Origin of the sequence: Alloyangia pacifica (genome assembly GCF_020524285.1) — a bacterium.
GTDB classification, from domain to species: Bacteria; Pseudomonadota; Alphaproteobacteria; order Rhodobacterales; family Rhodobacteraceae; genus Salipiger; species Salipiger pacificus_B.
In genome coordinates, this window is record NZ_JAIVKX010000011.1 from 1 (window position 1) to 230,686 (window position 230,686).

At 66.9% G+C, this 230,686-nt stretch carries 189 protein-coding genes, 2 pseudogenes and 1 riboswitch (1 of these 192 cut by a window edge); of the genes and pseudogenes, 81 read left to right on the forward strand and 110 right to left on the reverse strand.

What is annotated here, in order from left to right; genetic code table 11:
* The first annotated feature begins 146 nt into the window (after positions 1-146).
* Positions 147-1,109, forward strand: coding sequence for a 2-hydroxyacid dehydrogenase (locus LC039_RS15830; RefSeq protein WP_226626181.1), 963 nt, complete (start codon positions 147-149; stop codon positions 1,107-1,109).
* A gap of 425 nt (positions 1,110-1,534) precedes the next feature.
* On the opposite strand, the gene LC039_RS15835 is transcribed toward LC039_RS15830, so the two are convergent.
* Positions 1,535-2,488 (reverse strand): LysR family transcriptional regulator, encoded by a 954-nt coding sequence (locus tag LC039_RS15835; RefSeq protein ID WP_226626183.1) that lies wholly within the window; start codon positions 2,486-2,488, stop codon positions 1,535-1,537.
* Between the two features lie 79 nt (positions 2,489-2,567).
* On the opposite strand from LC039_RS15835, the gene tcuA reads away from it, so the two are divergent.
* From tcuA to LC039_RS15860, 5 genes are all read left to right on the forward strand, one after another.
* Positions 2,568-3,962 carry an FAD-dependent tricarballylate dehydrogenase TcuA gene (tcuA, locus tag LC039_RS15840; RefSeq protein ID WP_226626185.1) on the forward strand — a complete coding sequence of 465 codons (1,395 nt, stop codon included), beginning with the start codon at positions 2,568-2,570 and terminating at the stop codon, positions 3,960-3,962.
* The gene (gene tcuB, locus LC039_RS15845; protein ID WP_226626187.1) at positions 3,952-5,010 is read left to right on the forward strand and encodes a tricarballylate utilization 4Fe-4S protein TcuB; all 1,059 of its coding nucleotides are present in this window, start codon (positions 3,952-3,954) and stop codon (positions 5,008-5,010) included. Before tcuA ends, tcuB begins: the two co-directional genes overlap by 11 nt.
* Before the next feature lie 135 nt (positions 5,011-5,145).
* Positions 5,146-6,840 carry an FAD-dependent oxidoreductase gene (locus tag LC039_RS15850; protein WP_226626188.1) on the forward strand — a complete coding sequence of 565 codons (1,695 nt, stop codon included), beginning with the start codon at positions 5,146-5,148 and terminating at the stop codon, positions 6,838-6,840.
* Positions 6,841-6,853: 13 nt separating this feature from the next.
* Entirely contained in the window at positions 6,854-8,632 is a 1,779-nt protein-coding gene (locus tag LC039_RS15855) for a thiamine pyrophosphate-binding protein (protein ID WP_226626190.1), read from the forward strand.
* Between the two features lie 23 nt (positions 8,633-8,655).
* Entirely contained in the window at positions 8,656-9,021 is a 366-nt protein-coding gene (locus LC039_RS15860; RefSeq protein ID WP_226626191.1) for a cupin domain-containing protein, read from the forward strand.
* A 3-nt stretch (positions 9,022-9,024) separates the two neighbouring features.
* Here LC039_RS15860 and LC039_RS15865 read toward each other — a convergent pair whose 3' ends face one another.
* Positions 9,025-10,002, reverse strand: coding sequence for a LysR substrate-binding domain-containing protein (locus LC039_RS15865; protein WP_226626193.1), 978 nt, complete (start codon positions 10,000-10,002; stop codon positions 9,025-9,027).
* Positions 10,003-10,139: 137 nt separating this feature from the next.
* On the opposite strand from LC039_RS15865, the gene LC039_RS15870 reads away from it, so the two are divergent.
* The 5 genes from LC039_RS15870 (at position 10,140) to LC039_RS15890 (ending at position 17,141) form a co-directional block, all read left to right on the forward strand.
* Positions 10,140-11,414, forward strand: a complete 1,275-nt coding sequence (locus LC039_RS15870) for an ABC transporter substrate-binding protein (RefSeq protein WP_226626196.1) — start codon at positions 10,140-10,142, stop codon at positions 11,412-11,414.
* 78 nt (positions 11,415-11,492) lie between these two features.
* Positions 11,493-12,371: a branched-chain amino acid ABC transporter permease gene (locus LC039_RS15875; protein ID WP_226626198.1), complete on the forward strand. Its 879-nt coding sequence runs from the start codon at positions 11,493-11,495 to the stop codon at positions 12,369-12,371.
* A 3-nt stretch (positions 12,372-12,374) separates the two neighbouring features.
* Complete coding sequence (locus LC039_RS15880; protein WP_226626201.1) at positions 12,375-14,900, forward strand: branched-chain amino acid ABC transporter ATP-binding protein/permease; 2,526 nt, start codon at positions 12,375-12,377, stop codon at positions 14,898-14,900.
* A gap of 17 nt (positions 14,901-14,917) precedes the next feature.
* Complete coding sequence (locus LC039_RS15885; protein WP_226626204.1) at positions 14,918-16,375, forward strand: aldehyde dehydrogenase family protein; 1,458 nt, start codon at positions 14,918-14,920, stop codon at positions 16,373-16,375.
* A 40-nt stretch (positions 16,376-16,415) separates the two neighbouring features.
* Positions 16,416-17,141 (forward strand): SDR family NAD(P)-dependent oxidoreductase, encoded by a 726-nt coding sequence (locus LC039_RS15890; protein ID WP_226626206.1) that lies wholly within the window; start codon positions 16,416-16,418, stop codon positions 17,139-17,141.
* Positions 17,142-17,177: 36 nt separating this feature from the next.
* Here the strand turns inward: LC039_RS15890 and LC039_RS15895 are convergent, their stop codons facing one another.
* From LC039_RS15895 to LC039_RS15910, 4 genes are read right to left on the reverse strand one after another with little or no spacing between them, the layout of a single operon-like run.
* On the reverse strand, positions 17,178-18,548 hold the full coding sequence (locus LC039_RS15895) for a hypothetical protein (protein ID WP_226626208.1): 1,371 nt from the start codon (positions 18,546-18,548) through the stop codon (positions 17,178-17,180).
* Positions 18,545-20,680, reverse strand: coding sequence for a TRAP transporter permease (locus LC039_RS15900; protein WP_226626210.1), 2,136 nt, complete (start codon positions 20,678-20,680; stop codon positions 18,545-18,547). Before LC039_RS15900 ends, LC039_RS15895 begins: the two co-directional genes overlap by 4 nt.
* A gap of 25 nt (positions 20,681-20,705) precedes the next feature.
* A complete protein-coding gene (locus LC039_RS15905) occupies positions 20,706-21,716 on the reverse strand; it encodes a TAXI family TRAP transporter solute-binding subunit (RefSeq protein WP_226626212.1) in 1,011 nt (336 codons plus the stop codon).
* A gap of 25 nt (positions 21,717-21,741) precedes the next feature.
* On the reverse strand, positions 21,742-22,638 hold the full coding sequence (locus tag LC039_RS15910) for a sugar ABC transporter substrate-binding protein (RefSeq protein ID WP_226626213.1): 897 nt from the start codon (positions 22,636-22,638) through the stop codon (positions 21,742-21,744).
* Positions 22,639-22,944: 306 nt separating this feature from the next.
* Between LC039_RS15910 and LC039_RS15915 the strand changes: the two are divergent.
* From LC039_RS15915 to LC039_RS15940, 6 genes and pseudogenes are all read left to right on the forward strand, one after another.
* Positions 22,945-23,079, forward strand: a pseudogene (locus tag LC039_RS15915) (integrase core domain-containing protein); the annotation flags it as partial.
* A gap of 586 nt (positions 23,080-23,665) precedes the next feature.
* A complete protein-coding gene (locus LC039_RS15920) occupies positions 23,666-25,174 on the forward strand; it encodes a fumarate hydratase (protein WP_226626215.1) in 1,509 nt (502 codons plus the stop codon).
* Positions 25,175-25,323: 149 nt separating this feature from the next.
* Positions 25,324-26,487, forward strand: a complete 1,164-nt coding sequence (locus tag LC039_RS15925; RefSeq protein WP_226626217.1) for an acyl-CoA dehydrogenase family protein — start codon at positions 25,324-25,326, stop codon at positions 26,485-26,487.
* Complete coding sequence (locus LC039_RS15930; protein ID WP_226626219.1) at positions 26,487-27,596, forward strand: CaiB/BaiF CoA transferase family protein; 1,110 nt, start codon at positions 26,487-26,489, stop codon at positions 27,594-27,596. Before LC039_RS15925 ends, LC039_RS15930 begins: the two co-directional genes overlap by 1 nt.
* Positions 27,597-27,598: 2 nt before the next feature.
* Positions 27,599-28,453: a MaoC family dehydratase N-terminal domain-containing protein gene (locus LC039_RS15935; protein ID WP_226626222.1), complete on the forward strand. Its 855-nt coding sequence runs from the start codon at positions 27,599-27,601 to the stop codon at positions 28,451-28,453.
* Positions 28,447-29,235: an HpcH/HpaI aldolase/citrate lyase family protein gene (locus LC039_RS15940; RefSeq protein ID WP_226626225.1), complete on the forward strand. Its 789-nt coding sequence runs from the start codon at positions 28,447-28,449 to the stop codon at positions 29,233-29,235. Before LC039_RS15935 ends, LC039_RS15940 begins: the two co-directional genes overlap by 7 nt.
* Before the next feature lie 2 nt (positions 29,236-29,237).
* On the opposite strand, the gene LC039_RS15945 is transcribed toward LC039_RS15940, so the two are convergent.
* The 9 genes from LC039_RS15945 to LC039_RS15985 all read right to left on the reverse strand — a co-directional run bounded on the left by LC039_RS15945 (position 29,238) and on the right by LC039_RS15985 (position 38,156).
* Positions 29,238-29,987, reverse strand: a complete 750-nt coding sequence (locus LC039_RS15945; RefSeq protein WP_226626228.1) for a class I SAM-dependent methyltransferase — start codon at positions 29,985-29,987, stop codon at positions 29,238-29,240.
* 45 nt (positions 29,988-30,032) lie between these two features.
* Positions 30,033-30,782 carry an SDR family oxidoreductase gene (locus LC039_RS15950; RefSeq protein WP_226626613.1) on the reverse strand — a complete coding sequence of 250 codons (750 nt, stop codon included), beginning with the start codon at positions 30,780-30,782 and terminating at the stop codon, positions 30,033-30,035.
* A 79-nt stretch (positions 30,783-30,861) separates the two neighbouring features.
* Positions 30,862-32,331, reverse strand: coding sequence for an aldehyde dehydrogenase family protein (locus LC039_RS15955; RefSeq protein WP_226626230.1), 1,470 nt, complete (start codon positions 32,329-32,331; stop codon positions 30,862-30,864).
* Complete coding sequence (locus LC039_RS15960) at positions 32,328-33,008, reverse strand: ABC transporter ATP-binding protein (protein WP_226626232.1); 681 nt, start codon at positions 33,006-33,008, stop codon at positions 32,328-32,330. The genes LC039_RS15955 and LC039_RS15960 overlap by 4 nt, the downstream gene beginning before the upstream one ends.
* A complete protein-coding gene (locus LC039_RS15965) occupies positions 33,008-33,787 on the reverse strand; it encodes an ABC transporter ATP-binding protein (RefSeq protein WP_226626235.1) in 780 nt (259 codons plus the stop codon). The genes LC039_RS15960 and LC039_RS15965 overlap by 1 nt, the downstream gene beginning before the upstream one ends.
* Complete coding sequence (locus tag LC039_RS15970; protein WP_226626238.1) at positions 33,784-34,809, reverse strand: branched-chain amino acid ABC transporter permease; 1,026 nt, start codon at positions 34,807-34,809, stop codon at positions 33,784-33,786. Before LC039_RS15970 ends, LC039_RS15965 begins: the two co-directional genes overlap by 4 nt.
* A gap of 9 nt (positions 34,810-34,818) precedes the next feature.
* A complete protein-coding gene (locus tag LC039_RS15975; RefSeq protein WP_226626241.1) occupies positions 34,819-35,724 on the reverse strand; it encodes a branched-chain amino acid ABC transporter permease in 906 nt (301 codons plus the stop codon).
* Positions 35,725-35,890: 166 nt separating this feature from the next.
* Positions 35,891-37,180: an ABC transporter substrate-binding protein gene (locus tag LC039_RS15980; protein WP_226626242.1), complete on the reverse strand. Its 1,290-nt coding sequence runs from the start codon at positions 37,178-37,180 to the stop codon at positions 35,891-35,893.
* 28 nt (positions 37,181-37,208) lie between these two features.
* A complete protein-coding gene (locus LC039_RS15985; RefSeq protein WP_226626244.1) occupies positions 37,209-38,156 on the reverse strand; it encodes a cyclase family protein in 948 nt (315 codons plus the stop codon).
* A gap of 229 nt (positions 38,157-38,385) precedes the next feature.
* On the opposite strand from LC039_RS15985, the gene LC039_RS15990 reads away from it, so the two are divergent.
* Together LC039_RS15990 and LC039_RS15995 are read left to right on the forward strand one after the other, a co-directional pair.
* On the forward strand, positions 38,386-39,513 hold the full coding sequence (locus tag LC039_RS15990) for a zinc-dependent alcohol dehydrogenase family protein (protein ID WP_226626246.1): 1,128 nt from the start codon (positions 38,386-38,388) through the stop codon (positions 39,511-39,513).
* The gene (locus LC039_RS15995) at positions 39,510-40,439 is read left to right on the forward strand and encodes a LysR family transcriptional regulator (RefSeq protein ID WP_226626247.1); all 930 of its coding nucleotides are present in this window, start codon (positions 39,510-39,512) and stop codon (positions 40,437-40,439) included. The genes LC039_RS15990 and LC039_RS15995 overlap by 4 nt, the downstream gene beginning before the upstream one ends.
* A 10-nt stretch (positions 40,440-40,449) precedes the next feature.
* Here the strand turns inward: LC039_RS15995 and LC039_RS16000 are convergent, their stop codons facing one another.
* Entirely contained in the window at positions 40,450-41,799 is a 1,350-nt protein-coding gene (locus tag LC039_RS16000; protein WP_226626249.1) for an MmgE/PrpD family protein, read from the reverse strand.
* Positions 41,800-42,314: 515 nt separating this feature from the next.
* Here LC039_RS16000 and LC039_RS16010 point away from each other — a divergent pair.
* Complete coding sequence (locus LC039_RS16010; protein ID WP_226626251.1) at positions 42,315-42,830, forward strand: peroxidase-related enzyme; 516 nt, start codon at positions 42,315-42,317, stop codon at positions 42,828-42,830.
* 114 nt (positions 42,831-42,944) lie between these two features.
* Here LC039_RS16010 and LC039_RS26980 read toward each other — a convergent pair whose 3' ends face one another.
* The 11 genes from LC039_RS26980 to LC039_RS16065 form a co-directional block, all read right to left on the reverse strand.
* Positions 42,945-43,187, reverse strand: coding sequence for a CoA transferase (locus tag LC039_RS26980; protein WP_226626254.1), 243 nt, complete (start codon positions 43,185-43,187; stop codon positions 42,945-42,947).
* A 43-nt stretch (positions 43,188-43,230) separates the two neighbouring features.
* Positions 43,231-44,031 carry an SDR family NAD(P)-dependent oxidoreductase gene (locus LC039_RS16020; RefSeq protein ID WP_226626256.1) on the reverse strand — a complete coding sequence of 267 codons (801 nt, stop codon included), beginning with the start codon at positions 44,029-44,031 and terminating at the stop codon, positions 43,231-43,233.
* The gene (locus LC039_RS16025) at positions 44,028-44,906 is read right to left on the reverse strand and encodes an amidohydrolase family protein (RefSeq protein WP_226626258.1); all 879 of its coding nucleotides are present in this window, start codon (positions 44,904-44,906) and stop codon (positions 44,028-44,030) included. Before LC039_RS16025 ends, LC039_RS16020 begins: the two co-directional genes overlap by 4 nt.
* Positions 44,903-45,466 (reverse strand): carboxymuconolactone decarboxylase family protein, encoded by a 564-nt coding sequence (locus tag LC039_RS16030; RefSeq protein WP_226626261.1) that lies wholly within the window; start codon positions 45,464-45,466, stop codon positions 44,903-44,905. Before LC039_RS16030 ends, LC039_RS16025 begins: the two co-directional genes overlap by 4 nt.
* Complete coding sequence (locus LC039_RS16035) at positions 45,463-46,119, reverse strand: glutathione S-transferase N-terminal domain-containing protein (protein ID WP_226626264.1); 657 nt, start codon at positions 46,117-46,119, stop codon at positions 45,463-45,465. The genes LC039_RS16030 and LC039_RS16035 overlap by 4 nt, the downstream gene beginning before the upstream one ends.
* Complete coding sequence (locus tag LC039_RS16040) at positions 46,116-47,426, reverse strand: TRAP transporter large permease (RefSeq protein ID WP_226626267.1); 1,311 nt, start codon at positions 47,424-47,426, stop codon at positions 46,116-46,118. Before LC039_RS16040 ends, LC039_RS16035 begins: the two co-directional genes overlap by 4 nt.
* A complete protein-coding gene (locus LC039_RS16045) occupies positions 47,423-47,947 on the reverse strand; it encodes a TRAP transporter small permease subunit (RefSeq protein ID WP_226626270.1) in 525 nt (174 codons plus the stop codon). The genes LC039_RS16040 and LC039_RS16045 overlap by 4 nt, the downstream gene beginning before the upstream one ends.
* 71 nt (positions 47,948-48,018) lie before the next feature.
* Entirely contained in the window at positions 48,019-49,050 is a 1,032-nt protein-coding gene (dctP, locus tag LC039_RS16050) for a TRAP transporter substrate-binding protein DctP (RefSeq protein WP_226626272.1), read from the reverse strand.
* Positions 49,051-49,181: 131 nt separating this feature from the next.
* On the reverse strand, positions 49,182-50,123 hold the full coding sequence (locus LC039_RS16055) for a LysR family transcriptional regulator (RefSeq protein ID WP_226626274.1): 942 nt from the start codon (positions 50,121-50,123) through the stop codon (positions 49,182-49,184).
* A 16-nt stretch (positions 50,124-50,139) separates the two neighbouring features.
* Positions 50,140-50,739: a flavin reductase family protein gene (locus LC039_RS16060; protein ID WP_226626277.1), complete on the reverse strand. Its 600-nt coding sequence runs from the start codon at positions 50,737-50,739 to the stop codon at positions 50,140-50,142.
* A gap of 582 nt (positions 50,740-51,321) precedes the next feature.
* Positions 51,322-51,639 (reverse strand): dihydroxy-acid dehydratase, encoded by a 318-nt coding sequence (locus LC039_RS16065; protein ID WP_319003726.1) that lies wholly within the window; start codon positions 51,637-51,639, stop codon positions 51,322-51,324.
* 92 nt (positions 51,640-51,731) lie between these two features.
* On the opposite strand from LC039_RS16065, the gene LC039_RS16070 reads away from it, so the two are divergent.
* The 5 genes from LC039_RS16070 to LC039_RS16090 all read left to right on the forward strand — a co-directional run bounded on the left by LC039_RS16070 (position 51,732) and on the right by LC039_RS16090 (position 56,475).
* Complete coding sequence (locus tag LC039_RS16070; protein WP_226626281.1) at positions 51,732-52,241, forward strand: hypothetical protein; 510 nt, start codon at positions 51,732-51,734, stop codon at positions 52,239-52,241.
* 70 nt (positions 52,242-52,311) lie between these two features.
* On the forward strand, positions 52,312-53,544 hold the full coding sequence (locus LC039_RS16075; RefSeq protein WP_226626283.1) for an ABC transporter substrate-binding protein: 1,233 nt from the start codon (positions 52,312-52,314) through the stop codon (positions 53,542-53,544).
* Positions 53,545-53,603: 59 nt separating this feature from the next.
* Positions 53,604-54,485, forward strand: coding sequence for a carbohydrate ABC transporter permease (locus tag LC039_RS16080; RefSeq protein ID WP_226626285.1), 882 nt, complete (start codon positions 53,604-53,606; stop codon positions 54,483-54,485).
* Positions 54,482-55,381, forward strand: coding sequence for a carbohydrate ABC transporter permease (locus tag LC039_RS16085; protein WP_226626287.1), 900 nt, complete (start codon positions 54,482-54,484; stop codon positions 55,379-55,381). The genes LC039_RS16080 and LC039_RS16085 overlap by 4 nt, the downstream gene beginning before the upstream one ends.
* Positions 55,378-56,475, forward strand: coding sequence for an ABC transporter ATP-binding protein (locus tag LC039_RS16090; protein ID WP_226626289.1), 1,098 nt, complete (start codon positions 55,378-55,380; stop codon positions 56,473-56,475). Before LC039_RS16085 ends, LC039_RS16090 begins: the two co-directional genes overlap by 4 nt.
* A gap of 149 nt (positions 56,476-56,624) precedes the next feature.
* On the opposite strand, the gene LC039_RS16095 is transcribed toward LC039_RS16090, so the two are convergent.
* Both LC039_RS16095 and LC039_RS16100 read right to left on the reverse strand, forming a co-directional pair.
* On the reverse strand, positions 56,625-58,097 hold the full coding sequence (locus tag LC039_RS16095; protein WP_226626291.1) for an NAD-dependent succinate-semialdehyde dehydrogenase: 1,473 nt from the start codon (positions 58,095-58,097) through the stop codon (positions 56,625-56,627).
* A gap of 3 nt (positions 58,098-58,100) precedes the next feature.
* A complete protein-coding gene (locus LC039_RS16100; RefSeq protein ID WP_226626293.1) occupies positions 58,101-59,147 on the reverse strand; it encodes a tartrate dehydrogenase in 1,047 nt (348 codons plus the stop codon).
* A gap of 244 nt (positions 59,148-59,391) precedes the next feature.
* Here LC039_RS16100 and LC039_RS16105 point away from each other — a divergent pair, with 244 nt between their 5' ends.
* The gene (locus LC039_RS16105) at positions 59,392-61,659 is read left to right on the forward strand and encodes a glycoside hydrolase family 3 C-terminal domain-containing protein (RefSeq protein WP_226626295.1); all 2,268 of its coding nucleotides are present in this window, start codon (positions 59,392-59,394) and stop codon (positions 61,657-61,659) included.
* A gap of 80 nt (positions 61,660-61,739) precedes the next feature.
* Here the strand turns inward: LC039_RS16105 and LC039_RS16110 are convergent, their stop codons facing one another.
* The 5 genes from LC039_RS16110 to LC039_RS16130 form a co-directional block, all read right to left on the reverse strand.
* Complete coding sequence (locus LC039_RS16110) at positions 61,740-63,398, reverse strand: ABC transporter ATP-binding protein (RefSeq protein WP_226626297.1); 1,659 nt, start codon at positions 63,396-63,398, stop codon at positions 61,740-61,742.
* The gene (locus LC039_RS16115) at positions 63,398-64,228 is read right to left on the reverse strand and encodes an ABC transporter permease (protein WP_226626300.1); all 831 of its coding nucleotides are present in this window, start codon (positions 64,226-64,228) and stop codon (positions 63,398-63,400) included. The genes LC039_RS16110 and LC039_RS16115 overlap by 1 nt, the downstream gene beginning before the upstream one ends.
* A 26-nt stretch (positions 64,229-64,254) precedes the next feature.
* A complete protein-coding gene (locus LC039_RS16120; RefSeq protein WP_226626302.1) occupies positions 64,255-65,217 on the reverse strand; it encodes an ABC transporter permease in 963 nt (320 codons plus the stop codon).
* Between the two features lie 100 nt (positions 65,218-65,317).
* Positions 65,318-66,940: an ABC transporter substrate-binding protein gene (locus LC039_RS16125; RefSeq protein WP_226626303.1), complete on the reverse strand. Its 1,623-nt coding sequence runs from the start codon at positions 66,938-66,940 to the stop codon at positions 65,318-65,320.
* A gap of 151 nt (positions 66,941-67,091) precedes the next feature.
* Entirely contained in the window at positions 67,092-67,823 is a 732-nt protein-coding gene (locus tag LC039_RS16130) for an HAD-IA family hydrolase (RefSeq protein WP_226626305.1), read from the reverse strand.
* A 495-nt stretch (positions 67,824-68,318) separates the two neighbouring features.
* Here LC039_RS16130 and LC039_RS16135 point away from each other — a divergent pair, with 495 nt between their 5' ends.
* Positions 68,319-69,608 (forward strand): NAD(P)/FAD-dependent oxidoreductase, encoded by a 1,290-nt coding sequence (locus LC039_RS16135; RefSeq protein WP_226626307.1) that lies wholly within the window; start codon positions 68,319-68,321, stop codon positions 69,606-69,608.
* A gap of 79 nt (positions 69,609-69,687) precedes the next feature.
* Here LC039_RS16135 and LC039_RS16140 read toward each other — a convergent pair whose 3' ends face one another.
* Positions 69,688-70,587 (reverse strand): GNAT family N-acetyltransferase, encoded by a 900-nt coding sequence (locus LC039_RS16140; RefSeq protein WP_226626309.1) that lies wholly within the window; start codon positions 70,585-70,587, stop codon positions 69,688-69,690.
* A 283-nt stretch (positions 70,588-70,870) separates the two neighbouring features.
* Between LC039_RS16140 and LC039_RS16145 the strand changes: the two genes are divergently transcribed.
* Genes LC039_RS16145 through LC039_RS16155 form a run of 3 tightly spaced genes read left to right on the forward strand, consistent with a single transcriptional unit; the run spans position 70,871 to position 73,545 of the window.
* The gene (locus tag LC039_RS16145) at positions 70,871-71,239 is read left to right on the forward strand and encodes a cupin domain-containing protein (RefSeq protein ID WP_226626310.1); all 369 of its coding nucleotides are present in this window, start codon (positions 70,871-70,873) and stop codon (positions 71,237-71,239) included.
* Between the two features lie 24 nt (positions 71,240-71,263).
* Positions 71,264-72,634, forward strand: a complete 1,371-nt coding sequence (locus LC039_RS16150; RefSeq protein WP_226626312.1) for an aspartate aminotransferase family protein — start codon at positions 71,264-71,266, stop codon at positions 72,632-72,634.
* Positions 72,634-73,545: a 2-hydroxyacid dehydrogenase gene (locus tag LC039_RS16155; RefSeq protein WP_226626314.1), complete on the forward strand. Its 912-nt coding sequence runs from the start codon at positions 72,634-72,636 to the stop codon at positions 73,543-73,545. Before LC039_RS16150 ends, LC039_RS16155 begins: the two co-directional genes overlap by 1 nt.
* Positions 73,546-73,633: 88 nt before the next feature.
* Here LC039_RS16155 and LC039_RS16160 read toward each other — a convergent pair whose 3' ends face one another.
* Positions 73,634-74,128 (reverse strand): Lrp/AsnC family transcriptional regulator, encoded by a 495-nt coding sequence (locus tag LC039_RS16160; protein ID WP_226626315.1) that lies wholly within the window; start codon positions 74,126-74,128, stop codon positions 73,634-73,636.
* Between the two features lie 452 nt (positions 74,129-74,580).
* Here LC039_RS16160 and LC039_RS16165 point away from each other — a divergent pair, with 452 nt between their 5' ends.
* The 4 genes from LC039_RS16165 to LC039_RS16180 all read left to right on the forward strand — a co-directional run bounded on the left by LC039_RS16165 (position 74,581) and on the right by LC039_RS16180 (position 77,185).
* On the forward strand, positions 74,581-75,108 hold the full coding sequence (locus tag LC039_RS16165) for a flavodoxin domain-containing protein (RefSeq protein ID WP_226626318.1): 528 nt from the start codon (positions 74,581-74,583) through the stop codon (positions 75,106-75,108).
* Between the two features lie 95 nt (positions 75,109-75,203).
* A complete protein-coding gene (locus LC039_RS16170) occupies positions 75,204-75,389 on the forward strand; it encodes a hypothetical protein (protein ID WP_226626322.1) in 186 nt (61 codons plus the stop codon).
* 162 nt (positions 75,390-75,551) lie between these two features.
* Complete coding sequence (locus tag LC039_RS16175; protein WP_226626326.1) at positions 75,552-76,328, forward strand: transglutaminase-like domain-containing protein; 777 nt, start codon at positions 75,552-75,554, stop codon at positions 76,326-76,328.
* Positions 76,329-76,669: 341 nt separating this feature from the next.
* A complete protein-coding gene (locus LC039_RS16180) occupies positions 76,670-77,185 on the forward strand; it encodes a cell wall hydrolase (RefSeq protein WP_226626328.1) in 516 nt (171 codons plus the stop codon).
* A gap of 84 nt (positions 77,186-77,269) precedes the next feature.
* Here the strand turns inward: LC039_RS16180 and cbbR are convergent, their stop codons facing one another.
* Positions 77,270-78,223 (reverse strand): LysR family regulator CbbR, encoded by a 954-nt coding sequence (gene cbbR, locus LC039_RS16185; protein ID WP_226626331.1) that lies wholly within the window; start codon positions 78,221-78,223, stop codon positions 77,270-77,272.
* 100 nt (positions 78,224-78,323) lie between these two features.
* Between cbbR and LC039_RS16190 the strand changes: the two genes are divergently transcribed.
* From LC039_RS16190 to LC039_RS16235, 11 genes are all read left to right on the forward strand, one after another.
* Complete coding sequence (locus tag LC039_RS16190; RefSeq protein ID WP_226626334.1) at positions 78,324-79,331, forward strand: class 1 fructose-bisphosphatase; 1,008 nt, start codon at positions 78,324-78,326, stop codon at positions 79,329-79,331.
* A 48-nt stretch (positions 79,332-79,379) separates the two neighbouring features.
* Positions 79,380-80,252: a phosphoribulokinase gene (locus tag LC039_RS16195; RefSeq protein WP_226626337.1), complete on the forward strand. Its 873-nt coding sequence runs from the start codon at positions 79,380-79,382 to the stop codon at positions 80,250-80,252.
* A 14-nt stretch (positions 80,253-80,266) separates the two neighbouring features.
* A complete protein-coding gene (gene tkt / locus LC039_RS16200) occupies positions 80,267-82,249 on the forward strand; it encodes a transketolase (RefSeq protein ID WP_226626340.1) in 1,983 nt (660 codons plus the stop codon).
* A gap of 19 nt (positions 82,250-82,268) precedes the next feature.
* Positions 82,269-83,303, forward strand: a complete 1,035-nt coding sequence (gap, locus tag LC039_RS16205; protein WP_226626342.1) for a type I glyceraldehyde-3-phosphate dehydrogenase — start codon at positions 82,269-82,271, stop codon at positions 83,301-83,303.
* A gap of 21 nt (positions 83,304-83,324) precedes the next feature.
* Positions 83,325-84,404 carry a class II fructose-bisphosphate aldolase gene (fba, locus tag LC039_RS16210; RefSeq protein ID WP_226626343.1) on the forward strand — a complete coding sequence of 360 codons (1,080 nt, stop codon included), beginning with the start codon at positions 83,325-83,327 and terminating at the stop codon, positions 84,402-84,404.
* A 26-nt stretch (positions 84,405-84,430) separates the two neighbouring features.
* The gene (locus tag LC039_RS16215) at positions 84,431-85,891 is read left to right on the forward strand and encodes a form I ribulose bisphosphate carboxylase large subunit (RefSeq protein ID WP_226626345.1); all 1,461 of its coding nucleotides are present in this window, start codon (positions 84,431-84,433) and stop codon (positions 85,889-85,891) included.
* Positions 85,888-86,019, forward strand: a complete 132-nt coding sequence (locus LC039_RS26870) for a hypothetical protein (protein WP_264179574.1) — start codon at positions 85,888-85,890, stop codon at positions 86,017-86,019. Before LC039_RS16215 ends, LC039_RS26870 begins: the two co-directional genes overlap by 4 nt.
* A complete protein-coding gene (locus tag LC039_RS16220) occupies positions 86,010-86,429 on the forward strand; it encodes a ribulose bisphosphate carboxylase small subunit (RefSeq protein ID WP_226626347.1) in 420 nt (139 codons plus the stop codon). Before LC039_RS26870 ends, LC039_RS16220 begins: the two co-directional genes overlap by 10 nt.
* A gap of 119 nt (positions 86,430-86,548) precedes the next feature.
* The gene (cbbX, locus tag LC039_RS16225) at positions 86,549-87,511 is read left to right on the forward strand and encodes a CbbX protein (protein ID WP_226626348.1); all 963 of its coding nucleotides are present in this window, start codon (positions 86,549-86,551) and stop codon (positions 87,509-87,511) included.
* Between the two features lie 89 nt (positions 87,512-87,600).
* Entirely contained in the window at positions 87,601-88,299 is a 699-nt protein-coding gene (gene rpe, locus LC039_RS16230; protein WP_226626350.1) for a ribulose-phosphate 3-epimerase, read from the forward strand.
* 62 nt (positions 88,300-88,361) lie between these two features.
* The gene (locus LC039_RS16235; RefSeq protein WP_226626352.1) at positions 88,362-88,916 is read left to right on the forward strand and encodes a thioredoxin family protein; all 555 of its coding nucleotides are present in this window, start codon (positions 88,362-88,364) and stop codon (positions 88,914-88,916) included.
* A gap of 180 nt (positions 88,917-89,096) precedes the next feature.
* Here LC039_RS16235 and LC039_RS16240 read toward each other — a convergent pair whose 3' ends face one another.
* The 9 genes from LC039_RS16240 to acsA form a co-directional block, all read right to left on the reverse strand.
* The gene (locus tag LC039_RS16240; RefSeq protein WP_226626354.1) at positions 89,097-90,464 is read right to left on the reverse strand and encodes an MBL fold metallo-hydrolase RNA specificity domain-containing protein; all 1,368 of its coding nucleotides are present in this window, start codon (positions 90,462-90,464) and stop codon (positions 89,097-89,099) included.
* Positions 90,465-90,579: 115 nt separating this feature from the next.
* Positions 90,580-90,828 carry a hypothetical protein gene (locus LC039_RS16245; protein ID WP_226626356.1) on the reverse strand — a complete coding sequence of 83 codons (249 nt, stop codon included), beginning with the start codon at positions 90,826-90,828 and terminating at the stop codon, positions 90,580-90,582.
* A gap of 595 nt (positions 90,829-91,423) precedes the next feature.
* The gene (locus LC039_RS16250; protein WP_226626358.1) at positions 91,424-92,164 is read right to left on the reverse strand and encodes a calcium-binding protein; all 741 of its coding nucleotides are present in this window, start codon (positions 92,162-92,164) and stop codon (positions 91,424-91,426) included.
* 96 nt (positions 92,165-92,260) lie between these two features.
* A complete protein-coding gene (locus LC039_RS16255; RefSeq protein WP_226626360.1) occupies positions 92,261-93,454 on the reverse strand; it encodes a hypothetical protein in 1,194 nt (397 codons plus the stop codon).
* Between the two features lie 386 nt (positions 93,455-93,840).
* A complete protein-coding gene (locus tag LC039_RS16260) occupies positions 93,841-95,913 on the reverse strand; it encodes a [FeFe] hydrogenase, group A (protein ID WP_226626362.1) in 2,073 nt (690 codons plus the stop codon).
* Positions 95,914-95,980: 67 nt separating this feature from the next.
* On the reverse strand, positions 95,981-96,238 hold the full coding sequence (locus LC039_RS16265) for an acyl carrier protein (RefSeq protein ID WP_226626364.1): 258 nt from the start codon (positions 96,236-96,238) through the stop codon (positions 95,981-95,983).
* Positions 96,235-97,383 (reverse strand): dihydrolipoamide acetyltransferase family protein, encoded by a 1,149-nt coding sequence (locus tag LC039_RS16270; RefSeq protein ID WP_226626366.1) that lies wholly within the window; start codon positions 97,381-97,383, stop codon positions 96,235-96,237. Before LC039_RS16270 ends, LC039_RS16265 begins: the two co-directional genes overlap by 4 nt.
* Before the next feature lie 16 nt (positions 97,384-97,399).
* Positions 97,400-99,409 (reverse strand): pyruvate dehydrogenase (acetyl-transferring) E1 component subunit alpha, encoded by a 2,010-nt coding sequence (gene pdhA / locus LC039_RS16275; protein WP_226626368.1) that lies wholly within the window; start codon positions 99,407-99,409, stop codon positions 97,400-97,402.
* Positions 99,406-101,121, reverse strand: coding sequence for an acetate--CoA ligase (acsA, locus tag LC039_RS16280; RefSeq protein ID WP_226626370.1), 1,716 nt, complete (start codon positions 101,119-101,121; stop codon positions 99,406-99,408). Before acsA ends, pdhA begins: the two co-directional genes overlap by 4 nt.
* Positions 101,122-101,563: 442 nt before the next feature.
* On the opposite strand from acsA, the pseudogene LC039_RS16285 reads away from it, so the two are divergent.
* The 6 genes and pseudogenes from LC039_RS16285 to LC039_RS16310 form a co-directional block, all read left to right on the forward strand.
* A pseudogene (locus LC039_RS16285) lies at positions 101,564-102,413 on the forward strand (hypothetical protein); the annotation flags it as partial.
* A gap of 220 nt (positions 102,414-102,633) precedes the next feature.
* Positions 102,634-103,380: a response regulator transcription factor gene (locus LC039_RS16290; protein WP_226626373.1), complete on the forward strand. Its 747-nt coding sequence runs from the start codon at positions 102,634-102,636 to the stop codon at positions 103,378-103,380.
* A 106-nt stretch (positions 103,381-103,486) separates the two neighbouring features.
* A complete protein-coding gene (locus LC039_RS16295) occupies positions 103,487-103,891 on the forward strand; it encodes an Hsp20/alpha crystallin family protein (protein WP_226626375.1) in 405 nt (134 codons plus the stop codon).
* On the forward strand, positions 103,888-106,272 hold the full coding sequence (gene lon / locus LC039_RS16300) for an endopeptidase La (RefSeq protein ID WP_226626377.1): 2,385 nt from the start codon (positions 103,888-103,890) through the stop codon (positions 106,270-106,272). The genes LC039_RS16295 and lon overlap by 4 nt, the downstream gene beginning before the upstream one ends.
* 241 nt (positions 106,273-106,513) lie before the next feature.
* Positions 106,514-107,044, forward strand: coding sequence for an Hsp20/alpha crystallin family protein (locus tag LC039_RS16305; RefSeq protein ID WP_226626379.1), 531 nt, complete (start codon positions 106,514-106,516; stop codon positions 107,042-107,044).
* A gap of 216 nt (positions 107,045-107,260) precedes the next feature.
* Positions 107,261-108,151 (forward strand): Crp/Fnr family transcriptional regulator, encoded by an 891-nt coding sequence (locus LC039_RS16310; RefSeq protein ID WP_226626381.1) that lies wholly within the window; start codon positions 107,261-107,263, stop codon positions 108,149-108,151.
* Between the two features lie 260 nt (positions 108,152-108,411).
* On the opposite strand, the gene LC039_RS16315 is transcribed toward LC039_RS16310, so the two are convergent.
* The 7 genes from LC039_RS16315 to LC039_RS16345 are packed head-to-tail and all read right to left on the reverse strand — an operon-like array spanning position 108,412 to position 116,171.
* Complete coding sequence (locus LC039_RS16315) at positions 108,412-109,455, reverse strand: glycosyltransferase family 4 protein (protein ID WP_226626383.1); 1,044 nt, start codon at positions 109,453-109,455, stop codon at positions 108,412-108,414.
* Positions 109,452-111,038 (reverse strand): ABC transporter permease, encoded by a 1,587-nt coding sequence (locus LC039_RS16320; protein WP_226626384.1) that lies wholly within the window; start codon positions 111,036-111,038, stop codon positions 109,452-109,454. Before LC039_RS16320 ends, LC039_RS16315 begins: the two co-directional genes overlap by 4 nt.
* Complete coding sequence (locus LC039_RS16325; RefSeq protein WP_226626386.1) at positions 111,035-111,826, reverse strand: ABC transporter ATP-binding protein; 792 nt, start codon at positions 111,824-111,826, stop codon at positions 111,035-111,037. The genes LC039_RS16320 and LC039_RS16325 overlap by 4 nt, the downstream gene beginning before the upstream one ends.
* A 36-nt stretch (positions 111,827-111,862) precedes the next feature.
* Positions 111,863-112,852 carry an ABC transporter substrate-binding protein gene (locus LC039_RS16330; protein WP_226626388.1) on the reverse strand — a complete coding sequence of 330 codons (990 nt, stop codon included), beginning with the start codon at positions 112,850-112,852 and terminating at the stop codon, positions 111,863-111,865.
* Between the two features lie 30 nt (positions 112,853-112,882).
* Complete coding sequence (locus LC039_RS16335) at positions 112,883-113,806, reverse strand: lysylphosphatidylglycerol synthase transmembrane domain-containing protein (protein ID WP_226626391.1); 924 nt, start codon at positions 113,804-113,806, stop codon at positions 112,883-112,885.
* A complete protein-coding gene (locus LC039_RS16340) occupies positions 113,803-115,431 on the reverse strand; it encodes a sulfatase-like hydrolase/transferase (protein WP_226626394.1) in 1,629 nt (542 codons plus the stop codon). Before LC039_RS16340 ends, LC039_RS16335 begins: the two co-directional genes overlap by 4 nt.
* Positions 115,431-116,171 (reverse strand): CDP-alcohol phosphatidyltransferase family protein, encoded by a 741-nt coding sequence (locus LC039_RS16345; RefSeq protein WP_226626396.1) that lies wholly within the window; start codon positions 116,169-116,171, stop codon positions 115,431-115,433. The genes LC039_RS16340 and LC039_RS16345 overlap by 1 nt, the downstream gene beginning before the upstream one ends.
* 101 nt (positions 116,172-116,272) lie before the next feature.
* Between LC039_RS16345 and LC039_RS16350 the strand changes: the two genes are divergently transcribed.
* Positions 116,273-116,827: a cytochrome b gene (locus tag LC039_RS16350; RefSeq protein WP_226626399.1), complete on the forward strand. Its 555-nt coding sequence runs from the start codon at positions 116,273-116,275 to the stop codon at positions 116,825-116,827.
* 243 nt (positions 116,828-117,070) lie between these two features.
* Here the strand turns inward: LC039_RS16350 and LC039_RS16355 are convergent, their stop codons facing one another.
* On the reverse strand, positions 117,071-118,438 hold the full coding sequence (locus tag LC039_RS16355; RefSeq protein ID WP_226626401.1) for a sensor histidine kinase: 1,368 nt from the start codon (positions 118,436-118,438) through the stop codon (positions 117,071-117,073).
* 781 nt (positions 118,439-119,219) lie between these two features.
* Between LC039_RS16355 and LC039_RS16360 the strand changes: the two genes are divergently transcribed.
* Positions 119,220-120,302, forward strand: a complete 1,083-nt coding sequence (locus tag LC039_RS16360) for a glycosyltransferase family 2 protein (protein WP_226626404.1) — start codon at positions 119,220-119,222, stop codon at positions 120,300-120,302.
* 22 nt (positions 120,303-120,324) lie between these two features.
* Here LC039_RS16360 and LC039_RS16365 read toward each other — a convergent pair whose 3' ends face one another.
* The 3 genes from LC039_RS16365 to LC039_RS16375 form a co-directional block, all read right to left on the reverse strand.
* The gene (locus LC039_RS16365; protein ID WP_226626406.1) at positions 120,325-121,782 is read right to left on the reverse strand and encodes an oligosaccharide flippase family protein; all 1,458 of its coding nucleotides are present in this window, start codon (positions 121,780-121,782) and stop codon (positions 120,325-120,327) included.
* Between the two features lie 2 nt (positions 121,783-121,784).
* Positions 121,785-123,515 (reverse strand): hypothetical protein, encoded by a 1,731-nt coding sequence (locus tag LC039_RS16370; protein WP_226626408.1) that lies wholly within the window; start codon positions 123,513-123,515, stop codon positions 121,785-121,787.
* 119 nt (positions 123,516-123,634) lie between these two features.
* Positions 123,635-125,881 carry a GumC family protein gene (locus tag LC039_RS16375; protein ID WP_226626410.1) on the reverse strand — a complete coding sequence of 749 codons (2,247 nt, stop codon included), beginning with the start codon at positions 125,879-125,881 and terminating at the stop codon, positions 123,635-123,637.
* A gap of 495 nt (positions 125,882-126,376) precedes the next feature.
* Here LC039_RS16375 and LC039_RS16380 point away from each other — a divergent pair, with 495 nt between their 5' ends.
* From LC039_RS16380 to LC039_RS16395, 4 genes are read left to right on the forward strand one after another with little or no spacing between them, the layout of a single operon-like run.
* The gene (locus tag LC039_RS16380) at positions 126,377-127,339 is read left to right on the forward strand and encodes a sulfotransferase family protein (RefSeq protein ID WP_226626412.1); all 963 of its coding nucleotides are present in this window, start codon (positions 126,377-126,379) and stop codon (positions 127,337-127,339) included.
* Positions 127,336-128,496, forward strand: a complete 1,161-nt coding sequence (locus LC039_RS16385; protein WP_226626414.1) for a glycosyltransferase — start codon at positions 127,336-127,338, stop codon at positions 128,494-128,496. The genes LC039_RS16380 and LC039_RS16385 overlap by 4 nt, the downstream gene beginning before the upstream one ends.
* Positions 128,496-130,067, forward strand: a complete 1,572-nt coding sequence (locus tag LC039_RS16390; RefSeq protein WP_226626415.1) for a GMC oxidoreductase — start codon at positions 128,496-128,498, stop codon at positions 130,065-130,067. Before LC039_RS16385 ends, LC039_RS16390 begins: the two co-directional genes overlap by 1 nt.
* Positions 130,064-132,280 carry a family 16 glycosylhydrolase gene (locus LC039_RS16395; RefSeq protein WP_226626417.1) on the forward strand — a complete coding sequence of 739 codons (2,217 nt, stop codon included), beginning with the start codon at positions 130,064-130,066 and terminating at the stop codon, positions 132,278-132,280. The genes LC039_RS16390 and LC039_RS16395 overlap by 4 nt, the downstream gene beginning before the upstream one ends.
* A gap of 66 nt (positions 132,281-132,346) precedes the next feature.
* Here LC039_RS16395 and LC039_RS16400 read toward each other — a convergent pair whose 3' ends face one another.
* From LC039_RS16400 to LC039_RS16420, 5 genes are all read right to left on the reverse strand, one after another.
* Positions 132,347-133,441 carry a glycosyltransferase family 2 protein gene (locus tag LC039_RS16400; protein WP_226626420.1) on the reverse strand — a complete coding sequence of 365 codons (1,095 nt, stop codon included), beginning with the start codon at positions 133,439-133,441 and terminating at the stop codon, positions 132,347-132,349.
* Positions 133,438-134,337, reverse strand: a complete 900-nt coding sequence (locus LC039_RS16405; RefSeq protein ID WP_226626421.1) for a glycosyltransferase family 2 protein — start codon at positions 134,335-134,337, stop codon at positions 133,438-133,440. The genes LC039_RS16400 and LC039_RS16405 overlap by 4 nt, the downstream gene beginning before the upstream one ends.
* A 448-nt stretch (positions 134,338-134,785) precedes the next feature.
* Complete coding sequence (locus LC039_RS16410; protein WP_226626423.1) at positions 134,786-135,580, reverse strand: sugar transferase; 795 nt, start codon at positions 135,578-135,580, stop codon at positions 134,786-134,788.
* 102 nt (positions 135,581-135,682) lie between these two features.
* Positions 135,683-136,837, reverse strand: a complete 1,155-nt coding sequence (locus tag LC039_RS16415; RefSeq protein WP_226626425.1) for a Gfo/Idh/MocA family protein — start codon at positions 136,835-136,837, stop codon at positions 135,683-135,685.
* Positions 136,834-137,808 carry a glycosyltransferase family 2 protein gene (locus LC039_RS16420; RefSeq protein ID WP_226626427.1) on the reverse strand — a complete coding sequence of 325 codons (975 nt, stop codon included), beginning with the start codon at positions 137,806-137,808 and terminating at the stop codon, positions 136,834-136,836. Before LC039_RS16420 ends, LC039_RS16415 begins: the two co-directional genes overlap by 4 nt.
* 164 nt (positions 137,809-137,972) lie before the next feature.
* Between LC039_RS16420 and LC039_RS16425 the strand changes: the two genes are divergently transcribed.
* Both LC039_RS16425 and LC039_RS26985 read left to right on the forward strand, forming a co-directional pair.
* Positions 137,973-138,917 (forward strand): glycosyltransferase family 2 protein, encoded by a 945-nt coding sequence (locus tag LC039_RS16425; protein ID WP_226626429.1) that lies wholly within the window; start codon positions 137,973-137,975, stop codon positions 138,915-138,917.
* Between the two features lie 12 nt (positions 138,918-138,929).
* Entirely contained in the window at positions 138,930-140,297 is a 1,368-nt protein-coding gene (locus LC039_RS26985) for a glycosyltransferase (RefSeq protein ID WP_226626432.1), read from the forward strand.
* On the opposite strand, the gene LC039_RS16435 is transcribed toward LC039_RS26985, so the two are convergent.
* Positions 140,251-141,501, reverse strand: coding sequence for a polysaccharide biosynthesis/export family protein (locus LC039_RS16435; RefSeq protein WP_226626434.1), 1,251 nt, complete (start codon positions 141,499-141,501; stop codon positions 140,251-140,253). The two genes, LC039_RS26985 and LC039_RS16435, sit on opposite strands and share 47 nt — an antisense overlap.
* 164 nt (positions 141,502-141,665) lie before the next feature.
* Here LC039_RS16435 and LC039_RS16440 point away from each other — a divergent pair, with 164 nt between their 5' ends.
* Positions 141,666-142,886, forward strand: a complete 1,221-nt coding sequence (locus tag LC039_RS16440; RefSeq protein ID WP_226626437.1) for a glycosyltransferase family 2 protein — start codon at positions 141,666-141,668, stop codon at positions 142,884-142,886.
* Positions 142,876-144,042, forward strand: coding sequence for a glycosyltransferase (locus tag LC039_RS16445; RefSeq protein ID WP_226626441.1), 1,167 nt, complete (start codon positions 142,876-142,878; stop codon positions 144,040-144,042). Before LC039_RS16440 ends, LC039_RS16445 begins: the two co-directional genes overlap by 11 nt.
* Here the strand turns inward: LC039_RS16445 and LC039_RS16450 are convergent.
* Positions 144,039-145,190 (reverse strand): Gfo/Idh/MocA family protein, encoded by a 1,152-nt coding sequence (locus LC039_RS16450; RefSeq protein ID WP_226626442.1) that lies wholly within the window; start codon positions 145,188-145,190, stop codon positions 144,039-144,041. The genes LC039_RS16445 and LC039_RS16450 overlap by 4 nt on opposite strands.
* Positions 145,191-145,397: 207 nt before the next feature.
* Positions 145,398-147,098 carry a hypothetical protein gene (locus LC039_RS16455; protein ID WP_226626446.1) on the reverse strand — a complete coding sequence of 567 codons (1,701 nt, stop codon included), beginning with the start codon at positions 147,096-147,098 and terminating at the stop codon, positions 145,398-145,400.
* A 1,593-nt stretch (positions 147,099-148,691) separates the two neighbouring features.
* Here LC039_RS16455 and LC039_RS16460 point away from each other — a divergent pair.
* Positions 148,692-152,303: a G8 domain-containing protein gene (locus LC039_RS16460; RefSeq protein WP_226626448.1), complete on the forward strand. Its 3,612-nt coding sequence runs from the start codon at positions 148,692-148,694 to the stop codon at positions 152,301-152,303.
* A gap of 60 nt (positions 152,304-152,363) precedes the next feature.
* Here the strand turns inward: LC039_RS16460 and LC039_RS16465 are convergent, their stop codons facing one another.
* Complete coding sequence (locus LC039_RS16465; protein ID WP_226626450.1) at positions 152,364-153,401, reverse strand: lysylphosphatidylglycerol synthase transmembrane domain-containing protein; 1,038 nt, start codon at positions 153,399-153,401, stop codon at positions 152,364-152,366.
* Between the two features lie 326 nt (positions 153,402-153,727).
* On the opposite strand from LC039_RS16465, the gene LC039_RS16470 reads away from it, so the two are divergent.
* The 6 genes from LC039_RS16470 (at position 153,728) to LC039_RS16500 (ending at position 166,086) form a co-directional block, all read left to right on the forward strand.
* Positions 153,728-155,743, forward strand: coding sequence for an acyltransferase family protein (locus LC039_RS16470; protein WP_226626451.1), 2,016 nt, complete (start codon positions 153,728-153,730; stop codon positions 155,741-155,743).
* A complete protein-coding gene (locus LC039_RS26990) occupies positions 155,733-156,527 on the forward strand; it encodes an acyltransferase (RefSeq protein WP_319003725.1) in 795 nt (264 codons plus the stop codon). The genes LC039_RS16470 and LC039_RS26990 overlap by 11 nt, the downstream gene beginning before the upstream one ends.
* Positions 156,528-156,868: 341 nt before the next feature.
* Entirely contained in the window at positions 156,869-162,535 is a 5,667-nt protein-coding gene (locus LC039_RS16485) for a LamG-like jellyroll fold domain-containing protein (protein WP_226626453.1), read from the forward strand.
* 25 nt (positions 162,536-162,560) lie between these two features.
* Entirely contained in the window at positions 162,561-163,583 is a 1,023-nt protein-coding gene (locus tag LC039_RS16490) for an NAD-dependent epimerase/dehydratase family protein (protein ID WP_226626455.1), read from the forward strand.
* The gene (locus LC039_RS16495) at positions 163,580-164,344 is read left to right on the forward strand and encodes a class I SAM-dependent methyltransferase (RefSeq protein WP_226626456.1); all 765 of its coding nucleotides are present in this window, start codon (positions 163,580-163,582) and stop codon (positions 164,342-164,344) included. Before LC039_RS16490 ends, LC039_RS16495 begins: the two co-directional genes overlap by 4 nt.
* Positions 164,341-166,086, forward strand: a complete 1,746-nt coding sequence (locus tag LC039_RS16500; RefSeq protein WP_226626458.1) for a hypothetical protein — start codon at positions 164,341-164,343, stop codon at positions 166,084-166,086. Before LC039_RS16495 ends, LC039_RS16500 begins: the two co-directional genes overlap by 4 nt.
* On the opposite strand, the gene LC039_RS16505 is transcribed toward LC039_RS16500, so the two are convergent.
* Genes LC039_RS16505 through LC039_RS16515 form a run of 3 tightly spaced genes read right to left on the reverse strand, consistent with a single transcriptional unit; the run spans position 166,047 to position 169,065 of the window.
* Complete coding sequence (locus LC039_RS16505; protein ID WP_226626459.1) at positions 166,047-166,478, reverse strand: hypothetical protein; 432 nt, start codon at positions 166,476-166,478, stop codon at positions 166,047-166,049. The two genes, LC039_RS16500 and LC039_RS16505, sit on opposite strands and share 40 nt — an antisense overlap.
* Positions 166,478-167,887: a GMC oxidoreductase gene (locus tag LC039_RS16510; protein WP_226626461.1), complete on the reverse strand. Its 1,410-nt coding sequence runs from the start codon at positions 167,885-167,887 to the stop codon at positions 166,478-166,480. Before LC039_RS16510 ends, LC039_RS16505 begins: the two co-directional genes overlap by 1 nt.
* Complete coding sequence (locus tag LC039_RS16515; RefSeq protein ID WP_226626464.1) at positions 167,884-169,065, reverse strand: glycosyltransferase family 4 protein; 1,182 nt, start codon at positions 169,063-169,065, stop codon at positions 167,884-167,886. Before LC039_RS16515 ends, LC039_RS16510 begins: the two co-directional genes overlap by 4 nt.
* 412 nt (positions 169,066-169,477) lie before the next feature.
* On the opposite strand from LC039_RS16515, the gene LC039_RS16520 reads away from it, so the two are divergent.
* Positions 169,478-170,428, forward strand: coding sequence for a glycosyltransferase family 2 protein (locus tag LC039_RS16520; protein ID WP_226626465.1), 951 nt, complete (start codon positions 169,478-169,480; stop codon positions 170,426-170,428).
* 4 nt (positions 170,429-170,432) lie between these two features.
* Positions 170,433-171,425, forward strand: coding sequence for a glycosyltransferase (locus LC039_RS16525; RefSeq protein WP_226626468.1), 993 nt, complete (start codon positions 170,433-170,435; stop codon positions 171,423-171,425).
* Positions 171,426-171,468: 43 nt separating this feature from the next.
* On the opposite strand, the gene LC039_RS16530 is transcribed toward LC039_RS16525, so the two are convergent.
* Both LC039_RS16530 and LC039_RS16535 read right to left on the reverse strand, forming a co-directional pair.
* Positions 171,469-172,356 carry a hypothetical protein gene (locus LC039_RS16530; RefSeq protein ID WP_226626470.1) on the reverse strand — a complete coding sequence of 296 codons (888 nt, stop codon included), beginning with the start codon at positions 172,354-172,356 and terminating at the stop codon, positions 171,469-171,471.
* 4 nt (positions 172,357-172,360) lie between these two features.
* The gene (locus tag LC039_RS16535) at positions 172,361-173,149 is read right to left on the reverse strand and encodes a hypothetical protein (protein ID WP_226626473.1); all 789 of its coding nucleotides are present in this window, start codon (positions 173,147-173,149) and stop codon (positions 172,361-172,363) included.
* A gap of 128 nt (positions 173,150-173,277) precedes the next feature.
* Between LC039_RS16535 and LC039_RS16540 the strand changes: the two genes are divergently transcribed.
* Positions 173,278-174,438, forward strand: coding sequence for an FAD-dependent oxidoreductase (locus LC039_RS16540; protein WP_226626475.1), 1,161 nt, complete (start codon positions 173,278-173,280; stop codon positions 174,436-174,438).
* A gap of 18 nt (positions 174,439-174,456) precedes the next feature.
* Here the strand turns inward: LC039_RS16540 and LC039_RS16545 are convergent, their stop codons facing one another.
* The 9 genes from LC039_RS16545 to cbiE all read right to left on the reverse strand — a co-directional run bounded on the left by LC039_RS16545 (position 174,457) and on the right by cbiE (position 183,327).
* Positions 174,457-175,203, reverse strand: a complete 747-nt coding sequence (locus LC039_RS16545; RefSeq protein WP_226626476.1) for an SDR family oxidoreductase — start codon at positions 175,201-175,203, stop codon at positions 174,457-174,459.
* Positions 175,200-176,534 carry an FAD-binding oxidoreductase gene (locus tag LC039_RS16550; protein ID WP_226626478.1) on the reverse strand — a complete coding sequence of 445 codons (1,335 nt, stop codon included), beginning with the start codon at positions 176,532-176,534 and terminating at the stop codon, positions 175,200-175,202. Before LC039_RS16550 ends, LC039_RS16545 begins: the two co-directional genes overlap by 4 nt.
* The gene (locus LC039_RS16555; protein WP_226626479.1) at positions 176,531-176,953 is read right to left on the reverse strand and encodes a GtrA family protein; all 423 of its coding nucleotides are present in this window, start codon (positions 176,951-176,953) and stop codon (positions 176,531-176,533) included. Before LC039_RS16555 ends, LC039_RS16550 begins: the two co-directional genes overlap by 4 nt.
* Entirely contained in the window at positions 176,950-178,698 is a 1,749-nt protein-coding gene (locus LC039_RS16560) for a UbiA family prenyltransferase (protein WP_226626481.1), read from the reverse strand. Before LC039_RS16560 ends, LC039_RS16555 begins: the two co-directional genes overlap by 4 nt.
* 128 nt (positions 178,699-178,826) lie before the next feature.
* Positions 178,827-179,561, reverse strand: coding sequence for a precorrin-6A synthase (deacetylating) (cobF, locus tag LC039_RS16565; protein ID WP_226626482.1), 735 nt, complete (start codon positions 179,559-179,561; stop codon positions 178,827-178,829).
* A gap of 121 nt (positions 179,562-179,682) precedes the next feature.
* Positions 179,683-180,987: a cobyrinate a,c-diamide synthase gene (locus LC039_RS16570; RefSeq protein WP_226626485.1), complete on the reverse strand. Its 1,305-nt coding sequence runs from the start codon at positions 180,985-180,987 to the stop codon at positions 179,683-179,685.
* Complete coding sequence (gene cobM / locus LC039_RS16575) at positions 180,987-181,775, reverse strand: precorrin-4 C(11)-methyltransferase (protein ID WP_226626488.1); 789 nt, start codon at positions 181,773-181,775, stop codon at positions 180,987-180,989. The genes LC039_RS16570 and cobM overlap by 1 nt, the downstream gene beginning before the upstream one ends.
* On the reverse strand, positions 181,772-182,134 hold the full coding sequence (locus LC039_RS16580; RefSeq protein WP_226626619.1) for a cobalamin biosynthesis protein: 363 nt from the start codon (positions 182,132-182,134) through the stop codon (positions 181,772-181,774). Before LC039_RS16580 ends, cobM begins: the two co-directional genes overlap by 4 nt.
* Positions 182,131-183,327 (reverse strand): precorrin-6y C5,15-methyltransferase (decarboxylating) subunit CbiE, encoded by a 1,197-nt coding sequence (gene cbiE / locus LC039_RS16585; protein ID WP_226626491.1) that lies wholly within the window; start codon positions 183,325-183,327, stop codon positions 182,131-182,133. The genes LC039_RS16580 and cbiE overlap by 4 nt, the downstream gene beginning before the upstream one ends.
* Here cbiE and LC039_RS16590 point away from each other — a divergent pair.
* Positions 183,326-184,072 carry a cobalt-precorrin-6A reductase gene (locus LC039_RS16590; RefSeq protein WP_226626493.1) on the forward strand — a complete coding sequence of 249 codons (747 nt, stop codon included), beginning with the start codon at positions 183,326-183,328 and terminating at the stop codon, positions 184,070-184,072. The two genes, cbiE and LC039_RS16590, sit on opposite strands and share 2 nt — an antisense overlap.
* Here the strand turns inward: LC039_RS16590 and cobJ are convergent.
* Genes cobJ through LC039_RS16625 form a run of 7 tightly spaced genes read right to left on the reverse strand, consistent with a single transcriptional unit; the run spans position 184,051 to position 192,076 of the window.
* Entirely contained in the window at positions 184,051-184,797 is a 747-nt protein-coding gene (gene cobJ / locus LC039_RS16595; RefSeq protein ID WP_226626496.1) for a precorrin-3B C(17)-methyltransferase, read from the reverse strand. The two genes, LC039_RS16590 and cobJ, sit on opposite strands and share 22 nt — an antisense overlap.
* Complete coding sequence (gene cobI, locus LC039_RS16600) at positions 184,794-185,534, reverse strand: precorrin-2 C(20)-methyltransferase (protein ID WP_226626498.1); 741 nt, start codon at positions 185,532-185,534, stop codon at positions 184,794-184,796. Before cobI ends, cobJ begins: the two co-directional genes overlap by 4 nt.
* Positions 185,531-186,160: a precorrin-8X methylmutase gene (locus LC039_RS16605; protein ID WP_226626501.1), complete on the reverse strand. Its 630-nt coding sequence runs from the start codon at positions 186,158-186,160 to the stop codon at positions 185,531-185,533. Before LC039_RS16605 ends, cobI begins: the two co-directional genes overlap by 4 nt.
* Positions 186,161-186,166: 6 nt before the next feature.
* On the reverse strand, positions 186,167-187,288 hold the full coding sequence (locus LC039_RS16610) for a cobalamin biosynthesis protein CobG (protein ID WP_226626502.1): 1,122 nt from the start codon (positions 187,286-187,288) through the stop codon (positions 186,167-186,169).
* Positions 187,285-190,599: a cobaltochelatase subunit CobN gene (cobN, locus tag LC039_RS16615; RefSeq protein WP_226626504.1), complete on the reverse strand. Its 3,315-nt coding sequence runs from the start codon at positions 190,597-190,599 to the stop codon at positions 187,285-187,287. Before cobN ends, LC039_RS16610 begins: the two co-directional genes overlap by 4 nt.
* A 14-nt stretch (positions 190,600-190,613) precedes the next feature.
* Positions 190,614-191,669 carry a cobalamin biosynthesis protein CobW gene (gene cobW, locus LC039_RS16620; protein ID WP_226626506.1) on the reverse strand — a complete coding sequence of 352 codons (1,056 nt, stop codon included), beginning with the start codon at positions 191,667-191,669 and terminating at the stop codon, positions 190,614-190,616.
* Entirely contained in the window at positions 191,666-192,076 is a 411-nt protein-coding gene (locus tag LC039_RS16625; RefSeq protein WP_226626507.1) for a DUF1636 family protein, read from the reverse strand. Before LC039_RS16625 ends, cobW begins: the two co-directional genes overlap by 4 nt.
* A 96-nt stretch (positions 192,077-192,172) precedes the next feature.
* Positions 192,173-192,409, reverse strand: a riboswitch (cobalamin riboswitch).
* A gap of 38 nt (positions 192,410-192,447) precedes the next feature.
* Between LC039_RS16625 and cobO the strand changes: the two genes are divergently transcribed.
* Complete coding sequence (gene cobO, locus LC039_RS16630; protein WP_226626509.1) at positions 192,448-193,059, forward strand: cob(I)yrinic acid a,c-diamide adenosyltransferase; 612 nt, start codon at positions 192,448-192,450, stop codon at positions 193,057-193,059.
* Positions 193,060-193,427: 368 nt separating this feature from the next.
* On the forward strand, positions 193,428-194,534 hold the full coding sequence (locus LC039_RS16635) for a M20 family metallopeptidase (protein WP_226626510.1): 1,107 nt from the start codon (positions 193,428-193,430) through the stop codon (positions 194,532-194,534).
* Here LC039_RS16635 and LC039_RS16640 read toward each other — a convergent pair.
* Both LC039_RS16640 and LC039_RS16645 read right to left on the reverse strand, forming a co-directional pair.
* Positions 194,504-195,169, reverse strand: coding sequence for a TenA family protein (locus tag LC039_RS16640; RefSeq protein ID WP_226626513.1), 666 nt, complete (start codon positions 195,167-195,169; stop codon positions 194,504-194,506). The two genes, LC039_RS16635 and LC039_RS16640, sit on opposite strands and share 31 nt — an antisense overlap.
* Complete coding sequence (locus tag LC039_RS16645; RefSeq protein WP_226626516.1) at positions 195,162-196,004, reverse strand: BtpA/SgcQ family protein; 843 nt, start codon at positions 196,002-196,004, stop codon at positions 195,162-195,164. Before LC039_RS16645 ends, LC039_RS16640 begins: the two co-directional genes overlap by 8 nt.
* A 32-nt stretch (positions 196,005-196,036) precedes the next feature.
* On the opposite strand from LC039_RS16645, the gene LC039_RS16650 reads away from it, so the two are divergent.
* Positions 196,037-196,915: a ribokinase gene (locus LC039_RS16650; RefSeq protein ID WP_226626518.1), complete on the forward strand. Its 879-nt coding sequence runs from the start codon at positions 196,037-196,039 to the stop codon at positions 196,913-196,915.
* A gap of 48 nt (positions 196,916-196,963) precedes the next feature.
* Here LC039_RS16650 and LC039_RS16655 read toward each other — a convergent pair whose 3' ends face one another.
* From LC039_RS16655 to LC039_RS16695, 9 genes are all read right to left on the reverse strand, one after another.
* Positions 196,964-197,728: a glutamine amidotransferase gene (locus tag LC039_RS16655; RefSeq protein ID WP_226626521.1), complete on the reverse strand. Its 765-nt coding sequence runs from the start codon at positions 197,726-197,728 to the stop codon at positions 196,964-196,966.
* Between the two features lie 23 nt (positions 197,729-197,751).
* On the reverse strand, positions 197,752-198,816 hold the full coding sequence (locus tag LC039_RS16660) for a phosphotriesterase (RefSeq protein ID WP_226626524.1): 1,065 nt from the start codon (positions 198,814-198,816) through the stop codon (positions 197,752-197,754).
* Complete coding sequence (locus LC039_RS16665; protein ID WP_226626526.1) at positions 198,813-199,817, reverse strand: ABC transporter permease; 1,005 nt, start codon at positions 199,815-199,817, stop codon at positions 198,813-198,815. The genes LC039_RS16660 and LC039_RS16665 overlap by 4 nt, the downstream gene beginning before the upstream one ends.
* Complete coding sequence (locus LC039_RS16670; RefSeq protein WP_226626529.1) at positions 199,817-200,599, reverse strand: ATP-binding cassette domain-containing protein; 783 nt, start codon at positions 200,597-200,599, stop codon at positions 199,817-199,819. The genes LC039_RS16665 and LC039_RS16670 overlap by 1 nt, the downstream gene beginning before the upstream one ends.
* Positions 200,600-200,601: 2 nt before the next feature.
* Positions 200,602-201,534, reverse strand: a complete 933-nt coding sequence (locus LC039_RS16675; RefSeq protein ID WP_226626532.1) for a substrate-binding domain-containing protein — start codon at positions 201,532-201,534, stop codon at positions 200,602-200,604.
* Between the two features lie 27 nt (positions 201,535-201,561).
* A complete protein-coding gene (locus tag LC039_RS16680; protein WP_226626534.1) occupies positions 201,562-202,578 on the reverse strand; it encodes a LacI family DNA-binding transcriptional regulator in 1,017 nt (338 codons plus the stop codon).
* A gap of 362 nt (positions 202,579-202,940) precedes the next feature.
* Positions 202,941-203,696 (reverse strand): SDR family NAD(P)-dependent oxidoreductase, encoded by a 756-nt coding sequence (locus LC039_RS16685; protein ID WP_226626537.1) that lies wholly within the window; start codon positions 203,694-203,696, stop codon positions 202,941-202,943.
* A 215-nt stretch (positions 203,697-203,911) separates the two neighbouring features.
* Positions 203,912-205,120, reverse strand: coding sequence for a M20/M25/M40 family metallo-hydrolase (locus LC039_RS16690; RefSeq protein WP_226626539.1), 1,209 nt, complete (start codon positions 205,118-205,120; stop codon positions 203,912-203,914).
* 29 nt (positions 205,121-205,149) lie between these two features.
* Complete coding sequence (locus LC039_RS16695; protein WP_226626541.1) at positions 205,150-205,767, reverse strand: helix-turn-helix domain-containing protein; 618 nt, start codon at positions 205,765-205,767, stop codon at positions 205,150-205,152.
* Between the two features lie 283 nt (positions 205,768-206,050).
* On the opposite strand from LC039_RS16695, the gene LC039_RS16700 reads away from it, so the two are divergent.
* The 6 genes from LC039_RS16700 to LC039_RS16725 all read left to right on the forward strand — a co-directional run bounded on the left by LC039_RS16700 (position 206,051) and on the right by LC039_RS16725 (position 215,285).
* On the forward strand, positions 206,051-209,872 hold the full coding sequence (locus tag LC039_RS16700) for a hydantoinase B/oxoprolinase family protein (protein ID WP_226626544.1): 3,822 nt from the start codon (positions 206,051-206,053) through the stop codon (positions 209,870-209,872).
* A 113-nt stretch (positions 209,873-209,985) separates the two neighbouring features.
* Positions 209,986-211,542: an ABC transporter substrate-binding protein gene (locus tag LC039_RS16705; protein ID WP_226626545.1), complete on the forward strand. Its 1,557-nt coding sequence runs from the start codon at positions 209,986-209,988 to the stop codon at positions 211,540-211,542.
* Between the two features lie 75 nt (positions 211,543-211,617).
* Positions 211,618-212,625, forward strand: coding sequence for an ABC transporter permease (locus LC039_RS16710; RefSeq protein WP_226626547.1), 1,008 nt, complete (start codon positions 211,618-211,620; stop codon positions 212,623-212,625).
* A complete protein-coding gene (locus LC039_RS16715) occupies positions 212,622-213,524 on the forward strand; it encodes an ABC transporter permease (RefSeq protein ID WP_226626549.1) in 903 nt (300 codons plus the stop codon). Before LC039_RS16710 ends, LC039_RS16715 begins: the two co-directional genes overlap by 4 nt.
* Positions 213,525-213,537: 13 nt before the next feature.
* Positions 213,538-214,461, forward strand: a complete 924-nt coding sequence (locus tag LC039_RS16720) for an ABC transporter ATP-binding protein (RefSeq protein WP_226626550.1) — start codon at positions 213,538-213,540, stop codon at positions 214,459-214,461.
* On the forward strand, positions 214,458-215,285 hold the full coding sequence (locus LC039_RS16725; protein WP_226626552.1) for an ATP-binding cassette domain-containing protein: 828 nt from the start codon (positions 214,458-214,460) through the stop codon (positions 215,283-215,285). The genes LC039_RS16720 and LC039_RS16725 overlap by 4 nt, the downstream gene beginning before the upstream one ends.
* Before the next feature lie 71 nt (positions 215,286-215,356).
* Here the strand turns inward: LC039_RS16725 and LC039_RS16730 are convergent, their stop codons facing one another.
* From LC039_RS16730 to LC039_RS16785, 12 genes are all read right to left on the reverse strand, one after another.
* Positions 215,357-216,721 carry an LLM class flavin-dependent oxidoreductase gene (locus tag LC039_RS16730; protein WP_226626554.1) on the reverse strand — a complete coding sequence of 455 codons (1,365 nt, stop codon included), beginning with the start codon at positions 216,719-216,721 and terminating at the stop codon, positions 215,357-215,359.
* A 139-nt stretch (positions 216,722-216,860) separates the two neighbouring features.
* Positions 216,861-218,582: a hydantoinase B/oxoprolinase family protein gene (locus LC039_RS16735; RefSeq protein WP_226626556.1), complete on the reverse strand. Its 1,722-nt coding sequence runs from the start codon at positions 218,580-218,582 to the stop codon at positions 216,861-216,863.
* Positions 218,579-220,606, reverse strand: a complete 2,028-nt coding sequence (locus LC039_RS16740) for a hydantoinase/oxoprolinase family protein (RefSeq protein ID WP_226626559.1) — start codon at positions 220,604-220,606, stop codon at positions 218,579-218,581. The genes LC039_RS16735 and LC039_RS16740 overlap by 4 nt, the downstream gene beginning before the upstream one ends.
* 114 nt (positions 220,607-220,720) lie before the next feature.
* Entirely contained in the window at positions 220,721-221,527 is an 807-nt protein-coding gene (locus LC039_RS16745) for an ABC transporter ATP-binding protein (protein WP_226626562.1), read from the reverse strand.
* Positions 221,524-222,414, reverse strand: a complete 891-nt coding sequence (locus tag LC039_RS16750) for an ATP-binding cassette domain-containing protein (RefSeq protein WP_226626563.1) — start codon at positions 222,412-222,414, stop codon at positions 221,524-221,526. Before LC039_RS16750 ends, LC039_RS16745 begins: the two co-directional genes overlap by 4 nt.
* 1 nt (position 222,415) lies before the next feature.
* Positions 222,416-223,264, reverse strand: coding sequence for an ABC transporter permease (locus LC039_RS16755; protein WP_226626565.1), 849 nt, complete (start codon positions 223,262-223,264; stop codon positions 222,416-222,418).
* Complete coding sequence (locus tag LC039_RS16760) at positions 223,261-224,295, reverse strand: ABC transporter permease (RefSeq protein ID WP_226626567.1); 1,035 nt, start codon at positions 224,293-224,295, stop codon at positions 223,261-223,263. The genes LC039_RS16755 and LC039_RS16760 overlap by 4 nt, the downstream gene beginning before the upstream one ends.
* 3 nt (positions 224,296-224,298) lie before the next feature.
* Entirely contained in the window at positions 224,299-225,072 is a 774-nt protein-coding gene (locus tag LC039_RS16765; protein WP_226626569.1) for an aspartate/glutamate racemase family protein, read from the reverse strand.
* 67 nt (positions 225,073-225,139) lie between these two features.
* On the reverse strand, positions 225,140-226,738 hold the full coding sequence (locus LC039_RS16770; RefSeq protein WP_226626571.1) for an ABC transporter substrate-binding protein: 1,599 nt from the start codon (positions 226,736-226,738) through the stop codon (positions 225,140-225,142).
* 158 nt (positions 226,739-226,896) lie between these two features.
* Complete coding sequence (locus LC039_RS16775; RefSeq protein ID WP_226626572.1) at positions 226,897-227,895, reverse strand: zinc-binding dehydrogenase; 999 nt, start codon at positions 227,893-227,895, stop codon at positions 226,897-226,899.
* Positions 227,892-228,995: a M24 family metallopeptidase gene (locus tag LC039_RS16780; RefSeq protein ID WP_226626574.1), complete on the reverse strand. Its 1,104-nt coding sequence runs from the start codon at positions 228,993-228,995 to the stop codon at positions 227,892-227,894. The genes LC039_RS16775 and LC039_RS16780 overlap by 4 nt, the downstream gene beginning before the upstream one ends.
* Before the next feature lie 129 nt (positions 228,996-229,124).
* A protein-coding gene (locus LC039_RS16785) for a hydantoinase B/oxoprolinase family protein (protein WP_226626576.1) crosses the window boundary here: on the reverse strand, positions 229,125-230,686 show its 3' portion. 88 nt of this gene lie beyond the right edge of the window; the window shows 1,562 of its 1,650 coding nt (coding positions 89-1,650); the start codon falls outside the window, past its right edge; its stop codon occupies positions 229,125-229,127.

Below are 230,686 nucleotides of genomic sequence, written 5' to 3' on the forward strand. Positions count from 1 at the left end.
CGCCCGAGATCTCGCTCGGGGACATCTTCCGCGCCCTGCTCCCCTTCATCGGGCTTCAGGCTTTCGCGCTCGCTATGATGCTCTGCTTTCCGCAGATCGCCGTCTACTGATGGGCTTCGGCCGACACTGAAACAGGTACGGATCACATGAAGATCGTTTTCCACGGCGCCAATGCACTCACCTTTTTCGAAAGCTTCGACACGCTCCTGGAGACCCCGCATGAGCTCGTCACAGTGTCGGACACGTTCGATAGAGCAGGAGACCTCGAGCACTACCAGACCGCCGAAATCATTGTCGGCACCCACAGCCGCGCCGAGTACCCGCCGACCTCGGCCAAGCTCTTCCAGCTTCCGGCGGCGGGCTATGACGGCGTGCATTTCCCTTCTCTCCCTGAGGGCTGCGCGGTCTGTAACTGCTTCGGTCATGAGAATGCCATCGCCGAATACGTCATGGCGGCGCTGCTCGCGCGGCACGTCCCGCTGGCCGAGGCCGACCGGCAACTCCGACAGGGCGACTGGCACTACTGGGCCGGCGGCCCCTCGGGCCTGCGCACCGAACTTGGCGCGCAGCGCATCGGCATCGTCGGGCACGGACACATCGGCCGCACGCTTGCGGCGCGAGCTCTTGCCTTCGGCATGACGGTACATGTGGCGAACCGCTCACCGGTCTCCACCCCGGACTATGCGGCCACTTATGGCCTTGCGGACCTGACGGAAATGGCATCGCACGTCGACGTTCTGATCAACACGCTGCCGCTGAGCGACGGGACCGCAGGGATCATCGGCGCAGACGTCCTAAACGCATTGGGACCAGAGGCCATCGTGATGAACGTCGGCCGCGGTCCGGTCGTCGACGAGGACGCGCTCTTCGAGGTGCTCTCGACCAGGAAGATCGGTGGCGCGATCATCGACACGTGGTACGTCTATCCGACGCCCGATCAACCGAACCCAATGCCGGGGCACAAACCGTTTCACGACCTCGACAACGTGACGCTAACGCCGCACATGTCGGGCTGGACCAACGGGACAATCACCCGGAGGCAGCAGGCAATGGCGCGCAACATCGATCGCCTTGCGAGAGGTGAGAGCCTTGAAGATCGAGTATGTTGAGTAGGGACGCAGCTTTCGACGAGGCCATTAGATCGTCAATGCGCCACCTCCCTACGCCACGGTTCGGCGAGGCAATACGCACCTCGCCGGCAAAAAAAGACAATTGGCAATTGAGAAACATTGGCTCAGACGGGGTATTTGGCTTCCGCCCGACTTCCAGCTTCGATCCTTGAGATGCCGCGTCTCAAGCTGATGTTAAAACGTGGTCAGGAAGAAAAGACCTCAATCGTCGGGGAAGGGCACGCAGCATTGGATGTATGGTCAAAGAGACGCCATTTCTTTGTCGATCGAAACGGCTGCACAGTGCTCTCAGAATTTGGTGCTGGCATCGGAAGCCTTCATCCCAGTAGATCGAAGGGCGACCATGCATTGGCATTTAACCAGGATAACGCTCTGGGGTCGGATCAGATTCCGCAGGGCTGCGCTCATGTGGTTCGGTCCGCACTATGTTCTGGGCTGACGGACGGGTGGCCGCGGTCGCGGCCCGTGGCGATCTGGTCGTGGAGCATAAGCGCATCCGGTGACAGGCGGCCCTTCTCGCGGGTGACCAGCCAGAAGCCGCGGGTCACCTCCGGCTCCACCAGATCGCGTAGCGTCTGGTCCTCCCCAGCCGAAAGCGACACTGCCGAGAGCGGCAACGGTGCCACGCCGAGACCCGAGCGCACCATCTCGAGCGATGTTGTCGTGCGCTGCACCTCATAGGTCCAGCGCAGCGAGATCCGGTGCCGCGCCAGCATCCGGTCGATCAACGCCCGATTGCCGCTGCCCTGCAGGGGTAAGATCAGACGATGCCCCGAGAGCTCGCTCCAGGCCACCGACCCGGTATCCGCCAGTGGATGGCCGCGCGGCACCGCCAGCACGATCCGGTCTTCGAGCAAGGGTGCAAAATCGAGTCCCGGCTCCTGCGTAATCAGCGAGGTGAGACCGAAATCAGCGTCGCCAGACAACACCGCTTCGGTGACTTCGTTGGCCAACAGGTCGTGGATGCGCAGACGCGCTCCGCCAGCCCACTCGGCAAAGAGCCCCGCCGCTGGGATCAGCAGCCGTGGGATCGCACTCGGCACCGCGGCGACGGTGACGATGGTGGCGGTCTGGTGCCGGAAGCGGGCGGTTTCATCCTGCATCTCGCGCAGGCTCTCGCGCGCATCGTCCAGCATGGTCTGCGCCCGGGCACGAAAGCGCTTCGCCGCCAGCGTCGGCCGGACCGAACGCGTGGTGCGCTCGAAGAGCGCCGTGCCAAGCTCGTCCTCCAGCCGCTGAATGCGCCGGGTCAGGGTGGATTGCGAGTGCCCAAGGTGCCGCGCGGCCCCGACGAAAGAGCCCGTCTCGCAAAGGACGAGAAAGGCCTCGAGATCTGCAAAGTCGAAATTGATCCGCATAATGCAATAATCCCAAGAACAATTGCAATTATCAAGAGGCAAGGCGGTTGCTAGCGTGCCCCGACAAGGGAAGAGACAAGTGACGACACATCCAGACAGATACGACATCGTGGTGCTGGGCGGCGGCAACGCCGCGCTTTGTGCCGCGATCACCGCGGCAGAGAACGGCGCGAAGGTGCTGATCCTCGAAGCCGCGCCGAAGCCCTACCGGGGTGGCAATTCGCGCCACACCCGCAATTTCAGATGCAAGCACGACGGCCCGCTTTCGGTGCTCGTCGAAAGCTACGGCGAGGAGGAGTACCTTGCCGACCTCCTGCGGGTGACCGGCGGACGCACAGACGAGGGGCTGGCGCGGATGGTGATCCGCGAATCCGAAGCGTGCCTACCGTGGATGGAGGCGCATGGGGTGCGCTTCCAGCCCTCGCTGTCGGGAACGCTGTCGCTGGCGCGGACCAACGCCTTCTTCATGGGCGGCGGTAAATCCCTGGTGAATGCCTACTACCGCACCGCCGAGGCGCTGGGGGTGGAAGTGCTCTACGATGCGCCGGTGCGCCACGTGGCGCTGGATGGCCAGCGCGTGACCCGGGTCGAGTACGAACACGACGACGCGACGCATGTTCTGCACCCACGCGCGGTGATCGTCGCCTCGGGTGGCTTCCAGGCCGACATCGACTGGTTGACCGAAGCCTGGGGCCCGCCGGCCCGCAACTTCCTCATTCGTGGCACCCCCTACAACCGGGGCGCGGTGCTGAAGGACCTGCTCGATCAGGGCGTCACCTCGGTCGGCGATCCCACGCAGTGCCACGCCGTCGCGATCGACGGCCGTGCGCCGAAATACGATGGCGGCATCGTCACCCGGCTCGACTGCGTGCCCTTCTCCATCGTGGTGAACAAGCATGGCGCGCGCTTCTACGACGAGGGCGAGGACGTCTGGCCCAAGCGCTACGCCATCTGGGGGCGCCTTGTCGCCGCGCAACCCGATCAGGTGGGCTATGCGATCATCGACTCCCGCGCACTGCGGCTCTTCATGCCCTCGGTCTTTCCCCCGATCGAGGCGGGCACGCTCGAGGATCTAGCGCGCAAGATGGATCTGCCACCGGCGCAGCTAGTCGCCACGGTCGATGAGTTCAACGCCGCCTGCGGCGACACCTCGGGCTTTCATCCCACCGAGCTCGACGGGGTACAGACCACCGGCCTCGAGCCGCCCAAGACCAACTGGGCCCGGCCGATCACCGAGCCGCCCTTCTACGGATACAGCCTGCGCACCGGGGTCACCTTCACCTACCTTGGGCTGAAGGTCGACGAGACCGCGCAATGCAGCACCGCGGCGGGCAAGATCGAAAACCTCTGGGCCGCCGGAGAGACCATGGCCGGCTCGATCCTCGGTCAGGGCTACCTGGCGGGCTACGGAATGACCATCGGAACTGTGTTCGGCCGCATCGCCGGACGGGAGGCCGCAGCCCATGTACGATAATCCCATTGAAGAAGCGCGCCGCCAGTCGCAGATCTGCAACGCCTGCCGCTACTGCGAGGGCTATTGCGCGGTCTTCCCGGCGATGCACGCGGATCGCTTCTTTTCCGACGGCGACCTGACCCAGCTCGCCAACCTCTGCCACAACTGCCAGAACTGCTACTATGCCTGTCAGTACACCGCCCCGCACGAGTTCGCGCTGAACCTGCCCGGCGTGCTGGCAGAGGTGCGTCAGGAGAGCTGGGAGGACACCGCCTTCCCTGCCCCGCTGAGCCGCGCCTTCCACCACCACGGCACGCTCATCGCGGCGGCCACCGTTCTTGCCATGGCCCTGCTCTTCTGGGCTGCGCGGCACCTACCCGGGGACGGGACGGGCTTCTACGCGGTGATAGCGCATAGTGTCATGGTCGCGATCTTCCTGCCCGCCTTCCTGCTGCCGCTGGCGGCGCTGGCGGTCGGGCTGCGCCGGTACTGGAAGCGCGTCGGCGGCCAGAGCGTGACCCTCGCCGATCTTCGCGCCGCCTTCGGCTCTGCTGCCACCATGCGCAACCTCGCCGGTGGCCACGGCGACGGCTGTAACTTCGAGGAGGAGGACGTCTTCTCCCAGAGCCGCCGCGGGATGCACCAGCTGGTGATGTACGGCTTCTTGCTATGCTTTGCCGCCACTGCGACGGGCACGATCCTGCACTACGGCTTCGGCATCGAGGCCCCCTACCGCCTGCTCTCCCTGCCCAAACTCTTCGGGGTCAGTGGCGGGCTGATGCTCTGCGCCGGGACGCTGGGAATGATGCACCTCAAGGCCAAAGCCGCCCCAGACCTGCAGGCGCCCGAGGTGCGTGGCGGAGAGTTTGGCTTCATCGCGCTGCTGTTCACCGTAAGCGCCTCGGGCCTCGCGCTCTATGCATTCGGGGGAAGCGCCGCGCTGGAGCCGTTGCTGGCGCTGCATCTCGGTGCCGTGCTCGCCTTCTTCCTGCTCACGCCCTACTCGAAGATGGCGCATGGCTTCTATCGCCTCGCCGCGCTGACCCGCGATGCGCAGCGCAAGCGCTGAGCCGGCGACGCGCCCATATCAAGCGCTTATGGCGGTATCGGCTTTTCGTTTTTGGCGCATCGCGGCGCACCCGTTAAGACTATGTTCAAACACGCAAACCCATCTCGGGACCGTTTGATGCCACTTGCACGACCCATGACAGTTCCAGAGGCTCAGGCGCTGCCCGATCGCGCGGATCTCGTGGTCTTGGGGAGTGGCGCCGCGGGGTTGAGCGCGGCGCTCACCGCCGCGCTCGAAGGGCTGACCTGCGTGGTCCTCGAGCACGCGCCGACAATCGGCGGCACCTCAGCGCGCTCGTCCGGGACCGTCTGGGTGCCCGGCAATGCCTTTTCCGGAGGTGACGCCGACCTTGTCGAGGCGCGGCGCTATCTAAATGCGCTGGTCGGCGACAAGGCCCCGGCGGAGCTGCGCGAGACATTCCTGGAGAATGCGCGTCGCATGCTGGACGATCTCGGCCAGCGCGTCGGGCTGGAATTCCGGCCGCTGGCCACGTCCCAGGACTACCGCCCCGACGTGCCCGGAGCAGCACCCGGCTCGCGCGCTCTGGAACCCCTGCCCTTTGACGGGCGGGAGCTCGGCGAGAGGTTCTCGACCCTGGCCGAGCCGCTAAAGGAATTGATGCTGTTTGGGCAGGTGATGGTGTCACGCTCCGAGGCCACGCGCCTGCTGAAGGCGGACCGCTCGATTGAGGGGGCTGCGCTTGGGCTTCACCTGCTGGGCCGCGCCGCGACGGACCGGATGAGAGGGTACCGGCGCGGCACCCGGCTGGTCATGGGCAATGCGCTGGTGGCCCGCCTCTACCGTGCCTGCCTCGACGCCGGGGTGATGTTCCGCACAGGTATTGAGATCCAGCGCCTGCCCGTCTCGGCCGGCCGCGTCACCGCGGCCACTCTCGACGGGGGGCAAGAGATCCTGGCTACACGGGGCGTCGTGCTTGCAGGGGGCGGGTTTCCGGCGAGCGCCCGCATGCGCGCCGAACAGATGCCGGAGCCCGTCCCCGAACACACGCCCGCGGCCCCCGGCTGCGACGGCTCGACGCTGACGCTGGGGCTGGAGGCAGGCGGCAGGCTCGGCCCTTCCAGCATCGACAATGCGCTATGGTTTCCCAGCTCGATCTTTCCTCGTGCCGTCGGCGACCGCGTGCCCTACCCGCATATCGTGCTCGACCGCGCCAAGCCCGGCTCGATCGTCGTCGGAAGGAACGGCCGGCGCTTTGCCAACGAAGCGCTGCCCTATCATTATTTCGTCCGCGCCATGTACCGCGCCGACACCAACGGCCAAGCCATTCCGGCGTTCATGATCTGCGACCGGCGTTTCATCTCGCGTTACGGCTTCGGCGCGATCCGCCCGCGCACGCCTTCTCTCGGGCGCTACATCAGGAGCGGCTACCTCATATCCGCCCCCGATGCGCGGTCCCTCGCGCGGCAGCTTGATCTGCCGCCGGACCAGCTCGCCCGCACGTTGGGCCAGGTCAACGCCGATGCCGTCACCGGAAAAGACAGCGCCTTTGGGCGTGGCGAGAGCCCCTATGATCGCGCACTCGGAGATCCGGAGCACGGCCCAAACCCCTGCTTCGGCGCGATCGGAGCGGGTCCGCTCTACGCGCTGCGGCTCGAGCCGACCCCGCTTGGCACCAGCCGTGGGCTGGTCACCGACACCGATGCCCGCGTGCTTGGCGCAGCGGGCGACCCCATCCCCGGGCTCTACGCCTGCGGCAATGACATGCACTCGCCCTTCGGCGGCGAGTACCCCGGCGCGGGCGCGCAACTCGGGCTGGCCCTGACATTCGGCTGGCGCGCTGCACGGCACGCCGCCGGCATCGACACATGAGGGAGGAGAACCCATGACCAAGAAGAAGGGCGGCGAGATCATCACCGATCGCCTGATCGCCGAGGGCATCGACCATGTTTTCGGCATCTGCGGCCACGGCAACGTCGGGCTGCTGGACTGCATGCACGAGCGCAGGGACGAGCTGCGCCTCGTCTCGCCCCGGCACGAACAGACCGCGGTGCACATGGCAGACGGCTATTTCCGCGTCTCGCACAAGCCCGCCGCGACGCTGACATCTACCGGTCCAGGTTCGGCCAACCAGATCATGGGGTTGGCGGTGGCACAGACCGACAGCTCGGCGGTGCTGGCGATCACCGCCAACGTGCCGACCTCGCAGTTCAACCGGGGTGCTTTCCAGGAACTGAACCGTCACCACCAGGCCGATTTCAACAATGTCATAAAGCCGGTGGTGAAACGCTCCTTCCAACCCTCGCGGGTCGAGATGCTGCCACTGGCGATGCGCCAGGCGATGCAGGAGATGACCACCGGACGCCCCGGCCCGGTCAATCTCGACATCCCCTACAACCTCTTCCAGGAAGAGGCCGAAGTGCCCGACGAGCCGGTCGGTGGCGCCTTCGGCAAACGCCGCAGCGGCGCCAGCGCCGAGGACGTGAGCCGCGCCGTCGATATGCTGCTGGACGCGGAGCGCCCGGTGATCTTCATCGGCCATGGAGTGACCCTGTCGGAAGCCGGGCCCGAGCTGAGCGAGCTGGCGCACCGGCTGAGCATCCCGGTAATCTCCTCGCCCAACGGCATGGGTGCGATGGACATGGAGGACCCGCTGTCGCTCGGCTTCATAGGCCGAAACGGCGCCTATCAGGCAAATCAGGCCGGGCGTCATGCCGACCTGGTGCTGGCCGTGGGCGCGCGCTTCGACGACCGCTCGGCCTCATCGTGGAAGCCGGGCTATTCGTGGAACTTCCCACATACCAAGCTCATCCACGTAGATGTCGACCACGCCGAGATCGGCCGCAACTACCTGCCCGAGCTGCCGGTCCTTGCCGACGCCCGCAGCTTCTTGCGACAGCTCCTCGCCGAGCTTGAAGGCCGCGACCTGCCTGCCGGGGAAAGACTGAAAAGCTGGAACAGCGACATCGCCGGGTGGAAGCAGGAATGGGACGCCTACATCGCCCCCAACTGGGGCAGCGAGGTCGTTCCGATCTCACCCTTCCGCATCGTCGAGGAATGCCAAAAAGTCCTGCCGCACGACGCGATCCTGTCGCTCGACTCCGGAGTGCACCACAACTGGTACATGCAGTTCTGGAAGGCGCGGAACCCGCAGTCGATGCTGAACACCTGGGGCTATTCGGGCATGGGCTTCGGCCCCAGCTCGATCCTCGGAGCGAAGCTCGCAGCGCCCGACAAGGTCTGCGTGTCGATCAGCGGCGACGGCGGGTTCACCATGGTGCCGCACGTGCTCTGCACCGCGGTCGAATATGACATCCCCGTTGTGTGGGTGGTCTGGAACAATTTCGCCTGGGGCGCGATCCGCGACCTGCAATACGGCTACTTCGAGGGCCGCGAGTACGGCACCGCATTCTATCAGGGCGACAACAAGACCCCCTACAACCCCGATTTCGCCGCCTGGGCACGGGCCGCAGGGGTCGCGGGCTACACGGTGACCCGCCCCGGGGATTTCGCCGGCGCTCTGGAAGAGGCAATCCGCCTGAACCGCCCGGCGCTGATCGACGTGCACGTGGATGCCGACATTCGGCCGCCTGCCACCGGCTCGTGGGAGCTGCCGCCGCTGAAACCCAAGGAGCCGGTCTTCGGCACCCCATGGCGGCCCTGAGACCCAACGAGGAGGAGACACATATGACCGAGTACAAGACCGTCATCCGCAACATCGCCGAAGAGCCCTGGCAGCAGTTCCCGGCGCACTACGGCTCTGCCCTGTCGAAGGCGCTGGTGCATCCGGACACCACCGGATCGAAGCAGATCGACTACCGCATCTCGACCTACCAGCCCATGGCCTATGTCGAGCGCCACGTGCATAAGGTACAGGAACAGGTCTACCATATCCTCGATGGCGAGGGGCTGATGGAGATCGGTGACGAACGCCGCGTGGTGCGCAAGCACGACGTGATCTTCATCACGCCCGGCACCTGGCATTCGATCCAGAACACCGGGCTGGGTGATCTGACCTTTATCGTGGTGACTACGCCGATCACCGACGAATAGGCCTCAGGCCGTTTCTTCCTGCCGTGTCCGGTCCAGACGGGCCGGTTCGGGCCGCGGCAGGAAGCCGATCCCCTCGGAGCGCTCGATCAGTTCGTCGACGACGATCTTCAACTCCTGCGCCACCGCCGTCGAGGCCGAGGTGATCGCATCGGCGGGGAGCGAATAGAGGTAGTTCGACCGGCGCAACTGAGCATCGCAGACCCTGAGCCGCCGGAAACTGCGGCCGCGCTCGGTCTCCTGCAGGATTGCCCCCATCGGCTTGATGGTCCCGCCGATATTGTCATGCACGCAATTCATCAGAAGTGACAGCGAGTCAATTTCCGCCACCACATTGGGGCTGAGTGCCCGGCTTTCGAATTCCGCCTCGATCCTTTTGCGAAGACCGTGATCCGAGGTGGGAAGGATCAAGGGCACCTCGGCAATCTCCGCCATGGTCACGCTGTCGCGCCCTGCAAGCAATTGGCTTTCCTTGGGGAGGATTAGGAACAATTCTTCGACCATCAGAGGATCAACCGAAAGCTCGTCCGAGCTATCGCGCGAAAAGAGCACCGCGAGATCGAGCCGGTTCTGCCGGATCAGCGTATCGAGATGGCCGCTCATCGCCTCCACCACGTTGATTGAAATTCCCGGATAATTCGCACGCACCCGTTTCACCAGCGGCAGGCCAATCGCCGCGACCGTGGTCGCAGGAAGGCCGATCGAAACCACCCCTTTGACCTGCCCATCCTCGGACCGGGCAATGGTCATCGCATGGTCGAACTGGCGCAGGATCAACTTGGCCTGATGGTAGAGCGAGCGTCCCGCCTCATTCGGCGTGACCCCCTTGGGTGAGCGCACAAGCAGCGGCTTTCCCACCTGATCCTCGAGCTTGGCGACCTGCTGGCTCAGCGCGGGCTGGGCGATATGCAGGCTCTTGGACGCCCGCGACAGGCTGCCCTTTTCCACGATCTCTACGAAATAGCGCAATTGTCTGATGTCCATGGCCGAGCCTAGCATCCTGCGGAGCCATATGACTAGCTTATATCTCCTTCCGAATTCCCTATTTTTGCGGGAAATTCCAGCCTGATAGGCTCCTCGCATGGGATCACGCAAATGGTCTCCATATCTGGGAGGAGAAAATGAAGACTTATCAGACCTCGCGGCTGGCGGGCCAGAAGAGCGTGCTCACACGCCGCACGGCCCTCAAGCTCGCGGGCGGCACATTCGCCGCCTCGACCCTCGGCGCGCCCGCACTTGTTCGGGCGCAAACCGGCCCGATCCGCATCGGCCACCTCACCCCCATGACCGGCTTTCTCGGCACGCTCGGGGGCTGGGCGGTGGAAGGCGCCCAGCTTGCCGCGAAGGAGATCAACGCCGCGGGCGGCGCTGCCGGACGGCAGATCGAGTTAATGAGCGAGGATTCCATCAACCCCGAGAACGGCGCGACCAAGGCGCAGCGGATGCTCGAGCGCGACGGTGTCGACTTCCTGCTCGGCGAGATCAGCTCGGCCACCTCGCTGGCGATTTCCGAGGTGGCCGCCCGCAACGAGAAGCTCTTCGTGGCGGTCGGCCCGCGCTCGGACGTGCTGCGCGGTGAGCGCTGTTCGCGCTACATGTTCTGCACCGACATTCCGAACACCGCGATGGTCAATGCCGTGGGCACTTCGCTCAAGCAGGACGGCATGGTGGACGGCAAGAAATTCTTCACGCTGACTGCCGACTATGTCTTCGGGCACGACCTGCTGGCAGCCGCGAAGTCCTTCTTCGACGCCAACAACGCCGAGCTGATCGGAGATGAGTTGATCGCCACCGACGTGACCGACTTCAGCCCCTTCATCCTGAAGGTACGGCAAGCGAACCCCGACGTGGTTTGCCTCAACCTCGCGGGCAACCAGGTCACCAATTTCGTCAAGCAATACGCCGAGTTTGGCCTGCCCTACCCGATGGTGGGCTTCAACCTCAACACCGCCGACGCCTGGGCGGCGGGGGTCGGCAACCTGTCCGGCACATGGCCCACGGTCTGGCTCGACAGCGTCGAGACTCCGGAGAGCCAGGCTTTCGTCGAGCGCTTCAAGGCCGAATACGGCAAGATCCCCGAGAACCACGCCTGGATCTCCTACATCGCGGTGCAGATCGTTGCGAAGGCGATTGAGGAGACCGGCAGCGCCGCCACGCCCGAGCTGATCGACTACCTCGAGTCGGGGGCCAAGTTCGACATCATGAAGGCCCGGCAGGCCTACTTCCGGCCCGAGGATCACCAGCTCATCCAGGAGGCCTATGCCTTCACCGTCAAGGATGAGGGCACCTACGACGACGTCTACTCGATGCTGCAACTCGATGGCGCGGTGCCGGCTCCGGACGCGCCGCTGGAGTCGATATACCCTTCGGTCGAGGGCGGCGCCTGCAAGTTCTGAGACCCGATCCATGACACGAGGATCGCGGCGCGGGCTCTTCCCTGCCGCGATCTGACAGCCCGGACATATGGGACCACCATGCAAATCGTCTTTCTCCTCGAGCAGGTCGTCAACGGGCTCGTGCTCGGAGGCTATTACCTGCTGATCGCCCTCGGCCTGTCGCTGATCTTCAGCGTCGGCGGCATCGTCAACCTTTCGCACGGGGCCTTCTACGCGCTCGGCGCCTATGTCTTCGTGCAGCTTTCCGGCACCCTCGGTTTCACTGCCGCGGTTGCCGTGTCGCCCATCGTGGTGGCCCTGCTCGGCATCCTCTTCGAGCGTTTCATCCTACGGCGCTTCTACAACGAGGACCCGATCCTCAGCCTGCTGGTGACCTTCGGCCTAGCGCTGGTGGCCGAGCAGGCAATCCGGATGATCTGGGGCGCCGCCCCCCTGCCCGCCACGCTACCTTCTGAAATCCGCGGCTCGGTGATCGTCGGCAACATGCTATTTTCCAAGTACCGCCTGCTGATGCTGCTGGTGATCGCGGTGGCCCTGGGCGGCATCTGGCTGCTCCTGAACCGCACTTCCTTTGGCCGCGTCGTGCGCGCCGGCATCCAGGACCCCGACATGGTCGCTGCCCTGGGCATCCGACTGCAGCCCTACTTGACCACCGTCGTCATGCTGGGGGTCGGCCTTGCGGCGCTCGGCGGCGCGATGTTCGCGCCAATCACCACCGTACACCCGGCCATGGGCTCCGAGATCCTGACCATCGCCTTCGTGGTGGTGATCATCGGCGGGCTGGGCAGCTTCTGGGGCGTGGTGCTGGCCGCCGTGCTCGTCGGGGTGACGCGCGGGGTGACCATCTACTTCGCCCCCGCCGCCTCCGAGGCGTCGATGTACGTGCTGATGTTCCTCGTACTGCTGCTGCGCCCGCGCGGCCTGCTCGGGGAATCCATTGCCAAGTTCGAGAGCTGATCCATGACGTCCAAGACTTATACCATGCTGGGATCGGCCATCGCGCTCCTGCTGCTGCCCTTCGTGCTGCCGCTGGTCGGGCTGACCTCCTCGACGGCAACGCAGATCGTCGTGCTGACCATCGCGGCGCTCGGGTTGAACATGATGATGGGCTTTGCCGGCCTCGTCTCCTTCGGCCATGCCGCCTGGTTCGGCATCGGCGCCTATGCCGCTGCGCTGGCGCAGAAAAACCTTTTCCCCGGCCAGATCCTGCTGCCCATCGTCTTCGGCGTGATCTTCGTCGGGCTGCTGTCGCTGGTCATCGGGGCACTTCTGCTGCGGCGGCGCGGAGTCTACTTCGCGCTTATGACGCTGGCGCTCTCGGCGCTGACCTTCTCAATCGCCTTCCGCTGGACCGCTGTGACCGGCGGCGAGGACGGTCTTGGCGGGTTCAACCGCGATACGCTGCTGCCGTTGAACCTAGCCAACAATCTTACTTACTACTTCTTCACCGCCGCCATCGGGCTCGGCGTGCTCTACCTGCTGATCCGCGTGGTGCGCTCGCCCTTCGGCCACGTGCTGGTGGCGATCCGCGAGAATCAGGAGCGTGCGCAGTTCCAGGGCTATCCGGTGAACCGCTACAAGCTGGTAGTCTTCGTGCTCTCGGCGATGGTCACCGCGCTCGGCGGCATCTTGTCGGGCTTCCAGCACTACATCGTCACTGCCGAGAGTACCTCGATCGAGTTCTCCGGTGAACTGCTGGCCATGGTGGTGATCGGCGGCATGCGCGGACCGATCCTCGGACCGGCGGTGGGTGTGCTGTTCTTCGTCACCTTCCGCGAACTGCTCTCGACCTACACCGGCGACTGGCTGTTCTGGTTCGGGCTGATCTTCGTCGGCTTCGTCATGTACCTGCCCGGCGGCATCGTGGGCATCGTGCAAAAGCTGCGCCATCGCCTGAACCCGCCAGCCGAGGAAGGTGCGGCGATGAGCAAGCGCAAGATTTACGAGGGGCTGGACTTGCCGCAGACCCTCTGCCCCGCCCCTTCGAATGCGGAGAGCGTGTTGTCCGCCCGCGAGGTGTCGAAAAACTTTGGCGGTATCCGGGCGGTGAACAAGGCCGGTCTCGAGGTGCGTCCGGGGCAGATTCACGCCCTCATCGGGCCCAACGGAGCGGGGAAGACCACGCTCTTCAACCTGATCTCGGGCAAATACGCCCCCACATCGGGGGCGATCGAGCTCAATGGCGCCTCGATCGCCGGCAAGAGCCCAGAGTCAATCTGCCAGGCCGGCCTCGCGCGGTCCTTCCAGATCACCAGTCTCTTCGAGGGCGTGTCGATCCGCGAGAACCTGCGCCTGTCGTTTCAAGCCAAGCATCCCGGTCGGTTCAACATTTGGCGCGACGTGGACAGCTATTCCGATATCGACGCCGAGACCGCAGAACTCATCCGCTTCCTCGGACTCGAGGGCATCGAGGATACGCTCGGAGCCGATCTCTCCTATGGCGGCCAGCGGCTGGTCGACCTCGGGATCGCGCTGGCCAGCAAGCCGTCGGTTCTGCTGCTCGACGAGCCGCTGGCCGGGCTAGCCGCCGCCGAGCGCGAGCGGGTGGGACGGCTGGTGACCACCGTGGCGCATCACATCCCGGTGCTGATTGTCGAGCACGACATCGACCGTGTGCTCGGCTTCTCGGATGTGGTCACGGTGATGAACGAGGGCGCGGTGCTGACCGCTGGCAGCCCCGAGTTCATCCGCCGGAATTCCAAGGTGCAGGAGATCTACACGGGCACCGGCACCCCCGCCGTCACGGGCCGCGCCGACATCGGAACCGCGGATGGCGCACCTGTGCTGCAGGTCGACGGGCTCCACACCTTCTACGGCAAGAGCCACATCCTCAATGGCGCTTCGCTCGAGGTGCGGCAGGGCGAGATCGTCGCGCTCCTGGGACGCAACGGCGCGGGCAAATCGACCTTCCTCAAGACCATCTCGGGACTGGTGAATCCGCGCGAAGGCAGGGTGGAATTCGCTGGTCAGAACATCGCGGGTTGGGCCGCGCCGGACATCGCCCGCGCGGGTGTCGGCTATGTGCCTCAGGGGCGCGGGCTGTTCTCGGGCATGACCGTGCGGGACAACCTCGCTCTCGGCCATCTTGCCCGCCCCGTCGGCATGGGCGGTGCGCATTGGACCGAGGAGAAAATCTTCGACTTCTTCCCTCGGCTGAAGGAACGGATCAACTCGCACGCCGATTTTCTCTCGGGCGGCGAACAGCAGATGCTGGCCATCGCCCGGGCACTCTCGGCCGACGTGAAGCTCCTTCTTCTCGACGAGCCCTTCGAGGGCCTCGCCCCGGCGGTGATCGAGGACCTCTTCCGCGTGCTCGACAGGCTGCGCCGCGAGGTGCCGGTGATCATCGTCGAGCATAATCTCGACCTTGTGCTCGCGCTCAGCGACCGGGTCTACGCCATGGAACAAGGGGCCGTCTTCCACGAGGGCCCGGCCAGTCTGCTTCTGAACGACATCGACCAGCGAAAGGAAATCCTATGGCTGTGAACCCCGAGGAACCCATTATGCGCCAGGAACTTCCCACCGCCGCCCTCCACGCTTATCCGAAGACCTTGCCGCTGTTTATCGCCGGGCGGGAGGTCCAAGGCGGCGGCGCGTCCTTTGAGGTGATCGACAAGTTCAGCGGTGAGACGCTTTCTACGGGCCGCGAGGCCAGCGAAGCCCAACTCGAACAGATGATCGAGGCCGCGCAATCCGCCTTCAACAAAGGGGCCCCATCGCCCTATGAGCGCGGCGCCATCCTCGACCGTGCTGCCGCGCTGCTGATCGAGCGATCGGCGCAGATGAAACAGGTGATCCAGGCCGAGTCCGGTTTCACCGCCGCCGACGCCAATGCTGAGGTCACCCGCTGCCTCCAGACGTTGCGCCTTGCCGGAGAGGAGGCGCGAAACCTCTCGGGCGAGATGATCCCGATCTCCGGTGCGCCCAATCAGGGCAATCGCATTGCCTTCACCATGCGGGTGCCGCTTGGGGTGGTACTGGCCGTGACACCCTTCAACTCGCCGCTCAACACCGTCACGCACAAGATCGCACCGGCGATCGCGGCGGGCAACGCGGTGGTCGTGAAGCCCTCCTCTGCGACCCCGGCAACGACATTGATGCTCGCCGCCATTCTGCGGGACGCCGGGCTGCCGGACGGGCTGCTGTCCGTACTGCTCGGCGGAGGATCGATAACCCAGCGCGCCATCGCCGATCCGCGCGTGCGCTTTATCGCATTCACCGGCTCCACCGGCGTCGGGCGGCAGATCCAGCAAAGCGCCGGACTGCGGCGCACCCAGATGGAGCTCGGCTCCATCGCCTTCACTGTGCTTTGCGAAGACGCCGATCTGAACGTAGCGGTGCCGAAAGTGGTCGGAGCCTCTTTCCGCAAGGCAGGGCAAGTCTGCACCTCAGTACAGATTGCCCTCATCCATCGCACGCGCTTCGAGGAAGCAAAGGTGCGCTTCGCCGAGGCGGTTGCGAAGGTTCGCTATGGCGATCCCGCGGTTGAGGGCACCGTGACCGGCCCGCTTATCAACCGGGCCGAGGCCGAGCGCGTCGAAAGCTGGATCCACGAGGCCATCGAGGCCGGGGCCGAATGCCTCGTCGGCGGCAAGCGCGAGGGCTCGGTGGTGCAGCCAACTCTGCTCACGGGGGTCACATCTGGGATGCGCGTTATGAGCCAAGAGGTCTTTGGCCCGGTGCTTTGCCTGGTGCCCTTCGACACGCTGTCCGAAGCGGTCTCCACGGTGAACGCGACGCCCTACGGGCTGGCCACAGGGGTCTTCACCAACCAGCTCGGCCCCGCCCTTGAGTTTGCGCGCAAGCTCGAGGTGGGCGGCGTGCACATCAACGAAACTTCCAGTTCACGGGTCGATCTCATGCCCTACGGCGGCAGCAAGGATAGCGGCTTCGGCCGCGAGGGTCCGCGTTATGCCGTCGAAGAGATGACCGAAGAGCGGATCGTTACCATCAGCATCTAAGCCCCGCCCCGTCACGCGGGACATAAGAAAGGAAATAGATTTGATCAGCAAGACAGCACTCGTCTTCGGCGGCACCCGCGGCATCGGCGCGGCCATCGTCGAGGCGCTCGCGGCGGACGGGTTCGACGTCGCCTTCACCTACACAAGCGCGGCTCCCGATGCCTTGCCCGCGGCAGGCTCGGGGCAGAAGATCACCGCCCACAAGGCCGACATCCGCAATCCAGAAGAAATCGCCGCGGTCATTGACGCCGTGAAGGCGGGCCATGACGGACCGCTCACTTGCGTTGTGGCAAACGCGGGGATCAACGTGCCGCCTTCGCCGGTCGGCCAGTTCCCCGACGATCGCTTCCGCGACCTCGTCGAGGTGAATATCGTCGGCGCGTTCAACGTGCTGCGCGCGGCGGCTCAGAACGTCGCCGACGGCGGCACGATCATCGGGCTGACCACCTCGATGGTGCGGGTCGCGATCCCCGGCGTCGGCCCCTACACAGCGACCAAGGCGGCGGTTGAAAGCCTGCTGCGCTCGATGTCGAAGGAGCTTGCGGGGCGCGGTGTGCGGGTCAACGGCGTCGCTCCTGGCCCGGTGGACACCGACCTCTTCCGCGCGGGCAAGGACGAGGCGGCGATCCAGCGGTCGGCCGGTCTCAGCCCCTTCGGCCGGGTTGGCGAACCGGCCGAGGTCGCAGCGGTCGTAGCCTTCCTCGCCTCGGACAAGGCTTCTTGGGTGCATGGGCAGATCGTCCAGCCCAACGGCGGACTGGTCTAGGGCCTGCCCATCGGGTCGCCCCCCTAACGGGGCGACCTAGACCGCGAGCGTGATCAAGAGCGCAAGCCAGAGGCAGGCTGCGGCGTAAAAGGCCCCGCTCCAGCGCCAGGCGATGGTGAAGGAGGAGACCCCGGTCAGCTGCGCCATCAGCAGGGTGGTTCCCGAAAGCGGCGAGACCGAGGTGCCCATGCCCCAGCAGGCCATCATCACCGCCGCCAGAACCGGCAGTGGCATGCCAAGCGCCGACGGATCCACCAGCGCGGCAAATACAACCAGCGACACCACCGGGTGGATGCCAATCGCACTCACACCCAGGAACCCCCAGAGCAGTAGAAGTGCGTCGAGGTAAAGCCAGCCGGTCAGCTCGCCCGGGCTCAGCGCAATACCTTCGTCTGCAAGCGCGCTCGAGACCGCGGCACCAAAGATGTTGGCCGCCGCAAAGACCGTCGTTTCGCTGCGCATCCCCGGATATCCAGCCAGAACCCTACGGATGAGATCCCCCTGCGCTGCTTTGCCTGCTCCACGGCCCCACGCCAGCGCGAAAATCGGCGCCACCAGCGCGATGGCCACTGTGAGAGGCAGAGCCGCCGCCGCCATCACAGCAAAAACCACCACGAAGAGCATCAGGATCACCCCGAGCAATTGCCCTGCCGGCGCGGCGATTTCCGGGGCGAGCACCGGCGTCGGGCCCGTCCTTCTTCCTGCGCGGAAAACCCTGTTCCAGATCACCGCCCAGATCAGGAAGCCACAGGCGAGTGCCACGCCGTAGGGCAGAACTTGTATCCAGCGAAGCCCCTCGAAGACCGATAGAATGGCCACGGTGCCAACGATAAAGGGCGACCAGCAGGGCGCGGCAGCGAACCCCCAGAGGATCGCACAGCGAAGTCTCCGCCGGTCCCATTCTCCGACGCGCGCAGTATCTAGCATGGGAGCCAGCAGCCCAATCCCGGCAAGATTGAAGCCGGCACCGATCAGATGCGAAGCAAGCGCCAGCGCGGCGAACCTCCGCCCCGCCCCGAGCGTCGGCAGCACCGATCCGAGGCGCTGGACCGACGTGCTCTGCATTGCGGCAGCGCGCAGCCAGCCGACCGATGTGAATATCAACATGAACGGCAGGGTGCGGAGCACACCCTCTCCCAGTGCCTCAGGCAGCCGTCCGGCGCGGAGGGCCACCACCATGGCGACGCCCAGCAAAACCAGCGCGGCAATCTTCTGCGGCCATCCGATCTTGCTGAACTCTAGGACAATAAAGACGACGAGGCAGATCCCCGCCACCCTTGCCAGGATGTCCAGCCCCGAGACCTCGGAGACCACCGTCAGGATCGCGGACAGTGCGAAGACCGCGGCGGAGATCTTGCGATGCAGCTCGTTGGTCCCGAATGTCGCGCAGGAGAGCGGCGCAGTCATGGGCGGACGGGCGTGGCCGTCTCTCTCGGCTGCGTCTCTTCCAGCCTGCGCCTCCGCCAATCAATCGCCAGCCACCCGAGGTATGCCAGTGCGATGGGCAGTTTCCACGGCAACGGCAAGGGCCAGAGCAGAAATCCCCCAGCCAGTCCCGCAAGTGCCCGCCTGCTCATCCCCAAGCGGGTTTCCATCATTCCGCTCATCGCGGCGCTTAGCGCGTGCAGCCCGACCAGTGCTGGTATGAATACCCCCAGCATCTCGGCCCAGTTTCCGCTCAGCAGGGGCGTGTAGGCAAAGAGCAGAGGCACGATGTAGAGCGCCTTGCACAACCGGAAGGCGGCGAACCCGGTCGCCATAGGCGGGCTCTGCGCAATCGCCGCCGCAACGAAGGCCGGGAGGCACACAGGCGGGGTCACGTTGCTGTCCTGCGAGACCCAAAAGATAATCATGTGGGCCGCCAGCAGCGAGGCCATGATGACGTCTTGATCGAGCATCTGCGGGCGCAGCGCCGCGCGTACGTCGATCGGAAGGCTCGCAAGCAATGCCCGCGCATCCTCGGCCGAGAGCCCCGCAACGAGCTTCGCGCCGATCTCGGGATCGGTCAGCGAAAGCATCATGGTCACCATCTCAGGCACCTGCCCGCTGGTGATCTGCTCAATCATCGTACCGGTGGTTATGAGGTCCGCGAGCGACGGAGCCGAGATCGTCGCCAGCACGATGTATGCGGCTGTCACCGGCAGCCCCATGCCCAGCACGAGCGAGACCAAGGTTACCAGCACCAGCATCACGATCAGGCTGCCGCCCGACCAGTCGATGATCATCAAAGAGAAGGTCGGCCCGAATCCGGTGGTGCCGAGAACACCCACCAGAAGCCCAATGGAGATCAGCAGGATCGAGGTCGGCACGGCGCTGCGCACCCCGTCAATGGCCGCCTCCATAATCTGCCTCGGTCCGAGCTTTCGGGGCGTGAGCCAAGAGAAAACGATCGAGGCGACGATAGCACCCGCCGCAGCATAGGTCGCGGTGAACTTCATCATCAGCAGGATCACCAGCACGACGACCGGGGCAAAGGTCAGCCCGCCCGCCTTCAGCACCGCACCGATGGGGCGTGCCTCATCGTCCTCGAAATCGGTGATCCCGTCCTTCAGTGCCTGCATGCGGATGAGGTAGATCACCGACATGAAATAGAGCAACGCCGGCAGCAGCGCGAGCGCGGCAATGGTTAGATACGAAATCTGCGTGTAGCTCGACATCACGAAGGCCCCGGCCCCCATGATGGGCGGCAGCAAGGGACCGCCCGTCGAGGCCGCGGTTTCGACAGCCGCGGCGAAGGTCGGCTTGTAGCCCGAGCGTTTCATCAGGGGGATGGTCACCACGCCCGTGGTCGCGATGTTGGCCACCGCCGCGCCCGAGATCGAGCCCATCAATGCCGAGCCCAGCACCGCGACGATCCCTGGTCCGCCGATCATCCGCCGCGCCGCCGCACGGGCGATGTCGATGATGAATTCGGTCGCCCCGGTCTTCACCAGGAAAGCCCCAAGCAGCACGAACATGAACACATAGCTCATCGAGATCTGCGCGATGTCCCCGAATAGGCCGAGGTTGACGAAATAAGCCCGTGCAACGAGTTCCTCGACCGAGATACCCGGAAAGCGGAAGACCCCGCCGATGTGCTTTCCCCAGAAGGCTGCGTAGCTGAGCGCTACGAGGATCAGTATCGGAATCGCCGGCCCCATGGTGCGGCGCAGAAACTCCAGCGCGAGCAGGATCGCCGAGAGCGCCATTACCCAGTCGAGCCGGGTCATGTGCCCGCCGCGCGCCCAATAGCCGTCCTCGCCAAGAATGAAATAGATGCCGCATAAGAGCGCCAGCAAGCCCAGTGCGATATCGAACGTCAGGGCCAGTCGGCCCCGTGGATGGTCCTTCAGGCCGGGGACCGTCAGCGCGCACATCAGGCCGAAGAGACCAAAGTGCAGCGCCGCGAACTGCAGCTCTGAAATGAGCCCGATCGAATTATAGTAAAGATGGATCGCCGCGGTAACGAGTGCCGCCACCGCGATGGTCCAGTTCAGGAATCGGGGGTCGGCCGAAACGCCGTCCCCCTTCCGCGGCGTAGCCTCGGAGCTTCGTGTCATGGTCAAACGTCCTGTCCCCGCCGCGTCACGACGGCAGCAGATGATCCGGGATCGTCAGTCCCATTTCCTCGTAGTAGCGCACGGCGCCGGGATGCAGCGGGATGGTGACTCCCTTCATCGCGTTCTCGGGCGTCATGTCCTTGAGCGATCCGTGCACGCTCTGCAGGAACGGCAGGTTTTCATACATCGCCTTGGTGATGTCGTAGACCACGTCTTCGGGCACGTCAGCCGTGGACACCAAAAGGTTGGGCTGCGCTACCGTCTGCACGGTCTCGTCCTGCCCCGGGTAGGTGCCCGCCGGGATCGTATAGGGCCCCCAGACCGTGCCGTCGGTCACCTTCGCAAGTTCTTCGTCGCTGAAACCCAGAAGCTTGACCTTGCCCTGCAGGCTAGACATTGCCAGCGTCACCGAGGAATTGGGCACACCCGAAGTGAGGTTGATGCCGTCGAGATTGCCGTTGATCAGCGCCTCTGCGCGCTGGCGGAAGCCCATGTAGCTCTCGTCGAAGAACCCCTCGCCTTTGGGCGCTCCGAGCTTCTGGATGAACATGCGGTATTCGAGCAAGCCACCTGAATTTTTCGCCCCGAGCACAACCTTCTGCCCCTCGAGTCCAAGGATGTCGCTGATTGTGCCGGTGGGGGCCTTGTCGTTGAAAGTGATGAATTGATTGGTGTTGAACATAAGCGCGCTGACCGCGCGCAGGTTGTCTCGCGGCGAGCCGTCGAAATCATTGGTTCCGTGATATCCGAAGTCGGTCATCAGCGATTGGATGATGCCAAACTGCGCGCGCCCGTCCGAGAGGATGTTGACGTTGTCGTAGGACCCCTGCGACGTCAGGGCAGAAAGGTTGATCTTGTTCTCCTCCCGGGTGCCGAGCTTGAGCTTGACCAGCGTCGCGATGCCGACGCCCACCGGATAAAAGGACCCGCCGGTTCCGGCAGTTGCGACAAGATAGTCACGGGTGTCCTGTGCTGTCGCCGCCGTGGCCACGACGAGACTAATCGCTGCCGCGGCAACGCTCCTGAAAATATTCATGTGCTCCTCCCTATTATGTGCCCGCCTATGTGGCGGCCATGACCTCCTGCCAATTCGGCAGCGGCCGGTCTTCGTACCCCTCTCCCCAAGGGGCACAATTCGTGCGGTCAACGATGTCGACCGGAAGCGTGATCTGCCGCGGCACCGGCTGCCCCTCGAGCAGCCGCAGGGTCGCCAACGTCCCCGCGCAGGCGATCTTCATCGCGTCGAAGGCAGCCGTGGCCAGCAACTCTCCCGAGCGCAGCGCGATGACCGCCTGGGGCATCGCGTTGACGCTGACGACCGGCACCTCCAGCCCAGCATCGCGCAGCGCATCAATCACCCCGAGCGCCATGAAATCATTGGCCACGAGCACGCCGTCCATGCCGCCACCACCGTTGAGCAGCCCGGACATGGCCTGTTGCGCCGGCTCTCTCTGGTAGTAACCCACCGCCCGTCCCGCGAGACGGATGCCGGGCGCATTTGACATGGCAGCGAGAAACCCCTCAGTGCGCGGCGCGCTGGTTTCTGAAGCCGGGTTGCCCTCTATGATCGCGACAGAGCCGAAGCCGCCAATCTCGGCGAAAAGTCGGCGCGCGATTGCCTGCGCTAGGGTGAAATTGTCCGAGGTGACAAAGCAATCGGGCGCCACCAATGTCGAGCGGCTAACGAAAGAGACGACGGGAATTCCCCGCTCTTTCGCCAGCGTGAGCAAGGGGTCCAGAGCCTTCGGATCTGCTACCGAGATCATGATTGCATCGGGCGCCAGTGCCAACGCCTCTTTCAAGAGCTGCGTCTGTTCCACCGCATCATCGGGCGTTTCGGGGTATAGCGAAGTCATATCGCATCCGACAGCCTCGGCAATGCGGCGGGCCCCGACACGCGCGCCCTCATAGGCCGGGTTGGTGCCATTCTTGGTGATGCAGACGATATGCCTCGCCACGTTTGTCTTTCCTATCGCTAGCTTGGCGCGCAGGTCTCGCGGCCTTCACAAAAGGGTAGCGCCAGTCGGTCGCATTTAGGAAAAACAATATATCAATAGGACCATAAGCAGCGATGATAGCCCTGAGGTGCTGCACTGAACACTCGCCACGCGCGGAACGGAATACTGCCGCTCGTCGAGTTTGAGCGGCAGCGGAAACTGAGACAAGACGGCGTCTCAGAAACGGAAAGCTAGTCATACGCTGCTGGTTTCCTCGCAATGACATCGGCAGCCCATGCGCTTCTCAACGTTAGATTTCTTTGCTAGCTGGGAGAGGCGCAAGTCGTCATCTAAGATTGGCGAAAGCACTACAATATGGAACGGCTGCATAGCGCTCTCGGATACCGGGTACCGGCACCCGAGGTCGTCATCCCAGCAGATCGAAGGCCGACCATGCATTAGCATTTATCCTAGGCCACTCGCTGGCGTCACCTCAGTCGAGGATTTCGACTTCTTCAGATCTGTGGACGAGATGGTTTTCTGCTGAAGGGCGGACAGCCGACGGCACCCCCTACCCCTGTCTTGCATCAGAGCGTGCAGTAGGCCAGTCCTTGAAAGCTTCGGTTAAGGTCGAACTATGGAACAACAGGCCATGGTCGCCGCACGTTATCGCGAACTGCAAAACATTCTCCGACTGTCGGGCGACGCGAGGCCGAGGCCCGCTCCCGGAGCGCCGTCCAACCAAGATCAACCCTGAAGATGCGGCGGGATCGTCGCGATGAAATGCTAGAGGTGATCGCCCAGCAGCCGGACGTGTGCGCTGGTTGCCGACATCGCCTCGTCGGGCCGCCGTCCTTAGAAATAAGCCACACGTAGCCTTCAGCCAAACTCCTCAAGCTGGGTCGTTCGAGGCGATAGCCAAGAAACGTATCGCTCACGACCGCCCATTGGATGCACTTCACGCGGCAATAGGATTCCGCTCTGGCCGGCGCACTCGCAAATATCTGTGACGTGCTGCATCCTTGCGCGCGTGAGGGAGGGAGACACCATGACCACGATCCGAGGCGAGGACATCACCGAAACGATCCGCGCAGCGCTTCAGTACATCGCGGTTTACCATGCGCCGGACTACATGCAGCGCCTCACCGAGGCTTATCGGAATGAGGAGAGTCCCGCGGCACGGGACGCGATCGGCCAGATCCTGCAAAGCGCGCGGATGGCGGCGCTCGGCCACCGCCCGGTCTGCCAGGACACCGGAATGGTGACGGTCTTTGCGCGCCTCGGTCAGTCGGCGACGATCTCCGGCGACCGGACATTGGAGGAGTATATCAACGAAGGCGTCCGCCTTGCCTATCTCGACGAGGGCAATCCGCTGCGCGCTTCGATGGTGGCCGACCCGATCTTCGCCCGCCGCAACACCCGCGACAACACCCCGGCCGTGACACACGTGGAGAGCTGTCTTGGCGACAGGCTCGAACTGATGGTGGCCGCGAAGGGCGGCGGTTCGGAAAACAAGGCGCGCTATGCCATGCTCAATCCCGCCGCCTCGGTCGCCGACTGGGTTGTCGAGACCGTCGAGGGCTTGGGCGCGGGCTGGTGCCCACCCGGGGTGATCTCGGTCGGTGTTGGCGGGAGCGCCGAGAAGGCCATGCTGCTTGCCAAGCGCGCGCTGATGGACGAGATCGACATGCACGATCTGCTGGAGCGCGACCCCGCAACACCCGAGGAGGAGTTGAGGGTCGAACTCTACCGGCGGATCAACGCCCTGGGGATCGGCGCGCAGGGGCTCGGCGGGCTGACCACGGTGGTCGACGTGAAGGTCACATCCTACCCGACCCATGCCGCATCGAAGCCGGTGGCGCTGATGCCGCAATGCGCGGCAAACCGGCACGCCAAGGTGACGCTCACCGGCGAGGGGCCGGTCTACCTTGATCCACCCGACCTCTCGCTTTGGCCCGAGATCGACGGCAGCGCGTCTGACAGGATCCTGCGCCGGGTGAATGTCGACACGCTGACCAAGGAGGAAATGGCCCAGTGGCAGCCCGGAGAGACGCTGCTACTGAGCGGGCACATCCTCACGGGGCGCGATGCCGCTCACCGGCGTATCAGCGAGATCCTCACGCGGGGTGAGACGTTACCCTTATCACTGCGGGGCCGGGTTATTTACTACGTCGGGCCGGTCGATCCGGTCGGCTCCGAGGTGGTGGGCCCCGCCGGGCCGACCACCTCGACCCGGATGGACAGCTACACGCAGATGATGCTCGATCAGGGGCTGCTGTCGATGATCGGCAAGGCAGAGCGCGGGCCCGATGCAGTCGAGCGCATCGCTGCAGCCGGCGCGACCTACCTCATCGCCGTGGGCGGCGCGGCGGTTTTAGTATCGCGGGCGATCCGGGGCGCACGCATGGTTACCTTCGAGGACCTCGGCATGGAGGCGGTCCGCGAGTTCGAGATCCGTGATATGCCGGTGACAGTGGCGGTGGACAGCACCGGGCAGTCGGTGCACCGGCTCGGCCCGGCGCGCTGGCGCCGGGCCCCCGCGCCTGCCGAAAGCTGAACCGGCCCTCCGCGCGTCAACCGGAGGGGCCATAGACTGAGCATATGGCCCCCATGACAAACCCGTATTTCCGCTGATCCGCCGCGATGCGGCAGTCTGCAGACCAAAGCGCCCCTGGGCGCAGGTAAAGCCGACGGAAGGAGAGCGCGTTGCTTCAGCACGTTGAAGAAGATTTTCAGGACATTCGCGACGCAGTGCGCGCGCTCTGCGCCCAGTTTCCCGACGAGTACCACCGCAAGATCGACGAGACCCGCGGCTATCCGGAAGAGTTCGTCGACGCACTGACCAAAGCGGGCTGGATGGCCGCGCTGATCCCCGAGGAATACGGCGGCTCGGGACTGGGGCTGACCGAGGCCTCGGTGATCATGGAGGAGATCAACCGCGCCGGCGGCAACTCCGGCGCCTGCCACGGCCAGATGTACAACATGAACACGCTCGTGCGGCATGGTTCCGAGGAGCAGCGCCGCCGCATCCTGCCCAAGCTGGCCTCGGGCGAGCTGCGCCTGCAATCCATGGGGGTGACCGAGCCGACCACCGGCACCGACACCACCAAGATCAAGACCACCGCCGTCAAGAAGGGCGACCGCTATGTGATCAACGGGCAGAAGGTTTGGATCAGCCGGGTGCAGCACTCCGACCTGATGATCCTGCTCGCCCGCACCACGCCTCTCTCGGAGGTGAAGAAGAAATCCGAGGGGCTGTCGATCTTCCTCGTCGACATCAAGGAGGCGATGGGCTCGGGCATGGAGGTCCGCCCGATCCCCAACATGGTCAACCACGAGACCAATGAACTCTTCTTCGACAACCTCGAGATCCCCGAGGAGAACCTGATCGGCGAAGAGGGCAAGGGCTTCAAGTACATCCTCACCGGGCTCAACGCCGAGCGCACGCTGATCGCGGCAGAATGCATCGGTGACGGCTACTGGTTCATCGACCGGGTTGCGAAATACGTCGGCGAGCGCACCGTCTTCGGCCGTCCCATCGGTCAGAACCAGGGCGTGCAGTTCCCCATCGCGGAAAGCTATATCGAGGTCGAGGCCGCCAACCTCATGCGCTACAAGGCCTGCGCTCTCTTCGACGAGGGCAAGCCCTGCGGCGCCGAGGCCAACATGGCCAAGTATCTCGCAGCGAAGGCCAGCTGGGAGGCGGCCAACGCCTGCATCCAGTTCCACGGCGGCTTCGGCTTCGCCTGCGAGTACGACGTCGAGCGCAAGTTCCGCGAAACGCGCCTCTATCAGGTCGCGCCGATCTCGACCAACCTCATCCTGTCCTACGTCGCCGAGCACGTGCTCGGCCTGCCGCGGAGCTTCTGATGACCCTCCCCCTTGCCGGCCTCAAGGTCGTTGCCGTCGAGCAGGCGGTGGCGGCACCTTTCGCCACCTCGCGTCTTGCCGATGCCGGCGCCGAGGTGATCAAGATCGAACGTCCCGAGGGCGACTTCGCGCGCGGCTACGATGCCGTCGCAGCGGGGCAATCGAGCTATTTCGTCTGGCTCAATCGCGGCAAGACCTCGGTCGCGCTCGACCTGCGGTCCGATGGCGGGCGCGCGGAACTGGCGCGGCTACTCAAGGATGCCGACGTGCTGGTCCAGAACCTCAAGCGCGGCGCGCTTGGGCGACTGGGCTTTACGCCCGAGCGCCTCGCCCGCGACTACCCGAAGCTGATAACCTGCTCGATCACCGGCTATGGCGAGGGTGGTCCCATGGCAGACCGCAAGGCCTACGACCTGCTGATCCAGGCGGAGTCGGGGCTCTGCTCGATCACCGGCGGCCCGTCAGAACCAGCGCGCGTGGGCATGTCCATCGTCGATGTCGCCACCGGCGCCACCGCCCATGCCGCCATTCTCGAGGCGCTGATCGCGCGAGGGATCACCGGAAAGGGCACGGCGATCACCATCTCCATGTTCGACGTCATGGCGGAATGGATGACCGTGCCGCTGCTCAACCACGAGGGCGGCAAGACCCCGCGCCGCGTCGGTATGGCGCATCCTTCGATCTCGCCCTACAGCGCCTTCGAGACCCGCGACGGCCAGCTCATTCTCATCTCGATCCAGAGCGACAGGGAATGGCGGATGCTGTGCGAGCACTTCCTGCAGCGCCCCGAGCTTGGACGCGATCCGCGCTTTGCCACCAACGTTGCGCGGGTGGCAAACCGTTCCGAGACCGATGGCCTCGTCGCCGAGGCCTTCGCCCGGATGAGCCACGACGAGGCTATGGCCGCGCTGGACAGGGCGGATGTGGCCATGGCATCGGTGAACGATATGGCAGGGCTTTCAACCCATCCCCACCTGCGGCGCATCGAGGTCGACACGCCCAACGGGCAGGTGTCCTACCCTGCACCTGCCCCGCGCGTTGCCGGAGAAACCCGCAGCTACGGTCCGGTGCCGGGCCTGCCAGCGCCGCATCTCGAGACGGAGAATTGAGCATGAGCGAAACCATGACCGATCCGGACATCGACATCGACGCCCTTCGTCGCTGGATCGGCCGGACCGAGACCCGCTCGGAACTTCTGACGCCTGCGCTTGCCGAACGTTTCAACGCCACCTTCGGGCGCAACGGACCACTCGACGACGGCGCCGAGGCGCCCCTGCTCATTCACCTTTGCCTCACCCAGCCAGCGGTGCCCGCAGGCGAACTCGGCCCGGATGGACATCCCTCGCGCGGAGGCTTTCTGCCGCCGGTTCCGCTGCCCCGTCGCATGTGGGCCGGCGGTGCCTTCACCTTCCACCGTCCGCTGCGCCTCGGCGCGACGGTTACGCGGCTTTCGACCATCCGCGACGCAGTGCTCAAGCGTGGCCGCACCGGCCCGCTCTGTTTCGTCACCGTCGAGCACGAGATTTCAGACGGCGATGGCCCCGCGGTCACCGAGCGCCAGGACATCGTCTATCGCGGTGTCGATACCGGAGCGCCAAAGGCCGAGCCCGACGCCGCCGCGCCCGGCGCGCACCGCAAGGAGATTGCAGCAGATCCCGTACTCCTGTTCCGCTACTCCGCGCTCACCTTCAACGGCCATCGCATCCACTATGACCAGCCCTATGTCACCGGTGAGGAAGGCTACCCCGGGCTGATCGTGCACGGCCCGCTGCAGGCGACGCTGCTGGCCCAATATGCCGCCGACCTGCGTGGCGCGATGCCTTCCGAATTCCGCTTCCGAAGTCTGTCCCCGCTTTTCGACACGGCGGACTTCACGCTGAACGCGCAGGACACCGCGGAAGGCATGAGCCTCTGGACCTCGCGGCCGGATGGGCCCGTCGCGATGGAGGCAATCGCCCGATGGTAAGCCTCGAGACGCTCCGCGCCCCGCTCTTTGTGCCCGCCAACCGCCCCGACCGCTTCGCCAAAGCGGCGGCTTCGGGCGCCTGCGCGGTGATCCTCGACCTCGAGGACGCCGTGGCGGTGGAGGCCAAGGACGCGGCCCGCGCAGCGCTCGCCTGCGATTTCACCGATCTTCCCGTCCTGGTCCGGGTCAACCCCGCCGCCACGCCATGGCACACGGCGGACGTCGAGGCCGCCGCCGCCCTGCCCTTTGCCGCAGTCATGCTGCCCAAGGCGGAATGCCCGGATGCCGTCGCCGAGGTCGCGCAGCGGGCGGGCCGTCCGATCCTGCCGCTGATCGAAAGCGCGCGCGGGCTTGCCGCCGCGCGCGAGATCGCCGCCTGTCCGGACGTGCCACGCCTCGCCTTTGGGTCGATCGACTTTTGCGCCGACATCGGTTGCGAGCACCTGCGCGAGACTCTGCGCTCGGTGCGGCTCGAACTGGCCATCGCCTCGCGCCTCGCCGGGATCGCCGCGCCGATCGACGGTGTCACCACAGACCTCTCGGACCCCGAAATCACCGAAGACGACAGCCGCCATGCCCGCAGCCTCGGCATGACCGGGAAGCTCTGCATCCACCCGCGGCAGATCGCACCGATTCGGATCGGCTTTGCCCCGACCGCCGCCGAAAGGGACTGGGCCGCGCGCGTGCTGGCCTCGGGGGACGGGGCGGTTGCCGTGGATGGCGCCATGGTCGACGAGCCGGTGCGCCTGCGCGCCCGCGCCATTCTGGCGAACGCGGGCTGAGTTCAGCCTGGAAGCTTACGCAGGACCCGGACCATGTGCGGCTGGGTGAGCTGGTAGGGCGCCTCGTCGCCGGCGGGCTCGGCCCAGTGCAGGAAGTCCCGGGTTACGGCCTCGGGATCAGCTTCGATGAGGGTCCGGCGCGCAGGATCCGCCGCGCAGAGATAGGTGACAAAGGCGTCTACGGACGCGAAGCGGCTGATCCGGTCAAGCTGCACATCCTCCACGGTCTCGCAGCGCTGACCAGCACCGAAGCGATCCAGAGCCGCGCGCGCCTGCGTGCGCACCTCCGTTTCGTCGTCAACCCGGCGCATCGCCTCGAAGAAGCTGCCCCTAGCCAGCGGCTCGATGACCACAAGCACGCCGCCCGGCCGCAGCAGGCGCCATGCCTCCGCGAGCCCGGCGTCCAACAGCTCCTCCGGAACATGGTGCAGGGAATTCAGAAAAACCGCCGCGCCGAAGCTGCCCGCACGCGCGGGGACGGCCTCGGCCCCCGCCTGCAGAAACTCGGCCCCCGGTGCCCGGCCCCGGGCAATCTCCAGCATTTCTGCCTGCGGGTCGACACCGGTGACGGCGTAGCCGCGACGTACCAGCGCCGCTGCGAGATCACCCCTGCCGCAGCCAATGTCGATGACCCGGCGCACCTCCTCGGAGGCAAGCACACCGAGGATCTTGGCCGTTACGACGCTGGTCTCGGGCGTCGCCCCCTGCCCCGTCGCCTGGCGAGTCGCGTCGAGCATCTTGCGGCTTGGCATGGGTCTTCTCCTCTGGCCTGGGGGGTACCGGGACGGGATCCCGGATCAGACAGTTCTGCCGCCGTCGACCTCGAGGATCACGCCGGTGATGAAATCCGCCTCGTCCGAACCGAGATAGAGCGCGGCATTGGCGACGTCGCGCGGTTCGGAGAAGCGACCCATGGGGATCGTCGCGAGGAACTTCTGCCGGTTTTCTGGGGTGTCAGGCATGCCCATGAATTGTTCGAGCAGCCCGGTGACCCCCATGACCGGCGCGATTCCGCAGACCCTGATCTTGTCCGGCGCCAGCTCGACCGCCAGCGACTTGGTCATGATGTTCACCGCGCCCTTGGACGAGTTGTACCATGTCAGGCCGGGCCGCGGACGGATGCCCGCCACCGATCCGACATTGAGCATCACGCCGCCACCCTGCTTGCGCCAGAGCGGCACGCAGGTCTTGGTCATGTGGAAGATCGACAGCACGTTGATGTCGTAGATCCGCCGGAAAGTTTCTTCGTCGGTTTCCATCAGCGGCCGGTTCGGGTTGGTCCAACCGGCGTTGTTGACCACAATGTCGAGACTGCCGAAAGCCTCGCTGGTCTGCGCCACCGCCGCCTCGACCTGGTCGGACTTGGACACGTCGCAGGTGACCGCGATGGCGTTCGGCCCGAGCTCCTCGGCCACGGCGCGGGCGCCATCGGCGTTGAGGTCGGCCACGGCGACCTTGGCGCCCTCGCGGATATAGACCTCGGCGATGCCCTTGCCGAAGCCCGAGGCCGCGCCGGTGATCATAGTTGTCTTGCCCTGAAGTCTCACTTTCATTCTCCTAGCCATGTCTTTCAGGCCGGCCCCGGGGGCCGGCGAAACCTGTCGCAATGTCCTGCAGCCCCGGCGCTCAGCCGTGGTTGTTCACGACCGTCTTGATGTGGGAAAACTCCAGCAATGCCGCGAAGCCCTTCTCGCGGCCGTGGCCGGATTTCCGGATGCCGCCGAAGGGCAGCTCGACACCGCCACCCGCGCCGTAGCCGTTAATGAATACCTGCCCGCAGCGCAGCGCCTTGGCGACACGTTGCTGCCGGGCGCCGTCCTTGGTCCAGACTGCCGCGACCAGCCCGTAGTCGGTGCCATTGGCGATGCGGATGGCCTCGGCCTCGTCGTCGAAAGGGATCATCGCCAGCACCGGGCCAAAGACCTCCTCTTGCGCGATCCGCGCTTCCGGCGCGCAGGGGCCGAAGATGGCGGGGGCAACGTAGTAGCCGCCCTCGGGCGCGTTCGCCGCGATCCCGCCCCGCGCGATCAGCGGCGCATCGGCCTCTGCGATGTAGCCCTCGACCCGGCGCTTCTGCTTCGCCGAGATCAGTGGACCGAGCACCGCCGCCTCATCCGAAGCGCTGGCCTCGATGCCCTCGAAGGCGGTCTTCAGCTCGGACACGACTCGGTCCCAGAGGCTACGATGCACCAGCGCCCGCGTGCCCGCCGAACAGGTCTGCCCGCCGTTCTGGATCAGCGCTTTGACGACCACAGGGATCGCCGCGTCGAGATCAGCGTCTTCGAAGAGGATCTGCGGCGACTTGCCGCCCAGTTCCAGCGTGCAGCCGATGAAGTTCCGCGCCGCCGCGGTCTGGATCATCACGCCCACCTCGGGCGAGCCGGTGAAGGAGATGAAGTCGATGCCGCGGTGCTCAGACAGCGCCTTGCCGGCGACATCGCCGCGCCCGGTGACAATGTTGAGAGCGCCGGGCGGGAAGCCCGCCTCGACCGCCAGCTCGCCGATGCGCAGGGCCGTGAGGCAGGCGTCCTCGGCGGGCTTGAGCACCGTGGCATTGCCCATGGCCAGCGCCGGGGCTACCGAGCGGCCGAACATCTGCGCCGGGTAGTTCCAGGGGATGATGTGGCCGGTGACGCCATGCGGCTCGCGCTGTACCTCGACGTTGTAGCCGGGCTGGAAGGGGATGATCTCGCCATGCACCTTGTCCGCCGCGCCGCCGTAGAATTCGAAGTATCGCGCGGTCACTTGCATGTCGGCGCGCGCCTGCACGATGGGTTTGCCATTGTCGGCGGACTCGAGCTGCGCCAGTTCCTCGGCATGCTCGAGGATCAGTGCCGAGAGCTTCAGCATGAGCCGGCCGCGTTCCGCCGCCGAGAGCTTGCTCCATGCGCCGCCGTCGAAGGCAGCACGAGCGGCGGCAACTGCCGCGTCAACGTCCTCGAGGCCACTGTCAGCAATCGTGGTGAAGGGCAGGCCATCGAGCGGCGAAAGCACCTCCATCTCGGTGCCCGAAGCGGCCGGGAGAAAGTCGTTGCCGACGAGGTTCAGGGGTTTCGGCAGCACGAGGCTGCGCGAGCTAACAGGGAAGTCTTTCATGCACTTTTCCTTTCCGGATCGAGCGACCCTTCGCCGACCTCGCCGCGTTCGATGACCAGCGTCCGGCTGGCGAAACCTCGCAACAGCGAGGGGTTGGATTCAGTAATGATGAGGGTGATGCTGCGGTCGCTGTCGCGCAGGGCGCGCAGCGCGTCGGCGTAGCGCAGGGCCAGTGCCGGTGCGAGGCCCTGGAACGGCTCGTCCAGCATCACCAGCTTCGTGCCGAGCATGAGCGCCCGGGCAAGGGCGACCATCTTGCCCTGCCCGCCCGAGACGTTGCCTGCAGGGCGTCCCGCCATTTCCTTCAGCTCGGGCAAGATGTCGTAGACCTTGTCCAGCCGGCGCTTCGTCTCCGCGGCGCCGAGCCGAGCCGCATCGGCGGGCAGCAGGATGTTCTCCTCGACGGTGAAGGCCGAAAACAGCCGCCTGTCTTCGGGAGAGTAGCCGATCCCCAGTCCCGGGCGCTTGGGTGGCGCCACCGAAGTCAGCGGCTTTCCATCAAAGAGAAGCTCACCGCGCACCTTTGTGAAGCCCATGATCGTGCGCAGCAGCGTCGTCTTACCCGCGCCGTTGCGTCCGATCAGAGCAAGCGTTTCGGCCGGATCGATGCGGAAGTTCAGGTCCCGCAGGATCTCGATGATACCGATCGAGGCGGTCACATTGCGAAATTCGAGCATCAGGCCACCTCCTCGCCGATGACATCCCGGATCACGTCGGGGTGTTCGAGTATCTCTTCCGGCGTGCCGCGCAGTTGCACGTTGCCAGCGTTCCAGACCGCCACTTCGTCGGCGTGGCGGGCGACGATGCCCATGTCGTGCTCGACGAAGACCGAGGTGACCCCGGCCTCGGCGAGCGCGCCGACGAGGATCTCCATCACTTCGTGTTTTTGCGACGAGGCCACGCCCGAGGTCGGCTCGTCCATCAGCAACAGACGCGGTTTCAGCGCCAGTGCCACGGCAATGTCGATCAGCTTGCGCTGCCCCTCCGAGAGCTCGACCACGACCCGGTCCGCCACATCGGTGCAATGCACCAGATCCAGCAGATGCATCATCTCATCACGCTGGCGAATGTTGTGCAGGTTCTGCAGCGGGTTGCGCAGCCCCTCGCGGGCCGAGGCCGAGATCAGCAGGTTCTCGAGCGCGGTGTGCTCGGTGAACAGCTGCGGGATCTGGAAGGCGCGCGCCACGCCGCGCCGCACGATCTTGCGCGGCGGCAGCGGGGTGATGTCCTCGCCCTCCAGGAAAACCTTGCCCGAGCGCGGCTTCAGCCAGCCGGTGCAGATGTTGAGGAAGGTTGTCTTGCCCGCGCCGTTGGGGCCGATGATGGCGAGGTTGCGCCCGGCCTCGATCTGCATCGAGACATTGTTGGCCGCGGTCACGCCGCCGAACTTGATCATCAGCTCGCGCGTCTCCAGCAGCGGCGGCTTGGCGGCATTCGGCATGTTCATTGCGTTCATTCTGCGTTCTCCCTCGTGCTGGTTAGGCTCTTGCCGCCGCGGTGCATAAGCCCGTCCGCGATGCCCATGATGCCGCCCGGCGCAAAGAGGATTATCACCAGCAGGAAGGCTCCGAGCAGCATTTGCCAAATGTCTCCGGCGTAGGCCGAGGCATAGACCCGCACGATCTCGTAGATCAGTGCACCGATGAAGGCCCCGCGCACCGAGCCCGCGCCGCCAAGCACGGCGATGAAGACCATCTCGGCCGAGCGCACCCACCAGACGTATTCCGGTGTCACCACGCCCTGGGTCATCGCCATCAGCGAGCCGCCGACACCACAGAGGATCGCCGACAGCAGGTATCCCGACAGAAGTACGCGCTTGGGCGAGAGCCCGAGGTATTCGAGGCGCGTCTCGTTGGTCTTGATTGTCTGGAAGACCTGACCCACCGGGGAGGCGAACCAACGTAGCGTGAACCATCCCAGCACAACCATAAGCGCGATCGATAGGTAGAAGATCACCGCCTCGAATCCCGCCCGTTCGAGCGCCATGCCCAGCACCGTGGGACGCGGGAGGCGGATGCCGTCGGCGCCGCCGGTGACGTGGTAGAACTTCTCGAGGATGGACCAAAAGATCATCGAGAATGCGAGGTTCAGCATTCCGAAGAAGATACCGCGGTAGCGCACCACGAAGAGCCCAACCAGCAGCCCGCTCAGCGTCGCGCCGATGACGCCTGCTATCAGCACGAGAATAAGGTCCGCCGCCGGAAGCGAGGCCATCAGGAAGGCCCCGGCATAGGCCGAGATACCAAAGAACAGCGCGTGTCCGAAAGACACCTGGCCAGCCCGCAGCAGCACGGTCACGCCGAGCACGGCAATGCCCTTGGCCAGCGCGAGGTTGATCAGAAGCTGCATCGAGGGCGCGATGAAGGGCACCGCTGCCAGCAACAGCACCGCCAGAAGCGTCAGCAGCGCGCGCAGCGAGGGCATGCCGCCGGATTTGACGGCGCCCCGTGAAGTGGAGTGTTGGGAAATATCGCTCATGTCGCGTCCTCAGATCTTGCGGGCGACAGGGCTGCCGAAGAGCCCCTCGGGGCGGACCAGCAGGACCAGCACCATGATGAGATAGGGCACAAGTACGGCAACCTCGGGCCAGACGTAGACGGCGAAGGACCGCCCCAGGCCGATCATCAGCGCAGCGATCGCCGCGCCGCCAATCTGTCCCAAGCCCGCCGTGGCGACCACGGCGAAGGACAGCACGATCATGTCTGCGCCCATGCCCGGCAAGATCGAGGTGGTGGGCGAGGCGAGCGCACCTCCGAGCCCCGCGAGCACCGCGCCGACGACGAAGGTGAACAGGAACACGCGGTCGGCATCGATGCCGATGGATTGCGCGGCCTCGCGATCCTCTGTGGTGGCGAGGATGAGCTTGCCGATCACCGTATGGCGCAGGAAAAAGCGCAGCCCGAAGAGCAGGCCGATCGCGACCAGCGGCAACAGGATCAATTGGTAGACCGTGTAGGTCACGCCAAAGAGCGTCACGTTGCCAAGCGCCTGCAGCGCGCTGGCCCGGAAATAGGGCTGCGTGCCCCAGACGAGACGCTGAACGTCCTCGAGGATCATGAACACCGCGAAAGTGACCAGAAGCTGCAGCACCTCGGGCTTGTCGTAGATGCGCCGCAGCAGCAGCCACTCGATTGGTCCGCCCAGCAGCACGCCCACCAGGACCGCCGACACGAGCATCAGCGGGAAGGCAAACACCGGGGCGAAGCCGAGCGCGAGGAAGAAGCCGGTCAGCGAGACCGTGGCATAGGCCCCGATCGCGTAGAGCGAGCCATGGGCTACATTCAGGATGCGCATCACGCCGAAGATCAGGGTCAATCCGAGCGCGACGATGAAGACCAGCGCCGCGTAGGAGATTCCGTCGAAAAGCGCGAGCAGGAAGATGGTCAGGTTCATGAGACCGCCTCTTGTTGGTGGGCCGTTCGAATGTGTCGCGGGAGAGCGCCCGGGCGCTCTGAATGGCCCAAATCGGCCGGCAACCGGCCTGGGTCGTCAGATCAGCCCAGCACGAACGCCGGCCATGTCGAGAGCCCGTCCGGCGCGTGCGCCGGACGGGAGCGCATCAGTTCTCGTAGGTTTCGACCGACAGCGCGTCGGCGAAGCTTGCATCGAGGCCCTTGATCCAATCGATCGAAGTCTCGCCCACCGGAGGCAGCAGCCCTTCGCCGTCGAAGATCATGATGTTCTCGAGCGTCGCGAACGGGTACTCGCCGGTCTGCGCGCTGGTGCCCATGAGCTGTGACTCGACGCCCTGGTGATCCTCGCGCAGGTGCAGCGCGCGGCCGAGGCCCTGAAATTCGAGTCCGTCGAGCGCCGCCAGCAACTGCTCCTCGTCCGGCCAGTCAACGCCGTTGTCGGCAATAGCCTTCTCGTAAGCGGTCTTCAGCGCCGAAAAGGCTTGGCTGGCATGGAAAACTGAATAGACGGGGATGTCGCCGGTTGCTTCCTTGTATTGCTCCATGAACCCTTTGAAGTCGGGGTCATCGCGGCGCTCGGGGTGCAGGAAGTAGTGATCGCCGCGCGCGCCGACGATGTGGCCTGCGGGCAGGCTGCTGCCGAGACGCTCGAGCGAGCTTTCGGCCAGCGGCAGCACGAAGGTCGAGGTATTCATCAGCCCGCGCTGGAAGGCCTGCTGCACGAAGGTGTCGAGATCGCCGCCCCAAGAGGTCGAGAGCACCACGTCCGGACGCAGCGCCTGCAGGCGCGAAATCTCGGTCGAGAAGTCCGGCGCGCCAAACTTGGGAAAGAACTCGCCCACCACTTCCACGTCGGGCTTCATCACTTCGAGCGCGGTGTGGAAGATGTCCCAGCTGTCGCGGCCCCAGGCGTAGTCCTGGTTCACCACAGCGATCGTCTTGAAATCGGGGTGGGTCTTCAGGAGGTAGGCCACAGCCGCGAGCATCTCGGACGTCGCGTTGCCCTGCGGGCGGAAGACGTAGTCATAGCTGCCTTCCTCGAAGATGCGCTGCGTGCCGCAGTCCCACATCAGGTTCGGCACCTTCAGGTCCTCTGCCAGCGGCGCGAGGGTCTGGCAGTTGCCCGAGGAGATCGAGGCGAGCATCACCTCGGCGCCCTCTGTCTGCGCCACGCGGCGGTATTCCGAGGTCAGCGCCTCGGCGCCGGCGCCCTCGTCGATGTAGGTCACTTCGATGGGCACCCCGTTGATGCCGCCCTCGGCGTTGAGGTTCTCGACAAAGATGTTCATCGCATCGCGCGCCGGAACGCCGAACACCGAGGCCGGGCCGGTCAGGAACGTTGTCATGCCGATCTTCAACGCCTCGGGCTTGTCCGCGGCCATCGCGGCCAGCGGCATCGCCACGCAGAGCGCCGATGTGGTCAGTAGCTTCTTCATGTTGGTCTCCTCCCTGTTTCAGTCCCGATCAGCGAATTGCGATCGGGTTGATGATCATCTGCACGGCGCCCTGCAGTCGGGCCTGTCCAAGCACGAACAGGAACTCGTGCACGCCGTCCTCGGCGAGCGCGCGGGTGTCCATGTTCTCGAGGATGTAGATGCCGTGTTCGGGCTGCAGAATCTGGTGTGCGCGGAAAGCCTGTCCTTCGGTTTCCGCTGGGACCACCTCCATGCCCCAGGTGTCGGCGCCCACGGCCATGACACCGATCTCGGCCAGGTACTCCGCCCCGCTCACTCCGACGCCGGGCTCGACCGCGCCGAAGCGTTCCGGATCCGGCGCGTCGCCATCGAGCAGGTCCATCCAGTTCGAGTTGAACAGGACCACATCCCCTTCGCGCAGTTCGACGCCCTGCGCGTCCGCCGCGGCCTCGATGTCCTCCTTGGTGTAGGCCGTGCCCTCCTCGACCATGTCGGTGCCGTAGTAGGCCGCCATATCGAGCAGCACGCCGCGGCCGACGAGACCAGGCAGCTTTTCGAGCCCCAGTTCGGTGAGGCCCGAGGCCGGAGCGAAGTCGCCATAGGTCCGGCCGCCGTAATAGACATGATCGACCCCGGCATGACCGAGCCCGTCGATCTGCGGCCCGATGCCGAGCCAACCCATGAAAATGTCGTCGTTATAGGTGAAGTTGTTCTCACCAAGGCCCGAATTACCGTTCTGACCCGGCTGCAGCACCGTCAGCGACAGGCTGCGCGGCGGAAAGGCCGGCGTGTCCGCTCCGACGATCATGCCAAGGCTGTAGACCTTGCCCTCGGTGACCAACTCGGCGGCCATCTTCACCCGCTCGGGGGTCATCAGGTTCGCCGCGCCGAGTTCGTCATCGGCGCCCCACTGACTTTGCGTCCAGTCCTGCGCCGACGCGGTCTGCATCGAGAACGTCAGCGCGAGCCCGGCAACGACCAGACCAAGGCCTTTCATCCATGCGCCGTCGCTTACGCTCTCTACTTTTGATTGAGTCCTCATAGCTTCCTCCCAGAGCCCGAGATGTGATGGAGCGTAGGGTCAGAGCGTGAACCGCCGCCAATACGTTGGCGCAATTCCGGTCATAGGTTTAAGCTATGCCCCTAGGGAAAGGTGTTTCGACCCTCGCCCGAAGCCTTAGCCTGAGCATCAGAGGAGCCGCTCTGGCCTATGGGAGGAGAGAAGGATGAAGATCGAAGCTGCCGTGCTCTTGCACGGGGGGGTGGAGCGCGATTTCGAGGCCGCGAATGCGCTGGAGGTGCGCGAGCTCGACCTCGCTGCGCCCGGGCCGGGCGAGGTGCGAATCCGCGTCGCCGCGGCGGGCGTGTGCCATTCCGACCTGTCGGTGATCAACGGCACGCGGCCGCGCCCGGTGCCGATGGTGCTGGGACATGAGGCCTCGGGCTACGTCGAGGAGGTGGGCGAAGGCGTCGGCGATCTTGCCCCCGGGGACCACGTGGTGTGCATCTTCGCCCCGGGCTGCGGCAGCTGCCTGCCCTGCGCCGAGGGGCGCCCGGCGCTCTGCACCCGCGCCGCGAAGCACCATGGCGTGGGCGAGCTGATGACCGGGCACCGCCGCCTGTCGATGGAGGGCGCAGCGGTGAATCACCATGTCGGGGTCTCGGCCTTTGCAACCCATGCGGTCCTTGCACGGCAGTCGCTGGTCAAGGTCGAGGCCAACCTGCCGCCGCATATCTCGGCGCTGTTTTCCTGCGCCATGCTCACCGGCGCGGGTGCCGTGTTCAACACCGCGCGGGTGATGCCCGGCTCGAAGGTCGCGGTCTTCGGGCTGGGCGGTGTCGGCCTGTCAGCCATCCTCGGCGCGGTGGCAGCCGGCGCGGGCGAGATCATCGCCATTGATCCGTTTGAGACGAAGATGCAGACCGCGGTTGAGATGGGCGCGACCCGAATGGTGAGGGCCGACGAACACACAATTGAAGCTGTGCGCGACGCCACGGGCGGCGGCGTCGATGTGGCGATCGAGCTTGCCGGTTCGACCAAAGCGCTGGAGACCGCCTGGGGCTGCACCTGCCGCGGTGGCACGACCGTCACCGCCGGCCTGCCCCACCCCGACGCCCGCATGTCCCTCAACGCGCTTCAACTGGTGGCCGAAGAACGCACACTCAAGGGCAGTTACATCGGTTCCTGCGTGCCGCAAAGAGACTTGCCTCGCATGTTCTCTTTGCACGCGCAGGATAAGCTACCGGTCGAGAAAATGCTGACGCACCGACTGAGACTGCGCGACATCAATCGCGCGATGGACCAGCTCGACCAGGGCACCGCCATCCGCCAAGTGATCGAGTTCGGCGGATGATCGACATCAGACAGCTACGCTATTTTCTCGCCATCGCCGATGCGCCGTCGATTTCGGCGGCGGCGCACAGCATCGGGGTTGCTCAGCCCTCGCTGTCGCAGCACATCCAGCGCATGGAGGAGGAACTGGGTGTCAAGCTGATGGACCGCTCGCCGCGCGGCACGCTGCTGACGCAGGAGGGTCATGTCTTCGTCGAGCACGCGCGGAAGATATGCGATAGCCTCGACCGCTGCATCGACGACATGCGAGAGCTCGGCGGCGTGGTCCGCGGACGGGTGGGTTTTGGCATGCCCCCGTCATGTTCGATGGTCATGTCGGTGCCGCTGGCCGAAACGGTCCGGCTGGAGCTGCCCGAGGTGCGCCTGCGCGCGGTCGAGGCGATGAGCGGTTATCTGAAGACCTGGATCGAGGATGGTACGGTGGACATCGGGTTTCTCTATGACCTGACCGATGCCGGGCATTTGCGGGCGACACATGTGATGGACGAGGAACTGTTCTTCTATTCGGCCCCCGACGCCTGGCCCCTCGATACCCCGCCCGGCACGCCGGTGCCACTGGCCGAACTGCAACCGCTCGATATGATCCTCACGTCGAACGGGCTGCGCAATATGATCGAGGGTTATTGCAGCAAGCACGGGATTAAGCTGAACGTGGTGGTCGAAATGGACGCGATGACTCAGATCAAGGAGTTGGTCGCGCGCGGCTCGGGTTACACGATTTTTGCCCCCGTCGCCGCGCAGGACTTCGTCAAACGAGGCGAGCTGCTGCGCGCCCCGATCATTGCCCCCACGATGATGCGCCCGGTCTACCTCGTGTCGAACCCGGCCCGGGTCATGACGCGGGCCTGCCGCGCGGTAGAACAGGTCACGCTCGACGTCGCGCGCGAATTGGTCCAACGCGGCATCTGGGAGGCCAGTCTGGTTTGATGCCCCAGCTTCACGCGCGGATCAGCGCGCCAATGTCGCGGGCGGAAACGCTACGCGGGTCGGCATCGACCCGTTCCGCCATGACCAGCAGCGGCGCGGCGCGCACACCGAGCACCGTCCGGGCTTTGCCAGCAACGCGCTGCATCAGCTCGGCCGGAGGCACGGGCGCGGCGAGGTCATGCCTGTAGGTGAGCTGGGTTCCGTCTCGCAGAACCAGCGTGCCCGCGCCCTGCTGATCACTGAGCGTGGCGTCGCCCGTGACCTCCACCTTCCGTGCGAAGGCTGCCAATATGGGATCGGCCGCGAGGGCATCTGTGTAGAGCCCTCCCTCACCGGTCTCGAGCCCACTCAGCACCATCCCCGCCAGCCAGACATAACTGAACTTCACCTCGAGCCCGGTGCGCGGTGCCTTCAGGTCGCAGACCTTGAGCCAGCGCGGGTTGGTCCTGACCTGCAGCCTCTCGACCTGCTCGATATCGACCTGCCCGGCAATCGCGCGCAGCCCCTCGATCATCGCGTGCAGGCCGTGGCAGCAGGCGTGGAACTTGTAGCGGTTGTCCATGAACCTAATGTCGGACAATCCGTAGATGAACGGCTCCGGCGCGTCGGCATGAGTCTCGACGAACCCCTGCTGCCCGAAAACGCCATCGTCCGGCGAACTCAGCCCCAGGGCGGCGAGCTGTACGGCCTCGACGCCATTGGACGCCGCAATGCCCGCGTTTAGCGGTTTTCCCATGGTGCCAAATTGGTTCTTGAGCCCCGACGCCCGTGTCGCGCAGAGCCCGAGCGCCGCGCGCATCTGCGCATTGTCGAGCTTCGCGATGCGTCCCGCTGCGAGCGTCGCGCCAAAAGCCCCAGCCGTCGCCGTCTGATGAAAGCCGCGATTGTAATGCGCCAAGCCAAGGACTCGGCCAAGACGTATCGCGCCTTCGGCCCCGACGAGAAACGCTGTGACAAGCTCCTCCGCCGAGGCATCCTGCGCCTCTGCCATGGCCAGCGCCGCGGGGTAGATGCCGACCGAAAGGTGACCGACGTGGTCAAAATGTGTATCGTCGTAGTCCAGCGCATGCGAGATGGTGCCATTGACCATCGCCGCCGTACGCGCCGGCGCATGGCTGCCGCCGAAGACCGAAACCTCGGCGGACGCCTGCCCCTCCGACGCGGCAAAGCTGCGTATCTTCGTGGCCACGGGCTCGGACGCCCCGGCGATGCCGCAGATCAGCCAGTCGACCAGCGAAACGCGGGCCAGCGCGAGGGCCTCTGCCGGGCAGTGGGCCAGCGGCAGCGCCGCCAGCTCGATCAGTGCATCAAGCGGTTCTGCGACGGCGTTTTCCCGCGTGGCGACATGTGCTTCGAGCATGGGGAGACCTATTGTTTGTCACCCGTAGCATCCCGTTTAGGGCCTTCGCGGGCCAATAGTTCTTGGCTCTGTCGGCCATAGAAGGAAGCTCTGACCAGCGATGCGAAGGGTGGATTTGGCTTAAACAATAGCAGGAAAGTTTGCGATGAGCCGATGTGTGGCAAAGAATTTGGACGGCTTTCGCGGGTCTGCAGCGACCGATAACGCTGAAATATGGAACGAGGGCTTTGTCAGGTTGTTTTCGACGGCGCGCAAGAACGGAGCTTTGCGTCTATTTCAAGCAGTCAACTCGTGTGCATATCGGGTCCAAAGATCGAATGCATCGTTTCGGGCATAGCGATAGGAGCGTGCCGAAAGACAGTGGCGCTTGGGACGAAACAAAGCGGCGGTTTGCTCGTGGACTGACAAGAACCGATGCGCCTGACCGGCAAAGCATTCCGGGTCCCAAATAATTTGATGACGGACACACCCCGCTGCCCCGTATCCGCCTCAAGGCGCTCAAATGGGCGCCCCACATGCCCCCCGTCGAGGTCGAGAAGGCGACGCCCGCCCAGCTCGAGGCGATGAAGGTCACCCCCTCGGCCAAGAAGGTCTCGCCCTACGTGCGGACGCTGGCGCATGACCCCGAGAGCTACGTGGCCCGCACCATGTTGTTCAACGCCATCATGTACGCCGAGGGCGGCCTCGTGCGCCAGGACCGCGAGCTAGGCGCGCTCGGCGCTTCGCTGCTCAATGGCTGCCAGTACTGCGCCAAGGTGCACGCCTACCAGCACCACAAGCTCTCGGGCTCCTCGGCGGTGATCGCCGCGCTCTGGACCGTCCGCCCCGAGGCGCTGGCCGAGCGCGACCGGGCAATCCTCGACTTGGCCGAGGCCCTCACCGCGACCCCGCCGACCGCGACCACGGCGCATATCGCGCGGCTGAAGGCCTGCGGCATGGAGCCGTTCGAGATCGTCGACCTGATCCATTCAATCGCGATCTTCGGCTGGGCGAACCGGCTGATGCACCCGCTGGGATCCTCGGAGGTTTGAGAGACGGCAAAATGCGCTGCGGAGGCCCACCCTTCCGGCGCAGCCTCGATAATTTGCGCGTGCGCCTGGACTGCGTTCGCGGCGCAGGCGCGCGCGGTGTGCTTTAGCCAGCCTTCAACTCCGCCCCGTGCGCGTGCGCTGCAGCAGCGCGGCGGTGATGGCAAAGGCGGCGGTGGTGCCGGTGGCATGGTCGATCACCGGCGTGCCGCATTTAAGCGGGCCGCTCACCTCGGTGCCGGTCAGCGCCGAGTCACTGCCCTGCATGCGCGCCTGAACAGGGTCGTTCGGCTCCTCGAGCTTGATGACATCCGCGCCCAGAAAGCCAAGCTGGTGGGCCGCAAACGGACCCGCCAGCACGTGGGTGGTGTCATCACCCGCAGGCGTTCGAGCGTGCCGCCCTTCAGTCGCAGCGTACCGACATGCCGCCGTCGACGACGATTTCGGTGCCGGTGATGAAGCGCGCCTCGTCGGAAGCGAGAAAGAGCGCCGCGTTCGCGGTGTCGCGCCCGTCCCCCATCCAGCCCATCGGGATACGCCCGAGCCGCTGCGCCAGCAGCGCATCCACGTCGCCGCCCGCGCGCTGGCCCGCCAACCGCGCCTCGACCATCGGCGTGTGCAGCTGCCCGGGAACCACGGTGTTCACGCGCACGCCCTTGGCCGCGTATTCCACCGCCGTGACCTTGCCGAACTGGATCACCGCCGCCTTCGACGAGGCATAGGCGACCTGCGCCGCGCCGGTCCAGCGGGTGCCGGAGGTCGAAGAGGTGTTGACGATCGCGCCCGAGCCCTGCGCCTCCATATGCGGCAGTACGGATTTGCAGGTCAGGAAGACGGATTTCAGGTTGAAGTCCATCTGCCGGTCCCAGTCCTCTTCCGAGAGCTGCGCCGCGCCGCCCTTGAACGAGCCGCCGACGTTGTTGACCAGAATGTCGACCCTGCCAAAGCGGGCGATGCAGGCCGCCACCATAGCCTCAACGCTGGCACGGTCGGTCACGTCGCAGAGGTAGGCTTCCACTTCACCGCCCGCGTCACGGGTGCGGCTCAGGGTCTCTTCCATCGTGTCGGCGCGCAGGTCGACGGCGAAGATCTTCGCGCCCTCCTCGGCGAAGCGCACGCAGGCGGCACGGCCGTTGCCCCAGCCCGGCCCGACACAGCCCGCGCCGGTGATGATGGCAACCTTGCCTTCGAGCCGCCGGGTCATGCGAGGTCTCCGAAATCGTAGAGCTTCGCGGGGTTGTCCACCAGCAGACGTTGGAGCGCCTCTTCGGTGGGGGCGATCACCTTCAGCGTGTCGACCAACACACCGTCGTCCGGCGGCGCGGCGCGGAAGTTCGGGTGCGGCCAGTCGGTGCCCCAGATGGTGCGCTCGGGGTAGAGCTCGACCAGCCTCGCTGCAAAGGGCGTGGCATCGGCATAGGGCGGCTCTTGCACCGAGCAGCGCTCGGAGCCCGAGACCTTGAGCCAGATGTGGTCCTTCTCGCCCAGCCGGATCAACTCTTGGAACGGCGCCTGATCCATGCCGAGGCTGGCGTCGATCCGGCCCATGTGGTCGATGACCACCGGGCACGGCAGTTCGGCCAGCACGGGCGCAAGCTCGGCGATCAGCTTTGCCTCCATATGGATCAGCAGTTGCCAGCCGTGCCCTGCCAGCCGTGGCGCCAGCGCGCGCAGTTGGTCGTGGGTGGCTCCGGGTGCGAGGTGGGACATGTAGTTGAAGCGCACGCCGCGAAAGCCTTGCGCATGCATCTCGGCGATCTCCGCGCCCGAGATCTCGGGTGAGGCGAGCGCGATGCCGAGGTACCGCCCCGGACGCGCCGCCATGGCGTCGGCCACCACCGAGTTGTCATGGCCGTGGCAGCCGGACTGGACGATCACGCAGCGGTCGATGCCCAGCATGTCATGCAGCGCGAAAAGCTCTTCCTTGGGCGCGTCGCCTGGCTTGAAGCCGCTCTCGGGCGCGTAGGGGAAACGCGAGGTCGGACCGAAGACATGCACGTGACAGTCGGTGGCACCCTTGGGCAGGGTCAGCGTGGGCGCGCTGCGGTCCGGGTTCCAGGTGATGGGGGCATCGTTCATGTCAGCTCCTTCGGCGCGTCCTGAGGCGGGGAAATGCGGAACACGTTGAGCGTGGCGGAGATCAGCGTGTAGTAGCCGATGACCCCCACCAGATCGACGAGCCGCTGGGTGCCGAGCACCGCTTCGGCCTCGGCGTAAAGCGCATCGGACACGGTGTTGATGGTCAGCACGGAGACGGCGACCTGATGGGTCACGCGCTCTTCGGCGTCGGCGTAGGGCAGTTCGGCCCTGGTGCGCAGCGCCTCGACCAACTCCGGCGAGAGACCGGCCTTCAGTGCTGGCGGCTTGTGCGCGAACCACTCGTATTCGGCGCTCCAGTGGCGGGCCATGGTGAGGATCGCCAGCTCGCTCAGCCGCGGCTCGAGCGAACTGTCATAGCGGCAGTAGCGGCCAAGTTCCTGCGCCTTAGCGGCCAACTCGGGGCGGTGCAGCCAGACCGCGAGCGGCCCGCGCACCCCGCCGCGCGGGCCCGAGGCGATCGCCTCGTGGATCTCGCGCTGGCGGTCGGTGTAGGTCTCGGGGTCGGGCGCAGCGAGGCGCTGCTTGGGCCAGTCGGTCATTGCGGGGCCTCCGTTGCCTCGAATGCGGGTTCGGCAGCGGCGAACCGCTCGAGCCAGGTCACAAGCTCGGGCCAGCGGTCGCGCCACATGACGGGGGCCCGCCAGTCCAGATAGCCGAGTGCACAGGCCAGAGAGATCGCCGCCGCATCGGTGCGGGTCGGGTCCGGCGGCAGGGCGGCGAGCGCCGAGAGGCCGCGCTCCACCTTGCCGCGCTGGTGGGCGAGCCACTCGTCCGAGATCTTCTCGGCACCGCGGAAACGCCCCTCGTAGACCATGAGCAGCGCCGCATCGGTCACCCCGTCGGCGAGGCAGGACTGGGTCAGGCAGTGAAAGCGCTCGCGGCCTTCGCGTGGGATAATGCCCTGCGCCTCGGCGAGCGTGTCGAAGAACTCGAGGATCACCCGGCTGTCGTAGAGCGTCTCGCCGTCGGTCATCAGGCAGGGCATCTTGCCCAGCGGGTTCTGCAGGCGCAGGTCGTCCGAGGGATCGCGGGTGTCGGCGGCGATCAGTTCGATCCGGTCCGAGAGGCCCAGCACCTGCGCCGCCATCCGCACCTTGCGCCCATAGGGAGAGGTCAGCGTGGTGCGCAGGATCGCCCGGCCGCCCTCCCCCGCGCCGCAGAGCGCGAGGGGTTTGTCGAGGGTCATGCTCATAGCATCGTCTCCGGCAGGAAGAGCGCGATCTGCGGGATCAGGCACAGCAGCACCAGCATCGCAAAGCCCGCCAGCACGAAGGGCAGCAGCCCCTTGAACACCTGCTCGAGCGAGACTCGCCCGTTGGAGGCCGATTGCACCACGAAGCAGTTGATCCCCACCGGCGGCGTCACCGCGCCGATCTCGACCAGCAGCACCACGAAGATGCCGAACCAGATCGGATCGAAACCGAGGTTCATCATCACCGGGTGGGTGATCGGCAGGGTGATGGCCAGCAGCGCGGGCGCGTCCATCATCATACCCAGCGCGAGGTAGATCAGCGAGACCAGCAGCACGATCACCCAGCGGTTCACGTCGAGCCCGGTCAGGTAGCCGCCCACCGCATTCGCCACGCCCGACAGGGCCAAGAACTTCGAGAAGACCAGCGCGCAGATCAGGATGCCGAAGATCATCGCCGAGGTCTGGATGGTCTCGAGCAGCGTCTTGCGCAGTTCCACGCCACCAAGCCCACGGTGTCGGATGATCGCCAGCAGGAAGGTGGCGAAGGCGCCGATGCCGCCCGCCTCGGTCGGGGTGAAGATGCCGACGTAAAGGCCCACAACGATCAGCAGGATGATCAGCACCAGCGGACCGGCCAGCTTCAGCGAGGCGAATTTCTCGCGCAGGGTGAAGCTGTAGCTCTCTTGCGGTGCCAGCGAAGGGTTGCGCAGCACGGTCAGCCATATGGCGAGGCAGAGCACGATGGCGAAGACGATGCCGGGGATGAAACCCGCGATCAGCAGCGCGCCGATCGAGCTGTCGGTGAGAATGCCATAGACCACCACCAGCGCCGAGGGTGGGATCATCACCGCCAAGGTGCCGGCGATGGCGATCGAGGCCGAGGCAAGGCTCTTGTCGTAGCCCCGGTCGAGCATCTGCGGCAGCGCCAGCTTGGTGAAGACGGTCGCCGTGCCCACCGAGGAGCCGGAGGCTGCGCCGAAGGCCGCCGCGCCAAGCGTCGTCGAGATCGCCAGACCGCCGCGCAGGTTGCCGAGCCACTTGGTGGTGGCTTCGAAGAGGTCCTCGCCAAGGCCCGCGCGCATGGCGAAGAAGCCCATGAGCAGGAACAGCGGGATGACCGAGAAGTGGAAGCTGTGGGTGGTGTCGAAGAAGACGGTGCCGAGGATTGCCGTCGCGGCCTTGAAGCCGACGAGCGAGGCAAGGCCGAAGGCGCCCACGAGGCCCAGCACCACCATCACGTTGATGCCCAGCAGGATGCCGCCGAACAGCGCGGCCACACCAATCCCGCCAATCAGGAGCGAGCTCATTCCATCACCTCATCAGAGTCGTCGTCGAGAGTTCCGCCGAGCGCCACCCAGATCCCGTCGAGCAGGTACTGGATCGCCAGCAGGCCGAGACCGAAGCAGATCGCGAATTTGATCGGCCAGATCGGGAAGCGGATCGAGCCGCGTTCAAGCTCGCCAATGGCGAAGCTCTTGGCCGCCATCAGCCAGCCTGCATAGGCGGCCCAGGCGAAGAGCACGAAGCCCGCCAGCATCGCCAGCACCTTGGCGACCCGCGCGAGGCTCTGCGGCAGGCGCTGGGTCAGCAGCACCACCTTGATGTGGCCGCCGTGCATCTGGGTCAGCGCCAGCGACAGGAAGATGATCAGCGGCAGCGCGCTTTCGGTCAGCTCCAGCGTGCCGGTGACGGGCTGGTTGAACAGGTAGCGCATCACCACGTTCGCCACGACGAGCAGCATGACCGCGAAAATCAGCACGCCCGCGGCGAGGCCGCATAGCGACAGGAGTGCGCCGTAGCGACGGCGCAGGGTTTCAAGGGTTTGCATCTTTCGGGACTCTTTCGAGGGGGAGGTCCCGCGCCGGGGTACGCTGTGGCGCGAGACCGGTCACGTCCGGGTCAGGACGGTGTGTCGAAATCGAAGCTCTTGGCGATCTCGTCGGCCGGAACGCCAAGCGCGTTGGCCTTGTCGATCCACTCCTGCCGGACTTCCTGCACACCGGCGTCGTCGAGCACGCCCAGCAGTTCCTCCTGCGGGAAGGGGATCACCTCGACGCCCAGCTCGCCTTTCCAGAGCTCGCGCACGCGGGCGGCATCCTCGTCTAGCACGCGGGCGTATTCCACGAGGTAGTCCTTGCCGAGTTGGTCGACGACCGCCTTCGTCTCGTCATCCATCGATGTGTAGCTGTCGAGGTTCATCGCCAGCAGGTGCCCGAAGGAGGCGCCAAGCGGGATCTCGATGTAGTACTTGGCGACCTCGTCGTACTTCCAGCCGCGGGCCAGGGCGGGGCCGATGGGCGTGCAGTCGATGATCGAGCGCTGCAGGGCCTCGTAGGCCTCCGAGGTGGCGATCGACACCGGCGAAGCGCCGAGCGCCTCGATCAGCTTGGGATAGGCAAAGCCGTAGGAGCGGATGCGCAGGCCCTTCATGTCGGCGGCGCTCTTCACCGGCTTGGTGCAGAGCAGGCCGTAATCCTCGAGCGGGCGGAAGCCGAAGGCGTGGATGTTCTGGTTCGCCAGTTCCTCGCTGAACTGCGGGTAGGTGGCGTGCATTTCTTCCATGAAATTCCCGACTTCGAGCGTGTTCATCGGTTGCGGGATGAAGAAGCCCACCGCGTTGTTGAGCGGCATGAGATCGGGGAAATAGGGGGTGATGATGTCGCCGAAATCACCGACGCCCGCGGCCAGCGCCTCGGGGATCTCGCGGGTCTTGGCGACCGAGCCGCCCCAGAAAACCTCGATGCTGTGCTTGCCGCCGGTGCGCTCGGCGAACTGGTCGACGAGCCACTGCGTGGTGATCGCCTGCGCGTCACCCGCGCCCTGCGGCTTGAAGGTGATCCACTTGTAGGTGTCCGCCTGTGCCATGCTGGCAAGGCCGGTTGCCGTCGCGAGCGCAAGCGCCGACGACCGCAGAAATGCGTTCAGAGACATGTGTCCTCCCAAGGTTGCGAGCCATCCTCCTGGCCCGTCTGCGGCGATACTCCGCGATCGCCAGACATGATTCAAATACTGTTATATGATTGACGCGATACCTTTTCGGCATGGCTCCTTTTCGCCATGGCTCAACGCCAGATGCCGGACTCCACGAGCTCGCCGACGATGTCGCGCACCAGCGCCTCGACCACCTGGATCGCCTTCTTGCCGCGCTGGTCGGCCTTGGTGGCGGTGCAGAGCGTCCAGGCCATCCGCGGTTTGACGATGGGGCGGGCTTCGAGCGTGCCGCTCTGCACCTCCGAGAGCACCCCGCCATAGGTCAGGATGGTGAACCCGTGGCCGTGGCGGACCAGGGATTTCAGGTGCCACACGCCGTCGACCCGCTGCACGATGTTCAGCTCGGCGCCGATCTCGTCGGCGTGTTTGTCGACGAGGATGCGCAGGAAATTCGGGCGGCTCGGCATGATCAGCGGCATCGCCGCCGCTTCGGCAAGCGTGTAGATCTCTTTGTCCAGCGAGCCACAGGGGCCGATCACGTTGAGATGCTCGACCAGCAGCTCGGTAGTGACGATGTCCTCCTGCAGCGGCGCGTCATGCATCACTGCCAGCCCGATCTCGCCCTGCGAGAGCTTGTGCTCGAGCGCGTTGGAAAACCCCTCGACGAAACGCAGCTCGATCTCTGGGTACTCGGCCTTGACCCGTGACAGCAGCGGCGGGGTGATGAATTCGCCGGGCGTGGGCGGCATGCCGACCACCACCACGCCCTGTGGCCGCTCGGCATGGGCGGTGACGTCGTGGTGCGCCTGCGCGATCTGCGCCATGATCGCATAGGCCCGCCGCTGCAGGATCTCGCCCGCCTCGGTCAGTTCCATGCCGCGCGCGGTGCGGTTGAAGACCTTGAGCCCGAGATCGCTTTCAAGCCGGGCGATCTGCCGGCTGAGCGCGGGCTGCGCAATGCGCAGCCGCTCGGAGGCGCGGGTCATATTCTTTTCCTCGGCCACGCAAAGGAAGTAGCGCAGGGTGCGCAGCTCTGGCTGCCAGTCGCGCAGCGTGCTTCCGGTTTCGACCATCTCCCCCCTCCCCGGCTCAGTCGTCGGGCCGGATAAGCTCCCACGCCTCGGTGACGGTGGCATAGTCGCGATAGCCCATGCGCGAGATCGGCCGGGCCTTCACCGTGTCGAAGCGTCCGCCGGTGATGTATTCGTCGCGGATGTGGGTCTGCACCACTTGCCCGATGACCATGAAGCGGTTGATCGGCGTGCCGGTCCGGTCCATGAGTTCGGTCACCGAAAGCGTCACGCATTCCAGCGCCGCCGGGCTTTCGGCGACAAAGGGCGCATTGGTCTCGACGCTGGTTCCGAGGGTCAGCCCCGCCTTCTCGAACTCATTGGCACCGTCGGGCATGGCTTCGGACGAGATGTTCATCTCTTGCGCCAGCGCCTCGGTCGCCAGCGAGAAGGTGAACTCGCCCTGATCGCGCGCATTGACCACCGAGTGCTTCAGCCCGTCCGAGGTGAAGCAGATCATGTGCGGGCTGTTGCCGATGGCGTTGAAGAAGGAATAGGGCCCGAGGTTGGGAACGCCTTCGGCGTTGCTCGTGCCGATCCAGCCGATGGGGCGCGGCGCGATGATCGCCTTGAACGGATCGAAGGTCAGAATGTCGGGGCGCGTGTCGCCGTAATGCATGGGCTCTCCTCGGAATTTCACCAGCTTTTTAGGTCGAAACACCGCGGAATGACCACCGCTTTCCACGCAATACGGCTGAGGGGAGTCCTTGGCTGATAGCTCTTCCCCCTGCTGGAGTGGAGACCGCCAAGATGCGAGCCTATCGCGCAGGCGGCGACAGTCGGCCAGTTCTGCCTTCGGACACCGGATCTCGGTGTGCTTCTCCGCCTCTCCTGATGACGCCGTCGCGAAGGTCTTCTTCCGCGCGCCGAGCGCCTACGGAATGCCCCCGGGACGCTCCGACGCTCCGTCAACCGGGTAGCCTCGCTTGGTGATCATCAGGCACCCGGCCCGCTTGACCTCCTCGCTGAAGCTGCTGCTCATCATCACGTCCTTGGCTCAAAATGGGCGACGAAGGCGGCCACGATACACGGGGCTAGGCCGGGGCTGTTCACATCCTGCTCCAGGAGACGGCGCGCGGACCGCAGTGCTTTCAGGTGACGTGGAGGACGGCCCCTCCACCCACTGACAGCGAACGAACGCCCGTGCCGACTGCGATTTCCCAGCGCGGCCGAGCGCAGGGTTGCATCTTCGGACCCTCTGCTAGCCGCCGGGCTTTCCGACGAGAAAACCGAAGTCACACCCCTGCTCCGCCTGCAGGATCTGCTCGTCGTAGAGCCGCGAGTAGCCCCTCTCGGCGCTGGCGCGCTGCGGCACATGCTCCTTGCGCCGCGCCTCGAGCTCGGCATCGCTCACCAGCATCTCGATCATTCTGTCCTTCACGCTCAGCCGCACGCGGTCGCCGGTGCGCAAAAGGGCAATCGGTCCGCCCGAGGCGGCATCGGGCGAGACGTGCAGCACAATCGTGCCATAGGCCGTCCCGCTCATCCGCGCGTCCGAAATGCGCACCATGTCCTTGATCCCCTGCCGCCGCCCGCGCCGCGCTGAAGCGCCCGGAAGATGCCGAGGTCGCCACCGAAGCCTTCCGCCGCGCGCCCACCCTGATCAAGGACGTGAACAAGACGCTGCCGATCTCGCCGCGAACCCACAAGCGCGTTCTGGTGATCGAGAACGGCATTCGCAACGCGCTCTTCGGGTTCAACGTGCGCCGCCCGATGGACCTGCCCGACATGCTCGAGGTTGAGGGGTTCGAGGTACACCGCTTCGATCCGGAGACCCACGAGGGCAGCGCCTTCAACCCCGAGGAAATCGACCTCGTGCTGTATCTGATGGCGGATGAATCCCTGTTCATGAAGAGCCGCATCTACATCGACTGGTACACCATGATGGGAGATTTCGGTCGCGCGACCGAGCGGCCGTGGCAGGACATCCCGACCGTGATGGTCGGCTTTGGACACCCGTACTTCCTCTACGATGCGCCGCGGGTGCCGACATATGTGAACGCCTATTCGACCCTGCCGGAAATGCAGCGCAGCGTGCTGGATACGCTGACCGGCCGCACGGCGTTCGAGGCAAGCTCGCCCGTCGACGCCTTCTGCGGGCAGGAGCAGGCGCTCTACTGAGGCGCCGGCCCGCCCGGCGCTGCCCCGACACAGCCACAAGAAACGACCCAACCCAACAGGAGTATCCTCAATGAAGCGCGTCACGTTCAGTGCCCTGCTCACCACGTCTGTCCTGGCCGTCGCAACCACTACGGCGCGGGCGCAGGAGGCGGATGTCATCCACTGGTGGACGTCCGCCAGCGAGTCCAAGGCCGTCGCCGCCCTTGCCGAGAAGTTCGAGGCCGCCGGGGGCACCTGGTCAGACGCCGCCGTGGCCGGAACCGACGCGGCCCGCACCGCCGTGTCGACCCGCATCCAGGCCGGCGATCCGCCCGCCGCCTTTGTCGCCTCCGCCGTGCTCGAATACCAGGACATGGCCCGCACCGGGCAGATCGCAAACCTCGATGCCGTCGCCGCCGAGATGGACTGGGAAAACACCATCCCGGCCTCGCTGCTGGACGCGGTGAAGGTTGACGGCCACTACTGGGGCGCGCCGGTCAACATGAGCGTGAACAACTTCCTCTGGACCTCGCGGAAGGCGCTCGAAGCGATCGGCGAGACCGAGCCGCCGAAGACATGGGACGAGCTCTTCGAGATGAGCGACCGGCTGAAGGAGGTCGGCATCATCCCATATGCGCATCCGGGCAAGTGGTACTGGGATCTGAACACCTTCGGGTTCATTCTCGCATCGCAGAGCCCAGAGGCCTTCAGCAGGTTCCATTCCCTCGACCCGGAGGTCTTCGACGATCCCGCGGTGCTCCAGGCGGCGGAAATCTACGCCAAGCTGCGGGACTATTCCGACAGCGGTGCGCCGGGGCGCGAATGGAACCTGTCGAACCAGATGGTGATGAACGGCGAGGCCGCCTTCTACCTGATGGGGGACTGGGCCAAGGGCGAGATCACCGCGGCCGGGATGACCCCCGGCGAGGAGGTCATCTGCACCGTCAGCCTCGATGACGCCCCGGCCGCGATCAGCGGCGACGCCATGCTGTTCCCCTCGCTGGATGGCAGCACCGAACCGAGCCCGGCGCAGCTGCTGCTGGCCGAAACGCTGACCTCGGTCGACGCGCAGGTGGCGTTCAACACACTCAAGGGCTCGATGCCGGTGCGCACCGATGCGCCGACCGACAATCTCGACGCCTGCTCGCGCCTCGCGCTCGAGCACGAAAAGGCCCACGGCAGCGTCTCTGCCTATCCGGCGCTGCTCTCCGGAGACGCGGCAGGCAGCTTCGGCGACGTGCTGGGGAACTTCTGGGTCGACAGCGGGGCGACCGCCGAAGACCTGGTCTACGAGCTTCAGGACACCGCTTCGCTGTTCAACTGAGCCCGCCACGCAAGCGCCATCCCGGCAGGACCGGGATGGCCCAAGACGGAAGCATTTCCATGCGAAGACCACTGAAACTTCTGCAGGGCCAGACGGCACTGCTGCCCGGCTGGCTGATCCTGATCGTCGCGTATATCGGCACGATCCTGTGGACGGCCCGCATCTCCTTCACCGCCTCGCGGTCGATCCCCGTGGACACGTTCGTCGGCTTCGACCAATACGCGCGCCTGTTCCGCTCGAACCGCTGGGTGCAGTCGGTTGAAAACATGCTGCTCTACGGCAGCCTCTTCATTCTCGGCTGCCTCATCATCGGCTTTCTGCTCGCCGTGCTGCTGGATCAGAAGGTGAAGGGGGAAAGCGTCTTCCGCACCATCTTTCTCTATCCCTATGCCGTGTCCTTCGTGGTCACGGGGCTGGTCTGGCAATGGGTGCTGAACCCCAGCCTCGGGCTGCAGAAGGCCGTGCGGGACCTCGGCTTCGAGAATTTCACCTTCGACTGGCTGGTGGACCGGGACCGGGCGATCTACGTGCTGACCGGCGCCGCCGTCTGGCAGGCGTCGGGCCTTGTCATGGCGCTGATGCTGGCGGGTCTGCGCGGCGTCGACGGCGATCTGTGGAAGGCCGCCCGCGTCGACGGGGCAAGCGCGCCGCGCTACTACCTGCGGGTCGTCCTGCCACTGCTGAAACCCTCGATCTTCTCGTCGGTGGTGCTGCTCGGGGTCGCGGTGATCAAGTCCTACGACCTTGTCGTCGCCATGACCAGCGGCGGCCCCGGCAACGCGACCGAACTGCCCGCGAAATTCATCATGGACTATCTCTTCGGGCGCCAGAACCTCGGCCTCGCCACGGCCGCGTCGGTGGTGCTTCTGGTCACGGTGATCGCCGTGCTTGCCCCCCTCGCCTACGTCCAGTCCCAGCGCGCGCGGAGGATCCGCACATGAGCAGCCGCCCCCTCTTTCCCGCCCATGCCGAGGGGCCCCGGCCCGCGCGGCTGAACCTCGGGCGCCTCGCGCTCTATCTCTGCCTCATCGCTGCCGCAGCGGCCTTCCTCTTTCCGCTCTGGGTGATGGTCACAACGTCGCTCAAGGACATGGAGGCCGTCCGCAGCGGCTCGATCTTCGGCTGGCCGGCGCAGCCCTCGCTGGAGGCCTGGAAGTCCGCCTGGACAAGCGCCTGCACCGGGCTGACCTGCGAGGGCCTGCGGGGCGGCTTCGTCAACTCGCTGCTGATCCTCGTCCCCTCGGTCGCCCTGCCGGTGGCGCTTGGGGCGGTGACAGGCTACGCGCTGTCCTTCTGGCGGCCGCGCGGCGGCAAACTGCTCTTCGGCGGGCTGCTGATCGGGCTTTTCATTCCCTATCAGGTGTTCATCTACCCGCTGGTGCGGATCCTCTCGAGCGTCGGGCTCTACGGCAATATCGGCGGCATCGTCGCGGTGCACACGATCTTTGCCATGCCGATCATGCTGCTGCTGTTCCGCAACTACTACGCCAGCCTGCCGATGGACCTGTTCAAGGCGGCGCGCATCGACGGCGGCGGGTTCTGGACGATCTTCCGGCGCGTGGTCCTGCCGATGTCGGCGCCGATCATCGTCGTCGCGGTGATCCTGCAGGTGACCGGCGTGTGGAACGACTTCCTCTTCGGCCTGATCTTCGCCGGCTCGGACAACCTGCCGATGACCGTGCAGCTCAACAATATCGTCAACAGCGCCCGCGGCGCACAGGAATACAACGTCCAAATGGCCGCGACCATCCTGACCGCGCTGGTGCCGCTGATCGTCTACTTCTTCTCCGGGCGCTGGTTCGTTCGCGGCATCGCCGCAGGCGCCGTCAAAGGATGACCCCCATGTCGCAAGTTGCCATCAAGAATCTCGATATCACCTTCGGATCCAACCGGGTCATCCAGAACCTCGATCTGCAGATCGAACCTGGCGAATTCCTCGTCCTGCTCGGCGCATCGGGCTGCGGCAAGTCAACGCTGCTCAACGCGGTTGCCGGTCTTACCGACGTGGCCGGCGGCCAGATCTGGATCGGCGAGAACAATGTCACCTGGGCAGAGCCCAAGGATCGCGGCATCGGCATGGTGTTCCAGTCCTACGCGCTCTACCCGCGGATGACGGTCGAACAGAACATGTCCTTCGGGCTCGAGATGGCGCGCCATCCCAAGGCCGAGATCCGCGAGCGCGTTGCCCGGGCCGCGAGCATGCTGCAGTTGAAGCCGCTGATGCAGCGCAGGCCCGCGGAACTCTCGGGCGGTCAGCGCCAGAGGGTCGCGATCGGGCGCGCACTGGTGCGCGACGCCGATGTCTACCTTTTCGACGAACCACTCTCGAACCTCGACGCAAAACTGCGCACCGAGCTGAGGGTCGAGCTGAAGAAGCTGCACGCGGAGCTGGGCGCGACGATGATCTACGTCACCCATGACCAGGTCGAGGCGCTGACCCTCGCCAACCGTATCGCGGTAATGCAGGGCGGCGTGATCCAGCAACTGGCCAGCCCGGACGAGATCTACCGCCGCCCGGTCAACAGGTTCGTCGCCGGGTTTGTCGGCTCGCCAGGGATGAATTTCATCGAAGGAGAGCTTCAGCTTCGCGATGGCAAGGTTGATCTCAAGACCGCCCGCGGCAACCTGGACGTGACCCGCTACCCCTTTGCAGAGCGCCCTGAGGATGGTCGAAAAGTCACTCTCGGGCTTCGTCCCGAGCATCTCCAGCCGGAGCCGGAAGAGGGGTGGTGTCCGGCCTCGCTGACCGTGAGCGTGTACGAAAGCATGGGCGCCGATGCGCTCCTCTGTGGCGAGCTCTCAGGCGCAACGGTCTCGGTGAAGCTGCCGTCCGACTGGTCCCCGATCCCGCCGGCAGGGGCGCGGGTGACCATGTGGTACGATGCCTCCAAGGTCTCCATTTTCGACGCCGTCACGGAAAGCCGGTTGTGACAACCTGCCCGCTGGCAAACGGATGAATTCACACCGGTTGTACTTTGGCCCGCGGCGGGTCTCCTGTTCGCAGGGTCAAGGGAGCAACCAGAACGGAACGCGGGCCCGCGGCATTGCCGCGGGCCCGCGTTAGAGGCATCGCCCGGGATTTACAGGCCGCCGAAATGGAACGCCTTGGTTTCGAGGTACTCCTCGATGCCCTCCTGCGCGCCCTCGCGGCCGAGGCCGGAGGACTTGACGCCGCCGAAAGGCGCCTCGGCGTGGCTCACCGCGCCGGTGTTGAGCCCCACGAGCCCCGCCTCCAGCGCCTCGCCGAAGCGGAAGGCGCGGGCCATGTCGGTGGTGTAGAAATAGGCCGCCAACCCGAAGGGCGTGCCGTTGGCGATCGTGAGCGCCTCTGCCTCGGTCTCGAACTTGAAGATCGGGGCGACCGGGCCGAAGGTTTCCTCGGAGGCCAGCCGCATCTCCTGCGTCGCACCGGTCAGCACCACCGGATCGGCGAATTGCGCGGACAGCTCACGCGGTGCGGTGGCGCGGGCGGCGCCTTTCGACAGCGCGTCCTCGACGTGGGCGGTGATCTTGGTGATCGCGGCGGCGTTGATCATCGGACCGATGTGGGCGCCTTCCTCGGTGCCCGGCGCGACCTTCAGCGCATCGACCTTCGCCGCCAGCGCCGCGACGAAACGGTCGTGGATGCCGGATTGCACGAGGATGCGGTTGGCGCAGACGCAGGTCTGCCCGCCGTTGCGGAACTTGCTGGCCATGGCGCCTTCGACTGCCGCGTCGAGATCGGCGTCGTCGAAGACGATGAAGGGCGCGTTGCCGCCAAGCTCCAGCGACATCTTCTTCAGCGTCGGCGCGCATTGCTCGGCGAGCAGCGCGCCCACGCGCGTGGATCCGGTGAAGCTGAGCTTGCGCACCACCGGAGAAGCGGTGAGCGTCGCGCCGATCACCTCGGGGCGGCCGGTCAGCACGTTGAGCACGCCCTTCGGGATGCCCGCCCGCTCGGCCAGCACGCAGAGCGCCAGCGCCGAGTAGGGGGTGAAGTCCGAGGGCTTGATCACCATGGTGCAGCCCGCGGCGAGGCCCGGCGCCACCTTGCGGGTGATCATCGCGTTGGGGAAGTTCCACGGGGTGATGATCGCGCAGACGCCCACCGGCTCCTTCATCGCGAAGATCTTCTTGCCCGGCACCGGGCTGGGGATGATGTGGCCGTTGATCCGCCGCGCCTCTTCGGCGAACCAGCGCATGAAGGAGGCGCCGTAGAGGATCTCGCCCTTGGCTTCGGCCAGCGGCTTGCCCTGCTCGGCGGTGAGGATCAGCGCCAGATCGTCGGCGTGATCCAGCATCAACTGGTACCAGGCCATCAGCAGATCGGCGCGCTCGGCGTGGGTCCTTGTCTTCCAGGCCTTCATCGCCTGCTCGGCGGCGGCGATGGCCAGCGTGGTCTCTTCGGCAGTGCATTCGGGCATGTGGCCAAGCACGCCGCCGGTGGCGGGGTTGCTGACCTCCATGTCATCGCGGGCGATCCACTGCCCGTCGATCAGCGCCGCCTCGCGGAAGAGGTCGGGATCGCTCAGGCTGTCGCGGATGTCGGCGGCGAAGGCGGTGTGAAGGGTCATGGCTCAGGCCTCCAGGGCGGCGATGACGGCCGCGGTGATCTCGTCGGTGGTATTGAGGCCCGGGCGGATGCCGATGCCCTTGGCGGTGGCCGCCTCGATGGCGCTCAGCACGGCGGCGGAGGCCTCTGCCTCGCCGAGATGCTCGAGCATCTGCGCGCCGGACCAGATCGCGGCGATCGGGTTGGCGATGTTCTTGCCGGCGATATCCGGCGCCGAGCCATGCACCGGCTCGAACATCGACGGCGCCGAGCGATCCGGGTTGATATTGGCCGAGGCGGCAAAGCCCAGCCCACCCTGGATCGCCGCGCCGAGGTCGGTGAGGATGTCGCCGAAGAGGTTCGAGGCCACCACAACATCCAGATCCTGCGGTGCCATCACCATCTTCGCGGCCATGGCGTCGATGTGCATGTGGCTGACGGTGACATCGGGGTATTCGGCGGCCAGCTCGCGCGTCACCTCGTTCCAGAACACCATCGAGTATTTCTGCGCGTTGGATTTGGTCACCGAGGTCAGGTGCCCCCGCCGCGCGCGGGCCTGCTCGAAGCCGAAGCGCAGGATCCGCTCGACGCCGGCGCGGGTGAAGACCGAGGTCTCGACCGCCACCTCGTTGTCCTTGCCCTCGTGCACGCGCCCCCCGGCGCCGGAATATTCGCCTTCGGTGTTCTCGCGGATGCAGAGGATGTCGAAACCTTCCGCCTTCAGCGGCCCTTCGACGCCCGGCAGCAGCCGGTGCGGGCGGATGTTGGCGTATTGGTTGAACGCCTTGCGGATCGGCAGCAGCAGCCCGTGCAGCGAGACCGAGTCCGGCACGGTGGCGGGCCAGCCCACCGCGCCCAGATAGATCGCATCAAACCCGCGCAGCGTCTCGATCCCGTCCTCGGGCATCATCGTCCCGTGTTCGAGGTAATACGCGCAGGACCACGGGAAGTTCTCGCTCTCCAGCGCAAAGCCGAAGCGGCTGGCGGCCGCCCCCATTACCTGCATCGCGGCATCGGTCACATCGACGCCGATTCCGTCACCGGGGATCAGCGCGAGCTTGTAGGTGGTCATGTGAGTCTCCTGGAACTGGTCGTTGCGGAAAATGTCGCGCGAAAGCGGAGGGATGTGCTGCTATTTGCGTCGGTGGCACAGCACAAAATACTCCCAGCCGGGGGTGCCTGCGCAGAAGATTGCGTATGTCGTCCAGAGCGCTTCCGCGGAGGCTCCGGAGATTGATCAGCCCTGCCGCATGTGCTCGGTTCAGGGCATTGGCTGCCCGCCGATACCCCCGTTCTTCCTCCCGAGAGACCCCGACATGACACCTGATGACACCTGCACCGCCTCGGACAGAGAGGCGATCGATGCGGGCCTCGCCCTTGCCACCGGTCAGGATTACTGGAGCACCCCCGCGGTCGAGGCCCTCGGGTTGCGGTCGCTGCGCTTCGCGGATGGCCCGCATGGGCTGCGCCTGCAAAACGACGAGAACCCCGATCACCTTGGCCTGGAACGGTCGCTGCCGGCGACCTGCTTCCCGCCCGCGGTGACCCTGTCCTGTTCCTGGGACGAGGCGCTGATCGAGGAAGTCGGCGCCGCGCTCGGACGCGAAGCCGCGGCCGCCGGGGTCGACGTGATCCTCGGGCCGGGCCTCAACCTCAAGCGCAGCCCGCTCTGCGGCCGCAACTTCGAATACTATTCGGAAGACCCGCTGCTGTCCGGCACGCTCGCCGGGGCTGCCGCCCGCGGCATCCAGAGCACCGGCGTGGCCGCCTGCCTGAAGCACTTCGCCGCCAATACCCAGGAGCATGACCGGCATCGTGTCTCGGCCGAGATCGACATGCGGACGCTCCGCGAAATGTACCTGCGCAACTTCGAGATCGCCTTCGAAACCTCCGGTGCCTGGTCCCTGATGACCTCCTACAACCGGATCAACGGCACCTATACCTCCGAGGATCCGTGGCTGCTTGGCGAGGTGCTCCGCGATGACTGGGGCTTCGACGGGCTGGTGATGTCGGACTGGGGCGGTGTCTACGAGCCGGTTGCCGCCTTCAACGCCGGCGTCGATGTCCGCATGCCCGGCCGTCCGCAGGACACCCGGGTGCGCGAGGCGCATGCCGAAGGGCGCGTCTCGGACTTGCGGGTGACGCAGGTGATCGAACGCATGCGGCTGCTCGCGGAGCGCACCGCCGACAAGCCTGCCGTGCCGGTCGAGCCCGAGGCGCAGGACGCGCTGGTCCGCCGGGCAGCCGCCGCCTCCGCCGTGCTGCTTGTCAACGATGGGAGCCTGCCGCTCGACCTGCGCCCGGGACTGAAGGTCGCGGTCATCGGCGAGTTGGCGCGCAAGCCTCGTTACCAGGGCGCGGGCAGCTCGCGGGCGAACCCGCGCCGGATCAGCACCGCGCTCGACGTGCTGAGCGCCGCAGCGACGCAAGCCGGGGCAGAGGTGGACTTTGCGCCGGGGTACACGCTGCAGGAGGATCCGGCGCAGCCGGACGTTATCGCGGCGGCACGGGACGTGGCGGCAAAGGCGGATGTGGTCATCCTGCTGCTGGGGCTTCCCGAGGCCTACGAGAGCGAAGGTCGCGACCGCAGCCACATCGACTTGCCGGAGCAGCAACTGGCGCTGATCGAGGCGCTGCGCGTTCTCGATGCGCCGCGCGTCGTGGCCATGTGCAATGGCGCCGCCGTGACCACCGCGGGGTGGCGCGACGACGTGCAGGCCATCGTCGAGTTCTGGCTGACCGGCCAGGCGCATGGCGAAGCGATCACCGATGTTCTGACCGGCGCTGTAAATCCGGGGGGCCGCCTGTCCGAGACGATCCCCAAGAAGCTGGCCGACACCCCGAGCTACCTCGACTTCCCGGGCGACCACGAGATCGCGCGTCATGGCGAGCGCACCTTCGTCGGCTACCGCTGGTACGACGCGCGCGAGATCGAGGTGGACCATCCTTTCGGTCACGGGTTGTCCTACACCAGCTTCGCGTATGACGATCTCACCGTCAATGTCATGCCGCTGGAGGACGAGACCGCCTTCCGGCTCTCGGTCAGCGTCCGCAACACCGGCCCGCGGTTCGGCAGCGAGGTGGTGCAGCTCTATGTGACCACGCCCGCCGGGTTTCTCACCCCGGAGCGCGAGCTGCGCGGATGGGCCAAGGTGGACCTGGCGCCGGGCGAAGTGCAGCGGGTCGAGATCGCCGTGACGCGCCGGCGGCTGGCCCATTGGCACGAGGCCGCCAACGACTGGGTGTTTGCGGGCGGACAGTTGACGCTGCACGTCGGCGCGTCGTCGCGGGACATCCGGCTCACTACCGCCGTCATGGTGCCTGGCCATCCGCTGCGGCTCGTGCTGGGCAAGTATTCCTCGCTGGGGCAATGGCTCGACCACGACATCATGGGACCGCGCCTCGAGGGTCTGATCGCCGAGCGCGGCGGGTTCCGCGGGCGCATCGCCGATCTGATGAACGATCCCGCCGGGCGCGAAGGCGTTTGCGATTGCCCGCTGGCGTCGCTGTCCGAGTTTCCCGGTGTCCCGCTGGTGCCCGAAGACCTCGACGCCCTCTGCGAGGAGGCTGCGGCGCTCGCCTGAGCGCCGCCTTCTTCGAAACGCCTTCTTTAGAAACGTAAAAGGGCCCCATGAGGGGCCCTTTTACATGCATGAAGCGGCGTTCAGCGCAGTGCGAACTGCTTCACCAGTTCGGGGTCCTGCTCCAGCGACGACAGCCAATCGGTGTCGAGCTGCGGGATCGAGGAGATCAGCAGGCGCGAGTAAGGGTGCTGCGCCTTTGCCGTCATGTCCCGTGCGGCCAGCGCCTCGACGACCTCGCCCTTGTACATCACCAGCACCTCGTCGCAGATCGCCTCGACCGTCGACAGGTCGTGGCTGATGAACATGTACGACAGGTCCAGCTCGCGCTGCAGTTCCTTCAGCAAGTCGATGATCGCGGCGGCGACGACGGTGTCGAGCGCCGAGGTGATCTCGTCGCAGAGGATCAGCTCCGGCTCTGCCGCAAGCGCGCGGGCGAAATTGACCCGCTGCTTCTGACCGCCCGAAAGCTCGCCCGGAAGACGGTGGCGGATGGCGGCCGGCAGTTGGACCATGTCGAGCAGTTCGATCACCCGACGCTCCCGCTCGCGGCCCTTGAGGCCGTGATAGAACGTCAGCGGCCGGGCGAGGATTGCGCCGATGGAATGCGTCGGGTTGAGCGCGGTGTCGGCGAGCTGGAAGACGATCTGGCTCTTGCGCAGCTCTTCCTTGGAGCGTTTCGCGAGGTCCGGCAGCATCTCCTGCCCGTCGATCAGCACGTCGCCGCGATAGGGAGGCAGGATCCCCGCGATGGCCCGCGCCAGCGTCGACTTGCCGGAGCCGCTTTCGCCGATGACGCCGAGGTTGCGCCCCCGCTCGAGCCGGAAGCTCACGTTCTTCAGGACCTTTGCCAGCGGCTCACCGTTGCGCATGTGGCCGTAGCCCGCACAGAGGTCGCGGACCTCGATGATCGGACGGGGACGGGCCTCTTTCGACGCCGGGCTTGCATGCAGCTTGGGTTCGAAAGCGGACAGCAGTTCGCGGGTATAGGGATGGGAGGGCGCGTGCATGATCTGCTCGACGTCGCCCTCTTCCTGCACCTCGCCGCCCTTGAGCACGATAATCCGGTCGGCGATCTGGGCAACGACCGCGAGATCATGGCTGACGTAGACCCCCGAGGCCCCGCTTTCCGCCATGGCCGCCTTGAAGGCGCGCAGCACCTCGATCTGGGTGGTCACGTCGAGCGCGGTGGTCGGCTCGTCGAAGATCACCAGATCGGGGCTGCCGATCAGCGCCATGGCGGCCGAGAGGCGCTGCAGCTGCCCGCCGGAGACCTGATGCGGATAGCGGCTGCCGATGGTGTCCGGGTTCGGCAGGGCCAGCGCCCGGAAGAGCTCGACGGCGCGGGCCTCGGCCTTGGCGCGGGGCATCAGGTCGTGGATCGTGGTGATCTCGATCACCTGGTCCATGATCCGCTTGGACGGGTTGAAGGCGGCGGCCGCGGATTGCGGCACGTAGGACACCTTCGTGCCGCGCAGTTCGGCCCGCTGGCGCTCGGTCATCGCGGTGATCTCGGACGTGCCGAGGCGGATGGTGCCGCCGTCGATTTCGCAGCCGGTGCGGGTGTGGCCCATCAGCGAGAGCGCGATGGTGGTCTTGCCGGAGCCGCTCTCACCGATGAGCGCGACCATCTCGCCGGGCGCGATATCGAAGGAGACGCCCTTGATGATCTCGACTCGGCGGCCGCTGTCGGTGGTCGCGCCGATGCGCAGGTCGGAGACGGATACGAGAGGTTCGGTCATCATTCGCTCCTGTCGCGGATCTTGGTGGGCAGGTTGTCGATGAACATGTTCACCGAGATGGTCAGCGTGGCGATGGCGATGGACGGGAAGATCACCGCCGGCGCACCGAAGCTCATGCCTTCGATGTTCTCGCGCACGAGGCCGCCCCAGTCCGCGTTCGGCGGCTGCACGCCGAGGCCGAGGAAGGACAGCCCCGAGAGCACCAGCACGATGAAGATGAAGCGCACGCCCAGGTCGGCGAGCACCGGGCCGAGGATGTTGGGAAAGATCTCGCGGCTGATGAGGTAGAAGGTCGTCTCGCCGCGGGCCCGGGCCACGGTCACGTAGTCCATCGTGTTGACGTTCACGGCGAGCGCGCGGGCGTAGCGGTAGGCGCCGGGGATGTAGATCGCCGCCAGCGTCAGGATGAGGATCGGTATGGAGGAGCCGAGGGCGGCGACGCTCACCAGCCCGAAGAGCAGCGAGGGGATGCCGTTCAGCGCATCGAGCAGGCGCGAGAGCACCATGTCGAACCACCCGCCGATGACGGCGGCGACCATGCCCAGAAGGACACCGGCGGTGACCGTGATGAACACCGCCGCCAGCGAGATGCCCACCGTGTAGCGCGCGCCCATCAGGATGCGGGAAAACACGTCGCGCCCGAGGTAATCGAGACCGAACCAGTACTCCGCGGACATCGGCGTAAAGTAATCCCAGCCGACGATTTCACCCGGAGGATAGGGCGCCACGATGGGTCCGACGATGGCAATCACCGCCCAGAACAGGATCACGGCAAGGCCGATCCGGCCGACGAGGTTGAAGCGATAGCCGAGGCGCGCGGGTGTGGGCACGCGGGCAAGAAGGGACGTTCGAGCGGTCATTTGCGCAGCCTCGGGTTGGAGAGGATGGCCACGATGTCGGCGAGGGTGATCAGCGAGAGGTAGCTGACACAGAAGATCATCGCGCAGGACTGGATCAGCGGCAGGTCGCGGGTGGCGACGGCATCCACCATCAGCTTCGCGACACCGGGGTAGTTGAAGATCGTCTCGACGATGATCACGCCGCCGACGAGATAGGAAAGCGACAGCGCCACCGCGTTGGCGATCGGCCCGATCGCGTTGGGCAGCGCGTGGCGCAGCACCATGCGCGACCGCGAGGCCCCCTTCAGGAGCGCCATCTCGACGTAGGGTGTGTTGATCGTCTCGATCACGGCGGCGCGCGTCATGCGGATCATCTGGGCCGAGACGCCGATGGACAGGCTGATCACCGGCATCGCGTAGGCCTTCAGCAGCTCACCCCAGCTCTGCGCTTCGGCGCTCGACAGCGACAGCGCGGGCAGCCAGCCCAGCCACACGGCGAAGACCAGCACTGCGAAGGTGGCCAGCATGAATTCCGGCACGGAGATGATCGAGATGGTGAAGATCGAGATCACCCGGTCCAGCGCCGAGCCGCGGTACATCGCCGCCAGGATGCCCAGCGTCAGAGCCACGGGCACCGAGATCATCGTGGTCACCCCGGCCAGCTTCAGCGAGTTCACCAGACGCCCGCCGATCAGCTCGGAGATCTCGATCCGGTTGGCGTAGGAGGTGCCGAGGTCGCCTTGCAGGAAGCCTGTCAGCCAGTTGACGTACTGCTGGATCGCCGGCTCGTCCAGGCCCATCGCCGTGCGCAGACCGGCAACGGCCTCGGGCGTGGCGGCCTGCCCAAGCAGGATCTCGGCCACGTCGCCGGGCAGAAGCTGGCAGGCGAAGAAGACGGTGAGGGAGATGATGAAGAGCGTCAGCAGCGCCAGCGCGAAACGCTGGACGACGTAGAACCAGGGCAACAGGGATGGGGCCACGCGGTGCCTCCTCGTGCGGGGTGGTAGGGAGCGAAAAGGGCCAACGGCCCTTTTCTGGGGTAGGCAAACGCCGAGCCCGCGGGGGCCCGGCGGATTGGGGTCAGTCTTTGAGCCAGACGTACTCTGCGAAGGCAAAGCCCATCAGGCCGCCCAGCGGGTTGGCTTCGAGGCCGCCGACCTTCGAAGAGACACCGTCGACGTTGGCCATGAAGGCGGGGATGACGGTGCCGGCCTCGTTGGAGACCATCGCCTGCATCTCGTGGTAGATGTCCGTGCGCTTGTCCTCGTCGAGCAGGCCGCGGGCTTCCACCAGCATCTTGTCGAACTTGTCCGACGCCCAATGGCTCTCGTTCCACGGCGCGTTCGAGGCGTAGAGCAGCGAGAACAGGATGTCGGGGGTCGGGCGCGGGTTGATGTGGCCGAAGTGGATCGGCGCCTTCAGCCAGTAGTTCGACCAGTAACCGTCCGACGGTACGCGGTCGACGGTGAAGTTCATGCCGATCTTGGAGCCGGCCTGCTGCATCACCGTCGCCATGTCGACCGAGGAGCCGGCGGCGTCGGAGGCGATCAGCGGGATCTCGGTGCCCAGCACGCCCGCCTTTTCGAAGTGGTGCTTCGCCTTTTCGGGGTCGAAGGCACGCGGTTTCAGCTCGGCGTTGTAGTACTTGCTCACCGGCGAGACGGGCTGGTCGTTGCCGATGTCACCGAGGCCGCGCAGTACCGACTTGTGGATCAGCTCGCGGTTGATCAGCGCCTTCATGCCTTCGACGAACTCGGCCTTCGAGCCGGGCTCGATGTCGAGGCGGATGTTCATGTCGGTGTAGTTGCCGACGGTCGTGGTGCTGGCCCAGACCGCATCGGAAGTGTCCAGCATGCGGGTGGCGCGGGGGCCGACGGCGCCGGCGAGCTGGATGTCTCCCGACATCAGCGCGTTCACGCGGGCGGTGTTGTCCGCGATGGCGATGAACTCGAAGCTGTCGAGGTAGGGGCCCTCGTCCTTGAAGTAGTTCGGGTTCTTCGTGCCGACCGACTTCACGCCGGGCTCGAAGACTTCGCAAACAAAGGGCCCGGTGCCGTTGGCGGTCGAGAAGTCGGTGGTGCCGTCGGCGATGATCATGAAGTGGTGCAGTGCGAGGATCGTCGGCAGGTCGGCATTCGCCTCGGCAAGCTCGATGCGCACTGTCAGATCGTCGACCTTGGTGATCGAGCTCATCTGCTGGGCGATGGAGTGCACCTTGGAGCCCGTCGCCTCGTCGAGGTGACGCGACAGCGAGTAGACGACATCCTCGGCGGCGAGTGTCTTGCCGTCGTGGAACTGCACGCCGGACTTCAGCTTGACGGTCCAGACCTTTGCGTCCTCGGTGGCGATGTCCTCGGCCAGCTCCATCTTCAGCACGCCGCCGTCGGCGAGGAAGGTCAGGCGGTTGTAGAACGCACAGATGCGGGCGTAGTCGGTCGAAAGCGAGGCTTTCGCCGGATCCAGCGTGTCGGCGGTGGAGGCGGACCAGCCGGCGGCGCGCAGCGAGCCCCCGAAGACCGGCGTCGCGGCCACGGCTTCGGACGCGCGCAGCAGCAGAGAGCCACCGGCGGCGGCGGCGACACCCGAAGACATCAGCATCTTCAGCAGGTCGCGGCGCGTCGCGCCACGGCGGATCGCATCCTCGATGCGGGCGTCGTCGCGGCCCGTCCAGTTGCTCGGCATCCAGTTGGTGGGTTTGGTCATGTCGTCAGTCCCTGTTGTGGAGGCATCCCGGGGGAGCGGCCTCCTTTATGATCTTATCCCCGTTCCGGGGGCGGAGAAACGGCCGGACGGTCTTCTCGCCGTCTCGACCGTCGCGAGTCCGCCGCGCGAGACCTGCGCGACGGCGGAAGGATCAGCCCTCGAAGGCATCCTCTGCGGCACACGCCAGTTCGATCAGCGCGTGGAAGTGGTAATCGGGCTCGGTGAATTCCTTGGGCTCGATGGTCCCGCCATAGCCGTTCTGCGCGTGGCGGCGCTGGATCCAGGCGTTGGTCATGCCCAGCTCGCGCGAGATGCCGATGTCGTGGTACTGGCTCTGCGCGGTGTGCAGGATGTCGTCCTTGGAGCCGCCATCCTTGGCCACGTAGTCGAAGACCTGTTGGAAGTAGTCGGGGTTGGGCTTCTCGCAGCCGGTGTCGTCGGTGGTGAACCCGGCCCAGAACGGCTGACCCAGCTTGTCCGCGTATTTCTCGAAGGCCCAGCGGCGGGCGTTGGTCATCGCGATCAGTTTGTAGCGCGCCTTGAGCTTGGCCATCGCCTCGGCGCTGTCGGGGAAGGGCTTTGCCTCACCCACCGTGTCGATCATCAGCTGGCGATACTCCTCGGTATCGGGCAGGCCGAAGGCGGCGGCGATGCGCGAGTAGCAGCGACCCAGATCATCTGGGAAGAGGCCCGCGCCCGGCTCGTAGCGCGCGTCACGGTAGACCGAAAGCGCCGCTTCGCCGTCCACGTCCACGCCTTCCTTGGCGGCGATGGTCGCAAGGCCTTCCTTGATAGCCCCCTCGAAGTCGATCAGCGTGCCCACCACGTCGAAGGTGACGTAGCTGAAGGCGGTCAGGGGTTTCACTGCGGTCTCGGTCGCCATCTGGCGCGGTCCTTTCTGTCAGGTGCCGGAAGGAGGATGCGGCACGTCCGGGGGGTGACCCGTCGGGTCTGTCTGGTTCGGCGGCAGGGAATGCGCCGGGTCCGCGAGCGGCTGACGAGAGTGGGGGCACGCCTCGGGACATCATCAGCATCACCGCTTCAGCGCAGTCGCGGATGCTAAATCCCGGACGCAGACGGCAGAAAGTTCCGAAATCTCGGGCCCGGCGGCATATCAGTCCAAGTTGCGGCATCGGCCTTCAGAACGGCGATTTATGCGAAAATCGGCCCGAATATGCCCGTTTCGCAGGCAAAACCCGCTGTGCGCGCCCCGCAATCGTGGGGCTGCGCGCGCCGGTCATGGCGCCAATACGGCACGGCATGCTGCGCTCGGCGTGGAATAGCACATTTCCTGCGGCGAGACCGGACAAACCGGCACACGGCACGGCAGAAGTTGCGGCATCCTGCGCTAAGACAGCTGAGCGCAAGGACCGACGTCATGAAATATTCCTCCTACTGGCATGACACCGCCCCCGTCTTCACGGCGGGGCAAACCGGCCCAGTGGCGGGTCGTGTGGACGTGGCGGTGATCGGCGGCGGCTTCACCGGGCTGAACGCCGCGCGCAAGCTGGCGCGGGAAGGTGTCTCGGTGGCGCTGCTCGAGGCGGGCGCCGTCGGCTCCGGCGCCTCCGGGCGCAATGGCGGCCACCTCAACAACGGTATCGCCCACGGCTACGCCAGCGCGAAGGCGCATCTCGGCGCCGAGAGAGCCCATGCACTCTATAAGGCCTATGACCGCTCCATCGACATGATCGAGGATGTCATCGCCGAGGAGGGCATCTCTTGCGATTTCCGACGTGCGGGCAAGCTCAAGCTGGCCTCGAAGCCCTCCCATGTCGCCGGGCTGCGCGCGAACTTCGAAACGATACACGCCGAAGTCGACGCCGCGACTCGCTGGATCGACCGTGCGGATCTGCCGTCAGAGGTCGGCTCCGAGGCATTCCACGGCGGCATGCTCTACGAGAAGACGGCGATGATGCACATGGGCCGCTATGCGCACGGGCTGGCCGAAGCCGCGGCGCGGCACGGCGCGCTGATCTGGGAGCAGGCCCCGGTCACCGGGCGCAGCCGCAACGGCGCGGGCTGGCTGCTGGAGACCCCCAAGGGCACCCTGCAGGCCGAGCGCGTTATCCTTGCCACCGGCGCCTATTCCGGCCAACACAAGGGCGCAAAGCTGGGCTACTTCCGCCGCCGTATCATCTCGGTCGGATCCTTCATCATCGCGACCCGCCCGCTGACCGACGCCGAGATGGCGCAGGCGCTGCCCGGCGACCGGACCTACGTGACCTCGATGAACATCGGCAACTACTTCCGCCGGTCGCCCGACAACCGCATCATCTTCGGCGGCCGCGCCCGCTTTTCGGCCCGCTCCGACCAGCAGTCCGATGCGAAGTCCGGCCAGATCCTGCGCCGCGGCTTCGAGGAGATCTTCCCGCAACTGGCCGACATCGAGCTGGACTACTGCTGGGGCGGCCTCGTGGACATGACACAGGACCGCTACCCGCGCGCGGGCGAGGCGGAGGGAATGATTTACGGCATGGGCTTTTCCGGCCATGGGGCGCAAATGACCACGCTGATCGGCCAGACCCTGGCCGACATGGCGATGGGGCGCACGGACACGAACCCGCTGGCCGGCATGGAATGGCCGCCGATCCCGATGCACACGGGAACGCCCTGGTTCCTGCCGCTGGTCGGCCAGTGGTTCGCCCTCAAGGACCGCTTGTCCTGAGGCGCGTCACTCCAAGAAAAGGGCCGCCGTTCTTTCGAAGGCGGCCCATTTGCATTCGTTCAGAAGAACAGCGGCTTCGTCAGCCGAGCGAGTGGGTCGCAAGGCCATAGACCTGAGCCCCGGTCGTCGCCCGTCGCGCGGGACCGCGGCGCATCTCGGTAACCGTGTCGTAGACCCCCAGGTTTGCTGCGGACAGCAGCGCCCGGAAGGCCTCATGCGCCACCGGCGCGTCGACGCGGACGAACGCCCCCTCGGAGGCGCGGATCAGCGGCGCAGCAAGCTGCTCGGCCATCGCATCGTCCTCCGCCACAAGTGGTCCGACGACGACACCGCGGCCGAAGGGCCGCTTCAGCGCGAAGCCGCGGACTGCGCCGTCGCGCACCGCGACCAGCCCCTCGGACCGCCGCAGCAGCGCGTCGAGCGCAACCGTCCTGTCGGCCCCGTAGGCCGCTGTATCAAGCTGGCGCACCGCGTCCAGGTCATCCACCTCCAGCGGACGGATAAGCAGGCCCGGCACCGGCTTCGGCACGGGGACGGCGCTGGCAAAGCCCTGGTGCTGCGCGATATTGCAGACAGGCTCCAAGCCCGCGGACGCATAGAAGGCACGCGTCGCAAGTGTCGCGGTGATACGCAGATCGCGGCCCTCGCAATCCTTCAGGACTCGCTCCAGAAGCCGACGCCCCGCACCGTTGCCCTGCAGGCGCGGCGTGACGATCATCATGCCGAGCATGGCGAAGTCCTCTCCCATGGGAAAGTACATCGCCGACCCCATCGCGCGGCCGATCTCGTCATGCGCAATGTACCCCTGCCCCAGCTCGAGAAAGAGCTCGATGTCCCGCCCGCGATGCGGCCAGAAGACGCTGACCGCGAGTTCATGCAGGTGCGGCAAACTCTCGGCGGTCACCGGGCTGATGGTCGCACGGAAGGTCTCGAGTAAAAGGGGGGCGTCCTCGGGCGGGGCGGAACTGTTCTCGCTCAACTTGGTCGGTCCATCTGGTTGTCGGGCGCCAGGCCCGCTCGGAAGGTTCAGCTCCACTATCCAGCAAGGCCAGCAGGGAATTCCACCAAATATCCCGCGCTGTCGAAACTTTATGCTGTTCTTCCCACCCGCGGCCCCGACCTGCCGGCGGACCCGGCGCAGAAGATTGTGTGGCCCGGCCCCAAATCGGCAGGCGATGCCGTGGAAACGGCGCATTCAGTCCCCGCGCGGCACCTTCCAGGTGCGAGAAATGCACATGACCCAAGATGCAGCGGAGCCACGGATGCCCCTTCTCCTTTCCCTCGACACCGCCCCCACCTTCGCCCCAAAGGAAGCCGATGCCGCGCCCGACCGGCTGATCGAGGGCGCGCCTCACTACAAGACCTGGGAGCTCGACACCGCGCTCTACGAGGCCGCGCGCTGGGGCAAGGTCCGCACCGGCATCTGGGAGGCCACACCCGGCAAGACCATCTCGCTGAAGGGCGAGACCTTCGAGTTCTGCCACATCCTCTCGGGGCGCTGCACAATTTCCGAGGACGGCGGCGAGAGCCACACCTTCGGCCCCGGCGACAGTTTCATCATGAAGCCCGGCTTCATCGGCACCTGGCACACGCTGGAAACGGTGAAGAAAATCTTCGTCATCGCCTCCTGACCCATTCCTGACACGGAGCACAAAATGCTGACCAATTCCCTTGTCGAGCTGGACCGCCAGCACCTTGTCCACCCGGTCTCGTCCTTCCGCGGCCACGAGGCGCGCGGCGTGCGTGTGCTGCGGTCGGCATCCGGCGCCACCGTCACCGACGCCGAGGGCCGCGAGCTGATCGACGGCTTCGCCGGCCTGTGGTGCGTCAACGCCGGCTACGGCCATGAGAGCGTCGTCGAGGCCGCCGCCGAGCAGATGCGCAGGCTGCCCTATGCGACCGGCTATTTCGATCTGGGGGCAGAGGCGCCGATCCGGCTTGCCGCCGAACTGGCCGAGCGCAGCCCGGGCGATCTCAACCACATCTATTTCAGCCTCGGCGGCTCGGACGCGGTGGACAGCACGATCCGCTTCATCCGCTACTACTGGCACGCCAAGGGCCAGCCCCAGCGCGACCAGTTCATCTCGGTCGAGCAGGGGTATCACGGCTCGACCACCATGGGCGCCGGCCTCACCGCCCTGCCCGGCTTCCACGAGGGCTTCGGAGTGCCCTACCAGTGGCAGCACAAGATCTCGTCGCACTACGTCTACCGCAATGCCCTGAAGACCGACCAGGAGATCATCGACGCCTCCGTCGCCGAGCTGAAGTCGAAGGTCGCAGCCATCGGTGAGGACAAGGTCGCCGCCTTCTACGTCGAGCCGATCCAGGGCTCGGGCGGGGTGCTGGTGCCGCCGAAAGGCTGGGTGAAGGCGATGCGCGTTGCCTGCGCCGAGATGAACATCCTGTTTGTCGCCGACGAGGTGATCACCGGCTTCGGTCGCACGGGCCCGCTCTTCGCCAGCGCAGAGGAAGGCGTCGTGCCCGACCTCATGACCACAGCCAAGGGGCTGACCTCGGGCTACGTGCCGATGGGCGCGGTCTTCATGCGTGACCATGTCTACGAGACCATCGCCGAGGGCGCGGGGGCCAAGGCAGTGGGCCACGGTTTCACCTATTCGGCGCATCCGGTTTCCGCCGCCGTCGCGCTGGAGGTGCTGCGGCTCTACGAAGGCGGGCTGCTGGAGAATGGCCGCAAGGCCGGGGCGCGGCTGATGGCGGGCCTCGAGACGCTGCGTGATCACCCGCTGGTCGGCGACGTGCGCGGGCGCGGCATGCTGGCCGCCGTCGAACTGGTCACCGACAAGGAGAAGAAGACGCCGCTGCCTGCCGCCGTGCAGCCTGCCACGCGTCTCTTCGACCGGGCATGGGAACAGGGGCTCATCGTGCGCAGCTTCGCGCAGGGCATCTTCGGCTACGCGCCGCCGCTGTGCTGCACCAACGCCGAGATCGACGCGATCGTCGAGCGCACCCGCACCGTGCTCGACCTGACGCTGGAAGATCCGGAGATCCGCGCGGTCCTCGGCTGATGGCGCTGCTCTTCCTGTCCCTACCCGAACGCGCCGCGGTCTGGAAGCCGCTGTTCGAGGCGGCAGGGGTCGAGATGATCGTGGGCGAGGCGACGGTGACCGACCCCGCCGCGATCACCCATCTGGTGTGCTGGGTGCCGCCGAAGGATCTGCGGCGCTATCCCAACCTGCAGGTGGTGATCTCGACCGGCGCGGGGGTCGACTACATGCCCCCGATGCCCGAGGGCGTGCAGCTTGCCCGCACGCTGGCACCGGGCATCGAGGAGATGGTGCGTGACTGGGTGGTGATGGCCACGCTGATGCTACACCGCGAGATGCCGGTCTATCTGGGTCAGCAGCGCGAAGGCCGTTGGCAGACCCGCCCGGTGCCGCTGGCGCGTGGCACGCGGGTCGGGCTCATGGGCATGGGGCGGATCGGGCGACTGGCCGCTGAAACCCTGCGCGGCCTGGGCTTTGACGTGGCGGGCTGGTCGCGGTCCGGTCGCGCCGTGTCGGGGATCGAGGTCTTCGGCGCAGATGGCATGGATCCCTTCCTTGCCCGCAGCGAGATCCTCATCTGCCTGCTGCCACTCACCGCCGAGACGCGCGGCCTGATGGACGCCAGCTTTTTCGCGAAGCTGCCCGAGGGCGCGAAACTGGTCAACGCGGGCCGCGGCGCGCAGCTCGACATGGCGGCGCTGAAACGGGCGCTCGACGCGGGCCGGCTCGCTTCGGCGATGCTCGACGTGACCGAGCCCGAGCCGCTGCCCGAGGGCCACTGGGCCTGGGACGATCCGCGGATCGTCATCACCCCGCATGTGGGCGCCAGCACCGACGCCCGCGAGGGCGCGCTGCATGCGCTCGACGTCGTGCGCGCCACCCGTGAGGGCACGGAAATCCCCGGCCTCGTAGATCAGCTGCGGAAGTACTGAGCGGCGGCGCTTGCCACGACATGGGCCGGAACTCTGGACCGGATCTGGCCCGTTTGGCTGATTGCGCAGCTCTCGGGGGAGACCCGCGTCAGACCTTGTCGGCGAACAGATGGGTCAGCGGCATCTGCGTCTTGGAAAACGGCGTCTTCATCACAACGAAGCTGAAATACTTGTCGATCCCGATGTTGCGGTCGATCAACCCCTCGATGATCGTCTGGTAGTCGGAAATCGAGGCGGCCACGAATTTCGCCAGGTAGTCATAGCCGCCCGACACCAGATGGCACTCGACGCAGCATTCGACCTCCTCCAGGGCTTGCTGGAAGCGGGCAAAATCAATCTGCCGGTGGTTGCTCAGCGTGAACTCGGCGAAAACGATCAATGTCTCGCCAAGTTTCGCCATGTCGATCTGCGCCGCGTATCCGGTGATGTAGCCCGCCTTTTGCAGCTTTTTGACCCGCATCAGGCAGGGCGACGGCGACAGATGCACGAGATCGGCCAGCTCGACGTTGGTGATCCGGCCATTCCGCTGCAACTCGGCGAGAATCTTCAGGTCGATCCGGTCGAGCTTGTAACGGGAAGTCATGATCTTTGGTCCTTGGAGTCTGCGCGCTGCGCATCTTGTGAAAGGCAGAGCCGCCCTCAAGTCAACCGCATTCGACAGCAAGCCATGTCCCGGAGAGACCGGGGTCCGGCAGCCTCGCAAGAGATTTCCGCGCGCAGGCTCCAGAAGCCTTTGAGCATGCCAAGGTTGCTCCGGAGGGTGCGCGAGCCGCGTCGTTCATCTGCCCCCGAGGGTATTGACCATGGTCGCCAAGACGACCCGCGGCGGTCCGTGCTTGAAGCGATCCCATAGCGTTCGAGCGGCAGGGCTGCCTTGCGGGCATACGTCGGTCAGTCGGGATAACAAACATTCCGTTTGATACGCATCAACGCATTTCCCCCGGCATCATGGTTCAAGTCCCTACGGCCCTGCATCGCGCTCCGAAGACGACGCCATCGCACTGACGCAGGGACAGGCTGCCATGGGAGGCCACGATGAAAGTCCTTGTCGGCTATGCCACTGGAGAGGGGCAGACACGGAAGATCGCCCGGAGGATCGCGGACCTCGTCGCGGATCGTGGTCGCGCTGTCGAATTGCTCGCGCTGGACGATGCAGAGCACATCGCGCTTCAGCGCTTCGATCGCGTCATTTTGGCGGCCTCGATCCATGCGGGACACTACCAGAAGGCACTGTCGGACTTCGCCGGGCGTCATTCGGATGGCCTGAACGACATGCCCACGCTGTTCCTCTCGGTTTCGCTTTCCGCCGCGGGCCACGAGGCCGAGGACTGGCGGGGTCTCCAGCACGTTCTGGAAGACCTCGAGGCAGCCACCGGCTGGGCCCCCGGGCGCACGGAACAGATCGCGGGTGCCTATCGGCCTGCCGAGTATGACCTGTTTCGGCGTTTCATCATGCGCCGGATCATCGCGGACAAGGACCCGGACGCGGATTTGGACAACGGCAAGGAATACACGGATTGGGAGGCGCTGGATCGCCTCATCGAACACTGGATCGACGGCTGACCGTGCAGGGCTCCTGAGAGAAGAGTGCCCATGGACGGCGGGGAAAAGGCGTTCGGCGCAAGCTGGATACGCCGTTAAGAAAGGGAGAGCCGAACATGCGCCTGAAATCCAAGCGAAGAGAGCTGCAAGCGGTGAATGGTGCCGTGGGCTTGGTCGCAGGGCTCGGCGGCATCGTGGGCCGCATGTACGCGCCGGAAACCGGGGTGTTTCTGATGTTGGCGATCTGGATCATTGGCGCGACGCTGATCAACTTGCTGACTGATCCGCCCAGCAAGAAATAGAGAATTGCCACCGAACTTGGTCCGGCTAGGTCCAAGGGGGCTCTCTTCTGAGACGGCGGGGCAATGTCCGGCTTCAGTCGAGGGTCACACCCCGTTCCATCCGCGCACGTCGCGGCAGGGGACGGACACCCCGAGCTCACGTCGCCCCCAGGAGCAGGCCATATGCGGATCATGATCGAACTCGCGATGAACTACCGTTTCCCGCGCCCGAATACCGTGTTCTTCGCGCTGGAGGCGGCCAAGCTCGAGGGGCAGGAGGTTCTCCAGGAGAGCCTCGATCTCGGCACGGCGGCGCTGACCCGCATTGCGGGGGACTCGGGCGTCGGAGAACGGATCTGGGCACAGGTTCCCGACTGCGAGGTGAACCTGACCTATCGCGCTTGGCTCGACATCACCAGGGCCGTGCCTCGGCTGGAGACGATGGACGCCGTGCCGCTGCATCTGATCCCCGGGGAGGTGGCGCCTTATCTGCGACCCTCGCGCTATTGCCAGTCGGACAAGTTCGTCACCTTCGTGCAGCGGCGCTTCGGACACCTGCCCGGAGGGCAGAAGGTTCTCGCGATGCGCGACTGGATCGAAACCAACCTCACCTATGTGCCCGGCAGCTCCGATGTGGACACCAACGTCCTGGAGACCTTCGCCGGACGTCAGGGGGTGTGCCGAGACTATGCGCATCTGATGTGTTCCCTCGTCCGTGCCGCGGGCATCCCGGCCCGCATGGTGGCCGTCTACAGCCCCGACGTCGTACCGCCCGACTTTCACGCGGTCACGGAAGTCTGGCTGGACGGCAGATGGTGCCTTGTCGACGCAACCGGCATGGCGCAGGCGGACTCGATGGCAATCATCGCGGTTGGCCGAGATGCCTATGACGTGGCGTTCATGGACTCCCAGGAGCCGGCCGAACTGCTCTTTCAATCGGTGCTCGTGACACCGGCCTGACGCAACTTCCTTGACGCGTCTCATCTCTCCCGCCGCGCGACCTCGCGCTGGCGCCCCTGCTCCTGCTTGCCCAAGCCGCCCAAGAAGAGCCCGATGACACGAAAGCAGACCCGAGAGGCCGAAACTTCGGATACTCTGTAAAATGTGTCATTCACGGACCTCTCGGATCGCGGCTTTGCTTTTGGGCAACCATCATGTCATCGATGAAGGCCACCGCGGCGGATTGCTTCGGGGCTCGGCAGCAAGAGCGTTTCGAGATTGAGCGCGGAGGGCAATGGCGACTATGGTCCTGCCGCAGACCGCGACCGGCAACGGGGGGCGGCACGAGACGAGAGGCATGCATGAGAGTTGAACGCAGGAAAAGCACCGTGGTCCTTGCCGGAGTGGCACTTGCCCTGCTTGCGGGCTGTGGCGGCTCCCATCGTCGTCACGCCGCGGGCGAGCTCGAATGCATGGAAAGGGCGATGTACTTCGAGTCTCTCCGGTCCAGCCGCGACGGGATGGTTGCCGTCGGCAGCGTGGTGATGAATCGCGTGGCCTCGAGCGAATTCCCCGGCTCGGTCTGCGCCGTGGTGGGACAGAAGAACCAGTTTGCACCCGGCATCATGCGGCGCGACATGGGTGGCCCGACGATGCCGGTCGTGCGCGAGGCCGCAATGTCGGTACTGCAGGGCGAGCGACATCCGCTGGTTGGCAACGCGCAGTTCTTCCACGCGGCGAGCTACCGCGCCTCCTACAACAACATGCACTACGTGCTGACCACGGGCGGCAACGCCTTCTACGAGAAACGGCGCCCCGAGAACGTGACACGCCCCAACCCGCCGGGAGCCCTCGAAGGGCTCACCGGGCGCTCCTGACCCGCCCCTCTTTCCAGCGAGATCGCGTCCAGCGCCCCGTCCCATCCCCAGCGCGGCCCGCCGGACGATCACTTGGCGGCAGCATCACGACCCGGCACCCGGGGTCCGCACCGGCGGCCAGCTCGGCAGGAAGCCAGCGCGCTCGGCGGCGATGAAGTCCCAGACAGTACGCGCCGCCCCGGTCACCGGCCTGTCGGCGCGGTGCAGCAGGAACCAGTGCCGCATGATCGGCAGACCGGGCAGATCAAGCGTCACCAGCCGCCCGCTGCGCAACTCCTCGGCCACCGTATGGTAGGAGATGATGGCGATCCCCAGCCCCGCGATCACCGCCTGCTTGATCGTCTCGTTGGAATTCATCTCGGCCCGCGCATAGGGCTTGCCCTCGCCGATCCGGTCGAGAAAACGGGTGGCGAGGATGCGTGTCCCGGAGCCCGGCTCGCGCATCAGGATCATCTCCTTCAGGACGTCCTCGGCGGTGATCTCGGCGGCGCAGGCGAGCGGATGATCCGGCGGCGCGATCAGCACGTGCGGGTGATCCCCAATCGACAGCGCCTCGACCGCCGGCTCGCGCGGCGGGCGCCCCATGATCGCGAGATCCAGCGCCCCATCCTGCAGCGCCGCGATGATCGTGTCGCGGTTGCCGACCTCGAGGACGATCTCGATGTCTGGGCAGGCCTTGCGCAGCCGCGCGACGATGCCCGGGGCAAAGTACTTGCCGGTCGAGACCACGCCCAGAACCACGCTGCCCGCCATGCCCTTCTGCAGCGCGTCGATTCGCTGCAGGGCACGGCGGAACCCCGCCTCTGCCGTCTCCCAGGCCTGCAACAAGGCCGCCCCTTCCGGCGTTGCGCTGAATTTGCCGATACCTTCCCGCGTCAACAGGACGCAGCCAAAGGTCTTATCCAGCGCTCTCAACTGGCTGTGCACCGCCGGGGCTGTCAGCCCGAGCTCTTCCGCGGCCCGTGAAATTGACCCTGCTCTTTCAACAGCTTCCAGAGCGCGGAGCTGTTTCAGCGTGAGCGAGGCAAGTCGGCGCATTAGATTTTCTCTAATTTGAACTCAGAATTTTTAAATTTTCTAACAAGCAAGCTTCCGCAAGATCAAGGGCACGTCACACGTCGAGGAGGAGGAGGCCTTGATGACCGACACCCACGCTTTCCCCGCGGAGGCCCCGATCCCGGCGGCCCTGCGCCCGGCCCTCGAGGCCATCGGCCAGGTCGCCCGCGATCTCGCCCACCGGATCGCCCGCGGCCCGCTCGACGGCCAGATGGCCGCCCATGTCGGCGACAATGCCGACGGCGACGCGCAGAAGGCGCTCGACCTGCTCGCGGACGAAGCCTTTGCCGAGGCGATCCGCGGCACCGGCGTGCGCTGGTACGCCTCCGAGGAGCGCGACGCGCCGGTTCTCCTCGATCCGGAGGGCACGCTGGCGCTGGCAATCGACCCGCTCGACGGCTCGTCCAACATCGAGACCAACGTCTCCATCGGCACGATCTTCTCCCTGCGTGCCGCCCGCGAGACCGGGGCGGAGACCTTCCTCCGCCCCGGGCACGAACAACTGGCTGCAGGCTACGTGATCTACGGCCCGCAGGTGATGCTGATGCTGAGTTTCGGCGATGCGCTGCAGCACCACATCCTCGATCCCGAGACCGGCCTCTTCACCCTGCTGAGCGATGCCGTCAGCGTCGACGGCGGCAGCACCGAGTTCGCCATCAACGCCTCGAACTACCGTCACTGGTCGAAGCCGATCCGCGCCTATATCGACGATTGCCTCGCCGGGGCCGAGGGGCCGCGCGCCTGCAATTTCAACATGCGCTGGATCGCCTCGCTGGTGGCCGAGACGCACCGCATCCTGATGCGTGGCGGGCTGTTCCTCTACCCGTCCGACGCCCGCCCCGGCTACGAGGCCGGCCGGTTGCGCATGGTCTATGAATGCGCCCCGATCGCCCTGCTGATCGAGGCCGCGCAGGGCCGCGCCACGGATGGCACCACCCGCATCCTCGACCTGATCCCCGAGAGCCTGCACGCCCGCACGCCCTTCGTCTTCGGCTCGGCGGGCAAGGTGGATCACGTCGCCGCCTATCACGATCTGCCCGATCAGGAGGTCTCCGCCCTCTTCGGCAACCGCGGCCTGTTCCGCGCCTGACCCATTCGCCCGACGCCCTGCCCCGAGTTTCACGGAACCAAAAGACCCATGAGCAAGAAGCATCCCATCATCTCCGTCACCGGCTCTTCGGGCGCCGGCACGACCACGGTCAAGGCGACCTTCGACCAGATCTTCCGCCGCGAGGGGATCACCGCCGTCAGCATCGAGGGCGACGCCTTCCACCGCTACAACCGCGCCGACATGAAGGCCGAACTGGAGGCACGCAAGTCTGCCGGGGATGAGACCTTCTCGCATTTCTCTTATGACGCAAACGAGTTGGGCGAACTCGAGGAGATCTTTCGGACCTACGGCGAGACCGGCACCGGGCGCACCCGTCACTACGTGCACGACGAGGGCGAAGCCGCGCGCTGGGGCACCGCCCCGGGCAATTTCACCGACTGGGAAAGCTTCGACGAGGGCAGCGACCTGCTGTTCTACGAGGGGCTGCATGGTGCGGTGGCCAACGACGAGGTGAACCTCGCGGCGCTGGCGGATCTCAAGATCGGCGTGGTGCCGGTGATCAACCTCGAATGGATCCAGAAGATCCACCGCGACAAGGCCAGCCGCGGCTACACCACCGAGGCGGTCACAGACACCATCCTGCGCCGGATGCACGCCTATGTGCACTGCATCTGCCCGCAGTTCATCCAGACTGACGTGAACTTCCAGCGCGTGCCGGTGGTCGACACCTCCGACCCGTTCATCGCGCGCTGGATCCCCACCGCCGACGAGAGCCTCGTGGTGATCCGCTTCCGCAACCCCCGGGGCATCGATTTCCCCTATCTCACCTCGATGATCCAGAACAGCTGGATGAGCCGCGCCAATTCCATCGTGATCCCCGGCGGCAAGATGGATCTGGCGATGCAGCTCATCTTCACGCCCATGGTCCAGCGCCTCGTGACCGAGAGCAAGCGCGCCTGATTGGAGGAGACGACATGAACGTTCAGACCAAGGTCACCGCCACCGAAGACCTCATGGCCAATGCCATCCGCGCGCTGACCATGGACGCGGTGCAGCAGGCGAACTCGGGCCACCCCGGCGCGCCCATGGGCATGGCCGACGTCGCGACGGTGCTCTTCAACCGCTTCATCACGCTCGATCCGAAGAACGACCGCTGGCCCGACCGCGACCGCTTCGTGATGAGCGCCGGGCACGGCTCGATGCTGGTCTACGCGATCCACCACCTGCTCGGCTACGACGACATGCCGATCGAAGAGATCAAGCGCTTCCGCCAGCTCGGATCGCGCACCGCCGGCCACCCCGAGTACGGCCACGCCAAGGGCATCGAGACCACCACCGGCCCGCTCGGACAGGGCATCTCGACCACCGTCGGCATGGCGCTGGCCGAGCGCATGCTCAACGCCCGTTTCGGCGATGCGCTGGTGGATCATTACACCTATGTCATCGCCGGCGACGGCTGCCTGATGGAGGGCATCAGCCACGAGGCCATCGACCTCGCCGGCCACCTGAGCCTGTCGCGGCTGATCCTCTTCTGGGACGACAACGGCATCACCATCGACGGCGGCACCGAGCTTTCGACCTCGACCGACCAGCAGGCGCGCTTCCGCGCCGCGGGCTGGCATGTGCAGGCGGTGGATGGCCACGACAAGGAGGCCATCGCCGCCGCCATCGAGATGGCCCGCGCCGACGACCGCCCCTCGATGATCGCCTGCAAAACGGTGATCGGCTATGGCGCGCCGAACAAGCAGGGCTCGCATGACGTTCATGGCGCCCCGCTGGGCGCCGAGGAAATCGCCGCCGCCCGCGAGGCGCTCGACTGGTCGCTCCCGGCCTTCGAGATCCCGCCCGAGGTTCAGGCCGCATGGCGCGCCGTGGCCGCGCGCGGTGGCGAGGCGCGGCAGGGCTGGACCCGCCGGCTCGGGGATGACCCGCGGGCCGAAGCCTTCCGCGCCGCCTTTGCCCCCGTCGACCGCAACGCGCTCGACGCCGCCATCTGCGCCTACAAGCACCGGCTCTCGCGGGAGGCGCCCAAGGTGGCGACCCGCAAGGCCAGCGAGATGGCGCTGGAGGTGGTCAACGCAACGCTGCCTAACACCGTCGGCGGCTCCGCCGATCTCACCGGCTCGAACAACACCCGCACCAAGGGCATGCGCCCGGTGAGTGCCGCCGATTATTCGGGCGATTACATCTACTACGGCATCCGCGAGCATGGCATGGCCGCGGCGATGAACGGGATTGCCCTGCACGGCGGCCTCAAGCCCTACGGCGGTACCTTCCTCGCCTTCGCCGACTACTGCCGCCCGGCGATGCGTCTCTCGGCCCTGATGGGTGTGCCCGTCGCCTACGTGATGACCCACGACAGCATCGGCCTCGGCGAGGACGGCCCGACCCACCAGCCGGTCGAGACCATCGCCAGCCTGCGTGCCATGCCGAACATGCTGGTCTTCCGTCCCGCCGATGCGGTGGAGACCGCCGAGGCCTGGGCGCTGGCGATGGAACAGGACAGCACCCCCTCGGTCCTGTGCCTGTCGCGGCAGGGGCTGCCCACCGTGCGCAGCCGCCATGTGGAGACGAGCCTCACCGCCCGCGGCGCCTATGTGCTGAAGGGCCCGGCGATGCGCGACGTGACGCTGATCGCCACCGGCTCCGAGGTCGAACTGGCGCTCGCCGCCGCCGAACTGCTGGCCGTGGAGGGCATCAGCGCCGCAGTGGTCTCGGCCCCCTGCTTCGAGCTTTTCGAGCAGCAGCCGCCCGAGTACCGCGCCGAAATCCTCGGCGAGGCCCCGCGCATCGGCATCGAGGCCGCGGTCCGACAGGGCTGGTGTCTCATGCTGCGCCCCGAGGACGGCTTTGTCGGCATGACCGGCTTTGGCGCCTCGGCCCCCGCGCCGGATCTCTACCGCCATTTCGCCATCACCGCAGAGGCGGTCGCCCGCCTCGCCAAGAACCTGCAGTAAATCAGGAAAAGGATCAGGGATGACAGTCAGGGTTGCCATAAACGGCTTCGGCCGTATCGGGAGAAATGTGCTCCGCGCCATCGCGGAGTCGGGCCGCACCGACATCGAGGTGGTCGCGATCAACGATCTCGGCCCGGTGGAGACCAACGCCCATCTGCTGCGCTTCGACAGCGTGCACGGGCGCTTTCCCGGCGAGGTGACGGTGCGCGGCAGCACCATCGACCTTGGCCGCGGGCCGATCGAAGTGACCGCCCTGCGCAACCCTGCGGAGCTGCCATGGGAGGGCGTCGATGTGGCGCTCGAATGTACCGGCATCTTCACCGACCGCGACAAGGCGGCGCTGCATCTGCAGAACGGATCAAAGCGCGTGCTGGTCTCGGCCCCCGCCTCGGGAGTCGACAAGACCGTGGTCTTCGGCGTGAACCACCGCGAGTTGCACCCCGAGCATGTGGTCGTCTCGAATGCCTCCTGCACCACCAACTGCCTCTCGCCCGTGGCCAAGGCGCTGAACGATGCCATCGGCATCGAAAAGGGCTTTATGACCACGATCCACAGCTACACCGGCGATCAGCCGACGCTGGACACGATGCATAAGGACCTCTACCGCGCCCGCGCCGCCGCGCAGTCGATGATCCCCACCAGCACCGGCGCCGCCAAGGCCGTGGGCCTCGTGCTGCCCGAGCTGAACGGCAAGCTCGACGGCGTGGCGATCCGCGTGCCCACGCCGAACGTGTCGGTGGTCGATCTGGTGTTCGAGGCGGCCCGCGACACCACGGTCGACGAGGTCAACGCCGCGATCCGCGCCGCCGCCGACGGGCCGCTCAAGGGCGTGCTGGGCTACACCGACCAGCCCAATGTCTCGACCGATTTCAACCACGACCCGCACAGCTCGGTGTTCCACATGGACCAGACCAAGGTCATGGCCGGGCGAATGGTGCGGATCCTGTCCTGGTACGACAACGAATGGGGCTTTTCCAACCGCATGGCCGACACCGCCGTGGCAATGGGCAAGCTCATCGGCGCCGAGGCCCCCGCCTCGCTGCAAGACGCCTGACCGCCGAAGGGAGGAGACCCAATGGCACTCATCACCTTGAGACAGCTTCTCGACCACGCCGCCGAACAGGGCTACGGCGTGCCCGCCTTCAACATCAACAACATGGAGCAGGGTCTGGCGATCCTGCGCGCGGCCGAGGCCTGCGATGCCCCGGTGATCCTGCAGGCCAGCCGCGGCGCGCGCAGCTACGCCGGTGACATCATGCTGCGCCACATGGTCGAGGCGCTGGCGGAAATGTACCCGCGCAATCCGATCGTGCTGCATCAGGACCACGGCAACAACGACGCCACCTGCCTCTCGGCGATCCGCCACGGGTTCACCTCGGTGATGATGGACGGATCGCTTGAAGAAGACATGAAGACCCCCGCGTCTTACGACTACAACGTCGAGATCACCGCGCGGGTCACCCGCGCCGCCCATGCCGTCGGCGCCAGCGTCGAGGGAGAGCTGGGCGTTCTGGGCTCGCTGGAAACCGGCGAGGCGGCGGCCGAGGACGGCTCGGGCGCGGAAGGCAAGCTCGACCAGTCGCAGCTTCTGACCGATCCCGATCAGGCGGTGGACTTCGTGCTCGCCACGCAATGCGATGCGCTCGCCATCGCCTGCGGCACCAGCCATGGCGCCTATAAGTTCACCCGCGCGCCCGACGGCGACATCTTGTCGATGCAGACCATCGCCGCGATCCACGAAAAGCTGCCCGACACGCATCTGGTCATGCATGGCTCGAGCTCGGTGCCGCAGCATCTGCAGGATCTGATCAACGCAAGCGGCGGACATATGCCGCAGACCTATGGCGTGCCGGTGGAGGAGATCGAGCGCGGCATCCGCATGGGCGTGCGCAAAGTGAATATCGACACCGACTGCCGCATGGCGATGACCGGCCAGTTCCGCAAAGTGGCGACGGCCACGCCCGAGGAGTTCGACCCGCGCAAGTTCATGATCCCCGCGATGAAGGAACTGGAAGCGCTCTGCGCCGACCGTTTCGAGCGCTTCGGCAGCGCCGGGCAGGCCGGAAAGATCACCCCGATCAGCCTCGACGACATGGCCCGCCGCTACGCCAGCGGCGCGCTCGCCCCCCGCATCGCCGCCGACCGCGCGGCCTGAGACATCCTTAGGAGGAGGACCACCCCATGAACGACATGTCCACAGTCACCGACGCCAAGAAGCGCTACGCCGCCGGCGTGATGAAATACGCCCAGATGGGCTACTGGGAGCCGGACTACACTCCCGCCGACACCGACATCATCGCGCTCTTCCGGATCACGCCGCAGGACGGCGTGGACCCGGTCGAAGCCGCCGCCGCCGTCGCCGGGGAAAGCTCCACCGCCACCTGGACCGTGGTCTGGACCGACCGGCTCACCGCCTGCGAGAAGTACCGCGCCAAGGCCTACCGTGTCGATCCGGTGCCCAATTCCGAGGGCGAGTTCTTTGCCTATATCGCCTATGACCTCGATCTCTTCGAGCCAGGCAGCATCGCCAATCTCACGGCCTCGATCATCGGCAACGTCTTCGGCTTCAAGCCGCTCAAGGCTCTGCGGCTCGAGGACATGCGCCTGCCGGTCGCCTACGTGAAGACCTTCCAGGGTCCGGCCACTGGCATCGTGGTCGAACGCGAGCGGCTCAACGCCTATGGCCGCCCGCTGCTCGGCGCCACGGTGAAACCCAAGCTCGGCCTTTCGGGCCGCAACTACGGCCGCGTGGTCTACGAGGCGCTGAAGGGCGGGCTCGACTTCACCAAGGACGATGAGAACATCAACTCCCAGCCCTTCATGCATTGGCGCGACCGCTTCCTCTACTGCATGGAGGCGGTGACCCGCGCCTCGGCCGCCACCGGTGAGGTGAAAGGCACCTATCTCAACGTCACCGCCGGCACGATGGAGGAGATGTACGCTCGCGCCGAGTTCGCAAAGTCGCTGGGCTCGGTGATCATCATGATCGATCTGGTGATCGGCTACACCGCGATCCAGTCCATGGCGAAATGGGCGCGCGACAACGACATGATCCTGCACCTGCACCGCGCCGGGCATTCCACCTACACCCGCCAGCGCAGCCACGGCGTGTCGTTCCGCGTCATCGCCAAGTGGATGCGCCTCGCCGGGGTCGATCACCTGCACGCGGGCACCGTCGTCGGCAAGCTCGAGGGCGATCCGGCCACCACCAAGGGCTTCTACGACATCTTCCGCGAGGAAAAGAACCCGATGGCGCTCGAGAACGGCATCTTCTTCGACCAGGACTGGGCCTCGCTCAACAAGATGATGCCGGTCGCCTCGGGCGGCATCCACGCCGGGCAGATGCACCAGCTTCTGACCTATCTCGGCGAGGACGTGGTGCTGCAGTTCGGCGGCGGCACCATCGGCCACCCGCACGGGATCGAGGCCGGGGCCACAGCCAACCGCGTCGCGCTCGAGGCGATGGTCTTCGCCCGCAACGCCGGACGCGACATCTGGAACGAGGGGCCGGACATCCTGCGCGACGCGGCGCGCACCTGCACCCCGCTCAAGCAGGCGCTCGATACCTGGAAGGACGTCAGCTTCAACTACGCCTCCACCGACGCGCCCGACTTCGCGCCGACCCCCGAGGTCTCGGCATGAGCCGCCTGCCCCTCGCCCCGGGCGCCACGCCGCCCCTGCCGCTGGCGCACGCGCCCTCGGCCCCCCATCCCGCCACGCTGCCGACCCGGCAGAGCCAGACCGCCAAAGGAGATCCCCGATGCGCCTGAGACAAGGACAGTTCAGCTTCCTGCCCGACCTGACTGATGACGACATCCACGCGCAGGCCCAATACGCCATCGACAAGGGCTGGGCCGTGTCGGTCGAATACACCGACGACCCGCACCCGAGGAACACCTACTGGGAAATGTGGGGCCACCCGATGTTCGACAATCGCGACGCCGCGGCGGTGGTCTTCGAAGTCAACGAGTGCCGCAAGGCGCACGGCGGGAAATACATCCGCGTCATCGCCTTCGACAGCTCCGCCGGCTGGGAGTCGATCCGCATGAGCTTCATTGCCGGCCGCCCCGCCGAGGAACCCGGCTTCCGCGTCGTGCGGCAGGAGGGCGAGGGCCGCATCGTGCGCTACACGATCGAGAGCTACGCCATGCGCGAGCCCGAAGGCAGACGCTACGCCTGAGCCCGTTCCGCGTCCGTTCCTCCACGGGCGCGGGCCATGGGGGCGCCCTGCTCCAGCGCCATCAAGGCCCAGTCAGGGCGCCCCACCCTTCCGCTGTCCCCCCGAGTTCGGAGGCCGAAATGACCGAGACCCCGCAGACAGAGACCGAACTTCCGCGCCCCGAGCGCTCCCAGCGTCCCGCGACCGTCGACCTTGCCGCCGCCTTCGAAGAGAGCGGCGTGCGCGAGGTTCTGGCCGAGCTCGACGCCACGATGATCGGCCTCGCCCCGGTCAAGGCGCGCATCCGCGAAACCGCCGCGCTGTTGCTGGTGGACAAGGCGCGCCGGCAGATGGGGCTCGCCACCGAAACGCCGACCCTGCACATGTCCTTCACCGGCAACCCCGGCACCGGCAAGACCACCGTCGCGCTGAAGATGGCCGACCTGCTGCACCGCCTCGGCTACGTGCGCAAGGGCCACCTTGTCACCGTCACCCGCGACGATCTCGTGGGCCAATACATCGGCCACACCGCCCCCAAGACCAAGGAGGTGCTGAAAAAGGCCATGGGCGGCGTGCTCTTCATCGACGAGGCCTACTACCTCTACCGCCCCGAGAACGAGCGCGACTACGGCCAGGAGGCGATCGAGATCCTGCTGCAGGTGATGGAGAACAACCGCGACGACCTGGTGGTGATCCTCGCGGGCTACGCCGATCGCATGGACCGCTTCTTCGAAAGCAACCCCGGCTTCCGCTCGCGCATCGCCCATCACATCGAGTTCCCCGACTACAGCGACGACGAGCTGCTGCAAATCTCGCAGATCATGCTCGGCGCGCAGAACTACGCCTTCGACGAGGGCGCCCGTGCCACGATGGCTGCCTACATCGCGGCCCGCCGCAGGCAGCCGCATTTCGCCAATGCGCGGTCGATCCGCAATGCGCTCGACCGCGCCCGTCTGCGTCAGGCCAACCGCCTCTTCAACGAGGCAAGAGGCCCGCTTGGCGCCGAGGAACTTTCAACCATCACCGAGTCCGACCTCCGCGCCTCGCGTGTCTTCCACGGCGGGCTCGGCACCGACCGGCGCCTGCAACCGGCCGCCGAATGAGCTTTGTCTAGACCTAAATATCTCGGCGGAGTCCGCGGCACGCGGACGGGGGCAGCGCCCCCTCCTCCACCCTCACAAGGAGCCCGACCATGCCCTTCGACCGCACCGTGAAGATCGCGCCCTCGATCCTCTCCGCCGATTTCGCCAACTTCGGCGCCGAGATCCGCGCCGTCGAGGCGCAGGGGGCCGACTGGATTCACGTCGACGTGATGGACGGGCATTTCGTGCCCAACCTCACCTTCGGCCCGCCGCTGGTGAAGGCGATCCGCCCGCATATCTCGACCGTCATGGACGTGCACCTGATGATCGCCCCGGTCGATCCCTACATCGAGGCCTTCGCGGACGCCGGTGCCGACATCATCACCGCCCACCTCGAGGCGGGCGCGCACACCCACCGCACCCTGCAGGCGATCCGGGCTTGCGGTGCCAAGGCCGGCCTCGCGCTCAACCCCGGCACGACGGTGGAGGCCGCCGCGCCGCTGCTAGACATGTGCGACCTGGTCTGCCTGATGACCGTCAACCCCGGCTTCGGCGGGCAGAAGTTCATCCACAGCCAGGTGGCGCAGGTGCGCAGGCTGCGCGAGATGATCGGCGACCGCGAAATCCACATCGAGATCGACGGCGGCGTCGATCCCTCGACCGCCCCGCTGGTGGTCGAGGCCGGCGCCGACGTGCTGGTGGCCGGCTCGGCGGTGTTCCGGGGCGGCACGGTGGACGATCCGGCACCTTACGGGCAGAATATCCGGGCAATCCGCGCCGCCGCGCGCGGCACGCGCGATGCCGCCTGACCCGGACGGGTCTCCGACCAGATCCCGCCCTAGACCCGCCCTAGACCCAAGGAGCCGCTGCCATGGCCGTCTCTCCCCCCGTCTGCGATTTCGGCTGGCCCGCGCCCGGCTTCACCCTGCCCGGCACCGATGGCCGCACCTACAGCCTCGAGGAGCTGCGCGGCCCCAAGGGCACGCTGGTCATGTTCATCTGCAACCATTGTCCCTATGTGCTGGCGGTGCTCGACCGGATCCTGCGCGACGCCTGCGACCTTCAGACGCTTGGCATCGGCGTGGTGGCGATCAGCGCCAATGACGCTGCCGCCTATCCCACCGACAGTTTCGAGAACATGCAGAGAATGGCGCGGGAGAAGGACTTCCCCTTCCCCTATCTCCACGACGCAAGCCAGGAGGTTGCCCGCGCCTATGATGCCGCCTGCACGCCGGATTTTTTCGGCTTTGATGCGGGTCTCGGCCTGCAGTACCGCGGTCGGCTCGACGCCTCGCGCAGGGAGGCCGCGCCCGAGGGCACCCGCCGCGACCTCTTCGAGGCGATGAAGCAGGTCGCCGAGACAGGCACCGGCCCGCAGGAGCAGGTCCCGTCGATGGGCTGCTCGATCAAGTGGAAGGCCGCATGATCCGTCCTGCCTGACCCGGCCTGCGAGCAGGCGCCGAGCATCGCTCTGCCGCCTCTCGGACATGGGAGCACCGATGCTTCCGGCCCGCGATGCGGCGCCTTCGGCGGCCTCGCGCATGGCGTTCCGATCTGTGCGGCGACCCCAGGATCCCTTCTCGTGATCCACCCCGGGCGCGACGGCCTAGATCTCATATTCCGCCGCCATCCTCGGGCGATGAACCACCCCCTTCAGGTCCCGCGCGAAGGTCTCCATCGTTTTGGCTTCGCCATGCACAAGGAAGGTGTGCGCCGGAGACCCGAGACTGTCGTGCCAGGCTTTCAGCTGGGCGCGCCCGGCATGGGCCGAGAAACCGTTGATCGTGTGGATGCGCGCCCGCACCGGCACCTCGTGGCCAAAGAGCTTCACCGATTTCGCGCCGTCGATGATGATGCGGGCCAACGTCCCCTCGGCGGCAAAGCCGACGAAGATGATGCTGGCCGCGGAATGCGCGAGATTGTGGCGCAGGTGATGGCGCACGCGTCCGCCGGTGCACATGCCCGATCCGGCCATGATCACCGCGCCCGAGCGGACGGTGTTCAGCTCCATCGAGTCGCGCGCCTCCTGGGTGAATTCGAGGCCGGGCAGCCAGAAGGGGTCGCGCCCGGCATGGATCATCCGGGCCGGCGCAAGGCCCATGGCCTCGGGGTGGCGCCCGAAGATCCGCGTGGCGGAAATCGCCATCGGCGAGTCGAGATAGAGGCTCAGCCCGGGCGCGACCCGTCCCTGATCGAGGCCGGCGCGCAGGTACCACAGCAACTCCTGCGCCCGCTCGAGCGCGAAGGTCGGAATGATCACGTTGCCGCCGCGGGCACCGGCGTCGCGGATCGCATCGTAGAACTCAGCTACCGAGGCGTCGAGCGGCCGGTGATCGCGGTCGCCATAGGTTGTCTCCATCACCACGGCATCCACGCCGGTGGGCGGCGCGGGATCGTTCAGAAGGGCCCGTCCCCCCGGACCGATGTCGCCGGAGAACAGCAGACGACGATGACGGTCCGCCGCGGAAAGCTCCAGCAGGATCGATGCCGAGCCAAGGATATGCCCGGCCTCGAAGAAGGTCGCGGTGATCCCCGGAAAGAGATCGAGCGGCTTGCCGTATTGCGCGGTGCGGCCGAACAGCGCCACCGCGTCGAGCGCATCGAGACGATCGTAGAGCGCCTCGTGTTGCCCACCATGCCGCCGGTGGCGGCGCGCTTCCTCCTCATGCAGATGGGCCGAGTCCATCATCACCAGCCGGGCCAGATCGCGGGTCGCGCCGGTGGCGATGATCGGCCCGTCGAAACCCCGTTTCACCAGCAGCGGAATGCGCCCGCAATGATCGAGATGCGCGTGGGTCAGCAGCAGTACGTCGATCGTGGCCGGATCGAAGCCGAAGTCGGCGGCGTTCTCGTCGTGCAACTCATGCGCGCCCTGGAACATGCCGCAATCGACGAGGATGCGCTTTCCGGCAGCCGTGACCAGATGGCACGATCCGGTGACCTGCCGCGCCGCGCCATGAAACGAGACCTTCATTGCCTTCCCTCCTTGGCATCACGTCACGAAAATGCCGCTGCCCCGGCGCTGCCGATCACTCGGTATGGGTGTCCCTCACCTTGTCGATCCCGAGCGCCCTCCTCATCAGTTGCTCTTAGAACGGCACGGACGTTCCCAGCCGGACCTTGTCCAGAAAACACTTCTCGAAACTGATCTTGGCGCAGTGCACGCATTTGCCCGGCAAGGCCCAGTTCACGCCGTGCGGCGGGATCTGCGGCTGCGCGACGAAGGCGATGCCGGAATCGCCTAAATCCGCGGGGCAGATGGCCTTGCAACTGCCGCCCTCGCGCGGCGCGTTGCCCTCCATCAGAGCGGCGATATTGAGCGCCTTTGCCGTCACCATGCTCCATAGAAGGCCTTGGTCCCGGTGCGATTCGCGCGTTTGCAAGCCATTCGCAATGGGTGGCGGGAGAATCTGATCTCCGGCGGCAGATCGACCGGAAATTCCACCGGCATCTCCGGCGTCTCGCTGGGCGCAGCCGGCGGCGCCTCTTCCGGGCGCTGCGGTGCCTCGTTCGGAGGCGTGGGGGTTTCCTCGGGCTCCGGCGGAGTTTCCACCGGCGGCGGCTCTGGCGTATCGGCGAGCCGCAAATGGCGGTCCCCCGACCGTGGACCCTTGCGAGCGCGACGGGGCGGGCGCAAAGCGACCACGAGGTAAGTGCTTGGCGATCGCGGAGACACCACCGCCGCGAGAAGGGAACAGCCGCTCGGACGATCGGTCGCGCCGTGCAGGGGTCTCGGCAGGTTTCGCATTTCAGCCATGGGTTTGCCTCCCAGATATGAGCCAAGGGCCGGAGCGCGCCGAAGCTGAACATTCGAACGCGCGCGAAGCGCTCAGGCCATCCCGCGGGCGGTCCTTCCGCGCCTCGATAGGGCTATTCTGCCCGGTTCCGGGACTTTCGCCTTGTCTTGCATCAAGTCGTCCGGCAAGCGCTTGCTCAAAAGAGGAAATCTCCGTCCGAAAGCGCGGTCGCATCGACATTCAGCAGCAGGATGCTCATCTCGGCCGGGTGGTCCCCCGCGAGTGCACCGTCGGCATCGACATAGAGCATCGTATCGCCGCCCTGCTGTTCGGCCCAGGCGCTGTAGGCTGTCGGGCCAGACGCGAAGCCTACGACGCTGCCGATCTCGCTGAAGTCCACGAGATCAGTGCCGGGCTTGAAGTCGGTGATCGTTTCCTGCCCCCCGCCGGAGTGATCGTCTCCGCCGCCGCCCTCCTCATGTCCGTCATCCTCGCCGCTGCCATGGGCCGGAGCCTCGTTGGCGGCGCGGAACACGAAGATGTCTTCGCCCCGCCCCCCGGTAAGCGTGTCCGCCGCAAGGCCGCCCGCCAGACTATCGTTGCCGTTGCCGCCGTCGAGCAGGTCGGGGCCGGGGCCGCCTTCCAGGATATCCTCGCCGTTGCCGCCGCGCAGCGTGTCGGGGCCGCCCTGCCCGTAGAGCGCGTCCGGACCGTTGCCGCCCTCGACCTCGTCCGGGCCGCCGCCGGCGTGGATCACATCCGCGCCGTTGAACCCCAGAATGCGCTGCGGTCCACCACCGGTCTCGATGGCGTCCGGCCCGTTGGAGCCCAGAACGGTGACGGGCTCACGATCGTGCGGCTCCTCTTCGAGCGCGACGATGCCGCGCACCACCGCACGCCCCGGTGCCGATGCCGCGTGTTCGGATTTGCCGGTCATGTCTTCCTCCCAAGTCCATAGAAACCGCCGGTCGCGCCAGCCGGGCTGTAGGTGGCCACCCCTGGTGTTGCCGGGGGCAGCCACGTTCGCGAGGTTTCAGATAAGCAAGGCAGCGTCCTCGGGCGGAATGTCGGCGAAGTCGATCTCCTCGGCCGACCTTGCATGGATGAACTCGATCACCGCCCGCGAGTCATCGGCCGCCTGCGCGAAGTCGTTGACCCCCGAAAGCAGAGCGGGATCCGTCTCGAAGGTATCCTCCTCAGGCGTAGGCCCGGAGTTGATCACCAGCATCTCGTCCTCCCATTGCTGACCTTCGAAGACCGCGACGAAAACATTGCCGTAGGCAAAGTCGAGGTCGTCTCCCTCGACCTCGATCCAGCGCAGCCAGACGTTCTCGTAGGTGGTTTGCCGGTTGTATTCGTAAAGCTCGCCCGCGGCATCGCTGAAGTCGAAATAGTCGACCTCCCCTGTCCCGCTGTTGGCGACATTCACCCCCAGCGTGGTGTTCTCGTAGAGCATCGCGTCGAGCGTGATCTTGCCCTCCTTGCTCCATGCGGCACCAAGCAAGGCCGAGGGATCCCAGTCGGGATCGGTCATGTTGCCGCCCAGCAGATCGAGGAAGGGTTGCTCCCAGCCGGCGGTGACATCCGGCCACGCCCCCGCGGTGTCGCCCCCGGTGGTCATGAGATGCTGGTAGAGGGCGAGGTTCTCGAGCGGCGAGTCGATCGTCGCAAAGGTCGTGCCGCCATCGGTGCTGTACATGATCCGGCCCGCGGTGTCGGTGGTGATCTCGTCAGCCGTCTCGACCTTGCCGAGCGCCTCCTCCAGCGCGTGGGCCATGACCGAGGCCGGCGCGCGTGCGACGTTCGCGCGGTCGAGTTCCACCTCCTGCACGAAGGGCAGCAGGAGCGCCGGAATCTCGTAGTCGCCCTCGGCGTCCTCGGTGAAGTAGATCGGGAACGGATCATCCGGTTGCGCTGGGTCGATACCCACCAGCACCGGCTGCCCCTCGGTGTTGATCGTGTCGAGTTCCGGCTCGCCATTGCCACCGCCGTCTGTCGGATCGAGGTCGCGGAGCAGCACGTATTGGTCGCCGTACAGGTCGCCCTTCTTGGTCCCCGCTCCCGGCGGCTTTCCGCTCCCGTTGCCCTGCCCGCCGCCACCGTGGCCGCCGTCGCCATTGCCGTTCCCGTTGCCGCCGCCATTGCCCGTGCCGGAGCCACGCCCGACCGCCGCCGCCAGTTCCGCGGAGACTGAGGGGAGGACGGGATCATTGATGAATTTACGCATTTTGAGACCCTCCGAATTTTGACCTCCGGAACGTTTCACGGCGCGAGGGAGAGCGTCATTGACGCCGGTCAACGGCCAGGGCGCAGGCGTTCCGGCTTCGGAAAAGGCAAGGATGAAAGTACCTTGACCCTCTCCTCCCCCAAGAGGGCAGATTGCTGCCTAAAAACATGCGGATTCCGGAATTCGATGCCCCGGCCTCCGGCTTCAACCTCCATCAGCGCTCGTGAAAAAAGCTGGTCAAAAAAACCTGCGCAGAAGCCGCTGAAATCGGTCGGCGCCACCGCACTTCGGGCGTTTGAAGGCATGGTGGCCGCACAGCCGGGCCTCGCCTTCCGCAGCGACTCGGCAAATCGGCGGGCCCCGCTCACAGCGCCGGGGTGCGGGCTTCAGAGGATGCGGCGCCGAAGGCTGCGGATCACCGTCTGCTTAGTGCCTTCAGTTTCTATGGAACAAAGGTCGACTTGAAACCTGCTGCGGCTGCCGTCGGGTGCGAGAACCGTAAGCTCATCGATGTCAGCGGCGGACGCCATCCGGTGCCGAACAAAAGACCCACCATATTTTCGTGGCGGAAGGGTGCGACCGATAAAGGCCGCAATCCGATCCGCACCTGCGATGTCGCCAAACTCCGAAGCGGTCGACCAGACCCCCTCCGGATGGAACAGCTGCGCGGCCGCCGCCCCGTCCCGCCGGTCGACACAGTCAAGGAAGCGCATCAGCAGCGAGCGTCGGGAGTTCCGGGCGGCATAGCGGGTGTGAAGCAACAGGTGGGCCGCCGGGGAATTCGGTGCCCCGAGTTCCGACGCATAAAGCGCCCGGACATCCTTGTTTTCGTAGGACCTGCGGCGGGGCGCTTCGGCATCGACGGCGTAGATGGCCGCCGCGCGTTTCCGGAGGATATCCGGGTCCATCGACTTCGGCTCACCGCCGCCCCCGAGACAACCCCCGACGCAGGCCATGACCTCGATGGCCACGAAGTCGCTCCGCCAACTCTCTCCCTCGAGCATGCGTTGGGCCGCGGCGATGCCATTGCACACCGCGACCGTGCCGACACCGGGTATGGTCGCGGTCTTGATGCCCTCGCCGACCCCGCGCAGCGCCTGCCACTCCAAGGGCAGGTCATGGTCCGCGCCCTTGAGGTGCGCCGCCGTGCGGACCATGGCTTCCATGACCCCGCCCGAGGCACCGAAGATCTGAGCCGCGCCGGTGCTCTCGCCAAGCGGGCTGTCGAAGTGACCGTCCTCGGAAAGCGACGCGAAGGGAATGCCCCGCGAGCGGATCATCCGGGCCAGCTCCCGGGTCGTGAGCACTTGGTCGACGTCGCCGGACATCCCGGGCCGAGCGGACTCGTCCTTCTTGGCGGTGCAGGGCATCACGCTGACGACATAGGGTTCTGCCCGGCCCTCGGCGAAATCGGCCCCGAGGGACCGCGCAAAGCCGCTCCGCTTGGCAATCGCGCCGTGCATCTGCTGCGGGGATTTGGTCGTGCTCAGATGCGGCAGCAGCTCCGGGCGGTTGAGCTCGACCCAATTGACCCAGCCGGGGCAGCAGGAGGTGAACAGCGGCAGCCCGGTGCCGGCCTGAAGCCGCGCCAGAAGCTCGGAGCCTTCCTCCATGATCGTGAGGTCGGCGGCGAAGTTGGTGTCGAAGACGTAGTCGAATCCGAGCTGCCGCAGCGCGGTGATCAGGCGGCCCGTGCTCACCGTGCCCGGCGCCAGCCCGAACTCCTCGCTGATGGCGATCCGCGTTGCCGGGGCGACCTGCACCACGGACACGCGACGGTGCCCGTCGAGCGTCTGCAGCACCTCATGCCAGTGCGGGGCTTCGATCAGGGCACCGACCGGACAGACAAGCGTGCACTGGCCGCAGGAAATGCACTTGGTCTCACTGAGGGGCGTGTCGAAAACGGTGACGGGCCGGCGATCGAATCCCCGGCCGGCAAAACCGATAATGAATTGCTCCTGCACGGCCTCGCCACAGACATCCGCACAGAGGCCGCACTCGATGCATTTCGACAGATCCCGCCAGATGCTGGGCGAGGTGTGATCGCTCGACAGGACATCGCCCGTGTCCGCCGCACCGGCGGGAACCTTGGGCCAGAGATCCTCCCACTGGTTTTCGCGCACAAGAGTCTGGAGTTGGCAGGCGCCATCGATCTCGCAGCGCAGGCAATCGTTCGGATGGCGCGCGAGCAGCCATTGCGCGTCCGACCGCCGGAACGCCTGAAGGGCGTCGGTGTCCGTCTCCACTCGGTCTCCGTCCCTGGCCACGGCGCGGCACGCGGGTTGCGGGTCGTCTTCGCCCGAAACCTCCACGAGGCACATGCGGCAGGCGGCATGGGCCGGCAGGCCGGGGTGGTGGCACAGCGTCGGGACGTGCACGCCTGCCGCCCGCGCCGCGTCGAGCAGGGTCGCGCCCTCCTCGACCGAGACTTGCCGTCCGTTCACCCGAACCGTGATCATCCGCTCGCGCCTCCCCGCCCCAGCCTAGCAGATCCGCGCCGCGATGCCCCCTTTCCCCTGGCCGAGGTCATCCCTGCCGTGATGCTCCTGCCGCCTGCAGGTAGGGCACCGCCAGGGCCAGCGTGGCGATCTGCGGGTAGTCGGCCTCGGGGATGTCGATCCCGAGCTGGTCGTGCAGCGCCGCCACCAGGTTCAGCACGTCCATCGAGTCGAGCCCGAGATCGCGCTGGATGTGATCTTCCGCGCCGAGACTGCCCGGGTCGATGTCGGGTGCCACGCCGACAAGCGCGTCGATGAAGGCACGGCGCATCTCTGTCTCTGTCATAGGCCCTCCGGCGTTGCGATCTGCTTTTCAAAGGCGGCGAGAAAGCGCGCCGCCTGCCGTCCGTCACTGACCCGGTGATCGGCGGAGACGGTCACGGTCACGACGTGGCGCGGGACGATCGCTCCCGCCACCACCCAGGGTCGAAGCTGCGGCGCGCCGATGCCGACCAGCGCCACCTGCGGCGGAAAGATGACCCCGGCCATGGCCTCGGCACCGGTCTCGCCAAGGCTCGAGACGGTGATCGTGCCCTCGCTCATTTCCGAGCCCCGCAGCCGCCCGGCACGGGCGCGCATCACGAGATCCCGCATCCCGGCCATCGTTGCGGGAAGATCCAGCCTTTCCGCACCGATGAGCGCAGGGGCGACCAGCCCGCCGCCGCGCAGCGCGACCGCCACGCCGACATTCACCCCGGGTGCCGGGTGAAAGGCCTCGTCGCGGTAGTGCCCGTTCATCACCGGAACCGCCCGCGCCGCAAGCACCACCGCGCGGACGAAGAGCGCGCCAAGCAAAAGCCGCTCGTCCGGTGGCCGGTCCGCGTTGCGCGCACTCAACCAGTCCCGCGCGGGCTGCACATCCATGGTGGCCGAGAGGTAGAAATGCGGAATCTCGCGTTTGGCCCGGGTCATCGCCGCGGCGATCGCCCGGCGCATCTCGGTCTGGGCGTCGGCACGCGGGACCGGTTGCGGCATGACCTCGGCGGGCGGGACGACGTCTGCGAGAAGGATCGCGCCGCCCGGGCCGCTGCCGGTCAGCCCCGCAAGATCAACCCCGAGATCGCGCGCCCGCATCCGCGCCGCCGGCGAGGCGGCAGGACCGTGCGGCGTCTCCGGCGGCAGCGGGGACACCGGCTGCGCGGTAGGCGGCTTCGGGTGCTGTGGCTCGGGGCCGCGCTCGGCGGGGCGATCTTCGCCCGGCGCAAGGATCAGCGCGAGGGGCGCTCCGACCGGCACCTCTGCCCCGACCTCGGCGCGCAGCTCGTCGACCACGCCGTCCTCGAAGCACTCGATCTCGATCGCGCCCTTCTGGGTCTCGACCACGGCCACGACGTCACCGCGAGACACCCGGTCGCCCGGTTTCACCAGCCATTCGGCCAATGTGCCGGCCTCCATGTCCGAGCCGAGCGAGGGCATGGTGAAGAGCCCCATCAGCCACCTCCCACCATCAGCCGCCCCCCAGCAGGGCGCGGGCCGCCGCGACGATCGCGGGCACCTGCGGGATCGCCGCCTGCTCGAGATGCCGGGCATAGGGGATCGGCACTTCGGCCGAACAGACCCGGCCGACCGGCGCATCGAGCGACCAGAATGCCTGCTCCATGATCCGGGCGGAGACCTCGGCCGCCAGCGCGCCGCTGCGCCAGCCCTCGTCGACGACGAGCGCCCGGCGGGTTCTGGACACCGAGGCGATGATCGTCGCCTCGTCGAGCGGGCGCAGGCTGCGCAGGTCGATGACCTCGGCGGAGATGCCCTCTTCCGCCAGCGCCTCGGCGGCCTCCAGCGTCTTGAACAGGGAGCCGCCGTAGGTGATCAGGCTGAGATCCGTCCCGGCGCGCCGGATGGCGGCCGAGGCGATCTCCACCGCACCCGCGGCGCTGTCGATCTGGCCGCTGCGGTTGTAGAGCATGACGTTCTCGAAGATCAGCACCGGGTCAGGATCCTGCAGCGCGGTCCAGAGCATCCCCCGCGCGTCCTCCAGCGTTGCCGGGGCGAGCACCTTCAGCCCCGGGATATGCGCGTACCAGCCCTCGAGGCTGTGCGAATGCTGCGCCGCCAGCTGCTTTCCCGCGCCGGTGGCCATGCGGATCACCAGCGGCACGCCGAACTGCCCACCCGACATGTGCCGCAGCGTGGCGGCCGAGTTGAGGATCTGGTCGAGCGCCAGCAGCGAGAAGTTCACCGTCATCAGCTCGACGATGGGCCGCATGCCGGCGGCGGCGGCCCCGATCCCCGCGCCCGTGAAGCCGCTCTCGCTCAGCGGTGTGTCGCGGATGCGGGCCTCGCCGAACTCCTCCAGCAGCCCCTTGGAGACGGCATAGCAACCGCCGTAGGCCCCCACGTCCTCACCCATCAGGAAGACGCGCTCGTCGCGGCGGAGGGCGTCGCGAAGACCGAGCCGGAGTGCCTCGCGATAGGTCATCTCGACCAGGTCTCCGGAGGACGCAGGAGCTGGCGGTGGCGCGGGCGGCGGGCCCAGCACATGGGCAGTGAGCATCTCTACCGGCTCCCAGCTCCCGGCCTCGGCATAGGCCTCGGCATCGGCGATCTCGGCATCGACCTGCTGCTCGATCTCGGCCACGTCCGTTTCGTGGATCAAGCCGGTCTCCAGCAGCCAGCCGCGGAACTTCACGATCGGGCCCTGCTGTCGCCAACGCTTGACCTCCGCCTTGTCCCGGTAGAGCTGGGGGTCGAACATGGAATGCGCCCGGAAGCGGTAGGTTAGGCATTCGAGAAACTGCGGGGCGCCGGTCTCGCGGATCCGCGCGATGGCGCCACGCGCCGCGACCTCGACGGCGACCACATCCATGCCATCGACCTGCCGCGCCTCGATGCCGTAACACGCCGGCTTGCGCGAGATGTCGGTGAGCGCCTCGGTCCGGGCCAGCGCGGAGCCCATGGCGTAGCCGTTGTTCTCGCAGACAAAGAGCACCGGCAGGTGCCACAGCGCCGCGAGGTTCATCGCCTCGTGGAACTCGCCCTCGGCCACCGCCCCCTCGCCGAAGAAGCAGGCGGTGACGCAAGCGCTGTTCTGCATTCGGTCGGCCAGCGCCAGCCCCGTCGCAAGCGGCAGACCGCCGCCGACGATGGCATTGCCGCCGTAGAATTTCCGCGCCGCATCGAAGAGGTGCATCGAGCCGCCACGTCCGCCCGAGCAGCCCTCGGCCTTGCCGTACATCTCGGCCATGACGGCGGTCATCGGCACGCCGCGCACCAGCGCGTGGCCATGCTCGCGGTAGGTCGCCACGATCCGGTCGCGCGGTTCCAGCGCCGGGATGACCCCGGCCGCAACGGCCTCCTCGCCGTCGTAGAGATGCAGGAAGCCGCGTATCTTTTCCTGCGTGTAGAGCTCGGCGCAGGTGTCCTCGAACCTGCGGATCCGGACCATCTGCCGCAGCAGCGAGAGCACATGCGCCCGGTCGAGTCTGGGTTTCGTAGCGCTGGTGTCCGAGGGGCTCATGACTCGTCCGTCTCCAGCGTGGAAATATCTCCCTCGGGCAGACCCAGTTCGCGGGCCTTCAGCAGGCGGCGCATGATTTTCCCCGAGCGGGTCTTGGGCAGGGTCGTCCGGAAGATCACCTCGCGCGGGGCCACCGCGGGCCCGAGCCGCGCCCGGGCATGGCCGCGCAGCGCGCGCTCCAGGTCCTCGGAGGCCGAGAAGCCCGGGTTGAGCGTCACATAGGCCTTCACCACCTCGCCCGCCGTCTCGTCGGGAATGCCAATGACGCCGGCCTCGGCAACGGCGGGATGTTCGATCAGGGCGCTTTCCACCTCGAAGGGTCCGATCAGGTGACCGGAACTCTTGATCAGGTCGTCGGCGCGGCCGACGAACCAGAAATACCCGTCGGCATCGCGCATAGCGAGATCGCCGCTGAGGTACCAGCCCTCCACGAAGCACTTGTCGTAGCGCGCCTGCTCGCCGAGGTAGGCGCGCATCATCGACGGCCAGCCGGGGCGCAGCGCCAGCTCGCCGACCTCGCCGTCGCCGAGCGCGCGCAGCCCGTTGCCGCCCCCCTGCATGATACCGGCTTCGATGCCCGGCAGCGGCCTGCCCATCGAGCCGGGCCGCACCGCCATCCCCGGCCGGTTGGCGATCATGATGCCGCCCGTCTCGGTCTGCCACCAGTTGTCGTGGAAGGGCTGGCCGAAGACCGCCTCGGACCAGGTCACCGCCTCGGGGTTCAGCGGCTCGCCGACGCTGGCCAGAAAGCGCAGCGAGGAGAAGTCGTAGGGCGCCGCCGCTTCCGTGCCGGAGCGCATCATCATGCGGATCGCGGTGGGGGCGGTGTACCAGACCTCGACCTTCTCGCGCTGGACGGTTTCGTACCAGCGCTGCAGGTCGAACTCCGCCTCGTCGACGATCATCCTCACGCGGTTCACCAGGGGCGCGATGATGCCGTAGGAGGTGCCGGTGACCCAGCCCGGATCGGCGGTGCACCAGTAGATCGTGCCCGGCGTCAGATCGAGCGCCACGCGCCCCGAGAAGGCATGGTAGAGCACCGCGCCGTGAACGTGCACGGCGCCCTTGGGGCGGCCCGTGGTGCCCGAGGTGAAATGGATCAGCGCCGGGTCTTCGGGCCGCGTCGGCACCGGTTCGAACACGGGCGCCGCTGCCGCCAGTGCCGAGCCAAGCGCGACGCAGCCCTCGGGTGCGTCGTCTCCGAGGATCAGCACCAGTCGCAGAAAGGCCATCTGATCGCGCCAGGGCGCGATCTTGCGCCGGTAGAGCGCTTCGGTCGTCACCAGCACCGTCGCGCCGCCGATCTCCATGCGCGTGCGGATCGGCTCGGGTCCGAAGGCGGAAAACAGCGGCGTGAACACCAGGCCGGCCTTCAGCGTGCCAAGCGCGGTGACGTAGAGTTCCGGCACCCGCCCCATCAGCGCGTAGACGCTGTCGCCGCATGTCAGCCTATGCGCGCGCAGGACATTCGCGAAGCGCGCCGTCTGCTCGGCAAGCTCGGCGAAGGAGAGCGTCCGCCGTGCCCCCTCGGCCCCGAGCCAGAGCAGGGCGGTCTCCGCGCCATGCCCATGAACGACGTGACGGTCCACCGCCTCGTAGGCGATGTTCACGCTGCCACCCGGGGCATCGATCAGCCCGGGCACATCGGACCAGGGCGCATGCGCACCCTCTGCCGGACCCGAGCGGGCTTCGAGCTTTTCGCCCTGAGACATGGCCTCCTCCCGAAGCCGTCTTCCCCTCTACGTGCTAGGTCTAGCGGTTTTCCCACCGCGCCGGTTGACGGCCGTCAATGCGCGCGGGGCGCCGCTCGGGTATGCACGCCACTCCGAGGTGATCTCATTCCAGGGCGATAAGCGGCCCGCCGAGGGCGTCGTCCCGCAGGCCTGCCGAGGGCATCAAGGTCTGCTGTCAAACGATCCCTACCCCTTCTCTCTTCGGCGGCGTGAAACGCACAGCCTCGGGACGCCATGCGGGAAAACTCCGGAATTATCAGTATCGACCGTGAAAAGACCGCGACGCTCGGGCTTGCGCTGGCGGGCCTCGTGGCGGGGATCTGCCTGCACCTCTTGGGCCATCCCGCGGTCGCCCGTAGCGCCTGGATTGCCGGCACCCCGCCCGACCTCGCCGCGGCGGACACTGCCGACGATCTCAAGCAGCGGCGCGGCAAGCCCGGGCGAGCCCTTCGACATGCTCGCGACGCGTCGAGGAAAGCACTTATGCGGGCATCGTCCGACTGGTCGAGGCAGCGCAACGCTCGAAGGCCCCGATGGCGCGGCTGGCGGACCGCTGGTCGCTCGGGTTTCTGCTGGTCGCGGTCACCATTGCCCTCGCGGCCTGGTGGACCACCTCGGACCCGGTGCGCGTGGTGGCCGTGCTGGTGATTGCCACCCCCTGCCCGCTCATCCTTGCGGTGCCGGTAGCGCTTGTGGCCGGCCTGTCGCGGGCGGCGCACTACGGGGTGCTCGTGAAGCGCGCGCAACCGCTCGAGGCGATGGCCCGCACCCAGACGCTGGTGCTCGACAAGACCGGTACGCTCACCGACGGGCAACCGCGGATCACCGGGATCGAGAGCGCCGGGCCGTTGACCGGAGACAAGGTGCTGCGGCTGGCGGCCTCGCTCGACCAGGTCTCCAAGCATCCCGTCGCCCAGGCCGTTGTCGACGCTGCCAAGAGCCCGGGGGGGGGCTTGCAACCTCGACGGACAGGCATGAGGCGCCGGGCGAAGGCGTTGCGGGCACCGTCTAGGGACGCAACGTCCGGGTCGGAAGGTTCGAATACGTTCACACCGCGCCCGAGGCGCCCGGCGCCCGCCCGGAGGATCGCCCTGCAAAGCGTGGTGGCGGGGATCGGCCTGTCGGTGATCGGCATGGTCGCCGCGGCGCTGGGATATCTGGAGCCGGTCGAAGGTGCCTTGCTGCACGCGTTGATCGACGTGGCGGTGGTCCTCAATGCGCTCCGCGCCCTGCGCAATGCGCCGCAGGGCGCGGAGCAGTCACCCGCCTAGCGGGGCTTCAGGAGTTTTGAGGCAATCCGATCAATCGCAGAAGTCTTGCCCAGACTGGGAGGGGGAAGCCCGATGTCGAATGGCAATTATCGTTATTTATAATAGGGTTGAATCGAGACTTTCCCGCGCACGATTAAGTAGAAATTGGACTTCATTTCCGTAGGGCGTTCAGCGCATTCCGACTCTTTGGTATTCTGTTACCACAGCAAAGGGTGCGGAGATGGCGACCGTTACGATTCTTGTTGCCGACGAAGACCGGTGCGTGCGCGACGCCCTGCGCACCGCATTCGAGGCCGAGAACTGGAGTGTGCGTGAGGCTTGCGATCGCGCTACCCTGTTTGACGCGCTCGAGGCGTATCAGGTCGATCTGGTGACGCTGGATCTGGTCCTCGGCGCTGAGGACGGACTTCCGATCGCTCATGCGTTGCGCGAAAAATGGGACATTCCCATCCTGATGATCTCGAGCAAGACCGCCCCGGAAGATCGCATCCGCGGGCTCGAATGCGGCGCGGACGACTATATCGTCAAGCCGTTTCATATTCGGGAAGTTGTGCTGCGCGTCCGAAAAGCGCTCGAGCTCTACCGACGCGAGATTTCGGACCATGCGATCATCCTCTTCGATCACGCCATCTTCGATGCAAAGCGCGGAGTTCTGACCAACCTCAACGGGAGCTCTGTCGACCTGACGGGGCTCGAGCGGAAACTGCTCGCGCTCTTCGTGCAACACCCGGGCCGCATCCTGACCCGCGACGAGATCTGCCAGGCCCTGCACGGGCGGAGTTGGTCACCCGAGGACCGCACGATCGACGGGCACGTTGCACGGCTCCGCCGCAAGATCGAACCGACCGCCAGCAGCGCGGACAGGCTGATCCGTTCGGTACGCGGGGTCGGCTATGTCTTCACCGGCCGGGTCAGGCTCGCGCGCGAACAGGCTCTGCCCGCGCGGAAGCGGGGTGACGGCGCTTAACGGTCGCCATCGAACGCACGGCACCCCCGGCGCGATGGATTGCGCCCCGACAATGCCGCGGCCTCCGACCCGTGTCAGTCTCGTGGCATCGGCCGGAGGCCAGCGCATGATCTCGAAATCGATTCAGAACCGAATGCTCGCCGATGCCCTGCACCGGCTGGGCCGCCTGGACGAGTTGCGGCAACTGGCGTTCGGGCTCGGCCCGCCGATGACCTGGGAGCCGCCGCTGGACCTCATAGAGACCGCAACGGAGCTGGTCGCCTATGTGGTGCTCCCCGGGGTTGATCCCGACTCGGTCGAGATCGAGGTCGCCGGCGGCGCGCTGACCCTGCGCGGGCTTCGCGCGCGCCCGCCGGAGCTCGGAACCTCGTCGATTCTGCGGCTGGAATTGCCCTGGGGGCGCTTCGAGCGCCGTGTGACCATTCCCGACATGCCGTACCGGGTGAGCCGCGAGACTGCGCCGGGCTGCCTCGTCGTCCGGCTCGTCAAGCTTCCGGAGGCCGCGACATGACCGAAACGAACATGCCCACCCCCGGCGAGCCTGCCTTTGCGATCCCCGAGGATGGGCTGATCCTGCTGCCGGTACGCAATTTCGTCGGTTTCCCGGGCACCGTCTTTCCGCTCGCCATCGACCGTCCGGTCTCGATCGCAGGCACCGAGCGGGCGCTGCGCGACGAATTGCCGATCGGCATCATCCTCCAGCGCGCCCCTGAGGACGAGGCCCCCGATGCCGCGGGCCTCCACCCCATCGGCTGTGTCGCCGAGATCCTGCGCTACGTGACCACCCCCGATGGCGGCCACCACGTGATCTGCCGCGGCAGCGCCCGTTTCCGCCTGCTGGAGCTTCTTCCGGATGCGCCCTTCCTCGTGGCCCGGGTCGCGCCGGTCGAGGAGATTCACGATCCCCGCCCCGAAACCGAGGCCCGGTTCCTGCACCTGCGCGAGCTGGCCGTGCAACTCCTGCACATGCTGCCCGAGGCCCCCGAGGGCCTTGCCGAGTCCGTGGCCCAGATCGACGAGCCCGGCTACCTCGCCGACCTCGCGGCGGGCTATACGGACATGTCCACCGAGGAGCGGCAAGCGCTCTTGGAGACGCCGGAGATCTCCGACCGCATCGAGGCGATGACCCGGAAACTGAGCCGCCGGGTGGAAGTGCTGCGCATCACCCGCGAGATCAGCGAACAGGCCCGCGAGGAGCTCGAGGGCCGCAACCGCGAGGTTATCCTGCGCGAACAGCTCGCCGCCATCCGCCGCGAGCTCGGCGAGACCGGTGCGGGCGGGGGCGAGGACGTGGCCGGGCTCTCGAGCGCCGTGATGGCGGCAGGCATGCCGGAGGAGACCGAGAGGCACGTGCTTGCCGAGCTTGGCCGCTACGAGGGCATGGCCCCGGGCAGCGCCGAAGCCGCCATGCTGCGCAGCTGGCTCGACACCATCCTCGACCTACCCTGGCGGCTGCCCGAGGAGACCAGCATCGACCTCGCCGCGGCCCGGCAGACGCTGGATGCCGATCACTACGGGCTCGAAAAGATCAAGGCCCGCATTATCGAGTATCTTGCGGTGCGCCGCCTCGCCCCTGCGGGCAAGGCACCGATCCTGTGTTTCGTCGGGCCGCCCGGCGTGGGCAAGACCTCGCTGGGCCAGAGCATCGCGCGGGCGCTGCATCGGCCCTTCGCGCGGCTCAGCCTCGGCGGCGTGCACGACGAGGCGGAAATCCGCGGCCACCGCCGCACCTACGTCGGCGCGATGCCCGGCATGGTGATCCAGCAGATCCGCCGCGCCGGGGCGCGCAACTGCGTGCTGATGCTCGACGAGATCGACAAGCTCGGCCACGGGCTCGGCGGCGATCCCTCTGCCGCGTTGCTCGAGGTGCTGGACCCGGCGCAGAACGCCAGCTTCCATGACAACTACCTCGGTACGGATTTCGACCTGTCGCACGTGGTCTTCCTGTGCACCGCAAACACGCTCGAGACGATCCCGGCACCGCTGCGCGATCGCATGGAGATCATCGCGTTGGCAGGCTATCTCGAGGAGGAGAAGCTGGAGATTGCCCGGCGCTACCTCGTCCCGGCGCAGCTTGCCGCGACCGGATTGACGGCCGAACAGGTGCGGATCGAGGATGCTGCGCTTCATGCGCTCATCCGCGGCTACACCCGCGAGTCGGGAGTCCGCGGCCTCGAGCAGAAGATCGGCGCGCTGCTGCGCCACGTGGCGGTCAGCTTCGCGGAAGGCAGGACCGAGGCCAAGACCATCTCCGAGACCGACCTGCCCGGAATTCTCGGCCCCGCGCGCTTCGAAAACGAGATCGCCCTGCGGACCAGCCTCACGGGGGTCGCCACCGGGCTCGCCTGGACGCCGGTCGGCGGCGACATCCTGTTCATCGAGGCCAGCCGGGTGCCGGGCAAGGGGCGCCTGACCCTCACCGGCCAACTCGGCGAGGTGATGCGCGAGAGCGCGCAGGCCGCCGTGACACTGGTCAAGGCCCGGGCCGCGACCCTCGGGATCGACCCGCAGCTGTTCGAGACCTCCGACATCCACGTCCACGTCCCCGCCGGTGCGACTCCCAAGGACGGGCCGAGCGCCGGCACGGCGATCTTCGCGGCGCTGGCCTCGCTCCTGCTCGACCGCAAGCTGCGCAGCGATACGGCGATGACGGGGGAAATCTCGTTGCGGGGGCTGGTGCTGCCGGTGGGTGGCATCCGCGAGAAGGTGGTTGCGGCGGCGACCGCCGGGATCACGCGAGTGCTCCTGCCCGAACGAAACCACGCCGATCTCGAAGACATCCCCGAGACGGCCCGTCGGCGGGTGAGCTTCGTCTGGCTGAAGACGGTGGACGACGTGCTGGCCAATGCGCTCGAGCCCAAATCGGACAAGGAGGCGGATACCGCCGCCTGACCGCGGCGACTCCTTCGAAAACTCACCCGGCCCCCACGTACCGGCATTCCCCGCCCCCGCCGGTTGACAGCCATCAATGCACACGAGGCAAAAAAGGATCATGGGTGGGAGGCTTCGCGGATCAGCTGTCCCTGAGTCCACCCCGGCACCCCAACCGGGCCCGCGAACACCGCCGCCGACTGGCCCTGCTTCCGTTCCAAAGGTCCGTCGGCGGCACTTCGACAAGACTTTGGAGGTCACAATGTCCAAGAAATCCGACATCCCCGTGTCCGAGGAAAGCAAAGCTCCCCGCGCGGCCCAGCACCCCGCCCCGCTCGGACAGTGGTCCGGCTTCGGCTCTCTGCGCGACGAGATGGAGCGCCTTTTCGATACCTTCGAGCCCCGGCAATGGTTCGACAGGGCGCCGGGCCGGCAAGGCGCGGATGCCAAGCCGCTGGTCCTGACACCCGCCGTGGATTTGGCCGAGACCGACAAGGGCTATTCGATCACCGCGGAACTGCCCGGTCTCGAGCCCGAACAGGTCACTGTGAAGATCAGCAATGGCAGCCTGACGATCAGCGGCGAGAAATCCGCCGAGGAGGAGACGGAAGACGGCACCTACCACCTGCACGAACGCCGCTGGGGAAGCTTCCAGCGCAGCATCCGGCTGCCGCAGGACGTCGATCGCGACAAGATCGAAGCGGAATTCACCAAGGGCGTCCTGAAAGTGACTTTGCCGAAATCGAAGGAAGCCCTCATGACGGAGCGAAAAGTCGAGGTCAAATCCGCCTGACCGCGCGATGTGGTGCCGGAGAACAGCAATGTTCCGGCACCTGCCAGCTCGGAGGACGGCCCGTCCTGCCTGCCCCGCCTAGGCACCGCCCAATCGCTCGGGTCGATATGCCAGCCCGACAGCAGTCCTGCACAAATCTACTCAATTCTCCTGATGATTTCACATTCCAATTTCTGAAATCATGGACTCCGGGAGGAGTCTCCAAGGGGGGAGGACATGCAGACCTACGTGACATCCAGGCAGTCACAGGAGTGCCGCTGCAACCATTGCGCAGCAAGAAAATCCGGATTTTGCGTCACTCTCGACGCCCATTCACTCCGGGAAGTCTCCAGCAGGAGCACCCTTGTGACCTATCCGCGCGGCGCGGAAATCGTGATGCAGGGCGAGCCGCTCGAGAAGATCGGAATCATCGCCGGTGGCGTGATCAAGATCGGCACCGTCACCGAGGGCGGGGACGACCACCTGCTGCAGATCAGGCGACGCGGCCAGCTGATACACGTGCCCGAAAACACGGGGAGCCTGTTTTCCTGGGAGACGGCGACAGAGGCCCGGGTGTGTTGGATGTCCCGGCAGGTCTGGGACAGCTTCCTGAAGGAGAAGCCATCGCATTTCCAGTCGTTCATGGCGACGATGCACTACGAGCTTGAGCAAATGCAGCGCTCGGTGCTGAACATGCGCGGGCGCACCACGCTGCAGCGGCTGTCATTCTGGCTGCTGGAAGAACTCGCACACTCCGACGCCGGCGATGCCGGCAGCCTGCACATCTGCCTGAGCCGCCGGGATCTGGCCTCCCTTCTGGACATGACGGTCGAGACGCTCTGCCGCTCCCTGCGCCAGTTGCACGACAAGGAGGCCATAAGGCTCCTAGCGCCCGACCGTCTCGAGGTGGCGGACCTGGCCAGACTGCGCCGCATCGCCCGGTGCCAAGAGGAATGCGTCGGCGAGACCCGCGCCAAGCCCCCGCGCGCCCCGCACCGCAAGACCTGGACCAGATGGAGCGAGATCCCGGCCGACAGCCGCGGTCTCGGACCATACTTGAAGGACGCCAGGGCAGAGCGTGACAACCTTGGCCGGAGCGAAGACACGCAGCGGACGCCCCGCTCTTGACCGGGGTCACCCGGACGCCGGCGCCATTCTACCCGCGCAAGATCGGGACAAGGATCAGCCCCGCAAGGCGTACTGTGAGTATCAGACCACCGTGGCCGAGGTCGATACCGGACTGAAGCGCATCCAGGACGCCCTTCACGGGGGCGAAAAGACGATCCTCGTCTACACGGCGGACGACGGGCTGTCGGCCCGCCGCGCGGACAAATCGACAACAACACCAGAGCCTCCGCACGCGGCCGTCTACACCACCCGGGTGGCCACTAGCTCCGCAGCCCGTCCAGCACCCGCCCCATGTCCGCAGCGGTGTCGCACCATCGCGGCAACGCGCGGCCAAGCGCGCGGGAGCGCCCGGCAAGCTGCGCGCGCGCCGCCTCGGACTCCAGCAACCTTCTCAGGTGTGCGGCGAAGGCGCGCGGATCGTCGGGAGGCGCCAGCAGCGCCGCATCCCCGACGGTGCCCGGGACAGCGCCAGCGGCGCAGCTCACGATCGGCAGGCCGTGGCAGAGCGCCTCGGCGAGCGCCATGCCGTAGCCCTCATAGCGCGTCGCGAGCGCGAAGATACGTGCGTTTCGATAGGCGTCGGACAGGGCTGCATCGGACAGTTCCCCGGCCAATACGACCCGCCCCTCGAGCCCAAGTTCGGCGATGAGCGCGGCCAGCTCGTCAGCAACCGCCGCGTCATGGGTCTTGCCGACGATGCGGGCGTTCCACGCCAGGTCGGCGACCTCGGCAAGCGCCCGGATCAGAACGTCATGGCCCTTGCGCCGCGCCAGCAGACCGACCGAGAGAATGCGGGGACCGGAGTCGCGCTGCGGCAGGCCGCGCGGCCCGTCGTATCCCGGCAGCGCAACGGTGATCCGCGCCGGATCGGCGCCAAGCCCGATGTAGGTCTCGCGGGTGTGCGGGCTGGTGACAACGATCTCTGCCGCGAGCGCGAGGTTCGCCGTCTCCTGCGCCAGAAGATGCCGCGCGAGGTCAGGTGCAACCCCCTGCTCCATCCCCATCGGGTGATGCAGCATCGCCACCACGGGGCGGGACAGTCGCGCCAGATCCTCGGACCGCATCGCCGCGAAGACCAGCCCGTCGAGGATGAGCGGCAGCCCGGGGGGCAGCGTCTCGAGCGTCGCGCGCACCTCGCTGCGCAACCGAGCGTCCTGCACGGCGGTGGCGGCTCCCGCGGGCAGCGCCACATGGGTCACCTGCCGCCCGGTGGCCTGCAGCTCTTCGAGCAGACGGCGCTCGTAGATGAAGCCGCCTGTCTTCTGGCGATGATCGCCGGGAATGGCAAAGGCGCAGGGTCTCATCGGGCCAGCTGCTCCGCGCTGGTCCGGGACAGGATCCGGCGTTCCACCGAGGCCAAGAGCGCATGCGCCAGCACCGAGGCGAGCCCGATGAGCGCGATGGCGCTCCAGAGCATTCCGTAGTCCGAGGTCGACGCGACCGTCGCCAACAGCGCACCGATGCCGCGCCCGGTGGCCAGCCATTCAGCGGTGGTCACGGCAAGGATTGCCGCGGGAATGGCCATGCGGGCAGAGGCGAAGAAGGCGGGCAGCATGGCCGGCAGTTGCGCGCGCAGGAGCGGGCTTGCGTCATAGACGGCAAAGAGGTCGAGCACCGCGCGCGGTGTGCGGGCAAGCCCGTGCTGGCAGGCGATCAGCGTCGGGAAGAAAATCATCGTGGCGACGACGGCGATGCTCCCGGTCGCGCCCCGGCCGAGCGCCCAGACGATCAGCGGCGCGGTGGCGACGATCGGGATCGAACGCAGCGCGATCGACAGCGGGATCACCGCGCCCGCCAAGCGCGGCCGCAGCGCCAGTGCCAGAGCCAGCCCCGCCCCCAGCAGCAGACCCGCCAGGTACCCCGGCACCGCCAGCACCAGCGTCTCGCCGAGCGCGGCGAACAGCCGCTGCCGCTGCGCCCCGGCGCCGGGCGCGGTCACCAGGTAGCTCCAGACGTCCTCCGGGCGCCGCGCGAAGAAGCGCGGCAGGCCGAAGACCGCCATGCTGCCCTTCCAGACCAGCAGCGTCACGCCGAGTGCAAGGGCGGCCTCGGCGAGCCCGCTCCAGGCCCGGCGCCCACGCACGACAGGCGGCGCCAGCAGCACCTCGGGCGGCGCGAGGTCGAGACGGCGCCCGAGCCAACCCACCGCGGCAAAGGCGAGCATAGACACCGCCGCGGCGAGTCCCGCGATGCTCCAGGTCGCCGGTAGGTCCAGCGCCCGCAGCGCGCGCACGGTGAGCACGCCGAGACCGCGTTCTGCACCGGTGAACTCGCCGACCATGGCGCCGAGAAACGCCGCCGGCGCCGCGATCTGCAGCCCGGCAACGAGATAGGGCAGCGCCGCAGGTAGGCGCACCTCGCGCAGCTCGGTCATCCGACCGCGGCCATAACTGCGCACGAGGTCAAACCAGCCCTGCGGCGCCGCGCGCAGCCCCACCAGCACCGGCAGAAAGGTGGTGTAGTAGACCGCCAGCGCGGCCAGCGTGACCTGCGGCCCCGCGCCCGGCCCGTAGAGCACCCGCAGGATCGGGCCGGTGGCGACCAGCGGCAGGCAGAAGACCAGCAGCGCCAGCGTCGACAGCAGCCGTTCGCCGCGCGGCACCAGCACCGCCGCCAGCGCCAGCAACACCCCGGCGAGATTGCCCCAGACGAAGCCGCGCAGCGCCGCCCAGCCGGTGGTGCCGAGCGCCCGCAGGAGCAGCTCCGCGTGGGTCGCAAGGTGGTGCACGATCTGGCTTGGTGCGGCGATGATGAAGCCGCTGGCCGTGGCACGGGCCAGCGCCTCCCAAAGCAGCAGCACCAGCAGCGGCCCGCTGCCGCGGGGCAGCGATCTCGCAGCAGCCCGCGGTGCCGGGTCGCGTGACAGGGCCGGTCGCCGCGTGGTCATTGCGCCGCGACGCTCTGGGGGAACTGGTGAACACGCAGGGCTTCGGTGACGTCGCTGCAAAGCGCGCGAAAGTCCTCGGAGGCCAAGACGTCGGCATTGCGCGGATGCGGCAGCGGTACCGCGATGTCGGCGGCCACCCGCGCCGGACGGGGCGTCAGCACGAGGACGCGGTCCGACAGGCGCACCGCTTCGGCGACCGAATGGGTGACCAGCACCGAGGTCGCGCCGCGCGCCTCCCAGAGCGGCGGCAGCTCGGCATTCAGGCGGTCGCGGGTCAGCGCGTCCACCGCGGCGAAGGGTTCGTCCAGGAGCAACAGGTCGGGCTCACCGGCCAGCGCCCGGGCGATGGCGGCGCGCTGGCGCATGCCCCCAGACAGTTCCGCCGGGCGGCGGCGCCCGAAGCCCGAGAGGCCGACCAGCGCGATAAGGTCGCGGATCGCTCGCGGATCGCGGGGCTTGCGCGCCAGCGCCCTCCCCAGCGCGACGTTGCCCTCGACCGTGCGCCAGGGCAGCAGCGCGGCGTCCTGGAAGGCCACCGCGAGCCCGGCGCGGCGGCGCAGCGCATCCGGGGTTTCCGCACCGATGCTGATGCGTCCCTCGGTCGGCGCGTCGAGCCCGGCGATGAGCCGAAGCAGCGTCGACTTTCCGCATCCAGACGGCCCGACCAGCGCGGTCATCTGGCCGCCGGCCAGCACCAGATCGACAGGTGCCACCGCTTCGATCCGGCGACCTGCGGCGCCAAAGCTCTTGGCGACGCCCTCCAGACGTATGTCGGGCCGGGCGCTCATCCGCACGGCCCCGCGTCTCCGGTCACCGCGTTCGGTCTACCCATGCACCTCTTCCAGGATGGACCGATCCCAAAGCTCCGGCGACACCGGCTTGCCGAGCAGCGCCAGCGTCTCGACGTTGGCGGCGACGGTCTCATCGGTGAACCAGCCGAAGCCCTCGGCCTCGGTCAGCGCCGAGAACATCAGCGGCACCTGCCGCGCGGCCTGCAGCGTCTGCGTCGCCAGGTCGAGCCCGGCGTCGGGGAACATCTCGACGGTCAGCGCGGCGGCGGCCTCGGGGTCGGCGTGGTAGTCCTGCCAGCCCATGACCTCGCCCTTCATCAGCGCGACAAGCTGATCGCGGCGGTTGGCGAGGCTGTCCTCGGTGGCGATATAGGTCTGCGAATGCACCGCGTAGCCATGATCGGCGAGCAGCATGGTCACGCTCTCGATGCCCTGGCTCTCCATCGCGACGGGCAGGTCCGTGGCCCAGCACAGCAGGCAGTCGACCTGCCCCTGCACCAGCGGCGCGGCGTCGTATTGCGTCGGCACCACCTCGATCTGCTCGATGTCGACATCGTTGATCGAGCAGAGCGCCTCGAGCACCGGCGTGTTGGCCAGCGCCATGCCGATCTTCTTGCCGACCAGGTCGGCAGGGCTGTTCACCGGGTTCTCGGGCAGCGAGGCGATGGCGAAGGGGTTCTTCTGCATGGCAACGCCGATGATCTTGAACGGCGCGCCCTGGTTCACCGCGGCCGCGGTGTAATCCGCGGCAGAGATCCCGACGAGTGCCGTGCCCGCCACCACCGGCGGCTCGACCGGGGCGTTGGGTCCGCCCGGCAAAAGCGAAACCTCGAGACCGGCGTCGGCCCAGTACGCCTTGTCCTGCGCGATGTAGCTGCCGCCGAACTGCACGGAATGCAGCCACGAGAGCTGCAGGGCGACCGCCGTCTGCGCCCTCGCGCGAGTCGGCATGAGCAGCCTGGCGCCAGCGGTGGACAGGGCTCCGCCAAGAAACAGGCGGCGTGTGGGTTTCAGAAATGTCATGGGACTCTCCCGGTTTGAAATGAGATTAGGCTAATCGCGAGACGAGGCAATGCCGGCGGGCGCCGGGGCCTTTCGGTGCGGCGCGGCACGCAGGAAGAAGGCCCCCGGCAGGGCCGCGAGCAGGCTGGTGACGCCAAAGGCGATGCTGGCGGTGAGCCCGGCCTCGGCGCTCAGCCCGGCCAGGGGAAAGAGCGCCGCCGCCGCCCCCTCGCGCCAGCCCCAGCCCGCCACCGAGGCCGGCAGCAGCATGGCGGTGAGGATCAACGGCACGATCAGCGCGGCAAGACCCGCCGGCAAGGCGCTGCCGCCTGCCCGTGCCGCAGTGGCAAAGGCCGCGACGGTCAAGACCGCGATCGCCAGAGACAGGGACGCCTGCGCCGGAAGCTGTTGCACGATCGCCCTGCGGATGGCCGTGCGCCAGCCGCCGGGACGACCCCGGCGCCGGGCCAGCAGCAGGCCAACACCAAGCGCGAGTGCCGTCAAGACGGCGATCACCTGCCAGGAGGCTGCGGGACTGGCGCCCCACCGCAGCCCCGGCCCGGGCCCGATCAGCAAGAGCGCAAGACCTGTCAGGGCAATCACCAGCATCGCCGCCTGCCCCGCTGCCCGTTCCAGCACCACCGCCTGCGCCGCCGGGCGCATCGGGCCGCCCTGTCGGCTGCGCACGGCCCGCGCCGCATCGCCGAGAACGCCGCCCGGCAGGGTCTGGTTGACCAGTTGCGCCACGTAGTACTCGCGCACCGCCGCGCCGCGGCGCAACGGCAGCTCCAGTGCCGCGGCGGTGAGCCGCCAGCGCAGCGCCGACAATAGAGTGACCGCATTGAGCAGCGCCAGCGTCACCAGCAACCAGCCCGGCGACAGTGCCGCGAGCCGCTGGAGCGCAGCCCGCCCGTCCGCGAGGGCAAGGCACAGCGCGATCAGCGCCAGCGGGATGGCGAGGCGCAGCACCCTCATGAGCCATCGGCCCGCAAATCGCCCGGCAGCGCGCTCGTGGCGCGCAGGAATCTGTCCCGAAATGCGCGCATCGGCCAGGCTGGCTGTTCCGGGTCGGGCTGCAGGCCCTCGCGCCAGCCCCAGCCGTCGAAGAGCGCAAGCGCCTCCGGCGGGCCGATGAGGTGCGCCGGCACGTCCTTGCCCCCCGCCTGCGCGACGAATTCGACGGGTTGATGGTCTCCCAGCACGAGGATCAACGGCGACTTTCGCCGCGGCAGCGCCGCCCAGGACAGCACCGTGCGCAGCGCGTAGTCGAGCGAGCGGCCGTAGTGGTCGCGGATGCGGTCCCGGTCGGCCCAGACCTCGCGCGGGGTCGGTCCCGCGATCGCCTCGGCATCGAAAACGCTGCCGTCCCCCACCGCCACCCAGGGCACCATCTCGGGAACCGGCGTCCAGGGCGCATGGCTGGAGATCAACGCGATTTCGGCCAGCAGCGGCTGATCGGATGGCAGCTCTCGGTCGAAAGCCGCAAGCGTGTACTGGTCCGGCATGGTCACCCAGTTGAAAGGCTCCCCGGCATAGCCGAGATCGGCCGCGGCGCGGATCTCCTGAAAGCCCATCGCCGGGCCTTCCGGCCAGGCCATGACGATCGCCGGGGCCACCGCCATCGTCCTGTAGCCGGCCGTGGCGGCGAGACTGAACAGCGATTGCCGCGCGCTGGCAAGCAGCGCCCGGTAGCGCCGCTGGTCGCTGACCTCGACCCCCGAGGCCAGGGTCGCATGGGCCAGCCAGCTCTGCCCGCCCTGCACCGGCGCGATGAGCCAGCCCGAGCGCACGGCCAGCCCGGCCGAAGCCAGCGCTGCCTCTCCCGCCGCCAGGGTCTCGCGCGAGCGGGCGGCGTAGAGCGGGTTGTCGAGGGCGGCGCGCCCGTAGCTTTCGATGAAGGTGATCACCACGTCGCGCCCGCCGAGCTTGACCAGCAGCCCTTCCTGCCCTTGCCAGAGGTCTTCTGCGGCAGCCGTTTCGAACTCCGCCAGGGCGGCGCGCGCCCGGCCGAAGTCCCGGATGTTCTCGGCGGCGAGCCAGGCGGTGAAGGCGCTGCCGGGAGGCCGCCAGCCCTGCCAGCCGTTCAGCGCCGTCCTGATCTCGGCGGCGCAGAGTCCGGCGAAGACCAGCGCCACGCCGCCAGCAAGAGCCCGGGCGCCGCATGGCAAGCGGCTGCCCCTGCGCGCCCAGAGACTCAGCGCCCGGTACAGCAGCGCCATTGCCGCGACCACCACCAGGAGCGCTGCGCCGCCGACCACGAGCGTTGCCGCCAGCCCGGCGCTGCCACGCAGAAGGTGCGCCGCTGCCGGCACCAGGTGCAGATCGGCGAGCGGGTCGAAGCCGCGCCCGAAGGCGGTGTAGGCCGCAAGATCCGCCAGCTTCAGGACCGTTGCCAAGGTCAGCGCCACGGTGGCCAGCAGTGCCAGCGGAGACGCGCGCTGCCCCAGGGCGAGCATTCCGAGCAGCAGCACCGGCAGTTCCAGCGGCACCATTGCCAGGGCCGGCCAGCGCATCGCGTCCGGGTGGTTGGGCAGGACCAGCAGCAGGTCGACGAGCAGCGCCGCCACGGCCAGCGCCAGCCAGGGGGGCGCAGAACGCATCACCGCCGTGCCGCCAGCCACAGCACGTCGCGCGCGAAGGACCAGCACAGCAGCGCCAGCGCCAGCAGCGCCGCAAGCTCAGACCAGGGCGGTACCGCCACCGGCGCCAGCAGGGCCGCCAGCACCGCGATCTGCACCACGCAGACCAGCTTGCGCCGAAATCGCTGCGGCAACGGCGCGCCGAGCCAGGGCCAGACCCAGCCCGCCAGCACAAAGAGGTAGCGCAGGCCGCCCAGCAGCAGCACCCATGCGCCCGCCGCGCCGCTGCGCCAGGCCACCACCGCGAGGAGCAGCGCGAAGACGCTGTCCACTTCCATGTCGAAGCGCGCGCCCCAGGGTCCCGCCAGCCCGCTGCGCCGCGCGAGGGGGCCGTCCACGCCATCGAGAGCCAAGGTGACAAGCGCCAGGCAGAAGACCACCCAGCCCGAAGCGCCCTCGGTCAGCCGCGGCTCCGCCGCCGGCGCCAGCATCAGCGCCGCAAGCGCCAGACGCCCGAGTGTGAGGCCATTTGCGTAGCCAAGTCGCGGCGCGCGCCAGTGGCGCAACAGGCACTGCCCGCAGACAGCCGCGCCCGCCGCGAACCACAGCACCGGCAAGAACTGCGCCTCACCAGCCAGCCACCACGCCCCGCCGAAGAGCGCCAGTGCCAGACCGGCCGACAGCAACGCAAGGGACGCGAAGGCCGTGCGCGGGCGGGCCAGCGCCACGGAAGGCCGCGGATGGTCTGTCGAATGGCTCATCATGAATGAAGTGTCGCAAGCCCCTGACCTGTCAAGCGCCTTGCTTTACGCAGGGGAATGCCTTCACTAGGCTGTGAAAGCTCGAACAGCGAGGTTCCCGCATGGACGGTTCGTCTGCCTTCTCCCCTCCGCTCCGGTATTCCCGGAGTGCGCGGTTGCTGCATTGGCTTACGGTTGTGCTGGTACTCACCACCATACCGGCCGGGCTGGTGATGGTTCAGGACGGCCTTTCGCGGCCACTGCAGGATGCGCTGTTCCTCTATCACAAGAACATCGGCCCGGTCATCCTGCTGCTTGTCCTCCTGCGCCTTGTCGTGCGGTTGGTCAGCCCGCCGCCACCGCTGCCGGCCAGCCTGCCGACGATACAGGCGCTGATCGCGCGTGCGGTGCACTGGATGTTGTACATCGTGCTGGTGGCGCTGGTGATCTCTGGCACGGTCCGGGTGCAGGCAGGCGGATTTCCGATGGAGATCTGGGATCCTGTGCTCAGCGGCATGGTCGGCAAGGACGAGGCGCTCGCCAAGTCGGCCAGCGAGCTGCATGAGCTGCTGAAGTCGGTGCTCATCGCGCTGATCGCGCTGCATGCCGGGGCGGCCGCGCTGCACGGGTTGGTCAAGCGCGACGGGGTGTTCAGCCGGATGTGGCCTCCGGCGTAGCCCGCGCCGATGCCCTTCGCCCGGATCGGGCTGGCAGCGCCGTCGCGCCGCGGGAACGCTTCGGCCATGTCGCCCGGCGCACCCGCAGGGGCTGACCCGCGGCAGGTGCCGGAATCTGAAACCGTTGCGAGTGTGATCGCCTGATCTCGGCAATTCAGCGCGCCGCCGGCGCTGCGCTAGTGCTCAATCTGTACAGCGAACGCGCCCCAAAAGGGCTGCTCTCCCCGCCTCAGACCTCGGCGATCAAGTCTGAACGGGGAATGTCACCCGCCACGTGAGGCCCTCGCGCGCATAGTCGACCTCTGTCTCTGCGCCGAGCGTGGACTGCAGCATCGCGCCGGTCAGCGTCGAGCCAAAGCCCTTCCTGGACGGCGGCGACACGATCGGCCCTCCCCGCTCGCGCCAGGTGACCTGAAGATGCCCTCCATCCTCGATGACCTCCCAGGCGATCGCAAGCTTCCCCTCGTCTTTCGAAAGCGCACCGTACTTCACCGCATTCGTCGTTAGCTCGTGGATTGCCAGCGCCAAGGATTGCACCGCCGTCGCCGGGACCACGACGTCGGACGCGCCGTCCAGAACAATCCGGTCTCCGATCAACTCTGCGAAGTGCGGCAACTGCGAGCGGACAAGCGCATCGAGGCTGATATCCTGCCAGCTGCGGCGCACGAGCAGATCCTGCGCAGCCGACATGCTTTCCAGCCGCTTTTGAAAGACCGGCAGGAACTCTTCGGGCCGGGAGCGCGCAGTCTGCCGGCATATGGCCAGAATGAGGGAGACCAAATTCTTGCTGCGGTGATTGAGCTCGTGCAGCAGCGCGTCGATGGTTTCCTGCGCCTTGCGTGCCTCGGTGACATCCTCGACGATGGCGGCGAGGCCGGTCACCTGGCCAGCGGACTTGATCGGAAAGAAATGCTCCTTCCAATACCGGATCTCGGAGGGCTTTGCCGGCGTGAAGCCCGAAATCTCCACGTCTCTCTTGGCGGCACCGCTGTTCAGCACATCCTGGAGCAGGTTGGTCACGCCATCGATGTCGTGAACTTCCGGGAGCAGCTGCTTGGGGGTCTTGCCGATGTGGACCTCGGGGTCGAGGCCGTTCATCTCGGCGAGCAGCGGATTGATCTTCACGAACTTCAGATCATGGTCCCAGATGCCGATCCCGACAGGGGCATCGTTGAAGACCGCGCCGAGGATTTCGGCATCCCCGATCCGACCGTCACTGCCGTCAACCCGGCCCGCCCGCTCGCCGATGGAATATCCCGAGTTTTCGACAATTCTTGTGACATCCATCTCGACGCCGGACAGTCTGACCGCCGCGCCGCCGGCATCCCTTGTGACCCGCCCTCGATCCAGCAAGTGGCGCACCCGCCCATCGGACAGCACGATCCTGAAGCTGTGCTCGAAGTGATCTGCGCGGGCGCAGACCTCCGCCATCTCGCGGCGAATGCGCGCCCGGTCTTCCGGGTGAACCGACGAGAAGAACGCCTCGCCGCGATCAGGCGCCCGCGGCAGCCCGTAGAGCTGCAGCAGGCCGTTGCTCCAAAGCAGCCTGTCGCCGTCGAGGTGCCACTCGTAGTGACCGGTCCCCGGTATGATGTCGTCTGTATCCAGCACAGTCTGTTCCAAAGTGCCCCCTAGGTTCGGATGATCTTCAGAACTCCGCCTTGGGTCGTTGCGGACCCAGGACGTTCCTGCATGCCGGTCGAGCCTAGCGGCTAAGGCCTGGGGTAAAAAGGCCGTAGTTGAACGCGCACGTGAAGTTGCGCTGCGGTGCAGCTTTGCAGCACGCGGCGCGGTCGGAGCTGCGGCGGTCGACCTGCCCTGCTCCTTAACCGCACATGTGCAATCGAGCTGCCCCTGAGGGCCGCATACCGTTACTTTCGGCAAGTCGCCCTGCCCTCCGTGACGCGATGGTTCCCGTGCGGCCACACGCCCCCTCCGCGCCCGAAACAATTGTTCTGCAGCCGCTGCAATAAACGCGCCGCGGGTCCGGCGGCGCTGGCACGCTCATCGGCAAGGCACGCTTCCGGTCGCGCCGCTCGTTGACGCGGTCTCCGTGCTCTGGGTGGCAAGCACTGCATCGCGGAGGTGCAGCATGAAATGTTTCAGGCTGCCTTGATCTCGCCTGAACGCCCCCTCGTTCGGAGACCCCCGTTGACCGTCTGCGTCAGGGAGGACACGCACGGTAGCATATACGCCTATCGCACGAAAATTCGGCATCATCGCCAATGCTCTACGCAAACGGCGGCGGGCCCGGGCATCGCGGGGCGTATATTGTCAGCAATTCCCGGGACGGAACGTAAATCAACCCGCTTCCTCGAATTGAGGCAACATAATGTTTTCGCAATTCGCCATTCTGTTCTAGACTGATGTAATTATTCAGCCGTGTATTCGCATGAACATTTATCAAAAGACGCATTTTGGGTCTGTGAGGAAGTTGTCCCCGCAGCAACAATGTCCTCTGGCGACCGAAGTCCTGGTGGTAATTCCGACCTTGAACGAGGCCGGGAACATTGAGGCCTGCATTCGCAGCCTCGTGGGCAGTGATGGTTTCATGCGAGATGTCCGCATCGTGGTCGCGGACGGGGGCAGCACGGACGGCACTCAGGCGATTGTACACGCCCTCGCTCAGAAGGTACCGCAACTGCGCATGATCAAGAACCACGCCCGATTGCAGTCATCAGGCATCAACATCGCCGTCGCCTCCGAAGCCGAGGCCGAGTTCAGCTACATGGTGCGCTGCGATGCCCATTCGATCTACCCCGAAGGCTACGTTCGGAAAGTTGCCGAGGCGCTGTCCACCAACCCCGAGGCCGCCTCCGTCGCCTCGGTGATGGACGCCGCCGGGGACAACCCGTTCCAGCGCGCCTGCGCCTGGGTTGTGGACACGCCGCTCGGCTCCGGCGGCTCGGCGCATCGCGGCGGCAACTGGTCGGGATGGGTCGATCACGGGCATCACGCGGGCTTCCGGCTCGACTGGTTCAACAAGATAAACGGCTATGACCCCTCGTTCAGCCACAACGAAGATGCCGAGTACGACCATCGTCTTGGGCTCGCGGGGGGCAGGGTCTGGCTCGACGCCAGCATCCGCCTGCAATATGAGGTCCGTCCGACGCCGCGCAGCCTGCTGAAGCAATATTGGAACTATGGCCGGGGCCGGGCCCGGACGGTGCTGAAGCATCGCATGCGGCCACGACTCCGGCAGCTTGTCCCCGTGCTGAACCTGCTTGCGGTCTGCGTAAGCATGCTCGTTGCGACGGTATGGCCCGTCGCGCTGCTGCTTCCACTGCACTACCTGCTGACGCTGCTTACAGTTTCAGGCGTTTGCGCACACAGCCTGCGCAGCCGGGACGGGCTGCAGGCCGGCCTGGCACTGGCGATCATGCACAATGCCTGGGCCCTCGGGTTCCTTTGGCAGTGCGCGCAGCAACAGCTGGCGCGGCTGCACCTGGGCCGGATCGCCGGACCGCAATCCTAGTCCGCCCAGAGCTGCCGAAAAGTTACCGGAACAGCTGCACCGCCGCCCGCAACCGCCCGAGGTCGAGCGCGACGACGCCGGCATAGACCAGGCAGGTGAGGCCGATCGCCTCGGCGATGCGCCACACCGGGTCAACGGAGCTCGTGTCCCAGGCCGCGACGTAGATCAGCCCCGCAACCGCCGACAGCGCCGTCGGAAGAACCAGCCCGCCGAGGCACTCGGAGACCCGCAATGGCACCAGCTTGCGCGCCAGGGCCCAGCCTCGCCAGACGTAGACGAGGGCCCAGAGCGTGTAGGATGCCGCAACCGCCTCGATGCTGATCAGAGCCCCGGCGATCACGAAGGGAATCTTGAGCAGGGCACCCTCGACGATCAGCCGCACCTGAATATCTGTTCGGCCGACGGCGCGGAACATGGCCACCAGGCAGGTTACCGTCACGGCTTCTAGCAAGATGCCCGGAAGCGACAGCGCAAAGACGGGGGCAACCGGTGCCCAGGTTTCGGACAGGAACACGACGAAGATCTCGCGCCCGGCGACGGCGATCATCGCCAGCGCCGGGATCAGCACCGCGGCAAGCAGCCGGCAGGACGCCAGGTAGATCGCAACGAGCCGCTCCAACGAGTCCTGCGCCTTGGCCATGCGGACATAGACAACCGCCGACATGGGGCCAGCGAGCCCGAATTGCGGCAGCCGGGTGAAGCGCTGGCTCATGGCGAAGACCCCCAGCGGCGTCGGCCCCAGGAACTTGCCCACGGCGAGTGTGCCGGCCTCGTTTTGCAGCGCGCCGATGATCGAGGTGGAGATCGTGTCCCTTGCAAATCGCAGGTGCCCTGTCAGCCGATGCCTGGAAAACGTGCGGTCAGGACGGAATTCCGAGAGGTACAGCATGCCGCACAGCCGGATCACCGCGACGATGACCTGCTGTGCCACCAATGCCCAGACCCCGGCGTTCGCCAAGGCAAGACCCATGGCACAGACAAGACCCACGCCGGCCGCGACCATCTGAAGCCGCGCTATCGCGGTGTAATGTTCGCGCCGCTCGATCTCCGCGTTCGGCACGGCACAGATCGATTGCATCAGGGGCACCACCGCCAGCGCCGAAAGCACGGCCCAGAGCCTCGGCTCCCCGAAGTACCAGGCCCAGATCGGGGCGAGCAGCAGGATGGCGCCGCACAGAAGCACGCCGATCACAACCAGCAGCCAGAACACGCTCGACCACTCCAACTGGTCGAACCCCTTCGCCCGAATCAGCGAGCGGCCGAGCCCGGCATCGGACAGGACCGAGGCAAAGATCACCACCGACATCGCCAGGGCCATCAGCGCGAATTCCTCGACCGCGAGATGGCGCGCCACCACCGGCAGGATCAGCACCTGCGACAGCGCCAGGAAACCGCGCGCGAAGACCAGTGACCCGACGTTGACGAAGAAGCCGCGACGCGGCGGCTCTCCGGACCCGGACGGTACCGAGGTTTGCGACATGGTCAGCCTTTCCCGTCGACGTCGGACCAGGCCAGCGGCGTGATGCCGGGGTCCTCCGCCACCTGCGCGAGCCAGGCCGGCGTCGCGAAGCCGGGCCAGCACCGGGCCGGGTCTTGGAAGAGCACCGGGCGGTAGTGGTCGCGGAACCGCGAGCTGGCGAGCATGCCGTCATAAGCCTCTGTCGGGACCACCAGCGTTCTGCCCTCGCGGCCCTCGGCACAGCCGCGTTCGAACATCGCAAGGACGTCGGGCGCATGCTTCCAGAAAGTGGGCTCGTCAAAGCTGGCATGATTGCGCATGCCGGTCTTCACCGGATTGGCATGGGCCATCTCGACCCAGTTCAGCCCGAGCAGATCGTAGATGTATCCGTCGTAGGCCAGCGCGATCCCCCCTGCCGGCCCGATGCCGATCGACGGCCGGGGCGAGACCGTATCGAGGTAGTTGCCGAAGTCGATCCCCGCGCCGTTCAGGGTGAACTCCTTAGCCACGTCGAAGCGCGCCTGATAGTAGTGCATCCAGCCCAGCAACGCGCAGGCCGCCGCCGCGGCGAGTGCCGGAACCGCCCATTTCGCCCCAGACACAGAGGCGCCGCCCGACAAGGCCCCAAGCCAGGGGCTCAACCCGATCCCGAGCGCCACAGGCAGCAGCGGTGTGACGGGCTGATAGAACCGCCAAAGCACAAAGTGATCGCCTCCGAGGCAGGCGTAGACCGCGAGAAAGCCGGCGATCGCCGCAGCCACGATCAGCAGCCCCCGGCTGCCCGGTTGCCCGCGCAGGGCGCGCGGGACCGCCCAAATGACCGCGGCGGCCCAGGCCGCCAGAAGCACCGCGACGAAGGGCGCCCCGAGCGCGTAGCTGATGGCGTATTTCGCGCCGTCGGTGATGTCCTGAATCCGATCCGACGAGACCTTGGCATAGAAGGTATTGGGGAAAGGCTGACCGAAATATGCCAAGCGGAACAGCGTCACCGCGGCAAAGGAGACCAGCGCCAGGACCAGCGCCAGCAACAGGCTGCGGCGCCACCGCCGGCAGATCACGGCGGCAAAACAGAGAAGTCCCGCGGCGACGGCAATGCCCTCGGGACGCGACAGCGGCAGGGCCAGCGCCGGCAGGAACAGCCAGAGCCCCGGCGCACCGGCGTCGCCCTCGGCCTCGACCGCGCGCACCAGTTGCCAGACCATCATCAGCGTCATGCACGACCACAGCGCCAGTTCCATCATCGTCCAGACCGACCACAGGAAATAGCCGGGGCTGGCGATCAGCGCGACGCATTGCACGGCCACCGTCAGCGAGGCCGGAGCCCCGGTCCTGCCGGCCAGCCGCCGCGCGATCCGCAGCGCACAGAACACGGCGGCGGCGCTGAGCGCGCCGGTCAACAGCAGGATCGGCACCTCCGGCGTCGATGTCAGCGCGTAGAGCAGCGCCAGGAGCATGGTCCAAAGGAAACTCGTGGAGCCTTCGACGCGCTCGCCGCCGGCGTTGTAGACATAGCCGAGACCGTTGGCGATGTTCTCAGAGTAGGACCGGGTGATCGCCGCGTCGTCGATGCCGATGGCCGGAAGGCCGCCCGCCAGATACCACGCGATGAATGCGCCCAGGCCTGTCAGGCAGATGGCGGCGATCCAGTCCGGCAGGACGACGTTCGCGGCCTCTGCCCGGGAACCGTCCGACGCGTTCAGTTCGGGGGCCGAGGCAGAAAGCTTCCCGCTCCGGTCATAGGAGCCCGTAATCATTCATGTCTCCATTTGATATCGTGTCGGCAGCATCGTCGGCGCAGGCTCGATTGACCGCGTCGAACGCCGCCGGGCGTTGCCGCCCGGCGCCCTTCTGTCCGTCGCGGAGCCGCGCCGGCTCAGGTTCGCGGTTTCAGCCGGGTCAGGATCGCCCCCGGCATCAGCACGTTCATCGACTGGAACAGCGGCAGCGCCCCGATGGAGGGCTTGATCGGCGACAGGTTCGACCGCAGCACCAGCAGGCCCATGTCGATCGGGCTCGGCAGGCTCACCAGGTCTGACACGTCCTCGAGTTCGGGCGCGTCGATGATCACGAGGTCGAAGCGCTCGGACAATACCTTGAACAGCTGGTCCGCCCGCTCGGTGCCGAACAGCGTGGCCGGATCGATCATCGCCGGGACCATCGGCAGCAGCGACACCCCCAGGCCCTCATCATGGATGATGACGTCATCGAGCGACGCATCGCCGTAGAGCACTTCGACGAATCCGGCCGCCGGGCTCACTTCGAAGCGCTCGGTCAGCCCCGCGGATTTCACATCGGCATCGAGCAGCAGACAGCTCTTGCCTCGCCGCGCTGCCGCCCACCCCAGTAGCATGGCCAGCGTCGACTTGTCGCCGGTATCCTGCTTCGCGGCCAATTGCACCGAGCGTGCCGGACGCCCGAGCGTCAGGTCGAAGTTGCGCACCGTCGTCAGGGCCGCCCGGGCCATCGGCCCGGCCACGGTGCCCTGCAACCTGGCGGCGAGAGTACGGGCACTGCATTGCCGCGGCAGGTTCGGAAGATGTCCGAGCACCGACAGACCGGTCAGCCGGGTGATCTGGTCGGAGGTGACGAACCGCTTGGGCAGCAACTCCAGCAGGAACGCCACACCGATGCCCACGAACAGCCCCGCCGCGATCGACAGGATGATCGTGACCTTCTTGCGCGGCAGCGACGGGCTCTCCGGCGGAGAGCCGTAGGTGATCACCTCGGCATCGGCCCGCCGCAGGTTCTGGATCTCGCTCGATTCCTTGAAGCGACCGAGGAAATCCTCGTAGATCCGCCGGTTGGCATCCGCGATGCGCTCCAACTGGTTGAGCTTGATCTGGTCCTTGGAGCGCGCCAGCACCGTGTTCTCGAGGCTCTTGAGGCTCTGGCGAATGGCCTGCAGGTTGACGTGCAGGACGCCGGCCTGGTTTTCCAGTTCCAGCACCGCCCGGTCCACTTCGGCCCGAAGGTCTTCCTGCAGAACGGTAGCCTCGCGCCGGATGGCGGCGAGCTGGGGGCTGTCTTCCGAATAGCGGTCGCGCGCGAGGGCTTCGTCGCGCCGCAACGCTGCCACCTCCGAGGTGTACCGCGAGAGCGCCTCGGAATCGAGGATCGTCGCCGCGGCCACGAGCCCCTCCCCGTCGAGCAACTCTCGCGCCTTCGCGGCACGTGCCTCGGTTTCGGCCAGCCGCGCCGAGGTGTCGACGAAGCGCGTGGTCATCTCCTGCATCTGCTGCTCGAGCCGCTCGGGATTGTCGATCTCGCTGTCGGCAATCGCCTCGAAAGAGATCACCGCAGTTTCCGACTCCTCGACCACATCCGCCAGTTCTCCGACGCGGGTCTCGAGCCAGGTGGTGAACCGCTGCGCCGCCTCGAACCGCCTGTCGCTGACGAAGTCGATGTATTCGTCGACCACGGTGTTGGCGATCGCGGCGGCCTTTGCCGGGTCCTCCGACACTGCGGTCACCTCGACCACGAAGGAGTTGCCGCGCTGGCGCATCGAAAGCCGGCCACGCAGGGCGTTTACCGTATCGGCGTACTCGCCGAGCATCGAATCGCGCGCGCTCGAAGCTTCGGCAATGCCCTCCGAAGGCGCCGCGTCAGCGTCCGGGTCCGCTTCGACGGACGGCGACGTCAGCCCCCTGAGCGCTTCGAGAACCGCGCCAATCGCATTCCGGATCGGATCGATGACGGGCACCGGGTCCGGCGGCGGCCGCAAGGCGCCGTTGAATTCTGGGTCCTGGTCAAGTTCGAGGCGCTGCACCACGCGGATCAGCAGCGCGCTGGAGCCCAAGATCGCCAGCTCGCCCTGAATGGCCGAGTCGGTGAGCGCCCGGTCCTCCAGCAGGTCCGAGGAGTTCCGGTCGTTCCCGCCCTGGGTCCCGAGCAGCATCTGCGCTGAGGCAACGTACTGAGGGCTGTAGGTCGCCAGCGAGAACACCGCCAGCGTCAGCGCGAGACCGACGCACCCGACCAGAAGCCAAACGCGCTTGCGCAGGACCGCGATGAAGTCATCCAACCCGAAGGCCGAGTTGCTTGGTGTCACCCGCTCCTCTCCCTCCAGGCCGCCGGATCGCGGGTGCAGGGGCAAGGCCTTGAGACCGCCGCGCGCGTTCATGTCCGCCCCCAAGAGAGCATCTGGGTGGCAGAGCGCAGCATGCGACGGGGGTGTTTCAGATCGCGCTCAGGACATGCGCCAAGGCGCTCCGTCTTCGATGGAGATGCCGGATAGCAGCGAACGGTGGCCGTGATTGAATCAACGGAGTTGCAAAAATCTTCCATGAAAACCCAGATAAAATAATGGAAAACAAAAGGAATGGTTTATAATCTAAAGGAAGCCGCCCAATTGCGAAACGCGAAGCGACGGATTTCCGCTTTCTGAGCTTAGACCAATAGCACTCACGGACCGAGCGAAATTTCGGCACCTCAGCCCGGTTCGGGCGACATGCACGAGAAAATCGTACAAATATTCCTCGCAGTGCTGAAAAATGCGCCATTTGCCACGGAACTGGCGCTGCTGCGCTGGCCTGGCAGGCGGAAACTCTGGATCGCGATAAAGGGGCTCGCTAGCATCGATCTATATTTTACGTGATTCATTTTTTTCGGATTTGCCATGAATTTGCGCGTTGAGCACCATGTTCGGCTGCCTGACTTCATCATCGGGGGAGCGCCGAAATGCGGCACCACCTCCCTTCATTTCATACTTGCCCAGAACCCATCTGTCGGGATCCCCGACGACGAGATTCATTTCTTTGATGCCGACGATCCGATCGGCCATCCCGACTTTCTGTTCTGCGGCCCCGACGGGCTCGACTGGAACGACCCCCGGCCCGGCAACCCCGAGAGCCTGAGCTGGTACGCGTCACATTTTGATGCGTTTGCAAATCATCCCTGCGTCGGCGAGGATTCCACGATCTACCTGCAGTCCGAGGTTGCTGCCGCGCGGATCGCCGAGACGCTTCCGCGCGTGAAGCTGATCTTCATGCTGCGCGATCCGGTCAAACGGGCCTACTCGCAATACTGGCATCTGGTGACCCGCGGACGCACCAGCTGCAGCTTCGAGCAAGCGCTCACCGCCTTTCCGTCGATCATTCTCGGCTCGACCTACGCGCCCCACCTGCGCCGCTATCTCGACGTGTTCGGCCCCGAACGCGTTCGGATCGGCCTGTTCGAGGATTTTCTCGCCGACCAGCAGGGTTTCGTCGACGGCATGTCCGATTTCCTCGGCGTGCCCCGCATGCCGGTCGCCCGGACCAGCAGCTGGTTCAACCGGACCTACTATCCCACGCACCCGCGCCTGCAGCGCGCTGTGAACCGGATCAGCAGTCGCATCGTGCGCAACCAGTACCGCAATCACTTTGGCAAACGCAGCGGCGCTCAGGAGACTGCCCGCAGCAAGCTGCATTACTACTGGTTCCGCTACGCCCACCCGGTCTTCCTGAAATCGCCGGAGCAGCCGAAAATGGACCCGGGTGTGCGGCGCTACCTCGATCAGCATCTGTCCGCACGCAATGCCGGGCTGTCGACCTTGCTCGGGCGCGATCTGTCCACCGTCTGGCCGGGCTTTACCACATGAGCCGCAGCGGTTTCGACATCCTCGTGCTCACCGATCCACGATTCTCGGGCGGCACCGCCTCGGCGGTGATCAGCGACGTTGCGCGGTTTTCCGAACTCGGCCTGTCCGTGGGACTGATGCCGATCAGGTCGCGATTCTTCGACGGAACCGACGACCTGGAGAATCCGCACGTGCTGAAGCTGCAGGACCTGCCGGGCGTGAGCCTCGCCACCGGAACGGCGAGCGCCGAGCTGACCTTGCTGCATCATCCCCTCGCCTTCTTTCATGGGCTGCACACCCGAGCAGAGCTGACCACCCGCCGCGCGGTGGTGGTGACACACCACCCTCCGTTCCGCGGCGACGGCTCGCTCGAATACAACCCGCTGACAGTCAACCGCCAGATTTCCCGCGCCTTCGGCTGCCATCCGTGGTGGGCCCCCGTATCCGGAACGGTCCGCGCCCAGCTCCGCAGCTTCGCACCCCTGCTGACGCTGACCTCCGAGGACTGGACGAACACTTTCGATCCAGACGAGTGGCGCAGCACGCGACCGGCCTTCAGCGGGCCGCAGGCCACCGTCGGGCGGCATGGCCGCGCAGACAGCCTCAAATGGCCGGACGATCTTGCTGCAATGACCGCACCGCTCTCGCCCGGCCCGGCATGGCGGACGCGGGTGATGGGCCTGCCGGACGACGTCCGGCGCGCGCTGGGGCCGGCCGCCGATGCCTGGGAGATCGTGCGTTTCAACGCGGAGCCGGTCGGCCAGTTTCTGGAGAGCCTCGATGCTTTTTGCTACTTCTACCATCCGCGCTGGATCGAGGCCTTCGGGCGCACAATCGCGGAGGCGATCCTGATGGAGCGCCCCTGTGTTCTCGATCCGCGCCTGCGAGCCAATTTCGGCGACCTCGGGCATTATTGCGCCCCCGGCGACGCCGCCGACTGTCTCGCGCGCCTGCACGAGAGGCCCGAAGAAAGCAGGCAACACGCCCGCGACGCGCGGGAGCGCGCGATCACGCGTTTCGGCAATGCCAGCGTCGACGCACGGTTGCGGGCGCTGATGTCTGACCCCGGCATGAGATCTCGGCACGGAGCGAAGTCGACCTCGGCGTCGACCACCCTGCGCAAGATCGTCGGCCTTGCGCGGCGCCAGAGGGCCCGCACCACCCCGGAGATCGTCTGATGCCCTATGTGACACAAGAGACCGCCTGCCAGATCCATTACGATCTATGTGTGATTGGCGCCGGTGCAGCCGGACTCGCCGTTGCCGACTCTGCCCGGCAGAACGGGCTTTCGGTGCTGATCGTGGAGCGCGGCGGCGAGATCGCCTCGGTGCCACGGCGCGAGCCGCTGTTGCCCGTAGGGTCGCCCCACGATCCGGCCCACAAGACCACGCGCGAGGGCCTGGGCGGAACGCTGAGCATCTGGGGCGGACGCTGCGTGCCCTTCGATCCCGAGGACTTCTCGGACCGCCCCGGGCTCGGGGCGAGCTGGCCGATCAGCTACGAGGACTACGCCGCCTGGGTGCCCGCCGCCTCTGCCCTGTTCGAGGTCGAGCCCCGGTACAACGTGGCAACGCCTGCCGACTGGCCGACGCTCGAAGGCATCCGAATGGACACCGTCGAACTGCTCAGCCGGCACTGGTTCCCCGCCGAATTGCGGGACCGGCTGACCGGGCCGAACGGCCCCGACATCCTGCTCGACACCGAGGTGACCGGCATGAGTTGGTCGGACCGCCGGGTGCGGGCGATCAGCGTAACCGGCTCTGCGGGCGCCGTCAGCATCAGCGCGGCGGATGTGGTCCTGGCCTGCGGTGGCCTGCAATCCACCCAGCTGCTGCTCGAAGAGGAGCGGCGCAAGCCCGGCAGGCTGCGCGGTGCCTCCTGGCTGGGGCGCGGCTACATGGGACATCTCACCGGCAGCATCTCGGAGATAACTTTCCGCGATGCGCAGACCGCCGCCGCATTCACCTATAATGCGCGCCCCGACAGCGCTCCGGGGCGGCGCCGCTTCCTCATGCTGCCGCCCGATGGTCCGCATATCGCGCTGTGGATCGAGAGCATCGCGCCCGGCGACCCACGCCACGGCAGCGCGGAAATCTCGGCGAAAACGCTGCTCCGCGGCGCCCCCTCCGGCACATGGGCCGCGCATCTGGCGAATGTGCTGCGCAGGCCGACCGAGCCGCTGAGCGGCCTGAGAGCCGCGATGCGCCGCGCGCGGCACCCGGACCAACGGTTTCCGGACCGGCTGATCGCGCGCCGGCCAGGGCCCTACAGGCTGGCCTACCATGCTGAGCATCTGCCGAGCCCGACCAGCATCGCGGCCCTCTGCCCACGGCCCGGACCCGATGGAACCCGGCCGCTGCGCATCGATTTCGACTATGGCGCAGACACCATCCAAGGTACGGTGGAAGCGCATCGCAAGCTGGCACGGGCGCTCGAGGACAGCGGTTTCGCACGGCTCGAGCTTGACCCCGACGATGATGTCCTGGCGCAGCGCGTGCGCGCCGCCGCGCGCGACGGCTACCATCAGATCGGGCTGACGCGGATGTCGTGCAGCGCCGACAAGGGCGTGGTCGACGAAGGCTGCAGGGTCTTCGGGACAGACAATCTCTACGTCGCCTCGGCCAGCGTCTTCCCGACGTCGAGTCAGGCCAACCCGACCCTGACCATCGTTGCGCTTGCGCTGCGGCTTGCCGACCGGCTTGTGGCCAACCAGCAGCGCGGTACATCTGCCGGCAGTGCGGTCGCATGAGCCTGCACTTCACCTTCCTGGGTCGGACCTACGGCATCTCGCCCGAAACCCGCGACCACGTCCTGGTCACGCTCTGGGTGATCGTGACGTTCCGCCAGTTCGACAACGACGAACTCATTCTCTACCCGCTGGCGCTCTACTTCTTCTGGGCCTTCATCCGGGACTTCCGCGAGATCTTCGTGCTCATTGCGCGGTCCTACGTGCTGTGGCTGTTCCCGATCTGGTGGTTTCTCTCGCTCAGCTGGGGCATCGAGACCGAGGAAATTCTGAAGACCGGGCTGCAGCTCGTCCTGACGCTGATGATCTGCTACGGGGCGGTGCTGCGACTCTCGCCGCGCCAGCTCCTGCTTTCGGTGTTCATCGCAGCCGGCCTGGCCGGCCTCATGAGCTTCCTTAGCGATCCGACCGGCAGCACCGCCAAAGGGGTGTTCCGAAGCAAGAATGCCCTTGGCACCGCGATGGTCTTGCTCTGGGTCTCCTCGCTGTGCATGGTGCTCGATCCCGGCTTCTCCCGGAAGTGGCGGCTGGCGGCGCTGGTGGGCATCCCGCTGTCGCTCTACCTGATCCTGTTGGCCCACAGCGCCACCGCATCGCTCTTCGCGATCGGCACCTTCGCCACGATCCTGTTCCTGCGGTTCCGGAGCGTGCTGGCGCCCCGGGCCACGCTTTGCCTGCTGTTCCTGACCGTGGGGCTGGGCCTTCTCGGGGGCATCTATGCGGCAATGACGATGATCGAGATCGACCCCGTGGGGCAGGTGCTGCACGCCTTCGGCAAGGACACCACGCTCACCGGGCGCACGGTGCTGTGGCAATACGCGACCGAAGAGATCCGTCAGCACCCCCTGCTTGGCGTCGGGCACGGGGGTTTCTGGAAACCCGATGATGCATTCTCCGTCGCGCGACGCATCTACGACGAGTTCTTCAAGCACTACAACTCCAACTTCTCGTTCCACAATTCCTATTACGAAGTGGCGGTGCACCAGGGCCTCATCGGGCTGGCGCTCATCTCAATAGCGACCCTTTGGATCCTCGCTCGCGTGCTGCCCGTCGCCTTCTTTGCAAGCGATATGCCAGCCATCTTCTTTTCCTGCATTGCGCTGATCAATACCGCGATCAGTTTCACGGAAGTCGCTCTCATGGTCCCCTTCCAGTTGCTGTTCATGCTCTTCGTCATCGGTGCGCTGCTGACCCTCAAGGAGCGGCCCGCGCTACAGCAGCGCCCCGCCGCGATGCGGCACCGGACGCCACCGAGGCCCCGCACCGGCATCTCCTCTCTCTCCTGCGGCGCAGGGCTTGCGCTGCTGCTGAGCTGCGCCGTTGTCCCCAGCGGCGCGCCAGCACAGACCGCGGAAGGGTTCTTCGACGACTTCGACACCTTCGACCGAGACCGTTGGCGGATCTCCGACGGTTGGGCCAACGGGTCATGGCAGAACTGCATTTGGAGTTCGGATCGCCTGTGGGTCGAGGAAGGCATCGCGACGCTGAGTCTCGTGCGGCTCGATCCCGCTCCCGAAGACACCTCTGCACAGGGCACGGCCCCGGAGCCGGCGCAGCCCACCGACAGCGACGCTGCCGAAGAGACCTCCCCCCCCGAACAGGCTCCTGACGCGGCTTCCGACGAACAGGATGAGCAGGTTCCGGGCCAGGTTCCGGGAGAGGACCGCGAAGAGGCCGCGCCAGAAACGGTCTATGACTTCGCTTGCGGCGAGTTCCACACCCGGACCCGATATACGCATGGCACCTTCGAAGCGCGGCTTCGCACGGATGTGGCCTCGGGAATAAATGCCGCCTTCTTCACCTACATAGGCCCCAGCCAGAACGAGCCGCACGACGAAATCGACGTGGAGGTCCTGACCCGCAAGACCGACCGGGTCAGCCTCAATACCTATGCCAACGGCGAGCCTCGCCATGGCACCGTCGTGCCCGTACCGAACACCACCGATGCGGAGTACAACGACTACGCCTTCGTCTGGGAGCCCGAGCGGATTCGCTGGTATCTCAACGGCGAGCTGGTGCACGAGGCGACAGGCGAGCTCCCGACCCAGCCGCAGCGAATCTACTTCAGCCTCTGGAGCACCGACAAATTGACCAGCTGGATGGGCCCCCTCGAATACCCCGACCGACCGGTGGAAATGTTCATCGACTGGGTCGCCTACACACCCCCGGGCGAGACCTGCCTGTTCCCGGACTCGATCACCTGTCACGAAGACTAAGCCCGGCTGGCGGCACTCCGTGTTCGGGCAAACCGGCGCGCAGCAAACCCCTAGGAACGATGAACCTCAGGCGCTCGTCGCACAGTCCGGGCCGGCGTTTGAGGCGCAATACCCCTGGGCCGGAGCCGGCTCCAACAACCGCCGTTCGCGGATGAACCCCGGCAGTTCCGCTTCGAGTCGTCCGGCGAGCCGGATCAGGGCACCGCGGGCATAGAGCTCCGCCGCCCGGCGCGACGACAGGGTGCCGCCGGCATTCGCCGCAAGATGCGCCTTTGCCAGACCCTCGGCCCTTGCTTCCGCCGAAAAGTGGAACGCGCTGTTGCTCAGGAAGCCCGCGCGCTGCGCAACGGTGGCATCGTGCCAGACGACGCCCTGCAGCTCGACGATGTTGCGCTTGAGGTCGAGCTCCCGCCGAATCTCGGACTTCTTCAACCCATTGTTGCGCGTGGAGCCCGCGCCGTTGTCGGCCCAGACCGCCTTCGGCTCCAGGCCGATGAAGATCGGCTCACGGATCGAGAAGGTGCGCAAGTGCTCCGCGAAAGTCACGTTGCACGCGTAGCCGACCTCGAGATCCGAGCGCGCGCGCCGTGACCAGAAAAGGCCGCTGTTGGAAACGCCGTGAAACACGAGCAGGGCCATGCGCAAGGTCTGGGGCGACATCACACCCTCGCGGTAGCGCTCGTCCAGCACACCGCAATCGAGCAGCCGGGCGCGCTCGCTTGCGGATTCCAGTTCGACGAACTGGTTGCGCAAAACGATTTCCACCTTGTGCCGGCGGCAATCCTCTATGCCCTGCGCCATATACTCGGGCAGCATAGCGTTGTCGTCTTCGATGATGCAGAAGTAGTCCGCGTCATGGGGGTTTTGCCGCGAGAAGCATTGGTCGATATTCCGGCTCGCGAATTTCTGGCCGGGATTTCGCGTGTAGCGGATTCTCGAATCGTCCAACTCCGCAACCACCGAGCGTGCCGACCCCTGCATGTCGTCGTCAAATACGTCGCAGACCCAGTTGCGCCAAACCTGAGCGCGGATGCTCTCGAGACAGCGACGCAGCGCCTCCGGGCGGCGGTAGGTCGGCGTCCGTACATGAACGAGCGGCGTCCGCTCGGCGCGGGCCGGCACGCTCAGGCGGTCGGTCGAAGCCTCCTTCGCGGCGCTCATGCTGTCTCTCCGTAGACTTCCCGGCGGGGTGGCGCGATACAGCCGGACATGACCCCGATATGGAACGCCGCGCGCATGAACCAGAAAATGCAGCGGTCACTGCGCGTTACCGACAGAAGTGTCCGGACCGCGCAATATATGGCCTTTACCAGACTCTGCCCGAGCACCGCCGCGCGTTTCGCGATATCGTCCCGAGCCGCACAGCTTCCATAGATCACGCCGCCCGCGTAGCGCCGGCGCAGCAGCCAGCCAAAGTTCATGCGCGCCGGGGTGACATGTTCGCGCACACGCGCCTCTTCGGCAATCGCCATTTCCACGCCAGCGCGGTGCAGGCGGAAGAAGAAATCGACGTCCTCCCCCCCAGTCCGCCCGTAGGCCGGATCGAAGCGCGCCAAAGCGATCTCGGCATTCCCCAGATCCAACAGGACATTGCTGGTGTAGCCGGTCTCGACCAGGCCGCTGCGATGCGTCGGGATATTGGAATGGAAATCATTATCGCGCATCCATCGCGGCGCGCTCTCGGGATAGACCGCAAGGGCCGGGCCAAAGACCACAGAGGCGGCTGATTGCCGCCAAACCGAGACCAGGCGCAGGATCCATCCAGGATCGGCCACCTCGTCGTCATCTATGAAAATGAGGCAATCCCCCCGCGCAGCTTCGAGACAGGCATTCCTCGCGATGGAAATATTCCGGGCGGGCGCATGGATATAAGTCAGGGGCAACTGCAGATACCTCGCATGCGCGGTGATGGCCTGCCGATGCACAGGCGTCTCGTCATTGTCGGCGACAAGCACCTGCAGGGTTGCATCCGGTGGCAACTCCTGACCCGCAACGCTGTCCAGGGTGGCCAGCAAACTCTCACGCCTGAAGGTGCATATCCCCACAACTATGCGCATAGCTGGGTCCGCTGAAAGATTTGACGACAGGGTACAAACGAATTATTGAACTTGAATTCTGTCCTACTCGCCTTATTTGTGTGCATCTGACGATGTGCGTCTGGCGATTGGCGGATGCACAGGTGGCATATTCCGGTCTTGGGACCACACGAACCAACGCAGCGATCCGACAAAGGAGCACGTAAACTGGGCAATCCCGAAGATAACGGCGCAGGACGGCATCGCCTTGGGCTAAGAGCCAAGTTGCTCTTGCCTCCGCTGATCATGCTGCAAGTCGTTTGCATTTTGTCGAGTTTCGTCTTCGGTGGCAGCGTTTGGTGGTGGATGCTCTTCGGTTGGATCGCGGCGGCCCCCATGACCCTCCTGTGGGGTCTGCTGACCACGCGCCAGCCGCGCAAGACGCCCGGCGACACCCGCAGTCCGCTGGTCTCTGCGGAGGATACAAAATTCACTTCCCGCCACCGAGCTGACCACTGACAAAAGCGGACATGGTGCGCAGCAATATGGACAGGTCCCTGCCGATGCTCGCGTTCTCCACGTACCACACGTCGAGGGTCACGCGCTCTTCGTAGGACGTATCCGAGCGACCACCCACCTGCCACGGACCTGTCAATCCAGGTTTGACCGACAGGTAGTGCGTCTTGTAGCCACCATATTTCTCGAGCTCGTCGTCAATGATCGGCCGCGGTCCGACAAGGCTCATGTCCCCCCGCAGGACGTTGAACAATTGCGGCAGTTCATCGAGGCTCGTGCGCCGCAGCAGATGCCCGACGCCATCCAGGATCCGCGGGTCGCAATCCAGCTTGTAGCTTTCTTCCCATTCCCGACGCAGGTTGCTGTCAAAGGAGAGCGCGCGCTCCAGCACGGCATCGGAATCACGGACCATGGTGCGGAATTTCAGGCACCTGAATGGCTTGCCGTTCTTCCCAATGCGACGATGTCCAAAGAAGATCGGCGCACCGTCCTCGCGCCAGACCATTAGCGCGATCAGAGACATCAAGGGCGCGAACGCGACGAGCATCGCGAGCGCCAGAAGAATGTCGACCGTTCGCTTGACTGCATTGCGAACCGGATCTCCGACTCCTTCAACGGCCGGAACTCTGAGGCCGGGCTTAATTTCTCTGCCGATCAACAGTTCTTTCTTTCCCTCCGAAATAGGAGGATCAGAAGGGTCAAACTGCAATGTCATAATCGGAACCCCTGCAAATAAACGACTTAGGATAAAGTAGCGAAACTCATCCACTTCAATTTCGAAGAACTGAAAATTATTTTGACGTTATCGTTTGATTTTTAAATTAAACCAGTTTAGCAAAATATCAAATTCTCGGCGGTCGCGCCGCCCTTCCTAGCCTACGCTCAGCCCCGCAACTTTGCGCGGCACCGCCGCGCCGAGCCGCAAACTGGGCGATGGCACCGGCGCCCGCCATGAAATGATCTCGGATATCCGGTCCATCGTCTCAAGAACGGCGACCGACTCCGAGATCGGCATCACCGGGCTCTCTCGCAGCCCGCCAGCCAGGCAGCGCGCTACCTCATCGGCCTCGAAGCGCAGGCCGTAACCGGTGAACGGTCGGCCGAAAAGGGCACCATCACGACCGGTTACGCGCCGCGCTATGGCGCGCGCCACGGGCCAGGCCGGGCTGCCACGCAAGGCATCCTTCAGCGCTGACGGACGTTCGGCCGCGCGCCCTTTTGGCTCGAAATGCACGTGCCGCGCCCGCGAGGCCTGGATGAAGGGCGCTTCGACCGTAATCCGCCCAGAGGCGCCGCTGACATCGAGCGTGTTGCGCAGCAGCGCGCTGTGGCTGGCCCGTATCGAACACAGCACCGGCGACTCGCCCCGATCGTGCTGCATGGTGATCGACACGTCGCGCACGCTCCCAGTGTCGGAATACAAAGCGTCGGCCCAAATTTCCCCCGGCGCACCCAGCAAATCATACGCCATCGACGCCCCATATATGCCGAGATCAAAAAGCGCGCCGCCACCGAGTTTCGGATCGGTCAGGGAACTGGTCGATGCGTTTTCTTCGTAGGGGAACCCGAGCTCCACTCCCATCTGTGACAGGCGCCCGAGTTCTCCGTCCCGGACCCGGCGCCGCAATTCGGTGAAGAGTGGCAGAAACCGTGTCCACATGCCTTCCATGCAGAAGCAGCCCGACGCTTGTGCGGCGTCGGCAATCTCTCTTGCCTCCGCCGCGGTGAGCGCAAAGGGCTTCTCGCAGAGCACCGGCTTGCCCGCCGCCAGCGCCATGAGAACGTGCCGGTGGTGCAGGAAGGCCGGCGTCGCGATATAGATCGCGTCCACGTCCGGGGCATGGCAGAGCGCGGCGAGACTGTCGCTTACCTGGGCGCCGCACGCGCGGGCAAGGGCCATGGCCTCGCCATGATCCCGCGAGGCAATCCGGGACACGCAGCCGGTTTTCGAATATCTCAGATCATGCGCGAAGTGCGCCGCGATCCACCCGGCACCGAGGATGCCCCATCGGATCCGCGCGCTCATGCCCCCGGCCCCTTGCGTGAGGGCGACACGGCCGCACGACCGCGCAGAACGAACTGCTCCGCGAGGTTCGACAACAGGGTCGCGATGACGGCCGGCGGGGCCATGAAGCATCGCGCGATCTCGCCGAGGTCGCGCGATTTCACCGCTTCTATCAACCAGAGCCAGCGCCAGCGTTTCTGCGTCTCGATCTCGTGCTCCCGGAGCATCGCCCGCTCTGCGCGCGTCAGCCCGGCGAGATGGCCGAACCTCTGGTCAGCGGCCACTAGCGCCGCAAGATCCGACGCGCTGTGCCGGCCGCTCAGCGAGTCCGCCCGCGTCAACGCATAATAGCCAAGCGGGTCGGTCAGCAGAAAACGCGCCCCGGCCGCGAGGGCGGCCGCGTAGAAGATGTAGTCCTCGCCCAAACGCAGGGTTTCGTCATATGCGACGTGGTGCCGGACCAGAAATTCGCGGCGGATGAGAGGCTTGAGAAAGCCCATCTCGCCACGGTCCCCATGCAGCCGGGACAGGTTTCCGCGAATGAAAGCCTCGAGCGTGATCTCCTGCTGGCCGATCTGTTGCTGGCTGAAGACCCGGCGCTTCGGCGCACCCTCGCGAAACGAGGCGACCTTGTAGAGATCGTCGGCCACGATGTCCCAGCCCCCGGCATCTGCAAGCGCGAGGAGCCCGGCAAGCCGCCCCTCGATCATGAGGTCATCGGCGTCGAGAACCGTCACATATCGCGCCCGGGTGCGGGACAGAGCAAGGTTGCGCGCCGCGGCGGGGCCAGCGTTGCGCGACACCTGAAGAACCGTCAACCGGGAGTCCTCGCACGCGATCGCGGAGAGGCACTGAAACGTATTATCGGTGGACGCGTCATCAACGGCAATCACCTCGACCTCCGGCCCGAACTGGCAGAGTGCACTTCTTACCGCTGTGGAAACTGTTCGTTCTGCGTTAAATGCAGCAACGATGACGCAAATATCAGACATATTAGGAAATCTCTTGATCCGCTGTCAAATTGCGCGGAGAATTGTATTGAAATAGAACCGAGAAATAGAGACGATTACCAGACTTCCAAACTCGAAGATATGATAGCCGTCTACTTAAAATTGCATTACCAAAAAAATTACAAGTTCAATCATATGGGTCCCGGATGGACAAAGCAACGGTCATAATCGCCGCGTGGAACGCTGCAGACACTATTTTTTCGAGTATTTATTCAGCAATCGACCAAGAGGGCGTTGAATCCATTGCACTTGTTGCCGACGACGCCTCCGAAGACCGCACTGCCGACATCGCCCAAAAATGCGGCGCGCAAGTTGTGCGCCTGGGGCGCAATGGCGGCCCCGGCGCGGCCCGCAACGCGGCTCTGGACGCGGCGGAGACGGAATGGATCGCCGTTTTGGATTCCGACGACGCCATAACCCCTGGCCGCACGCGCGCGATGATCGACCTGGCGCGGCAGTACAGGGCGGACGTGGTACTGGGAAATTTCCAAAGGGTGGATGAAACCGGGCACGCGGTCGATCCGCAGCCCTACCTGCACGGGCCGGCATTCGATGCGCCCCGCCTGATGACCCTGGAAGGCTACGTGGCCGAAGATCAGACGCTCACCGGCGGGCGCTCACTGGGCTTCCTGAAACCGATGCTGCGGCGGGACTTCCTCGAACAGCACGGGATCCGCTACGATCCCAGCATTTGGAACGGAGAGGATTTTCACCTCATTCTAGCCTGTCTGGCCGCCGGCGCCCGGGTCGTTTTCTCGCCCGCACCGGACTATCTGTACACGACGCGGCGCGGGTCGATCTCGCACCGGATCAATCCCGCACACATCGGCCCGCTCATCGCCGCGGACGACGCTTTCGTCGCACGGCATGCGGCGCGACTATCGGACGCCTCACGCCAGCTCTTCACACGGCGCCGCGCGGGGCTCCTGCGGCTTCAGCATAGCGAAATGGCGTTGCAGTCACTGAAGGGCGGTCGCCCTGCCGCCGCCCTTCATGCGCTGGCGAAACACCCTCCGGCAGCAGGCACGATCGTCACGAAATTGCTGGAGGCGGGGAGCAAGCGCCTCCGACCAAGAGGAAAGACCACGTAAACCAACTGAAAAGTGTCAAAGATTTTGGATAATTTACGCTCAGCCAACCTGCCGGATGGGGAAGTCCCCGAAGACTTCAGCCGCCCTGCCCCCACGGATACATCCCCAAAGTGCGCCACCATCCTCGTGCAGCGTCGGCTCGATGACGCGCTGTCCGGGTCAGGCGTGTATCTGTTTGCCCTGATCGACATGCTCGTCGCCTGTGGATACGCGGTTCGCATCGTCTGCGCCCCGACCGCCGGCTTCGGCAGCATTCCCCTGTCCCGTCCAGCCGCCGCCTTCTCCGAGCGCAATTGCGAAATTCATTGGCCTCGGAGCCTGCGCATCGGTCAGGCATATGTCGCCCTGTCCGGCGCGGTCTGGCTGCGGGCGTTCCGGCGCGGGTCACGCCTGCTGGCCTGGGCGCTGTTCGCGCGGCACCGCAAACCCCGCCCCCGCTTCAAAAACACGCTCGGAAGCCCGCCCGCTCCGGCAGACCACCGCGCCCTCGCACGGGCCGAGAACGCCGCTGCCTCCACCGTGACGATCGCCGAATACAGCTCCATGGGGCCGGTGCTCTCGGACTGCATCGGCAGGACCAAGGCCGTTCTGCTGCACGACGTGTTCTCGCTTCGGGCGGACTCCTTCCGCGAAGCCGAGTTGTCCCCGGACCATGTATCCATTCCAATGGCGACGGAACTGGGCTGGCTCAAGGAGGCCGACCTGTGCATCTATGCGTCCGCGGCAGAGGCCAAGCGGCTGTCGCAGGAGCTCCCGGACAAGCGCCACATCTGGTTGCCCCCCTCGGTGCATGTGGTCAATGCCGCCGGCTCGGGCACCCCGCGCGCCGTGTTCATCGGCGTTCGCCACGGCGGCAACCGTGACGCGCTGGAATACCTTCTTGACGAGATCTGGCCCCTGGTCCGCGCGGCGCTTCCCAGCGCCGAACTTCTCATCGTGGGCGAAATCGGAAACGACGTTCACGAACCGCCCGCCGGTGTCACCGTACTTGGCAGGATCGAGGATCTGACACAGGTCGGCGGCGCCGCCTCAGTCGGGCTCGCTCCGGCGCGGGCCGCCAGCGGTGCCAGCATCAAGCTGGTGACCTATATGGAGCTCGGCATGAGCGTGCTGGCCTCGAGCAAGGCACTCGAGGGCTACGACGGGGCGCTCGACCCGCTCGTGGTGAAAGCCGACAGCGCCCGCGAGTTCAGCGAGAACCTGGTGCGACTGCTCAGCGACCATGCCTATCGGGAGACCCTTGCACAGCGCTGCAGCGAACAGATCGCCGCCAGCATTCATGACACCGAACTCGCGCGCTACCTGAACGGGCTGCCCGCGCCGGAGGCGCCCGCTACTGAAGGTACTCCGGATCGTCCAGCGGAACGATCTCGGAGCTGACCGTAATCACGTCGCCGGGCAGCACGCTATCGCTCGCGCTGAGCTGCTGGACCACATCGGCCCCGTTCTCGTCGCGTCGGGCGACCTCGAAGTGAGTCACGACCTCGGTCGCAGAGGACGTGAGCATCCCGATCCCCTGCGCCACCAGAACCTGCTCCATGACGGTCCGGGTCAGTTGCAGCTTTTCCAGCTCGGCCTGAACCTTCTGCAGCTCGAGCGTCGCATTGGTCTGCCTGCTCGCGCTCAGCTCGATGATGTCCCGCTCGTTCTCGGTGATCCGCTGCCGGGCGCGGAAGATGCTGTTTTGTAGGTCGGTGTCGCGGCTTTCCAGTTCGAACAGGTTGCGCTGCGCATCCGCCAGTCGCGACGCGGGGGCAAAGCCGCGGTCTTTCAGTTCGGACATGTTGCCCACCGAGTCGCGCGCGATGGTCAGCTGTTCCGCAAGTCCAGACAGCTTGCTCTCCAGCCCGGCGACCTCTGCCTCGAGCAAGGCGTCCAGATCCTTGAGCGACGCCAGTTCGCGCTCGAAAGCGGCATTGCCGGACGCGAAGATCGCCTGCTCCTCCGCGAGCACCCGCTGCAAGGCCTCCCTGCCATCCGGATGGCGCATATCTCTGGGGAAACTCAACAAGTCGGCGTCGGCAAGGATGGCCTCGAGCCGGACCTTTCGCGCCAGCGCGCGAACCATCTCGGCGAGCACGCCGCGGAGGTTGCCGGTACTGCGGATGCTGTCGATCGAGATGGTTCCGCCCTCTTCCCCGATCGCCTGCCGCGCGCCGCCTGCAAGCGCGACGGCCTGCAGCGTGGTCAGCCCCGGCCCGCCCGGGTACGCCCCCGGATGCTGCACGTCGCCGAGAATGTAGAACGGCCGGTAGCCAGTGATCTCGACCGTGACATGCGGCACATCCCGGAGCCCGCCCTTGTCGACCAGCGTGGCGGCGATCTCATCCGAAAGCTCGCTCGCCGTGAGACCCTGGGCCACGACGGCACCCGCCAGCGGCACGAAGATCTGCCCGCCGGCCTGGACGCTGTATTCACCGCCGAAAATGTCCCAGGGCTCGAAATTGCGCTCGGCCTCGTTCCAGACAATTGCCCGCAGGGCAATCTTGTCCTCGACCCCGAGGCGGTAGTCATTTGCGGCGGCGCTCTGACCGATTCCGATGATTCCGATCATGAGCATCAAAGCGATAAGAAAACGCGTCATGGTAAATATGTACTCCAAAGCAAAAAACGTCTGAAAATTCGTCCCACCCCTGGAAATGTCAGTTGGTGGCGGGGTGGTTCCTGGCTTCTATGCTGGACAATTTTTCGCAAGCATGCACCCTAAACGAGATTTAGCACCAAGTCTTTTTTCAGGAATAGAGTTTAATGACTGCGATTTCCGCAATCGTCGCGACCTGCAATCGCCAGGTGTTCCTTGAGGAAGCGATCGACTCGCTGCAGCGCCAGAGCCGGCCGGTCGACCAGATCGTCATCTGGGACGACGGCTCGACAGACGGAACCGAAACCTACGGGCGGGCACTCGCCAAGCACGCGCCGGGGCAAATCCTCTACCGGCGCAGCCAGAACCGTGGCAAATCCTGCGCGCTGAACGCCGCCTTGCAGGAAACCACGGGCGCCTACATCTGGGTCTGCGACGACGATGACATCGCCCTGCCCTTCGCGGCGGAACGGCTCGCCGGCAGACTTGACGGAACCGATGCGGGCCTGGCCGCCGGGCGCCACGAACGCTTCCGCGACGACCCCCGGACCGGCCGGCGCGAGACCATGGGGACTGGCTACTGGCCGGACCTGAGCGAGGGAACCGTCTTGCGCCACCTTCTCGAAGACGTATTCTTCTTCCAGAACGCGTCCTTGGTCCGGCGCGAGGCGCTCGATCGGGTCGGACCGTATCGCGAGGACCTGCCGCGCTCCATCGACTACGAGATGTTCGTGCGCCTTGCCAGCCGCTACCCCATCGAGATGATCGACGAGGTCCTCTTCCATCAGCGCAAGCACGACGGCGCCCGGGGCCCCGCCAGCCTGCGCCATGCCGCCGATACATCCGAGCAGGTCTGGATGGAGTTCGACCGCAAGATATTCGCGGACTTCCGCCAAGTATTGCCGCTGTCGCTCTATGAGGCCCTGTTCGACAGCGCCGACCCACCGTTGCGCAGCCGCGCCGCCCTTCTGCAGCGCGGCTGCGTCTATGCCCGGCGGTCCGACTGGGAGGCCGCGCTCTGCGATTTTTCCAGCGCCGCCGGACTGCGCCCGGAGACGCCGCTCACCGAGATCGAGCGGCAGATCGCCATCCGTGCGCTGGCGGGAAAACACGGCTGCTCCACCGCGTTCCGCAATCCCATCGCCGAACGGCTGGCGCACCTTCGTCGGCGCGGTGTCGCCGGGCGCTCGCTTGCGGCCGCGCTCGGCCGTGGCGCAATGTGGCGCGGACGGGTGGCCATGGCACAGAAGGACCTGACCGAACTCGCCCGCATCGCCGGCTTTGTCGCGCGCATGTCCGGCTTTGCCCCCACGCACGCCGACCCTGCCGGCGCGGCCCACGACCTTCGCGAGAAGCGCACGCTTGCGCCGCACGACTATGCTTGGTGAACCCGCGCGCAGCCTTGCGCCCGATCCCGCCGCGGCGCATGTCGCCTTCTTCGGGCACAACGCCGGCGACGCCGCGGTCCGCCGCCGCGCCAGCGCCTTCCGGCGCGCCGGCTGCACGGTGACCGGCTTCATGCCACGCCGGGGCGAGATCCCAGCACCCGACTGGACGCTGGTGGACCTCGGCGAGACCCACGACAACGATTACCTGCATCGGATCGGCAGCATCTTCTCCGGCGCCCGCGTCGCCGCGCAGCATGCGGATCTGCTGCGACAGGCCGATGTCATCTACGCGCGCAACCTCGACATGCTGGCCCTCGCGGCGCGAACCCGCAAGCTGCTGAAGCTACGAACGCCGCTGGTCTATGAATGCCTCGATATCCACCACCGGCTCATCGGCGGGTCTGCCGTCGCGCGAACCCTGCGCCATCTCGAGGCCAAGCTGCTGCGCGATTGCAGTCTCGTAGTGGTCTCCTCGCCGCGCTTCGTGAGCGAGCATTTCGACGTCTTCTACCCCGACCTCTGCCCTTCGTTCCTGGTCGAAAACCGGCTCATCCAGGGCGACGCTTTCGGACCGCGGCCGCGGCCCGCCGCCAAAGCGCCGGGTCGCAAGCTGCGGATCGGCTGGTTCGGCAACCTGCGGTGCAAGCGCTCGCTGGCGCTGATGCGCGCGCTGGCGCAACGCTTCCCGGATCAAGTAGAGATCATCCTGCGTGGCTACCCTGCGCCGGGGGTCTTCCCGAATTTCGATCAGGACATTTTAGGACTCGCCAATCTGCGCTTTGAAGGCCGCTACAAGGCACCTGAGGACCTTGGGCGGATCTACGGCGAGATCGACCTGATCTGGGCCGGCGACTGGTATGAGGCCGGCGCCAATTCCACCTGGCTTCTGCCCAATCGCATCTATGAAGGAGGCTACTTCGCAACGCCGGCGCTGGCCCCCGACGGGACCGAGACCGCGCGTTGGCTGACAGCGCGTGGCGCGGGGCTGATCATCGAGGCCCCGGAGGAGGAGAGCCTGCCGCGGAAGATCGCCGAACTGCTCGACGATCCAAGCCCGATTGCCGTCTGCCGCAATCAACTCCTCGCCCTGCCCCGCGAGGTCTTCGTCGAAGACGCCGCGACAACGCGGGGCATTCTGACCGCGGTCGGGCGCTAGAATTCCGTCCAGTCCATCGCCCGAACAGGCTCCGGCTCGCTGCGCGGGACGTACACGGTGCCGAACCTTTCGGGGTGCTGGATCGCCAGCGACACCTCGGTGACATGCAGGGAAAAGGCGCCCGACAGTCGGGGGGGGCGCCCGGATCGGAGCGCCTGCGCCATCTCGGCCAGACCCAGCGCGAAATCCATCGGGTAGCCGCGCTTCGCCGTCGAGATCTCGCGCTTGTGCGCCGGCTCCAGCCGTCGCCCGCCATCCCAGCCAAAGATCTTCTGAGCCTGGCGCCGCACCCGCGAGGTCGGGATCGGCACAGAGCGCACCTGCGCCTTGAAGTCCCAGGTCTCTTCGACCTCGATGATGCCGTCCTCGCAGAAGACCCGAAGATTGTGATCGTGCGGGGCGATGATGCTGTTGGTCAGCCGCGCGACCACCCCATCGTCGAATTCCAGGCACGCGCAAGAGAAATCCGGCGTGCTGTAATTCTCGGGCGTGTCCGGCCCCTTGTCGCCGATCAGCAGCCGCGCCACGCTCACCACCCGGCGCACCGGCCCGAACAACGCGATCAGCCAGCTCAGCGCGTAGCCCGCATGTTCCAGCGTACAGCCGGTCGCCAGCTCGTCCGTCGCCGGCCAGGTCGCGCCGGTGCGGGTCACCCAGTTCTCGTAGCCGATCCTGTGCACCATCCCGTCGTCCATCTCGGCGTAGGCGAGCACCGGCTTGCCACGCACCCGGTCGTGAACCGCCTTGCAGAAGGTCTGCGCGGCCTCTCCAAGCACGCTCGCCGGCGCAGAAACGATGTGAAGTCCGCGCGCATTGGCCAGGCGCACCAGCTCCTCGGCCTGCGCAAGGTCGAGAGCGAGGGGCTTTTCCGAATACACATGCTTGCCGGCTTCGAGCACGCGGCGCGAGATCTCGTAGTGCTGGTCGGGGTTGGTCAGATTGGCGACGATTTCGATGGAGTCATCTGCCAGCACCGCGTCGAGCGAGTCGTAGCAGTCAACCCCGTATTCGCCTGCAAAGACCTGCAGCCGCTCCGGCGAACGATCGTAGACCCCCCTGAGATCAAGCACCTGCGTCCAGTTGCTCAGCGTGTTGAGATAGAGGTCGGCGACATAGCCCACTCCGACGAACGCGATACCAACGGTCACGACAGACCCTCTACCAGAGCCGGAACCGATGCGGGAAACCCAAGCCCACTCGGGCTCAAAACACAATTTCCAAGAATTCTAGTCACTGTCACGTTCCACATCCAAAATCAAAACTACAGCCAGGTCAGATGCCACAGGGCCCGGCCGCGCGATCCACCCGGGGCGTTCGGCCTCAATCAGCGCCCCGACGCCTCATCCGGGACGACGCTATTCGCGGATCTCGATCTGATCCCAGGTCAGCGTGGTCACGCCGCTGTCGGCGGAAATCTCGTCGAGCCAGTCCGGCACGGCAAAGCCCGGCCAGCAATCTGCGCCCTGGCGGAACAGCACCGGCACGAACTCCGCCCGGAACCGGCGGTCGCTGAAGATGCCGTCGAAGGCATCGTCGTTGCTGGCCCAGAACACCTGCTTGCCATCGCCCAGGCATTCCCGGTTGAAGGTTGCCAGAACGTCGGGGCGGTTTGCCCAGAAGGTCGCTTTGTCAAAGCTCGCGTGGTTGCGCATGCCGGTCTTCACCGGGTTGGCATGTGCCATTTCGGTCCAGTTCAGGCCGAGAAGGTCGTAGATGTAACCCTCGTAGGCCAGCGCTATGCCGCCGGCCGGTCCGACGCCAATCGACGGCAGGGGCGTCACCCCGTTGAGATAGGTGCCGAACTCCAGCCCGTCGCGGGTCAGATCAAACTCCTTGGTGATGTCAAAGCGCGATTGGTAGTACTGCATCCAGCCGATGCCGACGACGAGCAGCCCCGACGCCAGCATCGGCGCGCGGAAGACCCCGGCGCCGCACACCCGGACGAGGCAGAGCGCAACGCCCAGGGCGAACGCCGCCGGCAGCAGCGGCATGATCGGCTGGTAGAAGCGCCATTGCGCGAAATGGTCTCCGCCAAGCCCGGCATAGACCGCCAGGAACCCGAAGACCCCGGCCGCGGCGACGACCACACCCCGCGCGCCGGGCTGGCCACGCAGTGCGCCGAGCAGGCCCCAAAGTGCCGCAGCACTCCAGGCCGCGACGAAGACCGACACGAAGGGCGACCCCAGCACGAAGCTGAGCGCGTACTTGCTCCCGTCGATGATGTCTTGCATGCGGTCCGACGAGACCTTGGCGTAGAAGGTGTTCGGGAAAGGCTGCCCGAAATAGCTCAGCCGGAACAGGCTGACTGCGGCGAAGGCGGTAAGAGCCAGCAACACCGCCGCCCCGAGCCGGAGGCGCAAACCCCGGTCCAGCAATGCTGACAGCGCCAGAAGGCCCACTGCAACCGCAATCCCCTCGGGCCGGATCAACGGAAGCGCAACGGCGGCGGCATAGACCGAGGCACCGGGTGCCGCCTCTTCCGCCTCGACGCAGCGCACCAACTTGGAGATGAGCAGCAGCGCCATGCACGACCAGAGCGCCGTCTCCATCATCGTCCAGACGCTCCACAGGAAATAGGCGGGGCTGGCTGCGAGAAACACGCAAAGCGCCAATGTGGCGTGCTGCCCGGACAGGCCCAGCCGCTCGGCAAGGCAGCGCAGCAGCCGCAGCGCCGAGTAGGTCGCCAACCAGGTCAGCAGACCTGTCACCAGCAGGATGGTCACCTCGGGCGTGACGGTCAGCCGGTAGATCAGCGCGACCACCATCGTCCACAGGAAGCTGGTCGAGCCTTCGACATGTTCGCCGCCGGCGTTGTAGACATACCCAAGCCCGTTCGCGATATTCTCCGAGTAAGAGCGGGTGATCGCCGCATCGTCGATGCCGATTGCGGGCACACCTCCGGCGAGCATCGTGGCAAGCGCCGTGCCCAAAAGCGTCAGGAGCGCCGCGGCGAGAAGGTTGACAACCCCGCTTCGATCCAGCGCCATCCACTGCCGCTGCCGAAAGGCGCCATGCGACAGCGGAACATTGTCATGTCGGGTCGTGAGGTTCGACATCATCGCGCCCTCCGATCAGCGTGGGTCATCGGCCCGCTGGGCCGTACTGGCTGCGTGACGCGCTTGAGGACGTCATGGCCGTCAGCACGCGCAAGGCGCACGCCGGGGCGGCACACAGTGAACAGGCGCCGGCAGTCGGCGAGCTCAACGGGTCGTGGATGAGCGGCGTCGGGACCGGTAGGGAGGGGCACACAAGCGAGCTGCTGTGACGGCGGCGAAGCGGGAGAATTCGATCTCGAAATCATGTTAACCAGTGGATGAGCACCCACCGTCCGGAAAGCTTCGCGAACAAATCAGTGCTGTGAAATGGATAAAGTCAGTCTCAATGACTTAGACCATAGTGGACCGGCCGGATTTCTTCGAAAGAATTTTTGGGCCGCGCGAGGGTCATGGACGAATTCAGGCCACAGACACCGGCGCAGCGCCGGGTAGCGCCCAAAAAAACAGCGATCAGACCCCACCCCTGCAGGCCAAGGCCCCCGAACCCGGCCAGATGAAAGATTTGTCAGGAAGCACACCCGTCCCCGGACGACGTCACGCGTCGGTACCGCATTCGCCCCTGGGCGGTGCAGCATTTCCGGCCCTTCGCGGACGGAGGGAGATCCAGCGAGGTGGTCGCGCGCACAAGCGAAGCTTGCCGGTCCCGCGCGGGGTCCAGCACCATCTGAGACGATAACACCTTACCTTGCGGCAACAAAGACAAGGGCTCGTGGAGCGAAGCCTCCGGTCGGATGCACTCACTTCGAAGGCCCGAGCCAAAGAATAGGAGGCAAAGGTTGACCCTAGGTCAAAATTAATTTCGCGCAGGATCCGCACCGGCCAGCCGAATCATCCCCAAGAGCTTCACCAATTCTCAAAAATCCTTTTACCCTACGTAATTATACTTCATTGTACCGAAATGAACAAAGCGTCAGATATTGAATTTGACGTACTTGCGGCATTTGCGCACTTTCCGGAAAATTATAAACGGATCGAACGGAGACAACCTGAGCTTACATATCGAAACACCCAACCCTCATGAAGATGAGATTTAACTCGCAGTTTACATTTATTTTTTTACGCACAGGTCGCAGCATCGGCCCGCAAGCAACGAAAGTTCTGCGCCCTTCCATCGTGGCAAGAAATAGCCATAACACGCTAATTTCTTGTGCACGAACCTAAAAGCGCCGGTACATCCGGCATCGCGAGACGCAAGAATAAGTCAGCATTTAGGCAAGACTTGAGCTTCGAAACTGAACAACTTACGCAAGGGCATTTTCCAAATTGTTCAATTCGGTTAATTATAAAGAATATCATTTCCACCCCCGCCCAATAAATAATCCTCCGGAATAGAAGAGGGTTTCATTTAAGCAGACACCCTAAAAAATCATGTATTTATAGAGCCTCTCGGCAGAAATCTGCCAATACATTTTTGCATGCCAGACAACCGATATGATGCCGTTCTAGCTAAGCGCACCGAAATTCCAGACGGGAGCCGGTCTCGGACTGTTCTCGTTTGGACCCAAATTGCGTCTCAGGCCGGCGACCTACCCCTACCCTAGGGTCAGTTTGTGACGCTTCGAACAATTACGAGCTGAGAAACGGAGAAAGAATATGGCTTCAGACCGCATCCAGGACCTCGTTGGTCGTGGTAGCACGACGTTGGAGGCCGCGATCGAGTCGCAGCAGGCGCTCCTTCAAAGCGCGAAGATGCATGCGCACTCCAATGACGCCGACAAGAGAAGCGACCATCTGGCGATGCTCGACCTCTTCCCCGACGCCAGCGATCCGGATGTCGCCGTAGCGGTCACTGGCGGTTCCTGGTTCGATCCCTCGACCTGGGCCGACGGTCAGGTTCCCGGCGACGGCCAGAAGGTCTACATCCCGCAGGGCATTTCCGTGGTCTACGACGGTGTCAGCGATGCTCGCCTCGACCGCGTCGGCGTCGATGGCGAACTGCATTTCGCGGTCGATACCGACACCAAGATGGTCGTCGACACGCTGCTGACCAATTCGACCTCCGTGTTCACCATGGGCACCGAAGACAATCCCGTGCAGGCCGGGGTCAGCGCAGAGATCGTCATTCACCGCGACAATGGCGCGATCAACACCGCGGAAGACCCGAACCAGCTGTCCAAGGGCATCGTGGCGCATGGCACCACCCGGATTGCCGGCCAGGACAAAACCGACCACCTGCGCACCGCCGAGGATCCGCAGGCCGGCGACACCAGCCTGATCCTCTCCGAGCAACCCTCGGGCTGGCAGATCGGCGACAAGATCGTCGTCGCGGGCACGAAGCTTACCGGGCTCAACGAATTTCAGGACGAAACCGCGATCGTGACCGGCATCGAGGCGCAGTCCGATGGCACCTATCGCGTCACGCTCGACCGCGCGCTGCAATACGACCACAGCACGCCCGAGGATTTCGCCGGCGAGTCCTTCTCGGTTCCGGTCGCCAACTACACCCGCAACATCCGTATCGGCACCGAAACGACCGACGACGCCTACACGCTCGACGGCAACACCGTTCCGATCGACGAGCGCGGGCATGTCATGTTCATGCACAATGGTGACGTCTCGGTGCAGAACGCCGAGTTCTACGAACTGGGCCGCACCGACAAGTCGGTCGCGATCGACGACGACACCAACGTCGCCTCGCGCTATGCCCTGCACTTCCACCGCACCGGCGGCCAGACCGGCGAAGACCCCGCGCTCGCCGAGGGCAACGCGGTCTGGGGCAGCCCCGGCTGGGGCATCGTGCACCACGACTCCAACCTCGATGTGATCTCCAACGCCGTCTACGGCGTAAATGGCGCGGCCATCGTCGCCGAGGCCGGGACCGAAACCGGGATCTGGGCCGACAACATCACCATGAGCACCACCGGCTCCGGCCCGGGCCCGAAGTTCAACCCCGAGGACAGCGGCTCGACCACGCACGACGGCTACCTCCAGCAGTATGAGAATGACGCCTTCGGCCAGGGGGTCGGCTTCGCGTACAAGTCGCGGATGCTCGAGAACTTCGACAACGTCGCGGTCAGCTCGTCCGGCGCAGGTTACCTGTTCTGGCCGATGGGCACCGACGACGGCTCGGGCCGGCACATGAACTCCGACACCGACGCCTTCGAGGCGACCTACGGCTACGATCCCTTCTATGGCCAGGACGAGTCGAGCGTCTCCAAGGTGCCGATCCGCTTCTTCGCCGACAACGAAGCGCTGGTTACCCCGATCGCCTTTGCCACCACCTCCGACAAGCGCCCGTCCGACACCGACCTGTCGTCGATCATCGAGCACATGGTCGGCTGGGAAGTGAACTTCGGCGTCGTGGGCTGGTATCAGCGCGACTACCTGATCAAGGACAGCGTTTTCGTCGCCTCCGAGGACTCGCTCTACCAGGGCACGAGCAAGGGTGTGCGTGGCCACGAGTTCCACGAGGTGAAGCTGGTCGACAATGCCTTCAAGGGCTTCGAGGTCGGCATCTGGGAAGACAACAACGACCAGGGCAACGAGTACAATCACGTCATCCTCGGCAATCTGTTCGAAGACAACGGCGTTGACATGGAGCTCGACAGCGACGCCTCCGGCAGTTTCTACATCGTCTCCGACAACTCGGCGGATTGGGCCAGTGGCTATGATGTCGGTCACCTCGAGGCGCAGGTGAACCTCGACAAATCCGACCTCGTGCTCACCGCCTGGTACGACCACTTCTCCGTCGTGGTCGACAAGGTCGATACGCTCGGCGCGAAGCAACTTACCTTCGGCTCCGAGGATGACCGCAACGGCGGTGCCAGCCAGAAGAGGTGGTGGAAGGAAAACGCCGCGAACGACGGCTACTACACCGACGGCGGCTCCTATTTCCTGATGGTCGACATTCTGGTGGGCGACCGCGTCACCGGCACGGCCGGGGTGATCTCGGTACCGGTCGAGCTTGCCTTCGTGACAAGCCCTGCGGATCTTCCGGAAGGCGCGACAAACCTCGGCGCCCTGCCTGCCTTTGACAACTCGATCACGCTGGTCGATGTGCGCGCCCCCGGCGAGGCGGGCAACCTGCTCGACGAAGATCGCTTCGACCTCGGAAGCGGCGACAGCAGCACCGACACCGGAACCGATGGTGGCACCGACACCGGAACCGACGGCGGCATTGACACCGGGACCGACGGCGGAACCGACGGTGGTACCGACACCGGGACCGACGGCGGCACTGACACCGGGACCGACGGCGGCACTGACACCGGGACCGACGGCGGCACCGACACCGGGACCGACGGTGGTACCGACACCGGGACCGACGGTGGTACCGACACCGGCACCGACACCGGGACCGACACAGGAACCGGTACGGAAACCGGTGGTGGCACCGACTATGCCGTGTTCATCGAAGCCGAAGACATGGTCCTCACCAACTACCAGATCGAGAGCAAGGGCAGCATGTCCGGCAAGGAGATGATCCGAGTCTCCGATCGGAGTATCGGCGAAGGGAACGCCTCGCACACATTCAATGGACCGACCGGGACCTACGACATCAAGGTTGGCTACCTCGACGAAAATGACGGCCAAAGCCGCATCGAGTTGATGGTGGCCGGCCAGACCGTCGAAAGCTGGAACCTTACCGCAGACGACAACGCGGTCCACGTAGGCCTGGCTGAGGGTGTGTCGATCGCATCGGGCGACGAGATCGTTGTCGTCGGATACAACCGGCACGGCGAGCTCGCTCGGGTCGATTACGTCGATATCTCCGGGGTTTCGGACTCGGCAACCACCGAGCCGGACATCGAGGACGAGATCGAGGCCCCCGTCGGCGGCGGCGGCTTCGCGGCGCACGTCGAGCTGGAATCCATGACACTGGACAACTACGTCGTGGAGCGCAGCCCGGATGCCTCCGGAGGTGAGCGCGTGAAGGTTGCGTCGAAAGCCGACGGCGCGGGTGTCGCAAGCTTCACCTTCGACGGCCCGGCCGGGACCTATGACCTCGACCTCGGCGTCTTCGACGAAGCAGATGGCGCCGGCGAGATCGCGATCCTCGTGGACGGCAAGGAGGTCGGCTCCTGGGCCCTCGACGCCGACACCCACGCGGCCCGCGAGCTGTCCCTCGAGGATGTCGTGATTGGCGAAAACGCGACGATCTCGATCGTCGGGCAGTGGGACCGCGGCGAATACGCCCGTGCCGACTACCTCGAGATCACCTCGACCGATCTCGATGTGACCGCGACGGACGAGTTCCTGCTCTAAGCCCCTCAAGGGCTATGCAACAGCCTGTACAGGCGCGGCACCAGCGGCCGCGCCTGCACGTCATTCGGCCAGCGGCTTCAACTCGGGCTCCAGCGGTCTGCCGCGGGCGCCGTACTTGTCCTTGCGGTACAGGTAGACGAGACCGCCGATCGCCCCCACCACCAGGATCAAGCCGAACTCGAGCCAGGCGAGGGCCAGGGCCGGCTCGCCCCCGACACCCCAGAGCCCCAGCAGATAGACGAAGATGGTCTCTCTCAACCCGATGCCATTGATCGTGATCGGCATCATCATCACAAAGATCGCGAAGGGCACGATGACGTAGAAGGCCGTGTAGGGCACCTCGAGACCCAATGCCTGGGCAAGCATCCAGTAGAAGCTGACCACATTCACCTGCAGTGCCAAAGAGATCAGCAATAGCTTGACCATCATGCCTCCGCGACCGTGGAACACCTGAAACCCGGTGACAGACCGGTCGAGCAGGCTCGCCGCCTTCGCCGGCAGACGGCGTTTGACCCATGCCAGCCAGGCGCCATCCTCGTGCCGGACATAAAGCAGCCCGAGCATGCCAAGGATCAGTGCCACCGCGAGGCAGACCGGAACGATGACCACCGACAGCTCGGGCACCGCGTGCCGGACCCCCAACAGCGCGCAGAGTGCGAAGAGCGACAGCGACAGAAGGCCGAACAGGCGGTCCACGAAGAGCGACAGCACGGCGAACCCCGGCGTCGCGCCGGCCCGCCACGCATCATGCCCGCGCAATGCATCGCCGCCGATCACAGAGGGCAGGAACTGCCGGAAGAACAGCGACACAAGCGTCGACTTCAACAAGAAGGCATAGCCGGGCGTCACGTCCCGCATCGAGAGCACCAAGCCCCATCGCCAGGCGATAAGCGCCGCTCCGAATATCTGAGACACCAATCCAAGCAGCAGCCAGCTCATGTCTGCTCCCGAGATCGCGGTGATCACCGGCCCCAGATCGGCACGCGAAACGACCCAGCTGAAGAGCCCGACCGAGACGAACAATTTGACCCAGAAGAAGATGCGCTTGCGGCCGGGGCGGACGTTCAGATCACCGCCGTCACTATGACTTTCGACCATGAAAATATCCCTAATGAGGAAAATTCTGAAAAATGGAACGTCTGAAAATGCCTTCGAAACGCTAGCAACATCCGCCGGCGCTTCCAAGCATCGCTTCACGCCTATGGCGACAAAGCCAGAGATTTGAGCACCGCGCGCACCGCATCGCGCCGATCCGAGGCACAAGCACGTTTTGCGCTAGCCTTGAATCAGCGACACCCCCTAGGGTGACTGAAGTTTGAGATGTAGATTTTCCCGGCTTCAGCCCGCCCCTTTTCAAAAGACATTTCCGAACGCGCCTCGCGTTCCACCACCCTGGGCTGGCCGAAGCGCGGAAAGAGGCAGCCATGGTGCACCCAGACTATCGCCCGGATATCGACGGGCTGAGATCCCTTGCGGTCATCCCGGTGGTCTTCTTCCACCTCGGCCTCACCTGGATGCCCGGCGGCTTCGTCGGGGTCGATGTATTCTTCGTAATTTCCGGCTTCCTGATTACCCGGATCATCGCCCGCGAGATCGGAAGCGGCAGCTTCTCCATCCTCGATTTCTACGTCAGGCGGATCCATCGTATCCTGCCCGCCCTGCTGGTGATGATCGCCGTAACGCTGGCGATCACCAGCGCGTTTTTCGCACCCATCGACCTTTACAATGCAGCGCAGAGCGCTGCGGCGGCCGTGCTCTTCTCGGGCAACATCCTGTTCTATCTCGAGGCCGGCTATTTTGACGCCGCCTCCTACCAGAAGCCACTGCTGCACACTTGGTCGCTGGGCATCGAAGAACAGTTCTACATCTTCCTGCCACTGCTGCTGATGCTGCTCGCAAGACTGCGCTGGCGCATGGACATCTTCGTCGCGGTGCTCACCGCCGTCTCCCTGGCGCTCAGCGTGACGACCACCGTCAGCCAGCCGACCGCCGCCTACTACCTGTTGCCATGGCGCGCCTGGGAGCTCGGCCTCGGAGCGCTGCTGGCGCTTGGGTTCCTGCCCGCGTGGCGCAGCAGGCTTGTGCGGGAGGCGGCTACCTGCTGCGGCCTGCTGCTGATCCTCGGCTCGGCGCTGGTGATCACCCGGCAGACCGCCTTTCCCGGCTGGGCGGCCCTCGCCCCGACAATCGGAGCCGCGCTGATCATCCATGCCGGCAGCGCGGGCGAGTCCCGCGTCGGGCAGCTGCTCTCGACCGCGCCAGCCGTCTGGATCGGGCGGCTTTCCTATTCGCTCTACCTCTGGCACTGGCCGGTGATCGTCGTTTTCGTCTATCTGCGCATGGCCTTTCCCGATGCGGCCGAGGCGACAGGGCTCTTCGCGCTTTCGCTCGCGCTGAGTTGGCTGAGCTGGCGCTACGTCGAGCAGCCGTTTCGCAACCCCGCAGCGGCACGCGGCCGGCGGACGGTCTTTGTGACCGCGGGAGTGGCCATGGCAGCGGTGATCGCCGGCGCCGGGGTTCTGGTGGTGAGCAAGGGATTTCCCGGCCGCCTGCCAGCCGATGCGCAACGCATTGCCGCGTTCAGCCTCGACTATCCGGACCGGATGCCAGAGTGTTTCTGGGACGTGATCGACGAAAAGTCCTGGTCCGAGCCCTGCCATTTCGGAGACGGGCAGGTGCCGGCCGAGATTGCGGTCTGGGGCGACAGCCATGCGCCAGCCCTGATGCCGGCTCTCGACGGCGCCGCGAAGGACATCGGCCTGTCGGTGGCGCTCTATGCAAACGGCGGCTGCCCCCCGATCCGAAACTTCCAGGTGTACTGGGTCGGCCAGGAACACGACTGCCTGGATTTTGTCACCCAAAGCTACCAGTCGATCCTCGCGAACCCGAACTTGAAGCTGCTGGTCATCATGGTCAGGCCGGCGATCTACACCCAGGGCTGGACCCCCTACGGGCTGGCCGAGCGTGACCGCACCGATCTGCTGATCGGCGACAAGAGCGCGCCCCTGTCCTCGGAAGCGGATCGGACCGGCTACTTCCTCGAAGGGATGGAGCAGACCATTCGCAGCTTCCAGGGCACAGGCACGAAGATCGCACTGGTCTACCCGCTCCCAGAGGCCGGATTTTCAGTGCCTGACAGCATCGTTCGAAACGCGATCCTCGGTGCGGAGCCCGCCGACGTCAGCCTGCCGCGCACGCTCTACGACGGGCGCACGTCCGATGTCATCGCCGCCTACGACCGGCTGGTCGAGGCGTATGATCTGCTGCCGGTCCGCCTCGACCAGATGCTCTGCGATGACGACAGCTGCAGCCTGACGCTCGATGGCGACCCGCTCTATCGGGACTCCAATCACCTCAACAAGACGTCGGCGCAGCGCCTGGCCCCGCAGTTCGCCGCGGCCCTGAGGCTCGCACGGCAGGAGAAGCACGTTGAAAACTGATGCCACCCAGCCGCTCCCCCAGTCGTCCGACCGCGAGGCGGCCTATGCCTCCCCCAAGAAAGACCAGGTGATCGCCGCCCTGTCACAGGACGGAGGCGCGCTTCGGAAATACCAGGCCTTCTTCGTCGGCTCGCGGCGCCTGCGCGATCTGCTGCTCTACGAGTTTGCGACGATCCTCGCCGCCCCGCTTCCCGGCGCGCTTGGGTTCGTATTGCGCAAGGCCCTGTTTTCCCGCCTCTTCGCCCAAAGACCCGGCGGCGCCAATTTCGGCCGAAGCATTTCTCTGCGCTGTCCCCTGCGGATGCGGATCGGTGACAACGTGGCGATCGACGATGCCTGCGCCCTGGATGCCCGCGGTGCCGAGTCCGCAGAGGACTTCATCATCGGAGATCGAACGCTCATTGCCCGCGGCTCGATCCTCGTGGTCAAGCAGAACCACCTGCGTATCGGCGCCGACTGCTCCATCGGCAGCCAATGCTGCTTCAGCGCCGTCTCCGGCATCGAGGTCGGCGATTTCACCATCATCGCCGGGCAATGCTACTTCGGCGGTGGCCGCTACCGTACGGCGCTGGGGGCGGGTCCAATGGTCTCGCAGGGGCTGCACAGCAAGGGCCCGGTCATCATCGGCCGCGATGTCTGGATCGGCGCCGGCGTGAAGGTGCTCGACGGCGTGCGCATCGGCGACGGGGCCATCGTCGGGGCCGGCTCCGTGGTGACCCGTGATGTCCCCGCCAATGGAATCGTCGCGGGCGTGCCGGCGCGACCGATTGGTGAACGCAGATGACCCACCATCCGCGCCAGCTTTCACCCCGGTCCGACGCCTCACCGACCTGGCATTCGGGCGGAGTGACTATAAAGTGGGCAATACTTGCCTGATAGCTATCCGGAACTCGGGATTTATCGCCGAAAAGTTGGATTGCCATTTGATGCCCAATGAGCGCTGCGCTACCATTCTTCGATATTGAAGCAATCAAAAGTTATTTACGCGTCCACTCTCCAAATAGTTGAATTTTATCGAATCCATTTTTCGCGGGCGCCACGCAGCATCTGCTCCATTTCACATTCCCTTGCGTCGAAAGTTGGCCTCAAAGCCGGAAATCGACTCGATCAAGTCAAGGCATTTCAATGGCTTATTACACTTCCTTCGAAGATTCCTTCGATGACCTCAACCTCGTCGACTGGCAGATTTCGAGCTATGTGAACGCTGGAAACTGGATTGATACAGCTTGGTCGCCGACCCATGTGGCCGCTGCGAGCGGAACCATCAATTTGAGCCTGACCGACTCCGCCCTATCGGGGAAGACTTATACAGGCGGCGAAATACGCGCCGCCGATCCCACGTATTTCGGGCGCTACGAAATTGTCATGCAGCCGGCGGCGGACGACGGCACGCTGTCGAATTTCTTCGTCTACACCGGCACGCCCTATGGCACCGAAGCCAGCGAGATCGATATCGAGTTTCTCGGCAATGACACCACCAGCGTCCTGCTGACCTACTACACGCCCGAAGGTTCCGTCGGCGAGACGGTCGATCTCGGTTTCGATGCCGCCGACGGGCTGCACACCTATTGGATCGACTGGCAGCCCGACCGCATCGCCTGGTACGTCGATGGCACTTTGCTGCTCGAGGTCGCGGAGTCCGAAATTGGCTTCCCGCAGGTCCCCTCCTACATGTTCATGAGCATCTGGACGGGCAACAACAGCTTCAGTGGCACCCCGGCCAGCGGCGTGTCTGCCACCGCGATCTATTCGGAAGTCAGCTATGCCGCGCGCAGCGCGCCCGTGGCGATGGACGACAGTCTCGAGGTCGCAAGCGGCAGCAGCGGCACGGTTGACCTGCTGGCCAATGACGGCGTCATGGGTGCCACGCTGCTGCCCGGCACCGTGGCGGTGGTCGACGGCCCGGCGCATGGCACGCTCTCGATCGATCCGGTCACCGGGCAGGCGACTTACGCCGCAGATACCGGCTACAGCGGCCCGGACAGTTTCACCTACACCGTGTCCGACGGCAGCGCGCTTTCGAACACGGCCACGGTCGCGCTGGTCGTCTCAGACGGAAACGAAGAAAACGTTGCCGCGTCCGATACGCAGATCAGCTCCGTGGAACTCTCCGCGCTGAGCCTCGCCACCACCGCCGCGGCGCCGGCGACGGGCGGCGATGCGGGGCTGGCGCTGAGCGCCCAGGGCAGCGGCAGCTCCGCGCTCGACATCGCCCAGATCACCCTTTCGGGCAGCTTCACCATCGAGGCCTGGGTCAAACTCGACAGCACCGCAACCGGCGGCATCGCGCGGCTCAACGACGACCAGGCCATCGACTTCAGCAGCGGCTACCTGCAGCTCTATTCCAAGGGCAGCGGCACCCGCACCCGCGTCGAGGCGACCAGCCCCATCGCGCTCGACACCTGGACCCATTACGCCGTCACCCGCGATGCCTCGGGCACGCTGCGCATCTACATCGACGGCGTGCTCGACGCCACGTCCACCACCGCCTGGACCAACACGCTGCGCCTCGACGCGCTCGCCGGCGGCGCCAGCGGCGCCAGCGCCGGGCTGTTCGACAATATCCGCATCTGGACCACCGAGCGCAGCGCCGCCGAGATCGCCGCCGCCATGGGCGACACGCTGGACGGCAGCGAGGCCGGCCTGCTGCGCGCCTACAGTTTCGACACCGCCGGGACCATCGTCGACGACACCGGCAACTCGGCCAGCCTCGCGGTGCCCACCGACATGACGCTGGTCGCCTCCGACGCCCCGATCGGGTCCTCGGGCACGCCCGACACCGGGGACACCGGGGACACCGGCGGCGACACAGGCGATACCGGGAGCAGCGGCGAGACAGGCGGCGACGACAGCGCCGATACCGACGGCAACCTGACCCTCGCCGCGCCCGACACCGAGATCACCGCCGGCGAAAGCAACGCCGTGGCCCTCTCCGTCTCCGGCATCGACGCGGATGCCACCGCCGTGGTCACCGTCTCCGACGGCACCACCAGCGTCACCGGGGGCCTCGCCCAGGACGGCAGCCTCACGCTCGACCTCTCGGGCCTCGCCGACGGGACGCTCACCACCTCGGTCACCGCCACCGACACCAGCGGCAACACCGCCACCGCCGCGGGCCCCGCGCTCAGTCTCGACAGCAGCACTTCGGCGCCCGTGACAGACGACAGCGCCGATACTGACGGCAACCTCACGCTCGCCGCGCCCGACACCGAGATCACCGCCGGCGAGAGCACCGCCGTGGCCTTCTCCGTCTCCGGCCTCGACACGGATGCCACCGCCGTGGTCACCGTCTCCGACGGCACCACCAGCGTCACCGGGAGCCTCGCCCAGGACGGCAGCCTCACGCTCGACCTCTCGGGCCTCGCCGACGGGACGCTCACCACATCGGTCACCGCCACCGACACCAGCGGCAACACCGCCACCGCCTCCGGCCCCGCGCTCAGCCTCGACAGCAGCACCGCGCCGGCGACGGGCGGCGATGCGGGGCTGGCGCTGAGCGCCCAGGGCAGCGGCAGCTCCGCGCTCGACATCGCCCAGATCACCCTCGCCGGCAGCTTCACCATCGAGGCCTGGGTCAAGCTCGACAGCACCGCAACCGGCGGCATCGCGCGGCTCAACGACGACCAGGCCATCGACTTCAGCAGCGGCTACCTGCAGCTCTACTCCAAGGGCAGCGGCACCCGCACCCGCGTCGAGGCGACCACCCCCATCGCGCTCGACACCTGGACCCATTACGCCGTCACCCGCGATGCCTCGGGCACCCTGCGCATCTACATCGACGGCGTGCTCGACGCCACCTCGACCACCGCCTGGACCAACACGCTGCGCCTCGACGCGCTCGCCGGCGGCGCCAGCGGCGCCAGCGCCGGGCTGTTCGACAATATTCGCATCTGGACCACCGAGCGCAGCGCCGCCGAGATCGCCGCCGCCATGGGCGACACGCTGGACGGCAGCGAGACCGGCCTGCTGCGCGCCTACAGTTTCGACACCGCCGGGACCATCGTCGACGACACCGGCAACTCCGCCAGCCTCGCGGTGCCCACCGACATGGCGCTGGTCGCCTCCGACGCGCCGATCGGATCCTCGGGCACGCCCGACACCGGGGACACCGGGGGCAGCGGCGACACAGGCGGCGAGACAGGCGGCGACACCACCGACGACAGCGCCGATGCCGACGGCAACCTCACCCTCGCCGCGCCCGACACCGAGATCACCGCCGGCGAGATCACCGCCGTGGCCTTCTCCGTCTCCGGCATCGATGCCGACGCCACCGCCGTCATCACCGTCTCCGACGGCACCACCAGCGTCACCGGAAGCCTCGCCCAGGACGGCAGCCTCACGCTCGACCTCTCGGGCCTCGCCGACGGGACGCTCACCACCTCGGTCACCGCCACCGACACCAGCGGCAACACCGCCACCGCCTCCGGCCCCGCGCTCAGCCTCGACAGCAGCACCGCGCCGGCGACGGGCGGCGATGCGGGGCTGGCGCTGAGCGCCCAGGGCAGCGGCAGCTCCGCGCTCGACATCGCCCAGATCACCCTCGCCGGCAGCTTCACCATCGAGGCCTGGGTCAAGCTCGACAGCACCGCAACCGGCGGCATCGCGCGGCTCAACGACGACCAGGCCATCGACTTCAGCAGCGGCTACCTGCAGCTCTACTCCAAGGGCAGCGGCACCCGCACCCGCGTCGAGGCGACCACCCCCATCGCGCTCGACACCTGGACCCATTACGCCGTCACCCGCGATGCCTCGGGCACCCTGCGCATCTACATCGACGGCGTGCTCGACGCCACCTCGACCACCGCCTGGACCAACACGCTGCGCCTCGACGCGCTCGCCGGCGGCGCCAGCGGCGCCAGCGCCGGGCTGTTCGACAATATTCGCATCTGGACCACCGAGCGCAGCGCCGCCGAGATCGCCGCCGCCATGGGCGACACGCTGGACGGCAGCGAGACCGGCCTGCTGCGCGCCTACAGTTTCGACACCGCCGGGACCATCGTCGACGACACCGGCAACTCCGCCAGCCTCGCGGTGCCCACCGACATGGCGCTGGTCGCCTCCGACGCGCCGATCGGATCCTCGGGCACGCCCGACACCGGGGACACCGGGGGCAGCGGCGACACAGGCGGCGAGACAGGCGGCGACACCACCGACGACAGCGCCGATGCCGACGGCAACCTCACCCTCGCCGCGCCCGACACCGAGATCACCGCCGGCGAGATCACCGCCGTGGCCCTCTCCGTCTCCGGCCTCGATGCGGATGCCACCGCCGTGGTCACCGTCTCCGACGGCACCACCAGCGTCACCGGGAGCCTCGCCCAGGACGGCAGTCTCACGCTCGACCTCTCGGGCCTCACCGACGGGACGCTCACCACCTCGGTCACCGCCACCGACACCAGCGGCAACACCGCCACCGCCGCGGGCCCCGCGCTCAGCCTCGACAGCAGCACCCCGGCGACCCCCGTCGCAACCAGTTTCGCCGGAGAGACCCGGGCCCTGTCCATCGACCTCGCGGCCGGCACCTATGCCTATGCGGCGCGGGTGCTGCCCTACGGCGACTCGCTGACCTACGGATACCTCGGCGACACCGACTCCGAGACCGTCAACAACCGCGCGGACAGCGCAGGATATCGCGAAGTGCTCTTCGAGAACCTGTTGCAGGACGGTGCCTTCGTCGACTACGTCGGCGTCTACTCGAGCGGCCCGGAGGGGATGCTCGACTCCGATCACACCGGGGTGCCAGGCAAAGAACTGCGGCAGGCGATCAACAATGCCGCAGACGCGGCCTCCTTTCAGGCCAACTTGGCCGATCTCGATCCGGATGTCGTGCTGTTCATGATGGGCACGAACGACTTCAACTATGGCGGCGACGCCTTCTACGCGGACATCTTCGATACGCTCATCGCGCGCATCGAGACGGTGGTCGAGCTGTTCTACCAATCCGACGTGGCCAGCACCGCGCATCTGGTCATCTCGACCATCCCGCCGAAACCCTACCGAAACCTGCTGACGGTCTCGGAGGCCATCAACGAGGGCTACAGCATCGTCAACGGCACGCAGGTCGTCGGCGACGCCGGCAACGGCACCTATCACGCCGGGATCAAGGCCACGGTGAGCGCGCTTCAGGCCACTTACTCGACGCTGCACCTCTACGATGCGCCGTTCGACACGTCGCTGATCGGCGACGACCTCGTGCACCTGACCGCCGAGGGCTATGAAGCCTATGCGGACGGGCTGCAAACGCTGCTGGAGAGCGAGATCGGCATCTCCGGTGGCACGCTCGGCGGCAGCGCGCAGAGCCTTGCGGCAAACGATGTCGAGGGCGGCGAGGCCGGGGACAGGATCGTCGGCAACAGCTCCGCGAACATTCTCTCCGGCGGCGGCGGAAACGATGTTCTGCTCGGCGCCGCCGGAAACGACACACTGAACGGCGGGGCCGGCAGCGATCGGCTCGAGGGCGGGCCGGGTGTCGACGAGTTGACCGGGGGGCTGGACGCCGACAGCTTCGTGTTCGACAGCGGCTTCGCGAGCTCCGGCGGTGCGCCCGACCTGATCACCGACTTCGGCCAGGGGGCCGACAAGCTCTATCTGTGGGACGGGTTCGAAGGGGATGTCACCCTCACCCAAAGCGCGCAGGGCGTGCTCATGACGCTTGCGGGCTCGCTGCAGATCGACGTGCGCGGCAGCGCCGCCACCGACCTGATCGGCCTGTCGCTCGGCGATGGCAGTTTTGCGCTGACCACGGACGAAACCCTGGTGAGTTTTTTCAGCACGGGCTCCCTGCTGGCCTAGGCGAGCACTCAGTTGAGGTAACGAGATGACGGAAGACAGGTTTGCATTGGTCACCGGCGCCACGGGCTTCACCGGCGGGCACCTTGCGCGCAGGCTGCGGGCCGGCGGCTATCGGGTGCGCGCGATGGTCCGTGACCCCGGCGCGGCACCGGCACGGGCGCTGGCGGCTGACGGCATAGAGGTCGTGAAGGGCGATGCCGCCGATGGGCTGGCGATCGAGAATGCTGTGCAGGGCACCAGCCACGTGTTCCATATCGCGGCGGTCTACCGCAGCGCCAACCATCCCGACAGCCACTACTTCGCGGTGAACCGCGACTCCGTCGGCCACCTGCTGGCCGCCGCTCAGAAGCACAGCGTCCGCCGGATCGTGCATTGTTCGACCTGCGGCGTTCACGGCGACGTCGCCGAGATCCCGGCGAACGAGGAGACCGCCTTCAATCCGGGCGACGTCTACCAGCGCTCGAAGCTCGCAGGCGAGATGCTGGCGCGCGAGGGCATCGCCGCCGGCGCGCCGGTGTCGATCGTCCGCCCGACCGGCATCTACGGTCCCGGCGACACAAGGTTTCTCAAACTCTTCAAGACGATCGAGAACCGCAGCTTTCGCATGTTCGGTTCCGGCGACATCGCCTACCATATGAGCTACATCGACGACCTGGTGCAGGGCTTCGTGCTCTGCGGCGAGCATCCGGGGGCGATCGGCGAAACCTTTCTCATCGGCTCGGACAGCTACACGACGCTCAACGGGCTGGTGCAGGAGATCGCGCAGGTGCTCGACGTGCCGCCGCCGCGGCTGCACATTCCCGTCGCGCCGCTGATGGCGGCGGCAACGCTGTGCGAATATGTCTGCAAACCGCTCGGTATCGATCCACCGCTGCACCGGCGGCGCGTGTCCTTCTTCCTGAAGGCCCGCGCCTTCTCGGTGGAGAAGGCACGCCGGCTGATCGGCTTCGAACCCGCGGTGGACCTGCGGCAGGGCCTGGAGCGCACCGCAGAGTGGTACCGGGAGATGGGCTATCTGCGGTCCGACGCCCGCAAGGCCGCCGCATGAGCGTCGCGTCGACAGAAGGGGTCTCGGATATCGGGTCCGAGTTCGCCGACCTCGATCCGTCGACCGATCGCTACGCCCGGCGGTTCCAGGGACCGGCGGGGGAATGGCTACTGTCGTGTCAGACAAAAGCCCTGCGGCGTCTCTGTGCCCCCTACCCCGGCGCGAGGGTGCTCGATGTCGGCGGCGGTCACGCGCAGGTGGCAACGCCCCTGCTGGACGACGGCCACGAGGTCTGCGTCTACGCCAGCTCGCAAGAGGCGCTCGGCCAGATGCGCCGGCTGCACCGACCGGGCTTGACCACGGAGGTCGGCCCGCTGCGCGCCTTGCCCTATGCCGACCGGAGCTTCGACGTGGTGACCTCCTTCCGCATCCTCGCGCACGTCGGTGACTGGCAGGCGTTCCTCGGCGAGCTTTGCCGGGTCGCGCGCCGCGCGGTGATCGTCGATTTCCCGATTGCCAGCGGCGCCAACGCGCTGGAGCCCCTGCTCTTCGGTCTGAAAAAGCGTCTCGAAGGTGACACCCGACGGTTCCAGACCATGTCCCGGCCGCAAGTCCTGAAGACCCTCGCGGCGGCCGGCTTCGCGCCGCAGGGCGAAATCGGCCAGTTCGTGCTGCCCATGGTGGTGCACCGCAAGCTCGCGCGCCCGGCGCTTTCGGCCAGGCTGGAGGCGAAACTCCGGGCGCTCCGTCTCGATCGAAGCTTCGGCACGCCGGTCGTGCTCTGTGCCGCGCGGGACAGCGCAGGGATGCGGGCCGGATGACCATGTCGACCCTGAACGAGAGAAAGCTCCCGCCCCGGCGCATCGGCCTGTCGAGCGCCTGGCTCGTCACTGCGCTTTCGGCCGCGCTGGTGTTTGCCGCCGCGCTGCTGACACGCACGGGGGTGCTCGACCTGCCGCCCATCTACGACGAACTCTACCACCTTGTCCCGGCCATGAGCTGGCAGACCTCCGGCACGCTGGAGGTGCTGGACGGAAGCTACGAGCGCGGCGCGATCTTCACCCGGCTGGTCGCGCTCGGCTTTGCGCTGGCGGGAGAACAGAGCACCGCCGCTGCGCGGCTGCTACCCTCGGCCATTCCGGGGGCGCTTCTGGTGACGGTCATGTTCCTCTGGGTGCGCCATGTGGCCGACCGCCCGGCGGCCTGGATCACGCTGTTCTTCCTGCTGTTCTGGCCCAATGGCATCGAGGTCTCGCAGTACATCCGGTTCTACGCCCTGCACGGGCTGGTGTTCCTCGTCGCCGCGTTGGCGCTTTATGGCGCCGCGACCGCCGCGATCAGCACCAGTGCGCGCATCGGGTTCTGCGCCCTGGCCGTGCCGCTTCTGCTGCTGGCGCTGAAGCTGCAGCTGACCACGGTGATCGGCATCGGCGCCATCGGCCTTTGGAGCGCGCTGGTCTACGGTCCGGGCTGGCTCCGGCGGCATCGCTGGCTGCGTTGGGCGCTGCTGGCCGCGGCGGCGGGTGTCGTGCTGATCGCGGCCAGCGGCGCGGCCGACGAGCTGCTGGCGAAATACTGGCGGATCTACCGCTGGGAGCCCTGGCCGGTGCAGCGCGACACCACCTTCTATCACCGCGACTTCAGGGACAATTACCCGACCTTCTGGCCGCTCTTTCCCATCGCCGCCATAGCCGCCCTGCGGGCCCGCTTCATGCCGGCCTCCTTCGCGGTGACGCTGTTCTCGGTCTGCTTCGTGCTGCAGTCCTTTGGCGGGCTGAAGAACATCCGCTACCTCTACCCGGTGATGCCCTTCTTCTTTGCCACCTGGGGCATCGTGCTGTCCTTCTACGGTGGCCGCGCGCTGCGGCGCCTGCGCGGCGCGCTGCTCGAGCTGTTCCCCCATCGCTGGTCGGTGCCGCTGCGCACCGGTGCCGCGGTGCTGGCAATCGCCGCCAGCAGCCTTTTCGTCGCCGGGGCAAACACCGGCTTCTCGCGCGGCCTGAAGCTGGCGCTCGGCAGCGAGACGCAGATGCTCCTGGGCAAGCGCCGCTGGGAATGGCCCGACGCCCGCGCGCAGCTGCAGCCCTGGCTCGAAAAGCGCGCCGTGGTGGTCACCACCGAAGAGCTGCTGGCCGTGCAATGGCTGGGCGACTACGACTTTGCCCTGAATCGTCCGCGGTTCTCGGAAATGCTGTTCTCGCTCGGGCCCGACACGCAGCCCTTCGTCAGGGACTTCCGCAATGGCCGGCCGCTGGCCGGGATGGTGTCGGATTTCGAGCCGGTGCTGCATTGCGCGCCGGTCGGCGTGCTGATCTCCAATGCCAGCTTCCTTTCCACCGGCCTCGCCCGCGAGTTTGCCGCAATGGCCCGGGCGCAGGGCGCCACGATAAGCACCGAGCAATCCGGATCCAGCGCGTTGCTCGCCTGGGAGCGGGCGGGCGACCCGTCAGGGACGGCCGGGTGCCTCGAAGACGCGGGAATCTTCTACCCCGACGCCGCGGCGGCCCTCCTGTCCGGGACGCGTCAGCCCCAGAGCGTCTCATCCGCCAACGCCGAGAGGTAGAGCCCGCAGGTCGGTTGCCAGGGGTCGAGCTCGGTATATTCGAAGTCTTCGGAGCGGCCCTGGTAGAGGGCAATGATATTGCTGCGCACCAGGATTGTCTGCAGGAACAGCTGCTCGAGCGCTTCGGCCTGCGGGATCATCTTCACCGCGTCGCCATGCCAGGCAAAGTAGAGCTCGGCGCCGGCCTTCTTGAGGAAGCTGCCGGTGCCCGTCTGCGCCGCATATTCCGCCACGAAGTCGTCCACGCCCGCCACCTCGAGTATCTGCGGCCCGAAATGGCCCGCCAGTACGCGGCGCAGGAACGCCTCGAGCCCCCCCATCGCGACCGGGACCGCCGCCACCGAGACGAGGGCGGCGCCGCCGAGCAGCATGGCACGTCTGGTCTGTCTCATCACAGTCTGCTCCCCAGATACAAGGACAGGGCCGACAGCGTCAGCGTCGGGTTGGCCGCGGCGCCGGTCGGAAAGCTGCTCGCCCCCAGGCAGGCAACATTCGGAACGTCGAACAGGCGGCACTCGGCATCGACCACGCCGTCTTCGCGCCGCAGGGCCATGGGCGTACCGCCGATGATATGCGCTTCGGTGGGCTCGAAACCGCCGAACTCGATCTCTTCGGCGAAGGGAAGAAGACCCCCGATCTGGTCGCGGGCCCGCGCAAGCCCGGCGAAGGCATAGGCACTGTGGCCGGCCCAGAGCAGATGCGGCTCGTCGTCGGTGAGCACCACCCGGTTTTCCGGCCGCGGCAGGTCTTCGGCGACAAACTTCAGCTTCAGCCGCTGAAGCCATTTGCCCGGCTCCAGCCTCAGCGAGGGCGGGGCGTTCCAGCTTTCGATCAGCACCGAGGCGGACTCGCGGCGGAAGTCGCCGTCGTAAAGCGCGTAGCCCGCCCCGGTGATCGACGTGCCGCCGTAGTAATTGTCGAACGGCACATTGGCCCAGAGGAACTGGCCGAGCTGTTCATGGACCCCCTGCCCGACTCGCGCGCCGCCAAGCCCGGAGCGCAGCAGGATCGCCGAGGTGCCGATGGGGTTCGCCGCAAGCCCGACGAAATCTGCGCGCAGCTCGGTTTCCGCACCCGCAGCATCCCGGACCACGATCCCCGTCGCCAGTCCTGCGGCGGTGCTGATCGCGCGGCACTCGGCGCCCGTGACCACGTGGAACCGGTCGTCCTCGAAGGCCGACAGCCCGTTGAGAATGGTGAATTTCGCATTGACCGGGCACAGCGAGCAAGCCCCCGACACGCAGCAGCCGCCGCGATCGCCGCCATTGGCGCGGGCGGTCGGCATCGGCGTCCAACTCGGGTCGATCTGCGACAAGCGGCGCTCGGCCCGCGTCGGCACATGGGCGGGAAACGGGTAAGGACGCGAGCGCGCAAAACCCGCCGCCGTGTCATCGCCCGCGACCTGCATGATCTCTTCCGCGTCGCAAAGCCAGGGCTCGAGGCTGTCATAGGATATCGGCCAGTCGGCCCCGACCCCGTAGCGACTCGCCAGGGCGAAATCCGAAGGGTGGAGCCGCGGCGTGTTTCCCCACCAGCAATTCGAGCATCCCCCGAACTGGTGTCTCAGCGCCCAGTCCTTCCGCTGGCCCGAAGTGTTGGTCTGCCGAAGCTGCGCCGGGGTCTCTTCGTGCCGATGCGCCAGCTGGTGGTCCCAGTCGAGATAGGCCCCGCGTTCGACGAACAGCACGTCGAGATCCCGTCCGCGCAGCGCCCGCGCGAAGAAGCAGGCTGCGAAGCTCGTGCCGACCAGCACGACGTCCCAGCGGCGGCCGGCGGCCTGGGAGAGTTCGATCCGCTTCATCCGGCAACCGCCGGGCTGGGAGGCCGCGGCAGCCGCGGCTCGATCGTGGTTTCCAGGAATCCCAGCAGCTTGCGCCGGTAGGCTTCCGGCGTGAACTCGGCCTCGACCCGCTCCTTCGCGGCTGCGACCAGCCGCGCGCGCAGTTCGGGATCCTCCAGCAGCGCGGTAAGCCCGCGCGCCATGTCCTCGGGCGTCGGCTCCACCAGAAGGGCGATCTCCTCGTCGAGCACCTGCGTGTGGGTTGGCAGCCGCGTGGCCAGCAGGGCCCGTCCGCTGTCGAGATAGGAATAGATTTTCATCGGCGTATTGCGGCCCTGCCGGCGCGGCGAGACGGTGATCGTCGCGGCGCCGAGATAGGACCCCAGTTGATCCACCGGACGTGGCCCCAGGAAGCTGGAGCGTCCCGCGATGCCAAGCGCCGCCGCCCGCCGCTGCGCTGCCGCGACATCGGCCTCGCTGCCGCCGATCACCACGAGGCGCGCCGGAGTCCGGGCCGGGTCCACCTGGGCAAACGCCTCCATCAGCAGGTCGACGCCCTGGTAGGGTTCGAGATTGCCCACGTACATCACGACCGGCACGTCAAAGCTGCAATCGACCGGCGCCTGCAGTTTTTCGGAGCCCAGCATGGTGACGTCCTCCAGGGTGCGCACGGGCAACTCCGGCGCATGGGTGCGGACGATCTGCTCCAGCGCCTGGCAACAGGTGATCGCCCCCACCGCCCGGCGCATCGCCGCGCCCTCGGCGCCCTCGAACCAGCGGCGCAGCCAGGACGGCAGGGCGAACTTGTCGTTGAGTTGCTCGGGCATGGAGCTGTCGACATCGGCGATGTAGGGCACTCCGAAGATCGGCTTCAGCGCCATCGCCATGAAAGCGGCCTCCTCGACCGCGATGACCAGATCATAGCGCCCGCGCGCCAGACGCGCCGCCGCCATCGGGAACATCAGCGCATCGGCCACCAGCTTCTTGAGCGAAAATCCGGGCCGGAAGCTGCCCAGCCCCGGCAGGGACGGCACGCGGAACACCCGGCACCGCGCAATGTCGATATCCTCGCCTTCGGGAAAGCAGATCACGTCCGCCTCGTCCCCGCGCGAAGACAATGTCTCGAGAAGCATATGCGTGGCGATGGGCGTGCCGCGCTGCGCCATGAAGGGCTGCGGCGCCAGAACGAGAATTTTCATCTGCAACCCCCGCAAATCCGGAAAGGGCTGCGCACAACCAAGAAAAGAATAGCTACGCCGGCCATGGCAAAAGAACCCACTTTGAAAAAAGAAGTGTAAGAAATTGGCATCCAAAAGAATCGCGCAAAGAACTAAATCATGATGCAAAACAGGCGGGGCCTTGTCACGCTTTCACCAAGAAATCCGAAAGATCTGCCTTCAAAATGTGCACGTGCTGCTGAAATTGCAGACCCCCGGTACACGATGGCCCCAGCGTACGCGCGTTAACTGACTGCGCAAAAACCACTTTCTCTATAACCGCCGAATTCTCGCAGGACTCGAGGCTTAAAGACCTTTTGGAGTCTTAGAGATTTTGCGTATTCTGGATCGGCATTCTTTTACACAACTTCATTTTCTTTAAGCGATATCCGATATGCCTATCGATATTTCCGTCATCGTTCCGATCCTGAACGAAGAAGAAAGCGTTGGCCTGATGCGCGACCGGGTGTTCGAGGCGCTCATCCCCACGGGCCGGCCCTTCGAACTGATCTTCGTCGACGACGGGTCCACGGATCAGAGTTACCCCCGCCTCGCAGCCATGGCGCGCGAGGATCCCCGGGTCGTCGTGCTGAAGTTCCGGCGGAACGCCGGACAGACCGCCGCGATGACCGCCGGCATCGAATATTCCCGCGGCCGCCTGCTGGTCACGATGGACGGCGATCTGCAGAATGATCCCGCCGACATCCCGATGATGATCGAGAAGATCGACGAGGGCTACGACCTCGTGGTCGGCTGGCGGATGAAGCGACAGGACAAATGGTTGTCACGCAAGCTGCCCTCGATGATTGCCAACCGCCTGATCGGCAAGGTGACCGGCCTGCCGATCCGCGACAACGGCTGCTCGCTGAAGGTCTACCGTGCCGACGTGATCAAGAAGGTCCCTCTCTACTCGGACATGCACAGGTTCATTCCGGCAATGGCCTCTCCGCTGGGGGCGCGTGTCGCGCAGGTCGGGGTCCGGCACCACGCCCGGCAGTTCGGTGAATCCAAATACGGCCTGTCGCGGATCTACAAGGTTCTGCTCGACCTGATCGCGATCAAGATGATCCTGCTCTTCGCCCACAAGCCGTTGTCGCGCTTCGCCGGCCTCGCCGGTCTGGCCGCCTGCGCCGCCGCCATCTTCGGCTGGCAGGTGTTGTTCGGCGACGGGGCCACCGGCAGCGGCAGCGTGATGATCCTCACCGCCGTCGCCATGCTTTTCGGGTCTCTGGCCATTTTTCTTGTTCTTCTCGGCACCGTCGCATCGCTGATTTTCCAGCGCGCGCCCAAGATGGTGCCGACCTGGCTCGACGGAGCGCCAGGGTCTCATTTTGACCGAGGGTAATTTCATGACAGTCCACAACGCATTCAGCGAAGCCACCACGGCGGATCCGCAACTCACCGTCATCATCGCCGCCGACGGGGACGGCGGCGGGCTGGCAGCCCTGATCGACAGCTACATTGCGGCGATCGACAACACCGGCCTGAGCTACGAGATGATCCTTCTCTACGAGGACCGCGATCCCGGCATGCGCAAGGCCATCTGCGACCTCGGCGAACGACCGGGGCTGCGGACAACCGCGCCCCGCCCGTGGCGCGGGCTCGACGCCGCGCTGATCCATGGCATCCGCCGCGGGTCGGGCGATATCTTCCTGACCCTTCCGGCCTGGCGCGAAATCGCTCCCGGCGATATCTCCAAGCTGATCGAGACCGCTTCGCGAGACGACGTGGACATGGCGACCGGCGACCGTACCGGCCTCGAGCTTTCGGCGGTGCAGCGGCCGCGCATCGCTTTGACTCACGGCCTGCTGAAGGGGCTCTTCGGACAAAACCTCAAGGACATCTTCTGCCGCAGCCGCGCCGGCAGCAAGGACGTGCTGCAGAAGGTCGCCGACCTTGGCGTGCGCCAGCATTTCCTGCCGTTGATCGCCGCCGCCGAGGGATACAACGTCCAGCCCGTCCCCGTCGCGACCGCCGAAGGTGCCGTGACCCCGACGCTGCACCGGCTGAATGCCGCCTCGCATCTCAGCGCGCTGGTCGACATGATCTCGCTCTACGTTGCGCTGAAATTCCTCAAGCGACCAATGCGGTTCTTCGGGGCGATCGGCCTGCCGCTGCTCACCGCGGGTTTCCTGTTCACCGCGTGGCTGATCGTGACGCGGCTGTTCCTGGGCACGCCGCTGGCCGACCGTCCGGCGCTGGTGTTCTCGGTGATGATGATGGTCCTGGGGATCCAGGTGATGGCGCTCGGCCTCATCGGCGAGATCATCATCTTCGCGTCCAGCCGGCGCATGCGCAGCTACGAGATCGACAAGATTCTGCGCGGCCGTCCGGGCGAATGATGCCGCGCGGAACCGGGATGGGCGGCGTTGCGTGCGACGTGGCCTATCCGCGGCGCCACAGGCAGCGGAGCCACCACCCGAGGATCAGCACCAACCCAACGTAAGACGCGTAGTCGCGCAGCCCGCCGTGGTGCGCATGCGATGCGCCGATCACGACCGTGCCCGGGTCGGCAAAGAGCCCCCGCACCGAAAAGCGCCCCGGCTCATCGGGGAGGTTGCCCTCGAGCCCCAGGCTCTCACCGGTCCATAGCTGCAGGTGGAGGCCATCCGCCTCCGCGCTGACCCGCCCGCGATCGACCTCGACCTGCCGGCCGGCCCGAGTTTCGACCTGCCGCAGCGTCTGGGTGAAATGCACGTCGGCACGCTCGGCCGCCGCAAGAAACGGCAGCGGCCCCGCAAGGTAGGCCACCAGCGCGACGGGCGCGAGCAGCGCGCCCGCCCCCCGTGGCCACCTCAGGTCGGCACCGCTCATCGGCAACCGGAAGACTGCAAAACCCGCGACCGCGAGCCCGAGGAGGGTCAACGCGCCGCTGGGCCAGTCCTCGGGCCAGAACAGGCCAAAATTCAGCAGTTCCCAGTTCAGCGGCGCGAACAGCACGACACCGTTGGCCCATTTCGTCTGCAGCGCATCAAGCAGCAGGTGCAAGAGACTCCCGCCGGCAAGAAGGGCAAAGCTGCGCAGCCAAGCGCGACTGAAGGCCGCCAGCGCCATCGACAGCAGCAGGCAGAAGACAAGCGAGCTCTGCACCACGGCGTAGAGGCGCAGGTCGATCGGATCGACGCCCGCGGAGAACGCCCGCACGATCCGTTGGCCGATCCAGGGCAGGTCCGGGATGATGCAGGCCAGCCAGACCCATTTCACGTCCGCATCGCGCAGCAAGCCGCGACTGATCAGCGTCTGAACCCCGATATGTCCAAGCGTGTTCGGCACGGGGTCAGCTCCAGCGCTTGCGCCATTGCATCGCAACCTGCTGCCGCAGGAATTGCGGGCCCGATGCAAGGCTTCCATAGATGTCCGGCGAGGCGGAGGCGCCGCAAAGCCGTTCGGCGATGCCACGGAAACTCAGGTCGGTGTAGGGCACATCGTGCAGAACGATGCCGAAGCGCCCCGGGTCAATGTCGCCCCGCCGCAGCGGCAGCGGGTCGGTCCCCGCCAGCACCCGCCAGCCCTGTGCCTCGGCGCTCGCAAAGCGCGCCGGGCGCGGCAGGATCGTCGGGCGCACGCCGCTCTCGGCCAGGAACACGCCGGGCTGGCCCCTGCGCGCCTCGATGAGGCGGTCGATGCAGGCGCCGCGCGCGCCGTGCCACTTGCCGACACCCCAGGGCAGCACCGCCAGCGCGCCTTCGGCAACGACCGCGTCGATCACCTCTTCGGCCGCCTGCCCCTCGGCCGGCGCCGCGCGCAGTCCGATCCCCAGGACCTCCAGCCCTTCGCGCGTCACGATCTGCCGGCCGGCGACCAGCAGCAGGTGCGTACCGTCCAGATGCACGGCCTTGCGGGTCACCGCTTCGAGGGTCTCGCTCACCTGCCAGTCGCCATAAGCGCCGCGCAGCGTGCCGAAGACCTCGAGACCGCTGTTCTCGACGATACAGAGCACGCCTCGCTGCCGACTGCCCGTCACCGCGGCCATGTGATGCGCCGCGCTGGAGAAGCAGCGCTCGATGCTGAACCCCGGGTAGAGATGCACATGCGTGTCGACGGGAAGGCGGGCAATCTGCTGCATTTGGGTACGCGTGCCTCAAAAATATCCTATGATAGGTCAATCACTTGCGGTCTGGCGTCGCAGGCATTGCGCCGCGTAGGCGGTCGGGTATTCTCACTCCGTCGACGCTTCCGCAGAGAGACGGCAGCATGCAGAATGAGACCTTTGACTTGATTGTCGTCGGTGGCGGCATCCACGGCTTGATCATCGGCCTCACGGCGGCCGAGGCGGGCCATCGCACCCTGCTGCTCGAGCAGCGGCAGCTCGCAAGCGACGCCTCGGGCGGATGGTTTCGGATCCTGCATGGCGGTCTGCGCTACCTTCAAAATCTCGACCTGCCGCGGTTCCGCGCTTCGCTGCAAGACAGCCGCTGGTTCCTGCGCGAGTTTCCCGAGCTGGTGGAGCGTCAGAAGTTCCTCATGCCGCTCTACGGTCAGGGGCTGAAGCGCCCCGCCGTGTTCCGCCTCGCCTTTCAGCTTGAACGGATGCTCGGCCCGGACCGCAACCGCGGCGTTCCCGCCGCCAAGCGCATTCCGCGCGGCCAGGTACTTGCCGCCGAGGCGACGGCCCGGCTGTTTCCCGCAGTCTCCCGCGACGGGCTGCAGGGCGGCGCGCTCTGGGAAGAGCTTGTCGTGCCGGGTAGCGATGCGCTCATCGCCGCGATGGCGGCGCGGGCGAGGGTCGCCGGACTGGCGATCCGCGAGTACAGTGAGGTGACGCATCTGGTCAGCGCGCAGGGGCGGGTTACCGGGGTGCGCGCGGCGGGCACCGAGGTCAACGCTGCGAAGGTGATCCTCGCCGCCGGCCCCGCGAACAGTGTGCTGACCCGGGCCGTCGATCCCGGCGCCGGCACCAAGCTGGGGTTCCCGGCTCTCGCGTTCAATCTGCTGCTCGACCGCCCCTGCCCCGCGACGACCGGCCTGTCGCTGGCCATTCCCGGAAAAGCCGGCGGGATGATCTTCCTCTACCCCATGGACGGCGGCTGCTTTGCCGGCACGGCCTACCAGCCGTGCCCACGGGGCACGCTGAGCGGCTCGGTCCCGGCGGAGGCCATCCGCGACTTCCTCGCGCAGTGCAATGCCGCCTGTCCAGAGCTCGGCGCGCGCGAGGACGACGTGCTTTCGGTGACCAGCGGGTTGCTGCCGGCGGCCACGTCCGGCGATGTCGATTTGCTCGACCGGGACGTGATCCATGATCACGGCGCGCACGGCGGCCCCAAGGGGCTGATAAGCCTGACAAGCGTCAAGTTCACCACCGCCCCCAGCATTGCGCGGCGGGTGCTTCACAGGGCCTTCGGCACCGGAGGATGACTGCGCGCCCGACATGTCTCAAAGCTGGGTTTTCTTGAAGATCGGTTCGGGGATATTGCGGATCACCGCCATGATCAGGGCCCAAATGCGGCGGACGTAGATCTCGTTCCGCCGCCGCGCCACGGCCCGGAAGATCGCCTCGGCCACCTCCGCCGGGGCGGCGGTCAGCCGCTGCGGCAGGTCCATGCCCTCTGTCATCCGCGTGTCGACGAAGCCGGGCTTGACGGTCAGCACATGTACCCCCTTTCCCGCCAGGCGGTTGCGCAGCCCCGACAGGAAGGCGGTGAACCCCGCCTTGGCAGAGCCGTAGACGTAGTTCGACGCCCGTCCCCTGTCGCCGGCCACCGAGCTCACGCCGACGATCACGCCGCTGCCCTTGCCCGCCATCAGCTCGGCGAAATGGCCCAGGATCAGGGCCGGCCCCTCATAGTTGGTGCGCATCACCAGCGTCGCCGCATCGAGCGAGGCCTCGCTCTCCGCCTGGTCCCCCATTGCGCCCACCACCGAGATCACGATGCCCGGCGGCGGTGACAGCTGCGCGGCAAAATCCGCCATGGCCGCGGTGTCGAGCACGTCGAATTCCGCCAGGGTCACCTCCACGCCGTGACGCAGCGCGATGTCCGAGCGATCCGCGTCGAGCTCGGCGGCGCGCCGGGCGGCGAGGATCACCGGGTGCTCCGCAGCGGCGAACCGGTGGGCGATGGCAAGGCCGATATCGCTGCGGGCGCCAAGAACGAGTACCGGTACAGAAGTCTCACTGGTCATAGCAAAAGCCTATTCGATTGGCCGGAGGCGAAGGCGCGATCCAGGCTGGCCTCCTGGCGCATGGCAACAAACTCGGCGGCGCGCGGGTCGGCGGCATGGAAGGTGCGTGCCGGCAGCCGGGCGTCCTTCGCAAGATAGAAGCGCCCGCCATGCTCGAGGGTGATCCGGTCCAGCCGGTCGAGCAGCGCAAGGGTCGTTGGGTTGGCGGGAAAATCAAGCGCCAGCGTGTAGCCTTCCATGGGGAAGGAAAACCGGCTTTCCTGTGCACCGAGCCGCTTCAGCACCGCCAGGAAGGAGCCTTGCCCGGCACGGGCGGTCTCGGTCAGCAGCGCGGCCAGGCTCCTCTCAGCCCCGTCCAGCGGCACCACGCACTGGAATTGCACAAAGCCGCGCCGTCCGTAGATGCGGTTCCAGCCCAGGATCGCGTCGAGCGGGTAGAAATAGGTATCCCAGTCGATCAACGTCTCGGCGGGGCCCCTGCACCCCTTTCGCCAGTAGAGCGCGTTGAACGCCCGCACCGTGTGCCGGTTGAGCGCCTTGGCCGGTGCATCGAACGGAACGCGGCGCTTGCGCTTGAGCGGGCTGCTCAGCGGCGCGGCGCGATATGCCGCGGGCAGCTCATCCGCCTCGGCGTGCTCGCCCAGCATGACCAGCGAGCGGCCCAGGGCCGCGCCCGAGGCCAGGCAATCGATCCACGCCACGGAGTAGGTTGCCTCCTGCGCGCCTTCGAAGGCGTCGATCGCCGCGCGCAGGTTCTCGGCAACGATCGTCCGCTGCCGGATCCATGCGCTTTGCACCGGGCGCAACCGCAGCGCGGCGCGCAGGATGATCCCGGTCAGCCCCATGCCGCCGAGTGTCCATTCGAAAAGCTGCGAGTTGTCGCGCCGGCTGACGCGCTTAACCGCGCCGTCCGGCCCCATGAGATCGAGCCACTCCACGAAGCTGCCGAAGGCCCCGTCCCGGTGGTGGTTCTTGCCGTGCACATCCGAGGCAATGGCGCCGCCCAGGCTGACGAACTTGGTGCCCGGCGTCACCTGCAGAAACCAGCCGCGCGGCAGGAAGGCATCAATGATGTCGGCCAGCAGAACGCCCGCTTCGGCCACCAGCACGCCACTGTCGGGATCGAAGGACAACATCCGGTTCAGGCGGCGCATGTCGAGCGTCGCGGCGCCGCCGACTGCGCTGTCGCCATAGGCCCGGCCGTTGCCCCGGGCGATCACGCCGCCATGGCCGGCCAACCCGGCCAGTTCCTGCGCATCGCGCGGAGCGGACACCATGCAATGCTTTTGGGGATACCGCCCCCAACCAGAAAGAACCTGTCTGTGCATCATGCCGGTCGCGCTACCGCCCCTTCGGTGAAGACAAACCGACGGTCGAGCCGGTACTTGACGACATACCCCACCGCAAGGCCGAGCACCGCGCCCAGTTCGCGCATCGTGTCGGTCCCCCAGAGCAGCCAGAACAGCGTCTCGGTGCCCCAGAAGATCGCCGTGGTGACGAGGCCCATCGCGGTGTAGAGTGAGAATTTCCGCCCGTGCGCGGCGAGCCCGCCCGAGTAGTCCGCGAAGATCCAATGCTTGTCGAGAAGGTACTTGATGACAAGCCCGGTGAGCGTGCCCAGAAACACCGCCGCGGCATAGGCCCCCGGTTGGTCGCTGCCGGCGAGCACCAGGCGTTGCATGCCCAGGTTCGCCAGCGTCGCGACCACTGCAAAGGCGCTGTAGCGCAGGACCAAATGAAGCGGGCTCATAGCACGGCCCCGACCATGGCCAGCACGAAGATCAGCAGCACGCAGACCAGCGAGACCCGGTCCTTGGCGGCGAACACCACCGGGTCGTCCTGCATCCAGCCGCGATGGGTGATCATCACGGTCCGGCTGATCCAGAACAGCAGCACCAGGCAGATGCCCCAGAGCGGCGCCGTCTCGCTGTAGAGTTTCCGCACCGCGTCGGTGTTGAGGTAGAGCGCCATCACGAGCACCGAGATATAGCCCGAAGACACCGCCATGTTGGCAACGATCGGCGTGTCCGTCGTCCGGTAGCCGCGCCCATGCGCCTGATCCTTGCCCTCCGCCGCGCCCGAAACCAGCTCGGCCTGGCGCTTCACCGCTGCGAGCGAGAAGAAGAAGAATACCGAAAACGCCAGCAGCCAGACCGACAGCGGGATGCCCGTTGCCACACCGCCGGCGATGATCCGCAGGGTGTAGAGCCCGGCCAGGGTGCAGACGTCCACCACCAGCTTTCGCTTCAGCACCAATGAATAGGCCGTGGTCATCGCGAAATAGAAGCCCATGACCGCGAGGAAGGCCGGGCCGAGCACCGCCGCGATGCCAAAGCCCGCCGCCATAAGCGCCGGCGTCATCACCGTGCCCCACGACAGGGGCAGGCGACCCGAGGCGAAGGGCCGCTTGCACTTGCGCGGATGCGCGCGGTCCGAGGCAAGGTCCAGCAAGTCGTTGAACAGGTAGACCGACGAGGCGATGAGGCTGTAGGAAATGAAGGCCAAAGCCGCCTGCCCGAAGGTCCAGAGATCGAACTGATGCGCCGCCAGGAGCGGCAGGAAAATCAGCGCGTTCTTCAACCATTGATGCGGGCGCAGCGCTTTCATCGCGGCGACGCCGTAGCCTTGATCGGCCGACCCCAGATGCTCGACCTGCGCGTTGCCGCTTTCCACGCGGTCGGCAAGGCTTGCAGGCACATTCACGGTGATCGCCTTGGCCGCGACGTTCCACACCGCGACATCCGCCTCTGAATCGCCGACATAGGCAAACCGGCCCGGGCCGTAGAGTTCGATGAGGCGCTGCGCCTTGCGATCGCCCTTCAGGTTTTCCTGCCCGTCGGATCCGTAGACTTCATCAAAGAGCCCCAGGTGCGCCGCAATGCGCTCGACCACCCGTCGGTCCGAGGCCGAGACCAGCGCCGTGCGCCCGCCGCGGCGGCGCCAGTCCTCGACATAGGCAATCACGTCTTCATTGTAGGGCAAAGAGGCCGGATCAACCGGACCAAGGGCGTCGAGCTGTTGCTTGAGCGCGGCGCGGCCCTGCGACAGGGCCGAGATCGCCGGGAAGAGATTGAGCCAACGCCTCGAAATCGCGGACCAAAAAGTCTCGAACAGCATGTCTGTTCGGATCAGGGTCCGGTCCAGATCCACGACAAGGATCAAATCCTCGGCCGCGACTCGGAATTCGCGCGCATCGTCCATGAAAATCTCTCGCCAAAATGAGTTAAAAATCAGTATTAAAGAATTGGTCAACAAATGCCGCCCGAAATCCGGGTTATTGAAAATTCTCAGAGATATGTGGTCTCTGGGCAAGAGCTTTGACCCGGCCCGAGGGCCATCACGTTCAAAAACACGCAGAAAGCCCACAAACAGGGCGAGACCGGGGCCATGACCCATGCCACAAGCCATGATCCGGTCGGCGTCGAAGGCGAAGATCGTCCCGGCGCGGGAAGCGGACGGTTGCAGGGGCCGGTGTCGGCCACCGTCGATGTTCACAATGGATCACGAGACGTGCACGGGAGCATAGAGGGCCATCGCGGCCGACCTCTTACGCAGGCAGAAGTCCCGGCGCTCGGCGACACTGATCGGGCTAAGAACGCCTGGTCCGGCGACCGCGACCAGTCTCACGCGCCCTGACGGATAAGATAGGTGTCCATGATCCAGCCGTGCCGGGCCCGCGCCTCGGCGCGTCGGGTGACGATCTTCGGCCCGGCCTCGGCCAGCGGGCCGCTCTCTAGCACCTGCTCGGGCATGCCGAGAAAACCGCCCCACCAGATGTGCCGCCCCTTGGGCGCCAGCGCCTGAAAGCTGCAGTCGCCGTCGAGCATCACCACAACCGTCTCGGCCCCCGCCGGCCATCCATGATCGCGCAGGCGGCGCCCCGTGGTCACCGTGACCGCGCCGTTCACCGTGTTGAACGGAATGGCATGCGCCGCCGTAAGCGCCTGCAGCGCGGTGATCCCCGGCACGACCCTAAGCTTCGGGACCGGCGCCAGCCGCGCCGCGATGCGCAGGGTGGAATCGTAGAGACCGGGATCGCCCCAGACCAGCAGCGCCACCGGGCCATCGGGCGCCTCGGTCAGCGCCTCCTGCCAGCGCCGCGCGATCGCGTCGTGCCAGCGTTCCACCCGTTCGGCATAGGGCAGCGCCGGGTCGCGCAGGGGCATGTCAAAGGGGATCACCTTTGCCGCCGCACCCGCCGCGCGCAGGATGGCAAGGCGCAGATGCGCGAGGTCTTCCTTGCCCGCGCCCTTGCGCGGGATCAGCACCGCCGCGGCCCGGCGCAGCGCCTCCGCGCCTTCCAGCGTGACGTGTCCGGGGTGCCCCGTGCCGATGCCGACCAACCAAAGCTCGCTCATCGCGGCCCCGCCCCATCCCGGCCCGCGGGCATGAAAGCACCGCCGCCGGGATAAGCCGTCCGATCTGCCGCCTCGCCCTTCGTACAGCGAAGGCAGAACCGGGCGTGGCCGACAAACCCGCTCATGACTCCTCCTGCGAGATGAGGTGAAAGAAGGTCCCCGTGGCACGGCCCCGGCGCGAGCCGGTTTCGGGAACGGCCTTGCCGTCGGCGTCGGTCACATCGGCAAGCGGCGCGTCGGGCTGTTCGAGGATCGTGGAATAATGGAATTCGTGCCCGCGCAGCATCACGCCGGGGGCGACACCCTGCAACGGCCCGCGCAGCGCCGCCCGGCGATAGCCGAGGTGCAGCTTCCGGGTCTCGTAGCTGGTCACAAGCCCGAGCAGCCCGGCCATCTCGTGCCGCGCGCCCTGCTTGTCGATCAGCGCCGCGCCGAGCGCCATGTAGCCACCGCACTCGCCATGGACGGGCCGGTCCTGCGCGTGGCGGCGCAGCCCGGCGCGGAACCGCTCCGCCGCCGCAAGCCGCCCTGCGTGCAGCTCGGGGTAGCCGCCGGGCAGCCAGACCAGATCGGCCTGCGGGTCCGGCGGCTCGTCCGCCAGCGGCGAGAACGGCCGCACCTCGGCTCCGGCGGCGCGCCAGCCCTCGAGCAGATGCGGATAGGTGAAGGAGAACGCCGCGTCCTGCGCCAGGGCGATGCGCTGCGCCGGAGGTCGCGGCAGCGGCGCCGTCGCCGGCAGCGGCGCCCCGGCGGCGGCGGCACGGATGGCGTCAAGGTCCACATGCGCGCGCAGGAAGGCCGCGTAGCCCGCGATAGCCGCCTCGAGGTCGGGATGCTCGACCGCCTGGATCAGCCCAAGGTGCCGCTCGGGCAGGGTCAGATCGCCGCGCCTTGGCAGCACCCCCAGCACCGGCAGCCCCGCGCGCTCCATGCCGAGCCGCGTCAGCCGCTCGTGCCGTGGCGAGGCGACACGGTTGAGGATCACCCCGGCGAAGGGCAGATCCGGCATGTACTGCCGGAACCCCAGTGCCGTCGCCGCAGCGCTCTGCGCCTGCCCGCCGACGTCGAGCACCAGCACCACCGGCCAGCCCATGCGCCGCGCCGTCTCGGCGCTGGACCCGAAACCCGACTGCCCGCGCGTCGCCACCCCGTCGTAGAGCCCCATCGAGCCTTCGGCGACGCAGATCTCGGCGCCCTGCGCCTGCGCCGCCACCGCATCCAGCAGCCGCGGACCCATCGCCCAGGTATCGAGGTTGAACGACGCCCGCCCGCATGCGGCGCGGTGAAAGGCCGGGTCGATGTAATCGGGGCCGGACTTGAACGGCTGCACCGCCAGCCCCGCGTCCGACAGCGCCCGCAGCAGCCCCAGCATCACCGTTGTCTTGCCGGTGCCCGAAGCGGGGGCAGAGACCAGGACCCCGCGCATCAGTCCTCACTCCAGCCGGCCCAGGGGCTGGTCGCATCTTGAGGTCGATAGCGCCGGTCGTAACCGGGGGCATAGAGGCAGCTCTCGTCGAACCCCTCGCCCGCCAGCGCCGGGCCGACGAGGATCAGCGCGGTGCGGCTGATGCCGGCATCCATGCGGGCCTCGATGTCGGCGAGCGTGCCGCGCAGGATGCGCTCATCCGGCCAGCTCGCCCGCCAGACCACCGCGACGGGGCAGCCCGCGCCGTAGAACGGCGTCAGCTCGGCGACCACCGCCGCAAGGTTCTGGATCGACAGGTGCAGCGCCAGCGTCGCGCCAGTGGCGGCGAAATTGGCCAGCGTCTCGCCCTCGGGCATCGACGACGCCCGCCCCGGCGTGCGGGTCAGCACCACCGACTGCGCGAGCCCCGGAAGCGTCAGCTCGGCACCGAGCGCAGCAGCGGCGGCGGCAAAGGAGGGCACGCCGGGCGTAACCGAAACCGGGATGCCGAGCCCCCGCAGCCGCCGCAGCTGCTCTCCCATCGCGGACCAGACCGACAGGTCGCCCGAATGCAGCCGCGCCACGTCGAGGCCCCGCGCATGCGCCGCCTCGATCTCGGCGACGATCTGGTCAAGGCTCAGCGGCGCGGTGTTCACGATCCGCGCACCCTGCGGGCAATGGGCAAGCACCGCCTCGGGCACCAGCGAGCCGGCGTAGAGACAGACCGGGCAGGCCGCGATCAGGTCGCGCCCGCGCAGGGTCAGAAGGTCGGGCGCGCCGGGACCGGCGCCGATGAAATGAACGGTCATGAGGGGTCTCCTGTGGCGATGGCGCAGGTGGCCATCCGGTCGGCTGAAATCACGCGCGGGCCAAGCAGCCGCGCGCCGGGGCCCGCTGCCGCAAGCGCCGCCGCCTCGGCAAGGCTGCCGGTGCCGCGCGCGCGCTTTGCGGCGGCGGAGCGGGTCAACGTGGGCTGCGCGGCCAAAGCGCTTTCCGACAAGCCGAGAACCGGCAAGCGAAGCGTTTCGGCAAGCGCGCGGAAGGCGGCGGTCTCGGTCTTGTCTCTGGCGGTGGCCAGCGCCTCCGCCCCGCCACCAGCGCGGGCGTAGGCCTCCGCGAGGCTTTGCGCGCTGGCCCCGCTGCGAAATCCGAACCCCGCGACGATCACAGGCTCACGCTCCATTGCACGATCGGGCGCGCCGCGGCCCAGCCGGTGCGCGGCCCGAGCGGCGCGGCGTGCGCCAGCTCGATGCGCAGCAGCTCGCCGCCGTGCTGCGCCCGCGCGCCCAGAAGCAGCGCCTCGGTCTCCAGCGTCACGGCATTGGCCACCAGCCGCACGCCCGGCGCCAGTTGCGCGAACAGCCAGCCCAGCAGCGCCGCATCGAGCCCGCCGCCGACGAACACCGCATCCGGGGGCGCCAGCCCGGCGAGCGCCCCCGGGGCGCTGCCGGTCACCACGGCCAGCCGGTCCATCCCGAGCCGCGCGGCGTTGGCCTCGATGCGCCCCGCCCGCTCGGGGCGCGGCTCGATGCTGGTGGCGCGCAGCGAGGGGTGCGACAGCAGCCATTCCAGCGCGATGCTGCCCGAACCGCCACCGATGTCCCACAGGTGCTCACCGTGGCGCGGGGCCAGCGCCGAGAGCGTCAGCGCCCGCACGGGGCGCTTGGTCATCTGCCCGTCGCTCTGGAACCAGTCGTCCGCGCGGCCCGAGGCCAGCGGCAGCGCCGCGCCGCCGCCCTGCACCTCCAGCGCCGCGCAGACCGGATGGGAGAACGCCCCCTGCAGGCGATCGGCGCGGACCGCCGTCACCCGCTCGCGCGGGCCGCCGAGCGCTTCCATGATCCAGAGACGCGATGCGCCGAAACCGGTCTCACAGAGGTAGCCCGCCAGGCCCGCCACCGCCGCGCCATCACGCAGCGTGACCAGCGCCCGCCGGGCCGGCGCCAGATGCGGCCGCAATCGCGCCAGCGGCGCCGCGTGCAGCCCGAGGCAGAGCACCTCCTCGAGCGCCCAGCCCAACCGGCTGGCGGCCAGCGCAAAACACGACGGCCCCGGCAGGGCACGCCATTCCTGCGGCGCCAGGTGCCGGGCCAGCACCGAGCCTGCGCCGAACCAGAACGGATCGCCCGAGGCCAGCACGACCACCCGCCGCCCGCGCAACGCCAGCAGCTTGGGGAGGCCCTCGGCAAAGGGCACGGGCCAGGCCACCCGCTCGGCACCAGCCTCCGGCAGCAGTGCCAGGTGCCGCGGCGGGCCGATCACCACCTCGGCCTCGGTGAGGGCCGCAAGGCTTGCGGAGCAGAGCCCTTCCGCGCCATCTTCCCCAAGACCCAGGATCGTCACCCAAGGAACGTCAGACATGCCCCGCCCCCTCATTCTCGGAGGCACGACCGAAGCTGGCGTGCTCGCGGCCCTGCTGGCCGAGGCGCAGGTCGAGGCCACGCTGTCGCTCGCCGGGCGCACCCGCCACCCCGCCGCGCAGCCGCTGCCGACGCGGGTCGGCGGCTTCGGCGGGGCCGAGGGGCTGGCGCGCTACCTGAAGGACCAGCGGATCACCCACGTCGTCGACGCCACCCATCCGTTTGCCGCGCAGATGAGCCGCAACGCCGCCGAGGCCTGCGCGGTCCTGAGGCTGCCGCTGATCGCGCTGACCCGGGCCGCCTGGCAGGCGCAGCCCGGCGACCGCTGGCAGCATGTGCCCGACATGGCCGGCGCCGCCCGGGCGCTGGACCGGCCCGCCACGCGGGTCTTCCTTGCGGTGGGCCGGATGCAGCTTGCCGCCTGCGCGGCGCAGCCCCAGCATCACTACCTGCTGCGCCTCGTCGACGCACCGCAGGCACCCCTGCCACTGCCGCAGACCGAGGTCGTCGTGGACCGCGGCCCGTTCACCGCCGAGGGGGATCTTGCGCTTATGCGGCGGCACGGCACCGAGATCGTCGTCGCCAAGAATGCCGGGGGCCCCGGCGCCTTGTCGAAGATCACCGCCGCGCGCGCCCTGCGCATCCCGGTGATGATGATCGACCGCCCCGCCCTGCCGCAGCGCCCCGAGACCCATGACCCGGCAGAGGTCTTGCGCTGGCTCGCTCATGCCGACCTCGGCGTGTAGACGAAGGGCGCCCCGGCGCGCGGGATCACCCGCGTCCGCGACGAGCCGACGATAACCACGGTACGCATGTCCGCCATCTCGGGGGTGCACTCGGGCAGCGGCACGACGCTCAGCGCCTCGTCGGGGGTCGAGACCGCCCGGGCGAAGATCACCGGGCGGGCATCGCCGCAGGCCTCGGTGAGCACCGCCAGCGCGCGGGCAAATCCCTCGGGACGTGCCTTCGAGCGCGGGTTGTAGAAGGCCATGGCGAAATCCGCCTCGACCGCGAGCCGCAGGCGCTTCTCGATCAGCGTCCAGGGCTTGAGGTTGTCGCTGAGGTTGAGCGCGCAGAAATCATGCCCCAGCGGCGCCCCCGCCCGCGCCGCCGCCGCGAGCATCGCGGTGATCCCCGGCAGCACCGAGATCTCGAGCCCGCGCCAGGCAGGCGGGCCGGCCTCCAGCGCCTCGAACACCGCCGCGGCCATGGCGAAGACGCCGGGATCCCCCGAGGAGACCACCACCACGCGCCGCCCCGCCGCGGCCAGCTCCAGCGCGTGCCGGGCGCGCTCCAGCTCGACGCGGTTGTCCGAGGCGTGTTTCACCAACCCGGGGCGATCCGCGACGCGGGCGACATAGGGCAGATAGCCGATCACATCCGTCGCCTCGGCCAGCGCGGCGCCGGCCTCGGGCGTGACCAGGCGGTCGGCCCCCGGCCCCAGGCCCGCGATGACGAGCCGCCCGCTCATGGCCGCCGCCCCTGGCCGTGCACGACGATGATCGAGAAATAGGGGGTCACCCTGCGCTCGGCCTCGGCCAGGCGCTGCACGGTCTGCCCGGGCATCGAGGCGAACTCGATCAGCCAGGCCGCGTCGTAGCGCCCGGCGCTCTGCAGGGCCCGGCACACCTTGTCGATATTGCGTCCGATCTTCATCACCACCAGCGCGTCGCTGTCCGCCATCCGCTGCGCCAGCATCTCCTCGGGCAGCGTGCCCATGAGCACGGTCAGCACGTCGTCGCCCCAGGTGATCGGCGCGCCGGTCGCGGTCCAGGCCGCCGACATGCCGGTGATCGCCGGAACCACCTGCACCGGCACCTGATCCACCAGCCGCATGTAGAGGTGCATGAAGGAGCCATAGAAAAACGGATCACCCTCGCAGAGCACGACCACGTCCTCGCCCGCCTGCGCGAGGGCGGTGAGCCGCGTGGTGCATGCTTCGTAGAATGCGGCGAGCAGGCGGTTGTACTCGGGATCCGAGACCGGGATCTCGGTGGTGACGGGATATTCCATCGCGTGTTCCTGCGCGCCCTCGGGGATCAGCCCCTGCGCGATGCGCCGTGCCTGCCCGGGCCGCCCGGCCTTGCGGAAGAAGGCCACATGCCGCGCGCCGCGCAGCAGCCGGTCGCCGCGCACGGTCATCAGGTCCGGGTCGCCCGGGCCGAGGCCGACGCCCCAGATCGTGCCCGTTTCCACCTCGGCGCTCATTCGGCGCGGCTCGCGATGGCATTGACCGCCGCGACGGTGATCGCGCTGCCGCCGAGCCGCCCCTCGACGATGCAGCAGGGCGCCGGTTGCTCGGCCCAGAGCGCCGCCTTGCTCTCGGCGGCACCGACGAAGCCCACCGGGCAGCCGATGATCGCGGCAGGGCGCGGGCAGGCCGGATCCTCGAGCATGTTCAGCAGGTGAAACAGCGCGGTCGGCGCGTTGCCGATGGCCACCAGCGCGCCCTGAAGGTGCGGTCGCCAGAGCTCGAGCGCGGCGGCCGAGCGGGTGTTCGCCATCTCCTGCGCAAGCCCCGGCACCGCCGGATCCTGCAGGGTGCAGATCACCGCGTTGCCCGCGGGCAGGCGCGACCGGGTGATCCCCTCCGAGACCATGCGCGCATCGCACAGGATCGGCGCGCCGGCCTCCAGCGCGGCGCGGGCGCGGGCGGCGAACCGCGCGGAGAAGCGGATGTGCCGCTCCAGTCCGACCATCCCGGCGGCGTGGATCATCCGCACGGCGAGCTGTTCCTCGTCGCGCTCGAACCGCGCAAGATCGGCCTCGGCCCGGATGGTGGCAAAACTCTCGGCGTAGATCGCCGCGCCATTGGTCTGATAGCTGTGGGGCATGGTGGTCTAGGGGACTCCGATTGCAAGGTCGTCGGGCGTCAGCCCGGTGCGGCAGGGGGCATCCCCCGCGCAGCCATTTTCAATGAGGTCGAAACGCCCGTCGCGCCCGACCAGCGTACGGCGCGCGGCGCGCCGGCGGGCACAGCCCTTGGCGCAGCCCGAGACGTGCAGCGTGCCCTCCAGGCGCCTCGCCAATGCGCGCGCGAGCGGGCGCGTCTCCACCGTCGCCGCGCTGCAAAGCGGTGCGCCCGGGCAGGCATCGACGGCAAGAAACGGATCGCCCGCCGCGGTGACAAAGCGCCCCGGCCCCGGCAGCGCGCCGCCTTCGAGCAGGAGCATCCGCCAGGGCGTGAGCCGGATCGCAGCCGCGCCGCTGGCCGTCAGCACCTCTGCCAGCGCCGCCGCATCAAGCTGGCCGAAGGCGGCGCCGATCAGCGCCCCCTCCGGCCGCAGACCCGGCTCCGGGAGGTCCGCAGCAGGCAGGGGCGGCACCACGTTCCAGCCGCGCGGCAGGACGGACCGCGCCAGCACGCCCGCCATGCGGCGGCGCTCCGGCGTGCGGTGGGCGTCGAACCAGCGCACCATCTCGAGCAGCGCCGGGATCGCCTCGGCCTCGGTCACCGCGCGTCCCGCCGCGGCGCCATCGGCGCGCAGGATCAGCCCCGAGGCTGAGCGCTCGAACCGGAAATCCGCCGAAGCCCCTCCAAGCAACGGCGCCGCGCCGGTGTCGACGGCAAAGCCGACCTTGGCGGGCAGATCGGGCATGTCGGGCAGCGCCGCCGTCAACGCCCGTGTCAGGCGCACGGTCAGATCCTCCGCCTGCCAGAAGGGCGACACGAGGATGTTGCGCCGCCGTTCGGCCTCCGCGCTCGCGTCGAGCAGCTCGAGCGCCGCGAGGCCGTCCAGCAGGCCGGCATGGGCCGCCTCGGACACGCCCCTGATCTGCAGGTTCGCGCGGCTGGTCAGGTCGATCACACCGCTGCCGTGAAACTGCGCCAGCGCGCAGAGCCCCAGCGCCTGCCGCAGACCCAGCCGCCCCAAACGTGGGCGCACGCGGACCACCAGCCCGTCGCCCGACAGCATCGGGCGGTGCGCGCCGGGGCACCAGCCCTTGACCGCGCCACTCATCGGTCCTGCTCCAGCGTCGCGCGGATTGCGTTGCGGCGGCTGACCCAGAGCCCGGCATCGAGCAGCGCCCGGAACCGCACCCGCAGCGCCTCGAGCGCGGCGGGATTGGCCTCGGCCATGAAGGCGGCCACCTCTTCATCGCCAAACGTGGCGTCGAAGTAGAGATCGAACAGATGCGGGCCGACCACCCCCGCGAGATGCGCGAAGGCCGCCATGTGATCGAGCGTCGCCGCGATCTCGGCCGCTCCGCGGAAGCCATGCGCGCGCATGCCGTCGATCCAGCCGCGAGACCCTGCCCGCGCCAGCACGGTACGGGCGATTTCTTCGGTCAGCGCCCGGGCGCGGGGGCGCGCGGGGTCGGTGTTGTCGAGATGATAGAGACGCGCCGCGCCGCCGGTGATCGCCTGGGCGGCGGCAAAGCCTGCCTCATGCGCGGCGTAATCGGCGGCAAGCAGAAGGTCGGTTTCAGGCAAATCCTGGCTGTGCACGAAGACGTCGGCCGCGGCGACACGCGCCCGCAGCCCCGCCTCGTCGGGCGTTGCGCTATCGCCGTCCAGCGCCCAGGCCGAGGCCGCGAGCCAGGCCTCGCCCGCCCGCTGCCGCCCGGTGGCGCTGTAGTCCTCGAGGGTCTCGGTCATGCCCAGCCCGAAACTGCCCGGGCGCGGCCCGTAGACCCGCGCGCCCTGCTGCCCGGCATAGGGGTTGAAATCCGGCGCCTCGTCGCGCGCCGAGAGCGCCCGCACCGCGCTGGCGAACAGCGCCGAGAGCGTCGGGAAGACGTCGCGGAAAAGCCCCGAGACGCGCAGCGTGACGTCGATCCTCGGGCGGTCGAGCTCGGCGATGGGCAGCACCTCGATGCCGCTCACCCGTTCCGAGCCCGCATCCCAGACCGGGCGGCAGCCCAGCAGGTGCAGCGCCATGGCGAAGTCCTCGCCCGCGGTGCGCATCGTCGCCGAGCCCCAGAGATCGACCACCAGCCCGCGCGGCCAGTCGCCTTCGTCCTGCAGGTGCCGCCGCACCAGCTCCTCGGCCAGCCGCACGCCCTGCGCGTGGGCGGCCCGGGTCGGCACCGCACGCGGATCGGTGGTGTAGATGTTGCGCCCGGTCGGCAACACATCGGAGCGCCCCCGGTAGGGAGAGCCTGAGGGCCCCGGCGCGATCCATTTCCCGTCCAGCGCAGCAAGCAGAGCGGCACGCTCGGCGGCCACCGAAGCGACGGTGTCGAAGGGAGCGCCCGGCCGCGCCGGGCGCCCCCAGACGTGCAGCCCCTCGCCGAACTGGCTTTCCTTCACGTCGCAGACGAACCGGTCGATGCGGGTGATCGCCTCGGCGCTGCAACCGGCGGCCTCGAGGCCCAGGTCGTCCTCGACCCCGAGGCTGCACGCCTCGAGCCGGATGTCTTCCTGCAGGCGGTCGCGGCGGCGCGGGTCGAGCCCGTCGGCATTGGAGAACTCGTCCAGCAGCGCCTCGAGCCGCGCCAGCCGCAGCGGCGTTCCGCTGGCCTTCAGCGGCGGCGGGATATGCCCCAGCGTCACCGCGCCGATACGCCGCTTGGCCTGTGCCGCCTCGCCCGGGTCGTTGACGATGAACGGGTAGATCACCGGCAGCGCCCCGGTCAGCGCCTCCGGCCAGCAGGCCTCCGACAGCGCCACCGACTTGCCCGGCACCCATTCCAGCGTGCCATGCGCACCGATGTGCACCAGCGCATCCACCCGGCTCTGCAGCCAGAGATAGAAGGCGACATAGGCGTGGCGCGGCACCCGTTGCAGGTCATGGTAGTCGTCCTCGCGGGCCTGCGGCGTGCCGCGTTCGGGCTGCAGCGCGACGAGCACGCGGCCCTGTTGCACCGCGGCGAAGTCGAAGGCGCCGTCCCTGACGGCGGGGTCGTCTTCCGGCTCACCCCAGGTGGCGAAGAGCGCTGCACGCGCCGCCTCCGGAAGCCGCTGCAGCGCCGCGAGATACTCGGGCAGGGGCCAGCGGAGCGCGCGGGACTGCAGCAGACCCGGCAAATCCCCGGGCGTCTCGGGCACATCGTATCCCGTCGCCCGCAGGTCCGAGAGGATCGCGCGGGCCGAGGCCGGCGCGTCGAGCCCCACCGCGTGGCCCATCTGCCAGTCCTTGCCGGGATAGGTCGAGAGCACCAGCGCCACGCGCCGCTCCGCCGCCGCCAGCCCGACCAGCCGCAGCCAGCCGGACACCCGCTCTACCAGCGCCGCGATGCGGCCCGCATGCGGGCGATGCAGCACACGCGAGAATTCCAGCGCGGGATCCCGCGCCCCGGCCTGCTTGAACGAGATCACCCCGCCGCTGAGGCGCCCATCGACCTCGGGCAATACCACGTGCATCGCGAGGTCGGCGGGCGACAGGCCGCGCTCGGCCTGCTCCCAGGCAGTGCGGGTCGAGGTCGCCAGCGCGGCTTGGAACACCGGCACCCCGGCCACGTCGAGCACCGATCCGCCACCGGCGCCTCGGCCGGAAAAGGCCGTGAGATTGACGATGGCATCGGGGGCAAGACCCCGCACCGCCGCTCGCATGGCCTCGGCCAGGGCGGCATCCTTGAGCGACGGCGCGAAGAGGCCCGTGACCTCCGCCCCCTCGGCGCGGAAGGCGGCAAAGAGCGCCTCGACCGGCGCCATGTCCGCAGCGACCAGATGGGCACGGTAGAACACCACCAGCAGCCGCCGACCTGTCATCTTACCCGAACCGCTCCGGGGGTCTCGCGAGGTGGCAGGCCGCGCCACCGCGGGCGAGAATGCCCCCTCCTCGGGCGTCCAGAGGCCCCAGGCCGGTAGGCCCTTCGGGCCCGGCACCGGCCCCGCAGAGAGCCCCGCCGCCAGCGCCATCTGCGCCAGTGCCCCCTGCGCCGCCGCCACCCCGCCGGCATCGCAGAGCTGGGCCAGCCGCCGCAGGGTCGAGACCGGCAGGGTCGAGACCGCATCGAGCTGCGCATCCTCGCGCCCGTCCGCCGGCAAGACCGCCAGCGCGATGCCGCGCCGCTGCGCCAGCGCCCGCAGCTGCGTCAGCCCGTAAGACCAATAGGCCATCCCGCCGATCAGCCGGATCAGGATGCCCTTCGCCCCCTCGAGCGTGCGCTCGACGTAGGTGTCGACCGACAGCGGATGTTGCAGCGCCGCGAGGTTGGCCAGCCGCAGCTCTGGCAGCCGACCCCCGGCGCGATGCCAGGCCTCCGCGAAGGCCCCGAGATCGCTGTCGGAAAACGACAGCACCACCAGATCCGCCGGGCTCTGCCCGAGATCGGCCGGCGTGGCGCTTTCCTCCAGCCCGTGGCTCTCGCGGAAGATGACATGCATGGCGGCCCCCGGGTCTATTCGACGGGCTGGCGCGCTGCGGCCAGCGCGGCCTCGATCACGTCGCGGCGGATGTCGTCATGCTCGGCGATCACCACCAGCCTGCCCTGCCGCGCCTCGCCCGGCTGCCAGGGACGGTCGAACTGCTGGCGCACCCGCGCGCCCACCGCCTGCACGAGCAGGCGCAGCGGCTTGCCCGCCACGGCGGCGTAGCCCTTGACCCGCAGGATGTTGTGATCGCGCGCCAGACCCTCGATGGCGCGCACCAGCGTGGCCGGATCCGCCAGCTCGGGGATGTCCACCACGATCGACTCGAAGTCCTCGTGGTCGTGATCATGCGGCGTGTCGTGATGGCTGGGGCGCGCGTCCATGTCGTCCTCGGCGGCGGCCTCGAGTCCGAGGATCACCCTCGGATCGACGACACCCTCGGCCACCTCGATCACCGGGATCGGGCGCGGCGCCTCGGCGGCGATGACCGCTTTGGCCTTGGCGATGCCCTCCGGCCCGGCAAGGTCGGGCTTGGTGAGCAGCACGATATCGGCGCAGGAGATCTGATCCTCGAAGACCTCCGACAGCGGGGTCTCGTGATCGAGGCTGTCATCCGCGGCGCGCTGCGCGTCGACCCGCGCCACGTCGGGCGCGAAGCGGCCCGCGGCCACGGCCTCGGCATCGGCCAGCGCGATCACCCCGTCGACGGTGATGCGCGAGCGGATGTCCGGCCAGTCGAAGGCCTTCAGCAAAGGTTTCGGCAGCGCCAGCCCCGAGGTCTCGATCAGGATGTGATCGGGGCGCGGCTCGAGCGCCATGAGCGCCTCGATGGTGGGGATGAAATCATCGGCCACGGTGCAGCAGATGCAGCCGTTCGACAGCTCCATTATGTTCTCGGCCGGGCAGTCGGGGATGGCACAGCCCTTGAGGATCTCGCCGTCGACGCCGACGTCGCCGAACTCGTTGACCACCACCGCGAGCCGCCGCCCGCCGGGGTTCTTCATCAATTCGGAGATCAGCGTGGTCTTGCCCGAGCCGAGAAAGCCGGTGATCACGGTGACGGGCAGTTTCGACAGGTCGCTCATGTGTCGCTCTCCTGAAGCGGATCGGGAAACTCGGCAGGGGGGATGCGCGCCACGCAGTTGCGCTTGAAATGTTCGGGCCGCTGCCGCCACGGGATCAGCCCGTCCGGCGCCGCGTGGTAGGCCCGCGCGCCGTCGAGCAGCACCCCGGCCAGATCGGTTTCAAGATTGCCGTAGACATAGGTCCAGCGCCCCGCGCCGCGCAGCGCCACGGTGCAACCGGCATCGCAGTTCTGCAGGCATTCGACCGCGCGCAGCCGCACGCCCTCCGGCGCACCTGCCGCTTCCAGTGTGTCGTAGAGTCGGCGCCCCGGGCGCAGCGCGTCGCCCTCGCCAGTGCCCTTGGGCCTGCATTTCACGCAGATCAGCAGCTCAGCCGCCGGTTTGGACGCGCATCGCGTTTCGGTCATCTCCCGCCCTTTCCGACCGGGGGCGCGTCATGGGCAGGAAACAGCCTCCCGCCGAGCGGGAAACATGCGCCAATGCCCGGAACACCCCGTCCGGCCTTCGTATTGTCTCACGCTGGCAGGTCTCCCGGCTTGCGGAGTCAGGACGGCGCATGCCATCCAGCGGTCACCCTGCCTTCCCAGCCCATTCGGGCCAGTGGCACCCCGCGCAGCGGCGCGGAGGTTTGGGCGACCTCTCCGGTCACGGTCGCGGGGGCGGCTGCGCTTGGCCTCTTGCGAGACGTACGCATTCCCTTTTCACCCGTTTACACGGGCACCAGCGTGATGCCAGATGCGCCCCAAATCCGATCCTTGTCAAGCAAAGGAGCGTTTCGATGCGCGACAACCTCGAAACTCGCCACACCGAAAAAATGAAGAAGATCAAAGCTGCGCGCGACAGGATGATGGCAAAGAAGACCGAGGAGAAAGGGCTGATCATCGTCCACACCGGGACCGGCAAGGGCAAGTCGTCCTCGGGGTTCGGGATGATCATGCGGTGCATCGCCCATGGCATGCCCTGCGCCGTCGTGCAGTTCATCAAGGGCACCTGGATGACCGGCGAGGCCGAACTGCTGCGCACCCGTTTCGCGGCGGAATGCCGTTTCTTCGTCTCAGGCGAAGGCTTCACCTGGGAGACCCAGGACCGCGCCCGGGACATCGCGGCAGCGCAGAACGGCTGGAAGATTGCGCAGCAGCAAATTCTCGACCCCGAGGTGCAGTTCGTGCTGCTCGACGAGATCAACATCGCCCTGCGCTACGAGTACCTCGACATCGACGAGGTGGTCGACTTCCTGCAGACCCGGAAGCCGCCGATGACCCATGTCTGCCTGACCGGGCGCAACGCCAGGCCGGAGCTGATCGAGGCCGCCGACCTCGTCACCGAGATGACGCTGCTCAAGCATCCGTTCAAGGAAGGCGTCAAGGCACAGAAAGGCGTGGAATTCTGACCCGTCCGGCGCCGGCAGTCCCGAGGCTCGCGCGGGGTCGGGGCGCCGTTCGGGCGCGATGACCTGCCCTGCGCCGCGCTCGCCGTCGGCGTGGCGCGGAGAGTCTCGGGCAACCCAGATCTGCCCCGTGCCAGCGCACCGAGCACCGGATCAGAGCCGATGGCTTGCGCGCCCGGCAGCAGGGAGACCTCGCCTGGCGGTTCGCAGCCCGCGCCGCACCCCTGATGAGATTTCAGGCACCCGGGAAATCCCGGCCCAGACTCACCGAAATCGACTGATAAACCGGTTTACTATTTCCTTGCGTCGCCCCTAATCTGCCCAGCACCAAGCGCCCGAAACCGGGCGGCACAACCGGCGAGGAGAGCGACATGACCCAGCATCCCGACCTTTCGGACGTGGCGGCGCTGACGCGCAAACTCGTCGGCTTCGACACGATCAATCCGCCGGGCCGGGAAGCCGACGCGATGCGCTACTGTGCCGGGCTGCTCGAGAGCATCGGCTTCGCCTGCCGCATGGTGCCGCACGGCCCCGAGCGGTGCAGCCTGATCGCGCAGCGCGGTCCCGAAGGCGGGCTGGCCTTCTCCGGGCATCTCGACACGGTGCCACTGGGCCGCGCGCCCTGGACCCGGCCGCCGCACGGCGGCGAGATCGAGGGCGACAGGCTCTACGGGCGCGGCAGCAGCGACATGAAGGGCGGGATCGCCGCCTTCCTCGTCGCGGCCGCCCGCAGCACGTCAGCGACCGGTACCGGGGTGATCCTGACCGTGGGCGAAGAAACCGGCTGCGACGGCGCCCGCTGGCTCGCCGAGGCCGGGGAGTTGCCCAAGGTCGACGCGCTGGTTGTGGGCGAATCCACGGACAACCAGCCGCTGGCCGGGCACAAGGGCGCGCTCTGGCTGAAGCTGATCGCCGAAGGGCGCACCGCGCATGGTGCGACGCCGGAACTCGGGATCAACGCCATTGCCGCGCTGTCGCCGACATTGGCGCGGCTCTGCGCCTACCAGCCCGAGACCCTGCACCCGCAGATGGGCCGGGCGACGTGCAACCTCGGCACGCTCCACGCCGGGATTAACATCAACTCGGTGCCCGATCTTTGCGAGCTGACCGTGGACCTGCGCTCGGTCGAGGGGGTCAGCCATGCCGAGCTGACCGCCGCGGTTGCCTCGTGCTGCGATGCCGATGTGCGGATCGAGACGCTGCTTGACCTGCCGGCGGTCTGGACCGACCCGAGTGACCCCTGGTTCGCGCGGGCAGCCGAAACCGCCCGCGCGGTCACGGGCCGCGAGGTCAGCCTCGCCTGCGCCACCTATTTCACCGATGCCTCGACCCTGAAGCCCGCGCTCGGCGCGCCGCCGGTGATGATCCTCGGGCCCGGGTCGATGGACCAGCCGCATGGCACGGATGAATACGTGCGCCTCTCGCGGCTGGCCGAGGCGGTCGAGATCTACGCCGCGCTGATCGCCTCGGCGGGATAGGCCGCCGAATGGAACTCGATCTCCAACTGCTGGACATGCCCGAAGACCCGCACCGCCTCATCGCGCTGCGCCGGGGTCATCACCTGCCCCAGGGCATCGAGCCGGTCGCGCAGCCAGCGGGCCTGCGCGGCGAACCCCGGTGCCGCGTGCATCTCGACCCAGTCGCGGACCATCGGATCGCGCATCGGCGCCTGCGACACGGCGAGGCACCAGCTCCAGTACATCCACTCGGCGGCAAACATGGCGGTGATGATCGCGGTGAAATCACCCTCGCGGGCGATCTCCAGCATGCCCTCGCGAAACGCCGCGACCCGCGGCTCCGCCTGCAGCGCCGGGTCCGGCGCGATGCCGCGGCGCGCGAAGGCGGCCTCGAAATAGGGCATCTGTTCGTTGGCTAGCGCATCCAGAGAGCCGATCAGCTTGCGCCGGTCGCCGATGTCCGAGGACTTGGCCACCGCGTATCCGAAGATCGCGATGGCGGTCTCGACGAAGGCGCCTTCGATCAGCAGGTACCGATCGAAGACCTCAGGCGCCAGAGTATCCGCCGCGATGTCGCGCACGAAGCGGTGCGAGACCATGGCCTCGAAGACCCGCGCGTTCTCGGCGAGGATGCGGTCGGTGAGCTGCTCAGTCATCGAGCCCCTCCTGCGCCGCAGCGACGAAGCTCTTCACCCGCGCCGGATCCACCGGGTTCCACCACACGCCGCCTTCCTTGAGCGACGAGGCGACGATAACGCCATTGGTGCGCTTGAGGATCTCGGCGATATTGTCCTCGGTCACGCCCGAGCCGACCAGCAGCGGCAAATGCGTCGCGCCACCGATTTCCTCGATCTCCTCGAGGGTGGCGCTGTTGCCGGTGCGCTGGCCGGTGGCGATGATGCCGTCGCTGTCAAAGAACGCCAGGTCACGGGTCAGCTCGGGGATAGAGCGGTCGGCGACGATGGCATGGCTGCCGTGCTTGACGTGCGAGTCGGTGAAGATCTTCACCCGCTCGGCGCGCAGCAGCGCGCGGTAGCGCAGCGCCTCGGCGGCACGGCCCTCCATGAAGCCCTCATTGGCGACATAGGCATTGGCCCATTGGTTCACCCGGATGAAGTCGGCGCCCCCGGCCACCGCCGTCGCCAACGCCGGCAGCGGCGCGTTGGCCAGCACGTTGATCCCCATCGGCACGCCGAGCGCGCGCTTGATGCGGTCGGTGACCACCGACAGGAAGGCCGGGGTCTCGGGGCCGATGTCCTCGGGCTTGGAGAACGGAATGTCGCCGTGGTTCTCGACGACGAGCCCGTGCAGGCCACCCTCGATCAGCCGCTCGGCGTCGCGCATGCAGGCGTCGTAGATGGCATCCAACGTCTCGCCGCGGTAGCGCGGCGCACCGGGGAACGGCGGGCAGTGGATCATGCCGATCAACGCCTTGTCGCGTCCGAAGATATCTCTAATCGCACCGGCGGTCCGGTCGGAGATGAGCTGCATTTCAAGACCTTTCAGGTAAGAAGGAACGTGTGATGAAAGCCTTCGTCATCGGCAATGTCGCCCTGGACGAAACACTCTCGATTGCTGATTTTCCCCAGCCCGGCGCGTCGATTTTCGGCAGCACCCTGTCGCGCGATCTCGGCGGCAAGGGCGCGAACCAGGCCATCGCCATGGCGCGGACCGGACTGGCGTGCACCTTTGCCGCTGCGGTCGGCCGCGGCGCACGTGGAGAAGAAGTGGCCCGGCGGCTTGCGGCGGAGCCACTCGACGCTAGGCTGATCGATCTTGACGGCGTCGACACGGATCTGTCGATCATCCTCATGGCCGAAACCGGCGAGAACGCCGTGATCACCACGCGCGAGGCCGCTTCTGCGCTGAGCCCCGACATGGCGCGGGCCGCGCTCGAGGGTGCCCGGCCCGGTGACCTGCTGGTGATGCAGGGCAACCTCAGCGCCGAGACCACCGAAGCAGCGCTCCGCCGGGCCCGCGCGCTCGGGCTGCGCACCGCGCTCAATCCCTCGCCGCTGCAGCCGTATTTCGGCGCGCTCTGGCCGTTGGTCGACATGGCCTTCGTCAACGAGGGCGAGGCCGAGGCGCTCGGCGGCGTCGAAGCGCTGCTGGCGCAGGGCGTCGGCGACGTGGTGCTGACCCTCGGCGGGCGTGGCGCCGCGCTGATCCGATCTGAGGGGCGCAGCGAGGTGCCGTCGCAGCCCTGCACCGTGGTCGACACCACCGGCGCCGGCGATTGCTTCATGGCGGTGGCGCTGGCCTCCGCGATGCTGCGGGGCGGGCGGCTGGATGCGCGGGCTCTGCGCCACGCAGCGCGCGCGGCGGCGCATACCGTCGCGCGGCCCGGCACCGTCACCGCCTTCCCGGACGTGGCCGAGATGGCGGCAATCCTCGCGACCTGAGCCCGCATTGCCGGGGGCCTCGGCCCCCGGCGCCCGGCGCCGCCGCGCTCAGCGCGCGACCAGCCAGCCGAAGACATTCTTCCAAAGCCGGGCGTAGCCATCCCAGGCGCAGAACTCCGGCGACAGCCAATGCGGGGCCATGTCCGAGGTCCAGACGGCGGTGCGCCCGGCGCCATGGCTGCCCAGCACCAGCAGCGGATGGCCGCCCTGCGCCTCCGGCAGCTTGGCGATCACCTCGGCGCCGTCACGCAGCTCGACCTCGTTGACGCCGAGGATCGGCGGCCAGGTCACCTCGGTCAGACCTTCCATCACAACGTGCCCCGGCGCGGTGATCTCGGCCACGGCACCCTCGGGAATCTCGACCCGGTCGTCCCACGGCAGGCAGGTCACCGGCAGCGTGTCCTCCACCGCGGTCTTGCGCCAGCGCGCCTTGCCGTCGATGCCCTGGAAGGAGAAATAGCCCCCCATCATGATCAGGTTTCCGCCCTTGGCCACCCACTCCTTCAGCATCCGGAGCCGGTTCGGCACGCATTTCGAGCGCAGCCAGACGTCCGGCGGCAGCAGGAAGGTATTGGCGCCGATGTCGGACAGGATGATGATGTCATAGCCGTCGAGACCGGAGATCTCGAAGGGGAAGCCTTCCGCCGCCTCATGGGCGGTCATGTAGTCGATCTCGAAATCGCTGCCCTTCAGCGCGTTCAGCAGCGGCGTCGCACCGGTGTGGAAATGCACCGAGCCGAACTGGTCGAACCCCTTGAAGTGGGTTTCCGAGGTCGTCCAGCTTTCGCCCACCAAAAGTACCTTGGTGCTCATGTCGTTGTCCTTTCGGGATATCGTCAGATCGTCGCGTCGAAGACGCGGCGCGGGTTCGTCACCATCAGCGTGTCGAGCGCGGCGGGATCGATCCCGTGGCGCAGCAGCCGGGGCAGGAAATGCTTGGTCACGAAGGCGTAGCCGTTGCCGCCGTAGCGGGTCAGCATCATCTTCACGAAGACGTCGTGCGACAGCAGGATGCGGTCGAGGAAACCCGCCTCGACCAGCCCCATGATCGCGCGGGCGACCTCGTCATCCGAGGGGCACTGCACACCCTGGTCGGCATAGAAGAAATCCATGCCGATCATGTCGAACTCGAGGAAGGCCCCCCGCTGCGCCAGCGTCGCCTGGTAGACCGGATCCATGTGCGAGGGGTTCATGTGGCACAGCACCGTGTGGCGCAGATCGCCGCCCTCTTCCTCGACAATGTCGAGCACCTTGTGCGCCAGGCGGAACCAGCCCGGCAAGTGCACCATCAACGGCAGCTTGGTGCGGGCCTGCGCGCGGGCCGCGCCGCGCAGGGATTTCTCCTCTTCGGCGGTGAAGTCCGAGGACACGCCGATCTCGCCGATCAGGCCGATCTTCGCGTCGGTGCCGTCGACGCCGGTGAGCGCCTCGGCGACGATCTCGTCGGCGATCTCATCGACGCTGAGCGCGGCCACCGTCTCGGGCATCGAGGAGGCGAGGTAGTAGCCCGCCCCCATAACCACCTGCACGCCGGTCTCGGCGGCGATGCGGCGCAGCTTCAGCGGATCGCGCCCGATGCCGCGGCAGGTCGGATCGACGATGCTCTGCCCGCCGACCGCGGCAAAGGCCTTCACCTCCTCGATGGCGAGCTCCAGATCGTCCAGCGCGATATTGTGCTTGTTGACGAAAGGGTCCTGACGCAGCTCCGAGAGCAGCTCGATGCTGACCTCGGCCTCGGCGAGATAGGCACGTTCGGGCTCCTGCGGCGGGTTCCACCAGCACCGGCAGTCGTTCTGCAGGTGCTCGTGCATCAGCGTGTGACCCAGTTGCGCGGCGGGGATCGGCCCGTCCACGGTCATCACCATGCCCGAGCCGACGTGACAGGAAGAGAGTTCACTCATGCGGATTTCCTCCGGCCGAAGCGCCAGTTGCGGTCGAACAACTTGGTGTTCATCCAGATGGCGATGAGAATGATCGTGCCGGTGACGATCTGCGTGAAGAAGGGCGAGATGTGCATCAGGATCAGCCCGTTGCCGATCACCGCGATGGTCATCGTGCCGAGCACCGTGCCGGTCATCGACGCCTTGCCACCCATCAGCGAGGTGCCGCCCAGCACGACCGCCGCGATCACCTGCAGCTCAAAGCCCTGCGCCGCGTTGGACGAGCCCGAGCCGAGCCGCGCCGCGATCAGCATCCCGGCCACCGCGCAGGCGAGGCCCGAGACCACGTAGACCGAGGCCAGCACCTTCTTGGCGGGCATGCCGACGCGCCGCGCCGCTTCCATGTTAGAACCCACCGCAATCACCTGCCGCCCGTACTGGGTGCGCAGCATGACGATGAAACCGAGCACCGCCACGAGAATGGCGATCAGCGCCGGCACCGGGAAGCCGGCGATCTCGCCGCGGCCCAGCCAGAAGAAGCCGTCAGCGTCGCGGATCGGGATCGAGTAGCCCTCGGTCATGTAGAGCGCGATGCCGCGCAGGATCGACAGGCCCGCGAGCGTGACGATGAAGGCCGGGATGCCCTGGTAGGAGATGAACCAGCCCTGCACGCCGCCGATCACCGCCCCGGCGACCAGCATCACGAGGATGGTTGCGGGCCAGCCCAGCCCGGCGGCCATGACCACCGCGGCAAGCGCGTTGATCAGCGCCACCATCGAGCCCACCGAGAGGTCGATGCCCGAGGTCGCGATCACCAGCGTCATCGCCACGGCGACCACCAGGATCGGCGCCGCCTGGCGCAGCACGTTGAGCAGGTTGCCCCCGGTCAGGAAGGTCGTGGTCATGCTGCCGAAGAACAGCACGCAGAGCGCGAAGAACATCGCGATGGACAGAACCTGTGCGTGTTCGGAAATGAAATCAGCCAGTTTCGAGCCGGCCTGCCGCTCGGTATAGGTTGCCATCAGTGGCCTCCCTTGCCGACGATGAGGTCGACGAGTTCCTGCAGATTGGTGTCGGCGATGGCGCGTTCGGCGACCTTGGTGCCCTCGTACATCACAGCCACCCGGTCGCAGACCCGGAACAGGTCCTGCATGCGGTGGGTGACCAGTACCACGGCGACGCCGCGCGCCTTGACGCGGTTGATCAGCGCCAGCACCGCCTCGACCTCGGCAACGGCGAGCGCCGAGGTCGGCTCGTCCATGATAAGCACCTTGGGCTCGAAGCTGGCGGCGCGGGCGATGGCGATCGCCTGCCGCTGCCCGCCCGAGAGCTTCTCGACCTTGGCGGTGAGGCGGGGAATGCGGATCTCGAGCGCCGCGAGCATCTTCTCGGCCTCCGCGAGCATGCGTGCCTGGTCGAGGAAGGGGCCGCGCTTCAGCTCGCGCCCGAGGAACAGGTTGCCCACCACGTCGACGTGATCGCACAGCGCCAGGTCCTGGTAGACCATCTCGATGTGCAGGTCCCGCGCCTCCGAGGGGGTGGTGAAGCGGACCGGGGTGCCGTCCATCTCGATCGCGCCCTCGTCGGGGACGTAGGTGCCAGAGATCACCTTCGAAAGCGTCGACTTGCCGGCGGCATTGTCGCCGATCAGCCCGAGGCACTCGCCGGGGCGGATGTCGAGATCGACGCCGCGCAGCGCCTGGTGCGAGCCGAAGGTCTTGTGGATACCCTTCAGACGCAGGATCGGGGCGGCCGGGAGGGGGGCTTGCCCCCTCCCCTCTTCTGGTTTCGCGGTTGCCGTCATGGTCATTCGAACAGCGACCGGAAGTCGTCGACGTTCTCCTGCGTGACGATGGTCACCGGCACCGAGATCTCGCTCTCGACCTCTTCGCCTTCGGAGAGCTTCAGCAGCGCTTCCACTGCTGCAGCGCCCATGGCGGCCGGGTCCTGCTGGATCACCGCCTTGAGGTAGCCCTCGTCGATGGCGTCGATCGCCTGCGCGGTGAGGTCCCAGCCATAGATCGACACGTCGGACTGCTTGCCCTGGCTCGACACGGCGGCGATGGCGCCCATCAGCGCCGGCTCGCCGGTGGCGTAGATGGTGCTGAGATCGGGGTTTGCGGTGATCAGGTTCTCGGCGGCGCCAAGCGCCACGTCCTGGATGTTCTGGCCGTCGACGGTGCCCGCAACGGTCACCTTGTCCGCGTCCAGCGCCTCTTCGAAGCCGTCCTTGCGGACGTTCTGGATGTACGAGTTCAGCGCGCCGACGATGCCCAGCTTGGTGGTGTCGGTGGTGTCATTGTAATAGGCCGCCAGATCGGCACCGGCCTGAGCGTTGTCGACGCCGATCTGCGCCTTCTGCGGACCCTCGGGCAGGATGGCGTCGATGGCGACCACGGGGATGCCCGCCGCATCGGCCTGCTCGACCGCCGGCATGATGCCATTGACGTCGATGGCGACCACGGCGAGCCCGTCAACGCCTTCCTGGATGTAGGTCTCGACCGCGCTGTTCTGCGCCGCGGAGTCGTTGTTGGCGTTGAAGATCACCAGGTTGACGCCGGCCGCATCGGCCGCTTCCTGGGCGCCGCGGTTCATCTCGTTGAAGAACAGCGCCTGCTGGTTGATCTGCACCAACGCAATGGTCTTTTCCTCTTGCGCCAGCGCCGGCAGGGCCGCCGCACCGAGGAGAGAGGAGGTCAGCAAAACGCCGAGGCTGCGGCGCGTGAATTGGGGATACATGTGTTTTCCTCGCTGTTGGAGGTTGCGTCAGGTTCGTTCGATCGGCGGTGCAACCGAGTCCCGTTCGATCAGCGTGACAGTGAGCAGCTCCTCTTGCGGGAGCTTTCCTGGGGTGTCCGGGCGGGACTCGAGCAGCAGCTCCAGGGCGCGCTTGCCCAGGTCCCGGACCGGTTGACGCACCGCTGTCACAGCCGGTGCGAAAAGGTGAAGCGGGCCGACATCGTCGAAGCCGACCACGGAGACGTCGCGCGGCACGTTGAGCCCGGCCGCGCGCAGCGCCTCGAAGAGACCGATGACCAGCTCATCGGAGGTGGCGAAGATGGCGGTCGGACGGTCCTCGTCCCGCGCGGCGAAGGCGCGGCCGGCCACCCGTCCGGCCTCGAAGGTATAAGGACCGCAACTGCGTTCGATGCGAGCGCCCTCGCCCGCCACCTCGCGCATGCCGCGCTCGAAACCGGCGTAGCGTCGCGCGCCGCTGATCATCTGGTCGACACCGCCGATGAACAGCACGTGGCGGTGCCCGGCCTCGGCAAGGTGGCGCCCGGCCAGGTAGCCGCCCGCCTCGTTGTCGCAGAACAGCTTCGGCACCTCGGTGCCCACCACGTCCTCGTCGACCACGATGCAGGGACCGGCGGCATTGATCTTCTCGGCCAGTTCGGGCGAGCCCTCGTGGTTGGTGACAAAGATCAGCCCGTCGGCAGCGCCATGGCGGATCTTGTCGAGGTAGGACATCTCGCGGTCGGGACGGTTCAGCGTGGCGTGCAGCGCCAGCGACAGGCCGCGGCGGTCGGCCTCGGCCTCGACCGCCGCCACGAAGGTGGCGAAGAACGGCGTCGCAATGTCGGGCACCACCAGCGCGATGGTGTCCGAGCGTCCGAGGCTGAGACGGCGCGCATGCGGATTGGGCACGTAGTTCAATGCCTTGATCGCGGCGTTGATGGCTTCGGCGGTCTTGGCAGGCAGCTCGAGCGAGCCGTTCAGGTAGCGCGAGACCGTGGTCTTCGACACTTTGGCCGCCTTGGCCACATCCTGCAGGTTTGCCATGCCATCCTCTCCGCGACTACCGATTGGCTCAGTAAATCGGTTTAGTAAACTGGTTTACAAGCAGGCTAGTCAGATTCGGATCGAGCTGTAAAGCTCTCGTTGGGGAAAGCGCGCACCGCGTGAATGGTTTTCAAGTCGACTGCGCGAATTCGCGCCAAACTCGCAAATGCCGCGAGGCGCATATTCCGGCGCCCAGGGTCACGACGACGCGGCGCCCGCAAGCGCAAGTCGCGTCCTGGCTGCTCTCGCTCACAGACCACCATGTGCCGGCCCCGCAAGCCGGCATTAGGTAAGCCGCATACCTGGGCTACTGGATGAAACGGGCGGATCTCTCCCGCCCGTTCCGGAGGACAGGCGAGCCCTCAACGGGCGGTATAGCCGCCGTCCACGAGGTGGTAGGAGCCGGTCATGAAGCTAGCCTTGTCCGACAGCAGGAAGAGCGTCAGGTTCGCGACCTCCTCAGGCGTGCCCATGCGGTTCTGCGCCGCCTGGCTTTCGAGGAAGGCCTTGGTGTCGCCGTCGAGGTTCGCATCGAGCAGCGGCGTCTTGATGAATCCCGGGCCGATGGAGTTGATACGGATGTTGTCTTCCGCGTGTTCCAGCGCGGCCGATTTCGTCAGCCCCACCACGCCGTGTTTGGCGGCGACATAGGCTGGGGCGTTGGCAAAGCCGACCGAGCCCAGCATGGAGGCCATGTTGACGATCGCACCGCCCCCCGCGCGTTTCATCGCCGGCACGGCATATCGGATGGCGTAGAAGACCCCGTTGAGGTTCACGTCGATCACGGACTTCCAGCTATCGATCGGATATTCGCCGGCCTTGGCCGAGGCGCCGCTGATGCCAGCATTGCTGACTAGAAGGTGCAGCGCGCCGGTTTCCGTCTCGGCGAAGGCAACCATGGCTTCCACGCTTTCGGGGTCGGCGACATTGCCGGCGAAACCATGCGCCTTGCCACCTGTATCGCGGATCGCCTTGGCCGCCGCATCGGCGGCCTCCTGCTTGAGATCGGCAACGATGACCGTGGCGCCGGACTGCGCGAGCCCTTCGGCAATTGCCAGGCCGATGCCCGAGGCACCGCCTGTCACGATCGCTGTTTTTCCGGAGAACGAAATGTCCATTGGGAAACTCCTTAAGCTTGAGCCCCAAATCTGTGTACAACGGTACACAGCCACAACATCCCGAAACGCACAGCCCTCTGTGCACGGTTTCGTCCAAGAGGAAACAGGTCATCGGCCCCCCCCCCGGAAAGTGAGGATCGGCGGCACAAGCGCGCGACTCCTGAAGTCACGCTCCCAGAGCCCCATGCAATTGCGCGGGATGGGCGCAGGATCGGTCAGCCCGCCTCACCCGCCGCGAGCACAAGGGCACGCAGCCCCGCGCGCAACCCGCGCAGGCTCAGCTCGGGCGCGACGTCGATCCACTCATCGAGCCTGTGCATCCCGCCTCCGGCCCCACCGTGGGAGAATTTCACCGCCGGGATGCCGAGTGACATGGGGATATTCGCATCAGTGGAGGAGCAGGTCAGCTCGGGCTCGAAGCCCTCGGCCCGGATCGCGGCGACGCTGGCCTGCACGATGGGCGCGGTGTCCGGCGTGGCCCCGGCGGGGCGATCGCCGAGCGTGACCAGCTCCGCGGTGATCGCGCCGTGCTCGGTGCCGCAGCGCGCATTTTCGCGGGTCACCGCGGCGTCGACCAGAGCGCGCAGGCTCGCGTCTAGTTGCGCAAGCTCGTCCATGCCTTCCGACCGCAGATCGACCCCCAGCGACACCTCGTCGGGGATCGAGTTGATCGTGGTGCCCCCGGCCAGCGTGCTGGCACAGAAGGTCGTGCGCGGCGTGTCGGGTACCGAGAGGTCGCCGAGCCCCGACAGCACCGCCCCCAGCGCAATCGCCGGATTGGGGCGGCCGAAATCGGTGAGGCTGTGGCCGCCCGGCCCGCGCAGCACGACCCGGTAGCGCCGCGACCCGATCGCGCGGATCGTCAGATCCTCGGTGCGAATATCATCGAAGGTGAAGAAGCCGGCGATCCGGTCCTTCCAGCGGCTCTCGGTGCAGAGGTGGCGAATGCCGCGCAGATCGCCAAGCCCTTCCTCGCCGACGTCGCCCACGAACAGGATGTCCCGTTCGGTTCGCAGTTCACCCGCATTCAGCGCTCGGAGAAACGCCAGGATCGCTGCCAGCCCCCGTGCGTCGTCCGCGATGCCGGGCGCCCGCAGGATCGTGCCCTCGCGCCGGACCGTCAGATCGGTTCCCGCCGGAAACACCGTGTCGAGATGGGCCGCCGCGACGATCACCGGCCCGCCCTCCGGGCCGCGCCCGCGGCGCAGCGCGGTCACGTTGCCGATCGCGTCGATTTCCGGCTCCAAACCTTCGGAACGCAGCAATTCGGCGAACGCACGACCCCGCGCCGCCTCGTCGAAGGTGGGCGCCGGGATCTGCACCAGCGCGACGATGTCCTCGACGAAGCGGTCATGGGTGGCATCAAGCGAGGAAAGCGCGGCCTCGAGGGCTGCGCTTCCGGCGACGGGGCCGGCATCTTTCATGGGTCTGGGCCTTTCTATGGGGTCTTGGGTCAGCGTCCGACCACATCTTTCAGCGCCTTGGAGACCTTGGTCGCGATCCACAGGATCTGCGCCGGCTCCTCGGAGACAGAATATACGGCATGGTCCATGGTGCTGTCGAAATATGAGCTGTCGCCGGCTTTCATGTGCGCCGGCGCGTAGTGTTCGGTGTGCAGGACAACCTCGCCGGAGAGCACGTAGAAGAACTCCTCCCCCGCGTGGTTCGCCATTTTGCGGAAATCCTCGATGCTGCGCGCATGCAGCGTGGTCAGCAGCGGCACGAAGGCGCGATGCGCGAGATCGGCGCAGAGCAGCTCGTACTCGTAGTTGCCGCTGCGGTGGCGCGGCCCGGTGCCGGCGAAGGTGATCGCGCGGCGACCGTTGACGCTCGGCGGTGCCTCGGAATGGAACAGGGCGGTGAGATCGACTCCGAGCCCCGCCGCGAGGCGGTTCAGCGTGTCGAAGGTCGGCGAGGTCTGGCCGTTCTCGATCTTCGAAAGCGTCGAGATCGACACTCCGCTGCGGCTGCCGAGGTCCGAGAGGGTGATTCCCTGCTCCTGCCGGAGACTCTGCACCTTGCTGCCGATCGGCACCTGCGGAGTCGGCCCCTTCCTCTGCGCGTTCGCCATGGTTTTCCTGCCCCTTACCAGCGTCCTGTCGAGGCCGCAGCCTCTTTCCCCTAATCGCTAAATTTTTCGATAAGGAAAATAGAAACCTTGGATTTCACGGCGCTCCGTGGGGTCACGTGGACGTTTCGCACAATATTGCGTCACATAGAGCTTCAGATATGCACATTTTTCGAGCGAACCTTGCATTTTTCGCGAAAATCACCGAAAAGTTTCGAGAAGTTTTTCCATTTCGAAAATTTTTGCTGTTTGGAATGACAGACCATTGGATCTGGAAAGGCGTAAGATGACCGCAAAGACTTACCGGGTGGGGATCGACATCGGGGGCACCTTCACCGACTTCGTTCTCACGGACACACGGACCGGCGAGATTCAGCTCTACAAGCACCTGACCACCCCGGCTGACCCGTCGCTCGGCGCGCTGAAGGGCCTTTCCGAGCTTCTGGACCGCGCGGGCCTTGCGCATGCCGACCTCGCAGAGATCGTCCACGGCACCACGCTGGTCACCAACGCGGTGATCGAGCGCAAGGGTGCGCCCGTCGGCATGATCACCACGCAGGGCTTTCGCGACATCCTCGAGATGGGCACCGAGCAACGCTATGACATCTACGACCTGACCCTGGCCTTCCCCGCGCCGCTGGTGACCCGGGCCTGGCGCCGCGAAGTCGCGGGCCGGATCACCGCCGACGGCAGCGAACTGACCCCGCTCGACGAGGCCGCGGTGCTGCGCGAGGCCGGTGACCTCGTCGCCGCTGGGGCCAAGGCCATCGCCGTGGCCTTCATGCACGCCTACCGCAACCCGGCGCACGAACAGCGCGCCGCCGAGCTGATCCGCGCCGCGCACCCGGATATTTCCGTGTCGATCTCCTCCGACGTCGTCGCCGAGATCTCCGAGTACCAGCGCTTCGTCACCACCTGCGCCAACGCCTACGTGCAGCCGCTGATGAACCGCTACCTGCAGCGCTTCGAGAACGAGCTTGCCGCGCATGGCTTTGACGGCGACTTCCGCCTGATGTCCTCGGCCGGGGGTCTCGTCTCGTCGCGCACGGCGCGCGAACTGCCCATCCGCCTGCTGGAGTCCGGCCCCGCCGGCGGCGCGCTGGCGACCGCCTGGTTCGGCCTCGCCGTGGGCAAGGAGAACGTGATCTCCTTCGACATGGGCGGCACCACCGCCAAGGCCTGCATGATCGAGGACGGCCGCGCGCATATCGCCTCCTTCCTCGAGGCCGGCCGCACGCACCGCTTCAAGAACGGCTCGGGCCTGCCGATCAAGTCGCCGGTCGTCGACATGATCGAGATCGGCGCGGGCGGCGGGTCGATCGCCTCGATCGACGCCGTCGGCCTGATGCAGGTCGGCCCCCATTCCGCCGGCGCCGCGCCCGGCCCCGCCTGCTACGGGCAGGGCGGCGACAAGCCGACGGTGACCGACGCCTCGGTGGCACTCGGCTATTACAACCCCGACAACTTCCTCGGCGGGCGCATGACGCTCGACAAGCCGGCGGCGGAAACCGCCATCGCCACGCTGGCCGATCCGCTCGGCATCAGCACGATGGACGCGGCCTGGGGCATTCACCAGACCGTGGCCGAGAGCATGGCCTCGGCGGCGCAGATCCACCTCGTGGAAAAGGGCAAGGACCCGCGCGCCTACTCGATGATCGGCTTCGGCGGTGCGGGCCCGGCCTTCGCGGCCAAGGTGGCACGCATCCTCGGCGTCGGCGAGGTGATCATTCCCCCGGCGTCCGGCGCCGCTTCGGCCTTCGGCTTCCTGACCGCGCCGTTGTCGGTGGACATGGTGCGCTCGCGCCCGATGGACCTCTCGGCGGCCCTGGCCTCCGGCGAGCTGTCGCAGGTGCTGACGGACATGGCGGCCGACGCGAAGGCCGAGCTTGCCGCGTCGGGCGTCGCAGAGGCCGACATGGTGGCCGAGCCCGCCGCGGACATGCGCCTGCGCGGCCAGCTCCATGACATCACCGTTCCGCTGCCGCAGGGGCCGCTGGGTCCGGACGCGCTGGAGAGCATCCGCGCGGCCTTCGCGACCGCCTATTCCGAACGCTACACCCGCGTTCCCACCGATGCCCAGATCGAGATCCTCTCGCTGCGCCTGCGCCTGCGCGGACCGGAGCCGAAGATCACCATCAACATGACCTCCGAAGGCGTTGCAGCCGCCGCCGGTTCGGCGCTGAAGGGCACACGTCCGACCTATTTCGGCAAGGAGTTCGTCGAGGCGAAGATCTATGACCGCCGCGCCCTGACCCCGGCTGACGAGGTGGTCGGCCCGGCAATCGTCGAGGAACCCGAGTCCACCACCATCGTTCCGCCGGGAGACGTGGCGACACAGGACGCCGCGGGCAACCTGATCATCAAGGTCGCCGCCTCGGCCCGCGCCGCGACGCGCATCACCGCCGAGACCCCGCGCGACGAGGCGATCAAGCTGCTCGAGGCCGATCCGATCACGCTGGAGATCATGTGGTCGCGCCTGGTCACCGTCTCGGAAGAAATGTGGCACACGGTCTGCCGCACGGCCTTCTCGCTGATCATCTCGGAAAGCCAGGACTTCGGCTGCGCCATCCTCGACCCCAAGGGCGAGACCATCGCGCACTCGGCCCGGGTCATGCCGGTGTTCAACCTCACCCTGCCCTGGGCGGTGCGGCACATCCTCAAGACCTACCCGGTCGAGAGCATGAAGCCCGGTGACGTCTACATCACCAACGACCCGTGGGAATGCGCCGGCCACCTGTTCGACCTGGCCATCGTCACCCCGGTGTTCTCGAACGGCAAGGTCGTGGCGCTGATGGGCACCGTCGGCCATGTCGGCGACATCGGCGGGCTGCGCGACGGTCTCTCGGCGACGCAGATCTACGAGGAAGGCATCCAGATCCCGCCGATGAAGCTCATCCGCGAGGGCATGGAAAACGAGGACCTGTTCCGCCTGATGGGCGAGAACATCCGTGACAGCGAGCAGGTTCTGGGCGACGTCCGTTCGCTGATCACCGCCAACGAGCGCGGCCAGCACCGCATCGAGGCCTTCCTCGAGGAATACGGGCTCGAAGATCTCGAAGCCTTCTCCGAGGTGATCCAGTCCCGCTCCGAGGCGGCGATGCGCGCCGCGATCCGCGACCTGCCCGACGGCGTCTACACCTCGACGATCAGCAACAACCCGATGGGCGAGGTGATGACCTTCCCGCTCGAGCTGACGGTCAAGGGCGACACCATCGCGCTCGACTTCGACGGCGCTCCGCCGGCGGTGACCAAGGGCGGCATCAACTGCACGCTGTCCTACACCAGCGCCCATGCCACCTACCCGCTGAAGTGCATGCTGACACCGGGCGTACGGGGCAACGCGGGCTGCTACCGTCCGTTCTCGGTCTCGGCGCCGAAGGGCTCGATCCTGAACTGCGAGAAACCCTCGCCGGTCAGCCTGCGCACCCGCACCGGCTGGTACCTCGCGCCGAACGTCTTCCGCGCCATGGAGGACACCGCGCCCGACCGCGTACAGGCCTTCTCGGGTCTGCCCAGCCTGCTGTCGTTCTACGGCCGCAACGACGAGGGCAAGATGTTCTACGAGCTTCTGCTGCTCGGCGCGGGACAAGGCGGCTCGGCCAAGCAGGACGGCAAATCGCCGATCCTCTGGCCGACCTCTGCGGCGACCACGTCGCTCGAGCTGATGGAGACGCGGATCCCGATCCTGATCGAGGAGAAGAGCCTGATCCAGGACAGCGCCGGCGCCGGTGCGAACCGTGGCGGCCTGGGCGTCCGCGTCCGCGCACGGCGCCTGACCGATGGCAGCCCGATGCAGGCGATGGTCGCGCCCGAAGGCGTCAACCTGCCGATGGAAGGCGCCTTCGGTGGCACCCCGGGGCGCACCGCGCACGGCGTGCTGCGCAACGCGCAGGGCGAGGTGATCCACAACGTGGGCACCGGCGGCATGGTCGATCTGAACGACACCGACACCGTGGTCGAGCTCTGCCTGTCGGGTGGCTCGGGCTTCGGCAAGCCCGAGGACCGCGACCTCGACGCGATCGAGCGTGACCTCTCCGAGGGCTACATCAGCGCCGAGGCCGCCGAGCAGGTCTACGGGCTGTCCAAGCGCCGCAGCTCCGCCGCCTGAGCCCCGAAAGAGCCCCGTGCGCGACTGCTCCCTGACGCGCACGGGGCTCCCGGCGGGACCGTTCCGGCGGTCCCGCCACAAACAATAATCTGGACCCAACAGGAGTTTCTCCCATGAACCTGACCCGTCGCGCCCTGCTGGGCGGTGCTGCCGCCACCGCCGCGCTGGCTCACCTGACGCCCGCCGCCCTCGCACAGGGAAGCAAGGTGATGGTGCTTGCCAGCGCCGTGGACATTCCCAACTTCGACCCGCATGTCGCCACCGGCTATGCGCCCGCGATGCTGTTCCGCAACGTCTACGACCCGCTGGTCCGGGTCTCCGGCAACCCGCCCGAGATCGAACCCGGCCTTGCCTCCGAATGGACCATGTCCGACGACGGTCTGACCTACACCTTCAAGATCGACCCCGCCGCCGTTTTCCACGATGGCTCCAAGGTCACCGCAGAAGACGTCGTCTGGTCCATCGAACGGATCCTGAAGCTGCAGCGCGGCAACGCCTGGATGATCGCCGGCGTCGTCGAGCCCGGCACGACCAAGGCGCTGGACGACAGCACGGTCGAATTCAACCTGGCCAAGCCCTATGCCCCCTTCCTGCAGGTCATGATCTGGATGTTCATCATCAACAAGGCCGCGGTCGAGCCGCACCTTGCCGAGGACGATGGGCAGGCGTGGCTGATGACCAACATCGCCGGCTCCGGCCCCTTCACGCTGGGCCGCTACCAAACCGGCAACCTTTACCAGATGATGCGCGCCAAGAATGACTGGCACGCCAATGGCGGCAACCTCGACGGCGCGATCTGGAAGATCACCCGCGAAACCTCGACGCAGCGCCTGATGGTGGAACGCGGCGAGGCGCACATGGCCATGGATCTCTCTGCCGAGGACATGAAGGCGCTCGAGGGCAAACCCGGGGTCGACCTGGTCTACGAAGCCGAATACCGCACCTTCTCGATCAAGATGAACACCCAGGACGGCCCGCTGCAGGACGTGAACCTGCGCCGCGCCATCAGCTACGCCTATGACTACGACGCGATGCTGGCGGCCGCCGGCCCCGCAGAGCTGATGACCGGCCCGCTGCCCACCGGCATCCTCGGCTTCGATCCCGAGCTCGAGGTGCCGCGCCGCGACATGGAAAAGGCGCGCGAGTACCTGGCGCAGTCGGACTATGCCGAGGGCGGCTTCACGCTGACCGCGCGCTATGCCGCCGGTTACGAGAACATGCGCCGCTGGGCCCTGATCCTTCTGGAAACACTGAAGGAATTCAACATCACCCTCGACATCCAGCCGACCGCCTGGCCGGACATCGTGTCGTCGGTGGCGACGCCGGAAACCGCACCGGACTTCCACTTCATCTTCCAGACCGCGAACTACGCGGACCCGGACAACATCGCCTACGCCGCCTACCACTCGTCGCGCAACGGCACCTGGCAGAACCCGACCTACAGCAGCCCCGAGGTCGACGCGCTGATCGAGGCGGCCCGCGGCGAAGTCGACGCCGATGCCCGCGCCGCGCTTTACGGCGAGTTCCAGCGCGCGGTCGTGGCCGATGCGCCGGACCTCTTCGGCGTGCTCGAGAAGCGCAAGCTGGCGCTGCGCGACAACGTGCAGGACTTCGTGTTCACGCCGGTCGCCGCCAACGCGGTCGAGCTGCTGCCGCTGTCGCTGGGCTGATCCAGCAATTGACACCACCGCCCCGGCCGCACAACGGCCGGGGCCTTTCCAACACTCCGAACCGGGGAGACCTCCATGCTCTGGTACGTGATCCGCCGCCTCCTGCTGATCATACCCACGCTGCTCGGCCTGTCGGTGATCGTCTTCGCGATCGCCCGTCTGCTGCCGGGTGATCCCGTGGGCCTGGCCGCCGGGCCGAATGCCACCCCCGAGGTCATTGCCTCGGTCGCTGCCGAATTCGGCTTGGACAAGCCCATCCCGGTTCAATACTGGACCTACCTCACCGGCCTGCTGCAGGGCGACTGGGGTGTGTCGCTGTTCACCCGCCGCCCGGTCGCCGCCGACCTCGCCGAATTCGTGCCCGCCACGCTCGAGCTGGTGATCGCGGCGCTGCTGATCGCCGTGGTCGTGGGCATTCCGCTAGGGCTTCTCGCGGCGATCCGCCGCGACGGCATCTTCGACTACCTGACCCGCACGGTCTCGCTGGGTGCGATCGCCATGCCGCGGTTCTTCCTCGGCCTGCTGCTGCAGCTCGCCTTTGCCATGGCGCTGAACTGGCTGCCGCTCTCCGGGCGCTTTCCGCTCATCGAGTTTCCGCCCGACCGCATCACCGGCTTCTACACCGTCGACGCGCTGCTGATCGGCGACTGGCACGCGTTCGGCCTGGCGCTGCAGCATCTCGCGCTGCCCGCGCTTGCGCTATCGCTGTCGCCGCTGGCGACGATCCTGCGGATGATGCGCGCCTCGACCATCGAGGTGCTGCAGCAAGACTATATCCTGACCGAGCGCGCGCTGGGGATCCCGTCGTGGATCATCCTGTTCAAGTACACGTTGCGCAACGCGGTCTCGGCGACGCTGACGGTGATCGGCCTCTACGTGTCGTGGCTGCTCGGCGGCACGGTGCTGGTGGAGACCATCTTCGACTGGCCCGGCCTCGGCCTCTACTCGACCCAGGCGATCCTCGGGCAGGACTTCATGCCGGTGATCGGCGTGACCCTCGTGATCGCCATGATCTACCTCGTCACCTCTGTGATCGTCGACATCCTCCAGGCGGTCCTCAACCCGAAGGTGCGCCTGCAATGAGCCAGACCGACACCACCCTCCCCCGCGCCCAGCTCGCCCGCTCCGCCCGCGCCGAGGCGCGGGCTCGCGCGATCTACCGCTTCCGGCAGAGCTGGCTGTCGGTGATCGGTCTCGCCATTGCCGTGGTGCTCGTGGCCGTGGCCCTGCTCGCGCCGTGGATCCTGCCCTACCCCGATGACGTGACCGGCGCGGTGAACCCGGCGGTGGCCTTTCAGCCGCCCTCGGCCGCGCATTGGTTCGGCACCAACTCGGTCGGCCAGGACATCCTGACGCTGGTGATCTACGGCAGCCGCATTTCGCTTCTGTCGGGGCTGACGGTGATCGGCCTCGCGCTGATCATCGGCGGCGCGCTCGGCGTGATCGCCGGCTGGGTCGGCGGCTGGATCGACGAGGTGATCATGCGCATCACCGACCTTCTGCTGACCATCCCCTCGCTGATCCTCGCCATGGCCGTGGCGGCCGCGCTCGGCACCGGCATCTGGAACATGATCATCGCGATCACCATTACCTGGTGGCCGACCTACGCCCGGCTGGTGCGCGCCGAGGTCGCCGCGAAGAAGCAGGAGCAGTTCGTCACCGCCTCGCGCGTGCTGGGCGTCGGGCCGATGCGGCTGATCGGGCGCCACGTGCTACCCAACATCGTCACGCCGGTGGTGGTCAAGGCCTCGCTCGACGTGGGCTTCGCGATCCTGCTGGTGGCCTCGCTCGGCTTCGTCGGCATCGGGGTCAAGCCGCCGACCCCGGAATGGGGCACGATGCTCGCCGAGGCGCGCAACTACATGCCGCAGTACTGGTGGACGGCGATCTTCCCGGGCACCGCGATCTTCTTGGCCGTGCTGGCCTTCAACCTTCTGGGCGACGGGCTGCGCGACGTGCTCGACCCGCGCACCCGCCGCTGAGAGGAGCGACCGCATGGCATTGCTGGACATCTCCGACCTTCACCTCTCGATGCGCAGCTTCGAGGGCGAAACACCGATCCTCAAGGGCATCGACCTGACCGTCGAGCGCGGCCAGATCTGGGGCGTGGTGGGCGAAACCGGATCGGGCAAATCGCTGACCGGGCTGACCATCTCGCGGCTGCTGCCGACCACCACCGCGCGCTATACCGGCGGGCAGGTGCGCTTCGACGGCAAGGACGTGCTGCGCGCGAGCGACCGCGAGATGCGGGCGCTGCGCGGTGGGCGCATCGGCATGATCTTCCAGGACCCGACGACCAACCTCAACCCGAGCTTCCGCATCGGCACACAGATGGTCGACGCGGCGCTACACGCGGCGCGCGACAAGCCCGAGATCCTCGGCCTCACCGGGCGCGAGTCGCGCCGGGCCCGCCGCCGCGCCGCCTGGGATGCCAGCGTTGCGCTGCTCGAGAGCTTCGGCCTGCACGACGCTGCGGACCGGATGACCCGCTTCCCGCACGAGTTCTCGGGCGGCATGCGGCAGCGCGTGCTGATCGCCATGGCGATGATCGGCCAGCCCGACCTGCTGATCGCCGACGAGCCGACCACCGCGCTCGATGTCTCGGTGCAATCGCAGATCCTGCGGCTGATCCACCGCCTGGTCGAGGAGCGCAACATCGGCGTGATGTTCATCACCCACAACCTCGGCGTGGTGGCGCAACTCTGCTCGCATGTGGCGGTGATGTACCGCGGCCGCATCGTCGAGCGCGGTCCGGTGACCAGTGTGCTCAAGGCGCCCGAGCACATCTATACCCGCGCCCTGATGGACGCGATCCCGACCGCGCGGGCCCAGATGGACACCCTGCGCGGCATCGACGGGCCGCTGCGCGACCGCATCGAGGCCGAAATCGCCGCTACCGCAAAGGAGGCCGCCGCATGAGCACGCCGCTTCTCAAGATCGAAGGCCTGGGCCATGTCTACGGCGCCCGCCGCGGACTCTTCGGCACCTCCCCCGCCTTCCGCGCCTTGACCGGCATCGACATCTCCATCGCGCGCGGCGAGAGCTTCGGACTGGTCGGCGAGAGCGGCTCGGGCAAGACGACGCTGACCCGCAATATCCTCGGGCTCGAACGCCCCTCGGAGGGGCACGTGCTGTTCGACGGCCACCCGGTGATCGACCTCGGCCGCGGCGGCGAGCGCCGGCTGCGCCGCCGGATGCAGATCGTCTTCCAGGATCCGCAGGCCTCGCTCGACCCGCGCATGACGATCCACGACACGATCGCCGAGGCGCTGGTGGTCCACGGCCCCGACCTCGGGATCGCACGCAGCGGCTACACCCGGCGCGTGCTCGACCTGCTCGAGGCGGTCGGCCTTGGCCGCGAGCACCTCTATCGCCACCCGCACGAATTCTCCGGCGGCCAGCGCCAGCGCATCAACATCGCCCGCGCGCTTGCAGTGGAGCCGGAACTGCTGATCCTCGACGAGCCGACCTCGGCGCTCGACGTGTCGGTGCAGGCGGATATCCTGAACCTCTTGCAGCGGCTGCAGAAGGAGCTGGGGCTGACCTATTTCTTCATCAGCCACGACCTCGGCGTGATCCGCTACACCTGCGACCGGGTGGCGGTGATCGAACGCGGACGGATCGTCGAGCAGGGCCCGGTGGCCGAGATCTTCGATACCCCGTCGCAGGAGTACACCCGCAAGCTGATGGACGCGATCCCCGACCCCGACCCGGACCTTTCGCCGCTGCGCCGCCTCGGCTGACCTGCCGGGCCGCGCGGCCTTGTCTCCTGACCTCCGGAGGCGGCTATGCACCGGCCTCCGGCAGCGCCGCCTCAGCTCCCGCTGGCGGTGCCGCGTGCCGCCCGCACCACCGGATGGTCCGGCCGGGCCAGCCCGAAGCTGTCGCGCAGCGTCGTGCCCTCGTATTCGGTCCGGAACAGGCCGCGGCGCTGCAGCTCCGGCACGACTAGCTGGCAGAAGCTCTCCAGCCCGTCCGGGGCACCGGCCGGGCTCAGCGAGAAGCCGTCGGCGCAACGGGTCTGGAACGCCTCTTCCATGAAATCCGCGACCGTCTGTGGCGAGCCGACCACGGCGAAATGCGCGGCTCCGCCATTCGCGAGACGGTCGTGCATCTGCCGGATGGTCATCCCCTCGCGCGCCATCTCGGCAAAGGTGTGATACTGGGAAATATGCACAACCTCGGGATCCTCGAAGCTGGGGATCGTGTCATCGACGTCGTAACCCGAAAGATCGAGCCCGGCCAAAGCGCTGGACACCATGGCCTTGATCAGCTTCGGATGCGCCAGCGAATTGAGGTAGTCCGCCTTCTGCCGCGCAAGCTCGTCGGTTTCTGCGACGCAGACGTAGAGCCCTGGCATCATCTTGAGCTGCTCCGGCGTGCGGCCGTATTTCGCCATCCGGCCCTTGATGTCGGCATAGAGCGCGCGGGCGCGCTCGAAGGTCGGCTCGCCGGAATAGACCGCATCGGCATTGGAGGCCGCCAGTTCCCGCCCCTGCTCGGAGCCGCCGGCCTGGAACAGCACCGGGTAGCCCTGCGGCGGGCGCTGCTGGTTGAGCGGCCCGCGGACCTGGAAATGCGCGCCCTCGTGGTTCAGCTCGTGCACTTTGGCGGGGTCGTAGAAAAGCCCCTCGGCCTTGTCGAGCACCAGGGCGTCATCCTCGAAACTGTCGAAAAGACCGCGGACGACGTCGAGAAACTCATGCGCACGGGCGTAGCGCTCGGCGTGTGGCGGCAGATCCTTCAGCCCGAAATTCGCCGCCTCGGCCGGGACATAGGACGTGACCACGTTCCAGCCCGCCCGTCCGCCGCTCAGGATGTCGAGTGAGCCCAGGAGCCGCGCCATCGTGTAGGGGTTGGAATAGGTGGTCGAGGCGGTCGCCACGAGCCCGATCCGCGAGGTCACCGCGGCCATCGCCGAGAGGATGGTGAAGGGCTCGAATTTCACGTTGTAGCGCGCCGTGCGGCTCAGCGTCTCCGGATCGCGCGCGCTGAGCTGGTTGCTGTCGGGCAGGAAGATGGCGTCGAGCTTTGCCGCCTCGGCGACCCGCGCGAGGTGCAGCACGGCCTGCAGGCTCTGCGAGGCATTGTGCGCGGCCCCCGGATGGCGCCAGGCGGAAGTGTGGCTGCCGTAGCCATTGGCGATGGCTGCGATCTTGATCTGGTCCGTGCGCGACATGGCTCTCTCTTTCGTGGTCTGACCGGGCGGCGGCGTGCCGGCCGCCCGGCGGATGATGACTGCGGGACGCGGCGCGGGCCCCTCGGCCCGGCGCGCGCCTGTAAGGTCCGGGCCCCGCCAAACGGCGAGGCCCGACCGGTCATTCGAAGGCGTGAGGGTAGTTGGCGCGGGCGAAGTCCTCCGAAATGTAGCCATCGGAGAGATCCTCGAGCACCGCTTCCTTCGGGCGGGCCGCAGGGGCGCCGTAGCCGCCGCCGCCGCCGGTCAGCAATTGCAGGACACCGCCTTTCGGCACCTTGTATCGGGTGGTCTTCGGACGATCGTCGAGCCGGCCGTCGGGGTGCAGGATGCGGGCGTTGTTCGGGCGCCCCTCGCCGCCGCCCTGCAGGCCCCAGGGCGCGGTCTTCGAGCGTTCGCAGACCGTGGTGATATAGGTGTCCTCGAGCATGCGGAAATGCAGGTCGATCCCCGCCCCGCCCCGCCATTGCCCGGCGCCGCCGCTGTTCTGCGCCAGCGCAAGCTGGTCGATGAGCCACGGGTTGCGCTGTTCCCAGACTTCGATCGGGGTGAAGCGGGTCGCGCTCTCGCCGATGTGCAGCATGGTGCCGCCGTCGCCGCCGTTCCACGCGCCCTGTCCGCAGGGATGCGGTGCGCCGTCGGTCCAGGGCTCGCCGGTCTCCTCGCGGGTGCCCCACCAGACCACCGAGTCGATGCAGCCACCGGAGCAGGCGGGCACCGCGTCCGGCATGGCGCGCGAGACGGCATTGTAGATCACCTCGACCGCCTGCAGCGCCGGCCAGCCATAGAGGAAGGAGGGCGCCGGCGGCTCGGGGTCGAACATACTGCCGGGGCGGGTGATCACCTTGATCGGGCGGAAATGCCCCTCGTGCGGCGGCTCGCCGTAGCCCGCGAGCATGGTGATCGCCACCCGGCTCGCCGAGATGGTCGAGGGCAGCGGGCAGTTGACCGGCCCCTCCTGCGCGTCCGGCACCTCGGAGAAGTCGAGCGTCACCTCCGAGCCCTTGACCTCGATGACGACCTCGAAGGGGATCTTGTCCGGGTTGATGCCGTCATCGTCCATCACCCCCTGCCCGACGTAGCGCCCGTCAGGGATCTTCTCGAAGTAGCTGCGGACGATCGCCTCGCCGTGGTCGAACATATGCGCCACCGAGGCGTCGAAAGACTCGAGCCCGAAGCGCTCGACCACCTCTAGCAGCCCGCGCAGACCCACCCGGCAGCCGGTGACCTGGGCGTCGAGATCGCCCTTCACCGCGGTCGGCACGCGGGTGTTGGCGATGACCATGCGGAAGATGTCGTCGTTGAGCGCACCCTTCTTGTAGATCTTCACGCCGGGGAAGATCACGCCTTCCTGGAAGGTGTCGGTGGTGTCGGTGCAATAGGGGTCCTTCGCGCCGATATCGAGCCAGTGGCCCTTGATCGCCGTGTAGCCGATCAGCTTTCCGCTGTCGTGGAACACCGGCATGATCACCGCCATGTCCTGCGGGTGCGAGCCGGTGCCGAAGGGCCAGTTGTAGAGCAGCACGTCGCCGGGATCGAGCTTCTCGACGCCGCCGACGTTCTTCACCGCCTCCTCGATGCAGAACGACAGCGTGCCCATGAACAGCGGCAGCGAGGGCGCCTGCGCCAGCATGCGGATCTTGTCGTCGTAGATCGCCACCGCGAAATCGAGCACCTCGTAGATCACCGGCGAATAGGCGGTGCGCACCAGCGCGCGCTTCATCTGGTTGGCGGCGGAGTTGAGCGCGTGGCGCACCACCTCCGTGGTGATCGGATCGGCGGTGCCGGCGGTGGGCAAGCCTGCCTGACCGGCATTGTGGATCACAGGGTCCTTGCGTTTCATTGCTGCACCTCCCGGTTCAGGATCATCTCGCCCATGCCGCCGATGTGGATCGTCCACCCGGCGTCGACGAAGGTTGTCGTGGTTTCTTCGGTGACGATGGCCGGCCCGGGGAGGCTGCCGTCGATGTCGGCCCGCGCGATCACCGCGAAGGGCCTGCGTTCACCATGGGTGAAGGAATAAACCAGCAACTCGCGCGCCGCCCCCTCCCCTGCGGTGGCGCGGCTGGTGCCCATCGCCCGCTCGGGCAGGCGCACGGCGGTCGCGGCGCGCACCGAGACCAGTTCGACGTTCTCGTTCATCGTCGCGCCGAAGGTTCGCGCGTATTCGGCGACGAACTCGTCGCGGATCACCTCAATCGGCTTGCCGAGCTTGCCCCCCTCGATCGGCACATCGATCGAGAGCCAATGCTCCTGCCCCTTGTAGCGCAGGTCGAGCCGGGCGGATTTCTCGGCGGCGTCGGCGTGGTGGTCGCTGCGCGCCTCGAGCGTGTCGAAGAGCCCGCCGAGCGTGCCGTCGATCTCGTCGATACAGCCCGGCACCAGGTCGAGGATGCGGGTCAGCGCCGCCGATTGCACCATGTCCGCCCCCAGCAGACCCCAGGCCGAGAAGTTCCCCGCCAGTGGCGGCACGACGACCTTGTTCATCTTCAGCTCGTCGGCCAGCAAGGTGCCCATGAGCGGCCCCGCGCCGCCGAAGGGCAGCAGGGTCATCTCGCGCGGGTCGAGCCCCTGGTCGACCGAGATCTCGCGCATCGCCATGGCCATGGCCGCCGAGGAGATCCGCATGATGCCTGCCGCCGTCTCCTCCGGGCTGGTGCCGATGCCGTCGCCCACGGACTTCAGCGCGGCTTCCGCGTTGCCGATATCCAGCGTGATCCCCGAGGCCAGATCGCCCGGCCCGAGCATCCCGAGGTAGGCCGCGGCGTCGGTCATCGCAGGTTCGGTGCCGCCCTTGCCGTAGCAGGCAGGCCCCGGAACCGCGCCCGCCGAGCGTGGGCCGACGCGCATCAGCCCGCCGGCGTCGACATAGGCGACGGAGCCGCCGCCGGAGCCGATCGACCGCACGTCGACCCAGGGGCTCTGGATCGGCATGTTGTCGATCTCGCCCTCGAAGAGGATCTGCGGCGCGCCGTCCAGAACCAGCGCAGTGTCAAAGCTCGTCCCCCCCACGTCGGCGGTGACGACCGCCGAGAGCTCCAGTGCCTTGGACAGCTCGACCGCCCCCTGCACGCCGCCCACCGGGCCGGACATGATGGTCTCGAACGGGCGCTCCTCGGCCTCGGTGAAGGTCATCGAGCCGGCGCCGGAGCGGGTGATCAGGCTGGTGCCGGTGAAGCCCAGCTCGCGCAGCTTGGCATCGAGCCGGCGCAGGTAGTTCGACATCCGCCCGCGCACGAAGGCGTCGATGCAGGTGGTCGAGGTGCGTTCGTACTCGCGGTACTCGCCCGAAATCCGGTGCGACAGCGACACCCCGCCCGTGAAGCCGAGGTCGCGCAGGATGCGCTCGACCTCGAGCTCATGCGCCGGGTTGGCATAGGCGTTGATCAGTGACACGGCAATGGCGTCCACCCCGGCCTCGATCAGCGCGCGGCCCGCGGCCTCGACCGAGCCGCGGTCGAGCGGCGCCCATTCCGCGCCGCTCGCCATGATCCGGCCGCCCACCTCCAGCCGATGCCGGCGCGGCACCAGCGGCACGGTCTGCTTCCAGAAGAGGTTGTACATCTCGGCCCGGTCGCCGCGACGGATCTCCAGCACGTCGCGGAAGCCCTGCGTGGTGATCAGGCCGATCTTCGCGCCGCTGCGCTCGAGCAGGGCGTTGAGACCCACCGTCGTGCCGTGCAGGAAGAACTGCGCCGAAGCGATGATCTCGGCCGGTACGTGCTGGCGGATCGCGTTGATCACCCCCTCTTCGGGAGCCGAGGGCACGGTCGGCACCTTGCCTTCGAGCGTCTGGCCGGTGGCCTCGTCGAAATACACGAGGTCGGTGAAGGTGCCGCCGATGTCGACACCAATTCTGGTAACCATGGCAATATACTCCTTGCCCCGGCACGCGCGGTGCGGCGGGGTGCTCCGCGTCTCAGCGGGTGGTTTACGAGGCGCGGCGCGCGCGCCTCGCGAGGCGGTAAGGGGCGCGCGTTGTCAGGCGCCCGCCCGGATGGCCCGGCGCAGCGCGTCTTCTTCCTCGCTCGCCACCGGCACCGAGCCGATGAGTTCGCGGGTGAAGCCGGCTTTCGGCGCCGAGAAAATCTCTTCGGTGCTCCCGGTCTCGACCTTTTCGCCGTGTACGAAGACGCTGATCCGGTCGGCCAGCGCGCGCACCACGGCAAGATCGTGGGTGATGAAGATGTAGGTCAGCCCGCGCTCGCGCCGCAGCCGGTCGAGCAGGTTCAGCACCCGCGCCTGCACCAGCACGTCGAGCGCCGAGGTCGGCTCGTCGAGCACGATGAGATCGGGATCGGCCGCCAGCGCGCGGGCGATGGCGACACGCTGACGCTGCCCGCCCGAAAGCGACGCCGGCGTGCGCCGCGCCATCTCCGGGTCGAGCCCGACCTCCTCGAGCAGTTCACGCACCCGCGCATCGCGGCCGGAGCGCGGCCCGATGTCATGCACATCCAGCGGCAGGCGCACCGAGGCGCCGATCCGCCGCCGGGCGTTGAGCGCCGAGAGCGGGTTCTGCTGCACGAGCTGGATGCGCCGCCGCAGCGACCTGTCGCGGTCCTGCCGCAGCGGCTTTCCGTCGAAGATCACCTCGCCGAAGGTCGCCGGGTAGATGCCCAGCACGATGTTCGCCAGCGTCGACTTGCCGGAGCCGGACTCGCCGACAACGGCATGGCACTCGCCCCGGCGCACCTCGACCGAGACGTCCTGCAGGGCCTTCACCTCGTGATCGCCGACGGTGAAATGCTTGGACAGGCGCACCGTGCGCAGAAGGATGTCCTCGCTCATGTGCGCAGCTCCTCGGGTTCGCCGCAGCCCTCGTGCACGATCAGCGGATCGCGGAAGGCGGGCTCGTGTTCGGGCAGGTCCGGCAACCCGCCGCCCACCAGTTTCGGCGCGGCCGCCAGCAGCGCCCGCGTGTAGGGATGGCGCGGATTGCCGAAGAGCTGATCCACCCGGCCGTGCTCGACCAGCTTGCCGCGGTAGATGACGTAGACCCGGTCGGCAAACTCGCGCACCACCGAGAGGTTGTGCGAGATGAACAGCACGGCGGCCTGCTTCTTGGTCACCATCTCGTCCATCAGCTTCAGCGTCTGCGCCTGCACCGTCACATCCAGCGCGGTGCCCGGCTCGTCGGCCAGCAGCAGCTCGGGCTCGTTGACCAGCGCCATGGCGATCATCACCCGCTGGTTCATGCCCCCCGACAACTGGAACGGGTAGCTGGCGAGCGCGCGGGCAGGATCGGGAATGTGGACCTCGGCGAGCGCGGCCTCGGCCGTCGCGCGGGCCTCGGCATCCGACACGTGCCGGCCGCCGGCGCGCAGCACCTGCGCGAAGATCTCGCCGATTCGGAACACCGGGTTCAGCGCCGACGTGGGATCCTGGAAGATCATCGTCACCCGGTGACCGCGCACGCGGGCCAGCGCACGCGGGTCGCGGGTCGCGTCGATCCCGGCGACCTGCACCAGACCCTCGATCAGCGTGCCACGCTCTTGCTGGAGCCTGCCCAGGGCAAGCTGCGCCGTCACCGACTTCCCGGAGCCGGACTCGCCCACCAGCGCGACCTTCTCGCCGGCGTTCACGTGGAGCGAGATGCCGTGCAGCACCTCTGTCACCTGGCGCCCCTTGCGGAAGGCGAGCTTGAGATCGCGTATGTTGAGAACCGGATCGCTCATCTCACACCTCCGCATCGAAGGCTTCGCGCAGCCCGTCGCCCAGCAGGTTGAACCCCAGCACGAGAAGCATGATCGCCAGCGCCGGGAAGATCGACAGCCACCAGGCGTCGGGCATATATTTCGCCCCGTCCGCGACCATCGAGCCGAGGTCGGGCGTCGGCGGCTGCACCCCGAGGCCGAGGAAGCTCAGCGACGAGACCATGAGCACGACGAAGCCCACGTCGAGGGTGATCTTGGTCAGCACCGCCGGGGCGCAGTTGGGCAGGATCTCGCGGAACATGACGTGTGAGGAGGAGGCGCCGATCACCTCGGCGGCCAGCACGTAGCCCTCGCGCGCCTCGGAGCGCACGACGTTGTAGACGAGCCGCGTGTACCAGGGCCACCACATCACCGTGACGGCGAGCATGGCGTTGGTCAGCGTGGCGGGCAGGAAGCCCATGATCGCCATGGCCAGCACCAGCGGCGGGATCGCCAGGAAGATGTCGGTGAGACGCATGATCGCGAATTCGATCCAGCCGCCCTTGTAGCCCGCGAGCAGCCCGAGGATGACGCCCACGGGCATGGCGATGACCAGCACCATCGCGGCCATCGAGAGCGACAGGCGGAAGCCATAGATGATCCGGGTCAGCAGATCGCGCCCGATGGTGTCGGTGCCGAACCAATGCGCCGCCGAGGGCGCCTGGTTAATCGCGGTGAAATCGCCGATCGGCCCGACATGGGTCGGATAGGGCGTGATCACGTCGGCCAGAAGCGCCAGCCCGACGCAGAAGACCACGAGCACGAGGCCGAGGATCGAGATCGGGTTCGATCGGAACTCGGCCCAGGCGATGGATTGCGGGCGGCTGCTCATGATTTTGCCCTCCTCTCGGACAAGCGGATGCGCGGGTTGATGATCGAGACGATCACGTCGACCACGAGGTTGGTGATCAGGAACATCGCGGCGATGACCATGACCGTGCCGACGATGGCGTCGAGATCCTTGCGCAGGATCACCTCGACCCCGTAGCGCGACAGCCCCGGCCAGACGAAGACGCGCTCGACGAGAAAGGCGTTTGCCAGCATCGCCGCGAAATCGAGGCCAAGAATGGTCAGCGTCGGAATGAGCGCCGGGCGGAACGCGTAACGCCGGGCGATCTTGCGCTCGCTGAAGCCATAGGCGCGGGCCATGTCGATATAGGGCCTGCGGTAGGTCTCGATCATCGACGAGCGGGTCAGCCGCGCGGTCTGGCCGATGCCCGAGAGCGCGAGCGCCGTGGCCGGCAGGATAAGGTGGTAGAGCGCGTCGAAGAAGGTGCCGAGCTGACCGGTCATCAGCGCATCGAGCGTGTAGAATCCGGTGATCCTGTCCGGCGCCACGACGCCGGTCGAGAGCCGACCTTCCAGCGGGAACACCGGCCAGATGTAGGCCAGCAGCAACTGCAGGATCACCCCCCAGACGAAGGCCGGGGTGCAGACCGCGAGCACCGACAGGAGCCGCGCGAGGTGATCGGGATAGTGCCCGCTGTAGCGCGCCGCGACCCGCCCCAGCGGCAGGCCGATGAGGATCATCAGCGCTCCCGCCACGAAGACGAGCTCCAGCGTCGCGGGCAGATAGGCCGCGATGTCCTGGGTCACCGGGCGGCGGGTGTAGAGCGAGGTCCCGAGGTCTCCCTGCACCAGGTCACGCAGGAACCAGCCGTACTGCACGATGATCGGATCGTTCAGATGCCGCGCCTCGCGCAGCGCGTCGACCATCTCCTGCGAGGCGTTGGGGCCGAGCGCGATGCGGGCCGGATCGCCGGGCACCACGCGGGCCACGAAGAAGATCAGCATCGACACGCCGACGAGGACGAGCAGCGAAATCGCCAGACGATGGGTGAGCAGGCGCAGGATAGGTCCCATGGCTCAGAACTCCACGCGATTGGCGATCGCGGCGGGCGCGAAGGCGGGGTGGTCGAGATCCTGCGCGGCAGGGGCGATCGCGCCGCCGACCCGGCCGGGCCGCCAGCCGAAGGACTGCGAGACATGCGCAAGGTGCTCGGCAAGGGCGAAGGGCGCGCGTACCGCGTCGATCAGCGGCACGCCGAGGCGGTCGCCGATCGCCGCCGCGGCTTCGTATTCCAGGGTGCAGCCCAGCAGGATCGCCTCGGCCCCCTCGGTCTCGATGGCGGCGCGGGCCTCTTCCTCGACGCGGCGGGCCGTCAGACCCGGATCGCAGGCGAACTCGGTGGGCAGGAGCCCGAGCGGCCGTACCGAGGTGACCCGGTGGTCGAGCCCGTAGCCGCGGATCCGGCGCGTGATGTGAGAGGCCGCCTTGGCCGTGGCCGACAGGATCGTGCAGCGGCTCGCCAGGGCCCCGGCGAGCTCGAGGCCCGCAGTGCAGGGGGCGGTGACGATCATGTCTCCCGACACCTCGCGGGCGGCCTCGAGGGCGGTGTCGTAAAAGCAGCCGATGACGTAGGCGTCATACCCCTCGGCCCGGGCCTGATGCGCCAGCCGCACGATCTGCGGGATCGCCATGGCTTCGAAGGAATCGTATTCCAGATGCGGCGGAACCGCGTCGGCCGCGAAGGAAACCACGGTCCCTGTCGTGCCCGCACGGGCCGCACCGGCCAGCTCTGCCGCAATGCCCGCGTCGTAGTCCGGGCTGCCGCCGGGATTGACCCAGAGGATGCGCATGTCTTCACTCCGTGACTGAATTTCTTGGGTGCGTGGCGGCGCAAAACGCGCCGCCACGCGGGTCAGATCAGTCGTTGATCTGCATGTCCTTGAAGAGCATCGAGTAGCTCGACAGCGGGTAGCGGCTGTCGGCGTTCGACAGGTTCGGCACTTCGACGCCGTTGCGCACCGCGTAGACGCCGGTGAACTCGTAGGCGAAGATGTCGGGCGCGAGGTCACGCAGCCTGAGGTTGAGCTCGCGGTAGATCTCGGCGCGCTTGGCCTCGTCGGTCTCGGTGCGGCCCTGGGTCAGCAGCTCGTCGACCTCGGCATCCTCGAGATGCTCGGCGGACATCCAGGTCGGCGGCACGGTCGAGCTGTACATGTTGAACAGCAGCGAATCCGGGTCCGGGGTCAGCGCGCTCACGGCGATCTCGACCGCATGCGGCGCGGTCTCGGGCTTGGTCACCTGCTCGGACACCAGCGCCCAGGGCGTGCGGATGACGTTCACCTTGAAGCCGAGCTGGCTGAAGGTGGCCTGCATGAGCAGCGCCAGACGCTCGCGGGCCGGCACCTCGGCGATCCACGCGATGTCGAGCGGATACTCGGCCGGGTCGTACTGGCACTCGGCCAGTTCGGCCTTCGCCTTGTCCATGTCCTGCGCGAAGGCCGGGGCGTCGACGTCCGAGCCCAGCAGGCCCTGCGGCAGCGCGGCGTTCATCGGGATGCCCTGCTTGGCGTCTTCGGTCACCGTCAGAAGCTGCAGCGTGGTCTGGTAGTCGTAGGCGTACATCAGCGCCCGGCGGCAGTGCACGTCGTCGAGCGGCGCACGGGCGGTGTTGAGCTTGATGTACTCGCCGGTCGCGCCCGGCTCGAGCTCGAGATGCACGGTGCCCTCTTCGGCCATCGCCTTGTAGACTTCCGGCGGCAGCCAGAGCGAGGAGATGTCATGCTCGCCGCGGGCCATGAGCGCGCGGACCGTCGAGGCCTCGAGCGAGTAGCGGTAGGTGACCTCGTCGGGCGCCGCGGGATCCACCGCCTCGCCGCCGTAGTTCGGGTTCGGCACCATGACCGTCTCGATCTGCGGGTCGTGCTCGCTCACCTCATAGGCGCCCGAGCCGGCGGAGTTCGCCGAGAGCCAGTCCGAGGCGTAATCGCCGAACTCGCCGAAGCTGCCCTCGCCCTGGTGTTCCTGCACCAGCTTGCTGTCGACCACCCAAAGCCGCGCGGTGGCGCCGAGGAAGGGCGCAAAGGGGCCGTCGAGGGTGAACTTCACAGTCTTCTCGTCCACCGCCTCGACCGATGCGACGCGGCCCTGGAACAGCGACGACGCGCCCTGGCCAAGCGCCATCAGGCGGTTGAAGCTGTAGACCACGTCCTCTGCGGTCACCGGGTTGCCCGAGGCGAAGGTGGCGCCGTCACGCAGGGTGAAGGTGTACTCGAGCCCATCGATCTCCCACGACGCTGCCAGCCAGGGCTGCACGCCGGCGCCGCCCTTCTGCGGGTAGACCAGCCCCTCGTAGAGGTTCACCGCCAGAACGGTGTCGGCGTAGTCCGTGCCCTTCGCCGGATCGATCTCCCCCACGGCGCTCTCGTCCAGGCGCAGCGGACGCTCTTGGGCGTGGGCCCCGCTGGCCAGCGCCAGCGCCGCCGTGCAGGCCAGGAGCGGACCTGTCAGGTTCTTCATCATGATGTCAGTTCCTCTGTTGGTCGTTGCTGTTCTTGTGGTTTTGGGCCCCGGCGAAGGCAGGGAGGTGGTCCGCCGGGATCCCTTGGTGTCTCCCTCCGCGCGGGCGCCGGACTGCGACGCCGAAGCTCGTATGTGGAGGGGTGGAAAGCATCGCCTCAGAGCCCGGTCTCGATCACGACCTTGCCGCGAGAACTGCGCGGCTGGCTGAGGTAGTCCCAGGCCTCGATGTAGCCTTCCATCGGGAAGACCCGGTCGACGCGCGGCTTCAGCGCGCCGCTGGCGAGCGCCTCGGCGACATAGGCCGTGCCGCGCGCCAGCGCCTCGGGGGTCTCCACGTAGTTGAACACCGAGTAGGGCTGGAAGGTCGCGTTGGCCTGGAACATGTCGACGAAGGGCAACTGCGGCCAGACCGTGTCGAGCGTGCCGTAGAAGAAGATGCGGGCATCGCGGGCAAGCGCCGGCGAATACTGGTGGATCAGCCCCTCGCCCACCGGGTCGAACACCAGGTTCGCGCCCTTTCCGCCCGAGACGTCCCGCACCTTCGCCGCCACGTCGTCACGCCCGGTGACGATGACATGATCGGCGCCCATCTCGCGCAGGTAGGCTTCGCTGGCGGGGTTGCGGGTGGTGCCGATCATGGTGACCCCGCGCGCCCGGCCGATCTCGAGCATCGCCGCCCCGGCCGTGCTGGTCGCCGCGGTCACCAGTGCCACGTCACCCCGGCCCAGCGGGGTGATCTCGGAGATCGGGAAGTAGGCGGTCAGGTACTGCATCCAGATCGACGCGCATTCCACCGCCGTCAAACCCGGCGGGGCCTTGGCCACGTAGCGCGCGTCGATCACCAGGCTCTCGCCGCTGGCGCCGCGGTTGTAGTAGAAATAGGGCACCGAGGAGACCCGCTCGCCGATCTCAAAGCCTTCGACGCCAGCGCCGATCGCATCGATGATCCCCGCCGCCTCGATCCCCACCTTGGCCGGGAAGCTCTTGAAGGAGAACGAGTAGTTGTCCTTCATCAGGTCCATGTCGCCCCAGTTGAGGGCAAAGGCCTCGACCCGCAGGCGCAGCTCGCCGGGGCCTGGCTCCTGTAGGGGCTCGTCCTCGAGCCGCAGGCTCTGGTAGCCGGAATAGTCGTGGATGTGCCAGGCCCTGCTCATTGCGCCACCTCCACCACGGCGACGTCGCGGGAAAGCTCCGAGAGCCGCTCGCAGCCGTCCGCGGTCAGGTAGACGATGTCCTCGAGGCGCAGGCCGAAACGGTCAGGCAGGTAGATGCCGGGCTCGATCGAGAACACCATGCCCTCCTCGAGCACGGTCTGGCTCGAGGCGGTCATATAGGGCGGCTCGTGCACCTCGACGCCGAGCCCGTGGCCGGTGCGGTGCAGGAAGTACTCGCCATATCCCGCCGCGGCGATGTGGCCGCGGGCCGCATCGTCGATTTCATGCGCCCGGATGCCCGGGCGCGCGACCGCCATGGCGGCCTGCACCGCGCCCTCGACGATGGCGTGGATCTCGTCGTAGCCCTCGGGCGGCTCGCCCAGCACGGCCATCCGGGTGATGTCCGACGGCGCGCCGTTCAGCCGCGCGCCGATGTCGATGACGATGGCATCGCCGCGCTGGAGCACCGTCTTGCCGGTCTGGTGGTGCGGGAAGGCGCCGTTGCCCCCTGCCCCGACGATGGTGAAGAGCGGGCCCGCACCGGCCTCGGCGAAGGTGTCGCGGATCACCTGCGCCAGATCGTCCTCGGTCATGCCGGGCTTCAGCGCCGCGAAGGCGGCCTGCATGGCACGGTCGTCCAGCGCCGCGCTTTCCTTCAGCGCGGCGAGCTCGGCCGCATCCTTCTTCATCCGCAACCGGCCGATGGTGCTTTCGGTGAAGACATGCGCCGCACCGGGAAGCCGGTCGAGCAGGGTCAGCGCGAAGTCGGCGCGCATGCCCTCGTCGATCACCACCTGTTTCGCCGCAGTGCCGCCCACCGCCTCCAGCGTTTGCGTGAGGGCCTTGTCCGGTCCCTCGGCGTCGCTCCAGAGATGCATCGGCAGATCGCTGTGCTGGCTGGCGCTGTCGGCCTCGAGCGCGGGCATGACGAAGCCGATGCCGGTCTCGGTGATCAACAGCAGCAACAGGCGCTCATCGCCATGCGGCTCGAAACCCAGAAGCCAGTGCATGTGCGGGCCCGGCCCCAGCGCGATCATGTCGTTGCCGGTCTCGCGCAGGCTGGCGCGCAGCGCCGCAAGGCGCTCGGTGACTTGTGCCATCAGATGGTTCCTTTCCGCTCCGGCCCCGCGATGCTGCGCGTTCCGGAAGCTGTGTTCAGGGCGCCGGGGAGCGCGCCAAGCGATGCGCCCGGACATCCGCACCGACGTCGGCCCCGCGCGCGAAGGGTCTCAGCCGTCATAGCCGTACACGTCCTTCGCGTGCTCGGGCGTGAGCAGCCCGTCGAAGATATCCTCGGCGATCTTGGTCGCCGGACGCTCGCAGGGATCGCCCAGCCCGCCACCGTTGCCGGTGATCACCCGGATGACGTCGCCGGGGCGCGTCTTGAGGCCGGAGACGAAGGCAAACTCCTGCGGCGCGCCCTCCTGCGGGATGAAGCGCACGTAGTTGGGACTGCCGTCCCTGCCGCCATCGAGCCCCCAGGCCGGGAAGCGCGACCGGGTGTAGCCGACGGTGACGTAACCGTCCTCGGCGCGGGTGCGGTAGTCGATCACCACGCCGCGCCCGCCGGTCTCGCGGCCCTCGCCGCCGGGTGCGCAGTTCAGCTCCATGCGGTCGATGATGACGCCGTTGCGGGCCTCGTTGATCTCGGCCGGGCAATTGTAGGTCTCGCCATGGAAGGCCGAGAAGATGGCGGAGTTCCCGTCCTTGCCCTGCGCCGCGCCCCAGCCGCCGACCTGCGGCTCGACGATAGTGTAGGGCCGGCCGGTGTCCGGGTGGATGCCGCCGATGAAGGTGCCGCAGACCGAACCGAAGTGACCCGCGCCCAGGTGCTCGGGCATGTGCGGCGCGAGGCAGCGCCACATCAGGTCGTAGGCGCGCAGTTCGATCTCGTAGTAGAAGCCCATGGCCACCGGCTCCTGCGCATCGAAGACCGAGCCCTCGCGGGTCAGCAGCTCGATCGGGCGGAACGAGCCGCCGTTGGCCGGGCCGCGTGGGTCGGTCAGCGATTTCAGGATCATCTGCGCGCCGATCATCACCCCGTCGCGGCAGGAGTTGATCGGGCCCGCCACCTGGTCGGGGTTGTCGCGCAGATCGACGGTGAAGGTCTCGTCGGTGAGCGTGATCTTGACGTTGAAGACCGAGCCGTCGTCCTGCTCCTCGGTCAGCTCGAAGGTGCCCTTGGGCAGCGCCTTCAGCCCCTTGAGCGAGACCGCCTCGCCGAAGTCCATGAAATCCACCAGCGCCGCCTCGAAGACGTCGGCCCCGTATTTCGCCGCGATCTCCTCGATGCGGCGGGCGCCGACGCGGGCCGAGGAAATGGCCGCCCAGACGTCGCCTTCCAGAACCTCCGGCATGCGCGAGTTGAGACGGATGATATCGAAGACCGAGGCGATCGGCTTGCCCGCGTCGATGATCCGGATCGGCGGCAGTCGCAGCCCCTCCTGGAAGATCTCCTTGGCCTCGCCGGTGAGCGATCCCGGCGCCATGCCGCCGACATCGGAGTTGTGCGCGATGTTCGCGGTCCAGGCGACGAGCTTGCCAGAGGCAAACACCGGCATCGCCACGATGATGTCGTTGAGGTGGGTGACGCCGCCGTGGAACGGGTCGTTCACCGCAAAGACGTCGCCCGGGGCAACCTCGCCGGCAAACTTGGCGGCGATCATCTTCACCGCCTTGTCGAGCACGCCGACGAAGGCGGGAATGCCCGCGCCCGACGAGGCCAGCTCGCCGCCGGCGTCGGTGATGCCGGTGCCCATGTCGAGCACCTCGTAGATGATCGAGCTCATCG

Excerpts from the sequence above, each read along its gene's own strand:
- LC039_RS15830 (WP_226626181.1), top strand. The coding sequence starts at position 147 with ATGAAGATCGTTTTCCACGGCGCCAATGCACTCACCTTTTTCGAAAGC.
- LC039_RS15835 (WP_226626183.1), bottom strand. The coding sequence starts at position 2,488 with ATGCGGATCAATTTCGACTTTGCAGATCTCGAGGCCTTTCTCGTCCTT.
- tcuB (WP_226626187.1), top strand. The coding sequence starts at position 3,952 with ATGTACGATAATCCCATTGAAGAAGCGCGCCGCCAGTCGCAGATCTGC.
- LC039_RS15850 (WP_226626188.1), top strand. The coding sequence starts at position 5,146 with ATGACAGTTCCAGAGGCTCAGGCGCTGCCCGATCGCGCGGATCTCGTG.
- LC039_RS15855 (WP_226626190.1), top strand. The coding sequence starts at position 6,854 with ATGACCAAGAAGAAGGGCGGCGAGATCATCACCGATCGCCTGATCGCC.
- LC039_RS15860 (WP_226626191.1), top strand. The coding sequence starts at position 8,656 with ATGACCGAGTACAAGACCGTCATCCGCAACATCGCCGAAGAGCCCTGG.
- LC039_RS15865 (WP_226626193.1), bottom strand. The coding sequence starts at position 10,002 with ATGGACATCAGACAATTGCGCTATTTCGTAGAGATCGTGGAAAAGGGC.
- LC039_RS15870 (WP_226626196.1), top strand. The coding sequence starts at position 10,140 with ATGAAGACTTATCAGACCTCGCGGCTGGCGGGCCAGAAGAGCGTGCTC.
- LC039_RS15875 (WP_226626198.1), top strand. The coding sequence starts at position 11,493 with ATGCAAATCGTCTTTCTCCTCGAGCAGGTCGTCAACGGGCTCGTGCTC.
- LC039_RS15880 (WP_226626201.1), top strand. The coding sequence starts at position 12,375 with ATGACGTCCAAGACTTATACCATGCTGGGATCGGCCATCGCGCTCCTG.
- LC039_RS15885 (WP_226626204.1), top strand. The coding sequence starts at position 14,918 with ATGCGCCAGGAACTTCCCACCGCCGCCCTCCACGCTTATCCGAAGACC.
- LC039_RS15895 (WP_226626208.1), bottom strand. The coding sequence starts at position 18,548 with ATGACTGCGCCGCTCTCCTGCGCGACATTCGGGACCAACGAGCTGCAT.
- LC039_RS15900 (WP_226626210.1), bottom strand. The coding sequence starts at position 20,680 with ATGACACGAAGCTCCGAGGCTACGCCGCGGAAGGGGGACGGCGTTTCG.
- LC039_RS15905 (WP_226626212.1), bottom strand. The coding sequence starts at position 21,716 with ATGAATATTTTCAGGAGCGTTGCCGCGGCAGCGATTAGTCTCGTCGTG.
- LC039_RS15920 (WP_226626215.1), top strand. The coding sequence starts at position 23,666 with ATGACCACGATCCGAGGCGAGGACATCACCGAAACGATCCGCGCAGCG.
- LC039_RS15930 (WP_226626219.1), top strand. The coding sequence starts at position 26,487 with ATGACCCTCCCCCTTGCCGGCCTCAAGGTCGTTGCCGTCGAGCAGGCG.
- LC039_RS15935 (WP_226626222.1), top strand. The coding sequence starts at position 27,599 with ATGAGCGAAACCATGACCGATCCGGACATCGACATCGACGCCCTTCGT.
- LC039_RS15940 (WP_226626225.1), top strand. The coding sequence starts at position 28,447 with ATGGTAAGCCTCGAGACGCTCCGCGCCCCGCTCTTTGTGCCCGCCAAC.
- LC039_RS15945 (WP_226626228.1), bottom strand. The coding sequence starts at position 29,987 with ATGCCAAGCCGCAAGATGCTCGACGCGACTCGCCAGGCGACGGGGCAG.
- LC039_RS15955 (WP_226626230.1), bottom strand. The coding sequence starts at position 32,331 with ATGAAAGACTTCCCTGTTAGCTCGCGCAGCCTCGTGCTGCCGAAACCC.
- LC039_RS15960 (WP_226626232.1), bottom strand. The coding sequence starts at position 33,008 with ATGCTCGAATTTCGCAATGTGACCGCCTCGATCGGTATCATCGAGATC.
- LC039_RS15965 (WP_226626235.1), bottom strand. The coding sequence starts at position 33,787 with ATGAACGCAATGAACATGCCGAATGCCGCCAAGCCGCCGCTGCTGGAG.
- LC039_RS15970 (WP_226626238.1), bottom strand. The coding sequence starts at position 34,809 with ATGAGCGATATTTCCCAACACTCCACTTCACGGGGCGCCGTCAAATCC.
- LC039_RS15975 (WP_226626241.1), bottom strand. The coding sequence starts at position 35,724 with ATGAACCTGACCATCTTCCTGCTCGCGCTTTTCGACGGAATCTCCTAC.
- LC039_RS15980 (WP_226626242.1), bottom strand. The coding sequence starts at position 37,180 with ATGAAGAAGCTACTGACCACATCGGCGCTCTGCGTGGCGATGCCGCTG.
- LC039_RS15985 (WP_226626244.1), bottom strand. The coding sequence starts at position 38,156 with ATGAAAGGCCTTGGTCTGGTCGTTGCCGGGCTCGCGCTGACGTTCTCG.
- LC039_RS15990 (WP_226626246.1), top strand. The coding sequence starts at position 38,386 with ATGAAGATCGAAGCTGCCGTGCTCTTGCACGGGGGGGTGGAGCGCGAT.
- LC039_RS15995 (WP_226626247.1), top strand. The coding sequence starts at position 39,510 with ATGATCGACATCAGACAGCTACGCTATTTTCTCGCCATCGCCGATGCG.
- LC039_RS16000 (WP_226626249.1), bottom strand. The coding sequence starts at position 41,799 with ATGCTCGAAGCACATGTCGCCACGCGGGAAAACGCCGTCGCAGAACCG.
- LC039_RS16010 (WP_226626251.1), top strand. The coding sequence starts at position 42,315 with ATGCCCCCCGTCGAGGTCGAGAAGGCGACGCCCGCCCAGCTCGAGGCG.
- LC039_RS16020 (WP_226626256.1), bottom strand. The coding sequence starts at position 44,031 with ATGACCCGGCGGCTCGAAGGCAAGGTTGCCATCATCACCGGCGCGGGC.
- LC039_RS16025 (WP_226626258.1), bottom strand. The coding sequence starts at position 44,906 with ATGAACGATGCCCCCATCACCTGGAACCCGGACCGCAGCGCGCCCACG.
- LC039_RS16030 (WP_226626261.1), bottom strand. The coding sequence starts at position 45,466 with ATGACCGACTGGCCCAAGCAGCGCCTCGCTGCGCCCGACCCCGAGACC.
- LC039_RS16035 (WP_226626264.1), bottom strand. The coding sequence starts at position 46,119 with ATGAGCATGACCCTCGACAAACCCCTCGCGCTCTGCGGCGCGGGGGAG.
- LC039_RS16040 (WP_226626267.1), bottom strand. The coding sequence starts at position 47,426 with ATGAGCTCGCTCCTGATTGGCGGGATTGGTGTGGCCGCGCTGTTCGGC.
- LC039_RS16045 (WP_226626270.1), bottom strand. The coding sequence starts at position 47,947 with ATGCAAACCCTTGAAACCCTGCGCCGTCGCTACGGCGCACTCCTGTCG.
- dctP (WP_226626272.1), bottom strand. The coding sequence starts at position 49,050 with ATGTCTCTGAACGCATTTCTGCGGTCGTCGGCGCTTGCGCTCGCGACG.
- LC039_RS16055 (WP_226626274.1), bottom strand. The coding sequence starts at position 50,123 with ATGGTCGAAACCGGAAGCACGCTGCGCGACTGGCAGCCAGAGCTGCGC.
- LC039_RS16060 (WP_226626277.1), bottom strand. The coding sequence starts at position 50,739 with ATGCATTACGGCGACACGCGCCCCGACATTCTGACCTTCGATCCGTTC.
- LC039_RS16075 (WP_226626283.1), top strand. The coding sequence starts at position 52,312 with ATGAAGCGCGTCACGTTCAGTGCCCTGCTCACCACGTCTGTCCTGGCC.
- LC039_RS16080 (WP_226626285.1), top strand. The coding sequence starts at position 53,604 with ATGCGAAGACCACTGAAACTTCTGCAGGGCCAGACGGCACTGCTGCCC.
- LC039_RS16085 (WP_226626287.1), top strand. The coding sequence starts at position 54,482 with ATGAGCAGCCGCCCCCTCTTTCCCGCCCATGCCGAGGGGCCCCGGCCC.
- LC039_RS16090 (WP_226626289.1), top strand. The coding sequence starts at position 55,378 with ATGACCCCCATGTCGCAAGTTGCCATCAAGAATCTCGATATCACCTTC.
- LC039_RS16095 (WP_226626291.1), bottom strand. The coding sequence starts at position 58,097 with ATGACCCTTCACACCGCCTTCGCCGCCGACATCCGCGACAGCCTGAGC.
- LC039_RS16100 (WP_226626293.1), bottom strand. The coding sequence starts at position 59,147 with ATGACCACCTACAAGCTCGCGCTGATCCCCGGTGACGGAATCGGCGTC.
- LC039_RS16105 (WP_226626295.1), top strand. The coding sequence starts at position 59,392 with ATGACACCTGATGACACCTGCACCGCCTCGGACAGAGAGGCGATCGAT.
- LC039_RS16110 (WP_226626297.1), bottom strand. The coding sequence starts at position 63,398 with ATGACCGAACCTCTCGTATCCGTCTCCGACCTGCGCATCGGCGCGACC.
- LC039_RS16125 (WP_226626303.1), bottom strand. The coding sequence starts at position 66,940 with ATGACCAAACCCACCAACTGGATGCCGAGCAACTGGACGGGCCGCGAC.
- LC039_RS16130 (WP_226626305.1), bottom strand. The coding sequence starts at position 67,823 with ATGGCGACCGAGACCGCAGTGAAACCCCTGACCGCCTTCAGCTACGTC.
- LC039_RS16135 (WP_226626307.1), top strand. The coding sequence starts at position 68,319 with ATGAAATATTCCTCCTACTGGCATGACACCGCCCCCGTCTTCACGGCG.
- LC039_RS16145 (WP_226626310.1), top strand. The coding sequence starts at position 70,871 with ATGCCCCTTCTCCTTTCCCTCGACACCGCCCCCACCTTCGCCCCAAAG.
- LC039_RS16150 (WP_226626312.1), top strand. The coding sequence starts at position 71,264 with ATGCTGACCAATTCCCTTGTCGAGCTGGACCGCCAGCACCTTGTCCAC.
- LC039_RS16155 (WP_226626314.1), top strand. The coding sequence starts at position 72,634 with ATGGCGCTGCTCTTCCTGTCCCTACCCGAACGCGCCGCGGTCTGGAAG.
- LC039_RS16160 (WP_226626315.1), bottom strand. The coding sequence starts at position 74,128 with ATGACTTCCCGTTACAAGCTCGACCGGATCGACCTGAAGATTCTCGCC.
- LC039_RS16165 (WP_226626318.1), top strand. The coding sequence starts at position 74,581 with ATGAAAGTCCTTGTCGGCTATGCCACTGGAGAGGGGCAGACACGGAAG.
- LC039_RS16170 (WP_226626322.1), top strand. The coding sequence starts at position 75,204 with ATGCGCCTGAAATCCAAGCGAAGAGAGCTGCAAGCGGTGAATGGTGCC.
- LC039_RS16175 (WP_226626326.1), top strand. The coding sequence starts at position 75,552 with ATGCGGATCATGATCGAACTCGCGATGAACTACCGTTTCCCGCGCCCG.
- LC039_RS16180 (WP_226626328.1), top strand. The coding sequence starts at position 76,670 with ATGAGAGTTGAACGCAGGAAAAGCACCGTGGTCCTTGCCGGAGTGGCA.
- cbbR (WP_226626331.1), bottom strand. The coding sequence starts at position 78,223 with ATGCGCCGACTTGCCTCGCTCACGCTGAAACAGCTCCGCGCTCTGGAA.
- LC039_RS16190 (WP_226626334.1), top strand. The coding sequence starts at position 78,324 with ATGACCGACACCCACGCTTTCCCCGCGGAGGCCCCGATCCCGGCGGCC.
- LC039_RS16195 (WP_226626337.1), top strand. The coding sequence starts at position 79,380 with ATGAGCAAGAAGCATCCCATCATCTCCGTCACCGGCTCTTCGGGCGCC.
- tkt (WP_226626340.1), top strand. The coding sequence starts at position 80,267 with ATGAACGTTCAGACCAAGGTCACCGCCACCGAAGACCTCATGGCCAAT.
- gap (WP_226626342.1), top strand. The coding sequence starts at position 82,269 with ATGACAGTCAGGGTTGCCATAAACGGCTTCGGCCGTATCGGGAGAAAT.
- fba (WP_226626343.1), top strand. The coding sequence starts at position 83,325 with ATGGCACTCATCACCTTGAGACAGCTTCTCGACCACGCCGCCGAACAG.
- LC039_RS16215 (WP_226626345.1), top strand. The coding sequence starts at position 84,431 with ATGAACGACATGTCCACAGTCACCGACGCCAAGAAGCGCTACGCCGCC.
- LC039_RS26870 (WP_264179574.1), top strand. The coding sequence starts at position 85,888 with ATGAGCCGCCTGCCCCTCGCCCCGGGCGCCACGCCGCCCCTGCCGCTG.
- LC039_RS16220 (WP_226626347.1), top strand. The coding sequence starts at position 86,010 with ATGCGCCTGAGACAAGGACAGTTCAGCTTCCTGCCCGACCTGACTGAT.
- cbbX (WP_226626348.1), top strand. The coding sequence starts at position 86,549 with ATGACCGAGACCCCGCAGACAGAGACCGAACTTCCGCGCCCCGAGCGC.
- rpe (WP_226626350.1), top strand. The coding sequence starts at position 87,601 with ATGCCCTTCGACCGCACCGTGAAGATCGCGCCCTCGATCCTCTCCGCC.
- LC039_RS16235 (WP_226626352.1), top strand. The coding sequence starts at position 88,362 with ATGGCCGTCTCTCCCCCCGTCTGCGATTTCGGCTGGCCCGCGCCCGGC.
- LC039_RS16240 (WP_226626354.1), bottom strand. The coding sequence starts at position 90,464 with ATGAAGGTCTCGTTTCATGGCGCGGCGCGGCAGGTCACCGGATCGTGC.
- LC039_RS16245 (WP_226626356.1), bottom strand. The coding sequence starts at position 90,828 with ATGGTGACGGCAAAGGCGCTCAATATCGCCGCTCTGATGGAGGGCAAC.
- LC039_RS16250 (WP_226626358.1), bottom strand. The coding sequence starts at position 92,164 with ATGACCGGCAAATCCGAACACGCGGCATCGGCACCGGGGCGTGCGGTG.
- LC039_RS16255 (WP_226626360.1), bottom strand. The coding sequence starts at position 93,454 with ATGCGTAAATTCATCAATGATCCCGTCCTCCCCTCAGTCTCCGCGGAA.
- LC039_RS16260 (WP_226626362.1), bottom strand. The coding sequence starts at position 95,913 with ATGATCACGGTTCGGGTGAACGGACGGCAAGTCTCGGTCGAGGAGGGC.
- LC039_RS16265 (WP_226626364.1), bottom strand. The coding sequence starts at position 96,238 with ATGACAGAGACAGAGATGCGCCGTGCCTTCATCGACGCGCTTGTCGGC.
- LC039_RS16270 (WP_226626366.1), bottom strand. The coding sequence starts at position 97,383 with ATGGGGCTCTTCACCATGCCCTCGCTCGGCTCGGACATGGAGGCCGGC.
- pdhA (WP_226626368.1), bottom strand. The coding sequence starts at position 99,409 with ATGAGCCCCTCGGACACCAGCGCTACGAAACCCAGACTCGACCGGGCG.
- acsA (WP_226626370.1), bottom strand. The coding sequence starts at position 101,121 with ATGTCTCAGGGCGAAAAGCTCGAAGCCCGCTCGGGTCCGGCAGAGGGT.
- LC039_RS16290 (WP_226626373.1), top strand. The coding sequence starts at position 102,634 with ATGGCGACCGTTACGATTCTTGTTGCCGACGAAGACCGGTGCGTGCGC.
- LC039_RS16295 (WP_226626375.1), top strand. The coding sequence starts at position 103,487 with ATGATCTCGAAATCGATTCAGAACCGAATGCTCGCCGATGCCCTGCAC.
- lon (WP_226626377.1), top strand. The coding sequence starts at position 103,888 with ATGACCGAAACGAACATGCCCACCCCCGGCGAGCCTGCCTTTGCGATC.
- LC039_RS16305 (WP_226626379.1), top strand. The coding sequence starts at position 106,514 with ATGTCCAAGAAATCCGACATCCCCGTGTCCGAGGAAAGCAAAGCTCCC.
- LC039_RS16310 (WP_226626381.1), top strand. The coding sequence starts at position 107,261 with ATGCAGACCTACGTGACATCCAGGCAGTCACAGGAGTGCCGCTGCAAC.
- LC039_RS16315 (WP_226626383.1), bottom strand. The coding sequence starts at position 109,455 with ATGAGACCCTGCGCCTTTGCCATTCCCGGCGATCATCGCCAGAAGACA.
- LC039_RS16320 (WP_226626384.1), bottom strand. The coding sequence starts at position 111,038 with ATGACCACGCGGCGACCGGCCCTGTCACGCGACCCGGCACCGCGGGCT.
- LC039_RS16325 (WP_226626386.1), bottom strand. The coding sequence starts at position 111,826 with ATGAGCGCCCGGCCCGACATACGTCTGGAGGGCGTCGCCAAGAGCTTT.
- LC039_RS16330 (WP_226626388.1), bottom strand. The coding sequence starts at position 112,852 with ATGACATTTCTGAAACCCACACGCCGCCTGTTTCTTGGCGGAGCCCTG.
- LC039_RS16335 (WP_226626391.1), bottom strand. The coding sequence starts at position 113,806 with ATGAGGGTGCTGCGCCTCGCCATCCCGCTGGCGCTGATCGCGCTGTGC.
- LC039_RS16340 (WP_226626394.1), bottom strand. The coding sequence starts at position 115,431 with ATGCGTTCTGCGCCCCCCTGGCTGGCGCTGGCCGTGGCGGCGCTGCTC.
- LC039_RS16345 (WP_226626396.1), bottom strand. The coding sequence starts at position 116,171 with ATGAGCCATTCGACAGACCATCCGCGGCCTTCCGTGGCGCTGGCCCGC.
- LC039_RS16350 (WP_226626399.1), top strand. The coding sequence starts at position 116,273 with ATGGACGGTTCGTCTGCCTTCTCCCCTCCGCTCCGGTATTCCCGGAGT.
- LC039_RS16360 (WP_226626404.1), top strand. The coding sequence starts at position 119,220 with ATGAACATTTATCAAAAGACGCATTTTGGGTCTGTGAGGAAGTTGTCC.
- LC039_RS16365 (WP_226626406.1), bottom strand. The coding sequence starts at position 121,782 with ATGTCGCAAACCTCGGTACCGTCCGGGTCCGGAGAGCCGCCGCGTCGC.
- LC039_RS16370 (WP_226626408.1), bottom strand. The coding sequence starts at position 123,515 with ATGATTACGGGCTCCTATGACCGGAGCGGGAAGCTTTCTGCCTCGGCC.
- LC039_RS16375 (WP_226626410.1), bottom strand. The coding sequence starts at position 125,881 with ATGAACGCGCGCGGCGGTCTCAAGGCCTTGCCCCTGCACCCGCGATCC.
- LC039_RS16380 (WP_226626412.1), top strand. The coding sequence starts at position 126,377 with ATGAATTTGCGCGTTGAGCACCATGTTCGGCTGCCTGACTTCATCATC.
- LC039_RS16385 (WP_226626414.1), top strand. The coding sequence starts at position 127,336 with ATGAGCCGCAGCGGTTTCGACATCCTCGTGCTCACCGATCCACGATTC.
- LC039_RS16390 (WP_226626415.1), top strand. The coding sequence starts at position 128,496 with ATGCCCTATGTGACACAAGAGACCGCCTGCCAGATCCATTACGATCTA.
- LC039_RS16395 (WP_226626417.1), top strand. The coding sequence starts at position 130,064 with ATGAGCCTGCACTTCACCTTCCTGGGTCGGACCTACGGCATCTCGCCC.
- LC039_RS16400 (WP_226626420.1), bottom strand. The coding sequence starts at position 133,441 with ATGAGCGCCGCGAAGGAGGCTTCGACCGACCGCCTGAGCGTGCCGGCC.
- LC039_RS16405 (WP_226626421.1), bottom strand. The coding sequence starts at position 134,337 with ATGCGCATAGTTGTGGGGATATGCACCTTCAGGCGTGAGAGTTTGCTG.
- LC039_RS16415 (WP_226626425.1), bottom strand. The coding sequence starts at position 136,837 with ATGAGCGCGCGGATCCGATGGGGCATCCTCGGTGCCGGGTGGATCGCG.
- LC039_RS16420 (WP_226626427.1), bottom strand. The coding sequence starts at position 137,808 with ATGTCTGATATTTGCGTCATCGTTGCTGCATTTAACGCAGAACGAACA.
- LC039_RS16425 (WP_226626429.1), top strand. The coding sequence starts at position 137,973 with ATGGACAAAGCAACGGTCATAATCGCCGCGTGGAACGCTGCAGACACT.
- LC039_RS16435 (WP_226626434.1), bottom strand. The coding sequence starts at position 141,501 with ATGACGCGTTTTCTTATCGCTTTGATGCTCATGATCGGAATCATCGGA.
- LC039_RS16440 (WP_226626437.1), top strand. The coding sequence starts at position 141,666 with ATGACTGCGATTTCCGCAATCGTCGCGACCTGCAATCGCCAGGTGTTC.
- LC039_RS16445 (WP_226626441.1), top strand. The coding sequence starts at position 142,876 with ATGCTTGGTGAACCCGCGCGCAGCCTTGCGCCCGATCCCGCCGCGGCG.
- LC039_RS16455 (WP_226626446.1), bottom strand. The coding sequence starts at position 147,098 with ATGTCGAACCTCACGACCCGACATGACAATGTTCCGCTGTCGCATGGC.
- LC039_RS16460 (WP_226626448.1), top strand. The coding sequence starts at position 148,692 with ATGGCTTCAGACCGCATCCAGGACCTCGTTGGTCGTGGTAGCACGACG.
- LC039_RS16465 (WP_226626450.1), bottom strand. The coding sequence starts at position 153,401 with ATGGTCGAAAGTCATAGTGACGGCGGTGATCTGAACGTCCGCCCCGGC.
- LC039_RS16470 (WP_226626451.1), top strand. The coding sequence starts at position 153,728 with ATGGTGCACCCAGACTATCGCCCGGATATCGACGGGCTGAGATCCCTT.
- LC039_RS16485 (WP_226626453.1), top strand. The coding sequence starts at position 156,869 with ATGGCTTATTACACTTCCTTCGAAGATTCCTTCGATGACCTCAACCTC.
- LC039_RS16490 (WP_226626455.1), top strand. The coding sequence starts at position 162,561 with ATGACGGAAGACAGGTTTGCATTGGTCACCGGCGCCACGGGCTTCACC.
- LC039_RS16495 (WP_226626456.1), top strand. The coding sequence starts at position 163,580 with ATGAGCGTCGCGTCGACAGAAGGGGTCTCGGATATCGGGTCCGAGTTC.
- LC039_RS16500 (WP_226626458.1), top strand. The coding sequence starts at position 164,341 with ATGACCATGTCGACCCTGAACGAGAGAAAGCTCCCGCCCCGGCGCATC.
- LC039_RS16505 (WP_226626459.1), bottom strand. The coding sequence starts at position 166,478 with ATGAGACAGACCAGACGTGCCATGCTGCTCGGCGGCGCCGCCCTCGTC.
- LC039_RS16510 (WP_226626461.1), bottom strand. The coding sequence starts at position 167,887 with ATGAAGCGGATCGAACTCTCCCAGGCCGCCGGCCGCCGCTGGGACGTC.
- LC039_RS16515 (WP_226626464.1), bottom strand. The coding sequence starts at position 169,065 with ATGAAAATTCTCGTTCTGGCGCCGCAGCCCTTCATGGCGCAGCGCGGC.
- LC039_RS16520 (WP_226626465.1), top strand. The coding sequence starts at position 169,478 with ATGCCTATCGATATTTCCGTCATCGTTCCGATCCTGAACGAAGAAGAA.
- LC039_RS16525 (WP_226626468.1), top strand. The coding sequence starts at position 170,433 with ATGACAGTCCACAACGCATTCAGCGAAGCCACCACGGCGGATCCGCAA.
- LC039_RS16535 (WP_226626473.1), bottom strand. The coding sequence starts at position 173,149 with ATGCAGCAGATTGCCCGCCTTCCCGTCGACACGCATGTGCATCTCTAC.
- LC039_RS16540 (WP_226626475.1), top strand. The coding sequence starts at position 173,278 with ATGCAGAATGAGACCTTTGACTTGATTGTCGTCGGTGGCGGCATCCAC.
- LC039_RS16545 (WP_226626476.1), bottom strand. The coding sequence starts at position 175,203 with ATGACCAGTGAGACTTCTGTACCGGTACTCGTTCTTGGCGCCCGCAGC.
- LC039_RS16550 (WP_226626478.1), bottom strand. The coding sequence starts at position 176,534 with ATGATGCACAGACAGGTTCTTTCTGGTTGGGGGCGGTATCCCCAAAAG.
- LC039_RS16555 (WP_226626479.1), bottom strand. The coding sequence starts at position 176,953 with ATGAGCCCGCTTCATTTGGTCCTGCGCTACAGCGCCTTTGCAGTGGTC.
- cobF (WP_226626482.1), bottom strand. The coding sequence starts at position 179,561 with ATGAGCGAGCTTTGGTTGGTCGGCATCGGCACGGGGCACCCCGGACAC.
- LC039_RS16570 (WP_226626485.1), bottom strand. The coding sequence starts at position 180,987 with ATGCGCGGGGTCCTGGTCTCTGCCCCCGCTTCGGGCACCGGCAAGACA.
- cobM (WP_226626488.1), bottom strand. The coding sequence starts at position 181,775 with ATGACCGTTCATTTCATCGGCGCCGGTCCCGGCGCGCCCGACCTTCTG.
- LC039_RS16590 (WP_226626493.1), top strand. The coding sequence starts at position 183,326 with ATGCCCCGCCCCCTCATTCTCGGAGGCACGACCGAAGCTGGCGTGCTC.
- cbiE (WP_226626491.1), bottom strand. The coding sequence starts at position 183,327 with ATGTCTGACGTTCCTTGGGTGACGATCCTGGGTCTTGGGGAAGATGGC.
- cobJ (WP_226626496.1), bottom strand. The coding sequence starts at position 184,797 with ATGAGCGGGCGGCTCGTCATCGCGGGCCTGGGGCCGGGGGCCGACCGC.
- cobI (WP_226626498.1), bottom strand. The coding sequence starts at position 185,534 with ATGAGCGCCGAGGTGGAAACGGGCACGATCTGGGGCGTCGGCCTCGGC.
- LC039_RS16605 (WP_226626501.1), bottom strand. The coding sequence starts at position 186,160 with ATGCCCCACAGCTATCAGACCAATGGCGCGGCGATCTACGCCGAGAGT.
- LC039_RS16610 (WP_226626502.1), bottom strand. The coding sequence starts at position 187,288 with ATGAGTGGCGCGGTCAAGGGCTGGTGCCCCGGCGCGCACCGCCCGATG.
- cobN (WP_226626504.1), bottom strand. The coding sequence starts at position 190,599 with ATGCATGTCATCTTCCGCGAGAGCCACGGGCTGGAGGAAAGCGCCACG.
- cobW (WP_226626506.1), bottom strand. The coding sequence starts at position 191,669 with ATGAGCGACCTGTCGAAACTGCCCGTCACCGTGATCACCGGCTTTCTC.
- LC039_RS16625 (WP_226626507.1), bottom strand. The coding sequence starts at position 192,076 with ATGACCGAAACGCGATGCGCGTCCAAACCGGCGGCTGAGCTGCTGATC.
- cobO (WP_226626509.1), top strand. The coding sequence starts at position 192,448 with ATGCGCGACAACCTCGAAACTCGCCACACCGAAAAAATGAAGAAGATC.
- LC039_RS16635 (WP_226626510.1), top strand. The coding sequence starts at position 193,428 with ATGACCCAGCATCCCGACCTTTCGGACGTGGCGGCGCTGACGCGCAAA.
- LC039_RS16640 (WP_226626513.1), bottom strand. The coding sequence starts at position 195,169 with ATGACTGAGCAGCTCACCGACCGCATCCTCGCCGAGAACGCGCGGGTC.
- LC039_RS16645 (WP_226626516.1), bottom strand. The coding sequence starts at position 196,004 with ATGCAGCTCATCTCCGACCGGACCGCCGGTGCGATTAGAGATATCTTC.
- LC039_RS16650 (WP_226626518.1), top strand. The coding sequence starts at position 196,037 with ATGAAAGCCTTCGTCATCGGCAATGTCGCCCTGGACGAAACACTCTCG.
- LC039_RS16655 (WP_226626521.1), bottom strand. The coding sequence starts at position 197,728 with ATGAGCACCAAGGTACTTTTGGTGGGCGAAAGCTGGACGACCTCGGAA.
- LC039_RS16660 (WP_226626524.1), bottom strand. The coding sequence starts at position 198,816 with ATGAGTGAACTCTCTTCCTGTCACGTCGGCTCGGGCATGGTGATGACC.
- LC039_RS16665 (WP_226626526.1), bottom strand. The coding sequence starts at position 199,817 with ATGGCAACCTATACCGAGCGGCAGGCCGGCTCGAAACTGGCTGATTTC.
- LC039_RS16670 (WP_226626529.1), bottom strand. The coding sequence starts at position 200,599 with ATGACGGCAACCGCGAAACCAGAAGAGGGGAGGGGGCAAGCCCCCCTC.
- LC039_RS16675 (WP_226626532.1), bottom strand. The coding sequence starts at position 201,534 with ATGTATCCCCAATTCACGCGCCGCAGCCTCGGCGTTTTGCTGACCTCC.
- LC039_RS16680 (WP_226626534.1), bottom strand. The coding sequence starts at position 202,578 with ATGGCAAACCTGCAGGATGTGGCCAAGGCGGCCAAAGTGTCGAAGACC.
- LC039_RS16685 (WP_226626537.1), bottom strand. The coding sequence starts at position 203,696 with ATGGACATTTCGTTCTCCGGAAAAACAGCGATCGTGACAGGCGGTGCC.
- LC039_RS16690 (WP_226626539.1), bottom strand. The coding sequence starts at position 205,120 with ATGAAAGATGCCGGCCCCGTCGCCGGAAGCGCAGCCCTCGAGGCCGCG.
- LC039_RS16695 (WP_226626541.1), bottom strand. The coding sequence starts at position 205,767 with ATGGCGAACGCGCAGAGGAAGGGGCCGACTCCGCAGGTGCCGATCGGC.
- LC039_RS16700 (WP_226626544.1), top strand. The coding sequence starts at position 206,051 with ATGACCGCAAAGACTTACCGGGTGGGGATCGACATCGGGGGCACCTTC.
- LC039_RS16705 (WP_226626545.1), top strand. The coding sequence starts at position 209,986 with ATGAACCTGACCCGTCGCGCCCTGCTGGGCGGTGCTGCCGCCACCGCC.
- LC039_RS16710 (WP_226626547.1), top strand. The coding sequence starts at position 211,618 with ATGCTCTGGTACGTGATCCGCCGCCTCCTGCTGATCATACCCACGCTG.
- LC039_RS16715 (WP_226626549.1), top strand. The coding sequence starts at position 212,622 with ATGAGCCAGACCGACACCACCCTCCCCCGCGCCCAGCTCGCCCGCTCC.
- LC039_RS16720 (WP_226626550.1), top strand. The coding sequence starts at position 213,538 with ATGGCATTGCTGGACATCTCCGACCTTCACCTCTCGATGCGCAGCTTC.
- LC039_RS16725 (WP_226626552.1), top strand. The coding sequence starts at position 214,458 with ATGAGCACGCCGCTTCTCAAGATCGAAGGCCTGGGCCATGTCTACGGC.
- LC039_RS16730 (WP_226626554.1), bottom strand. The coding sequence starts at position 216,721 with ATGTCGCGCACGGACCAGATCAAGATCGCAGCCATCGCCAATGGCTAC.
- LC039_RS16735 (WP_226626556.1), bottom strand. The coding sequence starts at position 218,582 with ATGAAACGCAAGGACCCTGTGATCCACAATGCCGGTCAGGCAGGCTTG.
- LC039_RS16740 (WP_226626559.1), bottom strand. The coding sequence starts at position 220,606 with ATGGTTACCAGAATTGGTGTCGACATCGGCGGCACCTTCACCGACCTC.
- LC039_RS16745 (WP_226626562.1), bottom strand. The coding sequence starts at position 221,527 with ATGAGCGAGGACATCCTTCTGCGCACGGTGCGCCTGTCCAAGCATTTC.
- LC039_RS16750 (WP_226626563.1), bottom strand. The coding sequence starts at position 222,414 with ATGAGCGATCCGGTTCTCAACATACGCGATCTCAAGCTCGCCTTCCGC.
- LC039_RS16755 (WP_226626565.1), bottom strand. The coding sequence starts at position 223,264 with ATGAGCAGCCGCCCGCAATCCATCGCCTGGGCCGAGTTCCGATCGAAC.
- LC039_RS16760 (WP_226626567.1), bottom strand. The coding sequence starts at position 224,295 with ATGGGACCTATCCTGCGCCTGCTCACCCATCGTCTGGCGATTTCGCTG.
- LC039_RS16765 (WP_226626569.1), bottom strand. The coding sequence starts at position 225,072 with ATGCGCATCCTCTGGGTCAATCCCGGCGGCAGCCCGGACTACGACGCG.
- LC039_RS16770 (WP_226626571.1), bottom strand. The coding sequence starts at position 226,738 with ATGAAGAACCTGACAGGTCCGCTCCTGGCCTGCACGGCGGCGCTGGCG.
- LC039_RS16775 (WP_226626572.1), bottom strand. The coding sequence starts at position 227,895 with ATGAGCAGGGCCTGGCACATCCACGACTATTCCGGCTACCAGAGCCTG.
- LC039_RS16780 (WP_226626574.1), bottom strand. The coding sequence starts at position 228,995 with ATGGCACAAGTCACCGAGCGCCTTGCGGCGCTGCGCGCCAGCCTGCGC.